At 46.9% G+C, this 230686-nt stretch carries 171 protein-coding genes and 1 riboswitch (2 of these 172 running past the window's edge); of the genes, 105 read left to right on the top strand and 66 right to left on the bottom strand.

What is annotated here, in order from left to right; translation table 11 throughout:
• Positions 1-910, bottom strand: partial view of a hypothetical protein gene (locus KOE27_RS29210; RefSeq protein ID WP_229253051.1) — the start only. It extends 1466 nt beyond the left edge of the window; 910 of the gene's 2376 nt are visible here — the first part of the coding sequence; it begins with the start codon at positions 908-910; the stop codon falls past the left edge of the window.
• Positions 911-1176: 266 nt separating this feature from the next.
• Here KOE27_RS29210 and KOE27_RS29205 point away from each other — a divergent pair, with 266 nt between their 5' ends.
• From KOE27_RS29205 to KOE27_RS29195, 3 genes are all read left to right on the top strand, one after another.
• Positions 1177-2553 (top strand): sulfatase family protein, encoded by a 1377-nt coding sequence (locus KOE27_RS29205; protein ID WP_215242369.1) that lies wholly within the window; start codon positions 1177-1179, stop codon positions 2551-2553.
• A 41-nt stretch (positions 2554-2594) separates the two neighbouring features.
• Positions 2595-4010 (top strand): sulfatase family protein, encoded by a 1416-nt coding sequence (locus KOE27_RS29200; RefSeq protein WP_229253050.1) that lies wholly within the window; start codon positions 2595-2597, stop codon positions 4008-4010.
• 114 nt (positions 4011-4124) lie between these two features.
• Positions 4125-4319 carry a hypothetical protein gene (locus KOE27_RS29195; protein ID WP_215242368.1) on the top strand — a complete coding sequence of 65 codons (195 nt, stop codon included), beginning with the start codon at positions 4125-4127 and terminating at the stop codon, positions 4317-4319.
• 114 nt (positions 4320-4433) lie between these two features.
• Here the strand turns inward: KOE27_RS29195 and KOE27_RS29190 are convergent, their stop codons facing one another.
• Entirely contained in the window at positions 4434-6047 is a 1614-nt protein-coding gene (locus KOE27_RS29190) for a M81 family metallopeptidase (protein ID WP_215242367.1), read from the bottom strand.
• Between the two features lie 252 nt (positions 6048-6299).
• Here KOE27_RS29190 and KOE27_RS29185 point away from each other — a divergent pair, with 252 nt between their 5' ends.
• From KOE27_RS29185 to KOE27_RS29155, 7 genes are all read left to right on the top strand, one after another.
• The gene (locus KOE27_RS29185) at positions 6300-6752 is read left to right on the top strand and encodes a hypothetical protein (RefSeq protein ID WP_215242366.1); all 453 of its coding nucleotides are present in this window, start codon (positions 6300-6302) and stop codon (positions 6750-6752) included.
• A gap of 144 nt (positions 6753-6896) precedes the next feature.
• Positions 6897-9674 (top strand): DUF6797 domain-containing protein, encoded by a 2778-nt coding sequence (locus KOE27_RS29180; RefSeq protein WP_215242365.1) that lies wholly within the window; start codon positions 6897-6899, stop codon positions 9672-9674.
• A gap of 347 nt (positions 9675-10021) precedes the next feature.
• The gene (locus KOE27_RS29175; protein ID WP_215242364.1) at positions 10022-11005 is read left to right on the top strand and encodes a 3-hydroxyacyl-CoA dehydrogenase family protein; all 984 of its coding nucleotides are present in this window, start codon (positions 10022-10024) and stop codon (positions 11003-11005) included.
• Between the two features lie 84 nt (positions 11006-11089).
• Positions 11090-12391: an aspartate aminotransferase family protein gene (locus tag KOE27_RS29170; RefSeq protein ID WP_215242363.1), complete on the top strand. Its 1302-nt coding sequence runs from the start codon at positions 11090-11092 to the stop codon at positions 12389-12391.
• Between the two features lie 23 nt (positions 12392-12414).
• A complete protein-coding gene (locus KOE27_RS29165; RefSeq protein WP_215242362.1) occupies positions 12415-13350 on the top strand; it encodes a 3-hydroxyacyl-CoA dehydrogenase family protein in 936 nt (311 codons plus the stop codon).
• Positions 13351-13410: 60 nt separating this feature from the next.
• On the top strand, positions 13411-14511 hold the full coding sequence (locus tag KOE27_RS29160) for a dipeptidase (RefSeq protein ID WP_215242361.1): 1101 nt from the start codon (positions 13411-13413) through the stop codon (positions 14509-14511).
• A gap of 93 nt (positions 14512-14604) precedes the next feature.
• Complete coding sequence (locus tag KOE27_RS29155) at positions 14605-15966, top strand: hypothetical protein (RefSeq protein WP_215242360.1); 1362 nt, start codon at positions 14605-14607, stop codon at positions 15964-15966.
• An 11-nt stretch (positions 15967-15977) separates the two neighbouring features.
• Here the strand turns inward: KOE27_RS29155 and KOE27_RS29150 are convergent, their stop codons facing one another.
• Entirely contained in the window at positions 15978-16844 is an 867-nt protein-coding gene (locus KOE27_RS29150) for an AraC family transcriptional regulator (protein ID WP_215242359.1), read from the bottom strand.
• 520 nt (positions 16845-17364) lie between these two features.
• On the opposite strand from KOE27_RS29150, the gene KOE27_RS29145 reads away from it, so the two are divergent.
• From KOE27_RS29145 to KOE27_RS29085, 13 genes are all read left to right on the top strand, one after another.
• A complete protein-coding gene (locus KOE27_RS29145; RefSeq protein WP_215242358.1) occupies positions 17365-18135 on the top strand; it encodes a carbohydrate-binding family 9-like protein in 771 nt (256 codons plus the stop codon).
• Positions 18136-18225: 90 nt separating this feature from the next.
• On the top strand, positions 18226-19077 hold the full coding sequence (locus KOE27_RS29140) for an SMP-30/gluconolactonase/LRE family protein (protein WP_229253049.1): 852 nt from the start codon (positions 18226-18228) through the stop codon (positions 19075-19077).
• Between the two features lie 57 nt (positions 19078-19134).
• Positions 19135-20241 carry a bile acid:sodium symporter family protein gene (locus KOE27_RS29135; RefSeq protein ID WP_229253048.1) on the top strand — a complete coding sequence of 369 codons (1107 nt, stop codon included), beginning with the start codon at positions 19135-19137 and terminating at the stop codon, positions 20239-20241.
• 58 nt (positions 20242-20299) lie between these two features.
• On the top strand, positions 20300-21769 hold the full coding sequence (locus KOE27_RS29130) for a M81 family metallopeptidase (protein WP_215242356.1): 1470 nt from the start codon (positions 20300-20302) through the stop codon (positions 21767-21769).
• Positions 21770-21817: 48 nt separating this feature from the next.
• The gene (locus KOE27_RS29125) at positions 21818-22354 is read left to right on the top strand and encodes a RidA family protein (RefSeq protein ID WP_229253047.1); all 537 of its coding nucleotides are present in this window, start codon (positions 21818-21820) and stop codon (positions 22352-22354) included.
• Between the two features lie 48 nt (positions 22355-22402).
• Positions 22403-24199: a gamma-glutamyltransferase gene (ggt, locus tag KOE27_RS29120; RefSeq protein WP_229253046.1), complete on the top strand. Its 1797-nt coding sequence runs from the start codon at positions 22403-22405 to the stop codon at positions 24197-24199.
• A 63-nt stretch (positions 24200-24262) separates the two neighbouring features.
• Positions 24263-25642, top strand: coding sequence for a hypothetical protein (locus KOE27_RS29115; RefSeq protein WP_215242355.1), 1380 nt, complete (start codon positions 24263-24265; stop codon positions 25640-25642).
• A gap of 68 nt (positions 25643-25710) precedes the next feature.
• Positions 25711-26919, top strand: a complete 1209-nt coding sequence (locus KOE27_RS29110) for an aminotransferase class V-fold PLP-dependent enzyme (RefSeq protein WP_215242354.1) — start codon at positions 25711-25713, stop codon at positions 26917-26919.
• A gap of 39 nt (positions 26920-26958) precedes the next feature.
• The gene (locus KOE27_RS29105) at positions 26959-28236 is read left to right on the top strand and encodes an amidohydrolase/deacetylase family metallohydrolase (protein ID WP_215242353.1); all 1278 of its coding nucleotides are present in this window, start codon (positions 26959-26961) and stop codon (positions 28234-28236) included.
• Between the two features lie 27 nt (positions 28237-28263).
• A complete protein-coding gene (locus KOE27_RS29100) occupies positions 28264-30033 on the top strand; it encodes a PQQ-dependent sugar dehydrogenase (protein ID WP_215242352.1) in 1770 nt (589 codons plus the stop codon).
• A gap of 537 nt (positions 30034-30570) precedes the next feature.
• Positions 30571-33618, top strand: a complete 3048-nt coding sequence (locus tag KOE27_RS29095; RefSeq protein ID WP_229253045.1) for a SusC/RagA family TonB-linked outer membrane protein — start codon at positions 30571-30573, stop codon at positions 33616-33618.
• Positions 33619-33659: 41 nt separating this feature from the next.
• Entirely contained in the window at positions 33660-35240 is a 1581-nt protein-coding gene (locus KOE27_RS29090) for a SusD/RagB family nutrient-binding outer membrane lipoprotein (protein ID WP_215242350.1), read from the top strand.
• A gap of 224 nt (positions 35241-35464) precedes the next feature.
• A complete protein-coding gene (locus KOE27_RS29085; RefSeq protein ID WP_215242349.1) occupies positions 35465-36763 on the top strand; it encodes a sugar MFS transporter in 1299 nt (432 codons plus the stop codon).
• 49 nt (positions 36764-36812) lie between these two features.
• Here KOE27_RS29085 and KOE27_RS29080 read toward each other — a convergent pair whose 3' ends face one another.
• Both KOE27_RS29080 and KOE27_RS29075 read right to left on the bottom strand, forming a co-directional pair.
• The gene (locus KOE27_RS29080; RefSeq protein WP_229253044.1) at positions 36813-37943 is read right to left on the bottom strand and encodes a serine hydrolase domain-containing protein; all 1131 of its coding nucleotides are present in this window, start codon (positions 37941-37943) and stop codon (positions 36813-36815) included.
• A 26-nt stretch (positions 37944-37969) separates the two neighbouring features.
• Positions 37970-38422, bottom strand: a complete 453-nt coding sequence (locus KOE27_RS29075) for an Lrp/AsnC family transcriptional regulator (RefSeq protein WP_215242348.1) — start codon at positions 38420-38422, stop codon at positions 37970-37972.
• Positions 38423-38533: 111 nt separating this feature from the next.
• Between KOE27_RS29075 and KOE27_RS29070 the strand changes: the two genes are divergently transcribed.
• From KOE27_RS29070 to KOE27_RS29060, 3 genes are read left to right on the top strand one after another with little or no spacing between them, the layout of a single operon-like run.
• On the top strand, positions 38534-39574 hold the full coding sequence (locus KOE27_RS29070; RefSeq protein ID WP_215242347.1) for a DUF1611 domain-containing protein: 1041 nt from the start codon (positions 38534-38536) through the stop codon (positions 39572-39574).
• Positions 39571-40626, top strand: coding sequence for a dipeptide epimerase (locus KOE27_RS29065; RefSeq protein WP_215242346.1), 1056 nt, complete (start codon positions 39571-39573; stop codon positions 40624-40626). The genes KOE27_RS29070 and KOE27_RS29065 overlap by 4 nt, the downstream gene beginning before the upstream one ends.
• On the top strand, positions 40623-41957 hold the full coding sequence (locus tag KOE27_RS29060) for an APC family permease (protein ID WP_215242345.1): 1335 nt from the start codon (positions 40623-40625) through the stop codon (positions 41955-41957). The genes KOE27_RS29065 and KOE27_RS29060 overlap by 4 nt, the downstream gene beginning before the upstream one ends.
• A gap of 410 nt (positions 41958-42367) precedes the next feature.
• On the opposite strand, the gene KOE27_RS29055 is transcribed toward KOE27_RS29060, so the two are convergent.
• The 6 genes from KOE27_RS29055 to KOE27_RS29030 all read right to left on the bottom strand — a co-directional run bounded on the left by KOE27_RS29055 (position 42368) and on the right by KOE27_RS29030 (position 51567).
• Positions 42368-43486: an AI-2E family transporter gene (locus KOE27_RS29055; RefSeq protein WP_215242344.1), complete on the bottom strand. Its 1119-nt coding sequence runs from the start codon at positions 43484-43486 to the stop codon at positions 42368-42370.
• 76 nt (positions 43487-43562) lie between these two features.
• On the bottom strand, positions 43563-44309 hold the full coding sequence (locus KOE27_RS29050) for a transglutaminase family protein (RefSeq protein ID WP_229253043.1): 747 nt from the start codon (positions 44307-44309) through the stop codon (positions 43563-43565).
• A 171-nt stretch (positions 44310-44480) separates the two neighbouring features.
• Complete coding sequence (locus KOE27_RS29045) at positions 44481-46238, bottom strand: RagB/SusD family nutrient uptake outer membrane protein (protein ID WP_215242342.1); 1758 nt, start codon at positions 46236-46238, stop codon at positions 44481-44483.
• A 25-nt stretch (positions 46239-46263) separates the two neighbouring features.
• A complete protein-coding gene (locus tag KOE27_RS29040; RefSeq protein ID WP_229253042.1) occupies positions 46264-49365 on the bottom strand; it encodes a SusC/RagA family TonB-linked outer membrane protein in 3102 nt (1033 codons plus the stop codon).
• Between the two features lie 335 nt (positions 49366-49700).
• On the bottom strand, positions 49701-50735 hold the full coding sequence (locus KOE27_RS29035; RefSeq protein ID WP_215242341.1) for an FAD:protein FMN transferase: 1035 nt from the start codon (positions 50733-50735) through the stop codon (positions 49701-49703).
• 130 nt (positions 50736-50865) lie between these two features.
• Positions 50866-51567 (bottom strand): FadR/GntR family transcriptional regulator, encoded by a 702-nt coding sequence (locus KOE27_RS29030; protein WP_215242340.1) that lies wholly within the window; start codon positions 51565-51567, stop codon positions 50866-50868.
• Between the two features lie 196 nt (positions 51568-51763).
• Here KOE27_RS29030 and KOE27_RS29025 point away from each other — a divergent pair, with 196 nt between their 5' ends.
• The 22 genes from KOE27_RS29025 (at position 51764) to KOE27_RS28920 (ending at position 76666) form a co-directional block, all read left to right on the top strand.
• Positions 51764-54976 (top strand): SusC/RagA family TonB-linked outer membrane protein, encoded by a 3213-nt coding sequence (locus KOE27_RS29025; protein WP_229253041.1) that lies wholly within the window; start codon positions 51764-51766, stop codon positions 54974-54976.
• 13 nt (positions 54977-54989) lie between these two features.
• A complete protein-coding gene (locus KOE27_RS29020) occupies positions 54990-56468 on the top strand; it encodes a RagB/SusD family nutrient uptake outer membrane protein (RefSeq protein ID WP_215242339.1) in 1479 nt (492 codons plus the stop codon).
• 42 nt (positions 56469-56510) lie between these two features.
• Complete coding sequence (locus KOE27_RS29015; RefSeq protein ID WP_229253040.1) at positions 56511-57428, top strand: dihydrodipicolinate synthase family protein; 918 nt, start codon at positions 56511-56513, stop codon at positions 57426-57428.
• A 19-nt stretch (positions 57429-57447) separates the two neighbouring features.
• A complete protein-coding gene (locus KOE27_RS29010) occupies positions 57448-58617 on the top strand; it encodes a sialidase family protein (RefSeq protein WP_215242338.1) in 1170 nt (389 codons plus the stop codon).
• Between the two features lie 100 nt (positions 58618-58717).
• A complete protein-coding gene (locus tag KOE27_RS29005; protein WP_215242337.1) occupies positions 58718-59482 on the top strand; it encodes an SGNH/GDSL hydrolase family protein in 765 nt (254 codons plus the stop codon).
• Between the two features lie 2 nt (positions 59483-59484).
• Entirely contained in the window at positions 59485-60603 is a 1119-nt protein-coding gene (locus KOE27_RS29000) for a sialidase family protein (protein WP_215242336.1), read from the top strand.
• Between the two features lie 45 nt (positions 60604-60648).
• Positions 60649-61521 carry a hypothetical protein gene (locus KOE27_RS28995; RefSeq protein WP_215242335.1) on the top strand — a complete coding sequence of 291 codons (873 nt, stop codon included), beginning with the start codon at positions 60649-60651 and terminating at the stop codon, positions 61519-61521.
• A 15-nt stretch (positions 61522-61536) separates the two neighbouring features.
• Positions 61537-62622 (top strand): YVTN family beta-propeller repeat protein, encoded by a 1086-nt coding sequence (locus KOE27_RS28990; RefSeq protein WP_215242334.1) that lies wholly within the window; start codon positions 61537-61539, stop codon positions 62620-62622.
• A 26-nt stretch (positions 62623-62648) separates the two neighbouring features.
• The gene (locus KOE27_RS28985; RefSeq protein ID WP_215242333.1) at positions 62649-63752 is read left to right on the top strand and encodes a sialidase family protein; all 1104 of its coding nucleotides are present in this window, start codon (positions 62649-62651) and stop codon (positions 63750-63752) included.
• Between the two features lie 11 nt (positions 63753-63763).
• Positions 63764-64876: a sialidase family protein gene (locus tag KOE27_RS28980; RefSeq protein ID WP_229253039.1), complete on the top strand. Its 1113-nt coding sequence runs from the start codon at positions 63764-63766 to the stop codon at positions 64874-64876.
• A gap of 45 nt (positions 64877-64921) precedes the next feature.
• Positions 64922-66043 (top strand): sialidase family protein, encoded by a 1122-nt coding sequence (locus KOE27_RS28975; protein ID WP_215242332.1) that lies wholly within the window; start codon positions 64922-64924, stop codon positions 66041-66043.
• Positions 66040-66855, top strand: coding sequence for an SGNH/GDSL hydrolase family protein (locus KOE27_RS28970; RefSeq protein WP_229253038.1), 816 nt, complete (start codon positions 66040-66042; stop codon positions 66853-66855). Before KOE27_RS28975 ends, KOE27_RS28970 begins: the two co-directional genes overlap by 4 nt.
• Before the next feature lie 347 nt (positions 66856-67202).
• On the top strand, positions 67203-68120 hold the full coding sequence (locus KOE27_RS28965; RefSeq protein WP_215242331.1) for a succinylglutamate desuccinylase/aspartoacylase family protein: 918 nt from the start codon (positions 67203-67205) through the stop codon (positions 68118-68120).
• Positions 68113-68928 (top strand): SDR family NAD(P)-dependent oxidoreductase, encoded by an 816-nt coding sequence (locus KOE27_RS28960; RefSeq protein WP_215242330.1) that lies wholly within the window; start codon positions 68113-68115, stop codon positions 68926-68928. Before KOE27_RS28965 ends, KOE27_RS28960 begins: the two co-directional genes overlap by 8 nt.
• A complete protein-coding gene (locus KOE27_RS28955) occupies positions 68925-70010 on the top strand; it encodes a PLP-dependent lyase/thiolase (protein WP_215242329.1) in 1086 nt (361 codons plus the stop codon). Before KOE27_RS28960 ends, KOE27_RS28955 begins: the two co-directional genes overlap by 4 nt.
• A gap of 306 nt (positions 70011-70316) precedes the next feature.
• Positions 70317-71564, top strand: a complete 1248-nt coding sequence (locus KOE27_RS28950; RefSeq protein ID WP_215242328.1) for an MFS transporter — start codon at positions 70317-70319, stop codon at positions 71562-71564.
• An 86-nt stretch (positions 71565-71650) separates the two neighbouring features.
• Positions 71651-72295, top strand: coding sequence for an RraA family protein (locus tag KOE27_RS28945; RefSeq protein WP_215242327.1), 645 nt, complete (start codon positions 71651-71653; stop codon positions 72293-72295).
• The gene (locus KOE27_RS28940; RefSeq protein ID WP_215242326.1) at positions 72292-72687 is read left to right on the top strand and encodes a RidA family protein; all 396 of its coding nucleotides are present in this window, start codon (positions 72292-72294) and stop codon (positions 72685-72687) included. The genes KOE27_RS28945 and KOE27_RS28940 overlap by 4 nt, the downstream gene beginning before the upstream one ends.
• Before the next feature lie 91 nt (positions 72688-72778).
• Positions 72779-73612, top strand: coding sequence for an SMP-30/gluconolactonase/LRE family protein (locus KOE27_RS28935; protein ID WP_215242325.1), 834 nt, complete (start codon positions 72779-72781; stop codon positions 73610-73612).
• Between the two features lie 20 nt (positions 73613-73632).
• A complete protein-coding gene (locus tag KOE27_RS28930; RefSeq protein ID WP_215242324.1) occupies positions 73633-74694 on the top strand; it encodes a hypothetical protein in 1062 nt (353 codons plus the stop codon).
• Between the two features lie 55 nt (positions 74695-74749).
• A complete protein-coding gene (locus KOE27_RS28925; protein ID WP_215242323.1) occupies positions 74750-75685 on the top strand; it encodes an aldo/keto reductase in 936 nt (311 codons plus the stop codon).
• 189 nt (positions 75686-75874) lie between these two features.
• Positions 75875-76666 (top strand): SDR family NAD(P)-dependent oxidoreductase, encoded by a 792-nt coding sequence (locus KOE27_RS28920; protein WP_215242322.1) that lies wholly within the window; start codon positions 75875-75877, stop codon positions 76664-76666.
• Between the two features lie 145 nt (positions 76667-76811).
• Here KOE27_RS28920 and KOE27_RS28915 read toward each other — a convergent pair whose 3' ends face one another.
• Both KOE27_RS28915 and KOE27_RS28910 read right to left on the bottom strand, forming a co-directional pair.
• Positions 76812-78977 carry a xanthine dehydrogenase family protein molybdopterin-binding subunit gene (locus tag KOE27_RS28915; RefSeq protein WP_215242321.1) on the bottom strand — a complete coding sequence of 722 codons (2166 nt, stop codon included), beginning with the start codon at positions 78975-78977 and terminating at the stop codon, positions 76812-76814.
• The gene (locus tag KOE27_RS28910) at positions 78974-79438 is read right to left on the bottom strand and encodes a (2Fe-2S)-binding protein (protein WP_215242320.1); all 465 of its coding nucleotides are present in this window, start codon (positions 79436-79438) and stop codon (positions 78974-78976) included. The genes KOE27_RS28915 and KOE27_RS28910 overlap by 4 nt, the downstream gene beginning before the upstream one ends.
• Positions 79439-79713: 275 nt before the next feature.
• Between KOE27_RS28910 and KOE27_RS28905 the strand changes: the two genes are divergently transcribed.
• Positions 79714-81870: a glycoside hydrolase family 31 protein gene (locus KOE27_RS28905; protein WP_215242319.1), complete on the top strand. Its 2157-nt coding sequence runs from the start codon at positions 79714-79716 to the stop codon at positions 81868-81870.
• Between the two features lie 336 nt (positions 81871-82206).
• Here KOE27_RS28905 and KOE27_RS28900 read toward each other — a convergent pair whose 3' ends face one another.
• From KOE27_RS28900 to KOE27_RS28885, 4 genes are all read right to left on the bottom strand, one after another.
• Positions 82207-82563, bottom strand: a complete 357-nt coding sequence (locus KOE27_RS28900) for a type II toxin-antitoxin system PemK/MazF family toxin (protein WP_215242318.1) — start codon at positions 82561-82563, stop codon at positions 82207-82209.
• A complete protein-coding gene (locus KOE27_RS28895; protein WP_215242317.1) occupies positions 82553-82783 on the bottom strand; it encodes a hypothetical protein in 231 nt (76 codons plus the stop codon). Before KOE27_RS28895 ends, KOE27_RS28900 begins: the two co-directional genes overlap by 11 nt.
• A 291-nt stretch (positions 82784-83074) precedes the next feature.
• Positions 83075-83782: a LytR/AlgR family response regulator transcription factor gene (locus KOE27_RS28890; protein WP_215242316.1), complete on the bottom strand. Its 708-nt coding sequence runs from the start codon at positions 83780-83782 to the stop codon at positions 83075-83077.
• Positions 83783-83825: 43 nt separating this feature from the next.
• On the bottom strand, positions 83826-84863 hold the full coding sequence (locus KOE27_RS28885; RefSeq protein ID WP_215242315.1) for a sensor histidine kinase: 1038 nt from the start codon (positions 84861-84863) through the stop codon (positions 83826-83828).
• A gap of 249 nt (positions 84864-85112) precedes the next feature.
• Between KOE27_RS28885 and KOE27_RS28880 the strand changes: the two genes are divergently transcribed.
• On the top strand, positions 85113-87560 hold the full coding sequence (locus tag KOE27_RS28880; RefSeq protein ID WP_215242314.1) for an outer membrane beta-barrel family protein: 2448 nt from the start codon (positions 85113-85115) through the stop codon (positions 87558-87560).
• An 82-nt stretch (positions 87561-87642) separates the two neighbouring features.
• Here KOE27_RS28880 and KOE27_RS28875 read toward each other — a convergent pair whose 3' ends face one another.
• Entirely contained in the window at positions 87643-88077 is a 435-nt protein-coding gene (locus tag KOE27_RS28875; RefSeq protein WP_215242313.1) for a VOC family protein, read from the bottom strand.
• Positions 88078-88353: 276 nt separating this feature from the next.
• Between KOE27_RS28875 and KOE27_RS28870 the strand changes: the two genes are divergently transcribed.
• From KOE27_RS28870 to KOE27_RS28830, 9 genes are all read left to right on the top strand, one after another.
• Entirely contained in the window at positions 88354-89976 is a 1623-nt protein-coding gene (locus tag KOE27_RS28870) for a glycoside hydrolase family 32 protein (protein ID WP_215242312.1), read from the top strand.
• 144 nt (positions 89977-90120) lie between these two features.
• The gene (gene ypfJ / locus KOE27_RS28865) at positions 90121-90972 is read left to right on the top strand and encodes a KPN_02809 family neutral zinc metallopeptidase (RefSeq protein ID WP_215242311.1); all 852 of its coding nucleotides are present in this window, start codon (positions 90121-90123) and stop codon (positions 90970-90972) included.
• A gap of 148 nt (positions 90973-91120) precedes the next feature.
• On the top strand, positions 91121-91654 hold the full coding sequence (locus KOE27_RS28860) for a hypothetical protein (protein ID WP_215242310.1): 534 nt from the start codon (positions 91121-91123) through the stop codon (positions 91652-91654).
• Between the two features lie 282 nt (positions 91655-91936).
• Positions 91937-92722, top strand: coding sequence for a mechanosensitive ion channel family protein (locus KOE27_RS28855; protein WP_215242309.1), 786 nt, complete (start codon positions 91937-91939; stop codon positions 92720-92722).
• 158 nt (positions 92723-92880) lie between these two features.
• Positions 92881-94701 carry a malto-oligosyltrehalose trehalohydrolase gene (treZ, locus tag KOE27_RS28850; protein WP_215242308.1) on the top strand — a complete coding sequence of 607 codons (1821 nt, stop codon included), beginning with the start codon at positions 92881-92883 and terminating at the stop codon, positions 94699-94701.
• Positions 94698-98921: a malto-oligosyltrehalose synthase gene (treY, locus tag KOE27_RS28845; RefSeq protein WP_215242307.1), complete on the top strand. Its 4224-nt coding sequence runs from the start codon at positions 94698-94700 to the stop codon at positions 98919-98921. The genes treZ and treY overlap by 4 nt, the downstream gene beginning before the upstream one ends.
• A gap of 88 nt (positions 98922-99009) precedes the next feature.
• Positions 99010-99186, top strand: a complete 177-nt coding sequence (locus tag KOE27_RS28840; RefSeq protein WP_215242306.1) for a hypothetical protein — start codon at positions 99010-99012, stop codon at positions 99184-99186.
• Positions 99187-99224: 38 nt separating this feature from the next.
• Complete coding sequence (locus KOE27_RS28835) at positions 99225-99788, top strand: hypothetical protein (protein ID WP_215242305.1); 564 nt, start codon at positions 99225-99227, stop codon at positions 99786-99788.
• A gap of 32 nt (positions 99789-99820) precedes the next feature.
• The gene (locus KOE27_RS28830; RefSeq protein WP_215242304.1) at positions 99821-100021 is read left to right on the top strand and encodes a KTSC domain-containing protein; all 201 of its coding nucleotides are present in this window, start codon (positions 99821-99823) and stop codon (positions 100019-100021) included.
• 32 nt (positions 100022-100053) lie between these two features.
• On the opposite strand, the gene KOE27_RS28825 is transcribed toward KOE27_RS28830, so the two are convergent.
• Positions 100054-100449, bottom strand: coding sequence for a response regulator (locus tag KOE27_RS28825; RefSeq protein ID WP_215242303.1), 396 nt, complete (start codon positions 100447-100449; stop codon positions 100054-100056).
• Positions 100450-100655: 206 nt separating this feature from the next.
• On the opposite strand from KOE27_RS28825, the gene KOE27_RS28820 reads away from it, so the two are divergent.
• The 5 genes from KOE27_RS28820 to KOE27_RS28800 all read left to right on the top strand — a co-directional run bounded on the left by KOE27_RS28820 (position 100656) and on the right by KOE27_RS28800 (position 104850).
• Positions 100656-101150 carry a hypothetical protein gene (locus KOE27_RS28820; protein WP_215242302.1) on the top strand — a complete coding sequence of 165 codons (495 nt, stop codon included), beginning with the start codon at positions 100656-100658 and terminating at the stop codon, positions 101148-101150.
• A gap of 76 nt (positions 101151-101226) precedes the next feature.
• Positions 101227-101790 carry an RNA polymerase sigma factor gene (locus KOE27_RS28815; RefSeq protein ID WP_215242301.1) on the top strand — a complete coding sequence of 188 codons (564 nt, stop codon included), beginning with the start codon at positions 101227-101229 and terminating at the stop codon, positions 101788-101790.
• Positions 101791-101795: 5 nt separating this feature from the next.
• Positions 101796-103082, top strand: a complete 1287-nt coding sequence (locus KOE27_RS28810; RefSeq protein WP_215242300.1) for a hypothetical protein — start codon at positions 101796-101798, stop codon at positions 103080-103082.
• 135 nt (positions 103083-103217) lie between these two features.
• Positions 103218-104066: an aldo/keto reductase gene (locus tag KOE27_RS28805; RefSeq protein WP_215242299.1), complete on the top strand. Its 849-nt coding sequence runs from the start codon at positions 103218-103220 to the stop codon at positions 104064-104066.
• A gap of 190 nt (positions 104067-104256) precedes the next feature.
• Complete coding sequence (locus tag KOE27_RS28800) at positions 104257-104850, top strand: DUF4833 domain-containing protein (protein WP_215242298.1); 594 nt, start codon at positions 104257-104259, stop codon at positions 104848-104850.
• A 49-nt stretch (positions 104851-104899) separates the two neighbouring features.
• Here KOE27_RS28800 and KOE27_RS28795 read toward each other — a convergent pair whose 3' ends face one another.
• The 3 genes from KOE27_RS28795 to KOE27_RS28785 form a co-directional block, all read right to left on the bottom strand.
• Positions 104900-105367 carry a PH domain-containing protein gene (locus KOE27_RS28795; RefSeq protein WP_215242297.1) on the bottom strand — a complete coding sequence of 156 codons (468 nt, stop codon included), beginning with the start codon at positions 105365-105367 and terminating at the stop codon, positions 104900-104902.
• 202 nt (positions 105368-105569) lie between these two features.
• The gene (locus KOE27_RS28790) at positions 105570-106364 is read right to left on the bottom strand and encodes a pseudouridylate synthase (RefSeq protein WP_215242296.1); all 795 of its coding nucleotides are present in this window, start codon (positions 106362-106364) and stop codon (positions 105570-105572) included.
• Between the two features lie 138 nt (positions 106365-106502).
• Entirely contained in the window at positions 106503-107405 is a 903-nt protein-coding gene (locus tag KOE27_RS28785; RefSeq protein ID WP_215242295.1) for a magnesium transporter CorA family protein, read from the bottom strand.
• A 311-nt stretch (positions 107406-107716) separates the two neighbouring features.
• Here KOE27_RS28785 and KOE27_RS28780 point away from each other — a divergent pair, with 311 nt between their 5' ends.
• The gene (locus KOE27_RS28780; RefSeq protein ID WP_215242294.1) at positions 107717-108469 is read left to right on the top strand and encodes a GntR family transcriptional regulator; all 753 of its coding nucleotides are present in this window, start codon (positions 107717-107719) and stop codon (positions 108467-108469) included.
• On the opposite strand, the gene KOE27_RS28775 is transcribed toward KOE27_RS28780, so the two are convergent.
• The 8 genes from KOE27_RS28775 to KOE27_RS28740 form a co-directional block, all read right to left on the bottom strand.
• Complete coding sequence (locus KOE27_RS28775; protein WP_215242293.1) at positions 108463-109164, bottom strand: SGNH/GDSL hydrolase family protein; 702 nt, start codon at positions 109162-109164, stop codon at positions 108463-108465. The genes KOE27_RS28780 and KOE27_RS28775 overlap by 7 nt on opposite strands.
• Positions 109165-109192: 28 nt before the next feature.
• Positions 109193-112126, bottom strand: coding sequence for a glycosyl hydrolase (locus KOE27_RS28770; RefSeq protein ID WP_215242292.1), 2934 nt, complete (start codon positions 112124-112126; stop codon positions 109193-109195).
• 27 nt (positions 112127-112153) lie between these two features.
• The gene (locus tag KOE27_RS28765; protein ID WP_229253037.1) at positions 112154-114682 is read right to left on the bottom strand and encodes a hypothetical protein; all 2529 of its coding nucleotides are present in this window, start codon (positions 114680-114682) and stop codon (positions 112154-112156) included.
• Entirely contained in the window at positions 114679-117372 is a 2694-nt protein-coding gene (locus tag KOE27_RS28760; protein WP_215242291.1) for a glycosyl hydrolase, read from the bottom strand. Before KOE27_RS28760 ends, KOE27_RS28765 begins: the two co-directional genes overlap by 4 nt.
• 69 nt (positions 117373-117441) lie before the next feature.
• Positions 117442-118875 carry a RagB/SusD family nutrient uptake outer membrane protein gene (locus tag KOE27_RS28755; protein WP_215242290.1) on the bottom strand — a complete coding sequence of 478 codons (1434 nt, stop codon included), beginning with the start codon at positions 118873-118875 and terminating at the stop codon, positions 117442-117444.
• Positions 118876-118893: 18 nt separating this feature from the next.
• Positions 118894-122085 (bottom strand): SusC/RagA family TonB-linked outer membrane protein, encoded by a 3192-nt coding sequence (locus KOE27_RS28750; protein ID WP_215242289.1) that lies wholly within the window; start codon positions 122083-122085, stop codon positions 118894-118896.
• 137 nt (positions 122086-122222) lie between these two features.
• Positions 122223-123722, bottom strand: coding sequence for an L-fucose/L-arabinose isomerase family protein (locus tag KOE27_RS28745; protein ID WP_215242288.1), 1500 nt, complete (start codon positions 123720-123722; stop codon positions 122223-122225).
• A gap of 90 nt (positions 123723-123812) precedes the next feature.
• Positions 123813-125081, bottom strand: coding sequence for an MFS transporter (locus KOE27_RS28740; protein ID WP_215242287.1), 1269 nt, complete (start codon positions 125079-125081; stop codon positions 123813-123815).
• A gap of 226 nt (positions 125082-125307) precedes the next feature.
• Between KOE27_RS28740 and KOE27_RS28735 the strand changes: the two genes are divergently transcribed.
• Positions 125308-126159: an SDR family oxidoreductase gene (locus KOE27_RS28735; RefSeq protein ID WP_215242286.1), complete on the top strand. Its 852-nt coding sequence runs from the start codon at positions 125308-125310 to the stop codon at positions 126157-126159.
• Positions 126160-126265: 106 nt separating this feature from the next.
• Positions 126266-126442 (top strand): DUF6496 domain-containing protein, encoded by a 177-nt coding sequence (locus tag KOE27_RS28730; protein WP_215242285.1) that lies wholly within the window; start codon positions 126266-126268, stop codon positions 126440-126442.
• Positions 126443-126675: 233 nt separating this feature from the next.
• Here the strand turns inward: KOE27_RS28730 and KOE27_RS28725 are convergent, their stop codons facing one another.
• Complete coding sequence (locus KOE27_RS28725; protein WP_215242284.1) at positions 126676-127089, bottom strand: response regulator; 414 nt, start codon at positions 127087-127089, stop codon at positions 126676-126678.
• 262 nt (positions 127090-127351) lie between these two features.
• Here KOE27_RS28725 and KOE27_RS28720 point away from each other — a divergent pair, with 262 nt between their 5' ends.
• Entirely contained in the window at positions 127352-127759 is a 408-nt protein-coding gene (locus tag KOE27_RS28720; protein ID WP_215242283.1) for a hypothetical protein, read from the top strand.
• On the opposite strand, the gene KOE27_RS28715 is transcribed toward KOE27_RS28720, so the two are convergent.
• Positions 127756-128259 (bottom strand): CinA family protein, encoded by a 504-nt coding sequence (locus KOE27_RS28715; RefSeq protein ID WP_215242282.1) that lies wholly within the window; start codon positions 128257-128259, stop codon positions 127756-127758. The genes KOE27_RS28720 and KOE27_RS28715 overlap by 4 nt on opposite strands.
• Before the next feature lie 281 nt (positions 128260-128540).
• On the opposite strand from KOE27_RS28715, the gene KOE27_RS28710 reads away from it, so the two are divergent.
• From KOE27_RS28710 to KOE27_RS28695, 4 genes are all read left to right on the top strand, one after another.
• Positions 128541-128972 (top strand): response regulator, encoded by a 432-nt coding sequence (locus tag KOE27_RS28710; RefSeq protein WP_215242281.1) that lies wholly within the window; start codon positions 128541-128543, stop codon positions 128970-128972.
• Between the two features lie 211 nt (positions 128973-129183).
• Entirely contained in the window at positions 129184-129603 is a 420-nt protein-coding gene (locus tag KOE27_RS28705; RefSeq protein WP_215242280.1) for a response regulator, read from the top strand.
• 258 nt (positions 129604-129861) lie between these two features.
• The gene (locus tag KOE27_RS28700; RefSeq protein ID WP_215242279.1) at positions 129862-132126 is read left to right on the top strand and encodes a TonB-dependent receptor; all 2265 of its coding nucleotides are present in this window, start codon (positions 129862-129864) and stop codon (positions 132124-132126) included.
• Between the two features lie 286 nt (positions 132127-132412).
• Positions 132413-132943 (top strand): HD domain-containing protein, encoded by a 531-nt coding sequence (locus KOE27_RS28695; RefSeq protein ID WP_215242278.1) that lies wholly within the window; start codon positions 132413-132415, stop codon positions 132941-132943.
• Between the two features lie 27 nt (positions 132944-132970).
• Here the strand turns inward: KOE27_RS28695 and KOE27_RS28690 are convergent, their stop codons facing one another.
• The 7 genes from KOE27_RS28690 to KOE27_RS28660 form a co-directional block, all read right to left on the bottom strand.
• The gene (locus KOE27_RS28690; protein ID WP_215242277.1) at positions 132971-133990 is read right to left on the bottom strand and encodes a peroxiredoxin family protein; all 1020 of its coding nucleotides are present in this window, start codon (positions 133988-133990) and stop codon (positions 132971-132973) included.
• 266 nt (positions 133991-134256) lie between these two features.
• A complete protein-coding gene (locus KOE27_RS28685) occupies positions 134257-135261 on the bottom strand; it encodes a ligand-binding sensor domain-containing protein (protein WP_215242276.1) in 1005 nt (334 codons plus the stop codon).
• 264 nt (positions 135262-135525) lie between these two features.
• Positions 135526-136542, bottom strand: coding sequence for an AI-2E family transporter (locus KOE27_RS28680; protein WP_215242275.1), 1017 nt, complete (start codon positions 136540-136542; stop codon positions 135526-135528).
• 105 nt (positions 136543-136647) lie between these two features.
• The gene (locus KOE27_RS28675) at positions 136648-137142 is read right to left on the bottom strand and encodes a hypothetical protein (RefSeq protein ID WP_215242274.1); all 495 of its coding nucleotides are present in this window, start codon (positions 137140-137142) and stop codon (positions 136648-136650) included.
• Between the two features lie 216 nt (positions 137143-137358).
• A complete protein-coding gene (locus KOE27_RS28670) occupies positions 137359-138711 on the bottom strand; it encodes a WG repeat-containing protein (RefSeq protein WP_215242273.1) in 1353 nt (450 codons plus the stop codon).
• Positions 138712-138857: 146 nt separating this feature from the next.
• Entirely contained in the window at positions 138858-139547 is a 690-nt protein-coding gene (locus KOE27_RS28665; RefSeq protein WP_215242272.1) for a GNAT family N-acetyltransferase, read from the bottom strand.
• Positions 139548-139687: 140 nt separating this feature from the next.
• Positions 139688-141178: a capsule assembly Wzi family protein gene (locus tag KOE27_RS28660; protein WP_229253036.1), complete on the bottom strand. Its 1491-nt coding sequence runs from the start codon at positions 141176-141178 to the stop codon at positions 139688-139690.
• Positions 141179-142457: 1279 nt separating this feature from the next.
• Between KOE27_RS28660 and KOE27_RS28655 the strand changes: the two genes are divergently transcribed.
• The 3 genes from KOE27_RS28655 to KOE27_RS28645 all read left to right on the top strand — a co-directional run bounded on the left by KOE27_RS28655 (position 142458) and on the right by KOE27_RS28645 (position 148284).
• Entirely contained in the window at positions 142458-145967 is a 3510-nt protein-coding gene (locus tag KOE27_RS28655) for a SusC/RagA family TonB-linked outer membrane protein (RefSeq protein WP_215242271.1), read from the top strand.
• A gap of 12 nt (positions 145968-145979) precedes the next feature.
• Complete coding sequence (locus tag KOE27_RS28650; protein WP_215242270.1) at positions 145980-147596, top strand: RagB/SusD family nutrient uptake outer membrane protein; 1617 nt, start codon at positions 145980-145982, stop codon at positions 147594-147596.
• 190 nt (positions 147597-147786) lie between these two features.
• Entirely contained in the window at positions 147787-148284 is a 498-nt protein-coding gene (locus tag KOE27_RS28645) for a hypothetical protein (protein WP_215242269.1), read from the top strand.
• Positions 148285-148310: 26 nt separating this feature from the next.
• On the opposite strand, the gene KOE27_RS28640 is transcribed toward KOE27_RS28645, so the two are convergent.
• Complete coding sequence (locus KOE27_RS28640) at positions 148311-148817, bottom strand: hypothetical protein (protein WP_229253035.1); 507 nt, start codon at positions 148815-148817, stop codon at positions 148311-148313.
• A gap of 47 nt (positions 148818-148864) precedes the next feature.
• Here KOE27_RS28640 and nfi point away from each other — a divergent pair, with 47 nt between their 5' ends.
• Complete coding sequence (nfi, locus tag KOE27_RS28635) at positions 148865-149653, top strand: deoxyribonuclease V (protein ID WP_229253034.1); 789 nt, start codon at positions 148865-148867, stop codon at positions 149651-149653.
• Here nfi and KOE27_RS28630 read toward each other — a convergent pair.
• Both KOE27_RS28630 and KOE27_RS28625 read right to left on the bottom strand, forming a co-directional pair.
• Positions 149650-149928 carry a hypothetical protein gene (locus KOE27_RS28630; RefSeq protein WP_215242267.1) on the bottom strand — a complete coding sequence of 93 codons (279 nt, stop codon included), beginning with the start codon at positions 149926-149928 and terminating at the stop codon, positions 149650-149652. The two genes, nfi and KOE27_RS28630, sit on opposite strands and share 4 nt — an antisense overlap.
• 36 nt (positions 149929-149964) lie before the next feature.
• Positions 149965-151629, bottom strand: a complete 1665-nt coding sequence (locus KOE27_RS28625; protein ID WP_229253033.1) for a tannase/feruloyl esterase family alpha/beta hydrolase — start codon at positions 151627-151629, stop codon at positions 149965-149967.
• 381 nt (positions 151630-152010) lie between these two features.
• On the opposite strand from KOE27_RS28625, the gene KOE27_RS28620 reads away from it, so the two are divergent.
• From KOE27_RS28620 to KOE27_RS28605, 4 genes are all read left to right on the top strand, one after another.
• Positions 152011-152232 carry a hypothetical protein gene (locus KOE27_RS28620; RefSeq protein WP_215242266.1) on the top strand — a complete coding sequence of 74 codons (222 nt, stop codon included), beginning with the start codon at positions 152011-152013 and terminating at the stop codon, positions 152230-152232.
• Between the two features lie 154 nt (positions 152233-152386).
• Positions 152387-153724 (top strand): hypothetical protein, encoded by a 1338-nt coding sequence (locus KOE27_RS28615; RefSeq protein WP_215242265.1) that lies wholly within the window; start codon positions 152387-152389, stop codon positions 153722-153724.
• Positions 153725-153756: 32 nt separating this feature from the next.
• A complete protein-coding gene (locus KOE27_RS28610) occupies positions 153757-155883 on the top strand; it encodes a PVC-type heme-binding CxxCH protein (RefSeq protein ID WP_215242264.1) in 2127 nt (708 codons plus the stop codon).
• Positions 155811-157682 (top strand): DUF7133 domain-containing protein, encoded by a 1872-nt coding sequence (locus KOE27_RS28605; RefSeq protein ID WP_215242263.1) that lies wholly within the window; start codon positions 155811-155813, stop codon positions 157680-157682. The genes KOE27_RS28610 and KOE27_RS28605 overlap by 73 nt, the downstream gene beginning before the upstream one ends.
• A gap of 122 nt (positions 157683-157804) precedes the next feature.
• Here the strand turns inward: KOE27_RS28605 and KOE27_RS28600 are convergent, their stop codons facing one another.
• Positions 157805-159514, bottom strand: coding sequence for a hypothetical protein (locus KOE27_RS28600; RefSeq protein ID WP_215242262.1), 1710 nt, complete (start codon positions 159512-159514; stop codon positions 157805-157807).
• Between the two features lie 293 nt (positions 159515-159807).
• Between KOE27_RS28600 and KOE27_RS28595 the strand changes: the two genes are divergently transcribed.
• From KOE27_RS28595 to KOE27_RS28580, 4 genes are all read left to right on the top strand, one after another.
• Positions 159808-162534, top strand: a complete 2727-nt coding sequence (locus tag KOE27_RS28595; RefSeq protein ID WP_215242261.1) for a M14 family metallopeptidase — start codon at positions 159808-159810, stop codon at positions 162532-162534.
• Between the two features lie 103 nt (positions 162535-162637).
• A complete protein-coding gene (locus KOE27_RS28590) occupies positions 162638-164386 on the top strand; it encodes an SMP-30/gluconolactonase/LRE family protein (RefSeq protein ID WP_215242260.1) in 1749 nt (582 codons plus the stop codon).
• 135 nt (positions 164387-164521) lie between these two features.
• A complete protein-coding gene (locus KOE27_RS28585) occupies positions 164522-167071 on the top strand; it encodes a TonB-dependent receptor domain-containing protein (protein ID WP_215242259.1) in 2550 nt (849 codons plus the stop codon).
• 59 nt (positions 167072-167130) lie between these two features.
• Entirely contained in the window at positions 167131-167844 is a 714-nt protein-coding gene (locus tag KOE27_RS28580; protein WP_215242258.1) for an outer membrane lipoprotein-sorting protein, read from the top strand.
• Between the two features lie 165 nt (positions 167845-168009).
• On the opposite strand, the gene KOE27_RS28575 is transcribed toward KOE27_RS28580, so the two are convergent.
• The 10 genes from KOE27_RS28575 to KOE27_RS28530 all read right to left on the bottom strand — a co-directional run bounded on the left by KOE27_RS28575 (position 168010) and on the right by KOE27_RS28530 (position 186164).
• Positions 168010-169092: a Gfo/Idh/MocA family protein gene (locus KOE27_RS28575; RefSeq protein WP_215242257.1), complete on the bottom strand. Its 1083-nt coding sequence runs from the start codon at positions 169090-169092 to the stop codon at positions 168010-168012.
• A gap of 92 nt (positions 169093-169184) precedes the next feature.
• Complete coding sequence (locus KOE27_RS28570; protein WP_215242256.1) at positions 169185-169988, bottom strand: 3-keto-disaccharide hydrolase; 804 nt, start codon at positions 169986-169988, stop codon at positions 169185-169187.
• Positions 169985-173164, bottom strand: coding sequence for a PVC-type heme-binding CxxCH protein (locus tag KOE27_RS28565; RefSeq protein ID WP_215242255.1), 3180 nt, complete (start codon positions 173162-173164; stop codon positions 169985-169987). Before KOE27_RS28565 ends, KOE27_RS28570 begins: the two co-directional genes overlap by 4 nt.
• Before the next feature lie 51 nt (positions 173165-173215).
• Positions 173216-174673, bottom strand: coding sequence for a RagB/SusD family nutrient uptake outer membrane protein (locus KOE27_RS28560; RefSeq protein WP_215242254.1), 1458 nt, complete (start codon positions 174671-174673; stop codon positions 173216-173218).
• Between the two features lie 39 nt (positions 174674-174712).
• Positions 174713-177991, bottom strand: coding sequence for a SusC/RagA family TonB-linked outer membrane protein (locus KOE27_RS28555; protein WP_215242253.1), 3279 nt, complete (start codon positions 177989-177991; stop codon positions 174713-174715).
• A 208-nt stretch (positions 177992-178199) separates the two neighbouring features.
• Positions 178200-179249, bottom strand: a complete 1050-nt coding sequence (locus KOE27_RS28550) for a FecR family protein (protein WP_215242252.1) — start codon at positions 179247-179249, stop codon at positions 178200-178202.
• Positions 179250-179386: 137 nt separating this feature from the next.
• Positions 179387-179980 carry an RNA polymerase sigma factor gene (locus KOE27_RS28545; protein WP_215242251.1) on the bottom strand — a complete coding sequence of 198 codons (594 nt, stop codon included), beginning with the start codon at positions 179978-179980 and terminating at the stop codon, positions 179387-179389.
• 337 nt (positions 179981-180317) lie between these two features.
• On the bottom strand, positions 180318-181331 hold the full coding sequence (locus tag KOE27_RS28540; protein ID WP_215242250.1) for a zinc-binding alcohol dehydrogenase family protein: 1014 nt from the start codon (positions 181329-181331) through the stop codon (positions 180318-180320).
• Positions 181332-181430: 99 nt separating this feature from the next.
• On the bottom strand, positions 181431-182945 hold the full coding sequence (locus KOE27_RS28535) for a DUF1501 domain-containing protein (RefSeq protein ID WP_215242249.1): 1515 nt from the start codon (positions 182943-182945) through the stop codon (positions 181431-181433).
• Positions 182946-182948: 3 nt separating this feature from the next.
• The gene (locus KOE27_RS28530; RefSeq protein ID WP_215242248.1) at positions 182949-186164 is read right to left on the bottom strand and encodes a DUF1553 domain-containing protein; all 3216 of its coding nucleotides are present in this window, start codon (positions 186162-186164) and stop codon (positions 182949-182951) included.
• A gap of 140 nt (positions 186165-186304) precedes the next feature.
• Here KOE27_RS28530 and KOE27_RS28525 point away from each other — a divergent pair, with 140 nt between their 5' ends.
• A complete protein-coding gene (locus KOE27_RS28525; RefSeq protein WP_215242247.1) occupies positions 186305-187180 on the top strand; it encodes a helix-turn-helix domain-containing protein in 876 nt (291 codons plus the stop codon).
• Between the two features lie 167 nt (positions 187181-187347).
• Complete coding sequence (locus KOE27_RS28520; protein WP_215242246.1) at positions 187348-189849, top strand: sialate O-acetylesterase; 2502 nt, start codon at positions 187348-187350, stop codon at positions 189847-189849.
• Positions 189850-190066: 217 nt separating this feature from the next.
• Here KOE27_RS28520 and KOE27_RS28515 read toward each other — a convergent pair whose 3' ends face one another.
• The 4 genes from KOE27_RS28515 to KOE27_RS28500 form a co-directional block, all read right to left on the bottom strand.
• On the bottom strand, positions 190067-191050 hold the full coding sequence (locus KOE27_RS28515) for a 3-hydroxyacyl-CoA dehydrogenase family protein (RefSeq protein WP_215242245.1): 984 nt from the start codon (positions 191048-191050) through the stop codon (positions 190067-190069).
• Positions 191051-191201: 151 nt separating this feature from the next.
• On the bottom strand, positions 191202-191399 hold the full coding sequence (locus tag KOE27_RS28510) for a CsbD family protein (RefSeq protein ID WP_215242244.1): 198 nt from the start codon (positions 191397-191399) through the stop codon (positions 191202-191204).
• 294 nt (positions 191400-191693) lie between these two features.
• The gene (locus KOE27_RS28505; RefSeq protein ID WP_215242243.1) at positions 191694-192971 is read right to left on the bottom strand and encodes an AGE family epimerase/isomerase; all 1278 of its coding nucleotides are present in this window, start codon (positions 192969-192971) and stop codon (positions 191694-191696) included.
• Positions 192972-193050: 79 nt separating this feature from the next.
• Positions 193051-194151 carry a Gfo/Idh/MocA family protein gene (locus tag KOE27_RS28500; RefSeq protein ID WP_229253032.1) on the bottom strand — a complete coding sequence of 367 codons (1101 nt, stop codon included), beginning with the start codon at positions 194149-194151 and terminating at the stop codon, positions 193051-193053.
• Between the two features lie 225 nt (positions 194152-194376).
• Here KOE27_RS28500 and KOE27_RS28495 point away from each other — a divergent pair, with 225 nt between their 5' ends.
• Positions 194377-196089, top strand: a complete 1713-nt coding sequence (locus KOE27_RS28495) for a DNA polymerase/3'-5' exonuclease PolX (protein ID WP_215242242.1) — start codon at positions 194377-194379, stop codon at positions 196087-196089.
• Between the two features lie 26 nt (positions 196090-196115).
• Here KOE27_RS28495 and KOE27_RS28490 read toward each other — a convergent pair whose 3' ends face one another.
• The gene (locus KOE27_RS28490; protein WP_215242241.1) at positions 196116-197021 is read right to left on the bottom strand and encodes a hydrogen peroxide-inducible genes activator; all 906 of its coding nucleotides are present in this window, start codon (positions 197019-197021) and stop codon (positions 196116-196118) included.
• Between the two features lie 252 nt (positions 197022-197273).
• On the opposite strand from KOE27_RS28490, the gene KOE27_RS28485 reads away from it, so the two are divergent.
• From KOE27_RS28485 to KOE27_RS28410, 16 genes are all read left to right on the top strand, one after another.
• On the top strand, positions 197274-197540 hold the full coding sequence (locus KOE27_RS28485; protein WP_215242240.1) for a hypothetical protein: 267 nt from the start codon (positions 197274-197276) through the stop codon (positions 197538-197540).
• A gap of 96 nt (positions 197541-197636) precedes the next feature.
• Positions 197637-198212, top strand: coding sequence for an RNA polymerase sigma-70 factor (locus tag KOE27_RS28480; protein ID WP_215242239.1), 576 nt, complete (start codon positions 197637-197639; stop codon positions 198210-198212).
• Between the two features lie 11 nt (positions 198213-198223).
• Positions 198224-199216: a FecR family protein gene (locus KOE27_RS28475; protein ID WP_215242238.1), complete on the top strand. Its 993-nt coding sequence runs from the start codon at positions 198224-198226 to the stop codon at positions 199214-199216.
• A gap of 15 nt (positions 199217-199231) precedes the next feature.
• The gene (locus KOE27_RS28470) at positions 199232-201043 is read left to right on the top strand and encodes an STN and carboxypeptidase regulatory-like domain-containing protein (RefSeq protein WP_215242237.1); all 1812 of its coding nucleotides are present in this window, start codon (positions 199232-199234) and stop codon (positions 201041-201043) included.
• Positions 201044-201292: 249 nt separating this feature from the next.
• On the top strand, positions 201293-202330 hold the full coding sequence (locus tag KOE27_RS28465; protein ID WP_215242236.1) for a hypothetical protein: 1038 nt from the start codon (positions 201293-201295) through the stop codon (positions 202328-202330).
• 3 nt (positions 202331-202333) lie between these two features.
• On the top strand, positions 202334-203209 hold the full coding sequence (locus KOE27_RS28460) for a lysophospholipid acyltransferase family protein (protein WP_215242235.1): 876 nt from the start codon (positions 202334-202336) through the stop codon (positions 203207-203209).
• Between the two features lie 204 nt (positions 203210-203413).
• On the top strand, positions 203414-203905 hold the full coding sequence (locus tag KOE27_RS28455) for a CHRD domain-containing protein (protein ID WP_215242234.1): 492 nt from the start codon (positions 203414-203416) through the stop codon (positions 203903-203905).
• A 194-nt stretch (positions 203906-204099) separates the two neighbouring features.
• The gene (locus tag KOE27_RS28450; protein WP_215242233.1) at positions 204100-205683 is read left to right on the top strand and encodes a Na+/H+ antiporter; all 1584 of its coding nucleotides are present in this window, start codon (positions 204100-204102) and stop codon (positions 205681-205683) included.
• A 231-nt stretch (positions 205684-205914) separates the two neighbouring features.
• Positions 205915-206316, top strand: a complete 402-nt coding sequence (locus KOE27_RS28445) for a hypothetical protein (RefSeq protein WP_215242232.1) — start codon at positions 205915-205917, stop codon at positions 206314-206316.
• 111 nt (positions 206317-206427) lie between these two features.
• On the top strand, positions 206428-207252 hold the full coding sequence (locus KOE27_RS28440) for an MbnP family protein (RefSeq protein WP_215242231.1): 825 nt from the start codon (positions 206428-206430) through the stop codon (positions 207250-207252).
• 20 nt (positions 207253-207272) lie between these two features.
• Complete coding sequence (locus KOE27_RS28435; RefSeq protein ID WP_215242230.1) at positions 207273-208367, top strand: cytochrome-c peroxidase; 1095 nt, start codon at positions 207273-207275, stop codon at positions 208365-208367.
• A gap of 11 nt (positions 208368-208378) precedes the next feature.
• Positions 208379-209287 carry a hypothetical protein gene (locus KOE27_RS28430; protein ID WP_215242229.1) on the top strand — a complete coding sequence of 303 codons (909 nt, stop codon included), beginning with the start codon at positions 208379-208381 and terminating at the stop codon, positions 209285-209287.
• A gap of 34 nt (positions 209288-209321) precedes the next feature.
• A complete protein-coding gene (locus tag KOE27_RS28425; RefSeq protein WP_215242228.1) occupies positions 209322-209699 on the top strand; it encodes a hypothetical protein in 378 nt (125 codons plus the stop codon).
• A 253-nt stretch (positions 209700-209952) separates the two neighbouring features.
• Positions 209953-210738 carry an MbnP family protein gene (locus tag KOE27_RS28420; RefSeq protein WP_215242227.1) on the top strand — a complete coding sequence of 262 codons (786 nt, stop codon included), beginning with the start codon at positions 209953-209955 and terminating at the stop codon, positions 210736-210738.
• Positions 210739-210760: 22 nt separating this feature from the next.
• Positions 210761-211792: a cytochrome-c peroxidase gene (locus tag KOE27_RS28415; protein ID WP_215242226.1), complete on the top strand. Its 1032-nt coding sequence runs from the start codon at positions 210761-210763 to the stop codon at positions 211790-211792.
• A gap of 15 nt (positions 211793-211807) precedes the next feature.
• Positions 211808-212299 (top strand): hypothetical protein, encoded by a 492-nt coding sequence (locus tag KOE27_RS28410; RefSeq protein ID WP_215242225.1) that lies wholly within the window; start codon positions 211808-211810, stop codon positions 212297-212299.
• 144 nt (positions 212300-212443) lie between these two features.
• On the opposite strand, the gene KOE27_RS28405 is transcribed toward KOE27_RS28410, so the two are convergent.
• Positions 212444-213529 (bottom strand): alpha/beta hydrolase, encoded by a 1086-nt coding sequence (locus KOE27_RS28405; protein ID WP_215242224.1) that lies wholly within the window; start codon positions 213527-213529, stop codon positions 212444-212446.
• Between the two features lie 325 nt (positions 213530-213854).
• A riboswitch (cobalamin riboswitch) is annotated at positions 213855-214043 on the top strand.
• A 146-nt stretch (positions 214044-214189) separates the two neighbouring features.
• Between KOE27_RS28405 and metE the strand changes: the two genes are divergently transcribed.
• Positions 214190-216490, top strand: coding sequence for a 5-methyltetrahydropteroyltriglutamate--homocysteine S-methyltransferase (gene metE / locus KOE27_RS28400; protein WP_215242223.1), 2301 nt, complete (start codon positions 214190-214192; stop codon positions 216488-216490).
• 334 nt (positions 216491-216824) lie between these two features.
• A complete protein-coding gene (locus KOE27_RS28395) occupies positions 216825-217820 on the top strand; it encodes a methylenetetrahydrofolate reductase (RefSeq protein WP_215242222.1) in 996 nt (331 codons plus the stop codon).
• A 205-nt stretch (positions 217821-218025) separates the two neighbouring features.
• On the opposite strand, the gene KOE27_RS28390 is transcribed toward KOE27_RS28395, so the two are convergent.
• From KOE27_RS28390 to KOE27_RS28360, 7 genes are all read right to left on the bottom strand, one after another.
• Positions 218026-219540, bottom strand: a complete 1515-nt coding sequence (locus KOE27_RS28390) for a sulfatase family protein (RefSeq protein WP_215242221.1) — start codon at positions 219538-219540, stop codon at positions 218026-218028.
• Positions 219541-219550: 10 nt separating this feature from the next.
• Positions 219551-221806, bottom strand: coding sequence for an alpha-L-rhamnosidase-related protein (locus tag KOE27_RS28385; RefSeq protein ID WP_229253031.1), 2256 nt, complete (start codon positions 221804-221806; stop codon positions 219551-219553).
• Between the two features lie 50 nt (positions 221807-221856).
• Positions 221857-223422, bottom strand: coding sequence for a hypothetical protein (locus KOE27_RS28380; RefSeq protein ID WP_215242219.1), 1566 nt, complete (start codon positions 223420-223422; stop codon positions 221857-221859).
• Positions 223423-223448: 26 nt separating this feature from the next.
• A complete protein-coding gene (locus KOE27_RS28375) occupies positions 223449-225467 on the bottom strand; it encodes an NPCBM/NEW2 domain-containing protein (protein ID WP_215242218.1) in 2019 nt (672 codons plus the stop codon).
• A gap of 35 nt (positions 225468-225502) precedes the next feature.
• Positions 225503-227521, bottom strand: coding sequence for an NPCBM/NEW2 domain-containing protein (locus KOE27_RS28370; protein ID WP_215242217.1), 2019 nt, complete (start codon positions 227519-227521; stop codon positions 225503-225505).
• Between the two features lie 118 nt (positions 227522-227639).
• Positions 227640-229493: a RagB/SusD family nutrient uptake outer membrane protein gene (locus tag KOE27_RS28365; RefSeq protein ID WP_215242216.1), complete on the bottom strand. Its 1854-nt coding sequence runs from the start codon at positions 229491-229493 to the stop codon at positions 227640-227642.
• Between the two features lie 19 nt (positions 229494-229512).
• Positions 229513-230686: the end of a SusC/RagA family TonB-linked outer membrane protein gene (locus tag KOE27_RS28360; protein ID WP_215242215.1), read on the bottom strand. Its footprint extends 2234 nt past the window's final position; the window shows 1174 of its 3408 coding nt (coding positions 2235-3408); the start codon falls outside the window, past its right edge; its stop codon occupies positions 229513-229515.

Genomic DNA, 230686 nt, shown 5'->3' with positions numbered 1-230686 from the left:
AAAACGGCATTACCTCCGAAGGATGATTGTCGCCAGGGTCCCCGCCTGGGAAAAATATGTGGTCCAGCCTGGGACATTTTTTATAAAAGTCTTCGTGCATCTGAAGTTCTGCAGCTCTCTTATCCTTCTCGGTCTTCATGTCAAACGTCCCGGGTGTCCATAGCCAGTAGTCCATATCATAAGCCTGGCATATTTCGCTCATTCTGATCCGCATTTCAGCGGAAGGGATCTTAAAATGAGGACTGGGCGCCTGCCCTTCCTGAAAAGGTATCCCTTCAATCGCATTAGTCCCGAAAATGGCGAGTTCCCGGATGTACTGGTCGAACTGTGCTACTGACCAGGCGTCATAGGTGTTGGCCGTGGTACGGTAACCCAGCTGGTGGCCACGGATAGGATAATCCGGCGAAGAGGCAAAATCGGCCTTTTCATCTAATTGAAGTAGGTTTTTGTCCATTCTCAGATTACGAAGCAGCCAGCCTGAACCAAACAGGATACCTCTGGCATCAGCACCGATGATCCAGGTGATATTTTCCTTGCCCGAGATTTCGGATACCACACGGTAACCTTCTTTTTTAAATTCAGGACTATCCGCTCCGCGTTTGGCAGGTACCCTTTTCCCGTTCAGTTCTGTATCGGATGCCATCACCAGGGCAATTACCGGTGTCCCGGCTTTGGGCCATGCGGTCTGCGTTTTAACCGCAAAATCCGTTCTTTTTCCTATTTCCTCGGCAAGAACCTTGGCCGCCGTTTCCCGCATAGGAAGCGGAATATTGGGGGAAACAACTAAAACGGGATTTTTAAGATTTACACTTTGCGCACCGACAGACCAACAGATACTCAGCAATAGCCATGTAAAACAGGCTGTCAATGATGCCCGTAAAGCGCAAGTGGGAGGTATTTTGGAATGCATAGGAATAGTGATTTCAATGTAAAAGAAAACTTGTAAGTATATACTGGCAAGGCGCGGTATCAGGCCAGTTGAGCCGAGATTCAATTTCCGACTTTATTAACGGTCCATATCAGGTATCCGACCACGTTAAACGGAAAAGAGCAATTGAATGAATTTAAAGCAAATACTTACTCTACTTCTTAAATAGAATAAGTATTTTCACCGATGGTTTCGATCCTGTCTCGCACCATAGTACGTGTATCCTTAACCCAAACCGATTATTAACCATGACAAGGAAAAAATGGAACGCACCAACGGCCGTAGTATTAAGTTTCGCCGCAATTTGTTTGATGGCCGCTACCCGCGAACCCGTTGTGGTTGAAAAACTGCCTAACATACTGCTGATACTTACGGACGATCAGGGCTATCACGACGTGGGCTATTACGGAACCAAAGATCTGCGGACCCCTCATATTGACCAGATCGCGAAAAACGGCATCCGGTTTGATAATTTTTATGCCAACTGTCCGGTATGTTCGCCCACCAGGGCGGCTCTGCTTACCGGTAATTATCCTGACGTGGTGGGTGTTCCTGGTGTAATCCGTACATACCCGGAGGACAACTGGGGATATTTAAGTCCCAAAGGCCCTTTGCTCCCTGCCATGCTTAGAAAAAAGGGATATCACACCGCAATTATAGGTAAATGGCACCTGGGACTGGAGTCCCCGAATACGCCCAACGAGCGCGGGTTTGAATATTTTCACGGCTGGCTGGGCGACATGATGGATGATTACTGGGCGCACCGCCGGCACGATATCAACTACATGAGGGAAAACGAAAAAGTAATTGACCCGAAAGGTCATGCAACCGACCTCTTTACGCAATGGTCTCAGGATTACATTAAAAAGCAGGCAAAGTCAAAGCGGCCGTTTTTTTTATACCTGGCCTACAACGCACCGCACACACCGGTGCAGCCACCGCAGGAATGGCTCGAGAAGGTCAGGAAACGTGAACCCGGAATCGACGAAAAACGAGCCAGACTGGTGGCGCTGATAGAACACATGGACGATGGAATCGGGAAGGTAACCCAGACTTTAAAGGAAGAAGGCTTATATGAAAACACCCTCATTATTTATAGCAGTGATAATGGCGGCCATTTGCCAAGCATGGCCAATAATGGGGCTTTAAGAGACGGAAAACAGAGTATGTATGAAGGCGGATTGCGCGTACCGACCTGCATGTCATGGCCGGCTCGCATCCAGGCGGGCCGCATTTCGGTTCAGCCGAATGTGTCTATGGATTTGTATCCTACGCTGCTTCAGCTGGTGAGACTGGAAGCGAAAGGAGAAGACGGACGAAGTTTTCTGCCGACACTTATGAATGCGGATGCCCAGGAAAAACAAGAGGAAAGGGAGCTCTACTTCACCAGAAGGGAAGGCGGTATGGATTACGCAGGAATGTCCAGCTACTGTCTGCGCAAGGGGAAATGGAAGCTTGTGAAAAATGCTCCACACAAACCGATGGAGCTTTTTGATATGGAAAATGACAAAGCGGAGAAACACAATGTCATTGCTGAAAATCCTGAAGTATATAAAGAACTTAATAAGTTGCTGATGCGGCATATCCAGGAAGGCGGACGGGTACCCTGGCAAAAACCTCACTAAAAAGTTTCCTTAAATGTTGATGATCTAATCTGATTCTAAGTATGATTGATAAGTACAATACGGTTGTTAAATCCGTGATTTCCAGTCTGCTCGTCGTGATCGGGTCCGGTGTTTTATCTTCAATGTCGCTATACGCCCAGGTTCCTGATACGAAGCCGAATATCGTTGTTATTTTCTGTGATGATCTTGGCTACGGTGACCTAGGCGCATTTGGCCACCCCACAATTATGACGCCAAATCTGGACCGGATGTCAGCAGAGGGCCAGCGCTGGACAAATTTCTACGTGGCTGCGCCGGTTTGTACACCGAGCCGCGCCGGATTACTGACGGGCAGGCTGCCGGTGCGGTCGGGTATGGCCAGTGAGAAAAACAGAGTACTGTTCCCTGATTCAAAGGGTGGACTGCCCCAGTCAGAAATTACACTGGCACGCCAGCTGAAAAAAGCCGGATATGCCACCGCCTGCGTGGGGAAATGGCATCTGGGGCATTTGCCTGACTATACACCGAATGCCCACGGATTTGATGAGTATTTTGGTATTCCTTACAGCAATGATATGGATTTCGTAACAAACGTTGACAGGAAAGAGGCCTTTGCAAATTCAAAAATCGAGTATTTCAATGTACCATTAAAACGAAATACCACCACGATTGAGCAACCCGCCGACCAGCATACCATCACCAGGAGGTATACCGAAGAGGTAGTTAAATTTATTAAAGCCAAAAGAGATAAACCTTTTTTTCTGTATCTGGCGCATTCCATGCCGCATGTTCCATTGTTTCGTTCAAAGGAATTTGAAAATAAAAGTTTAAGGGGATTGTATGGTGATGTGATAGAAGAGTTGGACTGGAGTGTCGGACAGGTGCTGCAGACACTGCGTGAAACAGGTATGTCCAAAAACACGCTGGTGGTTTTCACGAGTGATAACGGACCCTGGCTGACTTTTGGTACTCAAGGTGGAAGCGGCGGTATCCTGAAAGGTGGAAAAGGAGGGACTTTTGAAGGAGGCATGCGAGAACCAACTATTTTCTGGTGGCCGGGTAAGTTGAAACCTGGGGTGAGGCCTGAGATTGCCACCACACTGGACCTTTTCCCCACTTTCACCAAACTGGCTGGAGCTAAAATGCCGTCGGACAGGGTTTATGACGGGTTTGATATTTCACCGGTTATTTTTGGGACCGGCATCAATCCACGGTCAGAGGTGGTTTACTACCGCGACACCCAGGTTTTTGCTATACGTGTGGGGGCGTACAAGGCTCATTTTATCACGCAGGATGAGTATGGCAGCAATGATAGGACTATCCACAACCCGCCGCTGTTATACAATCTGAATGAGGATCCCTCTGAAAAGTATAATATAGCCAGGGATCATCCCGAAATTATTGCCCAACTGAAAACTGCCCTTCAAAAGCATCAATCCACGGTTGTCCCGGTTGAAAACCAGCTTGATAAGAGGTAGCGCAATTTTTCTGGTGTAATCAAAAAACAATATAAATGGATTGGTAAGCCGGTACAGGCATGATTTTATAATACATGGAGGAAAACATTCTCTCAACGTATAAAACCAGAAATCATGAAAGCCATCACCAACACCGCATATCCAAAAAGAGAAGATACCTTTGAGCAATTTGCCGACAGTACGAATCCGTTTCCAAGCAAGGTTTTTGCAAAGAATCAGCATCCGTTTGGTTCGGTACAGAGCCAGGCAACAAAGGGAGGTAAGCGGCCACGCATCTATAAGCCACTCTATTCCGTCAGGTTATCCTGAGTGAGGTATACCCTGTTTTTCGGCCATTGCAGCTTTCGCAGCATCATTTTCCACGATTATCTTTTCAAACGCCGGACTCCCGGGTTACTTCAACTAATCACCCGGGAGAACCTGTTACTGATCGGATGACGGTACCATTTTTGCAGTAAGATCAGGATCCTTCATGTTTTTGTCCAACGGAAACATAGGGCGTTTGATTCTCTTATAACCCAGTCTTTCAAGGTTTTGATCTACGCCGCCGGGCGTTAAGGCAAGAATCCAGTCGGCACGCATGTTGTAAAGTTCAGGTTCCAGGTAACCTATTTTTACCACCACAATGTCGGCCTTGCGCGGGTGGAGCCCCAGGCGGGTGAAATCAATTTCCTTGTGGTAAGGTTTGCGTTTTTTGGTCACAATCACCCTCACGCTCCCTACTTTCACCACTACTTCGGTTTCTGCATTTTTATCTCCGTGTTCTATTGATTCTATGGTACCTTTCAGACGTACCGGGCCGGCAAATCTTGCGTCCACCACCGCTCCTGCGTAGGCATCCACTTTGCCACCAACTCCGGCCTCAACCGCCCTTTTTACAAATTCGGACCCCGGGATTGAGGCATATATCAACGAGGGGCCATTTTCATTCTTAAATTCCGGGCGGGCCAGTATTTCTTTTAAGGTCCAGGTTACATCTCCCGCACCTCCTGCGGTAGGATTATCTCCTGAGTCGCTGATAAAATAGGGGTGTTTCTGACTGGCAATGGCTTTGTCCAGGCTTTCTTTCAAAGAACCTGTGGGGGCTACAAACGCGAATCCCGACCTGACATCCCAAAAACTTTTTGCCAGCCGTTCCGCCGTTTTGGTCACTTGGTTTTTATCGTCTCCGGTCACCATCACTACCGCGTGGTTACGGGGTTCGTCTGCCCAGGCATAACCTACCCACATCGCCGCGTCGATAATACCGGGTTGTACCGAAGCCGGTGCCACGGCTGCATATATGGTTTTGGCCGGTTCAATCCGGGTACTTGTTTTTTCCCCGGGTAGGAGAATCGGGATCGGTATCCAGGCTTTGTAGGTTGGTTTTCCTTTTCCGGTTTCAAGTCTGGACAAAAGATTGTCCACCGCCCTTTTCTTGGTTTGCATCGCGTCTTCATGCGGAGCCATGCGGTAACAGGTAATGAGGTCCGTGTTTTGCGCCAGTCTCCACGAAACGTTGCCGTGTAAATCCATTGAGGTTGAAATGATCGTCTTTTTTCCAATGACCTCCCGTATCCTGACGATGAAGTCGCCTTCCGGATCGTCCAGGCCCACCACGCTCATCGCCCCGTGAATGTCCAGAAACATACCGTCATAGGGTAAATTCTTTTTCAGTAGTTCGAGCGTTTGTTTCACCAGCGACTCGTAGGCTTCGCGGGTGACCGTCCCGCCGGGTAACGAGCGGCCCATCAGTGCCGGGAACCATTCGGCACGCCGCCGGTTGAGAGAATCTTTGGAGAAGAAAGGATAGGAGGTATAAATTTCGTCACCGTATTTGGCATGAAACGCTTCTTCGTGTGTAAGTGCGGGAGAAAATGTGCTGGATTCTATTGCCAATCCCGCAATCGCGATACGGGGAAGTACTCTGGCTGCTATATCTTTTTCAGATGGATGCGTTTTTTGAGATAAAAGTTTTCCGTTCCTTCCAGTCTGCGATACGGAAGCCTGCGCAATGATCAGGCAAATGGAAAGAGCAAGTGAATTTGTAAAATTCATAGGTGAAATTTGATTGTGAACGATTTCAAAAAAGGCTTAATTAAAGGTAAGCATCTTTAGCTCCTTTGCGAAATGGAGTGCCAAGTTTTTAGCAGCCTGTGGAGAGCCAGCATACATTTGGACGCGCCTGACAGATATCATATTTGATAGACATTGTAAAAGGTATTTTCGATATGAATTAATGGCGGTGAAAAGAGATTTGCGACGGATATTTTAAATTCTGGTCTGAGTTTAACAGTTAAAACGAATTAAATGATGGGTACAAAAACAGCGAAAAGCTGGTTAATTTTTCTGATGGGCTTCTTAGGCGTTGGAGCTTGTAGTGGTGGCGGTATGCTGGTTATTTCGCCGGATGGGGAACTGCTTGGCATGCCGGTGTCCGTACTTGAATACTCACCGTTTCCGGATTTCCTGATACCGGGAATTCTGTTGTTGGTCATACTCGGGATTGTGCCACTTTTATTGATTTTTGCATTGATTAAAAAACCTGCTTCCCCATGGGCAGAACATTTCAGTTTTTTCGGGGATATGCATTGGGCGTGGACGTACTGCATTTATGTAGCTTTTGCACTCATCATCTGGATCCAGGTGCAAATGGCATTGCTTCGTACCGTGCACTGGCTCCATACATTTTATATGTTTTATGCCATATTACTTATTTTTGTCTGCCTGTTACCGTCAAACCGAAACTGGTATAAGTCTTGAGGGGGTACATCGTTTGCCGTTTTTGGTACCGGTTCGGGCAAGATCCGGAATAACTTCTTTCGAATTAGGAGGAATGTGGGTGTAAGAAGATTGCAAAGTTTGGATAATAACAGGTATTTTTGGTATCTGTTATCAAAAGTCACTATGTTTAACTTATTTACATCTCCCCGTCTGCTGTGGAACATTTCCGCGGTTTGCGTGGTGTTTCTGGCCTCGCTGTTACTTACAGGTTATACAGATATCACCAGTACTTCAAGTGCTTATGCTACTGACACATTGGAATTTGGGTCTTTTGTTGAGCCGTCATTCCCTTATATCCCCGCTGCTATAGATGCGCGAAAATTGGGCGCGGGTTTTCCTGATGATAACCAAGCCGCACGGACTCTGGCTGTTAAGCTTGGTGACAGCGCTTATGTATGTTTTGATACTGACCGTCTCAGGTGGTCCGTGGCCTGGACCGGGAAATTCCTGCCGATGGTATCCATGGCCCAGGTTTCCTACAAAGATTTTTTTAACAAAAACAACAGTATAAGCACGCTGACAGGAGTGCCAAAAATTGCAACCGGGTTATATCCAGGCTGGTCCAATCATAAATCGGACTATAGTAATATCACCTCAAAGCAGCCGGAATGGGGACCTATCCCAGCTGAAAAGGGCAGATGGAAAGGGGTGTACGTACACGGGGACAAGGCTATTTTTAATTATTCGGTTGGGCGTACCAACGTTTTTGAAATGCCGGGCAGCGCCAGATTGGAGGATCAGGTTATTTTTACAAGAACCATCCGGATGAATGGCCCTTCGGAAGATCTTTACCTGACTGCAGCAGAAGTAAGAGGTGCCTCCGCCAGCGAGCGCAGGGGAGGAATTACCTACGTATATCATGGCGCAGGGAAAGATACCGTCACTGCTATCGGGATTTTGGGCAAAGGTAATATTGACTGGCAAACGGAAGCGGATGGAAATCGATATCTGACAGTTAAAATACCTGCCGGAGCAGCCAGGGAGGCAACCGTTGCCATTTGGAAAGGTCCCTCCAAAAAAAGATCCGTCTTCGAAAAGTTTTGTAAAAAAACACACATTACGTTCCCCGATTTTACTGCGGGAGGCCCGGCACCCTGGAAAGAAACGGTGTTGACACAAGGAGAGTTGTCACCCGATACGGCGGCGTTTGTTACCGACAGGCTGACATTACCGCTGCATAATTCCTGGAAAAGAAATGTGAGAGTAGCGGATATCGCATTTTTCAGGGATGGGCGTGCCGCTGTGGTGACTTTCGAAGGAGACGTGTGGACGATCGACGGCATCAGCAGTGGCCTGCAGAATCTGAAATGGCGTAGAATTGCGTCCGGGCTGCATGAGCCCATGAGTGTGGAGATCGTTAATGAAAGGGTGTATGTGTTTGGCAGGGAAGGTATTGTTCTCCTGCGCGACCTCAATGGGGATGGCGTTACTGATTTTTATGAAAATTTTTCCAATATCATGCCCCAGTCTTCCGAATCCAGGGAATGGGCAGCAGACATGGTTACGGCTCCGGACGGTGGTTTTTACATCGCCAAGGGTGGAAGCCTTTCTAACGGGCCAGGTGTAACGGCACCTGTTGCCAAGGGTTTCAGAGCCGGATCTTCACTGAGCGGTACCATTCTGAAAATAGCACCCGATGGGCTGAAATACGAGGTAATCGCAACCGGACTGCGTGGTCCTTATCTTGGAATCAATGCCCGGACGGGGATGTTAACGGCGTCGGACCAGCAGGGGAATTTTGTACCTTCCACGCCTATATACCTCATAAAAAAAGGTGATTATTATGGCGTGGAACCGACCCGCCACCGTAACGATAACCCTTCGGTGGCGCCCCCGCTTACCTGGATACCTCATAGCGTAGACCGCTCCAGCATCAGCCAGGCATGGGTGACGAGTACTAAAATGGGCCCTTTAAACGGCAATCTGATCCATTTTTCATTTGGCCATCCGGGATTGTTCCGTGTGCTGATTGACAGTACCTCGCAGGTGATCCAGGGAGGTGTTTCCTTCATCCAGGCGGCATATCCCGCGCCTACCTCCAAAGGGGCAATGAACCCCTTGGACGAGCAACTCTATGTCGCAGGTTTTAACCTGTGGGGATCCAGTTCAAACGGGCTCAGTGCATTGCTGCGGCTGAGATATACCGGAAAGCCCAGTTATATGCCCAACTTGTTCAGGGCGGGTAAACAAGGTATAATACTTGGCTTCGACTCGGAACTTAAGGCGGAGGAGGCGACGGCGGTTTCCAGTTTTCTGGTAAAAAGATGGGATTATAAACGTACAGAGGAATACGGCTCGGGGCATTTTAAAACGGATGGGACACCCGGTGAAGAAACCATTCCGGTGGCGGCTTCCTACCTTTCCGCTGACCGGAAAAAGGTATTGTTGCTGATACCAGAAATGACCGAGGTCATGCAGATGGAAGTGTCGTATCGCCTTTTGGCGAAGGATGGCCATCAGATAAACGATCAATTTTGGTTCACGGTTAATAAGGTTGGAGAGCTCAGGCTCGCCCAGGAGGGATTTGAAGATGTGAACCTGGCTCTGCTAACTGCCCCGAAACAGGAGGCGGCGCCATCCGCAAAAAATGGAGAGCTGGTGACGGTGCAAAGGGGAAAGGAATTATTTCAGCGAATGGCCTGCTCGGGTTGCCATTCGGAAGGGCTGAGGACGAAGGGTATGTACGGGCCGCCTTTTCAGGGTATGTACAATTCGGAAAGACTCTTTGACGACGGGACCAAAACCATTGCTGACGAAAAATACCTCCGGGAGTCCATCCTGACGCCCTCACTTAAAATTGTGAAAGGATACAACGAAGAAATGCCTTCTTTTGCAGGGGTGCTGTCCGATCCTGATATAGAGTCAATTATCCTTTATATAAAATCCCTTTCTGGAAAATAATAAAACCGGGAACAGGTTTGTGATTTTTAGGAGACGCTTTTCTGTCAATTTTTTGGGAGGAGCCTGTAAGTAACTGTACTAAGAAATACAGCCGCTTACAGGCTTTTTCGGTTTAATTACTGCCGTAAAAAATAGTATCACTAATTGCAATGATAGTAGGAGAATGTACGGCTCTGTGCAATGTACTTTTGCATTGTGATCATTTTGCGATATATTATTTTGCTTTTGTGAGTATGCTGATGATTATGTTCTGTGTCGGGTACTGGCGGGTATTGCTGGTATGACAGATCATTTTTTAGTTAAAAAACAGCCCGGAAATAAGGTAAGTTATTCATTTTTAGTTTTATATGACAAAAAAACAGCCAAACCTGCGGGAAGTGTCAGTTGGTGTTGTGGGATTAGGTTTAATGGGTAGCAGCATTGTGGCTGCCCTTTTAATTGCAGGGCATCAGGTAAAAGCGATAGCGGCAATCCCGGAGGATGTTGAGGGGGCGGATTTAAGGATTGAAAAACAGCTCAGGCAATGTAATGAAGCCGGGTTGGTTCCATATTCTCCGGATGTTTACGCAGAACAGCTCACCATTTCTGTGGATTACAACGAACTTCGGAATTGCGCCGTGGTGATTGAATGCGTGTTGGAAAAGATTGAAATAAAGAGTTCTGTTTACAATAAAATCACTGCTATTGTGGGTGCAGAGACGGTTATCGCCAGCAACACCTCAGCCATTCCTATCAGCGAGCTTCAGACGTACGTCGACAAGCCGGCCCGCTTTTTAGGTATCCATTGGGCCGAACCGGCTACGATGACCCGTTTTCTGGAAATTACCTGCGGCAAACTCACCGACCCGCAATATGCACAATATATATTTCGGCTGGCGCATCGCTGGGGAAAAGAACCCACGTTCCTTAAAATGGATATAAGGGGTTTTATTACGAATCGTTTAATGTATGCCGTATACCGGGAAATTTTTTATCTGATTGAAAACGGGAGAGCAACAAAGGAAGATCTCGACAAATCTTTCCGTTACGATGCGGGTTCCTGGATGACCCTGATGGGTATCTTCAGAAGGATGGACTATATGGGGCTGAAAGATTTTGCTTTGATAATCAACAGGTTATTTCCAGAACTTAGTAATTCGGAAACCGTACCTCCGCTGATGCAGGAAATGGTCAGCCGGAATGCCCGTGGTGTACATAATGGGAAAGGCCTCTACCCGTATTCCAACGGAGAAGCCAAAGAATGGGATGACGCCTTTGCTGACTTCAACCTGAAAATCCACAAGCTCGCAGCTGGATATTCAGCGGAGAAAGTAAGGGAACAGACGTCCTGAAAAGACGCACTTAAAAAGAATATTTTTATCAAACCATACAGAAACACTGCTTGCCGGGAAGTACCGGCAGTTGGCCGCAATAAAATGAAAACATATCAGGAATCTTCCGTATTGCTGGAAAGAGCCAAAAAGGTGCTCGCCAGCGGAGTATCTTCCGAATTCAGGAAATATAACCATCCGCACGCGTTGTTTTATACCCACGGGGAGGGCAGCCGGATTTATGACGTGGACGGGAATGAGTACCTCGACTTTACCCTCAGCCAGGGGCCGCTGATACTGGGTCATTCGCATCCGGAGGTATTAAAAGCAGTAAGAGAATATTCGGAAAAGGGGCAGCTTTTTGCCGGACAGCATATCCGGGAAATCGAACTGGCCGAAAAGATCAATCAACTGATACCTTCCGCCGAACTGATGCGCTTTTGTCTGGATGGATCGGAAGCGGTTCAGACGGCTTTCAGAGTAGCCCGGGCAAAAACCGGACGGAAGAAATTCCTGAGATTTGAAGGCCATTACCATGGCTGGATGGACAACGTTTGCTGGGGGATTTCCACACCTTCTGCCGAAGCACTGGGCAGTCGCGAAAATCCAAATGTATATCCATGGACACAGGGCTTACCTGAAGGTGTTGAAAATGAATTTATTATTCTGCCCTGGAATGACCTGGACCTGGTGAGAAAAACGGTATCCGAGCGGTTTTCAGAAATTGCTGCCATCATTACCGAGCCGGTCATGTGTAATAACGGTTGTATTGAACCCAGGCCGGGATTTTTGGAAGGATTAAGAGAAATTTGTACGGAACACGGCATCGCACTCATTTTCGATGAAGTGATCACCGGCTTCCGGTTATCATTGGGAGGTGCGCAGCAATATTTCGGTATAACTCCTGATCTTGCCATTTTTGCCAAAGCGATTGCCAGCGGATACGCCATAAGCGCCATTGTCGGTAAAAGAGACTGGATGCAACTGATAGAAGATGCCAGGGTTATCCATGCCGGAACCATGAATGCCGGGAACCCCACCGTGGCTGCGGCGCTCACCACCATTACGGTTCTGGAAACCGAGCGGCCTCATGAACGCATGTTCGCCCTTGGGCAAAAACTGATGGCAGGTTTAAAACAAGCTGCCTCGGACACAGGGCATAGTCTGCTTGTGGAGGGCCCAGGGCCGATGTTCGCGATCAGCTTTTCTCTACTTGACAAAACGAATGAATATAGGGATACCCTTTCAGCAGATAAGGGAAAGCTGGGCAAATTCATAGCGGCTATGCATGACGAAGGTGTGAGGGTCATTGGAAGGGGGCTTTGGTACATCAGCGCAGTGCACACCGAGGCTGACATAGACCATGCCATCTCCACCGCTCGTAAAGTACTTGCAGATATGAAGTAATGATACCTCCCGGACATCAGCAAATGAAAGAAACACGAAAAATAATAGAACCCGCACTGGTTGTTGGAAATAATAAACTGGCTTACAGCCTGGCTGTATGTTTACGTGACGCAGGGCATCCGGTTATTTTAAGTACGGCCAACGCTCCGAAAGCTTGGAATTACCTGAGATACCACAAGAATGATATCAGAAAATGGTCTCCCGGGCAATACGGGCCTTTTGATATCAAGGTCATTGAAGACCTGCATTTTGAAAATGGCATTAAACTCGCGTTTGTCATTACTGAGGAAGATTTGATTGCCAAACAGGAAGTAATCAGCTTTCTGGAATCCAGGTTACCGGAAGATGCCGTCATTGCGATTAACTCTGAGACGATACCGCTTGATGCTATTCAGGATAATCTGGCAAAGCCGGGGCGCATTCTGATCGCCAACTGGGTGGAACCTGTGCATACTACTTTCTTCCTGGAAATAGTTGCCAATGAGGTCACCGAGGCACGCTTTGTTGATCAGATTACTGACTTGGCCCGATCGTACTGGGGCAAAGACCCCTATGTCATCCAGGGAGATACCGGCGTGAGAATGCGGCTGCTGGCGGCATTGATGCGAGAGGCTTTTTATCTGGTTAAAAATGATTACGCCACCATTGAAGACATTGACCGGGCTTGCAGGAATGATGCGGGTTATTACCTTCCATTTGCCGGAAATCTTCGCTACATGGATCTGATGGGTACCTATTCCTACGGAATGGTGATGAAGGATCTTAATCCCGAACTGGCGAAGGACCAGACCGCTCCCGATTTTTTCAATGCGTTGATCAGGGAAGGGGATTTCGGAATGGAAAGTGGTAAGGGGTTTTATGCTTATCAGCCGGGAGAGGACGAAAAATGGGAAGCGCTCGTGAAAAAATTCAGCAGCGAAATTCATGAGGTTATCGATAAATACCCTTTTAACCAGTAAACGAATTAAACAAAAATTGACTTAAAACGAATGAGGTACGCAGGTACCTTGTGATCAGGGATGAAAAGATTGATTTTTGACGCGCATCTGGATCTTTCCATGAATGCCATAGAATGGAACCGCGACCTGACCCTTCCGCTGGCTGATATCCGGCAGCGGGAAATGAATATGTCGGACAAGAACGACCGGGGTAAAGGGACGGTTTGCTTACCCGAATTGCGAAAAGGTAATATTGGTATCGTGGTGGCCACCCAGCTTGCGCGGGTTACACCCTATGGAAGTGCGCTGGGCGGCTGGAATTCTCCGCAGCAGGCCTGGGCCATGACGCAGGCACAGCTTGCCTGGTACCGAGAAATGGAAGCATTGGGTGAAATGGTACAGATCACCAATTTGCAGGAGCTGGAAGCGCATCTGTTGCTCTGGAACGATGCATCCGTTGCTGCTGATACCAAGCCGGTAGGATATATCCTGAGCCTGGAAGGGGCCGATTCCCTGGTAAATGTCTCTTATTTACAAAGGGCGTATGACTATGGGTTACGTGCTGTGGGGCTGTCACATTTTGGCCCCGGCAGATATGCCCCCGGTACTAAAAATGAAGGCGCTATTACACCGGCAGGTTTTGAGCTGCTTAAAGAAATGGGTAAGCTGGGTATCATCCTGGACACTACCCACCTGACCGACCAAGGGTTTGACCAGGCTTTGGATCACTACGATGGACCTGTTTGGTCAAGTCATCACAACGTTAGAAAAATTGTACCGAACCAGCGTCAGTTATCCGATGACCAGATCCGAAGGCTGGTAGACCGCGGAGCGGTGATAGGTGGCATGCTGGATTGCTGGGCAATGGACATCCGTTTTATAGATATGGTTTCCGATCCCTGGCAGCTGGATATCAAACTGGAACATTTGGTGGATCACTGGGATCATATCTGCCAGATCGCCGGAAACAGCCGTCATGTGGCTATTGGCAGTGATCTGGATGGGATTTTCGGAACGGAACAATCGCCCTGGGACCTTAATTCCATAGCCGATCTTCAGAAATTTGAAGCGATACTCGAAAGAAGAGGCTATAAGGAGGAGGATATTGACAATATCTTCAGTGAAAACTGGCTTCGGTTTTTAAGAAAGGCCTGGGGTGGGAAAGTGGAGGAAGAGAGATAGGAAGTATGTGATTTTGGCAGACTTGTAACATGTCGTTTCAGAGTTCTGCCGGGATCAAAAAATGAGTAAGAAATAATTAATTATTGCGCAGATATGAACATAAATTCTTTCCAGGCAGGAGCAGCAAAGGTGAAGACCACACCACCGCTTGGTACCCGAATCAATGGTGATTTTATCACACATTATGCCACCTATATCCACGATGACCTATACTCCAAGGCCCTGGTACTGAAAAACGGAAGTACCCTCATTGCCCTGGTGGTGGTTGATATCTGCATCATGCCAAGGGACTTTTTGGACCAGGTGAAGGCTGACATCACCCGCGCAACAGGGATTCCGGCCAGCAATATCATGATTTCCAGTACACACACCCACGCCGCAGGATCCGTTGCTGACGTGCATCTGGGAAGTGCTGATCCGGCCTATTCTAAAAAACTTCCAGGGCTTATCCTTCAGTCGGTTCAACGGGCGATGGATCATCTGAAGCCGGCACAAATTGCCTTTGGGTCGGTTGCAGCACCTGAGCATTTGTTGTGCCGGCGTTATAAAATGCAAGAAACATATCTGCCTTTTAATCCGGTGACGGGCGGTACGGATCAGATCAAAACCAATCCATTTGGTGCAGAAAGCCTGATTGAAAACAGTATAGCTCCAACGGATCCTGAGCTCGGTTATCTGGCGGTGAAAGGATTGGACGGTGAATGGATATCGTTGCTCGCTAATTACTCACTACATTATGTGGGCGATTGGGAGAATGGTACCATTTCTGCTGATTATTTCGGAATGTTTGCCGCCCGGCTTGCGGAGCGGCTTCAGGTCGAAGATTCTTTTGTCGGGATCATGAGCAATGGTACAAGCGGTGATGTCAACATCTGGGACTTTCAGGATAGTAACCGTTATCCCAAGGAAAATTTTGAAAAAAGCAGGCTGATCGGAAATAGCCTGGCAGATAAGATCGTCGACAACCTGCCCAACCTGATCTGGCAAACCGATCCGGAACTTTCAATCGGTTATGACGAAATTGAAATTGATGTCGTAAAACCATCTGCCAGCGAATTATCCTCTGCCGCGCTGCTGGTGGCCGGTGCGAGGTATGAGGAAATTGAACCCGATCAAAACGGGTTGCGGCAGATATATGCCCGGGAACAGATGTTACTCAATGAATTCCCGGCACAATGCATTACACCGGTTCAGGCGATCAAAATTGGTGAAGGAGCCATCGGTGCGCTGGCTGGCGAGTTTTTTTCCGAGACTGGTTTGAGGTTAAAAGCGGCGAAAAAATCGAAATACTATTTCACCATCACCATGGCCAACGGTAACGCAGGGTATGTTCCCCCTGCTGCCGAGATCGCGAAAGGGGGGTACGAAACCTGGCGCTGCCGATACAGCTGCCTGGTGCCCGGCGCTGAAGAGGTGATCAGAAAACGGCTTTTGGTGCTGTTAGACCAGTTATAGTCGCGGTGACGCTAGATGTTCAGCGTTTTTCTGTAATCACTCGGGGTCATGTCTTTTAGTTTTTTGAACTGCCGGTTGAAGTTGGCCAGGTTGTTAAATCCGCATTCGTAAGCAACCTCCACTACGTTCCGGTCATTTTGGGAAAGGAGTTTGCAGGCGTGCCCGATGCGCACGGTGGTGAGGTATTCCACAAAAGTAACCCTGAACTGCTCCTTGAAAAAATTGCAGAATGCAGTTACACCCATACTTCCTACCGAGGCTATTTCTGCCAGGCTGATATCTTTATCAAAATTCTCCATGATATAACCGGTTATTTTCTTGAACCTTTCAGAAGAATCGTAATGGAAATTTTGTACAAAACGGGGGCTTGCAAGCAGGTCATATTCCGTAGTGTTGGACATGATATCAAAAATAAGGAACAGCGATGACAGCCGGTGAAGGCCGTTCATTTCGGGCATTTTTTTGATGATTTCATTAATCTTTTCACGTGTTTCGCCTTTGAGCGACATTCCCCTTTCGGCCAGTTTCATGACTTTACGGAAATTCTCTATTTCAGGAATATTCATAAAATCGTCTCCCAGGAAATCGTTGGTGAAGTGAATCACCAGGGCGTCTGCTTTGTGATCTGCCTGGCGGTTCAGATATACCGGGTCGTTCACCCATACATGCGGTAACAATGAGCCCAGAAATACCAGGTCGCCCTCATCGAAATATCCTATGTGATCCCCAATCATGCGTCTGCCGGTACTTTTTGTTACTAAAACAAACTCATAATGAGCATGATAGTGCCATGGGGCGGGAAAAAAATCACCGGTTTCCCGAAAAACAATAAATGATTTGTCAACATCCTGAGGTAGGTGAAATTCAACTGCTTTCATGATATAGAATTTATTGTATCCCTAAATAATATGCACGCCAAGTCAACAGAGAAGCCAGGTATTGTTTTGAAATAAGCCATCCGGGATTTTTTCTAGATCAGGAATAACCTGGGATAATCCTATGATGCCGAGCTCTGAGCGATGCCTCTTTGCAATTTTAGTATGAAATTTTCAGGAAGCTGCGATTCCTCCCATAAATAGTTCCGATAACGTTATCGGTGACAAGCGCTACTTTTTAGCATGTTTTTTTGATTTTTCCAGAAGGTACAGCAGTTTTCAATCCTCAGCTGCCCGGATGAAGTATCGGTTGGAGCTTAAGGAAGCTCCTATAAAAGTATCAGGATTACGAACGATAGTACAGGAATTTGACGCCTTTGAAATATAATTTTGTGATATCCTGAATTTTGAAAATAATGAATATGGGAATTTTGGATATTAATAAGATAATTGCTGCGAAAATATAAAATGATAGTTTAAATAGGTTTGCAGGTTATGCAGACGATCAACCTTATTTCATGCAATGCGTATTTTGAGTAAACCAGATCTGAAACGGATCTTCCTTGTTCTTTTTCTGTTTTGTCCTTCCATAGGTTCCTTGCGCTGCCTGGCGCAAACGGCTGATACCAAACGGGAGGTATATGAAGTACAAAAGCTAAAAAGGGCTATAACCATTGATGCCAACTGGGATAAAAAACAATGGAAAAAGGTAAAGCCAATTACTATAGACAAGTATATGGGGGTTATCCCGCCGTTTAAGCCGGGTGTAGAAGCCAAAATGATGTATGACGATCAGAATGTATACGTCATTTTCAGGGTAAAGGACAAACATGTGCGCAGTCTGGTTCAGGAGTATAACGGGAATGTTTCAGGAGATGCATGTGTAGAATTCTTTTTCTCGCCGGACGCCGCCTTGCCTGAGCGCTACTTTAATCTGGAAGTAAACGCAGGCGGAACGCCACTGATATTCTACGTCACGAAACCCTGGACCGGATTTGAAAAACTTCAGGCGGATGACATCAGACAAATCGAGATAGCGCATTCGTTACCCTCGAAAATTGATCCCGAAATCTCGGAACCTGTTACCTGGACCATTGAATACCGGATACCTTTGTCGATGCTCAAAAAGTTTTCCAATGTCACTGACCCGAAACCGGGTACCGTCTGGCGTGCAAATTTTTATAAAACGGCAAGCCAGAGCACCAATCCGCATTGGATCACCTGGTCGTTTGTTGACAACCCTAAACCCAATTTTCACTTACCGCAGTTTTTTGGTACCTTAAAATTCAAGTAATCCAGTCTTATGAAAATGACTATTCCTAAATCTTTCATTACATCAGTACTTCTCTTTTCATTCCTTATCGCAGAATTTTCCTTTGTGAATATGCAAACATCAGCATCCGAAGATTGGTATAAAGCATCCGTTTTTACACCTGCCAAAAGTTTTACTTCCGGCGCTGAAGGGCCCGCCGTGGATAAAAACGGGATATTATATGCCGTGAATTTTGAAAAGCAAGGTACCATAGGGCAGGTAACACCGGGCGGAGAGGGTAGTATCTTTGTGGAGCTTCCTGCAGGGAGTATCGGAAACGGCATCCGGTTCCACAGCAAAGGACATATGTTCATAGCCGACTACCCCAAGCACAATATTCTGAAAGTGGACATGGCTACCAGAAAAATCAGTGTGTTTGCGCATGAACCTAAAATGAATCAGCCCAATGATATTGCCATAGACAACAAAGACCGGCTTTATGCCAGTGATCCCAACTGGGGAAACGGAACGGGCAATATCTGGCGCATTGATACCGACGGAAAAGTAACTTTGCTGGAAGCCAATACCGGCACCACCAACGGAATTGAGGTAAGTCCCGACAATAAAATCCTGTATGTGAATGAGACCGTACAGCGTAAGGTATGGGCCTATGATCTCTCTGCAAAGGGAGAGATAAGCAATAAACGCCTGCTTATTGAATTCCCGGATTTCGGGATGGATGGCATGCGCTGTGATGCTGATGGAAACCTGTACATCACCCGTCATGGAAAGGGAACGATCGCCAAAGTTTCGCCTGCCGGGAAGGTAATACTGGAAGTTCCTCTGTCAGGAAAACTTCCCAGTAACCTGGCTTTTGGCGGGAAAGACGGCCGCACCGTTTATGTAACGCTTCAGGATAGTGGCAACATTGAGACCTTCAGGGTGGAAACACCTGGCCGCGAGTGGAAAATGCTGAAAAAATAAAAAGGCTCAGACCTGCACCTATATACAGAAGTTAATCATACCAAACCTGATCTTTGCTTGAATAAGAATCAATTTTACAAAGCTGCGCTTGTATTGTCGGGTATTTCATTGATTGTTACGCTGGTAATGATTTTTAATGACAGCATTGCTTCTGCAGGCCCTTTTTTTATCACTTTTCTGGTGGCACTGTCCATTGGTTTCCGGGGCATCCCCCTTCTGAAAGGTCTGGCATTTACTGTATTTATCTTGGGAATATCTGCCACAGCATTATATTACCCGGCGCCATTCATTGAGATCAACGGCTTTGAGCTGGCCGGGCTCATTACCCCGCTTATCCAGCTCATCATGTTTGGGACGGGTTCCTCCATGGGTTTTAAGGATTTTGTTGAACTCTCCAAATCACCAAAATCGGTTATTGTGGGAGTAATTGCCCATTTCCTGATCATGCCGTCGCTTGGTTTTTTGTTGGCCAAAGCAAACGATTTCTCTCCTGAAATATCGGCTGGTATCATTCTGCTGGGTTGTTCTCCAACATCAGTTACGGCCAGCCTGTTTTCTTATCTTGCCAAGGCCAATGTAGCGCTGGCCATCACGGTTACCTCCCTCACCACGCTCCTTGCTCCGTTGCTGATTCCCCTGCTGATGAAATTGTTTGCCGGCGGATTTATTGAAATTGATGTTCTGAACATGATGTGGGGGATGATCAAGATTGTGGTGCTGCCCATTGCCGCAGGGCTTCTCATTAATAAGCTGCTGAGCACCAGAGCCCAGTGGCTTCATGCCTGGATGCCCTTCGTATCCATGTTTGGCGTGACGCTCATTGTGGCCATCATCATGGCGGCTGGGCGGGATAGTATTCTTAATATTGGTTTGATGTTGCTGCTGGTGGTGCTTGCGCTCAATTTGCTGGGTTACCTTTTGGGTTATTGGGCCGCAAAGTTATGCAGGCTAAGTGAACGCGACGCCCGTACGATTGCCCTTGTTACCGGGATGCAAAATGCAGGCCTGGTATCCGGCATTGCCAAAGTAATGGGCAAGATTGCTACAGTCGGCCTTGCATCCGCAATCTGCGGGCCGATCATGGGGCTGACCGCCTCCGTTCTGTCGTCGTATTGGAGCGGTTCGCCCGTGAAAGAGGATAGGAAAGATAACCCGGAGGCATAGCCTTGGGAGCGATCTTAATAAAAACAATAAAATAGTTTAAGTAAAGAAATATAAACACATGCCGAAAAGAATAGCTTTATTGGGTATCTATCATGAATCCAACACGTTTGCCGAAAATCCCACTACGCTAATTGATTTTGAAAAGGGACATTCGCTTACCGGCCAGGATATCCGGAAAGAATATGAGCATGCGCATCATGAGGTAGGGGGGATGATCGAGGTGATTGATGCTGCTGGAATGGAGCTGGTACCTGTTGTTTTTTCTGAGGCTACCCCAGGAGGGACGGTATCAGGGGATACTTATGCTACTTTAAAGGCAGCGATGCTCGCCAGACTTGAAGAGGTTTTACCCATAGATGGCTGTTTGGTGGTGCCGCATGGAGCGGGTGTGAGTGAAAATTTTCCGGATATGGATGGTGACTGGATCAGTGCGGTCAGGGCTCGGCTGGGTGACGATATCCCCATTGCAGGCTCTCTGGACCTGCATGCCAATGTGAGTCCGTTGATGGTGGCTTCCACGGATGCGTTTGTATCCTACAAAAAAAACCCGCACGTAGATCAGCGGCAGACGGGCAAAGCCGTTGCAGGTATCCTTGTAAAAATGCTGGAAGAAGGAATAAAGCCAAAGCAGGTGCTCGTACAGGTACCTCAGGCCATCAGCATTGAGCAGCAGTTCACCAGTAATGAGCCCTGTAAAAGTTTGTATGCCTTTGCAGACGAACTGAGCCGGAAAGAGGATATCCTATCTATTAGCATACTACTCGGATTTCCTTATGCGGATGTGCAGGAAATGGGTACTTCACTGGTCATTGTTTCGGATAACAACCCTGAAGCGGCCCTGGAAGTTGGCAGGCAACTGGAATCCTACATCCTGGAAAACAGAGAGAGTTTTGTAGGTACAAAAAATGATATTCCCACAACCATACGAATGGTGGCTGATAGGGCAAAACCTGTGCTCCTGCTGGATATGGGAGATAATATCGGTGGTGGCAGCCCGGGAAACAATATCTGTCTGCTGGAAGGGCTGGAAGCCGACGGGACCTATTCCTATTTTGTCTGTATCTATGATCCTGAGGCGGTTATCCGCGCGGCGGAACATCGCCCGGGTGATGCCTTTGATCTTTCCATTACCGGAACAGCCAAGGAAGGACTTAAAGATATCACCCTTTCGGTGACGTTGCTGAGAATATCCGACGGACATTTTACGGAAGATACTCCCCGCCACGGCGGCCAGGTGAATTATTACATGGGGAAAACCGTAGTGCTGGGCAGGTCAAACGGAAGTGTGATCATGGTTACCTCCCTGCGTATGCCGCCTTTCAGCCTGGGGCAGCTTACTTCCTGCGGAGTGGATCCTGCCATGTTCGACGTGGTGATTGCCAAAGGTGTTATTGCGCCCATTGCAGCTTATGCGCCGGTTTGTCCTTCTATTATCCAGGTCAATACGCCGGGAGTGACTCAGGCCGACATGACGATGTTCAGCTACAAAAACAGGCGACGGCCGCTCTTTCCTTTTGAAAATCCCTGAAAATGTATCAATTCTGAATTATAACTAACCTGCTAAAACATTTAAAATATGAAAAGTCTATTCCTAACCCCGCTGATGGTTCTGCTTTTACTTGCGCATTTTGCAAACGCGCAGGTAAAAAGCACGAACCCTGAAACCCGTTTGAAAGAACTGGGCATTGTCCTGAAAGCACCAGGAAAACCAACCGCCAATTTTTTGCTGGCCGTCAGGGTAGGGAACCTGGTCTATCTTTCCGGACATGGGCCGGTGAAAGAAGACGGTGAGTATATGAAAGGCAAAGTAGGTGATCAGGTAGATTTTGATCAGGCGAAAATTGCTGCCCGTTTAACCGGAATTTCCCTGCTGTCGTCACTTAAAGCGGAAATTGGTGATCTTAATAAAGTAAAAAGAATTGTGAAGGTATTGGGGATGGTCAATGCAGTGCCCACTTTTGACAGGCACTCGCAGGTGATCAACGGCTTTTCTGATCTGATGGTGGAAGTTTTTGGAGAAAACGGGAAACATGCCCGTTCGGCAATAGGGCTGGGCTCATTGCCGATGGGCATACCCGTTGAAATTGAGATGATTGTGGAACTTAAGGAGTAACCTGCACCGGAAGCCACGCCGTGATTTTTTAGTTTAACAAGCGCATTTATGATGAATATTAAGAAAATACGGAGCCTGAAAGGGGGCTTGTCTTTTGCTATGGCCTGTGCTGTGGCGCTGGGATATAGTCACCTGGCAATGGCTCAGGTAGCCAAGAACAACCTGCGGCCCGCCTCCCTGGGAAAGCTCGGCATGGTGGCATCTGCCAACCCGCTTGCGAGCCTGGCCGGGCAAAAAATCCTGATCAAGGGAGGGAATGCCATAGATGCTATCGTCGCAACGGCGGCCTCCCTCAATGCCGTTGAGCCCTACATGTCTGGTACGGCGGGCGTCGGATATATGTTGTTTTATTCGGCCAAAGATAAAAAGGTACGATCACTGGTTTTTGGCGGCTGGGTACCTCAGAATTTTCAGGCTAAGGCAATCAAAACAGATACAAAATTGGCGGACGGGGCCGGGCACGGAGGTATGGAAACCATCGGGCCGCGTACGCCTGCCGTTCCGGGAAACCTGGCTGGCTGGAGCCGCGCACTGAAGGATTACGGAACGATGTCGCTGTCGGAAGTTTTTGAAAGTACGATAGACTACCTGGAAAACGGTGTACCCATTACCGAATTTGACCAGGCCATGTGGGAAGGAACGCTTGACCGGGTTTCGCCGCATCCTGAGTCTGCCGCTATTTTTTTAAAACCAGACAAAACTCCCTACAAGATCGGAGATTTTTTTACCAATAAACCTCTTGCCAAAACAATGCGACGCATTGCGAAGGAAGGTATTGATGTTTTTTACAAAGGTGAAATTGCGAAGGAAATGGCCGCTGCCTTTAAACGGGACGGCGGGTTTATTACCTTGGAGGATCTCGCATCCGTGCCCGATAAGGTACAATGGGTGGAGCCGATCTCGGTCAAATACCGCGATTACACCGTTTACAACAACCCTCCTCCGGGCATGGGGATCCAGCAGCTTCAGGTATTGAAAATCATGGAAGGTTTCGACCTTAAAAAGATGGGACATAACAGCGTGGAGTACCTGGCACATTTGATGGAGGCCATCTACCTCAGCCGGATGGATACGGACAAGTATATCGGCGATCCGAAATTTGTTAAAGTGCCGGTAACTATGCTTCTGTCGGACAGCTACATTGCTTCGCAACGTGCAAAAGTAGTGGCAAACATCAAGGAGCGCAGAGAGAAAATGAAAAAGCAGTCGTACCTGGAAAAGGTGCCGGGATATATGGAAGACGCCAGGCAGGACAAGTATAAATTTGCTACCACCAGCCTGTCGGCAGTGGACCGCTGGGGTAATGCGGTTGTAATTATCCAGACCCATGGCGGTGGATTCGGTTCCGGATATGTGGCCGGAAAAACAGGAGTGGTGTTCAACAGCGCGCTCGACTGGATGACACTTGTTCCAGGGCAAGCCAATAGTGTTGAACCCGGTAAAGCGGTGGGCTGGTGTATCGGCGGAATGATGCAGTTTCATAAAGATGGCGTGCCACAGCTGATCGTGGGTTCGCCGGGAAGTTTCGGGATACTGCAGTCAGTGCCGCAGGTTGCTTTGAACGTGGTTGATTTTGGTATGAATATCCAGGATGCGATCAGTGCGCCCAGGTTCCGCTGGAAAGACGAGCTGGGTTCGGTACCTGCCAAAGAGCTGATCATCGAAACCAGAATTCCGGAAAAAACCTTACAGGAACTTCGCGATATGGGATATGTGCTGGATACCAGCCTCGGTGAATGGTCCATGACGGTGGGAGGTGCACAAGGTATTACTATTGACCATAAAACTGGCTGGATCATGGGAGGAGCCGATCCGCGCCGGAACGGATATTCCATGGGCTGGTGAGCCATGCTTTTTTTGAAGAAATGAAATGCAGTATTTGTGAATACTATTCCTGAATCTTTTAGAATGAAATCATCCGAAAACAACCCACGACGCCAGTTTATCAAAAAGTCAGCCGGTGCAGCGGCCAGTCTGTCCATGTTGTCAGGTCTCTTTCCGCAAGGATTTATTAATCTTACTGGTCCTGACAATGAGATTGCAGCAACCGGCTCCGGTGCTGCTCCTACTGCACTTAAAAAGGTAGCCTTTATTGCCAATCAGTACCGGAACAGCGCACACGCGGATGTAATCGGGACAAAATTATTTGTAGGTATCCCTACTGACGACGGTATGGTAGCTCCTCAGGTTCAGATCGTTTCGGTCTGGATTGACCAGATCGGTGCAAACGATACCGGAGTAAGAATTGCCAAAATGAATAATGCTACTTTGTATCCGACCATTGCGCAGGCACTTACCCTGGGAGGCGACAAACTGGCTGTGGACGCGGTGATTTATATTGGCGAACACGGGGATTATCCGTATAGCCGTCTGGGTGTAAAGATGTATCCGCGTATGAATTATCTGGAGCAGATCTTTCGGGTATTTGACGCATCCAACCGATCTGTTCCGTTGTTTTCGGACAAACACCTGGCATACAGCTGGCTGGACAGTAAGTGGATTTACGACCGTGCACAGGAACTTAAGGTACCCATGATGGCGGGGTCGTCCCTTCCCTATTGCTGGCGGGATCCTATGCTGGTACATCCGCTGGGTACTAAAATTACGGAGGCGGTTGCCATTGGATATGCTTCCCTGGATGCGTACGGATTTCACGTGATGGAAATTCTGCAGTGTATGGTGGAGCGCAGGGCCGGTGGTGAAACGGGTGTGGCGAGCGTTCAGGGGCTCACAGGTGATGCGGTGTGGAAGGCTATTGACGCGGGTAAAATATCAAAAGAATTGGTAGAAGCTGCCTGCAACAGTATCAAGGGAAGAGCAGAGGGGAACATGAGAGACATCGTCAAGGATCCGAAGGCGGTGATCGTCCGCTACAATGACGGCTTAAAAGGAGCTATCCTGATGCTGGACGAACTTGTAAAAACAGGCTGGGCCTATGCTGCCAAAGCCGGAGGCAAAACAGTGGCAACGGAATTCGTGCTGGACAACAGTATGAGTTATTCCCATTTCAGTTACCTTACACTCAACATTCAGAAATTTCTGGTAACCGAAAAACCACAGGGGCCCGTGGAGCGTAACCTGCTCACCAGTGGCATGATTGACATGGGTATCCGGTCGGCGGTGGATGGCGGCAAGGAGCGTAAGACGCCCTTTCTGAATATAAAATACACGGCTGCGGGAACAGAACCCATATTGCCGGTAAGTCCGCGGCCCACCGGGCAGAGCATCGGGCCGTGGCCACCTGCTGGTTATGAATTTATCATTCCGGATTCGTTCAAAAAGAAATAGATAACCTTTTGGATTGATTAAAACATAGTGCTGGTCATTACTCATCTTACTTATAAATCCTAATATATATGCGCCGTCGTGATCTGTTAAAAGGTTTATCCGCATTGCCTGTGGTGGGAGGCTTTTCCGGTACTGTACTGGAAACGCAGCCAGCCCCCGTTGCTAAACGCGATCTGTTTAAAGAACTAGGTTTGCGTACTTTTATTAATGCTGCCGGAGTGTATACTTCCATGACGGCCTCGTTAATGCCGCCGGAGGTACTTGAAGCCATTAGTTCCGGTGCGGAAGAATATGTTATGCTGGACGATGTTCAGGATAAAGTAGGTGAAAAAATAGCCGCTTTATGCCATGCCGAAGCAGCCATGGTAACCGCCGGATGCTGGTCTGCACTGGTTTTGGGTATGGCTGGCATACTCACCGGAATGGATACCAAAAAGGTGGCACAGCTTCCTTTTCTTGCAGGTACTGGTATGAAATCGGAAGTAATCGTACAAAAAACACATGCCAACGGTTACCACATGGCGCTTACCAATGCAGGCGTTACCATTGTCATTGTTGAAACAGGGGAAGAGGTGGAGAAAGCCATAAATGAAAAAACGGCTCTGCTCTGGTTTCTCAACCGGGAAGCGCCGGAGGGAAAGATTAAACACCAGGAATGGCTTGATATTGCAAAAAAACACAACCTGCCCACCATGATTGATATTGCAGCGGATGTGCCACCCGTCGAGAACCTATGGAAGTACAATGACATGGGTTTTGACCTGGTTTGTATTTCGGGCGGGAAAGCCATGCGCGGACCGCAGAGTGCGGGCCTTCTGATGGGTAAAAAACACCTGATTGCCGCCGCAAGGCTGAGTGCGCCGCCGCGCGCAGGAATTGCCCGGGGGCAGAAGGTCAACAAGGAGGAAATTCTGGGGATGTATGTGGCACTGGAAAAATATATCAAACATGACCACGCGAAGGAATGGAAAATGTGGGAGCAAAAAATTGCACTGATTGATACGGCCGTTAAAGGGATTGGAGGGGTGAAAACCGAGATCGTACTGCCGCCCGTTGCCAATCATACCCCTTCACTGAGCATTACCTGGGACAGCACCAAAGTAAAACTTACCCGTGACGAACTCTGTGAAAAGCTTCGGAAAGGAACTCCTTCCATTGAGGTGATCGGCTGGGAGGCGGAAAATAATATACGGCTGACCGTTTTTATGCTGAAACCGGGCCAGGAAAAAGTGGTTGCCCAGCGTATCAGAGAGGAGCTTCAGCATGCCTCTGCTTGACATTTCAATACTTAAAAATCAATATTCAAAAATCATAAAATGACTTCAGGTACCAAAATCATACTTCTTTTTTTTCTGTTCTTTGTTAGCTCGTTATCAGGATTTTCTCAGACCCCGGCCTACGACATCCTCATCAAAGGAGGGCATGTGATCGATCCAAAAAATAAGGTCAACGGGATAATGGATGTAGCCATCGCGGGTAATAAAATTGCTCAGGTTGCCAAAAATATTCCGGCCGCTCAGGGAAAGCAGGTAATAGATGCTACCGGGTTATATGTTACACCAGGCATTATTGACATTCACGGCCATGTTTTTGCTGGTACCTCCCAAGAGGGCGGCCTCAGCGACGGTTTCAGTTCGCTCCCTCCGGATGGTTTTACGTTTCGGGTAGGGGTTACCACCATTGTGGATGCCGGCGGTCCCGGAGCCCATTCATTTGCCAAGTTCAAAAAGAATATTATTGATAATTCCCAGACACGCGTTCTGGCATTTCTTAATATTTCCAGTGCAGGGATGGTTGGTGATGAGTATTCTGAATATCAGCAGGATATGAAGTATTTTGACCCGGCTCTGGCTGCAAAAACGGCGAAGGAATATAAGGACTACATCGTTGGTATTAAGGTGGCACACTTTCATAAACCTGATTTTATAGCCGTCGATCGTGCTCTTGAGGCCGGAAAACTGGCTGATATACCGGTCATGATCGATTTCGGGGGAAGTAAGCCACGGCTTTCTATTGAGGACTTGTTTATGAAGCGGTTGCGCCCTGGTGACATTTTTACGCATACTTACGGACAGATACTGGAGACCAAGGAATCCATCGTGGATCTGGAAACCAACAAGCTGAAACCATTTGTACTGGCTGCACGCAAGAGAGGGGTGATTTTTGATGTGGGCCATGGTGGCGGAAGTTTTACATACTCGCAGGCATTGCCGGCCACGCAGCAGGGATTTTATCCCGAAACAATCAGTACCGACCTTCACACCGGCAGCATGAACGGGGCCATGAAAGACATGCTGAGTGTGATGTCCAAGTTTATGGCATTAAAAATGGATTTGCAGAGCGTTATCACAGCCAGTACCTGGGCAGCCGCGAAGGCCATTAAACACCAGGAGCTGGGACATATGACCGTCGGAGCAGTTGCGGATGTCGCTATTCTTAATCTACGGAAAGGTAAATTCGGATTTTATGACGTGGCCAGGTACAAATCCGAAGGTACTGAAAAGCTGGAATGTGAAATGACTATTAAAGATGGGAAGGTAGTATATGACCTGAATGCAAGAGCAATCCCTCTTCCTCCCAAGTCACATCATTAACAGGGCCTCAAATCAGATTTTTTAAGGATGAAATGTTTTTCTAATTGCTCCCGCCGGTTTTTGTCGCTGGCCTGGCCGGTGTTGCCATGCGCGCTCGTTCTGGGCGTAAGTATTGCTTTTATACAGAATGGTCCCCTACCTGCTTTGCCGAAAGGAGACCCGGACAACGGAGGATTGTTTCTGCCCGGTAATTTTGAAGCGGTGGTGGTAGCGGATAGTATCGGGTCGGCCAGACATCTTGCGGTAAATAAAAACGGGGATATTTATGTGAAGCTCAGGAGAGTGGGGCCCAAAGGTGGGAGTGTCGCCCTGAGAGATACCGACAACGACGGAAAGGCCGATATCATACAGAATTTTGGAGATTACGAGGACCCCGGCAACTATGGTACCGCCATGAGGATTTACAAAGATTATCTTTATTACAGTACTGCCGGAGTTGTTTTTCGTAATAAACTAACACCCGGACAGCTCATTCCCGAAGGGAAGCCCGAGGTAATCCTCACAGACGATTATAAAAATAAAGTTCACGGTTCAGAGCATATTGCCAAGCCCATCACTTTTGACAATGAGGGGCACATGTATGTACCTTTTGGCGCACCGGGTGATGTTTGTCAGATCAAAAACCGGGTACCGGGGCTGGCAGGGCAGGATCCTTGTCCGCAGCTGGAAGAGCATGGCGGTGTATGGCAGTTTGATGCGGAAAAACCCGGACAGCTTCAGAAAGATGGTAAACGGTATGCAACCGGCATCCGAAGCATTGTGGCGATGGACTGGAACAAGGCTGATAATACACTTTACGCGCTGCAGCATGGGCGTGATAACCTGGTCAGGACGTGGCCTGCTTTGTACTCGGCATGGCAAAGTGCGGTACTTCCCTCTGAGGAATTTCTCAGGGTGAAGGAGGGTTCCAATGCGGGTTGGCCCTACTATTATTATGACCACATGCAAGGAAAAAAACTGCTGAACCCCGAGTATGGTGGTGACGGCAAAAAGGCCGGAAAAGGGGCCGAGTTTGAGCAACCCATCATCGGTTTTCCCGGGCATTGGGCACCTAATGATCTCTTCTTCTACCAAGGAGACCAGTTTCCGGCACGTTATAAAAATGGAGCGTTCATTGCTTTTCACGGTTCAACCATCCGTGCGCCTTACCCGCAGGCGGGATATTTTGTTTGTTTTGTACCGTTTAAAAATGGAGCTCCTTCCGGTCCATGGGAGGTTTTTGCTGATGGTTTCGCCCAAAGGGATACCATCATTAATACTGCCGATGCAAAAGCCCGGCCCATGGGCATTGCGATGGGCCCTGATGGCTCGCTTTATATCACTGAAAGCGTAAAGGGTAAGATTTGGCGGATCATGTACAAAGGAGGCCGGAGTAAGTTTGGTAAAAGCCAGCTGGCAGCGATGGAGGAACGTAAAAACCGGACTAACATAAAGACACCGGATGAAGTAAAGGACAATCTGGAAAAGAAAATACTGGCGGCAGGCGGGAAGAGCTATAACCTTTACTGCGGTGCCTGCCACCAGGGGGATGGCAAAGGTGACGGCAACCGTTTTCCTCCGCTTGCAGGTTCGGAATGGGTTACGGGGGATAAGAAAAAATTGATAGAAGTAATGCTCCATGGACTGAACGGGACCATTACTGTGAAGGGTGTAGAATACAATGGCGTAATGCCAGCCCATAATTTCCTGAAGGACGAAGAAATTGCGCAAATACTGACGTATATCCGGATGAGTTTCGGTAATAAATCGACGGCAGTGGGAGTGACAGAGGTGAAGAGGGTCCGGAATATGCAGTAATCCAAAGACAAGAGGATGCAAAGCGGGTGCCGAACGTTCGGACACCCGCTTTTTTGTTATGAATCGAATTGTATTATACGAATATTACCTCCTCTGTCAGGCCAAAAGTGTCTGATCGCAATTCCGTGGTTGCATGAACTAGTGGGAGGAACTGGGAAACAGCGGAAATATCATAAAATGGAATGTGGATATGATTCTGTTTTTGATAAAATACCAGGCAAATATTCTGCATAATGCGGTTATTCCAAAATAATAGATAGGCTTTTCGTTGGCCGGTTTACGACAATATTTTCAATTAATAATCATACGAACGGTGTTTTGTAACTCATGATCAGTAAAAATTGAAAAATAGTATCAATAATGAAAATGATAGTATCATTATGCTTAAATGATAAACTTTAATTTTGTTAATGCCCATTAATTCAAAAGAATATATTGTACTAACTAACCATGATTGCTATTATGAACGGAACGTCTATTCCAATTCCATTGCGATGGAAAAATTGTACTTTTAAAATTTTTAAAAGCTCTTCTTTTGTGCATTCTGCGTCATGGCAGACATTGAGAATGTTCATGTTTTTGCTTATTGCCTCTTCTGTTTGTATTTCTTCGGTGATGGCCCAGGACCTTGCTATAACCGGGAAAGTAAGTGATGAAAAGGGAGATCCATTGCCAGGTGTGAACGTATTGATCAAAGGATCCAGTAAGGGTACTTCAACAAATGAGATTGGAGCCTACAGCCTGTCGGTTCCGTCTGCAAGTGAAACATTGGTATTTTCGTTTATCGGTTATTCCTCGCAGGAGGTGATCGTAGGAGGCCGCTCTGTGATTGATATAATCCTGAAAGAGGATGCAACGCAGCTTGGCGAGGTGGTGGTTACCGCTCTAGGGATTGAAAGGACCGCCAAGTCACTTACTTATGCTACGCAAAAAATTGAAGGCAAGCAGCTTACCGATGTACGGGACGCTAACTTTGTCAATACACTTTCTGGTAAAGTAGCCGGGCTTGTGGTTACACAGGGTTCATCAGGGCCGGGTTCTGCCACGCGGGTGACTTTGAGAGGTAACCGTTCAATCGGGGGTAGCAACAATGCCCTTTTTGTAGTGGATGGAGTACCCATTGACAATACTAACCGGAGCAATGTATCATCCGATTTTGGAGGAACTAACCGCAGTGATGGTGCGGCCAATATCAACCCGGATGATATAGAATCCATGAACATACTGAAGGGGCCGGCAGCATCCGCTTTGTATGGTAGCCGTGCCGCCAACGGGGTGATCATGATTACAACCAAAAAAGGGAAAGCGGGTAAAATAAGCACAGATATCAATTCTGGTGTGGTGATAGAAACTCCTTTTCTAATGCCTAGTTTTCAAAATACCTACGGACAGGGTGCAGGTGGTGTTTCCAGTGAAAATGCCTCGGGTAGCTGGGGTGCCAAAGCTACTACCTATCCCGACAATATAAGGGATTTTTACAGAACCGGCGTTTCTACCAACAATTCCATTGGGGTATCAGCGGGTAGTCAGAATGTTCAGACTTATATGTCTTACACCTTCAATAAAAGTCAGGGGCTGCTGCCGAATAATGATCTGTCCAGACATACGCTGAATCTTAGGGTCACTTCACAGCTGACCAAGAAGCTGAGTGTTGACGGCAAGATCACCTATGTGAACCAGGATATCAAAAATAAACCATACTCAGGTGAAAACAGTGGGCCGGTTATGAACCTGCTTAAAACGCCCAGAAGTGTGGATCTGGAGAAGTATAAGGTATTTGAAACGCCAACGGGTACGCCAACTTACTGGACGAGCTCGGGGATTTACATGAACCCTTACTGGACGATCAACAGAACTTTTGCAGACGAAAAACGGGATCGTTCCATTATCCTGGGTTCTGCAAAGTATGAGCTCACACCATGGCTGAATGTGCAGGGACGTGTGAGTTATGATAGTTATATAGATGATTATGAGAGAGGTTTTTCCAACCTGACGCTATTGTACGCTGCCGCAGGAGGAAATTACGAGCGGTCGACCGGTAAAACAGTAGAGCGTAACCTTGACCTTATCTTTTCAGGGAACAATAAAATAGGTAAAGATTTTGGTCTGACATATAACTTTGGTGCGGGTTCAACTTATAACAAGTATTCTGAGGTAGGTGGATCTGCCACTGGGTTGTCGGTTGTCAACAAATTTGACTTGTCTTTTGCAACCAACCTGACCCGTATTTCATCTTTTTCGGAAAGAGAACTGCAATATGTTTTCGGTACGGCATCGGTTTCCTTCCGGGATTATCTGACGGTGGATGCTTCCGTGCGTAATGACTGGGCCTCAACGCTGCCAAGTCCGTATTCCTATATCTACTCATCCTTCGGCGGTAACTTTATTCTCTCAGATGCTGTCAAGTTACCTTCCTGGATAAGTTTTGCCAAAATACGTGGTTCATGGGCACAGGTGGGCAACAGCACGGATCCTTATCAGCTAGATCCATCCTATGCTTTTAACCCTGGTGGTGTGGGCGGATATATTACCAGAGCAACCACGTTGCCGAACGCCAATCTGAAACCTGAAATTTCTTCTGCCACTGAATTCGGTCTGGATTTCAGGGCGCTGGGAGGCCGCGTTGGTTTGGATGTGACCTATTACAACAGCAATACGGTTAACCAAATCCTGACGCTTGCACTTCCTCCTGCATCCGGGTTTAGCGCACAGTTGATCAATGCGGGGAAAATTAATAATAAAGGAGTTGAAATCATGTTGAGCGGTACACCTATTAAGACTGATAATCTGACGTGGCAGACCAGCTTGAATTTTGGACGTAACATCAACAAGATCGTTTATCTTCACCCGAGTATTAAAAGAGCTACCTTGGGTGCAGGGGTAAGAACGGCTACGCCGATTGTTGCGGAAGGCGGGTCCTATGGAGATATGGAAGGCCTTACCTGGCTGAAAGATGCCCAGGGCCGCCGGGTTGTTTCTGCTGCTGGGGTGCCGGTCGTAGGCCCGCTGGGTATCATCGGTAACTTTAACCCTAAATTTACCTTGGGCTGGAACAATACGTTCAATTACAAGAATTTTGCCCTTACTTTCCTTGTCGACGGAAGGGTGGGAGGTACCATGACCTCCGGTACAGAAGCTAACTTGGCATTCGATGGTAATGCTGATTATACGACAGCCTACCGTGAAGGAGGTTGGGTACTTCCAGGCGTAACGGCCGCAGGTGAAACCAATACCCAGGCGATCAACGCGGAAAAATTCTGGCAGACCGTATCACAGGGACGTTATTCCTGGGGTGAGTTCTTTACCTATTCCACTACCAATTTCCGTTTGAGAGAACTAACGCTGGGTTACAACATCCCCATGCCTTCGGATTTTTTCCTGAAGAATGTACGGTTGTCATTTACAGCCCGTAACCTGTTCTTCCTTTACAGAGGTTATGCGAAGATGGATATCCCGGGTTTGCCAAAACGTAAACTACCATTTGATCCGGATATGAACCTGGGAGCAGGTAACTTCCAGGGACTGGATTATGGTAACCTGCCATCGTCAAGGAACATAGGATTGAACCTCAAAGTAAGTTTTTAACAAAGGGTAGGTATACTCGTTTTTTTAATATTGAAAAGATCATGAGAGAAAATATAAATCAAAGAATCAGAAAAATCTTAAAAGTTGGTTCCATAGGACTTGTCGGGTTTTTCGGTGCCGCCTGTACTGACGATTTTGATACCATGAACAAAAGCAAAACGGCTCTTGTGGTATTGACTCCGGCTGAGTATCCAAAATTATTCTCGCAGGCATTGTCGCAAGGATCTTATCATCCTTCTTACCAGACTGCCACCAATTTATTTGCGGATCTGTATGCGCAGTATTTTGCTACCACCACTGCCAACTTCCAGTCCGACAGGTACTTCCTGAACATGTCGTGGATCAATTCGCACTGGAACCCTATTTATACTCAAGTGGTGCCACAGCTTAAAACCCTGTTTGATACCTACGATCCTCAAAGTGCAGAATATGCACTGGCAAGCATCTGGTGGGCGTTTTCATTCCACCGCGTGACCGATTATTATGGTCCGATTCCTTACTTTGATGCGGGTATTCCGGCGCAAAGCGTAAAGTATGATGCGCAGAATCTGATCTATGATGATTTCTTCAAAAGGTTGGATGCTGCTGTGGCAATATTAAAATCCAAAACCGCTGAGAAACCATTCGGAACTTCGGATATTATTTACAGCGGTGATGTCAATAAATGGATTCTTTTTGCCAATACCCTTCGACTGAGGTTGGCCCTGAGGATATCGAAGGTAGACCCGGCCCGAGCCAAAACCGAAGCGGAAGCTGCTGTGGCGGCAGGCGTAATGACCACCGTTGCGCACGATGCGATGATGGTACGGACAGCCGTGAGCAGCGCTGACGCCAATGGTTTGTCAAGGATTGCCGCCTGGGGAGAATTCAGGATGAGTGCTACGATGGAATCCATTCTGAAAGGGTATAATGATCCGCGTATGGCCCAGTTTTTTCAGCCTGCCTTTGGTACCAAAACCTATGAAGGCTTGAGGAACGGTTTGGACCCCGCGCAGCTGATCCAGCCATTGAATACGAATGATAACAATTCCAATATCGGGGCGAGATGGATACGTAACACAGGAACGGGGTCCGGATGGGAAAACCTGCTGGCTGTAAAAGCAGATATCATGCACGCCGCTGAGGCCTATTTCCTGAGAGCGGAAGGTGCCCTGAACGGCTGGAACATGGGTACAGGTACTGCGGAGAGTTTCTACAACGAAGGTATCCGTGCTTCTATGGCAACCTGGGGTTACAGCGGTGCTGACGTAGAAACCTATATCAACGGAACCACTCCTCCGATAGCGCCTGGTGATTCACAAAATTCTCCGGCGGTAAGTAATATTCCCGTGAAATGGGGAGCTTCTGAGGCAGTGCAGCGCGAACAGATCGGAACGCAGAAGTGGCTTGCTGTGTATCCTGACGGCTGTGAAGCCTGGGCCGAATTCCGGAGAACGCTCTATCCCAAGCTGTACCACGTAGTGAATTCCGTGAATACCGATGTGCCGAATACCGCTTTCATCAGAAGGTTTCCTTTCATTGATTCTGAAAAGCAGAACAATGGTGCAGCTGTAACAGAAGCAGTGAAATTGCTGAGTGGTCCAGATAAAGCAAGTACACCGCTCTGGTGGGATAAAAACTAAGATTGTTAGATAGTAGGATGTAGTATGGAAAGGTATTCCTGGTAGAAATTTTTCTCCAGGGATATCTTTTTAAGTTTAGTACCTGCCTGGGTTTTGACGAAAAATATATATTCTCATGGTATGGTCCCTTTTAACCGTAATCAGGTATAATCAAAGTTTTCTGCATAATCCTAAGTCTTGTCACAACGTCTCTCTTTTAATTTTTAGCTAAACAGGTATCCTCTATGGAAATGACCAGGCCAAAAACATACATTTATCCTCTCGTTATTATTGCAATCCTGTTCTTTGTCTTCGGTTTTATAACCTGGGTAAACGGAATCCTGATACCCTATTTTCAGATCTGCCTGGAGCTGTCCACCTTCCAGTCGTTATTTGTGGCTTTTGCTTCTTACATCGCTTACTTTTTTATGGCCATTCCTTCTGCCTGGATACTACAGCATACGGGTTATAAAAAAGGAATGGTGATCGGACTGGTGGTGATGGCTATAGGTACTTTTATGTTTTTGCCTGCGGCTTATTCCAGAACTTACCTTGTGTTTCTGGGCGGTTTGTTTGTAACGGGTACCGGCCTGGCATTGCTTCAGACGGCGGCAAACCCGTATGTAGCGATCATCGGACCTGCGGAAAGTACTGCGCAAAGAATCGGGTTTATGGGGATTGCCAATAAAACCGCGGGAATATTGAGCCAACGAATTCTGGGAGCCATATTTTTATTGAATGCCGATAGTATCGTTGAAAGCATCAGCGCTGCAACAAATGTGGAAAGGGCAGCAATTCTGGACGAATATATTCTGAAGGTTGTGAATCCATATCTGGTGATCACCCTCATCCTGCTGGCTCTGGCGGTGCTGGTATGGCTTTCTAAACTTCCGGAGATAGATGAGCACGCCGACCAGTCTGTGTCTGCAGATTCTGGAACAGATGACCGGACCAGTGTATTCCAGTATCCTTATCTGGTACTGGGTGTACTGGCACTTTTTATGTCTGCTGCATGTGAAGTAATTCCTATTGACGGCATTATTGTCTACAGCCGCGCGTTGGGTATCCCGCTAAACGAAGCCAGGCATTTTGCGGAATATGCCCTGTATGCCATGCTGGTCGGATATGTTTCCAGTACAATCCTTATTCCCAGGTGGTTGTCGCAACAGGCTGCGCTGATGTACTGTGCCATTGGTGGAATTGTGATGGTGACGGCTTCTTATTTCACCAGCGGGCTGATCTCCGTATATTGTCTGATCTGCACGGGTTTCGGATCGGCACTGTTGTGGGGTACGATATGGGGCTTGGCCATCAGAAATCTGAAAAGATTTACAAAGATCGGGTCCGCATTATTGCTGATGTCGGTCATTGGCGGAGGGATATTCCCGTTGATCTTCGGTACCCTGATCGATTACAATCCTGGCTGGCCGCAAACCTCGGTGCTGGTGCTCATTCCCTGTTATCTGTTTCTGTTTTACTACGCAGTGTGGGGTTACCGGCTGGGAAGGTGGAAAACTGTGATTCCCGCAGAAACCACAGTTTAATAAGGGAGAACGCTTCCGTTCTCTCTTTGACGACAGATTTTCTACGAGCCTATTCTTCTACAATAGCTTCCACGCTTTGAAGGATGTCCGGAATTTTCGGATGAGCGTTGTTGGACAGCAGGATAATGGTTTTGTCTGCATCAATATAACGTTCAAATTGTGTGGCATAACCTGGGTTATCTCCGTTGTGCCACACTACTTTTCCTTTTTTACTTTGTCTGATCTTCCAGCCAAAGCCATACCAGGAAAGCGAGTCGTCGTTCAGGCGGGTTGGTGAAAATGCTTCCAGCAGTGTTTCCGGTTTCACAATTTTACCCGAATACAAGATCCTGTCCCATTTCAGCAGGTCGGCGGAGGTGGAGCTTACCCTGCCCGGACCCTTCCGATTGCCAAGCCAGATGGCGTAATTAAACTGAGGAAATGAGTCGGCAGGTACATACTGTTGTTTTTCCTTTACATAAATATGCCCCGCTGCCAGGTTGGGCAGCTGCTTTTTTTCGGCAACGGTCCTGATATCGGTTTGCGTCATTTGTGCTGGTCCGAAAAAACGGGTTCTGCAGAATGTGATGAAATCCTGGCCGGAAACTTTTTCGGTGATACTCGCCAGAAGCATATAACCGGTATTACTGTATGCATACTTTTCTCCCGGTTCAAAAAGCCTGGGCGGGTGGTACTGTATCAGATAGGCGATGTTATCCGTATTACCGGCCACTTTGGTTTTGTTCCAATACTTATCCATAATTTCTTGATAATCAGGAAGTCCTGATGTGTGCGTGAGCAGGTGCCGGATTGTGACGCCCGTATAAGGCAGGCCCGGGAGATATTTGTCAATCGGGTCGTCAAAAGATAATTTTCCGGCTTCTTTCATTTGCATGATCGTCAGGGCGGTAAACTGTTTGGACACCGAAGCCAGCTCAAAAACAGAAGCGGTATCCATCGATTCCTTCGTTTCAAAACTTCTGTAACCCCATGCTTTATGATAAACGATTTTTCCCTGGTCTGCCACGAGCAGCACACCACTGAAGTCAGGAACGGTTGCCAACAGGTTGTCCAGCCTGGTTTTCATATCCTTAGTGACCGTTACTTTTTTGGAAGTTTTACAGGAAAATAAAAAGAGCCCTGCTAAAATCACCACCCCTGCCCATCGGGTTTTTGGCCGGTTTAAACAAGATTTATACATCTTAAAAGCAGTTAGTAAAACATTTCTCATAATGTAATGGCAGTTTGTTGTTTCACGTCATGCAGCACAATCACGCTGCTTTCGATATTTACGTTCCGGATTTTGGATATTTCCAGCAGGAAGCGGTCGTATTCTTTGATGTTTTCTACCACAACTTTAAGCTGATAATCGATAGGGCCGGCCAGATGGTAACATTCAAGTACTTGTGGCATTTCCCTGATCTGATCCTCAAAAAGGGCAATGTTTTCAGCCGTGTATACCGGCATTTTTATATTGACAAAAACCGTTTGTCCGCGCCCCACCTTTTCCTGGTCTATAATAGCCACATATCCCTTGATGACACCTTCTCGTTCCAGGCGTTTGATGCGCTCAAAAACAGGCGTGGTACTCATTTCCAGTGTTTCGGCAAGTTCTTTAATAGTGAGCTTGGCGTTTTTTTGCAGCAGATTTAGAATTTTCTTGTCCAGGTCTTCCGTCATTTTCTTTTGGAGTATATATTCTTAATTCATGTGTAATTTAGGAATATTATTACAATATTGCATAATTAATAAGAATTTTAATCTATTGGTATAACATTAATACCTTGTTTTATGCAGAAAGCTATTTTACTCACCGCCGGGCTTTTGGACACTCCCGATGCTAAAACTGCACACGGGCTGATTCGTGAAAGCGAGCGTTTTGAAATTGTGGGAGTGGTTGACGGTAAACATGCTGGTAAGGATGCCGGGGAGGTACTGGACGGGATTTTTCGGAACATCCCCATTTTTGCCGGAGTGGAAGACGCGATGTCGGCCGCTCCTGCTTACTGTATTGTCGGGGTGGCAACAACAGGTGGTAAATTTCCAGGTTTTATGCTGAAAATGGTGGAAACAGCTGTTCAGAATAAATTGTCCGTTATTAACGGGCTGCATGATTACCTTTCAGAGCATAAGGATATCGTGGATCTTGCAGCAGAGAACGGAGTGGAGCTGCATGACATCCGTAAACCCAAATCCTTCCGTGACCTTCATTTTTGGACCGGGGAGATACTTCAACTTAAAACCCCTGTGGTAGCCGTTATGGGTACAGACTGCGCCCTGGGCAAACGTACCGCTACCCGGTTACTGGTGAAAGCCTGCTGGGAGGCCGGGCTTCAGGCCCAGATGATCTATACCGGACAAACAGGCTGGCTGCAGGGAGGACAGTATGGTTTTATTTTTGATTCAACCCTGAATGATTTTGTTTCGGGAGAGCTCGAACATGCGATCCTGACCTGTGCCAGGGAGACCAACCCCGACATCATTTTTATTGAGGGGCAGTCGGCATTAAGGAATCCGAGCGGTCCTTGCGGGGCGGAATTCCTGCTTTCGGGTATGGCCAAACAGGTGATTCTGGTTCACTCTCCTACCAGGGAATATTTTGACATGGAACCGCATTTTGGTAAAATCCCCACGGTTGAATCGGAAATTGAGCTGATCCGTCTCTATGGCTCGCAAGTAATAGGATTGGCACTGAATACTGAAAATTGTGACGAGGAGACGTACAGGTCTTTTCAAAAGAAATATGAAACCGAACTGGGGATCCCGGTTTTACTTCCTATTCAGGAGGGTTGTGAGGGTATTGTTCCGGTTATGAAAGCAATGGTACCATGAACATCAAGACGATCAGGTCCTATGCTAAATCCGTTCCGCTGAAAAGGCCTTACACCATTGCGAGGGAGACCATCAGTGTGGCAGAAATCATTTTTTTTGAGGTTGAGCTTTCAAATGGCGTCATCGGTAAAGGAGCAGCCAATCCGGATCCGGAGGTAATTGGTGAAACACCGGAACAGACCTTGTACAATCTGGGTTCGGAGAAGGTGTATCTTGGATTGAAGGGAAAGGATATACGGGAATTCCTGTCGCATATCGCATTCTTCCGGCAGATATACCCAGACTTTCCGGCCACCTTGGCTGCCATTGACATTGCACTGCACGATGCCTTCGGAAAGTGGATAGGGCTGCCGGTTGTAGATTTTTATGGCCGCCATCATAACAGTATGCCCACGTCGATAACCATCGGCATTAAAAACGTGGCAGAAACGCTGTATGAAGCAAAGGAATATAAAGATCAGGGATTCAGAATACTAAAAATCAAGACCGGCGTGAATGCACAGGAAGATGCTGAAAGGGTTATCCGTTTGTATGAGACTTTCGGTGATTATTTCACTGTACGTGTTGATGCCAATGAGGGTTATTCTGCCGAAGACCTGCGCTTTTTTTTAGATCAAACCGCTTCGGTCCCGCTTGAACTGACAGAGCAGCCGTTTCATCCAAGGATGGATAAAATGTTGCTGCAGTTTCCGGCAGGAATCCGACGAAAACTGGCGGCGGATGAGTCTCTGAAAGATGCCAGAACGGCACTACGCCTGGCTAATGAAGCCTTGTTTGGTATCTTCAATATCAAATTGATGAAATGCGGCGGTATTACAGCGGCCTTTGAGATAGCAAACATTGCCAGGCAAGCGGATATTGAGTTGTTCTGGGGATGTAATGATGAAAGCAGCCTGAGTATTTCGGCGGCGCTCCACGCAGCTTTTGCGTGCCGGAATACCCGTTATCTGGACCTGGACGGCAGTTTTGATTTGATGGAAGATGAGCAGGAAAGCGGATTTGTGGTGAAGAACGGTTATCTTAGGATCAAATCTAACCCTGGTATTTCATGACTGAACCTTCTCTGAAACGTACAATTAAACCTCTTTCAGCTATCTTCCTTGTAGTCAGCGCCATAGTTGGCTCTGGCGTATTTAAAAAGGTGGCGCCCATGACCGCCGAACTCCATTCTCCTGCCTTGGTGCTGCTCTGCTGGACACTTGCCGGAATTTTAAGTATGATGGGTGCATTGAGTACCGCAGAACTTACCAGTATGATGCCCGGGTCTGGGGGAGAGTATGTCTACTTCAAGAAAATATACGGGCGTTTTTTTTCTTTTCTTTATGGCTGGGGAAATCTTGTGGTGATGAAATCTGCCACCATTGCGGCACTCGCCTACATTTTTTCGGACTCATTGCATAGTGTTATTCCGGCCATACACGGGCTAGGAGGCTATAGTATTCAGGTAGTGGCTTCAATGCTGATTATCACACTGAGCTTTGTAAACCACCGGGGGGTATCTTTTGGTGAAAAGCTCAGCAGGTATTTTATCATCGGGATCGTGCTGGCCATTCTGGGTTTTGTGGTTCTCGCCGTTACATCGGGGAAAGGAGATATCAGCCATTTTACTGCGGAAACGCCCAACGTGCCCACCGGATGGGGCCTGTTCGCGGCTATGTTTGCTGCCTCATTAAGCGCCTTCTGGGGATATGAGGGGTGGAATAATATCGGTTTTGTTGGAGAGGAGATTAAAAATCCGCAGCGTAACCTGCCCCTTGCACTGGGTGTGGGAACCCTGGTAGTGATGACCCTTTATCTGCTGATCAATACGGTTTACCTTTATATTTTACCAGCCATACAGATCGAAAGCCTGGCAAAGAACCAGATTGCGGCCGTTGAAACGGCTCGAGTGCTGGGTGGCGATCAGGGGGCGATATTGTTGTCTGTGCTGATCGTGCTGACTACTTTTAATTGTACCAATGGTACGATCCTGTTGTCGGCCAGGATCATTTACGCGCTGGCGTCGGATAAGTTATTTTTCAAGAGAGCGGCAGTGATTCATCCGGTCTACAATACTCCCTCTTTTTCGATCATGATCCAGGCTGCGTGGGCTATTGTGCTGGTGTGGTCCGGAAGTTTTGATACTCTTACGGACCTGCTCATATTTGCTTCTTTCCTCTTTTATGGCGCTTCGGCATTCGGGGTGATTTTGTTCCGGAAGAATAAAATGCACCGGCCCTATAAGGTTCCGCTTTGGATACCTGCTGTTTTTTCGGTTTTTTGTCTAATTCTGGTGACCGTTACCATCTATAACAAACCGGTGCAGGCGCTCATAGGGTTATTGCTCATCAGCTCGGGTATACCTTTGTATTTTTATTTTAACAGCCGTCTTAAGGTCCAGTAGGCGGTTTTCAGTCTTGAGTAAACAGTTTAGAGTAGGCAGTTCGCAGTGGGCGGCCCGCGTAACCGTGGCACGGTTGTAACAACTAGCACATTTGGGCCTGGTGTATCAACCGTGCCACGGATTATGCAGCAGGTAAGCAGTTTTTAGTTTTCAGTAAACAGTTCACAAGTGGGCTTGGTAAGCAGTTTTGCCAGGGCTGTGAACTCTGAACTAAGTACTGTTAACTTTTGCATGTAGTTTTCAGTAAACAGTTCACAGTGGGCTTGGTAAGCAGTTTGCGGGCGCTGTGAACTTTTAACTAAATACTGTTAACTTGATTGAGCAGGCAGTTCAGAGTGAGCAGTATGCCGGTTTCCTAACCCTGTGAACTTTGAACTCAAAACTGTAAACTCATACAGTATGCCGACTGATTATTTCTCCACCCCGGGTTTGGTATCCACCGCGGAGCGTTTACGAAAGGCGGGAAACATCATGGGACTGCGTGTGGGTCTTTCATCTCCAAGAAGTACACCCCATTGCTTGAAAATATCCGTCCGGTCGAAAATAACTTTTAATACGGCTATCACAGGCATTGAGAGGAACATTCCGGATACACCCGCGATCTTACCGCCAATTACAACTCCCAGAATTGCGAACAATGCATTGATCTTAACTTTTGAGCCCACGATTCGCGGCATGAGAATGTTGTTGTCCAGAAACTGAACACCGGCAATTACGCCCAGGACGGTGACTACCGGCCAGAGTTCGGTTGATGACGTAAGTGTTATCAGCACGCCGATGATGTTACCGATCAGCGCACCGATGTAGGGAATCAGGTTAAGAAAGGCAAATATTACGCCGATCAGCAAGGCATGTTTGATTCCTATCACCATAAGTGTTCCACCCACCAGTACAGTCATATACGTGACTTGAATCAGCAGACCCACCAGGTAACTTTTAATAATTGTTTCTGTTTCATATATGGCTTCCTTTACCTTGGGATGATGCTGTGTGTCGAACCACATGAAGATAAACCTTAGAAGGATATCTTTGTAAAACAGCATCAGGTAGATATAAATGGGCAGCAAGCCTACAAAAACAAACAAAGAGCTGAGTGTAACTGCCGCTCCGCTGGCCGTTTTTCCTGCAAAACTCACCATGTCCTGCGTGTTTTTATTAATAAAATCGACTTGCTCCGTTGTGGAATAATGGCTGATACCCGATATCCATTTACTGAGTGACTGAAGGTGGATGTTTACATTACTTTTGATTCTGGGGAAATCAGATACCAACGATTTGACCTGGGCAGAAAAAAACCATACAATACCTGCCAGAATGATTACAAGCATCAAAATAGGAAGTACTATGGACACTGCTTCCGGAACTTTGTGGTTTTTCAGGAAACGGTTCACCGGAAGTAAAACGATACTGATAAAAAAAGCCATAATCAGTGGCATAATGATGTCATTTCCAACGACCAGGATGGAGACGAGCAGTACAATCCCCAGTAATTCGATGGACCGTTTTACGGTTGAAGGCAAGTTGTTCATTTTTGTTCCCCGATATAGTAGTTTAAAATGAAGTAACCGGGTTATTTCATTTTAAACCGGTTACCTCCTTCATAGATTAGTTTTCTTCCGTTTCTGGTTCCAGCAGCTGCACTTCCACATGCAAAGACTGTAATGTAGCATTCCCAAATTGAGTAATCATTGCCACGTCGGCGGCGTCCCGGCCATGTGCTATCTCAATCCGGTAACCTTCTGTCTGCTGTTGTACTGCGTCAAAGGTATACCAGTCATTGCCGATATAAACTTCAAACCAGGCGTGGAGGTCCATCTCCTGAAGTTTGTCCAGATAACCTACCGTCATTCGGGCTGGGATACAAAGATTCCGGCAAAGGGCAATGGCAAGGTGTGTGAAGTCCCGGCAAACGCCTATCCGGTTGCGGGCGATATCGAGTGCGGTGGTGGTGGAGTCCGTTACGCCGTACTGGTAGGTCACGTTCTGGTGGATCCATTTACGAATTTCTTCCACCTGGTCATAACCGGGTTTAAAATTGCCCGCTATCTCCATGGCGAGCTTATTTATCTCAGGCAGATCCGACTGGCAGTAACGGCTTGGCAATATGTAGTGCATTACTTCGTCGGGTAAGTCGCCGATCATTACATATCCCGGAACGGGTACGGGTATGGGTTTGGTAGGATTTACCTGGGCTTGTACCTCGGTGGTAATGGTTACCTGCCCAACGGGCAACACGGCCCGCTGGCAGGGGTTACCATAGATGTCTGTATATTCAGAAAAGGGGACCGGAGGATCAATTTCAAAGCCTTCCCGGATGACGGATTGGCCATCCTGGCGGCGTGGCCTCAGCATTGTAGTTACATTTGTAGGAGTATAAACGCTGTACGTTATTACGCTCCTTCCATTCATTTTCATAAGATATCGATTTGTAAAGTCTCAGTAATATGAGAGTCTTTAAAATCGCATGCCAGTAGCAGACCAGACTTTCCAAGTCTTCAAGACTTGGAAAGTCTGAACCACCCGTTACTCAATCGTCGTCAGTGGCGCAACATTTTTATCTGCTCCATCGTAACCAACGTTCTGATTAATGATACCCTGGGTATTCGCGGTGATCACCAGAGAAGGGATCGGCCACAATACATGGAAAGCCGACATGTTTGCGGTATTGCCCAGGAGCTGGATCTTCTTCTCGTAAGTATTATTGTATTTGGATACCCTGTCGAAGAAGAAATTCTTTTGGCTGAAATTGCTTAAACTATACCCCCCCAGATTAGATTTAGCCATGATATAGGATACCCTCACCAGTTCGGAGTGTCGGGGTTCTTCGGCAAACAATTCACGGGCACGCTCGTTCATGATGAAGTCTATCGTAACCTCACCGGCGGAAATGGGTAGTGCTTTGGCACGTTCTCTTATTTTGTTGATATCAGCGGCCGCCAGAGCAAGCTGGTTTTTCCAGTAATAGGCTTCTGCCCGGAGCAGGTAAGTTTCGGCCAGACGGAAGATATACCAATCCCCGTTACCTCCCATAGGCTGTGCTTTGGGGTCGTCTTGCGGATTGTACATGATGTAGTGCGGCATAGCGTATACATGCTTGAAAGTATCTACCTGAGCAGCCAGATTAGAGATTTTCAGCGGTTTGCCATAATCAATTGAAGTCGGGTTGTTGTATTTTAATTCATGTATATCCACCCAGTTGATATCACTTCTCCGCAGATCAGGAGTAGTCCGCCAGGTATCACCCTTATAGGACCAGATGTCGTACTGATAATACCCTGTTAACCGGATATTGGCATTGCCTCTCCCGAGCGAGTCGTACATCGGGCCGCTCGCAACCATCCCTGGTTTTCCCTGGCTGTCGAGTACCTGTGGCTGGAACCACTGGCAATTGTATAGCCGCATGGTATAAAGTCCTGCGGACCTTGCTCCCGGAGGCGCTTCGTAGCGGTCAATAGAAGCAAGGATCGTCTCCGTGTTGGTAGCCAGGCTGAAATTTTTAGAGCGGTGCAAATCCCAGATTAAATTGCGGTAAGTCTTGGCGGCGTCTATCCCGAACCGCTGGGTCATGAGCGCGTACGGCCCGTTAATGACGCGGTTAGCGGCCTCAATGGCTTTGTCGTATTCGGTGTTGGCCAGGTATATTTTGGTCAGTAGATGGTTGCCGGCACCTTTTGTGATCACGCCCGACTTCGCCGTGACCGGGAGCCATTCAACAGCAAATTCCATATCCGACTGGATTTTGCTCAGGATAGTCCATCTGCTGTGGGTTTTGAAGTCAAGTTTTGCCCCTTGAATTTCATCCTTGATAAAAGGAACATCCCCATAAGAGTTCACCAGGCGATAGTACCAGTAAGCCCGGTGCCAGTACGCCTCCGCCAGAATGACGTTCTTCTCCTGCTCCGACGTCCACTTAATGTTATCTATTCTGGATATCAGCACATTGGCATTTTTGATAGAAGAATAAATAACGGTAAACATCGCCAGAAAACGATAGTACTGATCGGTATTGGGGGTGAGGTTATTAAAATCCAGCTGCGACCATGGAGACGCCAGATCCGACGCGGCAAATTCCATAGTCAGGTTCGGCATGGTTCCGGTATTCTCATTTTTGAGATCCTTGCGCATCGTAATCAGCAGAGATTCAAAACCGGCTTTATCGACGAATACGTTTTCGGGACTGAAAAAAGAAAGCGGCTCAGGTTTCAGCCAGTCTTTGTCACAGGACGACTGCGTCAGTAACAGCACAATTAATGTCAGGGATATCTGTATGATACGTTTCATAGATATTTTTAATTTATTTCTTAAACTATAATGACATGTTCAAACCAACGGTGAAGTTCTTGGGCATGGGCAGATTGGCCGGAACCGTGGCGGAAGACCAGCCTTCCGGATCCCATCCTGGCCATTTGGTAAAAGTGAAAAGGTTACGGGCCGATACGTACACGCGCAGGTTGTTCACTTTTATGCGCTGAGCCAGCGAAGCGGGCAGGGCATAAGCCAGGTTGACATCCTGTACGCGCAAAAAGGAAAGGGGTTTGTATATTTTAATACCACCTCCAAAAACGTTGGTGTTGGTATTGAGGCGGGCATAATCGTTGATTGGGTTTTCAGGCGTCCAATAGGGGAAATCATGGGTATTCCGTCTGTCATAAGTGTCCGAGCCACCTGTTCTGAGGCCTTCATCAAAAGGAGCGATATGTCCCAGTTCGCTTCGCAGAAAGATAGAACCAGAGAAATTTTTCAGGAAAGTAAATTCATTTCTCAGTCCGATACGGAACCGTGGCTGGCGGTAGCCGATGAACATTTTGTCTGCCAGGGCCTCATACTTTCCGTTTCCGTCGGCATCTGTTGCTTTAAAATCCCCGGGTTGAAGTTTGTAAACCGCTGCCGCATCTTTTTCACTGACCTGCCAGATACCCGTTACGTCGTAGTTCCAGACCCGGTCCAGCGCCTGGCCCGGAAACCATTCGTTGGTATAGTCCGGAAGTTCTCTTTTCACGGTTTTGCCATCCACGGTTTCTTCCTTGTAATCTCCGAAAAGTCTTTTGATTTTATTCCTGTTGAAAGAGAATACCAGGCTCGAACGCCAGCTGAAATTTCTTTTCTCAGTGTTAACGGTATTGATGGTCATCTCAAAACCACGGTTACCCAGCTGTCCCAGGTTGGATGTAATGTTCTTAAATCCGGTGATTTCGGGAAGAAGCCGGTTCATGAGCAGGTCAGTAGTGGTCATGTCGTAGTATTCCATACTTACATCCAGCCGGTTTTTAAGAAAGCTTACATCCATACCCATATTAATGGACTTTGTTTTTTCCCAAACCAGGTTAGGGTTGGCCAGAGAGCTGTTATACACACCCACCTGCACATTGGAACCATCATAGTATTGGGTTGACAACAACTGGGCAAGTGCGGAATAGGCACCAATGTCCCTGTTTCCGTTCACACCCCAGGACAACCTCAGTTTCATCTGGCTTACGAAATCCAGGCCGAAAAACTTCTCTTCCGATATCTTCCAGGCCACTGCTGCTGCCGGGAAAGTTGCCCGTGGTTGTTTGGTGCCAAAGGCAGAGAAGCCATCCCGACGAACGGACGCCGTAAACAGGTACTTGTCGAGCAGGGTGTAATTGAGGCGGGCCATGGCGGCATCACCGGTAATCTGGCTATCGTCGGTTGAAACTGCGGGGCTTGTACCATATTGCAAGCCATGAAATCCAAGGTTCTGATTGGGGACATAGGTCTGATTGGTGATAACAGAAGACCACCCGCGGTTTCGTTCCGAACTGTAAAGAAGGGTAAGGTCAAAACGATGGATGCCAAACTCCTTGTTCCAGTGAAGCAGGTTGTCCAGAATCCATTCATAGGTAGAGGAGTCTTCGCGGGTACCATAGCCATTGGAACGGGTGGATCCTCCTTCCAGCGTTTTGGATGACCAGAAGTTGTAATCCTTCAAAGCCTGGTAACGTGGCTGAAATGATATTTTATAATCAAAGCCGAATGGCAGTTTAATTTTCGCGAACATGGATGCGAAAAGTGTATTTATTTTTCTGAGGCGGTCCTGACCATAATAGTTGATCAGCGGGTTGGCAACGGCAAAACTGTTGGGGTACCAGGATACATCTCCATTGGCATCAAACATAGACCCATAGGGACTCATGACAAACATCTGGGACAGGCTTGCCAGTACTGTACTTTCATCCCGGTCGGCAAATTGGGTATTCACACCCACGTTCAGCCAATCGGTTACCTTGAAGTCAACATTTAACCTGGAACGGATGGTAGAGAACTTGTCTCCGCGGATCACCCCCTCATTATTCTGGTACCCCAGAGACCAGTAGTAAGTAACATTTTTGGATCCTCCGCCGATGCTGACATCATAATTCTGACGTAAACCTTTTTGGATCACTTCATTGTACCAGTCCACGGTTTTGCCTGCCAGGTAGTTTTCTGTTTCGATCGGGAAGAAACGGAGCCTGCCAAGCCATTCCTGGGTGTTGTCGGCCTGGGGGTTATTACTGGCGCTCCTCCACTGCTCCAGCGTTACACCGGATGGTAGCCGGCCAGGGTTGTCGTAATAGTAGGAGGGGTTGTTGGGGTTGGTGGCTTTCAGCAAATCCCTCCTGAAAGTGAGATATCCGTCTTTGTCAAAAGGCTTAAAATCGTTAACGGTTTCGGTCACGCCAACATTTGCCGAGAAGTTGATAACGGGCTTTCCTGTTGTCCCTTTTTTGGTTGTGATCAGGATCACCCCACCAGCTGCCCTTGCGCCAAACACTGCTGCCGAACTAGCGTCTTTGAGGATATCCATGGTTTCTATGTCAGCAGGGTTAATATCTGCCACGCTTCCGTTAAAAATCACTCCGTCCATTACCACCATCGGGTTGGAGGATGCATTCAGTGATTTAGGCCCCCTGATTTGCAAAGAACTTCCCCCGGAAGCAGTAGTTCCCTGATTGGCATTGAAACCGGCAACCGTGCCTGTGAGCATATCAGATAGTTGTGTCATAGGCTGGTTTTTAAACGTTTTGGCGTCCAGCCGGATCACTGCACCGGTCAGGTCACTTTTTTTCATAGTACCGTAACCTACCACCACCAGTTCGTCCAGTGCGTTTACGCTGGGTGCCATGGAAATGTCAATGACAGACCGTGTCCCAACAGGTACTTCTTTTAGTACATAACCTACAAAACTGAATGAAAGAACCTCACTCTGTGCAGCCTGGATGGTATAATGTCCTTCGGCATCGGTAGTAGTTCCTCTCTGTGTTCCTTTTACCACAACGGTTACACCGGGCAGGCCTTGGGTATTGAGGCTGTCGGTTACGTTACCGGAAACGTTCCTGAGATTTTGAGCGTAAAGGCATGCAGGTCCTAGCAAGAGCAGTACCAGCAGCAGGTGTTTGTAAAATTTCATAAGTAGTAGTTTAGAATGCATAGAACTATGTTTAGGATGAACTTTATTAGAAATTAACGATGTGCAGATTCGGGCAAAATTTTATACTTCACAAGTTTGATTTGTGGGAATAATAGTCTGTATTATATTAGTTTTCGGAATTTAATTTTGCGTAAACGCAATGTTACAAGGAATTGGAGCAGCTTTGGTTAATCAGGCAGGAATTAATAACGAGAACGTTACCGGTAACGTTCTCGAAAAGAGAAATTTGGCTTATTAAATGAAAAGATATAATATATCTATTGAGGCTTCGCGGTGCCTTTCCAAGTCGTCAAGACTTGGAAAGGCTGGCCGGTTTATCTGAAATATTTGTAAAATCCAGCAGAAGCAGTATCCGAAACGGTACCGTCAGGTTTTTGGTAGATAAAATAAGCGTCGAGATTTTTGTGCTTATTTAAAAAATCCAGCGATTTGGTTAAGCCCATCACAACCAGTGCATTGTCGTAGCCATCGGCAGTGATAGCATCTTCGGCAATCACGGTTACGCTGATGATATCACTTTGTGAAGTATACCCGGTTTTGGGATTTACGATATGAGAAATCCTTTTGGATCCCATCACCTGGTATTGCCGGTAATTTCCCGAGGTTGTAATAGCACCCTGTTTCATCTGGACTATCTTGCCAATGTCTGTATTTTCAAAACTCTTTTTTGAAGGCCTTTCAATACCAACGGACATAAGTTTATCTTCCGGGTATTTTCTTCCCTTCACCCTGATCTCTCCACCGACTTCAACCAGGTAGTTGGCAATTCCCTGGGTTTCCAAAAAGGCGGCTATCACATCAACACTGTAACCCTGCGCAATACCGTTGACGTCCATCTGCAGGCAGGGAATTGTTTTAGACAGCAAACGCCCATTCAGCCTGATTTTGTCGGAACCAACACAGTCAAGCAAGGAGCTGATTTCCGCCGAGTCAGGAAATGTGGCGGGTTTCCTGGTACCAAATCCCCAGGCATACATAAGTGGCAGAACGGTTATATCAAAAGCGCCATCGGTATCCCGGTAAATTTCCAGTGATTTCCTGACTACCCTAAAGAGATGCTCGTCCGTCACCAGGGTTGTGTCAGCGTTGTTGAAGCGGCTGATCAGAGAAGAAGGCTTGTAGGTAGAAAGAGATTGGTCAAGAGCCCGGAAAATACTGTCCAGCTGTGGTTTTTTTATTTTTTCCCTTTCACAAAAAAAAGTAACCGAATAGGTAGTACCCTGCGCCGTTCCCGTAATATGAAACGGAAGGAGGGCAAGACTTTCACGCACCCAGGAAACAGAAAGCAGAATGACGCCGCACAAAGATACAAGCCTGCCCAGTGATTGCCTGGTTTGTGATACTCCCATTTCTGCCTGTTGTTTTAGCCCCAAAATGTGCTGCAAAGTTCACCTATTTCCGGACAATATATTCTTCCGGAGGGCAGGAGGTGGTATCTCTGAAGAGAGAGACCTGACCTTCTGCCGACCCTTTTGTCTTTTACCTGTCGGTAATGGTAGCGAAATACACGGCCAGGTGAGTATACATTCCCTTGCGGAATTCTTCCTGCGTACCATGTTTGAGCAGCATGAATAAATCGTGATGTGTTACGCGGTTGGGTATATCCACGTGGGTTTCCTGGTTGTAATATCCGGTAAAAACATGTTCAAAAATGGGCATGAGTAATGTCTGGAATCTTTGGAAAGTATCATTTCCGGTCATTTCATAAAGTTTTCCGTGAAACGCCACTTCTTCTTCTTTTGAAACAACCGTCAGGTCTTTCTGCCTTTTAACGATCGCTTCCAGTTCGTCAAGATCTTTTTCTGTTTTTCTGGCAAACAGGAATTCCGAGATCCCCATTTCCAGTATCAGACGGAGTTCAAATATATCTTTGAGGTTGTCCTGGCTGAGCAGCAGTGGATTGAGTACTTTTTCGATTCCCGCCAGCAGATCGGGCTGTGCCATGATCATTCCCCTTCTGGGCCTGGTTTCAATCATGCCCAACATTCTCAGGCGGCTCAGGGCTTCTCTTACCACGTTACGGCTAACGTTCAGTTTCTGAGATATTTCAATTTCATTGGGGAGAGAATCACCGGGTTTGAAGCCGTTTTCTGTAAAGTATTCGCGGAGGATATTTTCAACTCTGTCCGTCATCGACAGAGATTCCAGAGGTTCGAGTGTATTGGATTTTGGTTCGGTCATGATCGCATTTTGCACAAAGGTGGTGCAAGATAGTACATATAAGATAATATCAGAAGGATAATATATTTTTCCATACAAATCATTTGATACTAAAATAGTATTATTACATTTGTCCTACAAATGAAATTAAGACAGAATCTTTGCCGCAATTGGAAAAATCAAGTATAAAGCAAGTATGATCTAAACTTTTATCCACATGAAACTAATGCGAAAGTTTTATTTACCAACAATTGTTTTCCTGGCTGCTTTGTGGTCCTGTTTAGGTGAAGCAGCGGCTCAGCAGACCGTCCGGGGAATTGTGAAATCAGGGGAGGACAATGCACCGATGCCGTTTGTAACGGTGATTGTGAAAGGAACGCAGACAGGGGTAAATACCGATGCCCAGGGGCAGTACAGTATTGCAGTCACTGCCGGGCAAAGTCTGATATACAGTTTTGTGGGATACAAATCCCAGGAAATAGCAGTGAATTCCCAGTCGGAAATTAACGTAACGCTGCAGGCGGAGCTTAAAAACCTGAACGAAGTACTTGTGGTAGGTTATGGCCGTCAGTCGCGTGAGAATGTTACCTCATCCATTTCCAAGCTGGACAATAAGGTGCTTGAAAACATATCGTTTGCCAATGCGGGGTCGGCCCTGCAAGGCTCCATTGCGGGCTTAAGGGTACAGACCACCACCGGCCAGCCGGGTGCAGCACCCAGGATCGTGCTCCGTGGCGGTACATCCATTAATAACCCTAATGGCTCGGCACCTTTATATATTGTGGATGGCGTGATCCGTCCCAATATGAATGATATCAGTTCCGAGGAAATCGAATCCATGCAGGTTCTGAAAGATGCCGCATCAACCGCGATATATGGTGCCCGCGCTTCCAACGGGGTTGTGATCATCACCACAAAGTCGGGTAAGGCAGGTAAATTAAAGGTATCCTATCAGTACAATACTTCTTTTTCCAAACTGGTCAACGGTTATGACCTGGTATCTGCAAGGGACTATATCACCTATCAGCGCCTGGGGGTACAGGCAACTTCCAAGGTAACGGGCAACACGGCTTACCTGACCAATTTGTCGGGGAAATCAGGCTACGGTACCGGCAACGATCTGACAAAGACGTCACCTTATACCACTCAATATCTTAACAATGATAACCAGCATAAGTTACAGGAAGGCTGGGAGAGTATGCCCGACCCGATTGACCCTACCAAAACGATCATTTTTCAGGGTACCAATTTTGAAGATATCCTTTTCCGGACAGGTGTGACCCAGAATCATCATATTTCGCTGTCGGGTGGAAGTGATAAAGCTACTTTCAGTGCCGGAGTGGGGTATATGGATGCGCAGGGAATCACGATCACCACCAAGTATAATCGCCTTACGTTTGACATGAACGGCGATTTGTATGCCAGTGACAAGCTACGTTTTTATTCAAGGCTGATGTATTCCAATTCTGGAAATAATCAGGTTTTCTCGGATAACAGCATTTTTGAAAGATCTATTGACGTAGCACCTACTACTAAATACAGGTACGAAGATGGAACGTTAGCACCCGGGCAGGGGCAGTCCATTGGGAATCCGGAGTATCATTTAAATAAACTTAAAACCAAAAGGAATTCGGAGAACCTGTCGCTTGCGATCGGCGCCAACTGGGATATTTTACCTGGCCTGACTTTCGCACCACAGTTATCTCTTTACAAAACCGATGGTTCCAACCGCTCTTTCCAGGAAGCTTATTTCAACGGACCGGCAACCTACGTTTCTACCAGAACGGCTTCTGGCTCTTACCTTTCCAGAACCCAATACCAGGCCGACGCGGTATTCTCGTATGCAAAATCTTTTCAGGGAAAACATAATCTGGACGCGAAACTCGGATTTTCTTATTTCAAAAGAGATACCACAGGATTGTCGGGGACTGGCCAGGGCGCATCTACCGACCTTATTCCTACACTGAATGCTTCGGCTGTGCCGGTAGCCGTTGGCGGATATGAAAGTCAGCAGGCGCTGGTGGGGTATTTTGGAAACATCAATTATGATTTTGATCAAAAGTACCTGGTGTCACTCACTGCCAGATATGACGGTGCATCCAATCTGGGTGCCAATCATCAGTGGGGATTTTTCCCCGGGGTGTCCGTAGGCTGGAACTTACATAAGGAGCAATTCTGGACCGCCTTGCCCGAAAACCTGCTGCGTCTGAAACTGAGAGCCAGCTATGGTGTTAACGGAAATATCAGCGGACTTTCCGATTTCCAGTCACAGGGGCAGTATAGTGTGGGATCCCAGTACGGGACCAACGCAGCAGTAACCAATACCGTTCTTTCCAACGCCGACCTGAAATGGGAAAGGTCCAAAACATTTGACCTGGGCGCTGATATAGGCCTCTTCGGCAACAGGGTGAATATGCTTTTTGATTACTATCGCCGCGTAACGGACAATCTGCTGACCGACATGAGCCTGCCGCAATCTACCGGTTTTTCAAGTATCCGTACCAACCTCGGAAGCCTTGAAAATAAGGGTGTGGAGCTCGAAGTAAGCGCAAGGATCCTGCCTTCTTCCTCTTCACTGAGCTGGGATGTTTCGTTCAATGCAGCCAAGACTACTCAGAAAATCCTGACGTTGCCATCCAATGGCATCGCCAACAACCGCATTGGCGGTATACAGGTGTGGGACCCCGCTTTGGGTGCGCTGGCCTGGAAAGGCGGACTCCAGGAAGGCGGAAGAGTAGGGGATATGTACTCGTACAAACAACTGGGGATATACAGAACGGACGAGGAAGCTGCCTCCGCTCCGGTTGACAATCTGATATCCAGAGCCAATAAAACCAAATACGGCGGTGACGTAAAATGGCTGGATGTTGATGGTAACAAGATCATTGATGGTACCGACAGGGTGTATGTCGGCAATCCGTACCCGGCCTGGACGGGCGGATTCAGCAACTCGCTGGGGTATAAGGGGCTCAACCTGTTCCTAAGAATGGACTATACCACAGGACATACGATCTACAATTATCCCCGTGCGCAAATGGTGGGCCAGTTTCAGGGAGACGTAGGCCTTTCAACGGAGGTTTTGAAATCATGGAAGCAGCCGGGAGATGTTACGGACATTCCGAAATATTACTGGGCGGATCAGAATGCACAGAATAATCTTTACCGGGGTGGTGTAGGTGTAAACGGCGGGAATTCATTCTACTATGAAAAAGGCGATTTTCTGGCGGTGCGCGAGGTTACTCTGAGTTATACCCTTCCGAAAAGCATATTGTCTAAAGTGAAGATCAGTAACCTCCGGTTTAATGTGACGGCCAATAACCTTCATTATTTCACCAAGTACAAAGGGCTGAATCCTGAGGATGGCGGTAATGACCGCGGAAGGTATCCCATTCCACGTACGATCATTCTTGGTGTAAATGTTTCTCTCTAACCATCAGACAATCATGAAAAAGATATATCAAGTTTTAATGCTGGCAGCCATTGGTAATCTGGCGCTTACATCCTGCACGGATAACCTGGAACTTAAGCCTACAAGTGTGATCAGTAACGCATCTTTCTGGAAAACCGAGGATGATGCCAAAGGAGGTACCTACGGTATGTACGTTACTTTACGTGCCCAGGCAAGTAAAAACCTGTTTTTGTGGGGAGAAGGGAGAAGCGAAACCGTAGGCAGCGGTGTTCAGGGTCTCGACGGCCGTGAACGGTATTATCTTAACACCCTTGATCCAACCACGCCCGGTCCCGAGTGGCAGGGTATGTATACCGTGATACACCAGTGTAATCTGCTGCTGAAATACGTGCCAAACATTACGTTTACCTCGGAGGCAGTCAAAAATGATATGCTGGCCCAGGCTTACACGATGCGTGCCTATGTTTATTTCACCATGACCAAAACCTGGGGGGACTTGCCGCTGGTGCTTGAACCCACCGAGGGTTTCACACCGGAATCCATCCAGAAGGAAAGAACTGCCAGTGCGGATATTTTCAAGCAGATCAAAGCGGATATCGACAAGGCGATCCAGCTTTTCCCGGCGAATACCATACCCACAGGTCGTTTTGTCTGGTCGAAACCTTCGGCCAATGCGCTGAAAGGGGATGTATATCTCTGGACAGGAAAACGAGCTGGCGGCGGGAATGCGGATATCACCACTGCGCTGGCTGCTCTGAATGAGGTGAAAACAGCGGATGTAGTTCTCCTGGATAACTATGCCAGCATTTTTGATTATGCCAACAAAGGAAACCGGGAAACATTGTTTTCAATCCGTTTTCAGCAAAACGAGGTGACGGATAATGATTTTGCCGCCATGTATTTCTCCGCAGCCTATATTCCAAATGACATTGATGCAGCTACCTCGGCGGCAATCGGTGTGGCGAATGGCAACAACTTCTGGGCCCCTACGGCTTTGTTCCGCGACCAGTTCACCACAGATGATCAGCGGAGAAATGCTACTTTCACCGAAATATATACTTCGGCTTCGGGAACCAGGAAATTTTACGGAGCTCTTCAGTCCAAATTCAAAGGGTTTATTAATTCCGGTGTTCGTTTGTACCTCAATGATTATATTGTGTACCGATATGCCGACATTCTGTTGATGATTGCCGAAGCTAAAAATGCCTTGGGACAGGATCCTTCCGAAGAAATGAATCAGGTGCGCAAACGTGCTTACGGAACGGCATTGCCAAATCATCTTTTTGTGAATGGTACCAAAGATGCAAATGATGATGCTATCTTAAAAGAGCGCCTTTTAGAGCTTGGACTGGAAGGTAAACGCTGGTGGGATCTGATCCGTTTCGGAAAGGCATTTGAGAAGGTACCGTCGCTCCAGAGCCGTGCCGGGCAAAACTACCTGCTGCTCTTCCCGATCTCGTCGAACACACTCAGTCTGGAAAATAAAGTGAAACAAAATCCTGGCTATAATTAAACTGCAAGCAACGGTAAAATATTCTGAATTTTTTCAAACAACATGATGCGTAACAAATTGGAAATCGGAGGCCTCTGGCCCGCACTTTTAACACCCGTCGATCAGGAGGGAGCCCCACAGTTTGCCGAACTGGAAAAGATAGTTCAGTTATGTGTGGATCAGAAATTGGATGGCCTATATATTCTTGGTTCCACCGGGCAAGGGGTTCTTTTTACTGAAAAACAAAGGGTTGAAGTAACCAAAAAGGTAATAGATGTGGCCCAGGGGAAGCTCCCGGTCATTGCCCAGGTGGGTGCACTCAACACCCGGGAGTCGGTACGGCTCGCCCAGGCGGCACAGGAGGCCGGTGTTTACGGGATTTCGACCGTAGCTCCTATTTACTACCAGGGCGGCGCTCAGAATGCCCTGGCGCATTACCGCACGATCAGTTCTGCTATTGATATACCATTTTTTCCCTACCACGTAGGTAATCAGAGTATATTCGGTGGCGATGCCCGTTATTATATCGATCAGATCCTGGGGCTGCCCAACATTGGTGGAATGAAGCTAACGACGCAGAACCTTTACGAGATAAGTCTGATGCATATTCTGGCCGGAGAAGATCTCATTCTTTTCAGCGGTGCGGACGAACTTTTCTGTCAGGCCACTTTGTGCGGTACTGTAGGAGCGATCGGCAGCTTTTTTAACCTTTGGGGGGAAGAGTGCCAGTATGTCCGTAAAGAATTTATCGGAGGCAATTTTGAGCTGGGCAACCGTTTTATGCTCACCTTCCAGGAAATCATCAATCATGTTCTGCCTAATATCTGGACGTTCTTTCAAAAGGCAATGTACATGAGACACGGAGTGGACATCGGCATTCCTAATCCGCCGCTGGGTCTTGGAAATAAGTCCTGGGAAGAAAACGATGTACAGGAAATACTCGACCGTATTGCCGCAGTCAGTGGTATTGTCAATCACTAAGGTTTAATCCGTTCAGCTTATGACAGCAAGATTCAAAACAGGAAAAGCGATTTTACTTCTGAGCCTGGTGTTGTGTGCCGGTAAGATTGTAAAAGCGCAGGCCCCCGTATTTAATGAACAAAATGGTAAAATAACCTCTTCCGGAGCCTGGATACCCCGTAATACCGAAGAACTGAAAGGGCAGATACTGGGCCCTTTCGTACGCAATCAGGAGGGGAATATCGTTGCCATTGATGGAAATAAATGCCTGATCAGCAAGGATGAAGGCAAAACCTGGGAAAAACACGAAATGTTCAGTAATCCTGAAAAGTTCAATATCTCGGGAGAAAGAGCGCTTCTGAAAACGCGTAACGGAGTGCTGGTATTTGCCTTTCTGAACCTCGCTGAAAGGGGCAACTGGAACTGGCAGGCAGATATTTCCGATTCGCCGGGAGCCATTTTGCCTACCTATACCATTCGGAGCCTGGACGGCGGAAAAACCTGGCAGGATGTTCAGAAACGACATAATGAACATACCGGTGCTATCAGGAGCATGATTGAAACCCGCAACGGAAACGTGATTTTTACTTCCATGATGATGCGCCATAATCCCGGGCACCATACCGTGTTAACCTATACTTCCAGGGATGAGGGTAAAAGCTGGGAGAGATCCAATGTGATCGACCTTGGTGGGATAGGGCACCACAGCGGTGTAACCGAATCCACGATCGAACAATTAAAGGATGGCCGCATTTGGCAGCTCATGCGTACTAACTGGGGTACCTTCTGGGAATGTTTTTCGGATGACGAGGGGATATCCTGGAAAGGGATAAGGCCAACAGGTATCGCGGCAAGTTCGGCACCGGGGCAACTGAAAAGGCTGACCAGCGGAAGGCTGGTGCTGATGTGGAACCGCCGTTTTCCTGATGGAAAGGATACTTACCCGCTCAGAGGGGGCGATGGGCAATTTTCAGAGGTGGCCGCCAGCAATCACCGGGAGGAACTTTCAGTTGCTTTTTCTGAAAACGACGGTAAAACCTGGAGTAAACCGAAAGTCATCGCCAAATCGTATAAGATTCAGAACAGTGATACTTCAAAGGCCTGGATCTCCTATCCGTATATTTTCGAAGCAAAACCAGGTGAACTTTGGGTGACTACCATGCAGGGAGACCTGAGAATGAAACTAAACGAAAGGGATTTTATTGACTAATGTTCAGGCTGAAAATTCAAGGTCGGCAGCGTCCGGCTGCTGGTTTTCAAGCATTGAAATAGAAGTAGATCTGACTTAACGCCCGACCCTACGCTGACTGATGTCTTTTAAAAAATGGTTTATCCTGGTGCTGCTCACAGCCGGATTTGTGGATACAGTGTTGGCCGGAAATTACCGGAGCGAAAATGATTATTTTCAACCGCAGGATTCATCCGGGGTTAAAATCGTGGTATTCGGAAACTCGGTGACTGCCACCAGGATAACCATTAAGCAGGTATTTGCCCAGCGGCTTCCCGGACTTTTGGCAGAAAAAGGAATTAAAGCACAAATCATCAATTCCGGAATACCGGGAAGTCATTCGGGACACCTGGCGGATCATGGTCTTTTCAAAATCAGACACGCGCTGGACCGCTTTGATACTGACGTTCTGGGCCATCATCCTGACATTGTAAATATCAGTTTTGGCATTAATGATGCGCATATTGACAGCAAAGTGAAGAATGGCCCTTCCCGTATTCCGCTGGACAAGTATCGGGCCAACCTTACTTACATGATTGAAACTTTACAGTCCAGAGGGATCAGTGTCATTCTGATGGTACCCAATATCCTGGGCGAGAAGTATGGGGATATTCAGAACGACAGGCTGCTTCAGTATTGCAGGGTGGTGAGAAAACTGGCAAAAAAATACCATACCGGTCTGGTCGATAACTTTAAGAGTTTTAAAAATTATCAGAAGACAACCGGGATAAGCTACGAAACCCTGATGCTAGACGGGGTTCATCCCAACGACCGGGGACACGAAATCATTGCGGCAAATCTGGCAGAGCAAATTGAAAACATTGTTTACCAAAAGCTACGTAACTGAATATGAAATGGATATGTAAATTGATATGCTTGTCGCTATTGCTCATGCCCGGCTTTTTTAAAAAAGCACTGGCACAGCAGAACCCTGCACTTGTACTCCGGCTTTCACCGGGAGAGGATAACCCGAGGAACAGCGAGGGTGATTTTGTAACACTGAAAGACGGTCGCATCCTTTTTATTTACAGCCACTTTACAGGTAAATCTTCCAGCGACTTCGCTGGGGCCTACCTGGCTAGTCGTTACTCCTCCGACGGCGGAAAAACCTGGTCTGACAAAGATCAGATAGTGGTCAAAAATGATGCCGGAATGAACGTGATGTCGGTATCCCTGTTACGTCTGAAAAACGGAGAGATAGCCCTGTTTTACGCACGGAAAAATTCGATGGATGACTGTATTCCGCTGATGCGGATATCACGTGATGAAGGCCAGACCTGGGGAGATCCCGTAACCTGTATCACTGATAAAAAAGGCTACTTTGTGTTAAACAATAACCGGGTCATTCAGCTCGCAAATGGCAGGCTCCTGATGCCCGTAGCCTGGCACATCACACCGGAGGGAGGCAAATTCAATGAACGTGGGAAACTGTTTTGCTATTATTCGGATGACAATGGGTCAACCTGGACATCGGGCCAAGAGATTGCTAATCCCGATGGTGTGGTCACACAAGAGCCCGGGTTGATCGCGTTGAAAAAGAAGAAAATCATGATGATCATTCGTACCGATGCGGGTGTGCAGTACCAGTCGTTTTCAAAGGATAACGGCAAAACCTGGGGTGCCGCCGGCCGAACGACCATTGAGTCGCCGGTATCTCCCGCCACCATTGCCAGGATACCTTCCACGGGAGATCTGCTGATGGTTTGGAATAACAATGGTGCGAAAAGCGGCCAAGCCAAAGGCCTGCGCACCCCTCTGAATCTGGCCATTTCAAAGGATGAAGGCAAAACGTGGCTTCACCAGAAAACGCTGGAGTCGGATCCGGACGGCTGGTACTGTTATACAGCCATCCATTTTGTAGGTGAGAAAGAAGTACTGCTTAGTTACTGCGCCGGAAACAGACCTAAGCGAACGAGTTTGTCAATCACGGATATCAAGCGGTTGAGCCTGGATTGGATCTATCAGTAAAATTCAGAACCCGGTAGCCCCACAACGAATACAAAAACAAATTTTATGACGAACAGAACTTTGAAAGACGAATCAGAAAAAGGTAAAAACTCACGCAGGAATTTTCTTCAGAATGGGCTTCTGGCTACCTCTGCTTTTGCACTGACACCCTACATAACTTCTGCGGAAACGGCTCAGCAACTAGCTAAAAGCTCCAAGTGTCTGGATTATGGAAAATCCTTTGTATGTAATACCGGCGATATGAATTCGGTCAGGATGTGGATTGAAAGCCGGACCGTCATCACAGATACCCAAACAGGGAAAACCATTGAATATTTTCAAGGCGGAGCATGTAAAAGTGAAGACACATTCGCTGCCAAAAATCTGTTTTACCAGGATAACTATGACTTCACCCCCATTTTCGGTGACGGTAAAGTACTTGTATTTCGTCGCCATGTGAATGAACGCAAGGGGTATCGCAGTATTAAAACCATGGGGAATATGTGGGGAAGCGATCCGATCATCCGCTTGCCGGCCGCGCCCGTCATTACCGAGCTGGATACCTGGGAAAAAATAAACAAAGCTACGATGGCGGGCATACCCATTGTGACCCAGACGGTGATCACCAACAAGGAAACCGGCATGAGCGCCATGATCGAATGTCCCTGTAAAACAATTAATATCAACAGAGCTAAAAAGTTATATCAAACCGATACCGGCCCCGTGGTACTGCCGGACCTAACAAAAAAATACGACGAGCTAATGGACTCCCTGCGGCTGGCCTATATAGCATTTAATGCGCCCGATTTTGCGGATTTCGTCGTTGAAGTACCAACGCCGGTACTGGAAAAAGGCAAGCAGGTGGCAAGTGTCTATCATTTTTCAGAGGTAATGAGTTTTACAAGCCAAAACAAACTTTTTGCTCTGGGGAAAATTTAAAACAGTACTGTCAGCGTGATTCGTAAGAAAATTTACATTACAACAAGATACCCGGCTTTTCTGTTGGCCTTTGCGGCCCAGTGGCTGCTTTTTGGGATAGTATTTCCCCAGGCGTATGCTCAGAAACGCAAACCGGTTTTGCTGGTAGCCAACAAGCATTCCAATACGCTCTCTTTTATCAATCCGAAAACTTTTCAAGTCATTGAAACTATCCCTACCGGCCCCAATCCTCACGAGATAGCCGTTACGCCCGATCAGCGAACGGCCTATCTGAGCAGCTACAAGGCACCTGGTAACACGATTTCCGTCATTGATCTGGTCAGCAGAAAACAAATGAAGGAGATTAATACAGGAGCATACACCCGGATTCACGGTGTGGCCATGGCGCCTGACGGAAGAAACGCCTATTTCACGGCCGGGCAAACGGGTTTTATAGTTGAAATTGATACAAAAACCAATGAAATAACAAGAACGATACCTACGGAAGGGAAAATTTCTCACATGGTATATGTGTCTGCAGATGGCAAACGGCTCTTCACGGCCAACATTACTTCTGAGAATATTTCGGTCATTGACCGGGAATCGGGCAGGCTCATTACCCAGATCCCCTGTGGCCCGGGTTGCGAAGGATTAGCCTTTACGCCCGATGGTAAATACCTGTGGGCAGGTAATCAAACGGCGGGCACCATCACGATTGTTGATCTGTTGACTTACAAACCCATCGAAACTTTCGAATGTAAAGGTATGCCTGTGCGTATCCGTTTTACTGCGGATGGGAAACGGGCACTGGTAGCGGGCTGGGTGAAGGAAGGCACACTGACCGTACTTGACGTTGCGACCCGGAAAGAGATCAAACGGATCCGCGTCGGTGATTTTGCCATCGGCGTAGAACTGACCGTTGACGGGCGGTATGCCTTTGTAGGCTGCGAGGATTCCGAAGAGGTGCAGCTCATGCCGGATGGATCTGAACGGGTCAAAATAAAAACGTCGGATTCCGACGGTATTCATGTGGTGGATATGAAAACACTTGAAGTGGTATCCATTATAAAATCAGGCCTCGGGCCTGATCCGATGATCATGTCTTTTCCCCCTGAAAAATGAATAAACGCACAGCTGAACCAAAGTTGATGAGAATTTTAACCCATACCTGCGGACAGATTATCTGCTTTTTACTGGTCGTGCTGAACGGTTACGCCCAAACCATTGCGGGAAGCCATGCGGTGCTGGATATCAGGGCGGGAGACAATAATCCTAGAAACAGCGAAGGCGATTTTATCACCCTCAACGATGGGCGGATCATGTTTGTTTACTCCAGATACACGGGCTCTTCCGCCAGTGATTTTGCCCCCGCCGATCTGGCAGCTCGCTTTTCGTCCGATGGAGGGCAAACCTGGACGGCTACAGATAAGATCGTGGTTAAAAATGAAGGAAAAAGCAACGTCATGTCGGTTTCGCTGCTTCGTCTTTCGGCTAAAAAAATTGCCTTGTTTTATATCCGTAAAAACGGAACCGATGATTGTATTCCCATGATGCGCGTTTCCGCTAACGAAGGCGAGACCTGGGGAGAAGCAAGGCCGTGTATTGCGGATACCAAAGGATATTTCGTTGTAAACAACAGCAGGGTAAGGCAACTTCGGTCGGGCAGAATACTCATCCCGGTTTCGCTGCACAAAACGCCGGAAACCAAATGGAATAACCGCGGAACGTTACGTTGCTACTATTCCGATGACAGCGGGTTGACCTGGAAATCGGGAAATGCAGTCCCCAACCCCGACAGCGTGATTACCCAGGAACCGGGTATTACTGAACTCAGAGACGGAGGTATACTGATGCACATTCGTGCCAATGGTGGTTTTCAGTACTACTCCTATTCCAAAGATAGGGGTATCACCTGGAGTCCCGTTTCACCATCGGCCATTGCCTCTCCCATATCGCCTGCGTCGATATCCAGGATACCTTCCACTGGTGATCTTCTGCTGGTTTGGAATAACAACGGTGCGAAAGGGGAGGGCTATTTCAAGGGAAAAAGGACTCCTCTCACCATTGCTGTTTCAAAAGATGAGGGCGTTACCTGGCAGCATCTGAAAAACATTGAAGACAATCCGGAAGGTACTTTCTGCTACACGGCCATTCATTTTGTGAAAGACCATGTGCTGCTCGGTTATGGAATGGGAGCGGGACTTGAGCAGTCGCGTGTGATTAGGCTCGGGCTGGATGAGATTTACAAATAACTAAACCTACAATGAAAAAAATAACCAGGGTACTCATTTTTGCTTTATTAACGGTTGCGGCCGCGTTATCCGGAGGGGATGTCTTTTCGCAGGACCACAAGGCGGGCGTTTACGCGATGAAATTGCCCAGGGGTAAAAATAACCCCCGAAACAGTGAAGGTGATTTTGTTACATTAAAAGACGGACGCATTTTATTTGTCTATACACATTATACAGGTACAAATCCGGACGATCATGGTTCGGCGTTTCTGGCCGGAAGGTATTCCAAAGATGGCGGCAAAAGCTGGTCAACCGAAGATCAGATGATCGTAGCGCAGGAAGGTGATATGAATGTAATGTCTGTTTCGCTGCTCCGACTGAAAAACGGGAAAATCGCACTGTTTTATCTTAGGAAAAATTCTTTTACCGACTGTATCCCTCAAATGCGGATCTCATCGGATGAGGGCAAAACATGGAGTAATCCTACACCCTGCATTACCGATCGGAAAAACTATTTTGTGCTGAATAACAACAGGGTTATCCAGTTGAAGAGCGGAAGGTTACTGATGCCGGTGGCTTTGCATAACACCAAAGAAGGTGGAGCGTTTGAAAATCAGGGGATTATATATTGTTATTATTCCGACGATAACGGTAGAAACTGGACTTCGTCTGCGGAGATACCCAATACGAAAAAGATCATTACCCAGGAACCGGGGGTGATTGAGCTTAAAGACGGGCGTATCATGATGTTTATCCGTACGGATAGTGGCGTTCAGCAGCTTTCTTTTTCACGTGACGAAGGCAAAACGTGGAGCCCGATCGAGCCGAGCAAAATAGCGTCTCCGCTGTCTCCCGCATCGATTGCCCGTATACCTTCCATGGGTGACCTGCTGCTTGTCTGGAACAATAATGACGGGAAAAATCCGGCTACCAAAGAAAGAAGAACACCACTGACAACCGCCATTTCCAAAGACGAGGGCTCCACCTGGCAAAACTTGAAGAATATTGAAGATAACCCTTCCGGGTCATTCTGTTATACCGCCATTCATTTTACAAAAGACGAAGTTCTGCTTGGGTATTTCGACTGGGCTACCACACAGGTAACCATCCGGCGGCTGAGCCTGAAATGGATTTTAGATAAATAAGTTGACTCTTCCTAAACCCCTGATCATTTACCATCTTTTAACTGTATGAAAAAAACGAACGTGTTATTCCGGTATGTTTTTTCTCTTCTGGCAGTTTTTTTCTGCTGCCGCGCGGAACAGGCATTTTCGCAAAAGAACCAGTCTCAGGTGCTGGCCCTGCAGCTTGCACCAGGAGATAATAATCCGCGCAATAGTGAAGGCGATTTTATTACGCTGAAAGATGGGCGCATACTTTTTGTATACAGCCATTACACGGGCAAGTCTACCAGCGACCACGCACCGGCCTACCTGGCCGGACGATTTTCCAAAGACGGCGGCAAAACCTGGACGCAGGAAGACCAGCTCATTGTAGAACGGGAAGGAGATATGAATGTGATGTCGGTGTCGCTGCTGAGGTTGCAGAACGGGAAAATTGCTTTGTTTTATTTGAAAAAGAATTCGGAAACGGATTGTATCCCACTGATGAGGATATCATCCGACGAAGCAAAAACCTGGAGTGCGCCAACGTCCTGTATTACCGATCGGAAAGGTTATTTTGTCTTAAACAACAACCGGGTAATTCAGTTAAAAAGTGGTCGCTTGCTCATGGCTGTTGCGATGCACCGGTCCCTGGACGGAAAATGGCAGGCCAAGGCTACTTTGTTCAGTTATTTCTCTGATGACAATGGCGTTACCTGGAAATCCGGAGAAGCAGTGCCGAATACCTCTGATATAATCACCCAGGAGCCCGGTGTTGTGGAACTGAAAGATGGCAGGATTATGATGTTTATCCGGACAGACAGCGGGTTCCAGCAGCTTTCGTACTCCAAGGACCAGGGGCAGACATGGAGCCATATTGAGCCAAGTACCATCCATTCACCGGTTTCTCCGGCATCCATGACACGGATTCCTTCAACCGGAGATCTGCTGTTGGTTTGGAATAACAATAAAGTAAAAGAAGCAGCCTGGCATGGCGGGGTACGTACACCGCTCACAATCGCCATATCCAGGGACGAGGGTAAAACCTGGGAAAATCTCAAAAATATCGAGACTGATCCCAAAGGTTGGTACTGCTATACTGCGATCCATTTTACCAAAAAGGAAGTACTGCTTGGCTACTGCGCCGGAACTACGCAATTGGCGACGGTCAATATCACGCGTCTGAACAAGAAATGGCTGTACAAATGATGAAAAATCTGATGCCGTCAAGGCGGAAATTTCTGAAAATAACGGGTCTGGGGACCGCACTTTCTGTGATGGTGAACCGGCAGGTGGCAGCTCGGACGGTCGTTGTTAGCCCCGGGAACACTGGGGATGCCACTGCTGATCTAGAGAAAATTGCAGCTTTGATGACTGCAAAGGGAAAACCGGTAATCTGGCTCTTTACGGGCGATAGCATCACCCACGGGGCAAAACATACGAAGGGATACCGCTCTTACCCAGAGATTTTCGGTGAGCGTATCCGCTGGGAGCTTAAACGCATGCGGGATGTGGTGGTCAACACGGGCATAAGCGGAAATACGACTCGCAACATTCTGGACGACTTCGACTGGCGGATCACGCAGTTTCGTCCGGCGGTGGTATCTCTGATGCTCGGAACCAACGACTGCATCCGAAGCGGATTTACTACCGAAGTTTTTGAGCTGAATCTGGAAACGATCGTCGCAAAAATAAGGGAATCGGGAGCAGTGCCTGTTTTGCATACGCCAAACATTCTTATTCCTGAAAAAGCCCCGGACCGTGGCGCTACCTTGCCCCTGTACGTGCCTGTGATCCGCCGGGTGGCTCAAAACCGGAATGTCATCCTGGTTGATAATTACCAATACTGGGAGGATAGTATGAAAGCCGGCACTCCGGTTTACCGGCAATGGCTCAACGATCCCATTCATCCAGGTGAAACGGGGCACCAGGAAATTGCCCGCCTGATGTTTAAAACACTTTCCATTTTCGATCCCAAAGAACCTACCTGCGGGGGGGCTTATTATGAAGGAGAGCACTGATTTGGTGATCAGGGAGTGAAGAGTTGGGAGGTTGACAGTGACAGTAGGCGGTGAGCAGTAGGCGGTAGCACGGGCTATTCTGATTCATGAGTGCCGTCAGGTATTGTGGGCTGTCTGGGAGTGAAGAGTGAAGAATGAAAAGTTAAGAGTTGGGTGGTTGACGGTGACGGTGGTAAGTAGTACAGACTATCCTGATTCATGAATGCCGTTAGGTACTGAAGATTTGTAAAAATAAAAGGAAACGAATAACCAGCCGAAATGCCCTAGGTATTCAAGATCGTCAATAGTCGGTTACATTTCAATGGTTAATAAAACAATGGTCATTCAATCAATGGTCAACAAGCAATATGAACTATAAAAAAATAACATCCGGTGCCGAAGGACCGGACGTTCTGCTGACTGCCGGTGTGCATGGAGACGAATACGAACCGATGCTGGCCACGCTTGAGTTGCTGGCTGAACTCCCCGGGAAACTTACAAGAGGTACCGTAACCATAGTATCTATAGTAAACGAAGGTGCGTATGAATCGGCTGCCCGGTATGGTACCGATGGGTTGGATCTGGCGCGTATCTGTCCGGGTAATGAGCTTGGAACTTCCTCGGAGACAGCTGCGGCCGAGATCAGCAAACTGATTGAGTCGTCGGATTATCTGGTGGATATGCATACCGGAGGTGTGATGTATGACATTGCCCCGCTGGCTGGTTACATGCTGCATCCTTCGACCGACATTCTTGAAAAACAGCGAAAAATGGCCGGGTCTTTTAATTTGCCCATCATCTGGGGAACGGAACACCGGCCCGACGGCCGAACACTTTCCGTTGCCAGGGATGCCGGAGTTCCGGCTATCTATCTGGAATATGGTGGAGGAACGGGTATCAGAGGCAAGGTGACGGAAGCGTATAAAAGCGGGTTTTTAAATTTATTGGCAAGCCTGGGTATGGTTGAGGCTCAGTCCGTAACGGAACCACTTGAAAATCGTTTTTGGGTAGAAGACTACCGGTATAACAGCGGTTATCTCCAGGGTAAAATGCCTTCACCTGCCGACGGAATTTTCATAGCTGAGGTTACATTGGGTGAAATGGTGGAGAAAGGACAGCGTTGGGGAAAGATTGTGGATGTCCTGGAAGGTACAGTCGTTGAGGTTTTTGCTGATATGGCTGGTCTTGCTTTTTTGCAAAGGGCATTGGTGAAAGTGAAAAAAGGGGATGCGTTGGGGGGGATTCTGCCGATTGAGAAACCGGGTAAAACTGTGATTTATGAGTAATCCAAAAGTAGTGATCATAACCGGCGCAGCAGGAGGTATCGGGAGCGCAACTGCTCATCAATTTGCCGGAAAAGGATATAACGTTACCTTGTGCGACATCGACTTTCAGGGGTTGTCGGTCCTTACCGGGGTGCTTGAGAATAAATACGGAACCGATTGTCTGACGCTGTCGGGCGATTTGTCGGATCCGGTTTATTTAAAAAGTATCATTGATAAAACGGCAGAAAAGTGGGGTAGGATAGATGTCCTGGTGAACAATGCGGCATGGCGGACCATCGAAAGCATGCGTACCATGCAGCTGGATATCTGGGAAAAAACCCTGAGGATATGTCTTACCGCTCCCGCATTCCTCACCGGCTGGGCGGCGGCGGTGATGGAGGAAAAGCAAACCGGCGGTGTGATTGTGAATATCACCAGCATGATGGCGGAACGTACTTCGGGTACAGGATCGGCCTATGTTGCAGCCAAAGGTGCACTGGAAAGTCTGATAAAAGAAACCGCAGTGACCTACGGACGAAGTGGGATCAGGATAGTGGGTGTGGCGCCGGGGTACATCGACACCGAGCTCAGTCATGATTATGTTGATCAGGAGGGGGAGAACATCAGCGCCCGTTTGATAGAGGAGGTTACTGATGCTGTCCCGCTTGGCCGCGGCGGAACCCCTGAGGAGGTAGCTGAAGCCGTTTTTTGGCTGAGTTCAGAATCCGCTTCCTACATCACCGGTACTACCCTGCTGGTGGATGGCGGGTTTAAGCCTAATTTCAGTAAGTATTCAGTTAAAAAACAACAGTTTCCCGACGAATTTTGAAAACGATCTGGCATTACGATTCTTATTTACCTGCCGTTCCTGAGCCATACAGGATGCTGCTGGGAGAAGGGCAGACCCCACTGGTGAAATCCGGATACATCGGCAAGGAGCTTGGAATTCCCAATTTGTATTTCAAACTGGAAAATCTCAATCCGACGGGTTCCTACAAAGACCGTTTTGCTGCGGTACTGGTGAGTGAAATGCGCGCCGCTGGCCAAAAAGTATGTATTGCCACTTCCAGCGGGAACACAGGAGCAGCCTTGTCTGCCTACTGTGCGGCAGCCGGTATCACCTGCATTCTGGTAGTTGTGGATGGGGCTCCGCTGCCAAAAGTGAAACAGATGCAGCTTTACGGCGCGCAGATTCTGATGGTGAAGGATTTTGGTAAAAATGCTGAGATGACCACGCGTGTGTTTGAAGATCTGGAAAAAATATGTGTATCACGGCAGCTTCCGTTGCCGATCAGTGCTTTCAGGTACTGTCCGTCGGCCATGCAGGGAGTTCAGACATTGGTATACGAAATCAATGAGGAGCTTTCAGGTCCAGCCGATCATATTTTCTCTCCTGCCGGTGGCGGCGGACTAACGCTGGCTGTTACCAAAGGCGTATTGAGTTCCTCTTCCAGAACAAAGGTACATTGCGTACAACCAGAAGGTAACGACACCATCGCTTCCCAGCTTCGAAACGGGCTGCTAAGGGCAATGGCTGTGAACGCTTCGGTTACAACGGTAAGTGGTTTGCAGGTGGCCAGTGTAATAGATGGCGATGAAGTAATCACCAACTGCCGTGCACTCGGCGGAAACGGATATGTAGTTGGTGACTCTGATGTTTTTAAATGGCAGAAACAGATGGCACAGAAAGAAGGTATCTTCAGCGAACCTGCCGGAGCAGTTGCTCTAGCCGGACTGGAAAATGCAATTTCCAGAAACGAGATTAACCAAAACGAAACGGTGGTATGCCTCGTAACGGGAAGCGGATTTAAAGATATGGGTTCAGTTGACCGGAATTTCAACCTGCCGGAGGTACGGACTATTAGCCATGAAGAAAGTATCAGTAATATTAAAGATTGGTTTAATGGCTAAGAGCTTACTACAATCGCATTAAGTCTTTTAACCAAATTAAGGCCAAGTAGATTTACGAGATGCGGCTTGTGTCCCGTTAGGGACATAAGCTTAGTAATAAAGACGATCTATGTTGAAATGCGGCGTGCCATACGTTGGCAACGGGAATATTCAATAAGATTGTTTTGTACCTACGGTCCAAGGATGTTAAACCAAGCCTTTCCCTGTTGGCTCATCCTGTCGGAAAGCTGTTTTTTTGAGTTATCCAAGATAATGAAATTTAGCCTGAATCAAGATTCAACCATCAAACATTCCAACCATTAGAATATGAGTGAAATTACAGGTGCAGTTAAGCTAAAAAAGAGTTTTTATCCCTGGCTGGTTGTGGCGTTGCTGTGTGTGGTGGGTTGCCTCAATTACCTTGACCGTATGATGATCACTACCATGCGTGGGTCCATATTGCAGGAAATTCCGATGACAGATGCCCAGTTCGGACTGCTTACTTCACTTTTTTTATGGATATATGGATTGTTGAGCCCGGTAGCTGGTTTTCTGGCCGATCGCTTCAATCGCAGCCGGGTCATTATAGGCAGCCTATTCGTATGGTCGGTGGTAACCTGGCTCACCGCTCATGCTACCACATTTGAAGAATTACTATTTACCCGTGCCCTCATGGGCATCAGCGAGGCCTGTTACATCCCTGCCGCCCTTGCATTGATTGTAGATTATCATCGTGGTAATACCCGTTCTCTGGCCACGGGCATTCACATGGGAGGAATTATGATCGGGCAGAGCTTGGGGTTTGTCGGCGGCTTGCTGGCCGAAAACCGCACCTGGAACTTTGCCTTTGCCGTTTTTGGGATGATTGGCATGATGTATTCAGTAGTTTTGCTGCTCACCCTTCGCGACAGAAAAAAGGAGGATACCCACCTGACTGATTCGACAGAAACACCACAGCGGATCGGTTTTAAAATCGCTATAAGTGAACTGCTCGGCAACAAAACTTACCTGCTTGCCCTTTCTTTCTGGGCGCTGGGGAGTATCATCAGCTGGATGGTGGTAGGCTGGCTGCCCACTTATTACAAAGAACATTTTAACCTGTCGCAAAGTATGGCAGGGATATATGCAACCGGATACTTCCATACTGCCTCTCTGGCAGGCGTGCTGACGGGCGGGTATCTGGCCGACCGCTGGAGCCGTTCTTACCCCAGGGCGCGTATCATGTTGCCGGTCATCGGGCTCATCGTGGCTGCGCCGGGGATTTTTATAGCCAGCAGCACCACGGTTCTGGAGGTGGCCATCGGGTGTTTCATGGTGTATGCTTTCACCCGTACCTTCCTGGACGCCAACATGATGCCTATCCTTTGTATGATCATTAATCCCAGGTATCTGGCCACAGGTTACGGGTTCCTGAATATGGTTGCCTGCATAGTGGGAGGGGTTGGCCTGTATGCGGGCGGGGCGCTTCGGGACGCAAATGTAAATCTTGATATTATGTTCAGGGTGGCGGCAGTAACTTTGCTGATCTGTGCCGGTTTGCTTTATCGTATCCGCCCACAAAAAGAAAGCGAATGAGAAATAGTGCGAACAGCAGCTTACTGGCTTTACCTTGAAAGCAATTGATAATAAAAGTGAAAATATAAGTGAATCGTCAAAATAACATGGATTTAGAAGAAATTAAAAACCAGCTTTACGTAGCTGTCCTGTCCGATGTACTTGATCAGATGGGGTACACGCAGCAGGCTACACGCATCACTTTTCATGCCTATACGGGTATTCCCAAACTGATCGGACGGTGTAAAACTACCTTATGGGCTGATATGTACGACGTCGATAAAAACCCTTATGAGCTGGAATTGCAGGCAGTGGATTCCTGTAAGCCCGGGGATATCCTCATCGCTGCGGCAGGAGGTTCTAACCGTTCGGGCATCTGGGGAGAACTGCTGGCCACGGCGGCTCGTAACAGCGGCTGCCAGGGGGTGATCGTACATGGTGCCGTTCGGGATATTGATAAAATGCGGGACATGAAATTTCCGGTATTTGCCACTTCCAAAAATCCGTACGACAGTGCCAACCGCCAGCGGGTAATTGATCTGGACGTTACAGTCGAAATAGATGGAGTGAAGTTTAGTCCGGGGGATATTGTAATGGCGGACGAGGACGGCATTGTGGTGGTTCCAAAGGAAATTGAAGCAGAAGTGATTAAAGCTGCGCTGGCAAAGGTATCAGCGGAAAACATCACGCGTGATGCTATTAAAAATGGAATGAAAGCAACAGAAGCATATCTAAAATTTGGTGTATTATGAGTAAAAAAATAGTAGTAAGCGGAGCAAATATCCCTAAAAGTCATTTGCCGTTTTCGGCCGGAATCATTTCCGGAGATTATCTTTTTGTATCTGGCCAGGCTTCCGTGGACGACAGCGGAGCCATTGTCAACGATACTTTCGAAGGCGAGTGCCGCCGCTCTTTTGATAACCTCAAAAGAATTGTTGAAGCAGCCGGCTGCAGTCTGGATGATGCCGTTCAGGTAAGAAATTATGTAGGAAAACAGGAATACCTAGCAGAATTTAATGCCATTTATCGTGAATATTTTAAAGAACCTTTTCCGGCCCGAACTACCCTGATCGGTTGTCTGGGAGATTTACTGAAATTTGAAGTAGATGTTGTATGCGCCAGACCATCTGCGGATCAGTTTTAAAAGCGAAACATATACTTTTTCACACTTGGTAAGCTGGGCAGGTGAACTTCATCTGCCCCGTTTATTCCTTCAAAACCTGTCTTTCAAAATCATGGTATCTTTTTCAGTAACAAAGCTCCTGGATCTCCCCTTTTATACTGAAGGGCCGGCTACCGATGTGGAAGGGAACTACTATTTCACAGGACTAACCGGTGGTTTTATCGGGAAAGTTGATGCCAACGGCATTTATTCAAAATGGGCAGACGGAACCTGTCCGAACGGGCAGGTGGTATTGCCGAATGGGGAGCACTGGTTTTGTGATAGTCGGCTGGCAAGTATCAGCTGTTACAATTCAGCTGGAAATTTTAAAGGTCATCTGCTGAGCGGGAAATGCGCGGGAGTTGGCATCGGTGCACCCAATGACCTGATACTTGACGAGAACCAAAACCTTTACTTTACAGATTCCATCAGGACCGAAGGAAAAGTGTTTTTTAAAGGTACTGACGGAACGGAACGGCTGGTGGCAACAAATATTGACTATGCCAATGGCCTTGTGCTTTCAAAAGATGAAAGGTACCTTTTTGTGGCGGAAAGTTATCAGAACCGCATTCTTGTTATGGAGTTAAAGGAGCCGGGTATTGCAAAAGGAAAGGCAGAAGTTTTTGCAGAACTGCCCCGGCACTCATCGGGAAACAGGACAGATAATCTCCCCGACGGCCTGGCGCTGGATCATCAGGGTAATCTGTGGGTTGCACATTACGGAATGCAGGCAGTACAGGTTCTGGATCCAGGCGGGGAGTTACTCTTCAGTATCGACACCACGCTGCCGCTTACGAGCAATATTTGTTTTGTTGAAGACAATGCTTCGGTCCGGAAACTGCTCATTACCGGCGGGTATGGCGAGCCAGGCCCTGGAGCCGTTCTGCTGCTCAACGTTTACAATTAAACCGTTAGGAAAAGCCCCAAATGAAAAACTATTCATACAGTTTGTTATTGATTTTTATGTTGATTTTTTCAGATACCATAGCGCAAACAGCTATTAAATGGTCCGAGCTTCCATCACTTCCGGGAGGAAAGGGCTGGGCAGGTATGTACGCTGGCGTTAGCAATGATGCGCTTATTGCAATGGGTGGGGCCAATTTCCCTGAAAAATATCCCTGGGAAGGGGGCAAAAAAAAGTGGTACGAGGATATCTATGTCCTTCGGGATAAAACGTGGATCAAGGCAAAAGAGAAATTGTCGTCACCCATGGCTTATGGTGTTTCGGTAACCCATAAAAACGAGGTAATCCTCATCGGCGGGAGTAATGAAAATGGCTATTCGAGGCAGGTAACGGCCATGCAGTGGGATGGTACCAAAATCCTCCGGAGAGATTTGCCATCGTTACCTTCGCCGATGGCCAATATGGCCGGGCTTCTGATGGGGGATTTAATCGTCATTTTTGGCGGAAACGAGTCGGCAACCGGTCCGGCACTTCAAACATGCCTGGCACTGGATCTGACGGATGTCACGGCTGGCTGGTTTGAACTGGAAGCCTGGCCCGGCGAGGAACGGCTTTTCCCGGTCTGTGCAAATTATGGCGGAAAATGTTATCTGTTTGGAGGCGAAAACACAGGGATTAATTCCAAAGGGGAAAAATTCAGGAATATACTACTGGACAGTTACCGGCTTTCCCTGGAAAGGCAGCAGAAAGGCTGGAAGGCTTCCTGGGAAAAACTGGCCCCCATGCCCAGGGGGATGTCTGCAGGAGGAACCATTTTACCTGTTCTTAACAATGACCGTTTTCTTTTCTGGGGCGGGGTGGATGCCGTCACCGCTCAATACAAAACCCCCGCGACCCACCCCGGAATTATAGAAAGTCTGCTTTATTATTTCCCTGAAACCGATAGCTGGGAATACATTGGTGAGCAGACCCAAATTCCCTCCAGAGTAACTTTGCCGGTTGTTTTCTGGAATAATCAATGGGTATACGTCAGTGGAGAAATTAAGCCCGGCATACGTACGCCATCGGTGATCGGGGTGAGGTAGGGTACGCATTTACCTACTTCCTATTCAAACATTCAGTAATCCGGCTATTTTAAAAATGAAATATTCGACTTTTGGTTCTTACCAGTTTTCGCAGCTTACGCTGGGAACGGTTCAGTTGGGGATGAACTATGGGATTTCAAACGAGGCTGGCCAGCCGGGCCTTGAGGAGCGTAGCAAAATGCTGAAACTTACCGTTGCGTCGGGAATCAATACCTTTGATACGGCCCGGCAATATGGAAACTCAGAAGAGGTGCTGGGTGAATTTATTCAGAATAGTGCGGGCGGCAAGGGCCTCAACCTAGTATCCAAGTTTAAGATTCATTCCCAAAATCTGTCTCACCCCGAACGGGCCTGGCAGGAAGTGTATGCTAGTGTCCGTCAGTCGCTAACCGCATTAGGGATAGCAAAACTTCCCGTTTGTCTGCTGCATAAGGGTGAAGAGCCAGTCAGAGAGGTAATGAAAGTGTTACCTGAGATGATCCGCAGGCTCAAAGCGGAGGGTATGATTGATATTGGAGGTATTTCAGCTTATTTCCCGGAAGATATCCCCTGGTTTTCTGAGGAAGATGAAATCATCGCTGCGCAGATACCCCTCAATATCTTTGACCAGCGCCTCATTAAAAATGGCGGGCTGAGCCAGCTGGAGAAAGCCGGAAAGCTGGTATTTGTAAGAAGCGTTTTCCTGCAAGGACTGTTTTTTATGTCTCCGGACCATTTGAGCGGAAGGCTCTATGCAGCAAAACCGCATTTGGTCCAACTGGCTGAGTTTGCGGAGAAGGCAGAAATGAGCATCGCACAGCTTGCGTTTACGTTTGTAAGGGATCTGCCCGGAGTAAGCAGTATTGTTTTTGGAGCTGTGAATGAAACTCAGATCCGGGAAAACCTCGAACTTCTGAGGAGTAAATCCGTCCATCCAGAACTGCTGGGACAAATCAGCGCGGCTTTTTCCGATATACCTGAAGATATTGTTACACCAGGGAGGTGGAAGTAAGTTTAAGTAGGTGGTTTTCAGTTCGTCGCTTTCAGTGGGCAGTAGGTAGTTGAGAGTATGCAGTTTTCAGTTCACAGTTAAAAGTGTGCAACGCTACCCACACCGCCTACCGCCTACTGCCCACTGTGAACCGCCTACTAAAAACTGCCTGCTCCAAACCCTTTGTCATTTAACCATAACAAGTAAGAAATGAATGATCTTTTTAGTCTGAAAAATAAAGTTGTCATCGTTACCGGCGGGTCGGGTTTTTTTGGAACCCCCATCTCTCTTGCACTGGCTGAGGCTGGGGCACAGGTGATCATTGCTTCCCGAAACGTTCAGAAATGCAAAGATTTTGCCTCCTCCATCAGGGCCAAGGGCTTTTTGGCGGAGGGGATGTCACTAGATCTTGAAGAAGAGGATTCCATACAGGCATTTGTGGGGGAAGTAACAAGCCAATTCGGGCGGATTGACGTGCTGGTGAATAACGCCGTGTCACGCGAGGGATTTAAAAATCTGGAAGATGTTGATCGTGTGAGCTGGGAAAAAGCACAGCGGATCAATTCAACGGGGCTGGTACTGATCACCCAGTCGGTGATAAAAGTTATGCTGACACAACAATCTGGTAATATTATCAATATCAGCTCCATACAAGGTGCCGTGGGGCCTAACTTTCCTGTTTACGGAAGCACTGGTATGACCAGTCCTGTTAATTACACCTACGATAAATGGGGGATGGTAGGCTTTACAAAATGGCTCGCCAACTATTATGGCAGGCATAATATACGGGCCAATTGTATCAGTCCGGGCGGATACGGACCCGGTGTAGACCAGATGCAGGGAAAAGAGGAGTTTGTTGCAAACTACAAACGGCTCACCCCCCTTGGGCGCTTTGCAGGAGACGACGACATCAAAGGGCCGGTTGTTTTTATGGCATCCGAAGCTTCGGCATTTATCACCGGACAAAACCTGCTGGTGGATGGAGGCTGGACCAGCTGGTAGTACATTGGAGGAACATACTTTTGGGGGCACATGATTGACAGCGAAATCATAGATAGCTGACTATTCTCCTGAAAGTCCTTCCCGGTGATGGCAGCAGGTATTCTGGTAAATGTTTTTTATTAACCGTTTTAACTGGCGGCATCTACTACCCGCGCTTTCTCAGATCTTCCTGTTTGACAGGTAATTGCCTGACCCTGTTCCCCGTTGCTGCAAACAGCGCGTTGGCTAATGCAGGGGCAATGGGAGGTACTCCGGGCTCACCTGCTCCTCCCATAGATTCGGTACCCGGAACAATATGTACTTCAATAAGTGGTGTTTCGTTCATACGTAACATCCTGTAATCATGAAAGTTGCTTTGCTGAACACGGCCATCTTTCAAGGTGATTTCTCCATAAAGCGCGGCGGTAAGGCCATAAATGATACAGCCTTCCATCTGTGCGCGAACGCCGTCGGGGTTAACAGCCAGTCCGCAGTCAATGGCGCACACCACCCTGTAGATATGTATCTGTTCATTCTCAACGGATAGTTCAACCACCTGTGCTACATAACTTCCCATCGCCGCATGTACTGCAATGCCCCGGAATTTCCCGGCGGGCAGAGGCTTATCCCAGTCGGCTTTTTCAGCAGCCAGATTCAATGCTGCCAAATGGCGCGGATAATTTTTCAACAAGTTTCTTCGGTAAGTGACAGGATCTTGTTCCGCAATAACGGCCAGTTCGTCTATGAGTGTTTCCATTACATACGCAGTATGGGTATTACCTACGGAACGCCAGGGTAATACCGGTACACTGTTACTGGTGGTATGCAGTTCAACCGAATGATCAGGAACAGACTGCAGATAGGGCGAGCCGTGCACGCCGCCAACAGTACTGTAATCAATACCTTTTGGTGCAATGAGCTGTTCCAGGGGGGTATTAACAAAAAGAGATTGTCCGACAATGCGGTGCTGCCAGGCCAGGGGAAATCCATCTTCTCCGATCCCTATACGGGCTTGATGCAAATAAACAGGGCGGTAATAACCACCCGTGATATCATCCTCCCTGGTCCATACGAGTTTGATAAACCTGCCGCTGGCTTTAGCAATGTGAACGGCCTCCATCACCCAGTCGGCATGAAAAGAGCCGCGCCTTCCAAAGCTTCCACCTAACAACGGCGTCGTTAATTCCACCTGTTCTGCTTTCATGCCGAGAAATGTGGCTATCTCCATCTGATGCAGTAATGGAGACTGGGTACCCACCCATACCTCACATTTTTCTTTCCCAATTTTAACGGAGCAGTTCAGCGGTTCCATAGGGGCATGAGCGAGGTATGGAAATACAAATTCCGCATCCAGTGTTTTGACAGCTTTTTGTAAAGCGCTGGTCACATCCCCTTTTTGCTGACTGGGTATACCCTTCACGGCAGACAGCTTTTTATATTCTGCCAACTGTTTTAGCGTATCAGGGCTTTCTTTCAGGTCCCATTCAATTTTCAAAGCGTCGCGGCCCAGTTTGGCGGCCCAGAAATGATCTGCCAGAACAGCGATGCCAGAAGAGATTTGTATCACCTCCCGCACACCTGCTATCTTTTTTGAGGCAGCTGCGTCAAAGGATTTTACCTTTCCGCCAAACACAGGCGGATGAGCCACAAGGGCCGTGAGCATACCTGGAAATTGCATGTCTATACCATATTTTGCCTGGCCATTCACTTTCTCCGGGCCGTCAAGGCGCTTGCGGTTTTTACCAATGTATTTCCAGGAAGCAGGTTCCCTGAGCTTAACCTGAGGTAAGGGAAGCTTTGAGGCTTCGGTGGCTACCTCTCCGTAACTGAGCCTTTTATTTCCGGCAATTACATACCCGTTTTCGGTGTGGCAATGATTCGCAGGTACTCCCATTTTTGCAGCGGCAGCTGTTAAAAGCATGGTTCGGGCGGTGGCTCCAGCCATACGGTACCGGTCGAATTCCGAACGTGTGCTGTCGGAACCTCCGGTGGTTTGCACGAAGACATCTTCTTCAAAATCGCTTCCCCTCCCCGAAGGCCGGTGCTGAACCGTTATTTTGTTCCATTCGCAGTCCAGTTCTTCTGCAATGAGCATAGGCAGGGTGGTCCACATGCCCTGGCCCATTTCTACCTTGGACAATATAATATGGATACTGTTATCTTCATCAATGCGAAGAAAAGCATTCATTACCGCGCTGGCTGCGGGGGTGTGGGCGAGTATCCGGCCAGGTTTCTCAGTGGCAGGAACCGCAAAGGAAATGAGCAGGCCGCCACCAAAGAGTGTGCTTGTTCTGAGGAAATCTCTGCGGTTGATGTTCGGGTTTTGGCTCATTTTACGGCTTCTTTCATCGTTGCAGCGGCATGAATCGCCTTACGGATGCGCGAATAGGTTCCGCATCTGCAGATGTTTCCTGCCATATTTGTATCTATTTCCGAATCTGTAGGATGTGGTGTCATGCGTAACAATGCCGCCGCCGACATGATCTGCCCTGACTGACAGTACCCGCATTGGGGTACGTCTTCCTCAAGCCAGGCCTGCTGCAGCCGTTGCCCGGTTTCATTGGTGAGGCCTTCAATGGTTGTTACCTGCTGTCCTTCGGCTCCCGAGACGGGGGTAACACAGGAGCGTATGGCATCGCCATTCAGGTGCACGGTACATGCGCCACACTGAGCCATCCCGCAACCATATTTTGTGCCCGTTAGTCCGATGATATCCCGGATAACCCACAGCAATGGCATGGAAGGATTTACATCCAGCGTATATTTTTTTTGATTTACTGTCAGTGAAATCATTTGGGCTTAAGTTTAAACCGGGCAGTTGATGTGGCCCGACGCTGCAAATGAAAGTGGCGTAAGCACAGGAGTAAAATCCGATTGACCACGGGCGGGTGGGGATATATCAAATGCACCTTTTTACGGATAACAGTTGGTACGGAATAGCCCAGGCGACCGGGTTCATAACGAAATAGGTTTTGCTAATGATGGTTGTCCAAAAAACTTTCTATATTACCGGGTTACTACGGTAGTCCTGATATTTTTGTATTCTCCTAAACCTTTTTTGAACGCGCATGATTGCCCTACGATTATTTTTTTTAGCTGCATTTCAAATCTTAGTTCTCACTCCCATTTACGCCCAAACCACCGATTTTCAATGGAAACAGGTGGCCCCAGGTGTCTGGAAAGCTACTGTGGGGAAACCTGAAAATTTTTCCCCGCTCGGGGTTGCCGGAATACAGCCTGCGACGGCAGCACTGCAGAAATTAGGTACCCCTGCTTTCCCCAAATATTTGTCAGGGAGTAAAAATGAACTGTCAGACGGGAAAGCTTATCTGCGTTTTCCGCTTGTGAAGGAAGAACAGTTGTTCGGGCTGGGTCTCAATTTCAAATCGGTGCAACAGCGCGGAACCATCAAAACTCTGCACGTGGATCATTATAACGGAAAGGACGATGGAAGGACGCATGCCCCAGTACCGTTTTATATTTCGGACAAAGGGTATGGTGTACTCATCAATTCGGCACGGTACATTACCGTTTATGCAGGAACGGCAGTGCGGAAGGATAGCAAAAATCCCCCGGCGGAGATGAACCGGAACACTCAGAAAGACTGGAGTGCCTCACCTTATTCAGATGCCGTTGAGATTCTGGTACCCGCCGCCGGTGCCGAAGTATATGTTTTTGCAGGGAAAGATGCCATGGAAGTGGTTCAACGATATAATCTCTATTGCGGTGGGGGCACTTTGCCACCCAAGTGGGGCCTTGGCTTTACGCACCGTACCCCTACCTTATTTACCGATGCACAGGTGCTTAAAGAAGTAGAGGAATTTGAAGCAAACGGATATCCCTTAAGTTTTGTAGGGCTTGAACCGGGCTGGCAGTCTTATGCTTATCCAAATAGTTTTGTGTGGGACAGCACCAGATACCCCAAGCCAAAGCAGTTTCTTGACCAACTCTTGCAAAAGAATATCAGAGCAAACCTTTGGATCAATCCTTATGTTTCGTCTCATTCACCCATTTATAAAAAGATACTGCCATATAGTGGCACACACACCGTTTGGGTGGGTTTGGTACCGGACTTCAACATGAAACCAGCGCAGGATCTTTTCAAGGGGCTGTTTACCGAAAGGCATATACAGCTGGGTGTGGCAGGTTATAAAGTTGACGAAACCGATGGATATGATGACTGGCTGTTTCCGGATGTGGCCAAATTCCCCTCGGGCCGCAGTGCCGAGCAGATCAGACAAACTTACGGTTTACAGTTTCAGAAGATATCGTCCGACTGGTTCAGGGAAAAGAATATCAGGACCTACGGGCTGGTGAGGGCGTCCAATGCAGGTGCTTCGGCAATGCCGTATGTGATTTACAACGATTACTATAACCATAAGGATTTCATTACTGCACTCGTCAACAGCAGTTTTATAGGAGTCCTCTGGACACCCGAAGCACGTTCTTCCCAAACATCGGAAGAATGGCTGCGACGGATGCAGTCGGTATGTTTTTCACCCATGGCCATGCTCAATGCCTGGGCCGACGGTACCAAACCCTGGACATTCCCCGAAGTTGCGGGGCAGGTTAAAGAAGTGATGCAGCTTCGGATGCAATTACTGCCCTATCTGTACAGTACTTTTGCACAATACCATTTTGAGGGGAAACCGCCAGTGCGGGCAATGAACCTCGTGGAAGGTTTTTCCTTTGAAGAAAAAATAATCGAAGGTAAGCTGAATTCTACCGATAATCCTTATGCACAGGCTGTAAGGCAGGACATAAAGGATCAGTATATGCTTGGGGATTATCTGCTTGTTGCTCCATTGTTCGCCGGAGACCGTTCAAGGAAGGTGGTACTGCCACGTGGAAAATGGTATGATTTCTATACAGGTAAATTCGTTGGAGAGGGCGAAACCATTGAATTGAAAAACCTGACGGGCGTGGATAAAATCCCGCTGTTTGTAAGAGACGGTGGAATTATTCCTATGATACCACCCATTTTGCATTCGCCCGTGAAAGATCAGATTTTGCCCCTCACAGTCCGTTATTATGGATCAAAAGAGAATAGCTGGAATCTGTATGATGATGATGGCGAAACTTTTGATTTCGAAAGGGGAGGCAACAGTTGGACCAAACTGGAAGTTAAAAAAGACCCAAGCGGAAAGCTTACCGGCGCAAATCCAGCTGCTGGTGGGAAATCATTTCATTACAACAGCATCAAGTGGGAATATATGACAAAATAAGGCCGTCGCCCGTGGAAGGACTTGCTTCATCCACGGGCAACGGCTCTATTATCAGTTTAAGTGATTCGGTATTTCACAAAGATTGAGACATTGTATGCTACGGACGCCAAACCGGTTGTTTGGGGTCTGTAGCATACAGGTAGCAGCCCAGGTATTGAGCAGGACGGTATATTCTTTGGGGTGATTCAGAGCAGGGAGTTGAAGTTTGGGAGGAAGTGGTGGCTTGGATGGTGAGAATGAGACTAAAATTATATGAGTAACGGATTACAAAATGAATACCCAATAATTTTGATTTCATAAGAAGCGAGACATCCGCAGGGTATGCGCCCAGAGTACTTAGGCTCTATCAATTCCCAATTGGAAACATAGGGCATCTAAAACTTCGACTTGCTTTCCGGAATCTGTTACAGCTCCGTAGAGTGATGAAAGTCTTTGCTTGTCCAATGTGCGAATTTGATGACATAAAATAATCGACTCGCTTGCAAGCCCAAAATTGTTTGCTGGAATCAAGACTTCATTCGGGAAGACTCTTCTGCCGGGCTTTCGGGTTGTAATTGGAATTACATTTACGATGTTAAGGAGATCATTTATAGCGTCTTCACTGATTACTAAGACGGGTCGGGACTTGCCTTGCTCAGAACCAATGACAGGGTCGAGGTTTGCACGATATATTGACCATCTTCTAATTGTCATAGCGTTCATGTTCAATGGAGTCAAAATCAACACCTATTTCCTGAATGTCTGCAAGAAACAGTGGATCTTGAGCTGCCATTTTCATGGCTTCTAGTTTTTGACCTTTCACGTCGATCTGATCATCAACGTAGATAGTCACCTGCTTTGTGTCCTTAAAATCAGGTGGCAGATTTAGAATTACCTGGTTATTTTCTACCGGGCATACGATTTTATAAGTCATAATAAAAATAATTTTTACCAAGGTACAAAATTTCGAATATTAACAACCTTACTGATATTTGCTACCAACCATGAACCACATTCAACCATATGTTTATTAATCGATTCACTAAGTAAACACGGCTTGGCGACTTGCTGTTCGCAGCGCTTGGAATTAGCAGAAAAAAGGAAGCTGTTCTTCAGGAAATTGTCAGAAAAAATCACCCCTATACATCCTGTTCCAAGGAAAAGCCAGAACTTATTGAATTGTATTTCCCGGGAACGGTCTCGGAAGACAGAACGAGCGTAAAGATCAGGAAGTGAAGCCTAGCTGTTTCAGGAAAGTTTCCCGATAATTGCCGCCGATTGGGATTTCGATGTTGCCCACATACACGCGGTTGCCTTCTATGTGGTCTATTTTTGATTTGTTGATGATAAACGAGCGGTGCGTACGGAGGAAAGCCGATTTGGGCAGCAGCTCTTCGACACTCGTGAAGGTAGTGCTGATCAGTAGCGTGGTTTGGGTTGTTACGATTTTGCAGTAGTTACCGTTGGCTTCTGCATAGAGCAAATCCTGATGCTGGATTTTATAAATTTTCCCTTCGGTTTTAATGAATACAAAATCCTCTGGCCGGGTATCCGAATTTTCGGTAGTCATTGCAGAGAAACTTTTCAATTTTTCTCCTGCTTTATCCACCGCAATGATGAATCGTTCCAAAGAAAAGGGTTTCAGCAGGTAGTCACAGGCAGCCAGGTCAAAGGCATCCAGGGCATATTCTCTGTAGGCTGTTGTGAAGATAATCTGCGGAGGGTTTTTAATGGTTTTCAAAAAAGAGATACCATCCATGATAGGCATATTGATATCCAGAAACAGAATATCCACCTGCTGCTGATGCAGAAGTGCCTTTGCTTCCAGTGCATTACTGCACATGCCCACCACCTGCAGATAAGGCAGATGTCCGCAATAAGTTTTAATAATTTCCCTTGCAATGGGCTCGTCATCTACTATAAGGCAGTTCATATTTTATAAAAGCAATTTGGTAAACTTTCGGGTGGTAAGGTACCTACTTCATTTTCAGTCGAAGCGATACGGTATAACTAGTATCTTCTTCTGTCACAGTTAGTTCGTGTTCTCCGGGGTACAGCAGTTCCAGCCGTTTACGCACATTGACCAACCCTAGTCCGCTGCTTTTTGGTATAATGTTATTTTCTCCGGTCAGCTGACCATGTGAGTTTTTGACAGAAAACAGGATATTATTACTCCATGTTTTCAAAGAAAGATCAATATAGATTTTTTCGTCAAACGTGTTTTTAGAATGTTTGAAAGCATTTTCAATGAAGACAATCAGCAGCATGGGTGCAATTTTAATGGCCGTTCCATCCATATTTTCCACATCGGTAGTAAGCCGAAGCCTTTCCCCGATCCTGATTTTTTCGAAATCAATGTAGTTGTGGATATAGGCCAGCTCGTCCTTTAGGAGCACAAAGTTTTCATTCCTGTCGTAAACCGAATAACGCAGCAAATCGGAAAGTTTGAGCAGCAACGGTGGTATCTTTTCGTGCTGGGTTAGGGAAAGTCCGTAAAGATTATTGAGTGTGTTAAACAAGAAATGCGGGCTCAGTTGCGAGTGCAAAAGCTGTAACTCGCTCTGGCTATGAGCAGCGGAAGTCTGCGCTTCTCTGAGCTGTTTCTGGCTCACAAGCCAACCGAGCTTGATCAGCGCTCCCGTGGCCAGGCTGATCAGTAAAAACGGTACCCAGTATAACAGCAGGTTCAACGCTCCGTAGGTCTCAAAGGGGAAATCGGCATGGAAAAAGAGCCAGGCGGTGCTGAACACGATCAGTACAAAAAGCCCTATGAGCGCAGAGCTGGATATGTTTTTACGATTAATGGCCCACAGCCTTGCCAGATACCTTCCCATGAAAACCCCAGCTATAAAACAGCCAGTGGCAGCGGTTGCTACGGCTTCATCCTCGTGTACATGGATGGTTCTGATATAAGCGTCCACCGCCAGCCAGATAGGTACCGATGCAATCGCTGAAAGCAGCAGGTATATACTTTTTCGGTTGAGATCCTGATCCGGAATTTCTTTTGTGTTCATGGTCGTGTTTCATTAAAGTTACTGATGATGCTGCAAAACTGTGCATCACCGGCAGCACCCGTAAATTCTTCTGGCGGACAGGATGAAATCTATGACAGAAGGCCCTTTAAAGCCTTCGAATGATTTGGTCATCCCCCCAAGGCTTTCTGTCATGGATTGGGGAAGTTACAACACTATTATTTCATGTGGCGGGCTGAGCGGTCAATATTTGCTTCATCAATTATGATATGCCACGCAAAACCTTATGCCATGAAAACTTATTTCTTTTCTCTGCTCTTCTTGAGTATTTGCTTCCATTTATTTGCACAAAGTCCCACTAAACTGATTTCAGGAACGGTTAAAGATACCAAAAATGAAGTATTACCCGGGGCTACTGTAAGATTATTAAAATCAGCCGATTCCGTCCTGGTAAAAGGGGAGATCACCGATGTAAACGGCAAGTTCAGTTTTAAGGATCTCGAAAACAGTACTTATCTGTTATCCATTACCTCGCTGGGACAAAAGCAGTTTACGAGTGTTCCTCTGGTAATTGATGACATGCACCCCGCCATTTCACTACCCGTGATTATCCTGTTGCCGGCTAAAAACATCGAATTGAATGAGGTGGTAATCAAATCCAAAAAACCGCTTATTGTCCAGGAGATCGATAAAACGGTGGTGAATGTTGAGGCCATGATCAGCAGCGCTGCCAGTAATACTTTGGAGGTAATGGAAAAAACACCCGGTGTATCGGTGAGCAGCAGCGGTGAGGTAAGTCTGAACGGCCGCGGGGGCGTGCTGGTATTGATCGATGGCCGGAGTACCTATATGTCCGGCCAGGATCTGGCGGCTTATCTAAAATCGTTACCGGGCGGCCTTCTTGATAAAATCGAACTGATGGATAACCCTCCGGCGCGGTATGACGCATCGGGTAATGCGGTGATCAATATCAGGCTGAAAAAAAACAGGGAAGGGGGGCTGACGGGAAATGTGGCCATGGGGGTGAGCATGGGTAAATATGCCAGAACAAATGATGCGCTTAACCTGAACTACAACTTCAGAAAAGTGAATGTGTTCGCTAATCTGGGGTATGGCTACGAAAAAAATTACAACCTGGACCATTTCGACAGGCGATTTTACAACGGTGACGCAGAACCGACATCGACGGTCAATCTGGTAAACGACCAGCGGACGGTAAGCAAGGGTATTAATGTCAATTTAGGGCTGGATTTTGCGGCTACTTCCAAAACCACCTACGGGCTGATCCTCAACCTGAACGACGGCGAAAGAAACGGGAAATTTGATTATGCGAGTACCACCCCGCGGCCGGTGAACGGACTGGAAACAACGGGCTCAGGTAATACAGTGAGCACCGATCAAAGAACCAATACCAGCATGAACCTGAACATGCTGCACAAGTTTAACCCTAATGGCAGAGAACTTTCTGCGGACGTCAACTACCTGCATTATCAATCCAGAGGCAATCAAACCTTGCGGAATTATATCTTCCAGTCCGGTGGCACTCCTGACGGGCAGAACACATTTCTATACGCTGTTCCTTCCGGCATCAACATTTATACAGCCAAGGCGGACTATGTGCACCCTCTGAAAAACAAGGCCAGTATTGACGCCGGTTTCAAAACCAGTGTCATCGACAACGACATTATCTTTGATTATTACAAGGTAACAAACAATGTTCCGTCGCTTGATAACAGCCAGTCCAATCATTTCCGGTACCATGAGAACATTAATGCCATATATATCAACGGACAGAAAAAATGGAAACGTCTTGGCGCGCAGTTTGGGCTGAGAGTGGAAAACACTCAGGCGCGGGGAAAACAGCTGGGAAATGCCGAGGTGGAGGGATCTTCCTTTACGAAGAACTATACCGGTTTGTTTCCGGGTATCTTCGTCAACTATAAACTGGATGATGCCGGCAAAAATACGCTGGGGCTGATGGCGGTCCGCAGGATCAGCCGGCCCAATTACCAGTTGCTGAATCCGTTTGTTTTTTATAAGGATCAGTATTCCTACAGCTCCGGAAATCCTATGCTCAACCCGCAGTATCAGCACCGTATTGAACTGAAATATCAGCATAAGCAGTTCCTGAATATGGGTTTAAGCTACAACAAATTTACGCACTCTATTTTTCAGACCACCCGGGTGGACGGTAATGTTTTAACCACCCGGCCAGACAATCTGGCCGGAGGTTTTATGGTTCTTCTGAACACAACGGTATCCGCTTCGCCTGTGAAATGGTGGTACACCAACACTACACTGAGGCTTTCCCGAATCGGGCTGAAAGGGCTGGTTGATAACGAAAACCTTAACTTCAGTACCAATATCGCGCGGCTGGAGGTCAATAATTATTTTACGATTTCGAAGAACATCGGTGCTGAACTGGGAGGATACTATGCCAGCCGGGACCTGACCGGGCAGACCGTTACCAGTGATATGTACCGCGTGAACGCGTCGGTGCAGCAAAGGATCTGGAAGGGAAAGGGCAGCATCAGGTTAACTTTTGAAGACCTGTTTCATTCCTGGATATACCATAACAAATCGATAGGCTTGCCGCAGTCTGAATACTGGCAGACCGGTGAGTCTGACACCCAAAGAGTTGGTTTTGCGATGACCTACCGTTTTGGAAAGGATACCTTTGCCCGCAAACGCAAGCATACCAACAACGCGATGGATGAAGAAAAGGGAAGGATTGAATGACCAAATTCGTAAGAATTTAATACCGACCACCGAGAAAACGACTTCTTCCCGGTGGTCGGTATTGATTTTATGATCCCAAGTATTACTTCTGATTGAGCTCGATCAGGTAGCCATCCGGATCGGCAAAATAGATCTGCGTAACGCCGTCGAAACGTACCTGCTTGTGAAAGGGGATATTTTTCTGTTTCAGAAATTTCTCTGCCTGGTCTATTGATCCCACAAACAAAGCAAAATGGCCGCCGTCCTTGTCGTTTACCACGGGTGTGGTGCGGCCCGCAAGCAGGTGAATCATTTGTCCGTCACCGGTTTCAAACCATCCTCTTATGGCTTTAAGATTATCCGGAACCGTCACGGGTTTCAGGCCGATAATGTCCCTGTAAAAAGTTTTGCTGGCTTCGATATCTTTCACCTGCAGTGCCAGGTGATTTAAGCGCAGTGTGCCAAGTTTTTCAACGTTTTGTGAAAACGCAGAATTAAGAACGGAGATAAAAAGAAGAATAAAAAATAATTTTTTCATAGTTTATGCCAATTGATACCGAAGATGAATGAATGGAAATTTACGGATTACCAGTCAAAGATATGGGAAAACCATATGCCAGATTTAATTACTGTAAACCTGATAGTATACTGCGTTTGCTTTGGACTTTTTAAGGTGAATTGAATATTCCAGTGCCAGGTAGGATCATTGACTTTATTTTAATTGCTAAATCCAGTGACTGCCTACCGATTACCGCTTACCGCCTACTATTACTAAGTACCACTGCCAACCGCTATCCTTCCAGTTATTAATAATATGAGCAGACGAAAATTTTTACAGAACATAACCGCAACTTCTATCCTCGCCCCGCTGTCTGTTGACCATCTTTTGAACCAGGCAGAGGATAAAGAAACAGGTCCACTGAAAACCGGGAATGGCCAACAGGCTCTTGAGAATGCAGCAAGAAATCTCAGAGCCAAACTTTTTAACGATCCGCTTCGACCTACCTACCATTTTGTTTCCCCCGAAGGAGACGCGTACCCTTTTGATCCTAACGGAGCCATTTTCTGGAAAGGAAAGTATCATCTTGGTTATATTTATCAGCATAATGATGCCAACGGAAAGCGGATTCACTGGTGGGGCCATGTGATAAGCCATGATCTGTTTCACTGGAGTTCGCTTCCGCCTATGCTCACAGTAGAAGAGAAAGATCCGGAAACCGGGATTTTCAGCGGAGGGGCGTTTTTGTCCAGGGAGGGAGTACCGCACATCGTTTATCATGGCACGGAAGCTGGAAACTGCATAGCCAAAGCCGCTGACGATGATTTGATCCGGTGGGAAAAGTTTGAAACTAACCCGGTACTTCCGATTAAAAAAGGCGGATCGCTTACCGAACGGAAGGATGATAACAGCAGCAACGCATGGGACCCGCATATCTGGCTGGAAGGCGATACCTATTACCAGATTTCGGGCGGTAATCCTGCCGCACTTTTTAAGTCCCAAAACCTGAAAGACTGGCAGTATACCGGCACTTTTATGGACGAGACCAAAAGAATGAGAAATGATACCGAAGACTGGTCGTGTCCCGATTTCTTTAAACTGGGGAAAAAATATGTGGCCGTGGCCATTAGCCATAACCTGGGCACGCAATACTACATCGGAGATTTTGTAAACGAAAGGTTTGTGCCCGAAAAACACGAGCGCATGAACTGGTATGGCGGCACTTTTTTTGCACCCGAAACTTTGATAGACGACAAGGGAAGGCGTATTCTCTGGGGATGGGTGCTGGAAAGAAGGGATTACAAGGACGTCCAAGGCTGGTCGGGGACGATGAGCCTGCCCCGTGTATTGACACTTTCCGAGCAGGGAAATATGGTCATTTCGCCACCCGATGAGGTTAAATTACTACGGTATAATCCAAAGACCGCGGATAAGATCACCCTGGCGGGTAACGGAAAGGTGGTTCCTGTCAGGGAATTTGCAGGGAATACCATTGAGTTGCACGGAACGTTTTCGTCAAAAGGTACCGGAGCGTTCGGGTTTAAGGTACTTTGTTCTCCGGATGGAAAAGAGGAAACAATCATAAAATATGATCCCGTGAAAAAGGAAATTATTATTGACTATGTCAATTCGGCTTCACCCGGCAATGTGAAATTTCCTTCCTATTGCATGATGGGATACCTGGATAAATCGGTTCCGGAATATGTATCAGAACAGCGCGCACCGCTGGCTCTGAAACCGGGAGAGGATCTGAAACTTGAGATTTTTATTGATAAGTCCATCATCGAAGTTTTCGCGAACCGCCGCCTTTGCGTTACGCAGCGGGTATATCCCACCCGTTCAGACAGCACCGGCGTGAGTTTGTACAGTGAAGGAAGCGGGGTTGTAAAAGTGTCGGAGCTGCGTTGCTGGGATATGGCAAAAACCAATTTTGTCTGACATAGCCATTGGGTTTTCTTGGGAAAAGATAAAGTTGGCACATTATTTGAAGCGTTAGCACCAATCAATACTTATCCTTATTATTGACTGTGGAAACGGGAGTTATCCGCAGAATTGTGTTGTTAACATCAAACATTTTAAAATATGCGTTGGCAGGATTTACGAAGAAGTGGAAACGTTGAAGATCGCCGTGGAATGTCTGGAGGCGGAAAAGTGGCCCTGGGCGGAATCGGAGTAATTATTGTGGTGGCCATAGGATTGCTCACCGGACAGGATCCCGCAGAAATTCTGTCCAACCTGCAGCAAGGGGGGCAGGCAACGGAGCAGGGCGTAACCCGTGAGCCCGGCCCTCGCCCGGACGATAAAACAGCTGATTTTGTATCGGCTGTGCTGGGAAGTACCGAAGACGTCTGGGATGAGATCTATGCTGAAAATAACAGTCAGTACGAAAAACCGACCCTCCAGATCTTTGAAAATGCAACCCAGGGAGCCTGCGGAAGTGCCTCGTCCGCGATGGGTCCTTTCTACTGTCCGGCAGACCAGAAAGTGTATATAGATCTTTCCTTTTGCGATGAGCTGAGAGACCGGTTCAAGGCGCCGGGAGATTTTGCGGTTGCATACGTGGTGGCGCATGAAGTAGGGCATCATGTGCAGAACCTGATGGGTATATCAGGCCAGCTCCAGGAACAACGCGGAAGAATGAGCGAGAAGGAATATAACCGGCTGTCGGTAAAACTGGAACTGCAGGCCGATTTCCTCGCCGGAGTTTGGGCTAACCGTGCGCAGCAGATGAGCAAGATCCTGGAACCGGGCGATCTGGAATCAGCATTAAAAGCGGCTAATGCCATCGGGGATGACAAACTACAAAAGGAGGCGCAAGGTTATGTGGTGCCAGATGCCTTCACCCATGGTACTTCCCAGCAAAGAATGTACTGGTTTAAAAAGGGCTTTGAAACGGGAGATCTCAGTCAGGGAAAGTATCAGGATATCCAGTGAGATTCCAGATTTTGGCACTAGAACAGGAACCTGGTAGCAAAGAATATACGTAGAAAAAATTCATTTTTATTTGCCGCAGACATGTTTCATGGAATGATTATTGATAAAGTTTTATCAAATAATGATTTTTTACTAAAAATGAAACATCATGAAAGCGATAAAATTGAATATGCTGGCGCTGGCTTTTATCAGCACAGCAGCGTTGGCCCAGGTGACGCCAACTACACCATCCACGGTTCCCGGCGGCGCAACGGCGCCTGCTACCGTACAGTCTAGTAACAGCTATCCGGTGAATACCCCCGGTAGTACTGTTCAGCCTTACCAGTCGATAATTCCGGGCAGTACGGTTCAGCCTTCGACAGTTCCGGGCTCATTAACAAATCCGGGAGTTACTACGCCTGGGTCGGTGATACCGGGCACAGTATCTCCGGGAACTGTCACGCAGCCATCCGCCGTTACAACGCCTTCTACTGCTCCCGGGGCTGTTAATCCAGCCACGCAGCCAGGTGTAATAAGCCAGTCGCCGATTAATCAGGCAACACCTACTTACCAGAGACCCGCATCTGCACCAAGGTCTGCGGCGCCGGCTAGTAGTACCAATCCGGCAACGCAAGGAACCACCGCACCGTCGTCTACGGTACCAGCCACCACACCGTCAACGGTAGTTCCCCGTACACCTTAGTACATATACTTTAAGATTTGATAAACCCCATACCTGGTTACTCTTGCTGAGGCAATGTGTGGCCAGGTATTTTTTGTAAAGGAACTGACGAAAAATGTGGACGTAAATTTCCCGCCAGCCCGTTTGGATGGGCTGAAATAGGGTACTTGCAATCCCATTTAATCAATTTTTGGGTGTTTTTTGATACTCATGCTATTTGGAACAGTTTTGTTAAAACCGGGAATCTGTGGGAAGGCCGGGGCATAGGATTGCCTTCCGTTATTAATTAAATGTTGAGATGTAATGAAACTTGAAGAATTTTATAATAAGGTATATGTTTGGGTACTAGACAAAGGCCCTTCTTTTTTACTAGGAATTGTTGTACTGGTTATCGGGCTCTGGCTGGTTAGAAAGCTGTCTGTTTGGATGACCGGCCGTTTGCACAAGAGAGAAATCGACCCATCTTTGAGACCCTTTCTGCTCAGTTTAACCATCACTTCCCTGCGTATATTATTAATCATCGCGGCCATGCAGATTGTGGGGGTACAGATGACTATTTTCGCCGCACTCATAGGTGCGATAGGTGTGGCGGCCGGACTGGCACTGTCGGGTACGCTTCAGAATTTTACCAGCGGGGTGCTCATCCTGATGCTCAAACCTTTCCATGTTGGAGATAATATTCTGGCTCAGGGCCATGAGGGGACGGTTACAGCCATAAAAATATTTTATACCGTTGTCACTACCTTCGATAACCGAACGGTGGTTATTCCCAACAGCAAACTATCCAACGAGGTGATCGTTAATATCAGCCGGTCGGGTAGCAGAAGGCTGGATATTGAGCTTAAATTCAATAACAGCATTGATTTTGAAGCCGTCAAAAATCTGATTAACGACACCATCAGGAAATCCCAGAATATCCTTAAAAAGCCGGAAGGGCGTGTAGGTATATCCTCCATCGAACCGGACGGTTATAAGGTAATGCTGAACGTCTGGATCAGTTCACACGGATTTACGGATGCAAAGATGATGTTCCAGCAAAAGCTGATCGAAAATCTTCATGCGTCAGGCCTGAAACTGCCGGGTATGTAGAGCTCTAATTTTGCTTATAGCGTATAAGGTAGACGTGACTACGGGTGTCTGTTTTCTTCTGCTTATACAGCAGTGCATCTGACAGGTTTGCCTGAAATATCTTGTGCGGTCCGGTTTCAGTATTCTTTTAAATTTCAAATTAAAGAACGGAAGTCAATATGGAACTACGAAAACCTGGAGTAACTTTTATTGAAAATAATCCATCCCAGGTTGTCCTGTGGGTGCCTGAAGCAAGTAGTGCAGGATTTGTACTGATGGAAGACGGTCAGCGCATTCCGATGATTCCGGGGGAGTATGGTTACTGGACGTTGGAACATCCGCTTAGCCCTGGCGACAGGTACCAGTTTATCATCAATGGGGAAAAAACGCTGCCTGATCCTGCATCGTTGTCCCAGCCGGAGGGCGTCCATGGCCCTTCGGAAGTGGTTGATCTCACTTTTGACTGGACTGATACCCACTGGAAGAACGTTCCGCTTGCCGATTATATCATTTATGAAGTCCATACCGGCACTTTCACCGACGAGGGCACTTTTGCGGCAATGGAAGAAAAGCTGGACTATCTGGTCAGTCTTGGTATTACGGCTATAGAAATGATGCCTGTGGCGCAGTTTCCCGGTGATAGAAACTGGGGATATGATGGCGTTTTTCCCTATTGTGTGCAGCATTCGTATGGTGGAGCGAAGGCATTACAGCAACTGGTAGACACCTGCCATTCCAAGGGGCTGGCCGTTATTCTGGATGTTGTATATAACCATCTGGGGCCTGAGGGGAATTATTTGGGAGAATTTGCCCCCTATTTTACCGATAAATACCACACGCCCTGGGGTAGTGCCATAAACTTTGACGATGCCTGGTGCGACGGCGTTAGAAAATATTACCTTGAAAATGCACTCATGTGGTTCAGGGATTTTCACATAGATGCCCTTCGACTGGATGCTGTTCATGCCATAAAGGATTTAAGTCCCCTGCATGTCTTACAGGAAATGAGGCAGCAGGCGGACGCTTTATCTATTCAGACCGGCAGACCGTATTATCTTATTGCAGAGCTGGACCTGAATGATACCCGCTTTATCAATCCGCAGGAAAAAGGCGGTTTCGGATTGCACACGCAGTGGATAGACGAGTTTCATCATGCCCTGAGAGTGAGCGCCGGGCAGGAGCGGTCTTCTTATTATGCTGATTTCGATGGTGTTGTGTCTTTGTCCAAAGCATACCGGGATGCCTATGTTTTTAACGGGATTTATTCGGAGCACCGAAAAAAGAAATTTGGTATGCCTACGGATAATCTTGGGGAGCAGTTCATCGTTTTCTCGCAGAACCATGATCAGGTAGGAAACCGCATGCTGGGTGAGCGTACCAGTGCGCTTGTCAGTTATGAAATGCAGAAACTGATGGCCGGTGCCGTACTGGTAAGTCCTTATCTGCCCATGCTTTTTATGGGTGAAGAGTATGGCGAATCCAATCCTTTCTTGTATTTTGTTAGCCACACGGATCCTGAACTTGCCGAGGCGGTGCGCCAGGGCCGGAAAAATGAGTTCAGCGCATTCCATATAGAGGGTGAAGCGCCGGATCCTGTTGCTGAAAAAACCTTTGTCGACTCACGACTTCAGTGGGGGTTGATCCAAAAAGAGCCTCATCAGACGATGTTACGTTATTACCGGCGGCTGATAGACATACGTAAGCGCCAGGCTGCGCTGCACATGTTAAACAGGAAAGACTCAACAGTGGAATGTCTGGAGAATCAGCGGACGATTATTCTCTTACGTCAGCACAAAATGCAGGATGTAGTATGCCTGCTGAATTTTTCAAAAGAGCCGCAACATGTTCATGTTAATCTTTATGCGGCCGTTTGGCACAAACTCATCGCTTCTTCTGATGAGCAGTGGGGCGGCGCTGTGGATTTCCCCGATACCATAGCGGAAGAAATAACCTTGGAATTAGCACCTGAATCTATCACCATATATACCAACGATTTATGAATAATCTCGCCGCGACCTACCGCCTGCAGTTCCGTAAGGAATTCAGTTTTAAAGATTTAAAAAAAATAATTCCCTACCTGCAGAAGCTAGGGGTCAGTACGATTTATGCTTCTCCCGTTTTCAAGTCCACTTCCGGCAGCAGCCATGGTTACGACGGCGTAAATCCAAATCAGATTGATCCTGAAATTGGTACCGAGCAGGACCTGCTGGATGTCAGTGGTATCCTGAAAGAAAACCAAATGAGCTGGTTACAGGATATTGTTCCCAATCACATGGCGTTCCATTCCGAGAATCCCTGGCTGATGGATGTACTGGAAAAAGGAATGCAGTCGCTTTATCTGCCGTTTTTTGATATCGCCTGGAACAGCCGGTTGTACCACGGTAAACTAATGGTACCCTTCCTGTCGGCGGACCTGGACGAGATACTGGAAAATGACCAGGTCGCGCTGAAATACCAGTCAAGCCGCTTGGTGATACGTTATGAAGAGGCCGTTTTTCCGCTCAATCCGCAGGCATACCTGTTGGTGCTGGATACCCCCGAAATGCTCAGCAACCAGTCTTTGGCACAGATTGTCAGCCAGATCGGTGCACTGAACCAGGAGCAGGAAGCACATACCTTTACCGAAATGTGGCATGAGATTTTGCTCCAGCTGCAATCCATTCTGGGCAACGGGGCTGCAATGGAACAAGTGAGCAACAGGCTGGAAGGGATTAATGCCGACAGGCAACTGTTACGGCAGGTGATTGATATGCAGAACTATGCTTTGTGCCACTGGCAAAAAACGGAGCATCAGATCAATTTTCGGCGCTTTTTTACCGTCAACGGACTTATTTGTCTGAATATACAAAATGAGGAAGTTTTTGGTAGATACCATGTATTAATCAAATCACTCATAGATAAAGGAGTCATTCAGGGCCTTAGGATCGACCACATTGATGGCCTATACAATCCCTCCCGATACCTGCAGCACCTTCGTCAGCTGGCAGGTGACGATACGAGTATTATGGTGGAAAAAATTCTGAAGAATGGCGAATCTCTCCCGAAATCCTGGCCGGTGGAAGGTACTACCGGTTATGAGTTTTTAGCTGCGGTTAATAATGTACTGACGAACAAGGCAAGCGAGAGCACTTTTACGGAATATTATCAGAATCTGGTCGGAGAAAGCAAGCCGGTTACGCAGTTGCTGCTTGAAAAGAAGGCGCACATCCTGTATGAACATATGGGAGGTGAGCTGGAAAATCTGTATCAGCTTTTTGTGGAATTGAACCTGGTGGAGGAGGAAGCGCTGCATTCGGTGGGTAAAGAAAGCCTGAAAAGTGCAATCGGGGAATTTTTGGTTCATTGTCCGGTGTACCGGTATTACGGGAATGTATTTCCGCTGGACAACACGGAGATGGCTGCCGTAAGTCAAATACTGGATGAGGTTAAAAACGCTCATCCTGAACTGGAGGAAGCCGTTGGTATTCTTGCGGATTCGTTGTTAAACCGTCCGGCAGAGGAAAATGACGACTATAAGAACAACGCAGCGGAATTTTATCAAAGGTGCATGCAATTCACCGGACCTGTAATGGCCAAGGGAGACGAAGATACCCTCATGTATACCTATAACCGATTTCTCGGGCATAATGAGGTTGGGGATTCCGTGGAAAATTTTGGGATATCGCCCCACGATTTCCATAACAAAATGAAGACGCGCCGTAAAGACTGGCCGCTGTCCCTCAACAGTACATCCACCCATGATACCAAGCGGGGAGAGGACGTAAGAGCGCGGCTGAATGTCCTGACCGATTTTGCCCCGCAATGGTTTGAGCACGTGGACGCATGGCGGGAAATGAATGTAGGAGTAATTGAAAAATGTGGCGCTCCCGATGCGAATGACGAGTACTTGATATACCAAACCCTGGCAGGTGCATTTCCAATGCCAGGCGAAGACGAGGATGATTTTCAAAAACGGTTGGAAGAATACCTGCAGAAAGCATTCCGCGAGGCAAAACGGAATACCTCCTGGACAGCGCCCAATGAAGCTTATGAAACAGGGGTAACGTCGTTCGTTCAGGCGATTTTGGATAAGGAAAGTGCCTTCTGGAAGAGTTTTTCAGCCTTCCACACCGAAATTTCGGAGTATGGTGTCATCAACTCGCTTTCACAATTGCTGCTGAAATTTGCCTGTCCGGGCGTACCAGATGTTTATCAGGGGTGTGATTTGTGGGATTTCAGTATGGTAGATCCTGACAACAGAAGAGCGGTGGATTTTGTAAAAAGGCAGCAGTGGCTCGCGGAATTTGATGCGTATGAGGATCCACAGCGTCTTCTGGAAAAACTGTGGCAAAATCGCAATACCGGGCAAATCAAGTTGTGGTTAACGCAGCAGTTGTTTCACCTGAGGAAAAATGAGGCGGCAATTTTCTCGGAAGGGGACTACGTGCCTCTTCAGACAGACGGAATTTTTAAAGATCATATTCTGGCCTTTGCCAGAATTTATAAACAAAAGGTACTGATTGTGGCGGTTCCACTCCACATATCTGACATATGCAGGAAACAAGGGACAGATATTTTTAATATTGACTGGAAAGATACTGAAATCATACTGCCGCACGGACTGAATACGGGCTGGCAGAATTTGGTAACGGGGCAGGAGATTACGTTTGAATCTCTTTTTCCATCCGTACTTTTCAGCGATTTTCCGGTTGCTGTTTTAAAAGGCACAAGGGTGACCAACGTACGTAGTGCAGGTATTCTCACCCATATTACTTCCCTTGCTTCGCCATTCGGGATAGGTGATATGGGGCCTGAAGCCTATGCTTTTGCGGATTTTCTGGCCAAAAGCCATCAGCGGATATGGCAACTGTTGCCGCTGAATCCCACCGAAGTATCTCAGGGAAATTCTCCTTATAGTGCACTCTCAAGCCGCGCAGGAAATCCCCTGTTGATCAGTCCCGAAATACTGGCGGCGGATGGCTTGCTGGATGCCGTAAATCTGACCGACTACTATCTTCCCCAGAATGGGAAAACAGATTATACCAAGGCAGGTGAGGTGAAAATGGAAATCCTGAGACAGGCTTATGCCAGCTACGTAAATCAGCCTGAGGTGTTTTCTACAGAAGCTTTTGATGAATTCTGTGCGGATAATCAGGAATGGCTGCAGGACTTTGCTTTGTATATGCTGCTGAAAGGGAAACATCCTGACCAACCCTGGGCAGAATGGGAAGAACCGTATAAGCTGCACGACGACGCGGTATTGAAGGAACTGGCCGATCAGGAACCAGACGAAATCCGGTTTATCAAATGGATGCAGTATATATTCGTCCGTCAGTGGAAAGCACTTCGGGCTTATTGTAATGAAAGAGATATCCGCATATTGGGAGACATGCCGTTTTATGTAAGTTACAATTCATCGGACGTTTGGGCAAATAAGGATTTTTTCCAGATTGATGAAAGCGGTAAAATTACTGGTGTTGCCGGTGTCCCGCCAGACGCCTTTGCCAAGGAAGGACAACTCTGGGGTATGCCTGTATTTAACTGGCCGGCTCTGAAAGCGCAGGGATACCAGTGGTGGACCGAGCGGCTCCGCAAGAATATCGAACTTTTTGATCTGGTACGGCTGGATCATTTCCGTGCCTTTGCAGACTATTGGGTTGTTCCAGGTGGGGATACCACCGCTATCAACGGTGTATGGGAGCACGGCCCCGGTGCCGATTTCTTTGACACGATGAAGGAAAAACTGGGAAGCCTGCCTTTTGTGGCGGAAGACTTGGGCAAAACCAGTCCGGCTGTTTTCCAGCTCCGCGATGCGTTTGAGCTGCCGGGAATGAAAGTACTGCAGTATGGTTTTGATGAAAGCATGCCCGAGTCGGATCATATTCCCCATAATTATACCCCTAATTTTATCGCCTATACAGGTACGCATGACAACAATACCATAAGAGGCTGGTTCAGAAAAGATGTTGACGAGGAAACTTTGGAACGTCTGCAGGAGTTTTTGGGCAGGTCGGTGAATGAGGAGGAAGTATATGAAGTAATGGCAAGGCTGCTGTATTCATCCGTTGCAAAAACGGTGGTATTGCCCATACAGGATGTACTGAATCTGGACGAGTCCAATAAAATGAATATTCCCGGGTCCAACGATGGTAACTGGGCCTGGCGTCTCTTACCTGGCCAGCTCACCCGGGAAACTCAGAATAAACTGAAATTGTGGACTGTACTCTATAACCGGGATTAATGTATCACGCAGGTTTGTCTGTTGTACCATGGAGCGTCTGACCTTCATGGTACAATTTTTTAGGGAACCGTATTTAAAAAAGATAGATATGGACGATCCACAATTTAAAGAAGGTGCCTGGGTGAAGGAAAAAAACGGCACAAACGGGATGACCGTGATCAGGTACTTATCTGACGGGCAGCTGTTGTGTCGTTACACCAATGCGGAAGGGGTGGAGGAGGAAGGCGAATTCAAAGCTTCTGATCTGGAAGTACTTCAGAATTAAAATATAGACAGGCATCATCCGACCTTAGTCAATTTTCAATGGAAAAATCTGGTCTTTCGAGTTATTCACCCGGAACTATTTCCGGGGTCTTTTTTACTAAAAAAGATGCGGACTCGGCTTATAACGCACTTTTACAACGAGGACATCAGGCTGATGATATTGCTGTACTGATGTCTGACGAAACCTTCAGTACCTTTGAAAATGAGGAGAATCTGGCCGTTCAGGAGTATGATCCTGAGGCTGCCCCTGCGCCTGCGGATTCGCTTCTGGCAAAGACCAAGGACATGATTTCGGGAGTGATCGTCACGGCTACCTCTGTTATTTCCTTCCGGGAATGGGGCATTGTTATTTCAAATGCTTTGTTCAGGAAAGCGGATAGTACACCGGCAACGGATGATGGCAAAACGGAGGATGAACATTTTGCAGGATATAACCAACTTAAGGAGCATGTGGGTTCCTATGGAGATACGATGAAGGAGGGCGGTATTATTATCAGTGTAGATCCTAAGAATAAGGAAGACAGGCGTGCGATCGTCAGAGCGTTCAGGGCAAACAATGGCCACGATATCCTTGGCGATGACGGATACACGGAACTTGACTAAGGGAAAGGTGGTCGTTAAATCGTAGTATACTTATGCCTTCATCCGTTATTGAATCCATGTCCTACGATACTGATACTACACTCCGCATTGTATTTCTTTCAGGGACAATTTATGATTACCACCTCGTTCCCGAGCAGGTATTTGCCCGGATGAAAGGTGCAAGGTCAAAAGGTAACTTTTTGAACCGGTATATCAAGGGAAAATATTCTTACAGTAAGGTTGAAACGGAATGACGGTGTGAAGCCGAATGTTACAGAATCCGGCGTTAGGCCAAAAACCGGGCCACCAATTGATGCCCCATATCAATAAATCCTTCGTAGGTTACGGGTTTGGTCATATACCCGTTTATCCCCGCCCGGAACGCTTCTTCCGCCAGCGAATGATCATAGGAGGTGGAGATCATCATAGCGGGAATTAACGGCAGGGTGGGGTCTGACCTTAACGCAGTAATCGTTTCCAGCCCATTCATTTTTGGCATGTTCATGTCCAGCAGGATAAGGGTAGATTCCGGCTCGGTAATTTCCCTGATCAGGGATAAAAGGGCAAGGCCGTTATCCGTTTCAATGATCTTTATTTCCGGATTCACTTCTTTGATAGCCTCTCTGATCAGAAACCTGTCATCCGGATCATCATCTGCCAGATATATTGTCTTTGTCGGCATGGCTGCAATTTACTTGGTACACAGTTGTAACCAAAGTTACTAAACTTTTTTAAACCTGTTTTCGTAAAAAAGTACCTTTCCTTCCGCGCCATTCCAACCAAACGGCCGCAAATGTTTTCAGATAAGAGAAATATTTTTAATTGTGATCGGTAGCATTTCCCCTTTGGGTAACGACATGGTTAAAAACACTTAATCTGTTAGCAAAAATGAAAACAAAATTCATCATCCGTTTCGTCTTTCTTGCCCTTTCGGCGGCTGTTTTTACTTTCTCGTGTAATCAGGAAAACACCGTTGCTCCCGATGGTGATGCTTTCCTGCAGACCAGCGCCGAAAAATACAACAAGCTGATGACCGCACGGGAAACTTTTAAAGGAACACCTTTTGAAATAGACGGGGTTGAGAGGGAAGCGAACATCTTGAAAATCAATGTAAGCGGAGCAGGCGGTATCGAAAATTATAAAATTGTTTGGGACGGTATACTCATGGAGTCCTATCCGATGATGACCCGGCTTGTGGTGAGTTACGACTTACCCGATGGTGTTCAGACCACCGTCATTAACCACTATACCCTGACCGTGGACCTTCAGAAACTTTTTGGAGGATCGGTTGATGCTGCCGATGTTAACGTCCAGGTGTCCAACGGTTCCAAGGAGGATGACAAAGTAATAGATCCCGACGGAAACGTATCCAGTTCCAAGTAATTTCTGGTCTTTTATTTTATTCAACCTATCTGTTGCTTGCCCCATGCTCCGGGGTAGGCAGCATTATTTTTTTAATGTGGAATGGTTATCTGATTGTACGTCTGATGAAAGAGAATGGATTGAGCGTTGCGCAAAAAGGGATTCAAGAGCCCAGCGGTGGGTGTTTAAGCATTTTTTTGGATTGGCAATGGGAATTGGTCTGAGATACCTTTCCAGCAAGGATATGGCGCAGGAGGTTGTGAATGATGCTTTTCTTAAAATATTTGACCAGCTGCCGCAGCAGTTATATACGCTTAAATCTTTCAGAGGCTGGATGAGAACCCTGGTAGTACATACGGCCATTGACTGCTTCAGGAAGGAGAAGAAAAACGATCTTATTTCGGGGCTCAATGGTTACGACGATCAGTTTTGGACGGCGGAAGATGCGTCCGGAAATCAGTCGGTAGCAGAAATCCTGCGCCTGCTGGATAAGTTACCGTCTATGTGGAAGGTAGTGTTCAATTTGTATGAAGTGGAGGGGTATAGCCATGAAGAAATAGCTAAAATGATGCATATTCCGGCGGCGTCATCCAGGGCATATCTGACAAAAGCTAAGCAAAGTCTGCGAAAACTGATAACTATTCAAAACAGGATTAATTAGAAAAGATGTCAGATCAGGAGCCTATCGATAGCGATATGATCAGCCGGCTGAGGGAGTATGCTACCTCCTATCAGCCTGATGCCTGGGAGGATTTTGAAAAATTCAGAGCGGAAAAAAAGCGTGAAAGGCGGCCATTGTTTTATTGGATGCGTATCGCAGCAGGTTTGATGCTTCTCATTGGAATTGGCCTGGGAACTAAAAGGCTACTGAGCGGTAACAAACGAACGAAGGCTCTCACTGGAGGGAAGGAAGTAATTGGCAGCAGAGACCCAGTTGCCGGCCGAGAAAAAAAATTACCGGTATCAGATGGGTTACACCGAAAGGACGGTGGCGGTGCGCCGGGCCGCAATATCGCGGAAAGTAAGCACGTAAGGACCCGGGAAAACGATAATCCGGGAGGTCTCTCTCCAAAAAGCGGTAACCGTTTTTCCCTTCAGAGGAACAGGGGGCTCGGTGAAAATACTGCAAAAGAGGATTATTTATGGTTAAACATCGATGAAGACATTGAAAAAAGTGGAATGGCCGAAACAGCTAGTCGTGCCACATTTTTAGTACCAGAACCTGCCCGGTTTTATACCGTTAATTTTCATAAATTGTATGTGGGCGGCATACCGCAGGAGCTGAATGATGGCATTCGGACTGTCCGGGCGATCCGCTATGGTATCGGCCTGGCACAGCAATCCAACCATGCGGCGGAAACACAGCTGAAAATAAATTATGCGCTGGGCGGAATGATGGATTTGCCTGTCGGCCCTCACCTGGATTTTAGCACCGGTATATATGTGGGCAGGCAATCTCTGGATATAAAACCGGGCATCACTCCGCTTGCCGGGGGAATCCCTCAGCTGCAAAGGGCGCAACATCATTGGCTTAATTTGGAAATGCCGCTGCACCTGAGATACGGGATAGGAAGTTTCGGAATGTTGGGGATTGTAGCCACGGGGGGGATTTCGCTACAGGGGAGTGTAGGGCAAATCGCAGATTATACCTATAAAAATCAGAGGGTTATCACCACTGTAACGGAAACTGAAGGCGGGCCGGTGGTGGTATCCACTCAAACTGTGGAAGATATTAGTTCTGTTACCGATCAGACTCGAAAGGGAAGGTGGAGTTTTGGTACAGCGCTTTACCTTGGTTTGGGAATCAGTTACCCATTGCAAAATAACAGGCTGGCTTTGGAACCCTTTTTCAGGTATCCGATGGGTTCCGTCACCGCGGATAAGCTTCGTTTCACCTCTTTTGGCTTACAGTTGCGTTGGTCGGGAGGGACTTCAAAAAAAGCAGCCCGCTAGGGTATGGTCGAGCTTTTAGGATGCCTTGGTACTTTTTGTTTGAAATTCGCAAAAATTTGTTTGATTTTCGCTAGTGATGTAGCTACCATTTCGCACGACTTTTTTGTTATCCCTTGAGTACTAAAAAAGTAAAAAATGGAAAATACAAAAAACAAGCTGACCTATAAATTGGGGTCGGATATCGAAATAAATCGGCTGGGTTACGGTGCGATGCAACTTACGGGTTCGGGGGTATTCGGAGAAGTGAAGGACCGCGAAAATGCTAAAAAGGTCCTTTTGGCAGCGGTTGAATCGGGAGTGAATTTTATTGATACTGCAGAGGCTTACGGGCCTCAGTTTAATGAATCGCTGATTGCAGAAGCACTTTACCCGTATAAAAAGGATCTGATCATTGCTACAAAAGGAGGATTCAGGCGGCCCGGTCCAGGAAAATGGGTTGTTGATGGTGATCCGAAATTTATAAAAGAAAACATCGAAGGGAGTTTAAAACGATTGAAAACGGATACCATTGACCTTTGGCAACTGCACCGTATTGATCCAAAGGTACCAGTGGAAGAAACGCTGGCGCCGGTTGCCGAGGCAGTGAAAGCGGGAAAGATCAGATATGTTGGGCTGTCGGAAGTAAGTATTGCGCAGATTGAAAAAGCGTCGAAGGTCTTGCCCATTGTGTCGGTGCAGAATCTCTACAATCTGGGCGACCGGCAATGGGATGAAGTTGTTGATTTTACTGCCAGAAACGGGATGGCGTTTATTCCCTGGTTTCCGCTGGCATCCGGCCCCGAGAAGCTTGCAGACAAAATTAGCAATATTGCCAGAAACCATGATGCGACGGTGGCACAAATAGCCCTCGCCTGGTTACTAAAACGTTCCGGTAACATCCTGCTTATTCCCGGGACAAGCTCGTTGAAACATTTGCAAGAAAACCTGAAAGCAGCCGATATTGATCTGACGGACGAAGAGTTTACTTCACTATCCAGACATTAAAACGGCAAAGAAATGCCTGCCTGATCCAGCGGTCCCATTCGGTCAGACGATTTAAAGTTAATATCAAAAAGGTAAGCAGAAACTCCATTGTACAGGGAATTTCCTCCTGTGCTTTGGAGTTTAATCATTTTAGGAAACCTTAATAAAATTGGTAACCCAATACTTAGTGTTCCAATAGCAAGTCAACCGGATGTTTTCACTGAAGATAATCAGCCGTTTTATAACGATAGCTTATTTGCTGGCCTGCCCACTTTTTGCAGTCGGGCAAACAGCCCCGAGGTCTGCCAGGAAACTGGTGAAAGAGAACAGCACCTTTCCTGTACCGTCTGAAAAGCCCGACATGCTTTTTTACCTGCAGCGTTCCCTGGATTTCAATTCAGTGATTTATGAGGCAAATTATGTTGAATCCAGAGGCGGACAACGTAAACTGAACGCGGATGATCCGGTAAATATTTACTGGCTCATGGACGACAAGGAAGGAAGTACAAAGCCGCTTTCAAAAGTTCAAAGGCTGGGCTATGGTATCAGGCCTGCGGATGCGGAGGGGGACGTTGTGCCGATCAGACTGGTGGCTTATCAGGAAATGGGTATTTTTTTGAAACCCTGGCCGAAAGAAGATCGGTATCGTGCGCACATCATGCTGGGAGGCAGGGATGTGGTTCTGTCCCGAGTATTTATCAACATTGATGGAGGTACCAAGCTGAAACCGAACGTGACTTACATCGAAATAACAGGTACTGACAGTCTCACGGGAAAAGGAATTTTACATCGGTTTAAGCCGTAAGAATGGTGTGGCGGTTTCTTCGAAATGTTCTTCGGTCTGGAGACCGATGTCACTCGGACGTAGTCTGGAGACTACGCCCAGCCCTATGTTGATATTTTATCTGATCCACGGAAATTTCGGGATTGACCTGCCTGAGTTCTGCTATAAATTGTTGCTCATTTTGGGGTGATAAAAGTATTTTCTCGGAATCATTATAGGCGATTTCCAACCTGTTTCCGGATAGGGCCGGCGCAGAGCTTGTGTTATGGATTTGTTTGATACTCCCAATCGAGAAAATGTCGATGACCTTTCTTCGGCCCGGAATGCTAAAACCTTTCACTTCCAGGTCCCCGTTATCCTTGATCGTATAGGACGTATTCAAATAAACCGCCAGCAAACTACCGGCTGGCCCGCCCAATAAGGGAAGGAAATACCAGTTGCCCGAAGCAATAGCGATCAGTATCACTAATATTCCGAAGAGAATCCAGAAGAAATAAAAACGAAGATCTGCTCTGGATCTGTACATTTTTGCCGTCATACCCCAAAATGAATGTTATTATTCACAATGAACTATATCGAAGATCGGTATATTGATGCAGGTAAACAAATCTTTTAATCAGATTTGTTTTAAGAGCTAATATGGTTTTTGAGATATTCATCGGTCTGGAGACCGATGTCACTCGGCCGTAGTCTGGAGACTACGCCCAGCTTTTGACTACGCCCAACTTTAAATACACATATTACCTGGCCGGCTTCTCAATGTTCATTCCAGCAAGCATGTGAGACAGGATTGGAGCGCACTTTTCCTGACAAGCCGGATAAAAATGACCATGTTTCCAATGCGCTGATTTGGGAGACAAGCCCCACCAGAACTCAGCCATAGCCAGGGGTTCCAGACGGTGCTGAAAGGCATATTGCAGCAATTTCGGGGCGGCGCATTCACCCGCTCCGGCGGGCGGATTTTTATAGGAAGCATCGTCAAAAATCAGACGCAGCCCTTTTTCCTCTCCCGCCCGATTGAGAAAATGGTAGTGATCAAAAATTTTACTCTGAAGGCGGACCGAATGTTTTTTGCGAATATCCTTCAGGAGGGCTATCTGCTCCCTCTCTTGTTCGGATTGCTGCAGTTTAAGCACCTTTATGGCCTCATTCATACGAGAGAGTTCCGTCATTCCGGTATTGAGAAAACCGTCGTCAGCCAGTCCGTCATATACCGGCGGGACAAATTTTGCATGATGATTGCTTCCCGCCAGCTTTCCTGAAAATGCAGCTAGGTACCCAATACTATTTTCCGGTGTGCGGACCACCAGCACACCAAACATTTTCCCCGATACCCGGTCGTTTTCACCAGACAAACCAAAATGATGATCCCAGTCCTGTTGCGTACTCAAATGTTCCTGCAAACCTCTCGCGGCCAGCAAACTGAGCCGGTGTGGAGTATAGTCAAAGGGGAAGGTGAATTGTACGGGTAGTTGATCGACAGATACCGATGAATCAAAAGAGTGTAGGAGGAGGTTTTCCGGTGCTTGCTTCAAAACAGATTTTTAATACCTCATCGCAAATCTAATTTGTTCTCAAACAAGCAGCAGGGATATTTGTAGTTAGGGCGCAAAATTAGCGAATAATGATTTATTCGGACAACTGCGGTAGATAATTATTCGCTAATTTCCTGATCACAGCCAGCTGCGCTTTTTAAACCATATATAAATCAGAACCGTGAGGGCTACCATCAGGAGCATAACGCCCGGGTATCCATATTTCATTTTGAGTTCGGGCATGAACTCGAAATTCATACCATAAATACCTACAATGAAAGTAAGCGGCATAAAGAAAACCGAAAAAATGGTAAGTACCCTGATGATCTCATTGGTCCGTTGCGAAGAAATGGAGAAATAGATCGTCATCAGGTGGTTGGTATTTTCGAACAGCGAGTCGTAAATGGATTTCAGTTTAACATACAGGTCGCGGGTATTGCGGGTGAGTGTATCTGAGGTTTCGGGGGTATCTATTTTTTCAATAATCTCATTGGAAAGCAGCAGGATCCTTCGGGTTACGTCCACTTTTCTTTTTAAATAATAAAGGCCTTCCAGGAGTGACACCTTTCTGTTTTTGAGGAACATGTTCTCTTCGTAATATTCAATTTCCTGGGTAAGTTTTGTGGCTCTTTCCTCATAAGTATCCAGTCCGGTTTTGACGATCTCGTTCAGAATATGATGGGTAGATTTGCACAAGCCTTTTTTCAAATAGTGATCAACGATCACATCCAGCTGCGGCCAGGCTTTTTTATGAATACTGATGATCATGTCGTCTTTAAGGAAAACGGCGATTTTATCGGTCAGCTCCTGAACGGTATCAGCCTTGCCGGATACGTCTTTGCTATGCAACCGGAAAATGATGAAAACATAGGATTCCACATTTTCATGTTTGGGAAGGTGATCCGGCTGCAGACAATCTTCAATGGACGAATCGTGCAGGCCATATTTGGAGGCTACCTCATGTATTTCTTCTTTAGTCGGGTCCGTTACATCCACCCATTCGTAAGGATGATGTCTGCTGTCGGCTATTGTTTTGATCATAATCGGGATTGTAAGAATATTGCCGGTAGCAAGCTGAATAAATTCATACCAGCAAAAGTTTCCGCAATAGTAAACCAATATTTTCTTTTTGTTTGAAATAAGATTCAGTACAAAATTTACATTTGGAATAATACCTGTAATTTAGACTCTAAGGATGATCTGAGAAAATAAGGTTATTTTTGATGGCCGAAACGTCCGTTCCGGCACTGAGCCAGTTCATTTGACCGGAAGTTTAGTTTTTTCCTGTTTTCGTTATCAACGCTTTGGCAACATTTAGTCAGTACCTTTAAGCATATCGGGTGAATTCAACGATGAGACCAAAATTCCTGAGCATCAGTGATTATGTTATTGATAAGATCAAATCGGGAGAGTTACAGCCCGGGGATAAAATACCGTCTGAAAATGAGCTTATTAAGAGCTACAACGTAAGCAATACCACCGCCCGGAAAAGTTTGCTCGAAATAGAGAACCGGGGATGGGCCAAGCGGATTAAAGGAAAGGGTACCTTTGTATTGAACCGTACCGTGGATCACCACCTTACACGTACCCTTGGATCCATCCATGCCACGAGGCGCGGGTTTCACGAAAGTTTGCTGGCGGAAGGCTTCAAGCCTCATAATCTGGTACTGGAAAAGACAGTCCTGGAAGACGGTATATCTTCCGAAATTGGAGGTAAACATTTCATTATGGAAGGACCTGTTCTTAAAATTCATCAGCTCAGGTATGCTGATGATGAGATAATTAAGGATGAGGTGAAGTATATCTCCCTTAAACTGTGCCCGAAAATAAACAGGATGCCTACTGAGATTTCCTACTTTAAAGTGTATGAAAGTACCTATCACCTAAGGATAGATGAGGTGAAACAGACCCTGAGCACCGAAATTATGGAGCCGGATTCCAGCATGAATAATTTTGAGCTGACCAAATCCACACCGATGTTTATTCTGGACAGTGCCGTGATTTGCAAGGACGACAAAGTGGTGGAAGTAGAAAGGTCCTACTACCGTGGCGATAAGTATAAATTTGCGATCAGCGCCAACCCTGATTATGATGATATTCAGTAAAAATAAGGTTTGATTGTCTCCGTAATAATCAGGTGGCCAGCCTCGTTCGGGTGATTAACCGAGGCCATGTATTTTTTAAGTTCTCCAGCCTTCACAATTTTTTTAAATACGGGATAAGGATCAGCCAGGCCGGTTTGGTACTGTTTGGCCAGCAACCTGATCTGCTCTGCATAGGGATCCAGCGGATTCGCAGGGTCAGTAATATCAGTGCGCTGGTCGGGCGAAGGTGTCAGGAGGATCACTTTTATATTTTTGGCTTGAGCCTGCCGGATCATGGTTTCCCAGGCTTCTTTTGTCTTGTCCAAAGGAGCAAACCGGTCGTTTAGCGCATAATCAATAAAAAGTACGTCGGGCTTGTGTGCCAGCACATCGCTTTCAAAGCGTGCGGCACCCTTTATGGCGTTCTCACCGCCAATGGCAGTTACGATAACATTGATCACCGCATAAGGATATTTTTCCTTAAGTACTTTCAGCAAAAGGTTCGGATAGGACCGGAGGGTATTTACCTCATGTCTGTCGCCATAACCCGCGGGTACGGAATGGCCATGGAAGACCAGGTTAATGGTCCGGTTTTTAGGCCAGAGGGCATTCAGTTCCTTCTTTACATTTTGAAGATAACTGGTATCCGCAATCTGAGCGTTGGCCGGCACCGCCAGAATGTTTAATAAAAAGAGAAAGATCAGAGCTTGTTTCATGGTTGCAGAAAAGGTAGGAATTGGATGGTTATTTTAGTGTTTTAACCGTTTTCAGGATCACGGGGCCTATCAGGCCAGAGGCCGTTAAAGGCGTTTCTGTCCATAATAACTCGCGCGAGCCTCTTACGTTGAGGTTGGTTTTAGTAAATTTTTCAGGGCTAGTAATATCTCCGATAATCCGGTTGGACCAGGTATTAATTACCTCAATGCGCAGATTATTTTCTCCATTTACCAGTTGTTCTGTCACATCAAACCTGAAAGGGCTGGTCCAGACAATGCCCAGCGACTTGCCATTCAGCCACACTTCGGCAACTTTGGATACCTCACCAAGATCCAGGTACACCCGGTTGTCCTTTGGTACCTTGAGAGCCTTGGAAAATTTTTTCTCATAAACTGCTGAGCCAGAATAGTAACGGATACCTGGGTTTTCTGATTTTGTCCAGGATATGAGCTCAGGGAAAACTGCTTTTTCGGGTGCGCCCCAGCCCTTGGTGAAGGAAACGGTCCAAGCACCGGAGATGGTCAGGGAATCGGCAGTGTGATTGATAACAACCGTTTTTCCGTTACCAGTTAGCTTCATATTGCCATACTTAAGCATCCTTACGCCATCCGGAGTATATTCAAGAAGCGGCGGGTTATTTTCCGAAGCGATGGACGTGTAACTTTTACTTGATTTTTTCTTGCCAAAAACAATAAAAAAAGAGGCAAAGGGAGGTAACGACAAGGGAATTTGTATCTGCGGCCCGTTCTGTTGGTAAATCGTTACGGGACTGATATAGCCTGTCACAGGATCCCAAAGTTCGGGTGATTTTCCTGTTTGCCGGAAAGAACAGAGCCTTGATATCCAACCCTTTCCGGTATTCCTCACAAAATAAAAATCCTGACCGTCTTTGCTATAATGGATGAAATCGAGTGCGGGCTGACTTTTATGCATATAGTCCAGCCGTTCAGACAGCTTGTCTGGATAGTCGAAATCCGGGGCGAGTTTCATGGCCTTTAACAAAGCAAGGGCCGGTATAGAGGTAATTTTATTAGCTTTTGAAACGTTTGGCGGGCCCCAGAGTGTTTCAATGATTTGCTTGCTTTTTTCCGGAATTACATCTGGTTTGATTCCCGTGACGATGGCTCCATCACGAAGCAACTGCTGCAATTTTTTGAGAACAGCTGGATTCCTGCCGGATATGTTTCCCAGCGCCAGGACTTTAAACTGTGCACCATACGGAAGCGTAAGCAGTCCGTTTTTTACGGTAAGGTCCCGGACGAGAATCTCGGAATTGATGACTTCATAATCATATCCCGAACCCACGGCAAACCGGGTATTTTTAGGTGTAACAAAATTAGGTACCTGGTCGCCGTAGTAGTACAGCACATCAGCCACAAAATCCGTCTGCTGAAGAACGTAAGACACCCGCGCCAGATAGTCATTAAAAGGTTTGACTTTAGGCCACCAGGTGGTTTTATCATTAAAATGAGTTCCCGCCACGTAATAGATACCAGGATAACCTACCCCTGCCGGATTATGGCTGAACCCGTGGATCACAGGGCGGCTCATACCTTCGCAAAACGCCCGGTCTCCGTTTGGTTTCATATCTCCCGGGCCCTCCTGCCAGTTCTGAAAACTGGTAAAGGCTTCCAGCTCTGTGATTTTTCGCTGGTATATATGCGAAGCAGCTGAAATTTCCTTCACCAGCATCAGTAAATCGATGCTGTCGGGTGTGGCATCATACTGGGCATGATTAATCCAGAACTCCCCGCGGGGGACGTCCAGCGCACCCAGCGCCTTGATGCCTTCAACCGGTACATTATGCAGCGGCGGGCCTGGCCCGCCGGATTCCGAGATCAGGTGCAGGCCATAACTATTGGCGATTTCTTTGCCTTTCCTATAATGATTATTGATCATTAACTCGGAGATGGTCAGATCAAAATCTTTTTTAAATTCATCATAAACAGCTGGGCTGAACGCGCGTTTGTCGAACAATGCTGGCAGAAATTTACTTACGTCGTAGCCATTCAGCTGACGGAACTGACCGGGGAACGAGGGTGTCCAGATGGTTCCGGTGGCCTCAAAACTGGCCAGGTACAAGTTCTTAAGCGCTGTTTTTCTGAAATCACCCAGTAGGGGCCGTAATTTTTGGATGAAATATTCAAAGTGCGCTCGGGTGGCGGTGGAGTCAAAGTGGTCGATGATCAGGCCTTTGGAGTTCGGGCTGGGTAATTTAAGTTCTTCTCCAGTGTTGGAGCATACATACCTGTAAATGTCCCACCTTCCAGCCGGTGCCTTCCAACGAAGTGTTTCCGTTTCAGGATCAAAAAAACGGGTTACGTTAATGATCATGGCCGTATCCAGATGGGCCGCCTGGCGGTCAGCAGGCAGGGCCAGTACTGAAATTTCCTCGCAGTACACCGGCTTCCCGTTCGCTGCAAAACGGATCATGAGGTCCCTGCCCTTTGAATCCTTTTTTGGAATTTCCGGAAAAGGTAACCGAATGGCTGATCCGGCCGATTGCGTTAAACTGGTTTTGGAAAAATACACTGTTTTCGCGCCATGCTGGGGTTGTATCCAGGTACCTCCCGCATTCCAGCTGCTCGAGAGGTTAAGGCCTACTTCCAAGCCAAGCCGGGTCGCTTCTTTAATAGCCAGTACAATATGTTTTAACGAAGCGTCACTCATGAAGGGTGGCCCTGCCGGTACCAGGCCGTCGGGCCTGAAGCCGATTTCAAAGATATCGACACCGCCCAATCCTGCATTTTTGATAGCCTGCAATTCCTCTCTGATCCTTGTGGAATCGGTATAACCATTCATCCACCACCAGTATACCTTGGCGCGTGCCGTGCCCGTCGGGTTTTTGAAACCTTCCTTTAAATTTTTTAAGGTTGAAACCTGCCCGCTGGCCGGAATAACGGCAAAAAAGCCTAGGGAACACGTTAGGAGTAAGGATATTAGGGTAAATAATTTTCTCATGACATCTTCTGCTGAATGATATGTACCTCACCAGGATACCACCAGGGTCCCGGTTATATTTTCAACTACAAAATGATTACCCAATTTCTCATCACCCTTTCGGACGGTAACCCGCCCCGTTTTCCACGGGTATCCGGCGTTTACGTAGGCATTAAATTTGTCTTCGGTAATACCTTCTGCAGCATAAATCCTCACCGTTCCGTTTTTTAATCCGCTTACCTGGAATCGTTTATCAATTCCTTTTTCACCCGAATGCAGTTCTTTGTAAGAAACAATCCCGTCATTTTGTTCTACAAAAATCCGGCATTCCCGGCTCCATGAAGTGGGAAGTGTATATACAGAATTCCCTTTGTCGAGCTTTGTCTCCAGACCCAGCAGCAACGGAGCGCCCTGCGGAAATTTAAAACGGCTGGTGATGGTACTGTTTGGATTATAACCTGAAAACATGAATGCATTATTACTTCTTGAAACCGTGAGCACCGGATTTTTCACCGACGGATCTTCCTTTTGAATCACACAGTTGATACCGAACTCTGACAGTACATACCGCATCAGTAAAGGACCGGTGAAGAGTTGGGAGGGATCATCCGGATGGAGCAGTTTGCCACCATTAAATGTGCTGGAATTGGTACCACGTATGTACACCACCTTGCCGCCGTTCCATTCCGGTAATTCCCTCGTCCAGAGTACATCGCGTGATTCCTCAGACTGGGTCATCCGGGCCAGTATGGTGGTGGATTGGTCCTGTGTATTATTCACCCGTGTTGCCACGCCGCCGCCTGAAAACAAGGCACTGTGACGGATGATATCGGGATATCTGCTCTGGAGGATATCTCCGGCATAGTTTGAATAAAGCTTAAAATCACCCTCTAGCGGCTTTACGTTTTTCAGGTTCAGCATATCCAGAAAGTCTTTTCCTGCATGATCTGCCGGGCCGTAAATGATTATTTTCCCACCATTTTTTACAAATTGAATCAATGCTTTTTCCAGAGATGAACCAGCTTCCGGCACAATAGTCACCAATACCGACTCCCTGAAAAATGCAGGCTTATCCTTCAGAACATCCTGAAAGGAACCGGTGCTGATGACAGTGTTCAGCGGGAAGCCATTGTTGATAGCTTGCCGGATGAGCCAGTCGCCGTAATATATTTCAGGAAGACGGTCTTTATACCGGTAGGCCCAGTCATGGTATTCGTCAAAAGGATATACCCAAACCAACGGACCGGGCGCAGTGGGGGCATCGTAACGTGACTTCAGAATGTTGGGTGTTACCTCATCGGGTACCTGCGTAGGCATATTTCCGTAGGAATCATCAATACTGAGCAGGCTCAGGTGTGAGGGTAATTTTATTTCACCTTTTTTATTGATACGCGAAACTGACATCGGCAGATAGATATCATGCGGTTCCCGTCCATAACGATCCAGCCAGGGGCTGTTGAGCCACCAGGGGTCGTGGGTATAATACCTGAAAAGGTAACGTTCATCGGGAAGTTCGGCCATTCTGGACATATACCCTACCATTTCCAGTCCGAAATCGCCGTCCAGTGCAGCCCATGGAGAATTTGGCGGGGGTAGTATATTTTTGTCTTTATAGATCGATTTCAGATCCACCCCATCCCGAGCCAAGTCTGTTCCGGCAGATAAATTGGTACCTCTTGTCTGGATCTGGATATCGGGGCATTCGGTACGGAAATATTTCCAGAAGTCTGAAATTTTTGATTTGGTGGCCGCCAGTTTTGCCTGGTCAAAACCTTTGCCGTCAAAAATGGCACCTGTAGATGACCATCCTTCCACACCGTATCCAAATCCGTTGCTGAGCCAAAGGAAATCAAAGCCCATATCTTTCAGAAAATGCCTGCTCTGCCTGCCCAGAAAAGTGCCAAAAGGCGTGTTGGCGGGAATTCCTTTCGGGAATCCTGCGTAGGACTCGCTGTCGGCGTTCAGTACAGAATAACAACTCACCATGGTATTATGGCCCATCGCGCTGCCGCCGAGGATCTCCCTATGCTTTTTATACTTAAAGTCTGATTTGGCGAATTCCGGACCCGGATCAAAAGTTTCACCTACACGGACAGGTTTGCCGGTCACTTTAACACCTTCCTCTTTCAAAGTCCGCACGATGAACTTCAGATCATTGTAAGTAAAATTCGGCGGATTTTCCAGGTATAGATACGCCCGCTCATGAATGGATAATTCTTTCGGTCCGGAGCCCACCGCATGGCTGGTATTGGGGTTTCCCATGTATTTTGCCCATTCCAGCGGTTGGTTGGGCGTACCTTTGTAATCCAGAATCTCTGAGCCGTCTCCGGTCCATAACATGACAGAAACGGTATCAGCATGGCGCAACAGGGAATGCCATTGCACAAACATCTCCTTTGCAACTTCTCGGATATAAGCCTTATCATTTTTTTTGAAAGGCTTTAACGAGACCTCCAGATTGATATTATTGAAATTTTTGCCTCGCAAAGTGGACAGCGGCTGGGCAAAAACCGGCATGGAAATAAGTAAGAAAAAAAGTCCCGGCAAAAGATTGCTGAACGGTATTGGTTTCATCATTTTTCTTTTTGGTTATAACGAAGAATAGTGACCGGCCCGAAAAGTCCGGAAGGTACCAAAGGCATTTTGCCCCAGGATACAGGGTTTTTGCCACGGACAGCGGCCTTTAAGTTAGTATTAGTAAAATGTTGGTTGAGTATGGCATCGCCGGTAAGTCTGTTGGACCACACATTGGATACTTCAATTTTCACGGTGTTTTTCCCGGTTTTTATGAGGTCTGAGATTTCATACCGGAATGGGGGCGTCCAGGTGATACCCAATGATTTCCCGTTCAGCTTTACGGATGCAATTTTGGATAGCTCTCCCAGATCCAGGAAAACCCTTTCTCCCTTTTCGGCATTTTTATCAAGATGGAAATCTCTGGAATATACCGCATCGCCGGAATAATATTTGATTCCGGCGATGCGGCTTTCCGTCCAGGAAACGAGCGAATCCATCGCGGTTGATTGAGGCCCGCCCCATTTGGCTGAAAAAGTGACGTGCCAATTTCCTTTCAAAATATCTGTTTGACTGATGGAAGGATATAGCTCTCTTCTAGCGCTGCTGCTTTTGCCGACAAGATTTTTATCAAAAACAACAAAGTAAGTTCCGTAGGGTGGGAGGGTGAGTTCCAGATTGGTGTGGTTACTACCGCTTTGGTTGTATACGGTTACCGGAAAGATTTTTCCGGTAACGGGATCCCATATCTCAGGCCGTGATAATGTCTGCCGAAAACTGCATTGTTCTTTTACCCACTGATCGGTTGTATTTCTGATGAGGTAAAAGTCTTGTTGGCCTTTTTGATAATGGATAAAATCAAGCAGTCCTTTTTCTTCACTTCCGTATTTGAAATCAGCTGGTATGCCCAGGTTCGTAATGTTTTCCGATTCGGTGATTATTCCACCTTGCCTGCGCCATTCTTCAAGCTGTTGCCTAACTTGGGTACCTATCCGGTTTCCTTTTCCGATGCTGAGTATTTTATATCGGCCCACGCCTGGCAGGACCCATTCGCCATGCTCAACTTTCAGGTCTTTCAGAAGGACTTCGGTATTGATAACCTCATAGTCATAGCCGGTACCTGCTTTGAACTGTGTATTTTTTGGCGGGATAAGATTGGGGATTTCCTCGCCGTAATAGTATAGTACATCTGCTGCAAAGCGGCTGTTTTGCAGGATGTGGGAGATTCGGGAAAGATATTCATGAAAAGGTTTGACCTTCGACCACCAAACCTGCCTGTCGTTGTAATGTGTTCCTGCAAAATAACCGATGCCCGGATATATGTCAGCTTTGGGATTGTGCGGAAATCCGTGAATGACCAGCCGGTTCATACCTTCACAAAATGCCCTGTCGGCAATAATTTTGAGGTCACGAGGGCCCTCCTGCCAGTTTTTCATACTTGTAAATGCCTCCTCTTCTACGATCCCCTGTTTGTAAATGTGCGAGGCTGCGGCTATTTCTTTTACAAGCCACATGATATCTATTCCGTCCTGATTGAATTTTTGAGTTTTATACCAAAATTCACCTCGTGGAATATCCAGTGACCCAAGTGCTTTAAGCGTTTCTACCGGAATGTTGTAAACACCCGGCCCGCCCGCTTCGGAAATGATCTTCAAACCGTTGGCATTACATATTTCCCGGGCTTTTTTGTAGTGATTATTGATCATCATTTCAGAAAAAGTCTTTCTGAGATCAAAACGGAAACTTTCTAAAAGTTTGGGGTTGTAACTTTTATTGTTAAAAAGGGCCGGGATGAATTTGTAAATATCGTATCCATTCAGGCTCCTGAATTTTGCAGGTAATCCCGCCGACCATGCAAAATCGGTGGCTTCGTAACTAGCCAGGTAAAGATATTTCAAGGCAGATTTTGTAAAATCACCGCCTACCAGTGGTTTCAGACGGTTGATGAAGTAATTGATATGTTCTGCTGTTGCCAGGCTGTCGTAATGGTCTATAATTGGCCCGACCGAGTTTGGCGATGGCAGGAATAAATGTTCGCCGGAGTTGGCGCATACGTAACGGTAAACTTCCCAGCTTCCGGATTTGGGAGTCCAGCTGAGTCTTTCAGATTTCTGGTCAAAAAGGTAGGTCAGGTTCAGGATATTCGTTGTATCCAGATCACCCTGATGCACTTTTGGTATGGCCAGCACCACTACTTCTTCATAATACACCGGTTTTTTATCAGCCGTATATTGAATCAACCGGCTTCTTCCTCGCGTATCATTCTCTGATATTTCAGGAAATGGCAGTATTATGTTGCTGCCGGAGGCTGCGTTTATTTCTGTTTTGGATGAGTACAGGGTTTTGGCCGCGTGTTCCGGGCGGACCCAGCTGCCACCGGCATTCCAGCTGCTGGCAACGCTCATGCCGACTTCCATTTTCAGTTCTTTGGCTTTATCCAATGCAACTTTTAAAGATTTAAGAAAATCGGTTCCCATAAAGGGCGGACCGGCTTTGATCATCCCATCAGTATTATCTTCCGGGAAAACGCCTATTTCAAAAATATCTACGCCACCAATACCTGCCTCTTTCATCAGATGAAGTTCTTTTTTGAGCTGGGTGGTATCCACATCTCCGTTCAACCACCACCAGTATAATTTGGGTTTGGCGTTTTCGGGAGGGCTCAGGAAATTCATTCGTATGTCGTCAGCACGTTGTCCCAACGACTCACCAATACAGCAAAAGAAACAAAGGATTGTCAAGGCAATCTTCATAGCTGGCATAAAAAGGTTGTGTTACGGGTCTGATTGTGAGATGCCCGTAACACAAATAAGTGATATTAATTAATAACCCGGATTCTGACCCAGTTTTGGATTGATGTCAATTTCCCGTAACGGAATAGGCATGATCACCTCATGTTCGGCAACGGTGAAACGCAACCCGTTATCCTGGAAATATTTGTTAAGTACCGTCAGCGTGCGGCCGGTTCTTGCAAGGTCAAACCAGCGGTGGCCTTCCAGGAAGAACTCAACCTTTCTTTCTTTTTCCATCGCAAGGGCAAACTCAGCCTTGGAGAGTCCCGCAAGCGGGGCAAGCCCGGCACGGCTCCTCACCATGTTGATGTAGGTATGGGCTTCGGCTGTGTTATTGGTTTCGTTGAGCGACTCGGCATACATTAAAAGTACATCCGCATAACGGATTGAAGTGAAATTGATACCTCCGTCGCCCACAATTCCTGTGGTGAAGTCTACGAATTTGAGACCATAAAGCTCTTTTTCATATTTACCTGTAATGAGTTTTACAGAATCGCCGATGGAAGCCTTTCTTCTCAGGTCTCCGGGTTCATAACCGTTGGCCATCTGGCGCGTTGGCAGTATACGCCCCGCGCCCTGCATATTGCCTGGGAACATTCCTACGTCGAAACGGGATGGCATAAACACAGTTGAAAAAGAATTTCCTTCGCCTACATTGCCCGACATATACTTGATCTCGAAAATGGATTCCTGTAATTCATCGTTTCCGTTGGTAAAGAGCTTTTTGTAATCAGGATTGAGCGAGTATGTTTTTGAATCAATTACTTCTTTCAGTACCGCTCTTGCCAGATCAAATTGTTTGGTGGTCAGATATACCTTGCCCAGCAATGTTTTAGCAGCTCCTACCGATGCCTGGGACTTGCTTAGTCCGGTGACGCCGTTTAGTAAAGTGGATGCCTCGGTCAGGTCTTTGATAATCAGGCTGTAAACCTCGCTGACCGGTTTCCTGGTCATATCAAATTTCATGATTTCATCAGGACTCCTGAACGCCACGTCCACCATGGGAACATTGCCAAAAAGCCGCACCAGATAGAAGTAACTATATGCCCTCAAAAACAGGGATTCTCCTTTATACTGATTTTTCTGTGCATCTGACATAGTCACAGCATCCAGGCGCGACAGGATATTGTTGGACCGCGCGATGGTAGCAAAGCAGGTACTCCAGATCGTGTTCAGAAAATCATTCGCGGCGGTAGGATTCATTTCGTCGCATTCCGCCTCAGATGTTGTTGGAGAAGTGGAGCGGATATCCGTGTTATCAGTTGTGAGATCTCCCAGGTTAATCAGCGAAGTATTATGAAGTCCCTGAAGACCGGCATAGTTTCCTACCAGTGCCGTTTCAAAATCCTTGGGGCTTTTATAAAATGAGTTTTCATTGATCTGATATTCAGGTTGTAAATTCAGGAAATCCGAACAGGAGGCCATCGCTGCTCCCATGAAGATATAGACGATATATTTTTTCATTTCAGAAGCTGTTTTACTTTAAAAAGTTAATTTAATACCCAGGGTGTACGTACGCGGCAGCGGATAGTTCAGGTAGTCAATACCGGCGTTTACAATGTTATCTCCGGTAACACTGGACTCCGGGTCATAACCAGGATAATCCGTAAAGGTGTAGACATTGGAGACGTTGGCATACACGTTGAGCGCATTAAGTCCCATGTGTTTGGTAAGCTCTTTGGGCAGGTTGTACGACAGCTTGATATTTCGGATTCGGGTAAACGAGTTGTTATACAAGTAATGAGAAGAAGTCCCAAAACCCAGTGCGTGATTACTTCTGATGGACCGTGGCATGATACCATCGCCAGGGTCGGCTTCGGACCGCCATCTTCTGTCGGTCAGGATCAGGTTGTTTTGCACACCGTTGTCACCCAAAAGCGAAGCACCGGCATCCAGGTAGGTATATGCTCCGTGTGAGCCTACCAAACCGATATTCAGACTGAGATTGCCAAGGGAAAAATTGTTGTCAAGCCCCCAGGTAAAGTCGGGCCAGGGCGATCCAACGATCTTCCTGTCGCTTTGGTTGATTACACCGTCCTTATTGACGTCTTCAAACTTCAGGTCACCAGCCTGGGTTTGGGGATGCTGCAGAGCGGCACCATCCAGTTCCGAAGCTTTCATGAATACCCCCAGTTTATTGATCAGATAAAAACTCGAGATGGCAGAACCCACCTGGGTGATCTGATAGGCCGAATTCGCAATTCTTCCACCTTCGGTTGCCAGTTTTAAAACTTTGTTTTCGTTGTGGCTAAATGTGAAATTAGTACTCCACTCAAAAGCTTTGCGGCGTATGTTCACTGTTTGCAGGCCAAGTTCAAAACCTTTGTTTTCAATATCCCCTATGTTTTGTGTGGAACTGCTGAACCCTGACGCCGCGGGTAGCTGCACAGCCAGTAGCAGGTCGGTTTTATGATCCCGGTAAACATCGGCAGTCAGCGTGATCCGGTCTTTGAACAGGCCGAGGTCGATACCTACGTTGGTCTGTTTCGATTTCTCCCAGGTCAGGTTATCGTTGGACATCGTGCTCGGGATCAAACCGGGATTAAGAGCTCTGTTTTTGACATAACGGGTGGTGGATAACAAACCGATGTGCGTGTAATCTCCGATCTGGTTATTTCCGGAAATACCATAGCTGGCCCTTAGTTTCAGGTTACTGATGAAGTTGACATTCTTCATGAAGTTTTCTTCTGAAATGTTATAACCTACTGAAAAAGAAGGGAATGATCCCCAGCGGTTGTTGGATCCAAATCTCGAACTTCCGTCGCGGCGGACTGTGGCAGTGAACATGTATTTACCTGCATAGGAATAAGTGAGCCTGGCCATTGTCGATAACAGCGCCCATTCGTTGATGCTCTGCGTTCCGGCATTCACAATTCCCGCAGTGATAAAGGGGACATATTCCGTTGGGAAATCTGAGGCGCCTACCGAAACCAGGTCTCTGCTGTTCTTTTGGGCAGTGAAACCTATCAGCCCATTTACAAAATGTTTGTTGTTAAATACTTTTACATAGGTTAAAGTATTTTCATTGAGCCAGTTGAGGTTTTCGGCCCTGGAGGTACCGGCCGAGGCGGGGTAATTAAGTGTACCATAATTGGGCACCGCTGATGATCGCCATAATTTGATATTATTGGTTCCGAAATTTACGCCAACAGAACTTTTGAAGGTGAGATCGTTGGTAATGTTCACTTCTACAAAGTTATTGGTAACAACATCCATTACTTTGCGGCGATCCTCAGATCCGTCGCTTACAGCCAGTACGTTGGCCAGAAAGCCAAGGCCATCTGTTACGTCATTCTGGTTAAAATAGTAATTCCCGTTGCTGTCATAGGCAGGTATGGTAGGCGATGCAGCCAGTGCATTGGTCAGCAGACCTCCGGCTCCGTAGTGAGATTCCGTATTGGCAAATCTTCCATAGCCATAGGAGCCGTATGTCGAAGTCCCAATTTTGATTCGCTTGGTGATCTGCGCATCCACATTCACCCTCAGGTTGAAACGGGTATAGTCGGAATTAATCACAATCCCTTCCTGGGAGAAATAACCACCGGATATAAAGTATCTGGCCTTTTCGTTACCACCAGTGGAAGATACCTGAACGTTCCTGACCGGCGCGGTTCTGAAAAGTACATCCTGCCAGTCGGTATCGGTCGTGATGGACTCCGGATTTCTGAACTCCGGCCTTACCCGGGTATTGGCTGACCGTATCTCGTTGGGGTCCGTAGCTTTTCCTCCTGCATAAACCCAGGCATTATCCCTTCCGTCGGCTACATAGTCGGCGTATTGTTTTGAATTCAGCATTTTTAGTTTATGGGCCACTTCCTGAAAACCATAGGAGGCATCCACGCTGATCTGCGATTTTCCGTAGGCTCCACGTTTGGTGGTGATGATCACCACACCATTGGCACCTCGTGATCCGTAAATTGCAGTCGCGGAGGCATCTTTTAGTATCTCTATGGATTCAATATCAGATGGGTTTATGGAAGCAAGCGGATTTACCCGGTTGCCGGTATTGCTGGCCATACCTGCCGACGAGAAATTATTCCCGCCGTAATTCCGCATATCTGAACCTCCGCCGCCTGTACCCATCGCAAAACCGTCGACCACGTAGAGCGGCTGATTACCTCCGGTGATGGAGCTTACCCCCCGGATGAGGATATTGACATTTCCGCCCGGTGCACCGGTTGTCTGGCTAACTTGCACACCCGGTGCTTTTCCCTGCAGCATCTGGTCAAAACTTCCGGTAGAAGGCTGAATGAACTGTTCACTGGAAATTTTAGTAATGGATCCCGTCAGGTCCTTTTTTCGTGCTGTACCATACCCCACCACCACTACATCCTGAAGCTGTTGCTGGTCGGCTTTCAGGCTCACGTCAATGACAGAGCGGTTGTCAACCGGTATCTCCTGAGGCACATAACCTATGAAGCTGACCACAATATTAGCGCCCTTGGCTACCTGTAACTTGTAATTTCCGTCCACGTCGGCGGTTGTACCGCTGTTGGTTCCTTTCTCGGTGATTGTTGCGCCAATTAAAGGTGCATTATCGTTAGCCGCAGTTATTTTACCACTGACTGTTACTTTGGAGCCCGATTGAGCGGCTGTCTTCTCTGCGCCAACAAGCAAAATGAATAACAAGCCGCTGACCCACAGCCACGGCTTTGGGAATAAAATTTGTTTCATAATTAATCAAAAATTTAGATTGGATATGATAAAAGGGTTTTAGAAAACAAGAGAATCCTTCTTTGAAATAGCAGGGTAGTTTTCGATACGCAGTTTACAGCGGACATACTGCTCACTGTAAACTGCATATTTTAAACTTAATCCTCCCTGATAACAACCGCCTCAAGATTGAGGTATTTAGCTATTTTTTCAATCGTATGCGCATGATGTCCCACGCCCAATGCAAAGTGATGGGTGGGGCCTTCTTTCATCCATCTTTGCAAAAAAGTCCTGACATCCGGTTTAAAATACCCCCGGGTGTTTGTATTGCCGGTAGGAGGGATAGGACCCTCAACGGACTGTCCCTCAGCAATTACAAACTTGAATTTCCCATCATAAGTAGAGTTGATACTCAGCATCGTAATAGGCCCTTCCTTGATCTTGAACTCTACGCCTGCACCAAAGCCCGGTTTGCCATGGTATTTGGTCAGGCTGCGTAACACAGGTTTGCCCTGCGCGATGGCCACATTGTGTGGTCCGTCGTGTCCCACCAGTACAAAACCTTCTTTAAAGTCAACGGGGTGGAACTCGGCAAAGCTGCCGCCTATCCCTAAACGTTCCATGATCAGCATAGCAAAACAGGTTTTAAGATCAGATTCACCGCACATGGGGAAACCAGCACCGGTCAGCAAGGAATTCCCCACGATCAGGTTGGACATTACCGTACGCGTTTCACTGTTTTCAGGTCCTTCGTAATAATAGGCCAGACCATCCAGTTTCTTTTCTTCTATAAATTTTTCCAATGCAACCGTTACCCTTGCAGCTGTTTCCAGGTCAGAGTCTCTCAGCTTTTCAGAAATCGGGTCTGATACCGGATCCGGTGTATCAAAGAAGTCCAGTATCCTTTCTTTCACCGGTTCTATTTCGTCAGGTGTGGAATGCTGATACTTCGTTACGATTTCATGCGCTTCGCACTGCACAATGTGCGCCCCAAAATGAGCAGTAAGCATGGTAGAATCCGAATGCATATCCAGCATGGCTTCAATCGGATGACCGATGTGGCCGATTCTCGCCGTTTTCAGATCATGCAAAACAGCCGCTATCCTGCAATATTCTTCTATTTCCGCATCCGCCTGCGGATCGTCGTACAGGGTTCCGATAATCATGTCAGGTACCTTTTTGCCCATTCTTGCAGCCACACCGGCAAACTCTGGCAGCGAGCAGATATCATCATTGTAGAGCTGCATGTAGGTGGAGGCCCGGGAGTAATCCATGGCCTGGTCGGGCTGTAGGGCCACCAACACAATGGGTACATTCATGCTTCTTATCACCACCCCGAAGGTGTTAGAGGTGGCATACGTAACCATATCGCAAAATATCAGGTCCAGATTTGCGGCATGTAGCTTCGGAACCAGCTCATAGGCCTTTTGCACATTGTCAACCAGCCCGAAATCAATTACTTCCGCATGTGAGCCTGTTGTTATTTTTTCAATGAAAACAGCCTGTTTCTGCAGCATGTCGTCCAGCAGGCCGTCAAACTGGCTCCAGTATTTATAATAGCCAACACCGAATACCCCTATCCTGGGTTTGGTTGGCTTTCGTTTTTCAATGATGGCGGCGTTTTCAAGGTTGTTTTCTTTCAGTAATGGATCGACCATAAAGCTATGTATGTTTTATATTTATTCTTAACGCACTAAGTTTTTTCTGCCAAAAAAATCAGGTACTGCTGGTACCCGGGATTTTAACTGTTATGAATTAACGACTACTTCATCCGGAATATCTTGGGTCAGGTTGGTATCTTCTTTAAACAATGACTGAATGTTGGGTATCAGGAATATAAAACCGATAAATGCGATCGGGTAGAGCAGTCCTGAGGCAATCCAAAGCGGCGTGTAACTGTATTTCTGAATGATTTTGCCGATCAGCGGATTAAGTATTAAACTTGAAATAGCACCAGCCGTCCCGGATAATCCTACTACCGTTGAAGTGGCCTTCTGCCCGAAAACGTCAGAAATGGATGTAATATAATTGGTGATCCAGAAACCATGTGCCAGCATGTACAGCGCCATTAACCCTACCGCCGTTTCTACCGCCGATACATATCCGGTTAATGGAACGGCCAGGGTGAGCATAGCAGCAAAACCCATGACGGTTTTTCTGGCCTTATTGATACTGAAACTGGATTTAACAAGCCTGTCGGAGAGATAACCGCCCAGAACATTTGAAAAACCAAGCGCCAGAAAAGGTATCCAGAATAAACTGCCGATCCTCTCAAATGATACACCCCTTACCTCGCTGAGATATTTCGGGATCCAGAACATCATGAAATACATGACCGGATCCAGCAAAAAGCGCATGAGAATAAACACCCAGGTTTGTTTGAATTTCAAGATGTTTATAAAAGATACGGCACCTGCGGATTGCATCTGCTGCGGCGGAATCCAGACGGATACGCTCTTTTTCCAAGGAATCATCAGCCAGACCACTACCCAAGCAATACCCACCAGCCCAGGGATAACAAAACCTGCCCGCCATCCATAATATTCAGATATAAAGATGGTTAGAGGCGGTGCAATCACAGCCCCTATGGCGGAGCCCCCGATGGCGATACCATTTGCGAATGCCCTTTCCTTTTTATCGAACCAGTTGTACACCGTTTTTGCAGCGCCTGGGAAACAAGCCCCTTCACCCATCCCGAGGAAAAAACGGAATACCAGCAACTGGGGCAAGCTGGTCATCAGCCCGTGTAACGCATTGGCTACCGACCATACCCCAACCGCCACGGCCAATCCCTTTTTGGGGCCGAAACGATCGATCATCCAGCCGCCCACGGTGAACATGAGTGCGTAACTTAACAGGAAGCTGGTATTGACCCAGCCATAAGCCACGTCATCGAAATGAAACTCTTTCTGGATTTTAATAATGGCGATGGATAACACCTGCCGGTCCAGGAAACTCAACCCTGTGGCGATAAATACCATCCATACAACAACCCAGCGAATAGAGTTTAGTTTCATACAGCTTAACGCACTAACTTATTTTTCTTCAAAAATAAAGGCATAAAATACTAAAAGCAAGTTTTTAGTATAAATTATTAAAAAAATAATATAAAGCTACATTGGATGCTCATTTCCAGGCTGATGGGTGAAACATACTGTACCGTGTTTCTACCACATGCATTTTGACTGGTACTATTTTTTAACGGAACAGGACATTATCAGTTAAACTTAATCGGTTAAGGTTATGGAAATGGAAATAGAGGGACAAACGCAGAACAAGCAGCCAGGTGTAACCCAACTGATGCATCCGCAGCCGGTGGTGATCAGGGATGACTACCGTGGCAGCGGAAAGCTGGATGGCAAAGTAGCGCTTATCACGGGTGGAGACAGTGGGATCGGGCGTTCAGTAGCAGTACATTTTGCCAGGGAAGGTGCGGATGTGGCCATTGTGTATCTCAGTGAAGACCAGGACGCAAGGGATACCAAAGGTATGGTAGAGGCAGAAGGGAAGAGGTGCCTGCTGATTGCAGGAGATATCAGGGAGATCGATTTTTGTAAGGAGGCGGTGGGTAAAACGGTCAGGGAATTCGGCAAGCTGAACATACTGGTTAATAACGCCGCTGAGCAGCATCCCAAGAAATCCATTGAGGAAATTTCTACCGCCCAGCTTAAGAATACATTCAGCACCAATATTTTCTCCTTTTTTTACTTTACCCAGGCGGCCGTGCAGCATTTACAGGAAGGAGACAGCATTATCAACACCACATCCATAACAGCCTATCATGGAAGTCCTGGGCTGCTGGATTACTCCGCAACCAAAGGAGCTATTACCTCTTTTACCAGATCCTTGTCTGAAAACCTTGCGGAAAAGGGGATCAGGGTTAATGCAGTGGCTCCGGGGCCGATCTGGACGCCTTTGATTCCTTCCACTTTTGATGAACAACACGTGGCAGAATTTGGTAAGGATACCCCTTTCAAAAGACCCGGACAACCCTGTGAAGTGGCACCGAGTTTTGTCTTCCTGGCAAGCCAGGATGCTTCGTATATGGGAGGGCAGGTACTACACCCCAATGGTGGACAGATAGTCAACGGTTAGTAGATTTAATACGCTGCAATTTGAAATAACCGTACCACTGTTGCGGAGCGGGTACATTTTTTGAAATAGAATAGATAAAGTTTCAGAACTAAAATCGTCAGGTGTGATGGGTAAGTACTCAAAGAAAGCAGGAGAAAAAGTGGAGCAGGCGCAACACGAAGAGAAAAAAGGTACGTTGAAAACCGGTAGCGGGAAAAAGGTTACCTCCAGGAAACAAGCCGTGGCAATAGGCCTGTCGGAAGTGAGGAAAGAGGGAGAGAAAGTTCCTAAAAAGAAAGATTAATGAGCTTCCAGGAGAATGAGGCAAAAGGAAGTCCTTTACCAGTCTTCCTTGTTCGGATACCCTTTTAGGCATTAGCGATGCCCAGGTGTTATGGAATTATAAACTCCCGCTGGAGGGATATCTCCCGCATGACTTGATATTGGCATATGTCATACGCAGTTTATTTAGTTGTGCAGGGTCGTCCCGATCTGCGGATGATTTGCCTCCATTTTTATTTAACTCCTGCTTCCAGCTTAAAAAGGAAATGGTGAAAGAAACAGACTATTGACCGCATTGGCAATATGAGCATAGCCGTCGCGGGTTGAAGGCTTGCGGACATAATGATTTACTCCGAGCTCATAGGCCCTGTTAATCAGGTTCTTGTCTGAATTATTGGATAACATGACAATCGGAATGCGCTGCCCTTTGGTGCCTGACTTAATGATCTCCAGGGCTTCAAGGCCATTTTTGCGGGGCATATTCATGTCCAGTACAATTAAGGTCGGCGTAGTACCATTTCCCGGACCATTCAGTATATCCAGCAAATCCTGTCCGTCACAGGCTTCAAATACCTGACAATCTTTTTCAGTAACATTTTCAATGGCTTCCCTGATGAACATCCTGTCGGCCTGGTTGTCATCCACGATCAATATGGTTTTTGAGCTCATGGCACAGTCAGTTTAAGTGGTGAGCAAAATAAAGATTCCAGATTTGAAAATGATTGATAGTGAGGAGAGGACGATTATAAAGATAGAAATTTATTCGCTTTAACGAAAAGAAAATTTAGTTTTTGGCGACAGAATTCCAACCTCCCCATAGAACTGAACCGGCTTTGGTCCGATTAGATGAAATGGCTCAACAGCGCAATGGAATAATTATTGTTGCCTTGAAACTACTATTTAATGTGAGTTCAATTTAAATCTGTTTGAGATGAAAAAAACAAAAATATTGATGCTGTTGCTGATGGTGTTTTCAGCAGGTATCCTAAATGCCCAGTCTAATATTAAAACAGCTAAAAAGCAGAAGGCGGTCAAAACAGGTGCAGCGGATTCTTCAACTGCCGAAACGCAGACGCAAGGCAACAGTTCAGGAGGAAATGCGGCCTGGCCGCTGGCTACTGGTACTACGGGAAGTGTAACTTTTCAACCAGATACAACGTCTACGTCCGCAAAGGATGTGAACGGAAATGCAGAACAAAACGGGGCGGTGTCCGGTCTGACCAGCACGGGGAGTTCCAGTACAGAGCTGACCGGTGGAGGGAATCAAAAGATTGTTTCCCCGGATACTGCCGACAGACAAAAAAAGAGTCAAAAACGGAAGAAGAAAAGTGGGAATTAATAGGTTTCATCTCCCAGATCTTGATGTAATAGCTCACGCGTAATGGTGTGGGCTATTTTATTGATGGTTTGCATAACAATTTCCTCTGCGTTTCCAGTAAACACCTCTCTTAACGCGATGGAGTGATGATCTGTCAATATCTGTATGAACATGGTTCCGACAGGCTTTTCGTATGTTTCACTTCCGCCGGCGGTGGTAAGGCCAGTGACGGCAACATGGATGGAAGCTGGCATCAACTTCTGTAAACTGAAGGCCATTGCCTCGGTTACCTCTGCTGACTCGGGCGTATACTTTTCAATGAATCCCGCTGGTATTTTAAGGATGGCTTCTTTGATAGAAGCATCGTAACAGACCAACCCGCCTTTTAATATATCTCCGGAAGCTTCTGTCATGGAAAACTCAAATGCCAGCCGTCCCGCTGTTGCGCTTTCAGCAAAGGCAATGGTAAAACCTCGTTTTTTTAAATAGCTACTGCATTCAATAACCGATTGTGAAGGCATGGTATCACATGTTAGATATTACGATGGAAATGAGTGCAAAAAGTTTGCCATCCATAACCCGTCCTGATTGGCAAGTATTTTTCTGCAAAACAGCGGCTCCTTGCTGGTAAACGCAAACAGCGGGCATGCAATTTGCTTTATAAGCTATGAGGCATAACCTCCCGCGTTCCCGTAGGGTAAAATTCCCAAACCGAACCGGAGGTCTGTAGCGTTGGTTACCGCATTCCTCACCATAGTGGAATGGGGAATTCCGGGCCAGGGTATTCATTAAAAACACCAGGATGAAAGAAGTATTGCACTGCCTGTTAATTGATGACGATGCGGACGATCAGGAGATTTTTTTGTTTGCGCTGCAGCAGGCTTTTCCTGATATGGCATGTTCCATAGCATTTGATTGCCTGGAAGCGACAAAAAAGCTTAACAGCCGCGAAATTCCCGTACCTGACTACATTTTTCTGGATTGGATGCTCCCTCTGATGGAGGCGGAAGATTGTATCAGGCAGTTGCAGTTAATTCCGGAGCTGGAAAGAACCTGCACATTTATTTTATCAGGTTCCGAACCTTTCATTTCGGCGGAGAATCTTAGATTACTGAAAATAAAAAAGATCATCCGAAAGCAATATGATATCAACGAACTTGCCCGAAAAATAGCGGAAGCCATACTGGAAGTTTCCTATCCCGACACAGACGGGGAGGATCAGGGCAACTGTTGAGAAAGTGTCACAAGAGGTGTATGGTAACGTACACAACCATTAAATAAAGGCAATGGGATTGTTATATGTTCCAAGGGATAATTTGAGCGGCGGCGGCATATTGTTATAAAATTAAATATTGTCAGGAAAGAGGCAATATCATTTCTCCGGATTGTAAAATATCCATATTTCAACCATATTTACATTTGTTAGTCTGGATCTAAAAAAATATATGTCATTAGCAGGGCCCGTTATTTCGGTAGAAGATGATGAGGACGATCAGTATCTGATCAGGGAAATTCTCGATGATTTACAAATTCCTAATGCCGTAAGGTTCTTTTCGAATGGCAGTGAAGCACTCGATTACCTTACCACCACCACGGAAAAACCATTTTTGATACTATGCGATGTGAACATGCCCGTCATGAACGGACTGGAACTAAGGAGCATCATAGAAGCCAACCCGGTTCTTAAAAAAAAGGCAATCCCGTTTATATTCCTGAGCACATCCGATAATAAGGCGCTACTCAACGAGGTTTATAAAGGCACCATTCAGGGATATTTCAAAAAGCAGGGTGATTACGCTGTTTTTAGGAAACACATGGATGTAATTATCCGGTACTGGCAAACCTGCCTGCACCCGAACAAATAATATGTCAGGCGAGCTGGCCGTCAAGACGGTAACAGTTGTATCAAATGTATCTTCCGGTTCAAACCTGCTTTTTCGTAGCGGGGTGAGCCGGAATTTTTGTGCTTTTGGTATATCTGATTTTTAATTCTGAAATGTTAACCCGCGTTACATTTCTTTAAATGGGAGATAAGTCTATAAAGGACAGACCCCAGGTATTTACTTTGATTAAAGGTTCAGACCCCTAAAGGTTAAAAAGATCAAGAATTTCATTTCCATTTTATGAAAGGATATTTTACGCTTCTGTTGCTATTGGTACTAAGTCTGGAAGCCCGTGCTCACCTGGGCAGTATTTCCGGTACGGTTTACGATCAGGTTAAGAAATTGCCTTTAAAGGGTGTTACGGTACAGCTTTCAGGTTTGGGTAGGGCAACTGTGACCAATGAGCTGGGCCAGTACCGGTTTGACGGGCTGGTGAACGCACACTATAAAGTAGAACTATCACATATCGGTTTCAGAGCACAGGTACTGGATGTTTCGGTGCAGGAAGACCGTACTGCTTTTCTTAAAACATTTCTGTCCAATGCCGACATTGAATTAAGCGAAGTGGTGGTTTCTTCTCAAAGGGCACATGACCAGCAGCTTATCACCAGTCTGGACATTAAACAAAGGCCTATCACCAATTCTCAGGAGATACTCCGGATGGTGCCCGGTTTGTTTATTGGCCAGCATGCCGGTGGAGGAAAAGCCGAGCAGATATTTCTGCGCGGTTTTGACCTGGATCACGGAACTGATATCCGTCTGACCGTAGATGGCATGCCGGTTAACATGGTGTCTCATGCGCATGGCCAGGGATACGCAGATCTCCATTTTGTAATCCCTGAGCTGGTACAGGGAGTTGACTTCAAGAAGGGGCCTTATCATACGGATAAGGGCAATTTCACTACTGCAGGCTGGGTTGATTTTCGCACCATAGATGCACTCGATCGCTCTTTTGTTAAACTGGAAGCAGGGCGTTATGATACTTTTCGGACGGTTGCCGGGATTGACCTGCTTGGGCAAAAGGGTAAGGACAGGAATCAATCGGCTTACGTGGCGTCAGAGTACTCATTTACCAATTCCTATTTCGATAATCCCCAGCACTTCAATCGCTGGAATATTTTCGCCAAATACCATGGTCATATCTCTCCCAATACCAACCTTACCCTGACGGGATCCTCGTTCCGGAGCCGATGGAACCACTCAGGGCAGATACCCGACCGCGCCTATGAAGCAGGGCAGATCGGTTTTTTCGGGTCTATTGATCCTTCCGAAGGAGGGGAAACCAGCCGCTCCAATTTGAATGCACAGCTTGTGACGGTCACACCGGGTAATTTTGTAGTGAAGAATCAGCTTTTCTACAGTAATTATAATTTTGAACTCTATTCCAACTTTACTTTTTTTCTGGAAGATTCCTTAAACGGAGACCAGATCAGACAGAAAGAAAGGCGGAATTTGTATGGTTACAACGGCAGTATCTCAAGGCAATACGATGCAGGCAAAACCCGCTGGACCACCACCTTGGGAGCGCAATACTGTCAGGATATCACATCTGACTCGGAGTTGTCGCATACCAAAGACAGGTCGGTAACGCTGGGCCGCCTTCAGTTGGGAGATATAAACGAGCTGAATGCGGCCATTTATGCCGATGAGCTGGTTCAGGTTTCGGATCGGTTTACGGTAAACGCAGGTCTGCGGCTGGATTATTTCCGGAGCCAGTATAAGGACAAGCTGGGGCAGCCTGTTACAACCAGGCATGCTACCGATGCCATCCTTTCTCCTAAATTAAATTTCTATTATACCTTCAGCCCTCGGTTGCAGCTATACCTTAACTCTGGAAAAGGATTTCATTCCAATGATACCAGAGTGGTGGTGCCGCAAGGCGGCAAACAAATATTGCCCGGGGCCTATGGTTCTGACCTGGGTATGATATTCAAGCCGTTTCCCAAAATGCTTATCAATGCAGCTGCGTGGTATTTGTGGTTGGCGCAGGAGTTTGTGTATGTAGGTGACGCCGGTGTGATAGAGCCAAGCGGCAAGTCAAAACGACAAGGGATCGACCTCTCGGTCCGTTACCAACTTACGCGCTCGCTCTATGCTGACGTAGACATCAGTTCGGCGAAACCCCGTGCGATAGGCGAGCGCGAGGGAATGAACTACCTGCCGCTGGCTCCGCTTTTTTGTTCTACAGGAGGGTTGTCACTACAGATGCCAAATGGTTTAAGCGGTTCATTACGTTACAGATATATGGCCAACCGCCCGGCAAATGAAGATAACTCCATTATTGCAAAAGGATATTTCGTGAGTGACCTTCAGGTTAATTATGGAAGAAAAAATTATAACATTGGCCTTTCAGTACAGAACCTGCTGAATACTAAATGGAAGGAAACCCAGTTTGCCACAGAAAGCAGGCTGAAAAATGAAGCGGAGCCGGTCAACGAAATTCATTTTACACCAGGTACCCCATTTTTCGCCAGACTAAGTCTGACACTGTTTTTTGGTAAATGACCTCAGTGAAGGATATTTTTTGTATTTCTCTGGTGATCAGTTGTTTTATTCTTGTAGCTGTGAGAGATACAAGGAGATACCTCAATGATATTTTTTTCGTTCGGGTCTTCTACATAACTATTGTCTCCCAAAGGGTTAAAACGCATTTCAATTGTGATCTCTGAAACTTACCGAATGTTAATTAAATGAAAACCCTGATCCAGGCCACCTGAAATTAAATATTTATCAGTAATTTAACTTGCGCAGACAGTCTTGCTGCTTTTCAGAGATGTCAAAACCGTTTCGGATGGAGTATTCAAATGAGATAATAGAGGAACTATTCCAGCGGTTCGGGCCTGTGATTGGTCCCGATTACTACAAATACAGAAATCATGTTTACCGGGTTTTCCTGAACTGCCTGCTGATAGATAGCGACAAGACCAACGAAGCTAAATATGCACTGGCGGCAGTTTTCCATGACATAGGCATCTGGACGGACCACACCATTGATTATCTCGATCCTTCAGTTGCACAAGCTAAAAGCTATCTGAACCAAGCGGGGCGGGCTGATCTCATCGAGGAGATATCTCTGATGATACACTGGCATCACAAAGTAAGTACCCACTACGGGAAGTATGAAAAAACCGTAGAAACCTTTAGGAAAGCCGATTGGATAGATGTTTCTCTCGGAGTACTTACTTTTGGTTTTGACAAACATATTATATCAGAAAACAGGAAAAAGCTGCCCAATGGAGGTTTTCATTGGTTTTTGATAAAAAAAACATCTGCCAACTTTCTCAGGCATCCGTTAAATCCGTTGCCGATGTTTACGAGATAACCTTTTGGTATTTCCGGGTTGGAAGTCCTAAAAGTCATTTATGGATTTCAGTACCTCTTCCAATTCGGAAATGGCGCTTGTCCTGCCCACCACGGTACCTTCCTTGTTCAATACCAGGTAGGTAGGAAACTGAAGGATATTGTACTTTGTATTCACCTCTCCTTCACCTCCTTCAAATTCCGAAAGCTGTGTCCAGTTCAGCTTGTGCGTTTCTATGGTTTTCAGCCATTTTTGTTTGTCATCGGCATTCTCGGCAGCAATTCCTATGATTGTGAGTTTGCCTGCATATTTTTCATTGATATTTTTGAGCGCAGGAATGGACTTTATACAGGGTGAGCACCAGTGCCCCCAGAAATCCAGCAGCACATATTTTCCTTTGAACGCCGACAACTGCACTTTTTGCCCTTTTGAATCCGTTAGGCTAAATGGAGGCGCTTTTCTGCCCACCACTGGCTGATTTCTTAAAGTTTCGAACCGTAGTGTGAGTTTTTTGCCATAATAGCTGTTTCGGACCTGGTTCGACAGATTTTCAAACATTTTTTCGTAATCATCAGCATATCGTTCGTCCCGGATCGTGAGCCAGTAGAGAAGGTAGGCACTCGGATAAACCGCCCGATTTTCCCGGATAAACTGCACGGTGGCTCTTCTCTTTTCTTCTTCAATGGCCGGTAATAGCGAATCGGGCTGGTTTTGTTTTTTATCCAGATAAAACCAGTTGATATTTTCCTGATACTTGTTATACATTGTGTTAAGAGCGCCGCCCTCGATGTGGAGCTGGTAGGGCTTTTCAATGTTCCCGGAAAGGCTGATATCTGTTGCTTCGTACCAGAAATGGGTATAACGGCCACCGGTGATATAGATGGAAATCAGGCCGTCATCACTTGGTTTGGGGAGGTACACAAACCGGTCATCGGAGGCAAAGACGGTGTCCGACTTTCCATTCCCGTTTTGAGAATAGCTAAAGATGACTGGCATACGGCCCAATCCCAGAATATGCCCCATAAGCTTATATTGCTGTGCGGTTACGCCGGACAGATTTGTAAGCATAAAAATAGGTAACAGAGAAAAAATAAGGAGTAGGTTGTTTCTCATAAAAGGAGGGCGTCGGCGCCCTTGAGGTCAAGGTTGCAAAGTGGAAATAAATATAATTAAATATCGGACACTTATCAATGCTGAATTCCTTTCAGAAGTATATCGAAGATGCTGATAACCCCATGACGCATAACGGCACGGCCCGAACTAATTCTGTTACAAAAGTACATCGTCTTGAATATCAGAAAAGTAGCTGTGAAGCTACTAAGTCATGGTCCTGCTTACTTTACCTTTTGATTGTAAACTGCCAAGCCGGCGTCAATCGTGCCCAGCCATTTTCTGCCTTTGCTGTCACGTGCCATTGCTGTAATAAGAGAACCGGATTCCGGTATGGCAAGACACTCCGCGTTTTTATCCCCGAAAACCGATAATGTCAGACCACCTACCCATATTTTATCCCCTTCTGTCAGAATTGTTTTCAGGCCGTGGGCTTTTTCAGGCCGTGGAATCTCCTCCCAGTTTTCACCGCTTATACGGACCACACTTTTGACCGACGTACCGCTCAATACAGCCAGCAGTGCATTATTTTTATCAATGGCCAGCGCGTATGGGAATGCAGAAGGGTATCCTTTATGATCCAGGCGCTGGTGAGTCCAGCTACCGTTATCATACTTTTTGATACTGCCTATAAACGCAAACTGATTAAATGTCCCGAGCCAGAGCTTTCCGTCCTTGTCGGTAACCATGGAAACGATCAGGTTGTCGCCTATTTCGATTTTCTCCCAATGGCTGGTATCATCCACTTTAACGAGTTCAGCTTCTGTACCAATCCATGTGATTTTACGTATGCTGTCGCGTGTGATACAGCTGATTCCGTCGTTGGTCAGGACACTATTGGTATGGTCATATACCTTCCATACCGTTCCATCAAATTTTACAAGTCCTTTGTCGGTACCTGCCCAAACCGTACCGTTGTCCTCCACCGCGACGGCACGCACCATGCCGGATGGCAGCGGTGAATTGCTATTGTCATAAATTGTCCAGTTTTCTCCGTCGATCTTCACCAGGCCGTTTGCGGTTCCCACCCATTTTACATCGTTTTTGCTGATCGCAAGCGCATTGATCTGGTTGTCCGGCAATTTGGAGTTGGAAATGTTGCGGATGATCCACTCCGCTTCGGGCTCGTCGGGTTTTCCGGTTGAAGCGTTTGTGAGAGGCTCATCGTGGCTGCATCCGGATGCGAGCAGCAGTACAGCCAAAGAGGCCACATGGAAGGTGAATTTCATACTGATTTTAAAAATATGGCTAACAGATTGATCCAAAAATAGTTGCACACGGGAGAGGTTTCCAACAGACATCTTTTGGATTGTATATAATGTAGGCTGGACCCGGCTTTTCCGTTTTTGAATTGATATTAACACATCATAACTTCCTGATGCGCAGACGGGCCGGAAGGTTGTAATGGAATGAAATTTTTCGGGTTTAATCTATTCAACGGTACGATTGTGTCCGTGGTGAAGAATTTATTAAATGGAAGAATTACCAGCGCTTTACGAATGCTTGGCCTGTCCAAACTCACTGATGTAAATTTTGATCAGGAGCATAAAGTAACTGATCAGAAGCGGGCCAAAAATAAATCCCCAGAAACCAAAAAGTTTCAACCCGACGATCAGTCCCAGAATGGTGGTCACGGGATGGACGTCCCCTATCTTTTTTAGAAAAGTGATTCTGGCTAGGTAATCCACATTCCCGGTGATCACGAGACTATAAATGGCCAGGCCGATGGCCTGTCCGTTTTCTCCTGATGAAAAAAGAAAGATGACCACGGGCAACCATATCACGGCGGTTCCGACAATTGGGAAAAATGAAAACAAGCCGGTAACAAAACCAAGCAGTACGAAATCTTTCACGCCAAAAATCCAGTATCCAATCACCGCACAGGCTCCCTGAATGATGGATACCAGTGGTATGCCCAGCGCATTGGCTTTCACCATCATTGTGGTTTCATGTGAGAGCAAATCTATATTCTCCTTTCTGAGTGGTATGTAGCGGGGAATTATTTTTTCAATTTCAACACCGTTGACAAACATAAAAAAGGAAAGAAACAGGATCATGATCAGGTTGCCAAGTAGGGTAGCGGAGCTGTTCAGTACCATGGGGATAAGCCCGGTTGCCTTCTTCTGCAAATCTGAAATGGTACTTTTTGAAAGAATATCTTTTCCGGTCCAATCTTTAATTTGGGCAGAAACAGCTTCCAGCGCATGATTGATCTGGGCGGGATCCTGAATGAATTTCTGAATTTTGGAGAATAAAAGTTGTGCTGAGAAATAGATTGGTGTAACGATACAAATCATGAAGGCAGTCATGAAGAGCAGGGCGGTGAGGCTTTTATTCCATGATTTCCGGAGGGTGAGGAACTTGTACCAATGCCTGCCCAGAATGTATAAGGTTAATGCGCCCAGAAAGCCAGGAAAGAAAACGTACAGTTGCTGAAAAAGCAGAATGGCTAAGGCGGTTACAAGTATCAGGAAAAATATTTGTCGGATCTGATTGTGGAAGACGGACATAAAAGTGGTTTTCTTTTAGAGTGGCAATCTTAAATGTTCTCAGGAGCTGATTTTTGCAATGGGTATGGCCGAGTCAATGATCTGTTTTTACCATTCATTTTTACCTTACACCCGGCTAAGTATCTGAAAGGTGTAAAAACATCCCCAGACAAAAAAGAAATGTCCGATGAAAATGTGAAGAAAATAGGCTTTGGGATTAACATCAGGAGGGCACAGGCGTAAACGAAATGCCGTGTACCAGATTCCAATAGCTGCCACCCCGCTGATAAACCCAAAAACGATTCCTGAAAAATAATTGGGATAACCAATTCCTTTTTTCCAAAGCAGGAAAAAGATTGTCATGAATAGTATTCCCATCAGATAATGAATGAGGATACCACTGATGGAAGTCAGCGTTTTTCTGGACAAGCGTGACGGCTCGTTTGCAGCAGGACGGGTATCTGTTACCATTTTTCCCAGAATTTTGGTGGTACGGAACATTTTATCCGTTGCAAAACCAACCAGAAGCAGATACGCTGTCATCAGCGTAGTCCCTGCAATTCCGCTTGTTATGATCATGGGTACGGTTAGCAGCCAGTTTTCATTAAGCATATGTTCCATTTTCGTTCTGTATGGTTACACACTTTTCCTGAAAAACACATGCCAGCAGGCTTCAGTCGTTGAAAGAAGCCATACCTGAGACAAAAACGGGTACGATCATTTTGTCTGGGCCGGTACCTTTTCCATATCCCGGCTCTTTTGTTGTCGTCGTGTTAGTATGGAGAAAGCTGGTAGCGGTGTCTCTTTGGCCCGTGCCTGAATCCCGGAGGTTGCTGTTTAGCTCTTTTTGGTAAACATTTCTCGCAGGGATCGGGCAGAATTAGCCAAAAAACTGCGGCTTAGCATGGCAATCATACAAACGGTAACGAAAATAAAAACAGCCTTCCAGATATAAGAAAAGCCAATGAAGGTTTCAGCACCCATCCTGGCAATTTCGTAACGTAATCCAAAACGCTCTGCAATAGCAAAATTTTTGCCAAATGGCAGGGCTGTGTGGTATTTGATTTCGGTGACTGGCTTGCCATTTTTGTCAATGTAGCCATATTTATTGTTCAGCCTCACCATAGAGATACCCTGGCTGAAGTAGGATGCAAACTGGTAGATCAGCGGAGTAGTGAATTTTCCAGTCGTATCAATATGTCCGAATTTTCCGTTAATGGCCACCGCAGACCGGTTCTCGGCCGTAAATGCCGTAGCCTGGTCAAACAGATGAGGAATGATCATTTCTCCCTTTTTATTCATACAGCCCCATTTGTTATTTCTTTTAACCCAATAGCGGCCATAAGAAGCCTTACGGGTATCCGAAAAATAAAATGGGATAACCACCTCACCCGTGGCCAGGCTGATAAACCCAAACTTACCGCCGTAACGAGCCCGTTCAAGCCCTTGTCCGGAAAACTCATGTTTCGTGTCAAGTTCATCAATTACAGCGGGAGTTTTGAGGATGAAGTTTTTATCGATTACCCCATATTTCCCGTTGTAGTAGAACCTGAAAATCGCTTCCCCTTTTTTGATATCTTTTTGGGTGTATTTGCTGAAATTCCAGTTGAGTACGGTGAGGTTGCCATCTACCCACCAGATAAAATCCTCCTTGCAGTCGTGCCCGCAAACGTAATCCGTATTCACTTTTTCAATCAGAAAGTCATTTGGGAATAGCTCCACAGGTAACCGGTAAAGTTCGTTCCCGGCGGTATCCAGGTACGAAAGCCCGTATTGTTTACCGGCCGGATATATCACACCCGTTTTCCCGTTCACGAATTTCTCGGCTCCGAAATAAATCGGTGGAATAACTACTTTCCCTTTTTTATTAATGAAACCATGCATGCCTATATCACCATTATGGTTTTCAAATGGGACAAATTCGGCCAGCCCATGTGAAAATTCCCCGATATCCCTGTAAGCGGGTGTGAGCTTTTTTCCATTCAGGTCCGTGAGGTAAGTGCTGTAAATGAGGCAACGGCGCTCCGTTTTTTTTACCACAAAAACGTCTCCGTATTGTTTGTACTCTGTGTAATTTTTGAGCCATGGATGCACAGTTTCCGCATCCTTTTCAGCGGCGGCATCAGCATGGAATACATTCAGGAGCAGAAGAAAAACGAGGTAAGGTACTGATCGGGATAAGGAGATCATAACAAATGTCAGTCGTTCAATAAAAGCGCTTGGTCTGTTGCAAATGGGTGGACGTGGTATAGAGACTTGCGAAAGATATTAAAATGGAGGTCAATAATTGGTCCAGCGGGGTAAAAAATTGAGCTTTTCCCCAATATGAGCATTTTTTAGCGGCCCAGTTGCCAGAACGGAACCATTCTTCGCTCCGAAAACCCCAGGAGCTGATAAACCCGCTGTGCCCTGGTATTGCCAGCCGCAAAATGTAAAAAAGGAATGGAACCGGAGTCAAGATTTTGGGTAACCAGGTGATGCACCAATTGTTGGGCAAATCCTCTGCCGGTGAACTGAGGGTGGGTACAAACAGCGCTGATCTCCGTAAAACCACTTATTTTCAGACGCTCTCCTGCAATGGCTACAAGTTCGTTGCCAAGCCTGATGCCGTAATAGTTTCCCAGCAAGGGCGTGTTCCTGTAAAAGTAGCCCGGCTGGACCAGGTTGACCAGGCCGAGCATGGCGTCATGATCGTTTTCGGTCAGCGGAACAATATCAAAGCCTGTTTTGGGGGGATGGCCCGATACTTTCGGGCAGATCATCTGCACACAGTTGAGCTGCTGCCAAATTTTCCATCCCGGGGGCAGTGGGGCAGGAGTACCTACAAGAAATACCTTTTCACCTTCGGAAATCCAGGCTTCTGCCTCACAGAGATCGGCTGAGCCAGGATTCTGACAGCCAATCAATTGCAACACATCCACCGGATACCTTTGGATCGTTTCTGTCCCGGATGCAAAGTTGCTGTGTACGGTCTGGAGAGCATTCCAGACAGGGTTATCTAAAATTTTGTAATCCTGATGATGCATAGGATCGCTGTCAGACGATAAATAGTGTACAGCGCTAATGAATAAATTTTCATAAATTTAAAGGAAAAAAGGATTCATCAAAAGGCAATCAGGATTACTGCACGACTGGGTTAAGGTTTATTCATCACAGGATTTACTTTTTAATACCGGAAATACCCCAGTCGTTTTTCTTTTATATTTAAAAATCCTTCCTTACGAATTCCGAGAGAAATCCCATTGGTGTTGGCATACAACTTGCCTATATCTGTCGCCAGTACCCCCCTTAAAGTAGTACCTCCCAGGAAATATAAATAGACCTGAACAGACAAGGCGGCTGAAAACTGCCGGGGAGTACCATCAAACGGAACATCGTAAGTGCCATAATTTTCGGAATAGGAAAATTTACCAGACCAGTTGATACGGTCCAGAAATGTACCTTTTAATCCCAGGTGCCAAACAGATATCCTGTTGTTATTGGTGAAAAAATCACTGTGATTTGGCCAGCGTTCTCTGGTGTCGGATGCCGATGATATAAAGGGGGTCCCAATGGTACGACCTTGATATGACCAACCGTCTCTGACCTGGGCATTATTGAAATAATCGTCCTTCCCGCGGATTTGCGGATTTAAATTGGCAATAGGGCCACCCTGGCTTTTGGTACAGAGAAACTCTAAAACAGCTTCGTTAATTTGAAATACAGCGTTTGGATTGGACTTCTTTTTAATTCGGATTCCGTTTAATCCATCACTGATATTATTTAAATAGTATAGAGAGCCATCTTCATATATATTCTGACGATAAATCAGCAAACTGGTATTTTTAATTTTGGTCTCAATGGCCAGATCAATTGATCCTAAATGATTGCCTATTCTGTTGGAAAAATCAAAATGCGTTAACCCATTTATTTTGGGATGTGGTTTACCGGTAATTACATAAAAGTAACTTTTCAGGCTGTTGGGCATCTGGCCTTCAATTGTCTGGTATGGGCTTCTTCCTCCCCATTGTACCTGATGATTGAAACCGGCATATATCTGAAACCAGGTTTTCTCATTTCCTAATTTTATGTAAAGTGCTTTCTGGTGAAGTTTTAATTTGCTGGTAATCTGCCGGTTTCTTTCAAACATTCCTTCCGAATAAAAGGCATTAAAAGAGATCAGTCGGAATGTAAAAGGGATAGGGATAAACTGTGTGGTGCCCAGCTGAATTTTGGGTATCGGCAAGGTATTGCCAGACCAGGCATAAGACCCGGTCCCTATGGTAGAATCCGCAATGCCAACCCATTGTTTTTTACGTCCTGCATACAATTCCCAGTTCTTTCTTTTGAGGGAAGCAAACAGTTGAGGCAATAAAATTTTAGTGTTTTCGGAGTAATTGGTCACCGCTTCAATTCCTCCGCCAATTTTCCAGTTCTTTGGATTGAATCCGGCTTTTTCATAATGAATTACAGACAGATGCAGCGCTGCGGCTGGTCCCTGAGTTGGGGTAATTCCGAACTGATTGGTGTACATCCAGAAAGGTAATCGTTTTTGGCTACTTGCGTAAGTTTGTATTTCGATAAAGCTGGAAGTAGAGTCGGAGGGGATCATTTCCTGTGAAAAACAGGGGAATGACGAACACAGCCAGGCAATGCCCAGCTTATAAAAAGCTTTCATAAAATAGTGTGTGTGAGAGGTAGGAATTTTTAAATGAAAATACTGCTTCGTATTTTCCTAAGTGTAGCCAAGAGGCTTACGTATAGATCAGGTGTTGATCGGGCATATAAAAGTAGGTTAAGTTTTACAAAAACGCTGACAAGTGAAGTATAATTTATTGAAACTTTTATGTAAATTAATATAAATAAGATAATAATAACAAAATTTAAAATGGAATAAATTTGAATATACTTTTAGTGCGTTTATTATTAATAGAAAATTACATGATTATGTTGATATATATTTTCTAATTTGTGTGTAGAATGTGTTTTACTCTAAAATAATTTTAGTCTCAAATAATGAGATTTATATGATATCAATTTTACGATTTTTGAGTTATTGCTAAAATTCAGGAATGAAGAAAAGGGGCTTCCGGTGAGTTACTCTCCCGAGCAGACTTTTGAGAAGGGGAAGAACAAGACAGCCGCCGAGGTGGCCCGGTTGTGACCTAACAGGTCAGAAAACTTCGGACCAGCAGGAACGTCGGCAGCCACAACATCGTCCCTACAGCACCGCCCGCACCATGCGATACTTAGCTTCTATCAAGATACCCTCCAGGGATTTTTTAGTGAATTTGTAACCGTTTGAGGAATTTTTGGACGAGATGTTCCGTAATTTTTATATATTCCGATAAAATCTCAAATGGTTATATTTTAAACTGAGAAATATTGGTTTAGCCGTAGATAAACTGAGAATATGACCTGTAGGGACATATGTTGTTTGTTGGGCTATGGGAGAAAAATGAATTAAAATGCGAACGAAAAACCGAAGTATTGCTGTTAAGCGCAAAATAATCACAATTTAACCAGCAATAAGTAAATAGATTTTACCCCCTGAGCGCTTCTATACTTTTATTAACAATTTGGACACATTATAAACCTTTACCGCCATGAGCAACAACTACATTCTTCACAGAGCAAACAGCCACGAATACAGACACTTTCTGATTCCGCACCGGTAGCGTGACGGTTTGCGTATTTCTCCGTCGCTATTGCTGACCGCAGGAAATATGAACGGCTGAATGAACTTTGGTTTACTGAAATGAAAGGGGTTTGCCCCTTATCAAGTATTCTGTGCTCTAACTGCACACATTTCGGTACGTCTGAGCACCTCATTTGCTGCGTCAACTCAATCAATGTCACCACCTAAACTCCCTTTCGATCATATGGATAAAAAAAGTTAAGGACCTTCGTCAATTTCTGATAGCTAATTAGTATTCACCTACCTTAAAATTTCTCAAATGAAGAAACAAACTCTATTAATTTTATTTTGCTGCCTATTTTTCAATCTGGCAGCTAAAGCGCAGCTCGCGGTCTCCGGTAAGGTTACCGACGCCTCTGGAGCTGTATTGCCAGGGGTTAGTGTAGTCGTTAAGGAAACCACCACCGGAACCGTGACCAATGCCGATGGCGTCTTTACCATTCCCAACGTTCCCAGCGCCAGCTCGGTACTCGTATTCTCCTATATCGGTTACACTACTCAGGAAACGGTGGTAGGAAACAGAAGGATTATTGATATCAAATTAGCGGCAGGGGACAACCAGCTTAGTGAAGTAGTCGTTATCGGGTACGGTACCGTAAAACGGAGTACACTTACCGGCTCGGTTTCACAGGTGGATTCCAAAACGATTTCGGTACAGGCTAACTCAACAGTTACAAGAGCCCTGGAAGGGGTTGTGCCGGGTATCCAGGTAGCTGCCATTGACGGACAACCCGGGCTCGACATGGGAATTCGTTTGCGTGGTGCAGGTTCTACGAGTCAAAACAGCTCCAACGCCCTGATCGTCATTGACGGCGTACCAACCGAATATCCCAATGCACTTGCCTCCATTAACCCTAAGGATATCGAAAGCATCAGTGTTTTGAAAGACGCGGCTTCAACGGCGGTATATGGTTCGCGCGGAGCGAACGGTGTTGTGCTGGTGACTACTAAAAAAGGGTCGAAAGGGAAAATGAACATTTCGCTGGAAACAAGAGCAGGATTCAACTATCTTGGCGGATTGCGCTTTGACCTGATCGACAACGCCAAGGATATTTACGAACACTCCTGGCTGGCCATCTACAACTCTGCAAGGTATGGTGTGAATGGCGGGTCGTCTACTGACGGCAAGTTTACCACCAACGTCCAGAACCCGAATATGTCGCACGAGGCTGCAGCGGAGTTCGCCAGTGCGCATTTGTTCGACTACACCGGTTCGAGGACAAACTTTGGGATGAACCAACTGGGCAACTATATGTTGTATGAGGTGCCCGGCGCCGTGTATACCACCACAGGTAGTGGCACGAATGCCAGTGCAACCATGTCAGGAGCCTATCTGATCGACCCTGCTACCGGTAAGCTCAATCCGAACGCAAGACAACTTTACGAAGCAGGGTCATACAAAGATTACTTCTTCGAAAAAATGTTCCGTCAGGAGCATACGGTATCGGCCAGCGGCGGAACCGACAAGATGGATTATTTTGCTTCGGTGGGTATGCTGGAAGATCCTTCCTATATCAGGGGCTCTTCGTTCAAGCGTTACAATGCGCGTACAAATGTGAATGCGCAACTCACCAATTGGCTTAAAATAGGTACGAATGTGGGATACAGCTACCGGAACACCCAATCTCCTGCCACCCGTTTCGGTCGGAACCCGGGTACTGTTCAGCAAAATGTTTTCAGATGGGCCAACGGACAAAACCAGCTCGTACCATTGTTTGCAAGGGACCTGCAGGGTAACATCAGGAAAAATCCGGATGGCTCAGATATGGTCTCCGACAATAACAATGATACCTATTCGCCCCTTGGTGTAACAGCAACCTCGCCTAACGGAACCACCAGTGCTCCGCTCTACACCACCAACCTGATTCAGCTTCTGGATAAAGATATTGACCGTCGTGAATCGCACGATCTGAACCTGAAAGGGTACCTCACCATAAATTTCCTGAAGGATTTCAGTTTTACCACCAACATTTCGTATGACAGGTTTTCTGAAATACGGACACGCTACGGTACACCGGAAACAGGTGCAGTGGTGGGTGTGGGCGCCATCGGTAAATATTACGCGAACACCGGCGTTTTCAATACGCAGCAGCTGCTGAACTGGAACAAGGAATTTGGCCGTCATTCTATTACCGCGCTGGCAGCACATGAATTCTATCAGTACAAGAGTGATCTGCTGAACTTTGCCTCTGCTTACTCCCTGATCAACGGATTTACCGGAGCGGGTAACTTCACAAGCCGCTACAATACGCAGAATGCACCATTCGGTACACCTGGGTATGGAGGAGACCTAACGGCTATGGACAGCTATTTTGGCCGCGCGGTGTACAACTATAACGATAAGTACTTCGTGGAAGGCTCTCTGCGCAGAGACGGTTCTTCAAAATTCAGGTACAAAGAAAACCGCTGGGGAACATTCTGGTCTGTTGGTGGAGGATGGCGCATTTCTCAGGAGAAATTTATGCAGAGCATTAGCGAGGTGGTCAACGACCTGAAAATCAGAGCCAGCTACGGGGTGATCGGAAACCAGAGCGGGATCAGTAACTATTCAGGTTACCAGTTGTGGAGCTATGGTGCCACCTACACCAGCTCAACAGGTGGAACAGGGGTTCCGGCAACCTTCACGCTTTCACAAGGTGCGGCCGTTAACGACAAACTCACCTGGGAGAATACGCATACGCTGGATGCCGGGATAGATTTCACGATGTGGAACAGAAGACTGAGCGGTACCATTGATGTTTATAACAAAAACACGGTTAACTCCGTTTTTGCGCAGCCGCTTCCTACTTCAATGGGGCAGACATCACTTACATTGAACAGCGCGGAAATTGTTAACCGCGGTGTGGAAGTTGCTTTAAATATCAAACTGATCCAGACCAAAGACATTAACTGGAGCGTTGCGTTGAACGGTACACATTACCGCACCATTCTGACCAAATTCCCCAAGAGTGTAGGATCACCAGCGCTCGGAGGCAGATTTACAGGTTCAATTGACGGATGGGGTATTGCCAATGGAGGCGCCACCAATAGTGGCCAGATCATGTACCTGCGTGGAGAGAAAATGGATTACTATAATCTTTATCTGTACAAATACGCTGGTGTAGACCAAAATACAGGTTTGCCTATGTTTAATCATACGGTAACGCAGAGAGATCTGGATGCAAGCCGGTTCCCAGGAAGTAAAATCGGTGACATTGTAAGTACAACCAATTATACACTGGCCGACCGTTACGAAATGGGCAGCGCTATTCCCAAACTGATCGGTGGTTTTTCAACTTCTTTTCAGTTCAGAAACTTTGACTTTACCGCCATACTGGCCTATCAGCTGGGCGGAAAATTCCTGAGCGTGGAATATGCCAACCACCTGTACAGATCAGGAAACATCGGAAATGCCTTGTCGAAGGAAGTATTGGGGAATACCTGGACACCTGAAAACCGGGACGCTAAATTCCCGATGGCTTTCTACGGAGATACTTTCTACACCGGCGGTTCTACTTTTGGCTCGTGGCAATACACAGATCTTGCCTTGTTCAGCGCGTCGTATCTGAACGTTAAAAACCTGACCCTGGGTTATACGCTCAGCAACTCTATCCTTGAGAAAATCAAAGCTAAAACGCTGAGAGTCTATGCCTCTGCTGATAATCTTGCCATGATTACCAGCCACTCAGGAATTGACCCGCGGATGTCATTGGTAGGTGGTATGGAAGTGGGTGCTGCGGTATATCTCCCTATGAGCACTTTCTCAGTGGGTCTTAATGTAAACTTCTAATTTAGTCGAGCTATGAGCATTACAAAAAAATATATAACAGGTCTGGCAGTTTCTGGTTTGCTGCTTTTTTCAGGGTGTGCGGATAAGCTGGAAGTTGAGCCTCCACAAAATATTACGGATAAGCAGATAGCGGAACTGCTCGCATCGGGCGATGATGCCAAGATCAGGATCGTGATGGGCGGGATGGCAAACGCGATGCCTCTGCTGTTCAATAACGTAGGTGCCACAGGAGCGGGTAGTGCAGATATGTACTACTCTAATCAGGGGCTTGACGTTAACCGGAGCATTGAGGGGAATGACATCATCCTGGGAGACCAGGAGGGGCTTAACGTCCTTTCAGGCGCAGTTGAGTATCAGCTGGGGGACTTTATCGCTGCGGCCAATACCAAGAACTTTGCCTACTGGAAATATGGATGGTACTGTATCACGGCAGCTAACCAGATGCTGAACTACCTGCCGGATGAAACAATTGCGGGGAATAACTTCCTGAAGGAATGTAAGGCCAGGGGCCTGTTTGCAAGAGCCTACGGCTACAACTACCTCATGGAAAATTACCAGAATGCTTTTCTGCAGGGAGGTAACACCAAGCTTGGTCTGCCGTTGTATGACAGGTTTCAGCCGACCCAGCCTAACAAAGCGCGCTCCTCTTCGGTAGAAACGTACGCTTTCATCAAAAATGATCTGAACCGTGCCATTGCATTGTTCAAAGAAGCTGGTGTAGGTTATACGGCTGATCTGACGGATATCGACCTTGCGGTTGCCAATTTCCTGCTGGCCCGTATATCATTATGGACCGGCGACTGGGCGACGGCAATCAGTGCCTCCAGCGAGATACTTGCCAAATATCCTACGCTATTGAGCCAGGATCAATACGGCGGCAAGAATACCGGTACTGCTACAGATCCTATCTACAGGCCGGAGACCAATGGTTTCCTGAATAATGCACAGAATCCCGAAGTGATTCTGGGATTTGCCCTGGGGATTGCCAACCCTTATTTCCTGGCTTACATGAACCCTTTCGGAAAGGACAACGGGGGTGTAGGACGTGCTTACAAGAGAATAGACAACCGCTTGTATGAGAAAATAGCACCAGACGATTTTCGTCAGGATGCTTTCTCACTACCAGCGATCGGCAACTATTCGTACCCGCCAAATAATACGGTTGCGTTTATTCCATCCTATACCAACCTGAAATTCGCTGCGACGCACGGGTTGAACAGCACCAATAAAATTGATGTAGGTGCGTCAACGGCTTACTACATGCGTACTTCGGAAGTGTTACTGATGAAAGCCGAAGCGGAAGCCCAGTCTGGAGCAGACGCGGCAGCCAAGGCAACACTCGACAAGCTGCTGGCAGCGCGCACAAGAAAAGGAGCAACGCCGCTGACCACTGCAACTTATCCTTCTATGCAGGGGTTGACAACCCTGCAGATGGTTCAGCTGCAGACCCGTATCGAAATGTGGGGCGAAGGCGGCCGCGAATTTTACAACAACAAGCGCTGGAACATCCCTGTTGACAGGACCAGCTCCGCCAACCACGTGACAAAAGCCAGCTACCCGGTATCCAGTATGACTCTTCAGATTCCGGAGGACGAGATTTTGTACAATCCTTTGGCAGTGCAAAACTGATAAGCTTACGGCAATAACAGGTTGTCCGGACAAGCGGACAAGTTTTAAACTGATCCCAGTCGCTTAGGTGGCTGGGATTTTTGTTTGCAACAATAGGCCGGTGCTGGTGTGCGCAGGAGCTATATGAAATTGTCTCTATTTAGAGCCGGAAAAGGAATTATCCGTTTTTTTGTAAAAAATTGAATGGAAGATGATCAGAATTTCGACCTTACCGCTTATTGAAGATGACACGCAGTTTTATGCTGCTAAACTGATATTACTGGTAGACGTATTATATATTGGAGATGCCCCCAGACAAATGCGGGAATATATCAAGGCCAGCCATGGCGGTTTTGTTTTTGAAAAGAAAACCTACATGCCCATTACGCTGACCGGTCATCCCGAAAGCCTGCTGGCCAATGCTGAAAAAGGGATTCATTTCAAGTTTGACAGAGGCTTTGAAAATGTATATACGCTAAACGGCAATGTCGATTATGCGATCTGGCATAAACGGCTTTACGATCTTTCGGCCTATATTGGTCAGCAGCAGATAGCATTTGAGCAGGAGGTGGATTTTATCATTCAGAGGTATCTGACAGGTTACAGAGAATATCCCAAAGCACCGGGGAAACTTCTGGAAGTTCCCCAGAGCACGCCTGCTATCGGTACCCGTGCCATGAGGGGATTTAAACCGCTAGCGAAGCGTTAACCTTCTTGCAATATACCTTGAGTTGATTATGGAGTTTTACATTTTATCAGGATATACTGAAGTTTACCATGTCTGCCAAAAGCGGTAATTTGAGTGTATTTTTGGTAATTGTCCCAGCGCTTGAGGTTTCCGTCGTGAAATGTAGGAGAGATGTTTTCTTTTAACCCCAATACTCCCAGAATTTCTGTATCGTCAAAGCTGAAATCCGAAAGTTGGTTAATGGTGATTCTGTCGGCGATATCATTTATAAAAATGATATCAATTTTACCGTCCTTGTAGGTCAGTGTGGGACATTTTTCACAACCGGCTTTTTCGTCGCGATAATAGCTGTTCAGTTTCCCCGCTCCAATAATCGCCGCTACTTCTTCCTGACTTCTGAATGCTATTTTTTCAAGATCCAGCTCCACCACAACCTGCGCATTTTCGCCGGTATCACGAATGAGGAAGATTTTTATGAAAATAGCGATCAGGATAATAATAAATGCAATAAATTTCCAATTGGCCCATTTGCTTTTCAGTGTAGCGGAATTCATGAGGATGGTTTGATTTTTTATAGAATGAAACATTCACCTGAATCGCTATGAATATCATGCCAACGATTGAAGGGAATGGAGATAAACGCAAACGAACCGTGTCATTTAAAGCGAAGGAAATGGAAGTTGATGTAACCGCATATAAGGACCTGGGCCTGGCGGAGGCCACCGCTGTGCAAAACAGGTTAAGAGAGAAACTGGACCTTTCACCGCTCCAGAGGCCCGTCAGGGTTATTGCAGGGGCTGATATTTCTCTGGATCTTTACAGCGAAGTGGTATATGCCGGTATCGTTCTGCTGAATTACAATGATTTACAACCTTTTGCCTATTCCCTTGTGAAGGGGCGTACATCATTTCCTTATGTTCCGGGTTTTCTGGCGTTCCGGGAAATACCTGCAATCCTGGAAGCCTTTCACCAGCTGCCCGTAAAGCCCGACCTGATCATGTTTGACGGAAACGGGATTCTGCATGCCCGTAGAATGGGAATCGCCTCACATTTTGGTGTGCTCACGCAAACTGTTACAATGGGTTGTGCCAAGAAAAAACTGGCAGGGAAATTTGCCGAGCCTGGTGCAAACAAAGGGGATTATTCACCTGTTATTGATAAAAATGAAACAATCGGTTATGCGCTGCGTAGTAAAAACAATGTGAAGCCCATCTTTATTTCACCTGGGAATGCTATGAGTTTGACTGATAGCCTGGCTATTACCATGCGTTGCCTCGGCAAGTACCGCCTCCCTGAGCCCACCCGGCAGGCGCATGAGTTTGTAAACCGGTTCCGTACAGGGGCGTTATCGGAAGGGTATCATGAAATGGTACAGATGCGTTTGTTTTAAAGTACGCTCAGTAGGATAAAGAGTGCCGCAATCAGGAAAGTGATCAGGCATATGAATTTTAGTGACCTTTTCCTGGTAAAATGGTGCAAACCTGTTACCAGAGCCGCACAGATAAGCCCAGTGGCCACAAAGTAGCCGAAGGGTAAGTTTGGATTGTCATAATAATGCTCAGTCATTTTCCGGCCTCCGTTAAACAGGATATGGAAGTTCGTCATATCAAAAATGAACCTCCATTTTTGATCATGGGATCCGTGTGTTTTGCTGTTGTCGTTCATAGATAGTGTGTTTTATCGAAAGTGGCATTTGTTCCTTTATTTCAGATACTTCTCGTCGGGGATCAAAACCTTACTCTTTTTGTAAACCCTGGATTTATAACTTTCCGGAATATTTACGTCTCCGCCTGTATAAGCCGGAAGCTTAGGAAAAGGATAGATGGGCCGCTGAAAACGGATACCTTTTTGGGGATCGGCCGAATGGTATGCCGTGGCAATGAATTTTCCGGGTGCCATATCTTTTTCAACCCATTGGACAAGGGCCGTTAGAAAATCATGCTCACTGTCCTGCGGAACATTTGTTGAAAGGCTTTGGCCGCAGTCGTTAAGGCCTGGACCGTTGCCGCAATGAGCCATGCCGGGTACCAGGAAAAAGCGGAAAAAGTCCTCGGTATTGGCCCTCCCTCCCTGTGCTTTCACCACCCGTTCGTAATAATGTACTGCATCCTGATAAGGCACCAGCGGATCGGCTGTTCCGGCGTACATCAGTACTTTTCCTCCCCGTTTTTTCAGTGGTTCCAGGTCAGGGTTATTCGCGTTCAGGATAGGAGCCAGAAGCGTATCCATCCTGTCCTGACCTTTGTCAAAATCGAACGCAGTATAGTCAAAATATTTTCCGAATGCCCATTTATACTGATAGAAAAGGGATGCAGGTGCCTGGTTAGGGTTTTGCTGATAATCCAGGCCCGCTGGTGAATTTTCGCTTCCCAGCGGAATGGGTGTATAAATTCGCTGGCCCGTCCTGGGATTAACAGGACCGGCATATATTTGCTTCAGCGCGGCAAGCTGAGCAGCTGTGAGGCAATTACCGTTATCCGTACCCCCTTGGCATTTGGGAAGTGTTTCAGGATCAAAGTGGCAAGCGCTCGGGTCCGTCAGAAAATTATCACCTGGGGCTCCGCCGTCTTTTCCGGCACAGGCCTTCACAACCGCTTTGCTTACCATGTCAATTTTTTCCTTTGGTAACAATGCGCTTCCCGGTATCTGGTTGGTAACCTTATAGATCCACACAAATCCTGTATGCAGGTGCGTACGGTTGTTAGCAGGTGCCCCTGCCAGAATACCGTCGTAATCTTCCGGATAACGCTGAGCTTCCATCAGTGCCTGTTGCCCTCCTGTTGAGCAACCGGCAAAGTAGGTGTGATGAGCGGCTTTTCCGTAGTAGACTCTGGTAATTTCTTTCGCAGCAATCGTCATTTCGTGCGTGGCCCTATGCCCGAAATCGGCCCATCTTTCTGGCTTCCCCACCATTTCATTGGCCCCAGGTGAAGTTCCCATATCCGTGTTGGTTGTGGCAAATCCACGTTTCAGGCCGTTGGCAAGGCCTCCGTAGGATATCCCTCCCGCACCACCACCGTTTCCGGTACCGAGTAATCTTTCATTCCAACTGTTTTGTGGAAGCCAAACTTCAATTCTGATATAGGAAGCCGGAGTGGGTTTCAAAGTGGCAGCCACACGGCAAAAAGCGGGCAGCCCTGAAATGGACTGCGTGTTTCCCGGCGGCGAGAAGGTTCCCTCGGTTATGCATTCAGCGGCAGTAATGGTAACTCCCGGTAATTGTATATTCTTCAAATCCTGGCACAAACAGGCTGGAGTGGGAGGTACGGTGGTCTGCCCGTAAACGAACCTTCCTTCCCATAGGAAAAGTAAAATCAGTAAAAATCTGAGCGAACTCCGCATTACGAGCTTGTAAACAAAAATCATTGTAGAGATACCTTAAAATACATAAACAATCCTGATATCAAGTTCTTTTGGGTTTAATTCTACTAATGTCCGTGCGGTATTTCCGGTGTCTGGGTGGAGTGAAAGGTACGTGGAAAAATCTACTGGGGTGCCTGTGCTTCATAGTGTCTGATTTGTTGAAAAATTCCCCGTGTAACCACCGGGGTGTTACCTGTCCTGAACTTGTATGTCGGTCAGGTTAAATCTAAGTTTTAGTGCTAATTTGCTATTATTCAGTGATTTATGTTTTGTTTTGGATGCTGTTAGCAGGAAATGGGTTGATGGCGTGTTTAAAGTTTTCCCGACGGGTATTTCTGGAATGAAATTTTTAAATGCCTCATTTTCAATCATCATACCACAATAATGAAACAGCTGGTTTTGCCAACGGACGATGCGCGCATCACCTTCACCGATTTTCAGGGAGTATCCCGGAAAGGAATGTACAAGGAGGAATCAAACGGTTATGTAGAAATATCCGAAGTAGCCATGCCGGAAGAATGCGGGTTTTTATACCCTGTAAATGAAATTGCTTCCTGGGAATACACTGCGGAAGACGATATGGACCTGACCAGATTTATATTATGACGTTCAGGTTCATTTATCCCCGATCCGTCTCGCCTGCTCATTTTTCGGTCTGGGGTATGTCCTTTTGATAAATTTCGAATAAAGATTATTATTATTCAGAGCGTGTAGCTAGATTGCAACACTTCCTAAATCCTCTTGAATAATAATCTTAATCATGAAATTCCGGATTACACTGTTTTGGGGATATCTGGCGCTCTGCCATGTTGCGGCGGGTCAGTCGATTATCTCCAAAGAAGATTTTGAATTCCTACAGAACCTGACGTCAGCCGTTTTGGACAGTTCCAGGATCATGCCGCGACAAAGCCTGCCGTCTCCCTTTGGCCGTAATAATACCGGCGGTACGCTCATCAGGCCAGGTGGGAGAAGTACCTATCCTGCTTTCTGGATAAGAGACTATGCCATGTCTCTAGAAACCGGAATGGTGACACCACAGGAGCAAAAGCACATGCTGCTATTAACGGCTTCCACACAATGCGATCAGACCTGGATCACCCAAAATGGTAGTATGGTACCCTTCGGTGCCGTTGCAGACCACATCCGGGTAGACGACAGCCGCCCTATCTATTTCCCCGGTACCTACGATTACGAAGCACAGGGAACAAAGGAATATGGCATGATGCCTCCCTACTGTGACCAGTTTTATTTTATTCAAATGGCATATTATTACCTGCAAAGTAACCCGGATATAGGATTGTTCAGGAAAAAAATCAATAACATACCGCTGATCAGCAGGCTGGAAAATGCGTTTCAGGTCCCGCCATCACATGCTGACAATCAGATAGTCTACACCACAGCCGCTTTCCGGGGAGTGGATTTTGGTTTCAGGGATGCAATCGAAATTACCGGGGATCTGTGTTATGCATCCATTCTCAAATATATCGCTGCGGAACAACTGGCGGTGATTTTCAGAAAAATGAATGAGAAGTCCAAGGCAGATTATTACCAAAAAGTGGCCGCCAGTATTAAACAGGCTATTCCCCGGATTTTTTTTAATGCCAACGGGATGCTGCGGGCATCCACCGGTAAGAGCGCACAGCCTGACGTGTGGGCAACCGCCCTAGCTGTTTACGCCGGCGTACTCGAAGGCGACAATCTCACCAGAGCCTGTAAGTATCTTTCTTCAGCCTACAAGGCAGGTACGCTGGCCTACAAGGGAAGTATCCGTCATATTCTCACAAACGAAGATTTTGATTCCACAACGGCATGGGAAAGCGCATTGGTCAAAAAAAACTCCTATCAGAACGGGGCCTACTGGGGTACTCCAACGGGATGGGTTGCCTATGCCATTGGTAAAGCTGACCCTGCCAGTGCCGTGAAGCTGGTACACGAATATATCGGGGAACTACGAGAAAATGATTTCAGGAAAGGTGCTCCTTTTAGTTCTCCTGTCGAGTGTTTTTCACCTTCCGGTAGCCAGGGACCTGTATATCTGACCACCGTAAGTTGTCCATACAGTGTCTTCAAAAAGCACCTGGTATCTTCCAAAAAATAAATATCGGTTTTACAGCTTAAAAAAATAATCGGATGCATAAGTGGTATATCCCGTTTTTCTGCTTCATCTGCCTGTCCTCTTTCGGTCAGGCTCCAGTTAGGTTCAACCCCAAAAAAGGGGACCATATCGTATTGCTGGGCAATACCTTCGCGGACAGAATGCGGCATTACGGTTATTTTGAAACCTTACTGCAGGAAAATTTTCCGGGTTATGAGCTTAGGGTACGAAACATGGGATGGAGTGCTGATGAGGTAGGTCTGCAGCCCCGGCCTCTGAATTTCCCCGGATTTGGTGAGAAAACCACTCGGCAAACCGACGGGAAAAAGGAGGTTACTTTTAAGGGATATACACACGAAGGTGAAAAAATTGTGATGCCGGTGCCGCTGAATTTTCAGGGGCTGAACCAGGATCTGAATGACCAGCAAGCGGATATCATCTTCCTTTGTTTTGGGATGAATGAAGCATTTAAGGGCAGGGAGGGCCTTCCTCAGTTTCAAAAAGACCTCAATACATTTATTGAAAACTTGCTCAATAACCGGTATAACGGACACAGTATCCCGAAACTCGTCCTGGTGTCGCCCGTTGCGCATGAAAGGCTGGGAGGGTATTTCCCTGATCCGGCGGAGCATAATAAAAATCTTGAGATATATACCGAAGCCATGCAAAAAACAGCCCGGGCGAAGGGATTGTTGTTTGTGGATCTCTATACCCCCTCCCGGGAAAGAATGAAAGGAAATACTAGGCCTGCGATCAGCATCAACGGTATACATCTCAGCAATGAGGGTTACCGGCTGGCAGCAGGCTGGATGGGTCGGGCGCTGGGATTCAGGGATTACGGGTCCAGTCTAGAGTCGGAGTACAGCCAGGCGCTCAGGCGGGTTATAAAAATGAAGGATGATCATTTTTTTTATCGCTGGCGGGCTGTTAACGGGGAATATATTTATGGAAGAAGAAGAGAACCATTTGGCGTAATTGCATTTCCGCCCGAACTTAAAAAGCTCAACCTCATGACGGCTTCCCTGGACTCGGTGATCTGGGAAATGGGCAAAAGCAGGAATACCGATGCCTATGAAAAAGCAACTGATATTATTGACAGAAGAGGCAAACCGGTGGATCCGATGCTGCTGACTGATATTCCGATGACGGGCCGCCAGGGAGAAGCGGCCCGGATGGCCGCCGCACATCAGCATCACGAGAAAACCTGGCCGGCAACTACCGAGAAGTTCATACTCCCGAAGGGTTATGAAATCAATCTTTTTGCTTCGGAAAAGGACTTTCCGATCGAAAAACCTGTGGCAATGAACTTTGATGCCAGGGGACGTTTATGGGTCGCAACCATGCCAACCTACCCGCAATATTACCCGGGCATTCCGGTTCATGACAAAATCGTTATTCTGGAAGATACCAATGCGGACGGGAAGGCTGATAAACACACTGTTTTTGCCGATGACCTGTATCTGCCGCTTGGATTTGAATTTGGGAATGGTGGTGTGTATGTTTCGCAGGAACCGGATATTCTGTTCCTGAAAGATACTGACGGAGACGGCAAGGCCGATGTACGGGAAATCATCCTCTCAGGTTTTGGTTCGGAGGACAGCCATCATGCTACGCATGCGTTCACTTACGGGCAGGACGGCGGCCTGTATTTCAATGAAGGTACTTTCCTGAACACGCAGGTAGAAACGCCTTACGGCCCTGTCCGCTCTTACAGCGGTGCAACGTACCGTTTCGAGCCCCGGACCGGAAAATTGCTTCCCTACATTTCCTATCCGTACTACAATCCCTGGGGCAGTATTTTTGACAAATGGGGAATGCATCTGATCGGGGATGCTTCGGATGGGTCCAACTATTTTGCACCGCCCATGACGGGTAAGATCAGTTATCCGGATAAACATCCGAGGATCAATATGTTTACGGAAACAAGGGTGAGGCCCACTGCGGGGATAGAAATTGTTTCCAGCAGACAATTCCCGGATAACGTACAGGGCGATTTTCTGGTTAATAACAATATAGGTTTCAGGGTACCAAGCAGCACAAGATACTCACGGCCGGATCGGGTATTAAAAGCAAGGAAACGGAGGCACTGTTGCAGTCCACTGATCCGAATTTCCGGCCGATTGACATTGAATTCGGACCCGACGGAGCCCTGTATCTGGTAGACTGGTACAACCCGCTGATCTCACACGGAGAAAACCCGCCGCGTGATCCGGCCCGGGATAAGTCGCACGGCCGTATCTGGCGCATTACCTATAAAAATAAACCCCTGCTGCCTGTCACCGACATTTCAAAACAAAGTATACCAGAATTGTTGGGAAATCTTAAGGCCTATGAAGACAGGTTCAGGTATCGTACACGACTGGTATTAAGGGAAAAAGCTCCGGAGGTATTGTTTCCTGAAATTCAGAAATGGCTGGCTGCGCTGGATAAAAATGATGAACAGTATGAGCATCATTTGCTGGAAGCATTGTGGCTCTATCAGGATTTTGATATCGTGGAGGAAAAATTACTGAAACGGCTTCTGAATGCAAAACAATATGAAGCCCGCACCGCGGCGGTGAAGGTTTTACGCTACTGGCACGATCGTATTCCCGGTGCGCTGGCTTTGATGAAAACGGCAGTCAATGATCCCTCGCCACGGGTACGTTTGGAAGCTGTTGTTGCTTTAAGTTTTTTTAATTCGGAAGAAGCCTTTTTGGCCGCCACTGATGTATTCAATTACCCGACAGACTATTATCTGGATTATGCAGCCAGGGAAACTTTCACTTTTTTGAAACCGGTTTGGCTTGCATATTTTCAGAAAAACGGGAATTTTATCGCCAACCGAGGCCATCTTTCCGGTTACTTGCTGAACCTTGCCAGTAAAAAGGAGCTGGCCCGGTTGCCACAAACTACCGAAGTACTGACCTCACTTTTATCCCGAACCGATACCGACCTATCGGACAAAAAGGAGGCAGTTGCTGCATTGGCAAAATCACGGAAAGTGAGTACGGTTAACGTTTTACTGGAAACGGTTGGTTCTGCCAGCGATAAAGCGCAGGCAGAACTGATTTTGATTTTGCAGGAATCTGATCCGGCAGTTTTGCAAGAGCACAAGCAGGAACTGATCCGGCTGATCCGGGAAGATAGCAGCAGGGTTGTGCGGGCGGGTGCTTATGCAGCAATCGTCACAGCCGAAAAGAGCGACCGGTCAGTGTCGGAGATTGCGCAGGAAAATGATGCACATCTGGCTGATTATCTGACAGGTTTATCCTATCTGGCTGATCCTGCGCTGAAAGTTTCATTCTATAACAAGGTAAAAAAGCTGGCCACCGGAACATCCCGCACGGCCGCAGACAAAGAAGGTATACAGTCTCCGCATTTCCCTGCCCGTTCGTCGGCATATACTTTGCTGCTTCGCTTGCCTGTCCATACGGATGAAAAACCGGAGATATTTCGAAACTACCTGGCCTATCTGGCTACTACACCCGAAGGGCTGCAAAGCTCTGCTCTATTTGTTAATGCTATGGCCGATGCGAGGAAATTGATAAAGGAGATTCCGCTGCCGTATCAGGCAGAAGCCATGCAGGCCCTGGAAAGTTTAGGGACAATGGAAATCAAACTGGCGGCTGTGGAAGCGAAGATGGCTTTTGACAAAGACCGGTTTACTGTGAAGGCAGGGAAGAAGGTCTCTCTTATTTTTGAAAACAAAGACCTTATGCCTCATAACGTCCTGGTTGTGGGCCAGGGTAGTGCGGAGAAGGTAGGGGAGGCGGCAGATGCAATGGCCAATTTGAAAAATGGTTTTGAAAAAAACTTTGTTCCTGAAATTCCCGAGGTACTATTTGCTACGCCGCTGGTTAACGCCGGAAAGAGCTACCAGCTTAATTTCACGGCACCCGAAAAACGGGGTGAATATCCGTTTATCTGTTCTTTCCCCGGACACTGGCGCGTAATGAAGGGAATTATGATCGTTGAATGACGGGGCAAGGTAAGAGTTTAAGGTAGGCAGGGAATACCACTTGATTTTATGATCCTGGCAACGTTCAGGCTGCTGAAACAGATTGCGCTTTCCACTATGTCCGTGAAACCGGTACAAGCCTTTTATTTCATAAAAACGGAGCCGGTTGGAGTAACATCCGCATGGGAAAATGACGCCTGGTATTTTGCCTGGTGAAGTGCCAGGTCCTGCATTTTCTGCTGTGCCAGAAGACTTTGGTACAACCCAAGCCGTGACCACCCATTGGCCGGATTCCACATCAGGTCTTCCAGGTATACCTTTTCGGCAAGCGGAGCATTTCCCATTTTCAGGAGATAAGCCCCCAAAAACTGGCGGGCTGGAATGGGCCAGTCGTTTGGCTCGGTATAAACAAGGCCATCTTCAATTTCTATGGCTTTGTAAAGGCGGCTTATGGCTTGGTCAAAACTTCCCTGATCAAAAAGAATTGTAGCATCCAGAATACCTTCTGCTATTTTGGCCGCAGGTAGGGCGGCATTAAAAGGGATCCGTCTTTTGGCCAGGAGAGGGTCGTTTAATTTGTCCTGTAAAGCCAGAAGTTCCTTTTGCGCTGAGGTCAGCCTGCCGGTATTGACCAAGGCCATTCCTTTGGCAAAATGATGAAGCAAGGCTGCATAGGCCCATTTCGGGTCCGGAGATACAGGATCTTTCAGGATTTCTTCCCATTTGCCAAGCCTTACCAATGTAAGTACCGGCATCATGTACAGGTATTGATCGTACCAGCTTTCGGGAGTTGGTGAAACACTTTTTCTGCATCGAATGGCATCCTTCATTCCCGTTTTGTACATGCCGCCGCTCATGGCACAGTAGGTTTGTACGGCAAAATAATGCGGACTATGTTTCACAAGCGCCAGATGCGAAGCCAGTGAATCGTATCGCATCAGGTTGTTGTCGGCGAGGTCATTCACTTCTACGCCTTTGTCAAACAAACCGTTTCTTTCATACTCGTGGCTCGCCATGTGTACCATGTGCGGTACTCCAGGCAGCAGGGTCTTAAGCTTATCCGCATTGGGCAGTGCAACTTCGGGGTGGCGGGAAGCTTCGGTCAGGTGAATGTGGTAGTGCAAAGCGGCCGGGTGCATCGGATTTGCTTCCAGTATCTCTTCACATACCGATACCAGCCCGGGAGTCCATTCTTTGGGTGAACCGTCGTTGTTCCAGAAATCCCAGGCGTGTATGACCATTACAGCATCCACATAAAGCGCTTTGATATCCTGATCGTCCGGATGAAGCGTCACCAGCTTCTGCATTTCGGAAGCATAGGACATATTCAGTGCGATCCTGTCAGCACCGGACAGGTCGGCAGAGTATCTTTTGTTCATCGCCGCGACCAGGTGTTTTTCCTTTTCAGTAGCTGCTTTGGCACTGTTCATTCGCATCAGTACCTCCTGAACTGCGGCTGGCATCACATAATTGTGCGCTGCATTGTAATAAGGGCCCATGGCCAGCGCCTGCCCCCAGTAAGTCAGGGCATGGGCCGGGTCAAAACGGCTTGCTTCTTTGAACGATGCCAGCGCCTCTTTCATGTGATAGCTGTAATACATGGTCAGCCCCTGGTTAAAGTAGAACTGGGCGCTATCTTTCAGCGTGGCAATGTGATAGGAGTAATTACCCCAGCCGGGCAGCGGGCCAATATATTTCCCGTTTTCAGCCGCAGGCAGGTATCCCGTTGGCGAGCCGCCACAAATTGTGATGGCCGCATTCGTATGCGCTGCTGTTGTTTCTTTTTTGGTTTCTGAAAAGAATGCTCCCAATATAAAAAGCGGAAGAAGCAAGGGTAACAGTATGTTTTTCATGGAATTGCAGGGCTGGCGTGGCTAGCTTTGATGAATGTACTATTTCAGGCAATTTAAAGATTTATAAGCAAATGCGGATTTAAAAACCAGGCTTTTCCGGGTAAGGAATTTATTTTATGAAAAATTGGAAAGTTTGCGGATTGCTGAAGGCTATGGAGAGCATTGATGCTGTATATTCGGGTTAATCTAAATAATTGTTAGAGAAGATCATTAATACCGGTTTTCTGTTTGTATTTTTCTGCAAGCCATCACCTGTTTGGCCGGGATTGCTAACCGAATGACTGATCAACGATATGTCGAAATTCTTCTTTGCACTTCTTACTTTTTTCACTACGCTGTCCGCTGTGTCAGCACAGATTATTCCTTCGCCTAAGGAACATTTCGGCTTTGAAATGGGAGAAGATTATCAACTGGCCAATTTCACGCAAACGGAAGCCTACTTTCAGAAACTGGCGGCTGCTTCGGACCGGATAGAACTAACGAGTATCGGGCTCACGGAGGAAGGGCGGAGCCAGTACATGCTGATTGTCTCTTCGCCTGAAAACCTTAAAAACCTGGAGCGCTACAAGGGAATTTCTAAAAAAATGGCCCGTGCTGAAGGTCTCAGCCCGGAGCAGGCCAAAGCGCTGGCGGCAGAAGGGAAAGCCGTGGTGTGGATAGATGGCGGCCTGCATGCAACCGAAACGGTGGGCATTCACCAGCTGATAGAAACGGCGTATCAGTTGGCCCGGCGAGAGGATAAAGAAACGCTGCGGATACTGGACAATGTTATCATTCTGCTCACACACGCTAATCCGGATGGTCAGGAGCTGGTGAGTAACTGGTATATGCGTCATGATATCCCGGAAAAAAGAAGTCTTGAAAATCTGCCGAGGTTGTACCAGAAGTATATCGGTCATGATAATAACCGTGATTTTTATATGATGCATATGAAAGAATCGCAGAATATGGGTCGGCAGCTTTTCATAGAATGGATTCCGCAGATCATGTACAATCATCACCAGCGTGGTCCTGCGGGTTCGGTACTGGCAGGTCCTCCTTACCGCGATCCTTTTAATTACGTGTTTGATCCTTTACTCATCACAGGGATTGACGCCATGGGGGCTGCCATGTACAACCGGTTGAACGTTGAAAATAAACCCGGCTTCACACGGCTGACGGGTTCCAGTTTTTCAACCTGGTACAACGGGGGCCTGCGCACGACCTGCCAGTTTCATAACATGGTTGGGTTGCTTACTGAAATAATTGGTGGCCCCACACCGGAGGATATTCCACTTGTTCCGCAAAGGCTGATTCCCAACGGCACCACGCCCTATCCGGTGTCGCCACAAAAGTGGCATTTCAGACAGTCCATAGCGTATTCCCTGTCACTCAACTTTTCGGTACTGGATTATGCTGCGCGGCATACTGATGAATTACTTTACAATATTTACCACATGGGTAAAAATTCCATCGACAGGGGGAATATGGATTTCTGGACGCCCTATCCTAAAAGAATACAGGCTATTCAGGACTCCATACGAGTGGGCAAGCCGCTCAAAACGGGCAGTTCTCCCGAGGTAAAGGTGAATTATTACGATCTTGTTTTAAAGGATTCCACACTCCGCGACCCCAGGGGATACATTATCCCGGCCAGCCAGCAGGATTTCCCCACCGCAGTGAAATTCGTAAATGCACTTATCAAAGGAGGGGTACTGGTGCATAAGGCCTCCTCCGACTTCACAGTGGCAGGAAAAAGGTATACGGTAGGTTCATACATCGTGAAATGTGCTCAGGCCTTCCGTCCGCATGTTCTGGATATGTTTGAACCACAAGATTATCCGAATGATTTTCAGTACCCGGGCGGTCCCCCGATCCGTCCCTATGATGCTGCAGGCTGGACGCTGGCCTACCAGATGGGGGTGAAATTTGACCGGATACTCAATGATTTTTCCGGACCGTTTGAGCGCATCCCGTATGGAGAAATGCAAACTTTAAAAACTGAGGTCCCTGCGCTAAAATCCGTGGCTGGCTATCAGGTGAATTCAGCTGTTAACAATTCTTATTTACTCATCAACGATTTACTGGCGGAAGGGATGGAAGTGTTCAGAATCACTGACGGGAAGTATCAGGGGCAATTCTATATTCCAGCTTCTTCAAAAACCAACAATATCCTGGCGAAAACTGCTGTTGACAATGGGATTCGTTTGCAGGCTTTAAGAAAAAAGCCTGTTGGGAATCTGAGAAAAATTACGCCTCGCAGCATAGCGCTGTGGGATAGTTACGGCGGTTCCATGTCTTCCGGCTGGGTACGCTGGCTAATGGAACAGTATCATTTTCCAGTGCAACGGCTCTATGCAAAAGATATTGACTCGGGCGAACTGCATAAAAAGTATGATATAATTCTTTTTGTTACACGAGCCATACCGGGAGTCGCCCGGCCCGGAGAGGAGAATGAAGTAAGGCGAGAACCCAAGGATATAGATATCCCCCTTGAGTTTCGTACGCAGCTCGGAAGTATCACTGCTGAAAGGTCGATACCTGAGCTTAAAAATTTCATGGAGCAGGGAGGCGCTGTTTTTACGATCGGAAGCAGTACTGCGCTCGCCTATCACTTGGGGTTGCCCGTCCGCAATGCTTTGAGGGAAATGACCTCTGCCGGGGTTGAAAAATCACTTCCCGCCGAAAAATATTATGTTCCGGGAAGTATCCTACAGGTATCTGTGGATACCACCAGGCAGGCCACATGGGGAATGCCGTCCCGGACCGATGTTTATTTTGATTCAAGCCCGGTATTCACCGTATCTCCTGATGCAATTGCTGGCGGAGCGATCAAGCCGCTGATGTGGTTCGATAATGCCACACCCCTGCGTAGCGGCTGGGCTTGGGGGCAAGCCTATCTGCAAGGAGGGGTAACCGCATTTGAAGCCAAAGTGGGAAATGGAAAACTATTTGCATTTGGCCCGGAGATTACATTCAGAGCTCAGGCATACGGAACATTTCGGTTACTTTTTAACCAATTATATTCTCTGGGGGACTAAGCGTGCAAGGAGCGGAAGACAAAGAGGTTGCTGAGGAGGCAGCGCCAGACAGTAGATATCAGCAGATTGGTATTTATAGTATGAAAAATAGGATCCTGTTATCATGAAACATCGTATACTCCTTCTGCTGTTGCTTATTGTACATCTGGTTACGGCACAAAATCAGGACGAAAACTACCCGGTTGATCCCGCTTCGGCGGAGCAGGCGGGTGTTCCAAAAGGAGAGATACTGAAATTTACATTTGATCAATCGAAAATATTTCCGGGTACCTGGCGAGAATACTGGGTGTATGTACCCGCGCAATACAAGGCCGATAAACCTGCCTGTGTGTATGTGAATCAGGATGGTATTCAGTGGAAAGCGCCCACTGTTTTTGACAACCTGATCCATAGAGGTGAAATGCCGGTGACGATCGGTGTATTTGTGATGCACGGCAAAGTTAGATCACAACATGCGGATGAGGCGTTGGACCGCTTTAACCGGAGTTTTGAGTACGACGGTCTTGGTGATGCCTACGCTCGTTTTATACTTGACGAAATTCTTCCCGACGTGGAGAAACAGAAAACTTCGGACGGTCGGTCCATCAGGCTGTCGCGGAACGGGAATGACCGCGCCATCGGCGGATCTAGCAGCGGCGCGGTTTGTGCCTTTACGGCTGCCTGGGAACGTCCCGATGCTTTTTCACGCGTTTTCAGTGCGATAGGTACCTACGTAGGCCTGCGCGGAGCAGATCGCTATCCTACGCTGATCCGTAAATATGAACCTAAACCACTGAGGATTTTCCTGCAGGATGGCAGTCAGGACCTGAATATTTATGCCGGAGACTGGTGGATGGCGAACCAGACGATGCTCCGGGCGCTGACGTTTGCCGGCTATGAGGTTACCCACCAGTGGGGTGAAGGTGGGCATAACGGTAAACAGGGCACTGCGCTCTTCCCGGAAGCCATGCGTTTTTTGTGGAAAGACTGGCCCCAACCTGTGAAAGCAGGTACCTCGCAAAATCAGTTTCTGGCAAGCCTGCTGGTGAAGGGGCAGGGCTGGGAATTGGTGGGAGAGGGGTATCGGTTTACGGAAGGTTCGTCTGCCGGGCCATCAGGGGAAGTGGTGTTTCAGGACATACCTCAGGGTAAAACCTATCAGGTTAAGGATGGGAAGCCGGAAAGCATCAGTCAGGAATCGGAAAATGCCTGTGCTACTGAATTTGATAAGGATGGTAACCGGTATGAAGTGGTCAAAAAAACACAGTCTGTTGTAAAATTTACTGCGGATGGGAAAAAATCGGATGTTGTAGCCGGTATTGCGGGCAATGATTTGACCATCGCTGCGAACGGAAATATATACGTAACGGCTCCGGACGGGCGGGAAAAACCTTCCACCTTATACCTGATACGCCCCGGAGGGGAAAAAGTGGTGGTGGACAAAGGACTGGTCTTTGCCAATGGTGTGGCGCTGTCGCCCGATCAGACGATACTGTATGTGACGGAGTCAGTTTCTCACTGGGTATGGGCGTATCAGATTATGGCCGATGGTACCCTGGGGTACAAACAGAAATTTGGCTGGCTGCATGTACGTGATACCGAAGAAAATGCCTGGGCTGACGGGTTAACCTGTGACCGCGACGGAAGACTTTACGTGGCCACCCGTTCAGGGGTACAGATACTGGATCAAACAGGCCGTGTAAATGCCATATTACCCACGCCAAATGCAGCCGCATCTAATATCGCTTTTGGAGGAAAAGACTTTGATATAATGTATGTTACGGCTAACGACAAAGTATACCGGCGAAAGCTGAATACCCATGGAGCGAATAACTGGGACAAGCCTAACAAACCAGCGGCTCCTAAATTGTAATATTAACCATACGTTTATTTCATCCAAGGGACGATATGATTCGTCCATCCCACATATTGGGGGTTTCATCATATTTTGTTTCTGGATCTATCCTATCCGTCGCAATTTTATGGCGTTAATAAAAACTCCATAAAAATGAAGACAATTTTCCTTGCAGCTGCAATAAGCCTGGCCTGTTTATTTCATCCTGCATTCGCCCAGTTTCCGGCGGGTGGCGGAGCTTCCCAGCCCAAGGCTTTGCCGGGCACAGCCGGGGACCAGAGCCCCAAGGGTTCTGCTAAAATCCAGGGTGCCGTTGTGGATTCTGCAAGCGCCAAACCAATCGAATTTGCCAGTATAGCACTTTACAATAAGTCTACCGGACAGGCAGTGGATGGTACCGTGGCTGACGAAAAAGGCAGGTTCGTGCTCAATAAGGTTGTAGCCGGAGAGTTCAGGATACTGATTTCATTCATCGGGTATCAGAATAAAACCATCCCTAACATAAGCCTTACCAAAGGGCAGGACCTGGAACTGGGTGAAATTAAACTGGCATCCAACGTGAAAACACTGGATGAAGTGACCGTTACCGGCCAGGCGGCACTGATTGAGGAAAAGGTAGACAGGCTGGTTTATAATGCTGAAAAAGATATAGCCGCAAAAGGCGGGGACGCCACAGATATTTTGCGCAAGGTACCCCTGTTAACGGTGGATCTGGATGGGAATGTGTCACTGAGAGGAAGCCAGAACATCCGCGTACTGATCAACAACAAGCCCAGTACCATCATTGCAAGCAGTGTTTCGGATGCCTTGAAACAGATTCCGGCGGATCAGATCAAAACGGTTGAAGTCATTACCAGTCCATCGGCCAAGTACGACGCCGAAGGTTCCGGAGGGATTATCAATATCATTACCAAAAAGAATAGTTTACAGGGCCTTAGCCTGAACGTGGATACTGGTGTAGGTAACCGAGGTTCGCTGTTATCGCTCAACGGAAGTTACAGGAAAGGAAAAGCCGGCTTCACGCTGGGCGGATTCGGAAGAGGTATTTACAATACAGTTACCAAGTCGACACTAGACCAGACCAGCGTTGTGAATGGCGAGTCAACACTCACCCGACAAACTGGAGATGGCAGCAGCAGAGGGCTTTTCGGACAATACAATCTTGGTTTTGACTATGACCTTGCTAAGAACCAGAGTATTACCGCCGGTGTTCGCTATGGCGTCCGTAATTTCATCACCCAGCAGGATCTGATCACCAAATTGATGAAATCCGGTACGCAGGATGTGACTTCCGGACGTAACGTGGAGTCCAAGAATCTTTCAGGTACGCTGGATGCCAACATCGACTACCTTCACACTTTCAAACCGCAGCAGGAATGGAGTATTTCAACATTGTACAGCAGAAATGATCTGACCAATGATTTCGATGCTGACTTGCTGAACGGAAATGGAAATCTGACCAGCCGCCAAAAGAACATTAATAAGAATCTTAATCAGGAATTTACATTGCAGACTGACTACCAGACACCGATTAAAAAGAATCAGCTGATTGAATTCGGTGCAAAGGGTATTTTCAGGCAGGTGAACAGTGATTATAATTACCTTATTGCCGAGTCGACAGGGGGGTATTTTCCTGAGGCCGGACAGCCATCAGGAGAACTGCTTTACCATCAGAACATCGCAGCAGGGTATAGTTCATACACCTATACTACCAAAAAACGCTACACTTTGAAAGGAGGCTTGCGTTATGAACATACTTTTATCGACGCCAGTAACCGGGAGGGGAAAATAGGTATCGGCAACTATGGCGTGCTGGTACCTAGCGTGAATGCTTCCAAAACGTTCAAGGCAACTACCGTAAAACTGGGATATAACCGAAGGATACAGCGGCCCGGACTGGCACAGCTGAACCCGAACTTCAATACGGCAAACCCGCAGAACATCACCATTGGAAATCCGGAACTCCGTCCGGAACTTACCAACAACTTTGAACTGGGGCTTAGTAAAACCATTAAGAAAACCTTTGTGAATGCTACTTTTTTTGGAAGGATAACCAACAATGCTATATCACAGGTACGGCAGCCATCCGATACCCTGGCAGGGGCAATTGTCACCACCTATGAAAACATAGGAAAACAGCATGCCTATGGTGTGAATTTGTTCGCTAACGTGGCCGCCACTTCCAAGATTAACGTCGGGATTTTTGCCAACGCGTTCTACACCACTTTGACCGGACAAACGGTAGGCGAAAACGGGCTTTCCCAGCAGATAGATAATGACGGTGTCAACGTAAGCGGCGGATTGTTCTCACAGGCTACATTTAAAAACGGATGGGGCGCGCAGGCATTTGCTTTCATGCAGGGTACACAAATACAGCTTCAGGGAAAGCAGGGAGGTTTTGGGTTTTATACTGTGGGTATTAAGAAGGATTTTAAAAACAAAAAAGGAAGCCTGGGCCTTGCTGCAGAGAATTTCCTGAGCCGCAGATATACCATGCGTACGGAGTTGAATTCCCCTCAATTTGACCAGATAAGCAATGTGTATCTGTATAACCGGGGAATCAGGCTGACATTTACCTATAAAATCGGAAAAATGACAATGGATGCCCCTCGCAAAAGAGCTAAGTCTGTCAACAATGACGACGTAAAATCGGAAGGTGGCGGACAGCAGCAACAAGGGCAGGGTGGCGGACAGCCAAAGTAATGGTCTTCATTGCAATTCACTTTAAACAAACATGCGGAATTAACCTTAATTAATTTTTTATGAAAAAGACAAACAAACTTTTAATTGTTGCGCTGGCAGTCCTTTTTTCCGTGGATACCTATGCCCAGACGGTAGATGAAATTGTGGACAAACATGTGGCGGCAATGGGTGGTATGGATAAAATGAACGCCATCAAAACCCTGGTGATGGAACGTTCGATGGCCGTGAACACGATGGAAATTCCTATGGTTACCAAGCTGGTAGTAGGTAAATCCATCCGGAACGAGTCTACTGTAATGGGTAATAAAATGATTCAGGTGGTGGATAATGGTAAGGGCTGGATGATCCGCCCTACCATGATGGGAGGGACAGGAGAACCGGAAGATATGCCGGCCGATCAGCTGAAACAAAATACGGCTTCATTGGATCCTTTCGGATCGCTGGTTAATTATAAGGAAAAAGGAAATAAGGTAGAACTTGTGGGTAAGGAAAAGGTCGATAAAAAGGATGTTTTCCACTTAAAAATTACTACCAAGGACGGCCAGGTAATAGATCAGTACGTTGATGCAAATACTTTCCTCGTCAATAAATTAAAAGCTTCTTTCAATGGTCAGGAAGGCGAGATTAATTTTAGCGACTACAAAGAAGTGGAGGGTGTTAAATTTTCCAATACCATGGATATGACCAACCCTCAGATGGGCGTCCTTACTTTTATTACCAATAAAATTACCGTCAACAGTAATCTGGATGATTCTGTATTTAAACGGCCTTAGTGTTTGAAATTGAGTATGTTATATTCGAAGAGGCTTGCAATGGAAACGAAGTTCCATGTTGCAAGCCTCTTTTTTGAATTTAGAATCAGCATCCAGTAGATTTGGAGTATGAACAACCTACGATAATCTTCCCTTTCTCCCCATTCTTCACTCTCCCTCCTCCACTCAAAGCATTACCACCTGGCCAGTCCGTACAGATTCGTCGCAGGCAAAAGCAATCCGAAGGCTATTGACTGCATCGTCCATGTGGTCGCTGAGGTCAATGTTTTCCCGGATTGATTTAAGGAAATATCTTTGCTCGCGGTTACAAAGTTCCTGGTGATCGGGCTCATCCTGAAGATTGATCCAGCTGTCTTCTTCCACAAACTCGTCTTTATCGTTCAGGGCTGCATGGTGGAAGCGGATGGATTCCGTTTTGGTATGTGCTTCGATGGACGAAGATTTTCCAGCACCGCCTGCCTCCTTGGCTACGATGGAAACGGAGCCATCCGGACCAATTACGTCTTTCACAAAAAAAGCCGTTTCACTGATCATTGGTCCCCATCCTGCTTCATACCAGCCCACCGAGCCATCTTCAAAGCGGATCTGGAGTTGTCCATAATTGTAGTTTCCTGCCGGGATTTCATTCGTAAGCCGCGCACCTATTGCGTAAACCTGCGTAGGTTTGGAGCGGGTCATCTGGCACATTACATCAATGTAATGTACGCCGCAATCTACTATGGGGCTCAGGCTTTTCATCAGGTTACGATGTAACGTCCACATGCTTGTCTGGCTTTGCTGGTTAAGGTTCATTCTCATTACCAGTGGTTTGCCAAGTTCGTGAGAGAGTTCAACGAATTTTTCCCAGGAGGGATGATGACGAAGTATATACCCTACCACCAGCTTTTTACCGGCATCTTTGGCTGCCTGGACCACCCGCTCCGCTCCGGCAACGGAATCAGCCACGGGTTTTTCAATAAATACATGGCAACCGTTTTCAAATGCCTTTACGGCAAATGCTTCGTGGGTATCAGGGTAGGTGGAGATACATACGGCGTCGGGTTTGGTGGCCTCAAGGGCTTCGTAAAAATCGTTGAAGAGCGGATAACCTCCACCTAATTTTTCGTTGAGTACTTCCTTGCTTTTTCCTGTAGAAACGATTCCGCAGATTTCAAAACCGTCGTGGGTATGGTAGGCAGTGGCGTGTGAAGCACCCATATTTCCGCAGCCAACTACCAGCACACGTAATGGGGTTGTTTGGTCAGACATGCTTTTGATTGAGATTTAGGATTGATTTGACGAAATAAGAATGGCGCTATTTAGGCAAATATTTAAAATATAACTACCGAAAAGGTTAAAAATTATTTTAAAACCAAGGGAGTCAGTTCTACACGTTTTACAAACATTTCAGCTCCTTCAGACTGGATCTGTATCCTGCCTTTTGATGGTTTGACGTTGTATGCCTGGTTGACGAGTACACCATTTACGAAAGTTGAAATTTTATCGCCTTCAGCTACACATTCCATTATATTCCATTCTCCAAACGGCTTTTCGACATCCTTAGCACCACGAAATCCCAATACGTCTTTCCAGTCCGGATCCCTGTCAAACCAGTCAATCCGTCCGCTATGAATTGTCAGTGGTGTACCTGTAGGGCTGAAAACATTTCCCCCTTTTTCTTTCTTGGGAGCTACGTTGCTGGTCAGAGCAAAGCGGTCACTGCCATCTCCCACCACCAGGAAATCTCCGGTTCCTCCTTCAATGATCTGACATTCAATGGAATGCATCCAGATGCCGTTGTATCCGCCGTCTTCCCCGGTGGAATGCAGCAATACGCCGTTGTCCCGGGCACGGTCAACACGTGGGGCATATGTTTTTTCTCCCCATTTGAACTCAACGACCAGTTTATAGTTCTCATATTCTTTATTGGTAATGATACTCCCATATTCTTCACCGGAAATATGGATAAGGCCGTTCTTTACTGTAAATACCTTTTTAACATCGTTTTCTCGCCCCCGTTTTTGAACAAAACGATACCATCCGTCCAGGTTTTTACCATTAAAAAGGTTTACTGGCCGCGTTTTAACGGATTGGGCCATACTGTAATCCGCCGTCAAGAGCAGCAGAACGAGGGATAAAAGGCAGGTGTTTTTCGGCTGTTTCATTTTTTTTCGCGGGCTTGGATCATACGGTCTAAACGATAGGGGAGAGCTTCCAGGAAAGCGGTTAGGTTGGCCATTTCATTGGTGGTCAGCTGCTGGTCTAGTCCCGGAGGCATCATGGATAAGGTTTGTGGTTCAATGGAAGTAATTTCGGTGCGGGGAATGCGCAATCCGGGTGCAGGGCCCACTTCAATAATGACAGCGTCGGGCAACTGTTCTTTAATGATACCGGTATAGGAAGTAGTTTTTGTTACGACCCTGAAAGTTTCATACTCTCTGGCAAAGCTTGCACTTGGATAAACAACTGCTTCCAGGATGTCATGTTTGGAGCGTATTTCGCCTATGTTGGTAAGGTCCGGCCCGAAACGTCCTCCATCCGGGCCCACCGAGTGACAGGAATAACAGGCTGCTTTCCCAAAGAAAAGTTTGCGGCCTTCGCCCACATCTCCTCCTTTCAGTGTTTGTTCCATTTTTTGTAAATGAGCAAGCCGCTCCGCATGCTGTGCCCGTAGCTGGATGATGAGCGGCTGGGCCTGTGTTTGGACCGAGGCCGGAAATTCTTTGAGAATTCTTTGTAAATCGGGTTCTGAAAAATTATCAAGTCTTCCGCCTCCCGACTTTAGTGCTGAAATCAGTTCTTTGCCTACCTGTTCGCTTTTATTTCCTTCAAAAGCCTCAGTAAGGGCGGGCAGGAGGAAGGGGTCAGCTTTCGGTACCTGATTTTGTGCAAGGTTAAGTAGCTGATGATCATTCAGCGCTGCGTGGTTGAGAAGCCTTGCTGCCTGCTGACGCACCGGCGAATTGTATTTTGGCCCGAGGTATTTTGTCAACAGCTGAAACTCGGACTCCGAGAGTTCTGGGGCAGACATGATTCTGGCACTTAACGCTTTGAGCTGAAAATCAACGGAGGTTGCCGGCTGGTTGATAATTTCATTCAGCTTGCTGTTCAGGGCAGTGATTCTGCGGGATTCTATCAAACCGAGTACCTGGGAGCGGATCGAGGGGTTGTTGCTTTGCAGCGTGTTTCCTATGGCTGTGATCCAGTTGTCGGGCAAATTTTTCATAGATGCTTTGGAAATAACATCCAGCATCAGAATTTTTCTTGAGTCGGATGCATTGTTACTTCCGAGTTGTCGGGCTACAAAATTCTGAAGTTCATCTTCTTTGATAAACGTCAGCATCAGATCCCTGATTCCGGCTTCATCGGTTTCTGACAGCGTTTTCTCTCCCAAACTTTTTTCGAGGAAACTGATCACGATGTCGGTCCATTCTGCATGGTGCGAAGCCACCCAGATACCAGTATTCCTTAACCGGATATCGTTACTGGAAAGTATGGGGATCAGCTGTTCCTTGCGCAAGGGAGAATTGTCCATCTGATCCAAAGCAATAAGCGCTGCGTTTTGTATTGCAGCGGAACTGTTTTCCAGGGCTTTGAGCAGCGGATCTGGATGAGCCAGGGTAATCAGAGAATAGATAACCGCATGATTCACAATCCGGTCGCTGTCATTGGCGGAAGCCGCGAGGAGTACTGCAACTGCTTTTTTATTTCCAATCTGCCCCAATGCCGTCGCAGCCTGTCTGCGAACGGGAAGAGCGGTATCTGTCTGCAGGAGTTTCATAAGCCTGTCCAGGGACTGGGTATCTTTCGCCAGACCAAGTACCCTTGCCGCTGCGACGCGCACAACAGCACTTTTGTCATGCAACGACAGACGGATGGCCTCCATCGCCTGAGGGGTTTTTATTCTTGACAAGATGAAAATGACGGCTGCACGGAGTTCTTCATTTTGAAGGGTGGGTAATGTTTTCAAGAGCGGAGCGACGGATGCGCTGCCATGCAGCACAAGCTGTTCGGTTGCCCGGTCCTGAACAGCCGTTCTGGCATCGGAAAGGTATTTTACCAAATTCTGGGGAGACATATTCGGCATGTCCAGCTTTTTGCCCCAGGGATCATTCACCAGGGGAGCTCCTTTTTTCCGGACGCGGTATATTCCTCCTTGAACATCCGGCTTGGCTACCCTCGACAATGGGCAACCTTCTATAAACCAGCCGCCTGTAGCCACCACCAGCATGCTGCCATCCGCATCCTGTAGTACATCTGTAAGGTGGGAGTCGGAACTTGCCGATTTGATAAAAGTCTCATCTTCCGTTTTAAATGTGGCACCGTCGGGCTTAACAATATGGCGCATGATACGCCCGGTATTAAACTCAGCATTGAAGAGGTTCCCGCTGTATGCTGCTCCGAACCCCATTCCGCGGTAGCGCACCAGGCCTGCTGGAGCCACGCGGGGAAGCTTGGTCATAACGGGCATCAGATCTCCGGTTAATTTCAAATGGTCTTCAGCAATTACAGAATTGGGTTTAGGATAGGTACCACCTTCCACCCAGTGCATAATGGCGTCGCGCTGGCCATCCTGCGGGTCAACAAAATAGGTCATTGTTCCCACCGTTTCCCCGGAAGGCATAAATGCAATTTCAATGGAATTGTCAAATCCCCCGCCTGCCATGGCTTCCAGGCCCGAACCATCGGGCCTGCATCGCCAGATTCGGGCTCCCTTGCCGGTCAGTGTCTTGCCTTCTTTGGTTGTGATGCTGAAACCACGGCGCGCATCGGGCAGATACAACCAGCCATCGGGGCCCAGGAAGGGGCCGCTGAGTGTGGCGCCATTGGCATGAAAATTCCAGCCGGTAAGGATTACCTCCTTTTTGTCAGATACTCCATCCCCGTCGGTATCAGTATAGCGCGTCAGATTGGGTGACTCAGCTACGTACAGACTTCCCTGGTAAAAAACTCCGCCTTTGGGAAAAGGTATATTCTTTGCGAAAATGTTGCTTTTGTCAAAGGTACCATCTCCGTTTTCATCTTCCAGTAAGCGGACCTGATAGGAAGGGTCGGACAGCATTTTGGCTGTACCCATGGTATTAGGCCCGGTAGACTCAAATACAAACAGCCGGCCTTGGTTGTCATAACTCGCAAACATGGGATAGGAGAGCAGACTGGCACCCGCTACCTGCTCAATGGTGAAGCCCTCTGGGACAATAAGACCAGTGTTTTCGCCCTCTTTTTTTGCAGTAAAACCTATAAAAAACAAGCATACTACAAGCATCAACGGCCTTCCATAGCGTGATGAAACTCTGGTTCTACGGTTAATACCCGGATGGGCTGTACTTTTTATTTTCATTTTTATGCTGTACTGGTGAATAAAATAGGTTAAGCATTTTATAAAATTCAATTACGGGTTCTGAGTGAGATTAGGGTTGATATTCATTTCACGTTCAGGAATATAAAATACAACCCGCGGATCAGTGGGTTCTACTCTAAAATGAAAATTATCTGTGCCGTGCATGCCCGGATAAGCTCTTACCAAAGGCAGATTGTTGCGGAACAAATCACCGGGGCGGTGTCCTTCATAGGCAAGTTCGAGGCGACGCTCCTCAAGTACTACGTTCAGGATACTGCCCCTGCCCTTGAGGTCGGAAACGGTGTAAAGGGCTGCCCCGGAAAGATTGGCCCTTTTCCTGATCAGATTTACATCGTCAATTGCCAATTGTGCATTTCCAAGTTTTGCATTCGCTTCGGCCCGGTTCAGATACATTTCGGCCAGCCGTAAGTATACCGGCGAACTCAGGTTGGCAATGCCTTCCTGCCAGTTGAATTTATTGATAAAGTACTGCGGGGAGGTACCGCGGTATTGCAGAACGCCATTGATCATATGGATGGTGATAAATGCATGCCGTGCGTCCTCGGGATGTTCGTCGAGCAGGTCTTTAAAGTTTTGGGATGCATAATATTCGCCCCAGCCGGTAGACAAGGTTTCCGGGTCATTATATAAAAGAGAACCTATTGCGTTTTTATCCTTATTGTCGGCAATGGTATGGCGGATGTTAAAAATCGTTTCAGGATTGCTCTCCGGAACCAAGGTTGGCGACTTTTTATAGGTCTCCGTGCCGGCAAGTTCGTAACGTTTGGAGTTGATCACTTTATCGGCGTAGATGATTGCGTTTGCATTGTCTTCCTTGTAGAGGTATACCCTGGAAAGCAAGGCATAGGCTACTTCTCTGGATGCAAAATTTGAATTTTTATCCTCATGCATAAGCTCGGCTGATTTCTGCAGATCTGCTATCACAAAATCATAAACTTCCTTCACCGTATTGCGAGCCGGAAGATCGTCGGTAACTGCGCTTTTCCTGATCGGTATGCCTGGGTTATTTCCTTGTCCCTGCGGATAAGGCCTGCCAAAAAGCCTCACCAGATTAAAGTGCCCCATGGCTCTCAGATAAAGATTTTCACCTTTCAGCTGATCCAGCTCGGGCGATTCTCCGTCCTTGATCCTTTCTATGATGAGGTTGGCAGAATAGATCAGTTTGTAAGATTGCAGCCAGAAATCCCGGGTGGGCGTCATCCCCGGAATATGCAGATAAGATGCCGCCAATGACGCCTGATCACCGTCGGCTCCGCTCTGGACAATGTTATCGCCGGGCCATTCATTCAGTGCGTGCAGGTGCCTGGTGTAAAACTCATTCACAAGGGTAGAGTAGGTCCCGTAAGTAGCAATCTGGATGTCTGCTGGCGTGGCAAGAGCAGCAGAAGCAGGCAGACTGTCGTAAGGTTTAAGGTCCTGGTCGCACGACATGGTTGAGAACACCAATACGGTCAGGATCAGGAATATTTTAGTATTGATCGCTTTCATTATATAGCTGATTTGAAAGTTTTAAATGAAAAGATTTTATCATAATCCCAGGCTGATCCCAAACAGCAGTTTTTTGCTGATCGGATATTTGATACTTGAGGTACCGCCACCAGGGCCAAGTACCACTTCCGGATCCATTCCCGAAAACCTGGTAGCCGTCCAAAGGTTATCGGCACTGACAAAAATCCTGGCGTTCGCGATTTTTACACCTTTTAACACACTTGCCGGCAACTCATATGATAAGGAGATATTTCGCAGACGGAGGTAACTCCCATCTTCCAGAAACCGCGATGAGACCCTGTGTGAATCTTTATTTCCACCGAACACAGGCTTCGGATGTGTGGCTATGTCTCCTGGTTTTTCCCACCGGCTCCATCCGTCGGCAAGTACCATGCTGTTGTAGGTATAATAACTTCCGTCAGAATCAAATAAGGTTCTGGAGTTGTTGTAAATTTTGTTACCACTGACAAAATTGAGGAAAGCGAAAAATGTAAAGCCCTTAAAAGTAAGCGTATTGGAGATTCCGCCTGTAAAATCCGGAGAAGCGGATCCCGTATTTTGTTGCGTTGCCTGATTGTAGGAATTGGTTGTAGTAACAATCGGACTGCCCGTATCGGTACTTATTTTTTCCCATAAAGGATCGCCGGTTTGCGGATCAACGCCTGCCCATTTTCGCATATTCCAGGTATATAGGTCCTGCCCCACACTGATGATCAGGTTACCGCTACGGATATCTTTCCCCTCGCTCAGGCGGAGTACCTTGCTGCGGTTGAAAGCGATGTTGAAATTGGTTTCCCATTTCAAAGGGCCTACGAGGTTTTCGGTGTTCAGGTTAAGTTCAAGTCCTTTGTTCTGAACAGAGCCAACATTTTGTATAACTGATGAAAACCCGCTGGTATATGGCATTTCTACATTCAGTAAAAGCCCTTTGGTGGTTTTGTTGTAGACATCGGCAGTAAACGAAATTCGTTTGAATACCGTGAGATCCAGCCCCAAATTTACTGTTCTGGCCTTCTCCCAGGTCAGGTTATCATTGGGCATTTGCAGGGGAAAGGACCCCGAATTTCCTGCGTACTGCACCGAATAGCTATACAAACCCATGGATTGGTAATTGGGAATATTTGCGTTACCCGTAAGTCCGTAACTGGCTCTGATTTTCAGAAAGTTAAAGGTCGTTTGTTCTTTCATGAAACTTTCATTACTCAATATCCAGGAGCCGCCGAGGGTATAAAAGTTAGCCGACCGGTTGTTGGCTCCAAAACGGGAAGAAGCTTCATTAATAAAAGATCCAACGGCAAAATATCGGTTGTCGTAATTGTAATCCAGCTGTACCAGTCCCTTGCTGAAAGCATTTTCGCTGATGCCGCCGGTTGCACTCAGAATACGGGAAGCAGCACTCATGACATGCAGGCCGGGTGCCAGACCTTCACCCAGTACGGTATTGAATTCGGTATAATTTTTCTCGGCTTCGGCGACTGCCAGTGCGCTCAGCGTATGCCTGCCAATGGTTTTGTCATACACAAGCCTGTTGGACGTGATGAGCGACCGGCTGTTATTAAAGCGGTTGTCAAGCCTGCCGTTGCCTTTTCCTGCCTTGGATCTCACATCGTAATATATTTCAGTTTTGCTGTTATTGAGGCTGACACGGTTATAGGTATAAAAGGTGAGGTTGGGTAAAATGGAATAATCGAGGTTGATGTCCCCGTCATAGCCCGTACCCTTGGTTCCGTTCTGATTGTATTGCCAGCCATGTAAAAAGTTTTCCTGTTCGCGACCATACCATCCGCCCTCAGTACCACGTTTTACGGAGCCGTCGGCATTATAGGGATTATCCCAGGGCATGTTGTTGTAAGCGCCATAAAGTGCGCCGTCCAGGCCGGATGGTTCGCTTCTCTGATCGCTCATACGTGTATTAAACTTCACATTCAGTCTTAGTTTTTCATTGATTTTATGACTGATGTTGGTCCTGAAATTATAACGCTCGTTGGAATTGAATTTCAGGGTGCCATCTTCCTTGTAATAATTTCCGGATACATAAAATCTCGTTTTATCAGAACCGCCGGAGATCGATATTACATGATTCTGGGTCAGTCCGTTTCTGAAGGCCAGATCCTGCCAGTTGGTATTTTGGGAAAGAACGCTTGCGGGAATTTCAGTGTCAAAACGCTGCGCCGGATAAAAGCTTTTTTCGTAATCATACAACTGTTGGGAGTTCATGACCCTGAAGTTGCTATTCGTAGCGGAATTTATACCTACCGTTGAGGAAACACTAATCTGTGTTTTACCAGCTTTTCCGGATTTTGTGGTAATGATGACTACACCGTTTGCGGCTCGTGCGCCATACAGGCCGGTTGCAGCAGCGTCTTTTAATATCGTTACGGATTCAATATCTGTGGGATTTGCATTTCCTCCGATGATACCATCGACGACATAAAGCGGGTCTGATCCTGCCGAAATGGAGCTGGAACCCCGGATGACAATATTCGGGGTAGCATTAGGATCACCCGAAGCATTGGAAATCACTACCCCTGCTGCTTTACCTTGAAGGAGGTCTGTGACATTATTGGACGTAACATCATTCAGTTTCTTACCTGATACAACAGATACCGAGCTTGATAACTGTGAAAGTTGTTTAGAAGAGTATCCTACAACTACTACTTCATTGAGCGCTTTGATGTCTGCTTTCAGTGATACATTTATTTCAGAGGCGTTGCCCACCGTACGCTCCTGCGTTTCATATCCCACAAAACTGAATATCAGAACCGCAGACTGCTCCGGCACCGATACCTGATAAGCGCCTGTGCCGTCAGTATTGGTACCCTGCGTGGTTCCTTTTATAATGATATTTACACCGGGAAGAGGGTCACCGCGTTCATCCGTAACCTTACCGGTTATACGCAGTTGATAGGGCAGGGCAAGTATTTCCTTTGCCGGAAGGGCTTGGTTCTGGTGAATGGCTTTCCTGATGACAATGTTATTTTCCATCTGAATATAAGTCAGGGCGTAAGTATCGAGCAGTTTGGACAGTACTGTACTTAGTTTTTCCCTGGTTACTTTCAGATTTATTTTCGGGTTTTCGGGCACATCACCTACAAAAACAAACCTGACATCGGCAATTTCAGAGATTTCGTCCAGAGCTTTGTTCAATGTGACATTCTTCAGACGGAGGGTGACCGGTTTGTTTAATTTTTGGCCATAAGTTTCTGCTGCTGTGGCCAGTGAGCACACCGAGCAGATAAGCATGAACAGAAAAGCGCTGTATTTCATTGTCATTAAAATATAATGAACTACTTCACCCCTTGGGAGAGATTTTTCCATAATTTTGAAAGATTAAAGTGTTAAAGAAATTGTTTGTTTACGTCCGTTAGAGTTCGAAGGCTGCGGTTCGTAGACATTTTTTGTGACTTTTCATTTTAATGTTTCCCCGGGATTCATTCCGGGGATTTTTGTTTTCGACGGGATGTTGTCATAGGCATTGGGTTTAGGTATAATGTTAATGTTTCATATTGATGACACATATTTGAATTTATGGGCAACCTTTCCCATCCAGATAATACCTGGACCCTTCGAGGTTTGCCAGGCTACCGCCAACGGAAACCGATAACATCTCCAGCACCTTTGCAACAGGGGTGCCGGCTTCAAAATCAGCGTAAACGGGGCAGTTCATGAGAGCAGGATTGCAGGTGATATCTGTATCGTAATTCCTTTTCAAGGATGTAATTACTTCTCCAAGTACTACATTCCTGAACTGCATCTTTCCTTCCCGCCAGGTAATCAGGCTACTTGCTTGTATTTGGGTTTCTTTCAGGAAGTTACCTTTGGTCTTGTCGAATAGCACCCGTTGGTCAGGGATAAGCAACACCGGATCTTTGGATTCGGAATTACTTACCTGAACTTTTCCGGTTAATACGGCAACAGAAATGGTTTTATCTTCGCTATATGCTTTAATATCGAAACTTGTTCCCAGTACCTTGGTCCTGATTTTTCCGGATAGAATAAAAAATGGCCTTTCATTGTCATGGGAAACTTCAAAATAAGCCTCACCTGCCAGGTTAACTTCCCGTACATCTTTTCCGAATTTTTCCGGATACGTAAGCCTGCTGACTGCATTCAGCCAAATGACAGATCCATCTTCTAAGACAACTTCTTTTCTCTCACCCTTCTGTGTGCTTACAGATATCATCTGAACGTGTGTATCCTTTCCCCCCGTACTCGAAAACATTTCCGATGGGTTCCTGTAAAAGTAAAAAACGGTTCCTGCGCTGAGTATTAATAAAAACCAAATGGCCGCCATACGCGTCCATTGCTGAAAAGTAAGTGGCTTTGAACGGGGGAGGGGTGTCTCTTTTTTTGAAATAATTTTTTTCATTAATGCGTCGCGAACCGCGTCCACCGCCCTGTCCGTTTCTGTATTCTGCACCACAGGTGCAGCCAGCTGCTGCCTGATCAGCTCACGCAGAGATTCCTCCTCCTCGGTTTTATTAAAATGATCCAGTAAAAGACGTACTTCCGCCAGAGAGCATGCATCCGCCAGATATTTTTCGAAGAGTATTTTGATGCTTTCGTTATTTTCCACTGCCTTTTTTATTTCTGACCGGACAATCTTTTATGTTTAATACGCATGCCAGAATATTATCCTCTGCTCCTGATGAAAAAAAATAGAGAAAGTGGATTATTAAAGTGTAATGGGGAAGAGGGAAATGGACCTGAGGGTCAAAGTATGGATACCAGCAGAAATGAAATGACCAAATCTGCGTGCAGCTGGAGATACTTCTTGATGGCACGGTTGGCTTTCACCATATGATCACTGACGGTGGAGGTGGAAATGCGGAGCAGCGAGGCAATTTCTTCGTAACTTTTTCCCTCCATTTTGCATAAAGTATAGATTTGCTTCCGGGCGGGTGGGAGAAGATCTATGGCCTTACGGATAAAATGAAGACTTTCATCGTAGATCACGGTTTCTTCAGAATGGCTGTAAAATAGGGCCGAAGAAGAAATCAGGTAGTCGCCAAGTTTTTTGTCTCTGGCAGCTTTGCGAAAATGATCGTAAACGAGGTTTTCGGCGATTTTAAACAAATAGGATTTGAACGACCGGGAAGGATCAATTTGTTCACGCGCCTCCCATATCTTTAAAAACAGATCTTGTAAAATCTCCTTTGAAGTTTCATCACATTTTACCAGTCGCCGGATATTCGTATATAACCGGGCACTGTACTTGTTATAAAGCACCGTAAATGCCTCTTTGTTTCCTTTCATCAAATCTGATAAAAGGGCATTTTCCTCAACATCAGGGTTGTTCGGATACATAACAGGGATGCTTACCTTTTAGCAAAGTAATATCATACGCTTTGTTTATATGCAGTTCTGAGGAGATATCTGTGACTCCTTATAGGATGTTCAAAAATAGAAAAAAACAAATCTATAAACACGGCAAATTTTCAGAAATGCAAACGTTTGAAAAATACTTTCATAAATACGAAAATTAGTATCAGTCTGGCAGGGGCCCACTCATTTATTTGCCGAAAAGCGGAATGAATATAAAAGGGGCTTCATTCTACCCGAAATAAGACAGGGTAGGGTATAACAAGATTCGTTGTCTTTCAGGTGAGGACGAAGTTAGAAGATATGCTGGCTTGTGGTATAGTCAGTCTATCGAAACCATGGCCTTGATCACACCGTTTGCAGGATTGAGCCAGTCCTCAAAGTGGTCCTTCACCTGTCCGAAATCAACCCGGTGAGTGATATAGGCGGCAGGGTCAATATACCCGGCTTTCATGCATTTTATAACATGTTCAAAATCAGCTCTTGTTGCATTTCGGCTGCTCATTAATGTGGCTTCTCTTTTATGAAATTCGGGGTGACTGAAACTGATTTCTCCTTTTTGGAGTCCCACCAGTACATACCTGCCTCCATGTGCCAGATATCCAAAAGCGGTGTTGATCGCACGCAGGTTACCCGTTGCATCCACAATCACCGTTGGCATATCACCATCGGTATAATCATACAGTTTTTCTGTTACATTTTCCGTTAATCCATTGATGGTATACGCCACTCCGATTTTTTCCCCGCAAAATGTGAGACGGGTATCATTGATATCCAGCGCTATTACTTTTGCGCCTGCGATCCGGGCAAACTCCATCGCCCCGAGTCCTATGGGCCCTGCCCCAACAATCAATACCGTTTCGCCCTCCTGAACACTGCCACGGCGAATACCATGGGCTCCGATCGCCAGTGGTTCTACCAAAGCCAGTTCATCAAGGCTCAGTCCGTCGCCATGTATCAGTGCATGAGAGGGTACTGAGAGATATTCCACCATACCACCGTCAACGTGAACACCGGAAACCTGCATCGTTGTACAGCAATTGGTTTTCCCCGAACGGCAGGCAATGCATTTTCCGCAGTGGAAGTAAGGTATAATGGTGACGGCCTCGCCAATTGAAAATTCAGCAGAATCGGATGCAACGATCTCACCCGCCAGCTCGTGGCCTAAAATTCTGGGATAGTTGAAAAAGGGCTGTGTACCCTCGAAAGCGTGGAGGTCTGTACCGCAAATTCCGATACGCCTTATTTTGAGGATGGTGTGTCCGGATATTGGTTCGGGTTGTGGGGCTTCCTGGTATGAAAAATGTCCGGGAGTGGTGCAAACCAGCGTATTCATATGAGGTAGTTTCTTGATTTTGACGGATAAATAAAGGAATTGAAAAAGGCTGTTGATGATGTCATAGAAGGCAGGGACCTGTCCTGGGTTAATGGATGATCAGGTCAATATATCCTTAACAATATTTCCATGAACATCCGTAAGCCGGAAGCGCCTGCCCTGAAATTTATATGTAAGCCGTTCGTGATCAACGCCCAGCAAGTGCATCAGTGTGGCCTGAAAGTCGTGAACGTGAACCGGATCTTTCACAATATTATAGCTGAAATCATCCGTTTCGCCATAGCTGATGCCTGGCTTCACTCCGGCGCCTGCCATCCACATGGTGAAACAGCGTGGATGATGGTCCCGCCCGTAATCGTCCGCAGAAAGTTTTCCCTGGGAATAAACGGTTCTGCCGAATTCTCCCCCCCAAACCACCAGGGTGTCGTCCAGCATGCCCCTTCTTTTAAGGTCCATGATCAGGGCCGCGGTTGCCTGGTCGGTAGTTTTGCATTGGTGAGCTATGCCTTTGGGAAGGCTGCCGTGATTATCCCAGCCCTGGTGATACAATTGCACAAATTTCACATCTTTTTCCAGCAGTTTCCTGGCCAGAAGGCAGTTCGCTGCATAGGTTCCCGAATCACGGCTGTCAGGTCCGTAAAGGTCAAAAACTTCGTCAGGCTCATCTTTGGTATCCATTACTTCCGGTACGGAGGTTTGCATGCGATAGGCCATTTCGTACTGTGCAATGCGGGTATCCACTTCGGGATCACCATAAGGTTCATTCTGTAACTGGTTCAGCCTGGCCAGATATTCCAGCATTTCCTTTCTGTCGGCGCCGTCATATCCTTCGGGATTGTTCAGGAACAAAACCGGATCTTTGCCCGATCTGAATTGTACACCCTGATGCCTGGAAGGTAAAAAGCCATTTCCCCAGAGCCTCGCGTACAAAGGCTGGTCCTTGGAGCCATTTTTGGATACCAAAACGATAAAAGCCGGTAAATTCTGATTATCCGAACCGAGTCCGTAACTCACCCATGAGCCGATAGAGGGCCTGCCCGGAAGTTGGTTGCCGGTTTGTAGAAAAGTGATAGCAGGATCATGGTTGATAGCCTCTGAGTTGATGGATTTGATCACGCAAAGATCATCCACTACCTTGGCCGTGTGTGGCATTAATTCACTCACCCAGGTTCCGCTTTTGCCATACTGATTGAATTTGTAGAACGATGGCACCATAGGCAAGGCGCTCTGGTTGGCGCTCATACCCGTAAGCCGCTGTCCTTTCCTGACAGAGTCGGGGAGATTCTGGCCGGCAAGGCTGATCAGTTTCGGTTTATAATCAAAAGTTTCAAATTGGGAAGGCCCCCCGCTCATAAACAGGTAAACAACCCGTTTAGCCTTGGGAGCGATATGCGGAAGGGCTTTAAGGATTTCCTGCTCAAAATTTGCAGGATTTTCGGATGCTGCCTTCGGGCTGGAACCGAAGAGTTTTTCTGCACCCAGTAAAGAGCCTATAGCCGCTGCACCTAAACCCAGGGTAGTTTTGGTTAGAAAATTACGCCGGTCCAGTTTTTTGTTCAGTTTGTCAAATTCGGGTGTATGGAGCCTGAACTCGTCGTTGTGATGGTGTGACATAACTTATCTTTTAGTCAAAGTAGCATCAGAATTAAGGATTGTACTTGCCACAACCGCATTGGCTGCTACCAGGTTGCTGTCGATATTTTCGCGCACCCGATATTGGCCTTCACGCAGCCAGCCAGCCGCTTTCTGAGGCGATTTGCTGAACTTTTCATATTGTGTTTTCTGCAAAATAAGCAGCAAGTCGATTTCTTTTTGTGAAGGTATCCGTCCGGTGAGTTTTCGGTATGTATCGGTAATGGCCTTTCTTTTGTCGGCTGTTACCGTCATTTGCTCGCCCATTACTTTCATGGATTCAACAAACGTGGGGTCATTCAGGGTCACCAATGCCTGCAAAGGAGTATTGGTTTTCTGCCTTCGCACCACACAAAAACTTCTTGAAGTGGCGTCAAAAGTAGATAAAGTGGGATTGGGTACCGACCTTTTAACGATGATGTACAAGCTCCTCCGGTATACAGCATCTCCCGAATCTGCCTTGTAACTGGCGCTGTTAATTTCCCAAAGTCCTTCAGGCTGGTAGGGTTTCACGCTTTTTCCTCCGATTTTCCTGTTGATCAGCCCGCTGGCCATCAAAGCATTGTCCCGGATCATTTCGGCTGTCATCCGGTTGACGGGGCCGTGTGCAAACCAGCGGTTCTCTGGGTCCTTCTCGCGCACTTCCCTGGTGGCACGGGAGTCCTGCCGGTATGTTGCCGACATCACGATAAGCTTGTTAAGTTTTTTTACATCCCAGCCTGATTCCCTGAACGTTACAGCCAGCCAGTCCAGCAACTGCGGGTGGCTGGGCTGTTCTCCCTGATTTCCGAAATCCTCGGTTGTTTTGACAATACCCGTTCCGAAGAAATTCTGCCATAAGCGATTCACCGCTACGCGGGATGTTAACGGGTTGCCGGGATTTGTCAGCCACTGGGCAAGTCCATAACGGTTTTTGGGTAGGTTTTTCGGGAATGCAAAAATGGATTCGGGTGTATTGGGGAAAACCTCTTCACCCAGAGCATCGTAATTTCCCCTGATAAGGATGTGCGCTTTTTTTCGCTGAGGGAGTTCCTGCATTACCATCAGTTCACGGATGTTTTTTACCGAATCGGCAAGCTGGGTCCTTGTTTTTTTCAGGCTGTCCTGGGCACTCCTTACGATCGGAGAAATTGCAGACATGTAATACTGCCTGAGTAGGTCTGTCCCGGACGCATTCGTATTACCCGATCCAAGGGTCGAATGCCATGTGTTTTTCCCCGCAAGCAGGGTGGTTTCAAAAGGAGTGAGTGCGCGGTTATACACTGCTATATCATCTACTTTTCCTCCTTTAAAACCAAGGCCGCGCCACCAGGCTCCAATCTGAAGGCCGGGTTCTGGTGTTGCTCCGAAATGAATATCCTTGACCAACTGGTCCATGGTAGTTTCCATGGGCATTTCAGCTCCATCCAGGTATAACCGGTATCCCCTGGCTTTCGCCGAACCGTCGTACGTTATGGTCAGCTGAATCCACTTGTCCCTTGGGATACCCCCTTTTGTTACCTTCGTGATGGCATCGGAAGGGGCAGTATGGGCCATGTTGAGTTCCAGTTTATTATCCTTTAAATAGAGGTGATATCCCCTGAAATTGTATAGCCTTTCGGCCTGACTTTTATGAAGGATGACCCCTTCCTTTAGTTCTTTTGGAATGTTGAGCCAGATACCGATACTGAAAGGCTCTGATTTACGAAAAACGCCTGCTTCGCTGAGATCCAGATAGGTATCTCCGTCCAGAGCCATTGCCTTTCCGCTTCCATGCTCCACCAGCAAGGCGTTATCCCCTGGTTGGCCCGCGTCCCGTTTCATCACACCCGTCTGTTTGGGATTGATGTCATTTTTCAAAGTACCATTGTCAAATGTATAAAACGCCTGCAGGCCCGACCGCGGAATTTTTTCACCCAGCAACTTTTTGTAGGTTTTCTCATCCATCCATTTTTTGAAATCGTCCTGCGCCCGTACTTTGGAGTTTTCCAGGTCCTGTTCCTGTTTGGCTATACGGGTTTTGATATACCGGAGTGTTTTATCCTGTTCATCGGTCGGTAGAAGCAAAGTGGGGGTAGGCAGCGCATCGTTCCAGGAAATCTGTCCGGCTTCTTTGACGTTGTTGAAAAAACTGAAAAGTTCGTAGTAGTTCTTTTGGGATACCGGATCATACTTATGGTCGTGGCATTTGGCGCAGCCCACAGAAAGTCCCAGCATGGCGTCACCAAAGGTATTGGTGCGGTCCACAACGTATTCCGTCTGAAACTCTTCTTCAATAATACCTCCTTCCATATTCTGCTGGTGGTTACGATTGAAAGCGGTTGCAATCATCATCTCCTTGGACGGGTTGGGCATCAGGTCTCCTGCAAGTTGCCAGTGCAGGAACTTGTCGTAAGGCATGTTTTGATTAAATGAACTGATCACCCAGTCACGGTAGGGCGACATATCCCTGAGCCGATCGACGGTATACCCGTGAGAGTCGGCAAAGCGGGCCAGATCAAGCCAGTCGACTGCCATTTTTTCACCATAGTGTGGGGAGCTCAGCAGGCGGTCTACCTGTTTTTCATAGGCGTTTGCAGTGTTATCTTTCAGGAATTGATCTATTTCTGAAAGTGTCGGAGGAAGGCCCGTCAGGTCCAGCGTGACGCGTCGGAGCAGCAATTCCTTCCCTGCCTCCTTTGAAGGGGTTAGATTTTCTTCTTCCAGTTTGGAAAGAATAAAGTAGTCGATGGGGTTTTTAGGCCAGTCCTCATTTTTTACCTCCGGCATTTCCGTTTTTTCTGGTTTTACAAAAGCCCAGTGCGGTTTATATTCGGCACCCTCGCGGATCCATCTGATCAGGATCGCCTTTTCTTTGGCGGTCAGGCTGAGGTGCGAATCGGGGGTGGGCATCCTATACTCAGGATCATCTGAAATAATGCGGTGAAAGAATTCGCTTCCTTTCAGATTTCCCGGGTCAATGGCAACCTTTCCCGGGTTTTCAGGCAGTTCCGCGTAGGCAGCTTCCTGCATGTCCAGGCGCAGACCGGCTTTCTGCTTGGCTTTGTCGGGCCCGTGGCAGGCAAAACATTTATCGGATAATACGGGTTTGACATGCTGGTTGTAGTCCAGCTTTGCCGGAAGCTCATCCATGGCAAGCTGCACGTCTTCTGGCAGATCCGGGCCGCAGGAACAGAGGCTGGCAAGGGCTAGGAGAAATAAGATGAACCTATGGAAGTGCATTTATTTAAGAGTTCAAGAATAGTCATTACAAATGTATTGTTTAATAAATTATATAAATTATACAAACATGGTAAAATTTTAACAAATCCGACTTTTTTTCTTACTTTTCTGTTCCATAATTCTAACAGATCAGCTTATTTATGAATAAAATAATATCAGGATCGTCATTTTTGCTGCTGAATGTTGATTATGTGAAATTGAACAAAAAGTGGAATTACAGAAATGTAATAAGCCCTTTTTACAGAATATACTACATTGACGGAGGCGCTGGCATGCTCCGTCGTGCGGATCAGGAGGTACTTCTGGAGGAGGGGTATCTTTATCTTATTCCAAGTTTTACCTTTTGTGATTACAGTGCCAGGGACTATCTGGGGCAGTATTATGTCCATATTCTGGAGGAATCGGTAGACGGAACATCTCTGTTTGCCTCAAACCGTAAAATTTTCAAAATGAAGGCTACCAGAAGAGATATTGATAACTTCGGAAGGATTTTGGAATTAAACCCCGGCCGTGACCTGAGAAGATCAGATAATCCCGGAGATTATGACAAACAGCCTGTTCTGGATAGTTTTAAACAGTTGAACGACAGGGTACCTCCAGATCGATACCTGGAAACCAGTGGTATTATACTACAATTGTTATCCCGTTTTCTGGCAGCGGATCATTTCAGACAGGAGGATGTTCGTGTTGTTCCCGCCAGGATTGCGGATGCAATTAATTATATCCAAACCAACCTCCATGAAAATTTAACGGTTGACTTGCTTGCCGAAAGGGCCGGGCAAAATCCCGATTATTTTTCGAGGGTCTTCAATAACCATACAGGTTCCAGACCCCTTGCGTATATTCAGCGCAAGCGTATTGAAAGAGCTCAGTTTATGATCATCACGACTGACCTTTCCTTTACTATGATTGCTGTTGAAACGGGTTTTGACAGCCTGTCCTATTTTTCTCGCATCTTTAAGAATATCACCGGCCAAACCCCAAGAGATTACCGGAAAAGAAACGGAGGAGTTTGAAAGTTGCAATTTTGTGCCGATGTGGTTACAATCATTAATGTTTTCTGTGGTAATATTGTGGCTGTTTAGTGTAAAACCGTTTACTCATTTGTGGAAGTGTGTTTGTTCATATTTTATTTCTTATTGTTATATTTATTTTTTACACACTATCCTACATCCTCCATATCATGTTTTTACGTTTAAAGTCGCTTTCATTTTTCTTATTCATTTTATTCTGCACTCTTCATTCCCATGCGCAGATTACCATTACATTTCCTTCCGAAAGGGCTGTATTTCAGAGGGATAACGCAAACCAGGCCCGGGTAACGCTCGCTGGCAATTATGCGGGGTGTTATGATCGGATTGAGGCCAGGTTTGTTCCGCGGCAGGAGGGGCAAGGCACGCCTGCTCCCGAAGGCGGGGGATGGAATACCATTCAGTCGGTCCCGCAGGGAGGTAATTTTTATGGCTCGATGCTGGTTAAAGGGGGCTGGTATCAGCTGGAAATTCGTGGGGTGAAAGGTGACGGATCTATGGAAACAGGTCATGTTGAAAGGGTGGGCGTAGGAGAAGTATTTCTGGTAGCGGGTCAGTCCAACGCCACCGGAAGTAATGGCCTGGGCAACGGGCCCGGTGCAACGGATGACCGCGTCAACAGTGTCGATTTTCAGAATCTCAGCGATGGCATTATCGCGCCTTATTCGGAAATTAGGGTACCCTGCCCTCAATTTGTTCATCTGGATGCGCTTACTAAGACAGCACCTTTCGGGAATTACGCCTGGTGCTGGGGAGCTTTCGGGGATAAGATGGCGGAAGCGCTCAATGTTCCGGTGATGGTATTTAATGCCGGGTGGGGTGGGTCTTCCTCCCGCAATTGGGTTGAAAGTATCAGTACTACCGGCAATACAGTGAGTTCCTATAGTTACGCTTTTCCGCAGGGGCTTCCCTTCGGTCATTTACGGATTGCTCTGAACAATTATATTGCACAAATGGGGATCAGGGCGGTTCTGTGGCATCAGGGCGAATCGGATAACCATGAAGGTACCTCCAGGGAGTCGCACCGGGATCAGCTGCGGCGCATTATTCAGGAATCGAGGGACTTAAGCGGAAAGGAGGATCTTAGCTGGGTGGTTGCCCGGGCGTCCAGATATACCGTCAATGACGAGAGCCGTATATGGCAACCCGTTATTGATGCGCAGAGCGATGTCATTGGTCTGAACGGAAGTGATCTGTCGATCAGGATGGCCCATGTTTTTGAAGGGCCTTCTACGGACGACTATTGGGAACCTCCTTACAGAACAGATAACATCCATTTTTCGGGGGAGGGGTTAACGTTTCTGGCCAATCTCTGGAAACAGAAACTGACCAGCGGATTTCTGGAACAGTCTACTCCCTACATGGCCATTCCTCCTCCGGCAATCACGATGGCATATAGCAGTGATACCGAGATGACTTTGCAGGCTCCCGAAGGATGGAGTGATTACAAATGGCTGCAAACCGCTGATTGTAATGCCGACTTCTCTACCTCGCGGCAGGTTACAAGGGGCGTAGGTACTTATAAAATAAGGGTGACCGACAGCTATCATAATACGGTGTTTAGCGGAAAGGTTAATGTTTCAGGATCAAAACCTGCGGTAAGTCTGGCTCATCATCAGGACAAGGCTACCCTTTCGGTTCAGACGGGGCAGTATACTTTCATGCCCTCGGAGTGCCGCGTCATCAGTACGCTTACACCGCAGGGAAGTTCGCCGGTAGCTGGTGCAGTACTTACCAAAATCTGGAGTGAAACCAGCTTGCCTACATTTAAATCCAGTGCTTTTGCCTCGCGACATTATATCGTAAAACCTGACCAAAACGAATCGTCGGCCACGGCTGGTATCACGTTGTATTTTACACAGGCGGATTTTAATCAATTTAATTCCGGTAAAACCTCTGCTCAGCCCTCGCTGCCGTCGGACAAGGAGGATAACAGTGCGAAAACGAATATCAAAATTTACAGATTCCCTGGTATTGATCCTGCCGGAAACGGGTTGCCTTCGTTGTCCTATACGGAAAATCCGGTAAGCATTGTCCCGGAAAATAGTAGTTGGAATGATGTTTTGAAACGATGGGAAATATCATTTAATACGACCGGATTTGGTGCGTTTTTATTGGGAAGCTCCTCAGAAGGAGCATTGCCTGTGCTTTTCGAGTTTTTCACCGGGAGGCCCACCGAGCATCATCAGACGGAATTATCCTGGAAAACTACCCTTGAGACAAACGCCTCTCATTTTGAAATTCAAAGAGGTAGCGATATGAAGCAGTTTGACACAATCGGAGAGGTAACCGCTGCTGGAGATACCGACAAGGGGATGGTTTACCATTTCCTGGATACCAACCCGGCATTTGGTATTAATTATTACCGGCTCAAACAGCTGGACCTGGACGGCTCCTATATGTATACCCGGGTGCTTGCCGTTCAACCGGGTGCCGGGGAAACGGTCATTTTGTACCCCAATCCGGTGACGGACAAGCTGGTGATAAAATCGGGAAGGAAGGTGAAGGATGTTGAAATTCTGAATCAATCAGGTCAGTTGATCCGCACCTATAATCTTCAGCCTGATTCTGGTGCGTTATTCCTGAAAGATTTGCCTGCCGGAATTTATGAGGTGAAGGTTGACACCCAGGTTTTTAAAATTTTGAAGCAATAATGAGCAGATCCGCAGTTCCTGAATCTCGCGAACCGTACTTTCGCAGGGGTTTATGTGTGGATGCTCCTGGACTTACCTGGTGAATTTCAAAGGCCTTCTGGTTTCGTACCAATAGAAATACTGAATCAAGATACTGCAAACAGGGCATTTAAGACCTGTTTGCAGTAAAATTTCATAAGAATACATTGCGTCTTCGGAACGATAAAGTCCCCTGAGATCACTCTTCTCTCAGTTTTTCAAGTTTTTTCTTCACCACATCGTGCGGATATCGCAAAGCAAGTTCTCTGATTTCGTATGTAAATTCGGTGAACGTTTCCTCCCATAATTTTGCTTCGCCTGGCTCATACTCATAAAAGCCTTTGGAGTTCAGCACGCCCCTGCCGCCCTCTCGCACCACCTTGTCGATCAGTTCCGGTACTTCGGTGCTGTTGTTTAACGTAGGTAAAAGTCGCTGCATAACCGTGTGATAGGCCGGCACGCCGGTAAGGTCCATCCATCTGAACACGCCTACGAAGGTCATAAAATAACCTGCGTTGTTCCGGCACGACCGGTCCACATCTTCAACGGTTGCATAACCATTTTCCACCAGACTGATCGCCTCGCGGTACATGGCGTACATCAGCCGGTTGGTGATGAAACCCGCGATGTCTTTTCTTACCAGAATAGGCTCTTTACCCCAGGCATGTGAGAGTTGGTAAAGGTATTCGCCCTTAGCGATATCGGTGTCATCACCGCAAATTACTTCCAGAAAGCGGGTCGTGTGGGCGGGCTCCGTCCAATGCAGGCCCAGGAATCTCTCCGGATGTTTCGTAAGTTTTTGCAGCGTACTGATCGGGATAGCCGAGGTGTTGCTGGACAGCAGGGCATCGGGAGCGATTACCGCTTCTATTTTTTTGAGCACGGTTTCCTTGATTTCGATATTCTCGATCGTGCACTCATTCACCAGCTGGCATGGGGCCAGTGCTTCATAATCTTCCGTAATCGTGAGGTTCTTAAAATAAAAATCAGGCTCGTGAGGTACAAGCCCGTTTTCAAAAGCGCGCTGCAGATGCTCCCGGATCCGGTTTTCTGCATGGAGGAGATCCACCGGCACCGGTGCAACCGCAACAACGGGATGGCCGGCAATCAGCAGACAGGTTACAATACTGCAGCCCATAAGGCCAAGCCCGACGATCCCTACAGGAATTTCATTCGTATTCATTATAAAATAACAGGTTTAGGATGAATTGAACATAAGATTCAATAGGCGCAATATAAAGATTGATCGATATAAATTGGTGCTTTCTTCCAACAAAAATACCCCGGGATTACTGTTCCCGGGGTATCTGTCAATTTTACTTATCTATTCCATATTAATGGGAAAGACGTTCCAACTCATCTTCAACTTCTGCACGTGTCTTCCCCAATTTTTTCTGAAGTTTTCCAAGAAGCTCGTCCTCCTTTCCTTCTTCGTATAAAAGATCGTCGTCTGTAAGGTCAGCATACTGTTGTTTAAACTTACCTTTTACTTCATTCCAGTTTCCTTTTATCTGTTGTGTTAGAGCACTCATGATTTTAAGAATTTAAGTTTGTTAACAATAAGAATTAGTTTTCAGGTGAAAACGTTAATCTCACAGTGAAAGAAACCATGCCTTTAAGCTTGCTACATCAGATATGCCGACTTGCTTTGGATTATTTGTTTTTATAAATGCATGATTTATAGTATTTTGTGTATAGCATTTTTTCGTTTTGATATAAAATAACACAGCAGGCTTACGTTTGTAAACCTGCTGTAAGTGAGAATGAAATTCCCTCTATTGTGTGAAATTAAGGCCCGAAATCTACAAATGCGGATCGTGTTCCGGTTATTTTTCGGCTTGCGCCAATAGCTTTTCCAGTCGGATGATACCTTGTACCATGGACCTTACAGAGTGATAGTTCACCTTCCAGGAATGGCTCATGTGTGTCCAGATGGGCTCTCCCTGACGGGTCAACAGCGGCAACCATTCTCCAACGCTTGAATGGATCATGTGGTCAAACACGAAACGGTGGGTTGCGTCATAGGCTTTCAGGTATTTTTCATCTTTATAAACCCGGTAAGCATCCAGCATACCAATGATCACTTCCGCCTGCTGCCAGAATTCCTTCTCCCGGTCGTACACTTCTCCGGAATGGGAACCTTCCACGTACACCCCGCCAAACTCCCAGTCGATCCCGTTTTCAACGGCGTGATTGTAGGATTTCAGCAATTGCTCTTCGTATTTTTCATAAGGCACACCCGCAATGTCCAGGGCATGCATCAGCAGCCAGGCAAATTCCACGTTGTGTCCATAACTGGTGTTATCCTCTGCTGCGCTTTTGAACCCATCTTCCGAAAAGCGATCCCAACCCCATATAATGTCAAATTTGATCTGAGGTGCCACCGACCAGTCAGCCCAGAATTGTGGAATACCCGTTCCATATTCCGGATGCATGATTTTATTGATCAGCAGTTCGATCATTTCCATCAGCTTGCGGCGGTGTACCTGTTTGCCGCTGGCTTCATAAAGGGTCGTGAACGCCTCCATCAGGTGCATATGCGCATCCAGCGTTTTACGATCGCCTCCCGCAGCTCCTTCTCCTTTCAAATCCCAGTTCCGGTGGAACATCTCAAAATATCCGCCGTAATGAATATCCGCTCCATGGATCTGAATGAGATCAAATACTTTTTCCGCATACTCCAGGCCCCTTGGGTCTCCCGTTGCCAGGGTATACTCACTCAGGGCATAAATGGCGAAACTAAGGCCATAAACGATTTTCTCATCGATTTTTACATTCCCTTTGCGGTCCATGAGCCAGTAAAAACCGCTGTACTCATTATCCCACATTTTTTCAATGAGGAAGTCAACACCATGCCTGGCAATTTCGGCGTAACGTCCTTCGCCATATCCTGCCCGATGCGCCGCCGAGAAGGTATACACGGTTCTGGTTTGCGCTATTAACGATTTTTCGTCTTCTCCGCTGTCATTACCGGCATTATCAAAATGCGTTATAAATCCGCCGTTTTCTTTATCCACACACCGGTTTTCCCAAAAAGGCAGCAGTTCGTTAGTTAGATGATGAAACGCTTCGTCGCGGTACTTCTTAATCTGATCAAGGCTCATGAAAATCTGAAATGTTTAATTTTTAGTAATGTTATTGTTTAATTGTTGACTGGTTATACTGCTTTATCTGGATTCGACTTTAGCCCAATTTTATGGTTTTTCCAGTTTTTGCTGCCTGATAAATGGCTTCTACAATACGGATATCCCTCATGCCTTCTTCACCGGGGACGAGCTGTGGCTTATTCTGCATAATCGCCAGGGCATCTTCATCCATTTGTTTGGCTTGCTGGTTATCCACCGGATAGCGAATTTCTCCCAGCGTACTGAACCCCTTGTTGCCGTTGTAGGCCGAAAACGCATCCATGTGCAACTGCCCTTTGTCATAATTCACTTTCAGGAAGTTGGTCTGTATCCCATGGCTGCCGGTACAGCTGGCCACAGCTCCACTTGGGAAATGCAGTTGAAAATGAGTGATTTCATCGGCATCGCTGAATATCTCGGGGCGGTTGGTAACATGTTGCGCAGTAAGAGAAACAGGTTCTTCACCAGCCGCCAGTCTCGCGCCCTGCAGCGCATACACCCCCATGTCATACATGGCCCCTCCGCCCATTTCACGCTTCACTTTCCAGTTTCCTGCCCTGCTTTCCCGGTAACCTGCGGCACAGGAAATTAACTGTACGTTCCCCAATCTTTTTTCACGGGCAATACGCATGTATTCCTGCGTATTAGGGTCGTGCTGGCAACGATAACCAATGGACAGGCTTCTCTTATTATCCTTGCAGGCCCTGATCATTTCTTCACATTCCCGGGCATTCATCGCCATCGGTTTTTCACAAAAAACATGTTTTCCCGCTTTGGCTGCCCGTATCGTGTATTCCTTATGAAGGACGGGAGGCAGAACAATATATACTACGTCAATTTCCGGGTTATTGGCTATCTGATCAAAGCTTTTATAATTATAAATATTTTTATCAGGAATATTGTACTTATTCTTCCAGGCCTCGGCTTTCTCAGGTGAACCTGTCACAATACCCGCCAGATAACAGTTTTTGGTTTTCTGAAGGGCCGGGGCGAGCAGATCGGTGCTGTAATAGCCGAGCCCAACCAAGGCTACACCCAGCCTTTCCTTTGGTTTGTTAAACGCGATGGCACAAGGAGAAAACAGGGAGGCGGTGACCAGCCCGGCGCCGGCCATCAAAAAATCGCGGCGGGAAAATGGAGTGATTATTTTCGGTTCCATAAGTCAGGTTTTTCCTCTCTAAGGCAACGGGCGTGAATAACTACTTAAATGGCAGGAAGAAGTATAGGAAGACGGTAAATAACAAGGGTAAAAGAAATTTTCCTGGATTTTGGCCAAAGAAAAAGGGGCCGTTTCCGACAGACGGGGTACTAAAATTTACCGGTCTGTTGCGGTTTACGTTTTGATATTCGTAATTCGCAGAACATTATTTAATCTGTTTCCCCTATGAGCAATTCCGAGATCGTCGAAGTACTGGAACTAACAGCCAAATTACTGGAACTCCATGGCGCGGACCCTTTTAAGATCAAAGGTTACGGTGTTGCGGCATTTTACCTGGATAAGTATAAGGACGGAGAGCTCCAGCATATGACCCTGGACGAACTTACGAAGCTGCAGGGGGTAGGGAAAAGTACTGCTGCCAAAATTATCCAGATTGCCCAAACCGGTACTTTTCCCGAACTCGAAGAGCTGCTGGGCAACACGCCGCTGGGGGTAATGGAAATGTTCAATATTAAAGGTATTGGTCCTAAAAAAATAGCCGTCCTGTGGCGGGATCTGGGGATTGATAACCTCCACGAACTGGAACTGGCCTGTCTGAACGGAACGGTTGCCAGCGTAAAAGGCTTTGGAGGAAGTACACAACAGAAGATACTGGAATCGCTCGCTTTCCTTAAGAATCAGGCAGGTAAGCTCAGGATGGATAAGGCTGAGGCCGTGGCGGATGTGATCGTTAAAGCATTACAGAAACATTTTCCGGTTGTGCTGGTAGCCGGGGATATACGTAGGAAGGCGGAAATTGTGGAATCTGTTAAAATTCTGGTGGAAACGGAATCTCCCGGATTGCTTCAAAATATACTTACAGGCATCGAATTCCTGATTCAGGATATCAAAAAGTCTTCTCCTTTTGTCTGGAGGGGAAATGTGCAGGATGTGGCCGTTGAAATTGAAATTCTGGCCGTAAAGCCTGAAAGGCTGGTGAACGAACTGTTTCTGGAAAGTGCAGCGGATCTGCACCTGGGGCATCCCACTGCCGCAGGTACCTCTATCTGGAGGCAGGTATATCATGATACTTTCGAAAACGAGGAGGCTATTTATGAAAAGGCTGGGCTACCCTACATCGTTCCCGAAATGCGTGAAGGGGCCGGGGAGTTTCTTTGGGCCGAGACACATACCAACGCCGACCTCATTACCTGGGACGACCTGAAGGGGATTTTACATAACCATAGCACCTATTCGGACGGACAGCATACGCTGGAACAAATGGCGCTTTTCTGCCAGGAACTGGGTTTTGAGTACCTGGGTATTGCAGATCATTCCCAAACGGCAACCTATGCCCAGGGTTTGAAAATAGAAGAGGTACTTCGTCAGCATGAAGAAATTGCGAAGCTTAATGCCCGGTTTGCTGCGGAAAATCCAGCTAAGCCTTTTAAAATATTAAAAGGAATAGAATCCGATATTCTAGGAGATGGCTCTCTGGATTATCCTTCGGAGATCCTCGCCTCGTTTGACTACATCGTGGCGTCGGTTCACAGTAATCTCTCTATGTCGCTTGATAAGGCTACCGCCCGTTTGTTGAAAGCAATTGAAAACCCATATACCACCATCCTTGGACACCCAACGGGCCGTCTGCTGCTGTCTCGGGAGGGTTATCCTATTGACCATAAAGTGATTATAGATGCCTGTGCTGCAAATCATGTTGTGGTTGAAGTCAATGCCTCTCCCTGGCGGCTCGACCTGGACTGGCGGTGGATTGCCTACTGCATGGAGAAAGGCGTTCTCCTGAGCATCAATCCCGACGCACATGCCAAGGAAGGATATTATGATATGCATTATGGTGTGGCCGTTTCCCGCAAAGGCGGGCTTACCAAAGAAATGACTTTTAATGCTTTTTCTCTGCAGGAAATAGAAGCATACCTCGGGAAACGGCTGGGCCGGTGAGCGCATTCAAAAGCTGATGCTGCCGGTTAGGAATCTGCTTTGGGTACAAATTCCAGAATACCGGTTTTGAGTGCGTCGATCAGCCGGGTTTTGATCTGCTCACGGTTGACGGCCAGGCATATTTCCCGGGTGGGTTCAGGAAAACGGAAACTCCTGATAAATGTTTTGCGGTCTTCGGAAAGCTCCATCACGGCGAGTTCCGGGAGTATGGTTATCCCTCCGTTTTTATCAACCATGCGCATCAGTGTTTCTATACTTCCAGACCGGTACTGAAAACTGCTGCCGAATTCACTGTTCCTGCTCAGTTCACAAAGTTTCTGGATTTGGGTACGGAAACAGTGGCCTTCTTCCAGCAGCCACAGTTCATTGGGTTCTATATCCGTTGGCAGGATATATTGTTTGTTGAAAAGCCCGGTATCTTTGGAAACATAGGCATAAAACCGCTCCTTGTATAAAGGAATCTCCTGCAAGGCATTATCCTCCGAAACCGAAGCTACTATACCTGCATCCAGATTTCCCAGCTTCAGTTCGCTGATGATACGTTCGGTAATCATCTCCGATACATGGAGCCTGATGTCAGGATAATTTCTGATGAAGGGCTGAACAAAATGGGGTAAAAGGTAAGGCGCGATGGTGGGAATAATCCCGATTCTCAGCTCGCCAGACAGGTCGCCATTGAAATGCCTGGCAATTTCATTCAGTCTGCCAGACTCACGCAGGATCGTTTTGGCCTGGTCAATGATCTGACGACCGATGCCGGTGGGTACGATGGGCTGTTTGGTCCTGTCAAAAATTTTGATCCCAAGCTCTTCTTCAAGTTTGCGGATCATCATGGAAAGCGTGGGCTGAGTTACATTGCAATGTTCTGCTGCCTGAACAAAATGCCGGTGATTATCTACTGCAACAATATATTCTAGCTGTTGGATGTTCATGAAACCTTTTCAATAGGTACTTCCTGTGTATAAATTATTTTTATACAAATATAAAAACTATTGGTTTGGATTATAAATTAGTTTCGGGTGGGGAGATCGCATCAGAAACCCGGTGTAATTTTTTTTGGTATTAAAATAATATTAAATATGCTGTAATTGAGTACTATATACTGGCGCAGTCATGTGAATGTTTAGGGAAATACGTAATATAGCGTAAGATTTTAGCACTTCAATTTAAAACCATTTTCAAAAATGAAAAATCTGAAAACACTTGTATTGGCCTGGTTACTGGCTGTTTCCGGGTCGGTTTTTGCGCAAAATGCACAACCCGCAACGGCTCCGGCCAAAAAGCAGACCAAGACAGAAAAAACCCAGGCACCGGCCGGAACAAAATTGAAAAAAGATGGTACACCAGATAAGAGATATGCAGAGAACAAGAAACTGAAAAAGGATGGCACGCCGGACAAGCGCTATAAGGAGCATAAAGATACCGTGAAGGCTGGTAAAAAGCCCAATTAAGCCAGATTAAAAAAAATCAGCAGGAAATTTAGGGTGAATGCCCGGCGGGTTGTCATGTAAATGATAAACCAACGCCGGGCATTTTATTTTGTGAAAATGATTGCAGCAGACGCAACAGATACTGAAAAGCTCATTCTTAACAAGGAGAGGGAAAGAGATTTTGAACAGGTATTTAAAACTTACTTTAAAGGTCTGCATGCTTATGCGTGCACCATCCTCCGAGACGAGATCGTGGCAGAAGAAATGGTCCAGAATGTTTTCTGCCGGCTTTGGGAAAAAACGGATCAGATTGAGATCCGGGAATCGGTGAGCGGATATCTGTACAGGTCGGTATACCATGAGAGTCTTAATTACCTCAAACACCTCAAGGTACGGGACGCCTATCAGGCGCATGCATTATACCACATAGAAACCGCTAACAGTACTGCGGAACATCTGGCGCATAGAGAATTGCAGGAACGCCTGGAGATGGCTTTGAAAGAGTTACCTGAAAAATGCAGGACCATTTTTCAGCTGAGCCGTTTTGAGGAACTAAAGTACCAGGAGATAGCCGACCGTCTGCAGTTACCGGTTAAGATGGTTGAAAACCAGATGGGCAAAGCATTGAGGCTGCTCCGTCTGAAACTGGTGGATTTTCTGCCAGTGTCTTTAATTTTATTTTTAATGAGCTAATACTAAGGATCATGCATACGGAACCAAATAAAACAATAGATGATCTGCTGGTAAAACGCATACTGGGAGAAGCGTCGGAGACTGAGAAGGAACAGATAAATACCTGGGTGAATAAGGAACCCGAAAACTACAGGTACCTGACCCACTTTCAGTTGATCTGGGAGCAAAGCGGAAAGGTAACAGTACACCAGACGGTAGACGAGGAGGCTGCGTGGAGACGGTTCAGAGAGCGGGTGGATACCATGGAGCCACTGTCCGACGAGAGGGAAACGGTGCCGGTAACCAAGCTGTGGCGGAGCATATTGAGAATTGCAGCGATTCTTCTGTTCCTCGCGGGCGCAGGCTGGCTGGTATATATCCAGGATCAAAAAGATTATCAGCAGCTTACGGTCTACTCGGGAGCGGAAAGCGTGACAGATACCCTACCGGATGGCTCGGTGGTAACGCTCAATAAAAGATCTTCAATTTCCTATCCGGATCATTTCAAAGGTTTGAAAACCAGGCAGATCGTCCTGAACGGGGAAGCGTTTTTTAATGTAACCCCCGACAAAAGCAAACCTTTTGTGATCACCGTGAATGACGTCACTATCACTGTGGTGGGTACTTCTTTTAACGTTAAAAGCAGCGAAGTCAAAACGGAGGTAATTGTGGAAACCGGGCTGGTGGAGGTAGCCAAAAAAAGTGAAAAGGTGCAGGTCAGGCCCAAAGAGCGTGTAACGGCTTCCAAGGACAAACCGGGGCTGAGCACCGGGCGGAATGATGATGCGTTTTATACCTATTACCGCACCGGAAGGCTGGTTTGCGATGACACCCCACTGTGGAAACTGGTTCAAAAATTGAATGAAGTTTATGCAGCAGACATTCGTATTGGCAATGAATCTATCCGTAATTTCCCGATCAATACTACATTTGATCAGCAGCCTCTGGCCGAAATATTAACAGTGATCAGCGGGACTTTTGATATAACTATTCAACACAAAGGTGAGCAGATCATTTTGAAATAGTGGTTAACTTGCCGCATGACTTTTAGATTTACTTCTGCCAAAATCTGGTTTTTTACGTTAGCTGCTCTCATTGGGGCAGCTACGGGCAGTTATGCGCAGCATTTTCTTGGTAAAAGGATATCCTTGAGTGTAAACCGGCAGCCCGTGGCCGAGGTACTCAAAACGATCGGTACGCAGGGTGGCTTTTATTTTTCCTACAATAGTAACATCATCCCGGGCGACAGCATCGTTACGGTATCCTACCGTTCCATGCCGGTAAAGGACATCCTGGATCAGTTGCTCAAAGGTACCTATCAGTATAAAGAAACTGGTAATTATGTCATTTTGCAAAAGGCCGTTAGGGAGAAATTGGTATTGGTAAGCGGCAGTGTGCTCGATGAAGAAACCGGTTCTCCGGCCGACTATGCCAGCGTGTATTCCAAAACACAGCTCGTTTCAGCCCTTACAGATGAGGCAGGGTATTTTCGGTTGCGGGTGAAAGACGGAATGTTTCCTTTTTCCATAACCGTCAGCAAAGTGGGTTATGGAGATACTACGCTCACCATACATTCTGGCAGTGAAGTACAGATCCGGATCAGGCCGCGGGCAATTGAGCTGGACACAGTTTTGGTAAGGTTTTCGGATGCCGGAAGAACATGGCTCGGGCGGTTGCTCGTTTCTTCACGTCTGCGTCTGCAGAGCCGTAACATCGGACGGTTTTTTGTGTCACTTCCTTACCAGGCCTCTTTAACTCCCGGACTTGGTACCCATGGTAAAATGAGTTCGCAAGTCGAAAATAAGGTATCTCTCAATCTGATAGGTGGATATACCGGGGGAGTGAATGGCGTTGAGGTTGCCGGTGTATTTAACATTGCCAGGCGAGATGTGAAGTATTTTCAGGCTGCCGGCCTTTTTAATGTGGCCGGTGGAAATGCCGACGGTCTCCAGGCGGCCGGTTTCCATAATCAGGTACTCGACTCACTGAAGGGCTTACAAGCGGCGGGATTCAGTAATATTCTTAACCAAACCCTTTATGGCGTACAGGCCGCAGGCGTTGTGAATAAGGCGGATGGGCGTATCAAAGGCGCTCAGGTGGCGGGGGCACTGAATCTGGCGCGCAATGGCGGGACGGGTTTTCAGGCATCCGGCGTATTCAATTATACGGCGGGTAAATTTCATGGCGTGCAGGTATCCGGTGGAGTGAATGTTGCCCGGGAAGAGATAGCAGGTGTACAGCTTGCTTGCGTGGGCAATTTTGCAAAACATAAAAGTGCCGGCATGCAACTCGGCGTCATCAATTATGCCCGGCGGTTAAAAGGTTTTCAGTTGGGGGTAATCAATGTTGCCGATAGCTCCTCAGGCGTAAGTCTTGGTTTCATCAATATTGTCAGGCAGGGTATCTCCAACATAGCCGTCTACAGCAATGAGATCGCCCCTTGGAACATTGCCTGGAAAACAGGCAACCGGAACCTGTATACCATGCTGATTGCCGGAGTTGGTTATGGATCTAATAAGGTATATACCTTTGGAATGGGAGTCGGGAAAGAGTTCGGGTTGAGCAAAGGCCTGCTTTTGCAAACCGAAATATCAAGCCAAAACGTATACCTGGGACAGTGGGAAAATTCTCCCGTCCTGTTACGTCTGCAGACCGCGCTTTCGGTCCGGCTCAACAAACGTTTCTCGGTCTTCGGCGGGCCGTCATTTACCCATTTTTACTCCGAACAAACGGAGGCTGTCAGCGGCTACAAATCTTTCCCGCTGGAATCTTATGCCCATATCAAAATGAACCGGAATACTGCGGCCTGGTTTGGCTGGCAGGGTGGGATGAGCTGGAGATACGGCAGGTAATCACAATTGTTTCTTTCTATGCATAATACAATCTGCAGTCAGTTTACGGATTTTTATTGTGTTTATTTTCAGGTACTTGCGTTTAGGTTTGTGTCGTCGTTTTAAAAATATATCCAAAGAATTTAGGGTAATAGGATTCAAGGGTGTCAGTAATGAGCACACCGGAGCACGACGGATTGAAGGCCTGCAATCCTGAAATGAAGCTGCGGTATGTAGTTTATTTTAGGATCAATTTAAGATACAGATACCATGAGAAATTACCCGAATACATTGCTGGCCTTTTTGTTTTTATTTATATCGCTGAATTTATCGGCACAGCAGGAAAAGAAAAGAGCAGTTCACGCAGGCCTTATTTACCCTTTAAGTACCAATGGTCTTCAGGCCGGGGAGTATACCAACGCATTTTCTGTCCATGCCGTTGCAGGATACTCGAAAGCTGAAACCGGAACGGCAATTGCCGGTTTCGGGAATGTGACAAAATCAAGCTCCGGGGTATTGATAGCGGGTTTTGGAAACGTGGTTCAGGATTCGGCGAAAGGCGTTCAGATCGCAGGTTTTGCCAATGTAGCAAAAATACGTTCCAGTGCTTTTCAGGTAGCAGGTTTTGCCAACATGGCGAGAGGCGATGCGTCGGGGCAGGTTTCTGGTTTTTGCAGTGTGGCAAGAGGAGAGGTAAGAGGGGTACAGCTTTCGGGATTTCTGAACTGCGCCCATGAAGTGAACACCCAGATTTCCGGCTTCATCAATATCGCAAAGCGGGTAAAAGGAGTGCAACTGGCAGGATTTATCAACGTTGCCGACAGCAGCGATTATCCCATCGGGCTGGTCAACATTATCAAAACAGGTGAAAAGAGTGTTGCGCTCAGTATTGACGAGACCATGACCACGATGGCTTCTTTCCGTTCGGGAGGTAGGGTTATGTACGGGGTGATTGGTGTGGGTTATAATTTGAAAAATACCGGCAAATCTCTCTATGGTGCAGAGGCAGGCTTTGGGGCGCACGTCCGGCTGGCCAGTGATGTCCGGCTGAACCTCGAAATGGTGAGCCAGACCCTTAGTGATTTTAAGGGTACCGATTATTTCAAGAGTTCGATCAGGGTTTTACCTGGATACAAATTTGGTAAGAAACTGGAGGTTTATGCCGGACCAACTTTTAACTACATTGATTACGGCCAGAATGAGACCACGAACCTCATAAAGAGGTATGTATGGAGCCGCAACAAAAATAATGGCGACCTGCAGGGATTGTATTTCGGAGTGAATGCCGGTATTCAGATTTTACTCTGATCCATGACCAGACCAATCATCTGGAAGTCGGCCCCGGGAGTTTATTCGTTCCGTATACCCAATATCCGATTGTCACTGATATTCGCATTTTACAGGACGCTGTCGGGTCTTATTGCCCTGCTACTGCTTTACCTCTGGCCCTATCGTCGGGAAGTCATCAGGAAAAATCTGGCAGGCAGCTTTCCTGAAATGCCCGAAACCGAAAGGAGAGGTATTCAGAAAAGATACCTCAAGCATGTCGCAGACCTGGTATCAGAGACTTTCCTGATCACGCACCTTAAAAGGAATGAGCTTACAAACGTTGTTCAGTTTGAAAATATTTCTTTGCTGAAAAATTTAATCCAGTCAGGAAACAGTATCGTGCTGATGGCGTCCCATTATGGGAACTGGGAATATCTCCGTACGCTTCCCATGCTTGTTTCCTGTGATGTGTACGCTGCCTATGCCCCGTTGTCTAACCGTTTCTTAAATTCTAAACTACTGAATATAAGGGGAAAACACGGAGCGCGGCTGATACCCAAAAACGACTGGCTCAGAAAGGTACTGATGCATGGGGGCGATCCTTCGGTTTTTGTTACCATCGCAGACCAGCGGCCCGTAGTGCCGGGCAGGGCGGAGGTGTCATTTCTGAATCAGAAGACACATGTGCAGGCTGGTCCTGAGCTTATTGCACGAAAGCTGAATTGCGCGGTGGTGTATATGGATGTAGTCAAAATTGGAAAAAACAAATACCGGTACCGTTTTGATTTAATTTCTGTAAATGGTAAAACAGAATCACCGGAAAGCATCATGTATAAGTATTATGTACTTCTGGAACAGACCATCCGAAGAAAGCCAGAATACTGGCTTTGGTCACATAACCGATGGAAGTATACGTAAGTTATTGTGGGTTACAAGTTTGGGGTGAAATTGTAGCATTTATGGGCAAAAAGGATACTTGTCGCCCCACCTTGAAAAATGAGGGAATTTTGTAAAGTACTGATTTTCAGAATAATTTATTCTTTTTAGTGATAGAGGTACCATTCTTTTGGCAAGATGCGGTAATTGAAATTTACCACATTACTTACTAAAACTTAACGGATTATGAGAAAATTAGCGTTCATGGGTGTGTTCTTGTTAGTGGCAGCAATGGGATGTAAAGACGATGACGATGAAACAGAAACTCCGACGCCCGTCTTACCGGAGCTTAAAGTTACATCCACACTGGCAGGTACAACTGCGATTCCCGCGAACCCTTCAACTGCAACAGGAGAAGTAGAAGGTACGCTTGATCAGGAAACACGGATTTTAAAGTTAAACGTCATGTATAGCGACTCCGCCATGTCGGATACCACTGCAAGTGATTCACTTATGCCGTTTGTTCCAACGGCCTGGCACATTTATAAAGCATCGGCCGACAGCCTAGGTACGTCGGTGATCAATCTGGGCACTACCTTCACATCCCCATTTGCTTTCACAGACACGCTTACAGCCGATCAGGTCACTGATCTGAAGGCAGGTAATTACTATCTGAATATCGGAACGGCCAAATACCCGAACGGGGAAGTCAGAGGAAAGCTCACAGCCGCCGAGTAGAAAGCATACCTATATATGCACTATTATTAAATCAGATTTTCAAAAAAAGCGATTCTTCCGGGAATCGCTTTTTTTGTGAAAGCAGATTCAACGTCCGTTAGGTGGCTACGAAAACTCCATGCTGTATTAAATAATTCGTAAAAAAGACTATTTTCGTACGATTACAAAAGCCCGAAGCATATCTCCAAATTTTAATGCATACACAATTACCCTTTCTGCTTGCAATGATCATTGCCATTGTGTTGCTCAATACGCTGGCAAATAAACTCCGCATTGCCTATCCCATTCTGCTTGTTGTAGCAGGCCTGACGGTGGGTTTCCTTCCTGGCTTGCCTATGGTAAGGATTGATCCCGATTTGATCTTTTTTATTTTTTTGCCGCCGCTTCTTTTTGAAGCATCGTGGAGTATCTCTTTCAAGGAAATGAAAAAGTGGTGGCGCATCATTGGCAGTTTTGCTTTTCTGGTTGTGTTTTTTACCGCGTCGTCGGTAGCGGTGGTAGCCTATTATTTTATCCCGGGTTTTACCCTGGCGCTTGGCTTCCTGCTGGGCGGGATTGTATCTCCACCCGATGCGGTAAGTACCGGGGCTATCACCAGATTTGTGAAAATCCCTAAAAACACAGCGGCAATTCTGGAAGGCGAAAGCCTGCTGAACGACGCCTCTTCCCTGATCATTTTTCGTTTTGCCCTGATTGCTGCTGTCACAGGTCAGTTTGTCTGGCAGGAAGCGGCCCTGAGTTTCCTCTGGATGGTAACAGGTGGGGTGGGAGTGGGCCTCCTGCTGGCCTGGGTTTTCGTTCAATTACACAGGCGGCTTCCGCTGGATGCGCAATCCAACATTGCACTAACCATCATTGAACCCTATTTTATGTACTGGCTTGCGGAGCAGCTTCATTGTTCTGGTGTACTGGCAGTGGTGAGCGGTGGTTTGTTTTTATCATCCAAGCGGCTTTTGTTCTTGAACAGTACCAGTCGTATTCAGAGCTTCAGTGTTTGGGGGAGTTTTGTATTCATTTTAAATGGAGTGGTATTCCTGCTGATCGGCCTTGAGCTTCCTGAAATTGTGGAAGGGATGCGGGATAATGGTATCCCCTTATATACTGCCATTGGTTCGGGTATTCTGATCACTGTGGTGCTGATCGGTGCACGGATCATTAGTTCCTATGCGGCGCTTCTGGCTACGATTATATTTCGGCCGAGTGTAACCCCACCCGCGCGGTCGGTCCGGAGGCGCTGGCTGATGCCTCTTTTGCTTGGCTGGACGGGGATGCGCGGGGTGGTGTCACTGGCTGCGGCCCTGGCTATACCCATTGCACTGGATAATGGGACGGCTTTCCCGCAAAGGAGCCTTATTCTTTTTATCACTTTCATTGTGATATTGCTTACGTTGGTGGTACAAGGACTTACACTACCGTATCTGATTAAAAGGACCGGATTGTTTGAAGGTGCCCCGGAGGCGGAATCAGAAGAGCTGACCAGGCGAAAAATGAAACAGGGCCTTAAAAAACAGATATATGAGTTCCTTAAAAACAAGTATGACAATGAGCTGAATGGCCATGCCGGTATGGAGAAATTCCTGAAACAATGGGAAGAGCGCACCAAAGCCACCGATGACAGCTGGATGAATGAAAAAACAAAGGTGATTTTTGTGGAACTGCTCGAAATCCAGCGGCAGTATCTTACCGAACTCAATAAGGACCCGAAAATTGATGAAGATATGATCCGTCAGCAGTTGTATCAGATCGATCTGGAGGAGGAGCGGCTTAAGGTTATCTAATCATCAATTTGTTAAAGACATAACCGTTAGGCATAGACAAGTCCCGTTTGGAACATCAGTTTTAAAGAAAGGAGATGTCGTTTGAACGAGGTGTGCCGTAGGTACTCTACAACATATCTAAAAAGGGCAGGTTCCGTGCAATTAAAAGCATATCTTTTAATTATTATGCAGTTTGTAGATTTCTGTGATTATCTTTGCAGTGACATGAACTCGTGATGTGTAATTCCAGTAATGAAGTTGAGAAGTTCCGGTAAACAATGGATTGGTTTTGGCCTGCTTGCACTAATGCTTGTAAAAGCATGCGTGATTCCATTGATATGCCTGGACTACGAAATCAGAAAAGATTACATTGCCAAGACGCTTTGTGTAAACAGAAACAAGCCAATGCTCCAGTGTAACGGAAAATGTTATCTGGCCAAAAAATTGGCTCAGGCGGAAAAGCAGCAACAGCGGCAGGCCGAGCAGGACTATATGTCCAGTCTGATCCATCAGGTAATGGATGCCACGGATAGTTACTCGTTCAGTGCTCCTGCCATGACAGCCGAAGTGTATTTAACCCCAGATTTTTCTTATAAAACCGTATTTCTGGGACGCATTGTGTCCGACAATGTTTTTCATCCCCCGCTGGTTTAGTTTTACACTGAACGTATTTTAAATCCTGTCTTCACAGGTAATTTTTCAATATTTCATTGATCCGGAGTTGGCAACCATCCAAAGGTGCTGATTTTGATACTATTTATAATTATGAAAAGTATTTTTTATAAATGCTTTGCTGCAGCTTGTGCAGTAATCATTTTGTTTTCATTGCATTCCTGTTCCGATTCAGGAATATCGCCGGATCCAGCGGCGGAAGGTGGTCAGATTCGTCTGGAGTTTGACAATGTTGTCGGAGATAAAAATCTGGTATTGAACGGGGTAACCTATCAGAATGCATCTGGCGAGGACTTTGTGGTAACGAAGTTCAATTATTTCATATCCAACATCAAACTTACCAAGGCTGATGGTACCGTATTTACAGTTCCGCAGGATTCCAGTTACTTTCTCATCAAGGAGGATACCAAAACTTCACAATTTGTAACATTAAATAATATTCCGCTGGGGGATTACACCGCTGCCGAATTTATGGTAGGTGTGGACAGCGCCCGTAATACCGCCCCGATTGAGAAACGGCAAGGAGTATTGGATCCTTCGGGATCCATGGCGGACGACGGTATGTATTGGGCCTGGAACTCGGGATACATTTTTCTGAAACTGGAAGGTACCTCGCCAAAGGGAAATCCGGTGAACGGTAAATTTTATTATCATATCGGGCTCTTTGGGGGCTACAACGAAAAAACAGTCAATAACACAAGAGTCGTGAAAGTAAACTTCGGCTCGCTGAAGGCAGGAGTTACTGCAAGTGAAGTACCCGAAGTCCATTTTTTAGTGGATGTGCTGAAAGTGTTTAATGGCCCGGGTACTAACATCAAAATCGCTGAATATAACAGCATCATGGGAGGGCAGCCGGAAAAATCGCAGCAGATTGCAAACAATTATGTCAATATGTTCACCCTGGACCATATTCATTGATTCTTACCTGTTGTACTGAAATGAATAAAACGGTCTTATTTCTGACTTTACTGGTCATAGCCTTGGGTTGTCAAAAGAATGACGAGAAGGAGCCTGAGCCAGTCAAAACCGGACCGACGCCTCTCACCTGGACCAAGCCGGCTGGGTTTCCCGACCCGGTATATGACCTCTCTCGCAACCCGTTGACGGAAGAGGGTGTGGAGCTAGGAAGGTTTCTTTTCTATGACGGCATACTGTCCCGAACCAACCAGGTAGGGTGCGGTACTTGTCACCAGCAACAGGCTGCCTTTACACATCACGGTCACGAGCTAAGCCATGGTGTGGACGATCGGCTGGGGGTACGTAATTCCCCGGCTGTACAGAACATGGCATGGAGTGATTCCTTTTTCTGGGATGGCGGTGTGCACGACCTGGACCTTTTTCCTTTCAATCCGATTGAAAATCCTGTTGAAATGGATGAGAAGGTAACCAATGTGCTGGACAAGCTGAGGAAAACACCCAATCCCGCATCAAAAATTCCGGTGGACTATCCCAAAATGTTCAAAGCAGCTTTTGGAACGGATGAAATCAACTCCGAGCGTATGATGAAAGCGTTATCTCAGTTTATGGTGACAATGGTTTCGGCCGGTTCAAAATACGATTATTACAGGGCGGGAGATGCCGCAGCACTCAACACCCAGGAGAAGGAGGGGTTGGTGTTATTCCAGAAAAATTGCAGCTCGTGCCATGCCGGAGTGCTGTTCACCGACCATAGCTTCAGGAACAATGGCCTGGCGCCCATGATGAACAATGACCTGGGACGAGGGGCAATCACGGGGAATGAGGCGGATCATTATAAATTTAAGGTACCAAGCCTTCGCAACGTAGGCTTGACCGGCCCGTATATGCATGATGGCCGCTACCATTCGCTGGAAGAAGTACTGGATCACTATACCGACAGTGTTCAAAAACTCACTACGCTGGATCCGTTGCTTATTCAGCAAAATGGAAAAACAGGTATAGCCTTAACTGCAACCGAAAAGCAGGCACTTATTGCTTTCTTAAAAACGCTGTCGGACGAACAATTCATTCGCGAAGCTAAACTGTCGGATCCGGGTATCGGAACTGCTTTCTAATTGAAATTCCTATGAAAATTAAATACAGATTATTACTCTCTTTCATTTGCGCAGCCCATATTTCAATGGCCTGCGATATTTGCGGCTGTGCAAACAGTGGTTCTTACTTCGGGCTGCTGCCACAATCCAACAAATCACTGATCGGGGTACGTTACCAAAGGCTTAACTTTGTAACCCACCCAGACAGTAAAGTACTCCGTACCCAGGAACATTTCAATCTGGGTGAAGTATACGCCAGATTTTTCCCGATCAAAAGGGTGCAGGTTATGGCATTTGTGCCTTACCGCGTTGACCGTCAGGTTACATCGGCTGATGTAAAAAAACAGAATGGACTGGGCGATATCACTGTTCTGGCCAACTATAATATTCTAAATACTTTAATGGACAAGGAGAGTTCCGGTGCTATTACGCACACACTGATGGTAGGCGGTGGAATCAAATTGCCCACGGGTAAGTTTAAATTTGATGAAAACAATACCCTGGAAGTTGCCAATGCCAATTTTCAGTTGGGCACCGGAAGCACAGATTTTATCCTGAACGCCTTTTACACGGTGAATCTGAATCAATGGGGACTGGCTACCAATGTCTCACGTAAGTTTAATACTACCAATTCCCAAAATTACAAGTTTGGCGATCAATTGTTTGGTACCATAGACCTATACCGTTCCTTTAAGATCGGCGCTATATCCATTACGCCCAGCGTTGGTGTGTATGCCGAAAACGCAGAACATGGCAAAAAAGACGGCGAAATTCTGGAAATAACAGGCGGGAGACTTTTGAATGGTACAGCAGGGGTTACTTTTTTTTCTAATCGCTGGACACTGGGTGTGAACGGTCAGAAACCGCTTGCCCAAAAAAGCTCTTCCGGGCATGTCATTGCCAAGGAGAGAGTGTTGGTACAACTTGGATTTTTATTCTGATCGGTTATTTTAGTATCCGCCTTAGCACAATTTCATGCGATCTGTTTTAGCATACATACTGCTTTTTGCCGTAATGCTACCCACGCTGAGTCCGTGGGGAACAGTTGCTTATTTTAACATCAACCGGGCTTACATAGCCAGAGTACTCTGTGAAAACCGCGACAAGCCCACACTGAACTGTAACGGCAAGTGTTATCTGGCTAAAAAACTCAAAGAGCAGCAGAACAAAAAGGACAAGGAAACCACGGAGCGTGTAGAAAACATGCCGATTGCACAGCTCTTCTTCGTAGCGTCTCATGGGTTTACCTTTCCCAATCAGGTTTTTACGGTTACCTGCCTGCTGCGTTTCTTTTATCTGCTTCGGGTGTACACATCCCCCATTAACGATATCCTGCAACCACCCTGGTGGTAATGCTGCATTTCTTCAAAGCCTGTCAGCTGCTGATCATGTCATACGGGTTATCTCTGCCTCCCAGGGATGAATAGTCATGCGCATGGCAATGGGTGGGAGCCGTGTTTTCCAGGCTACGGTAAACGGCTTTCTGATGACCGATCTGTTATATCTAGGGTTGGTAGTTTTCCTGTAACAGGCCATAGTTGAATCGGATAAAATTTTTATAAAAAATTCAGTATCAATCAATTTTGCTTTTAAAATTAAAGAATATATGAAACGTATTTTCATTTTCGCATTGGCTGCGGCCCTTTTTACTTCTTGTTCTGACGATGATGCAGATACCGTAACACCAGCTGCGGGAGACATGGAGCTTACCTTTGACGCACGGGTTGGCGCTTCCGATTTTGCACTCAACAAGGATTTCACCATCGGCAGCCAGACCTACAACTTTACAAAGCTTCGCTATTGGGTCAGCAATGTGATCCTGGTGGACGCCAAAGGGGCTGAGTATAAGGTGCCCGATTCCTATTATCTGATCGAAGAAGTGGGAGATCTGGACCTTTCCGGGGTGATCAATGATAAAATGATATATCCTGCAAAAAAACGTGAAACGGTCCTTTTAAAGGATATTCCGGCCGGTGATTACAAAACGGTTAAATTTTCGATCGGGGTGGATTCCCAGCATAACGATAACCTGAGCCTCCAGTCGGGAGAGCTTTCGATCGGCAACGGAATGAGTAACATTGCCTGGATGTGGCATTCCAGCTACATTTTCAGCTCAGTGGGCGGTACTGTGAAACAAGGCAGCGACACCAAAAAGTTTACAACTGAAACCGGGCTGAATGCCAATTACAAAACGCTGAGTATCGATCTTCCTGCACCGGTTAATTCTGTAAGTGCTAAGGGAGTGGTGCTGAATGTGGATGTTAGCAAGATCTTTGACGGGGTAGATGTAATGCAAAACCCGACGATCAACGCCATGACGGCCCCTCTGATGTCCGCCGTAGCTACCAATTACGGAACCAAAGCAATCGCGTTCGGGACGGAAGTGAAATAAAATGCCGGTTGATATCAAAAATATGACAATAATGGCTGCGGTGGTACTTCTGAGCTCCTGCAGCAAATCAGAAATTGAACCAGAGCCTTACACTTTTGAGGCTCCGGTTCATTTTCCGCAACCAGTCTTTGATACCGGTAACCCGATGAGTCGGGAAGGTATCGCGCTCGGCAGGATGCTGTTTTATGATGTCAGGTTATCGGCTAATAATAAAGTTTCCTGTGCAACCTGTCATGATCCGCAGCGGGCATTTACTGACGGGGCCCGGTTGAGTACTGCCGGGGTTTCTGGTAGTGCCCTGCTTCGTCATACACCTGCCCTCTTTAATCTGGCTTGGGCAACTAACGGGTTGTTTTGGGACGGAGGGGCCACCAACCTGGAATCCCAGGTTTTTGGTCCGCTGACCGCGCACGACGAGATGGGGCAGGACCTATATGAACTCATGGACGAGCTTAACGCGGTACCGGCCTATGTATCCGGTTTTCAAAATGCTTTTGATGGCCCGGTCAGTTCACAAAATGTAGCGAAGGCATTGGCGCAATTTCAGCGTTCCCTTATTTCTGCTGACTCCAGATATGATCGTTTCCGCTTGAATAAACCAGGAGGATCCCTGACTGCCGACGAGCTCAGCGGGCTGGAACTGGTTCGCCAGAAATGCCAGGGCTGTCATGCAGGAGAGCTGTTTACGGATCAGGGGTATCATAACAATGGACTGGATGCGGACTTTTCGGATACCTCCCACGAGGGGCTCTTCTTGGGACGCTACCGCATCAGTTATGATGTTTCCGACTTGGGTAAATTTAAAACGCCTTCCCTGCGTAACCTTGCTTTTACCGCCCCCTACATGCACGACGGCCGGTTTGCCACACTGGAAGATGTGCTGGAACATTATTCCACAGGGGTGAAGAATTCAGCAACGCTCGATAAACTGATCCCTGCCTCTGGTATGGAACTGACCGGCGAGCAGAAGAAACAGGTTGTTGCATTTCTGTATACCATTACAGATCAGGAGTTTGTGCGGGATCCAGAGCATCAGAAGCCATCAAATTTTTAACAAAATGATCATTGAATGAAAAAATATCTGATAGGACTTACTTTAATTACGCTGTTCATCGCGTGCCAAAGTGAACATAAGGAAGAGCATTCCACTCACGAAAGCCATGAAGATACCAGCCATGCGGGGCATCGGAACCCTCAGGAACAGGAGTTGATGGCCATTCACGACAGTATCATGCCCAGAATGGGCGAGATGATGGACCTGCAACAGCAGCTCAAATCCCATATAAAGATGATGGACAGCCTGTTAACGCTAAAGGCAGATCCGCAGTACAAGTCACAAATGCTGCAGGCACAGGTACTGGTCGGACAATTGGAAGCGGCTGACAAATCCATGATGGACTGGATGCATCAGTATAAAGCAGACACACTGGAAAAGCTCGATGTAAGTATGGGAGAAAAATATCTTGCGGAGCAGAAAAGCAGTATCCAGGCGGTGCGTGGCCAGATGCGGCGTTCTATGGCTGCTTCAGAAAACTTTGTAAAGAAATATATAAAACAATAAAAGTAATTTAAAGTAAACTTGTTAATAGTACATAAAGCACAGGCGGTATCTGCTCCTGTGCTTTTTCGTATGTGTGCTATCAGGCCATACGTATATACTCTTTTTTTTTCGCGGCCTACTGTTTTATCTTTGGCTAAAACCTGCTTATCTGGTACCAAAATCCATTTTTCTGGCCAAAAAAGGCAATACCCGCAAATAAAACCTTCCGTCGTCGAGCCAGGTTTTTTCAAATGGAGCGCCGCTGTATTCTTCCGCTTCATGCGCAATTCCCAAATCTTCCAGCTTTCTGGAAAGTTCGCGGTTAGAATCGATGTGTGCGTGGATCGGATCAAACCGTGCCCAGTCTAAAGCGACTCCCTTGAGGGATTTCAGTTGATCAGCATAGTCGTAAATGGTCTCACCAATGGAAAAGCCACGTTGCGCTTTGATCATGTTTACCACGTTCGGTTTGAATTTGCCATTGTCCGGCTCCATAAAAAAGTCGCAATAATAGGGCGGCCGATTTAAATTGGGCAGGTAGGTCTGGCTCACCATCAGAAAAATTTGCGAAATACCGTCCAGGCTGTTGTCGGGATAGGTGGTGGAAGTATGCAATTTCTTCCAGTCGATCTGCGTATAACTCCATGGTATTTTGCCCATCCCTGTAGCAACGGGGTTGAGCGCATATACCACACTAAAAATATCCGGGCGTGTCATGGCCAGTTTCAGGGCACCTCTTCCTCCCATGAATTCACCGACCACAGCCCGGTTCTCTTTTCGCGCCATGGTCCTGAATTTTTGATCGACATAAGGTATCACTTCCTCCGTGGTATAGTCAAGCCACCGGCCGCTCACGGGTGAATTGTCATATAAGCTGCCGGTGGTGGCAGTACGGTAATCGGGTACTACAAAAATGAATTCACCGATTACTGCGTGCATCCAGGCGCGGTCAATGAGGGTGGTGACCTTTCCATCTTCCATCAGTACGTCATTGTTAGAAAAGATACTATGGAGAAAATAAACCACAGGATAATACCGCCCCGAGTTTTCGTAGCCGGGAGGGAGGTATATCTTGATTTTACGATCGGTGCTGATGCCGATACGATTTTCCTGAAGGATTTTTGAGGTTATCGTTGCTGTAACCAATTTGCCCGTTCTGGCAGGATGGGCACCCGGACTGTTTTGAGCCCGGGTTTCCCTGATCATGGCTAATAATAAAACGAAAAATAATGCACGGCGGATTGTTATCATGGTTTCTCCCTGGATTTTGGTAAGCAAAGTAAGTCCGAACCCAGGTATTACCGGAAAACAGATTGACGAAATACCCTTTTTAATTGAGCAAATGCAGCTTTAGATTGATGTAGCCGAGTGGAGGACTTTAGTGTATACGGGCCGGTAGAATTTTCATCTATTCGTGTCCTAAAATTTATTGCTTAAAAGATTTATTATCTATTTTATTGTTAATTAAATTAAAAATAATCTAATATTATTATATTTTATAGATATTAATTTACTATAATATACTTTTGTGCAGATATTTAATCTTATATACTTTAAAAATACGGAGTCGTTCTTTTCCATAATTACCGGAACAGGTTTTCGATGAAAGTCGGAATGAAAAGGGGAATCGTGTGCAAATCACGAGCTGTCGCGCAACTGTAAGTAACCTATTCACTGTCGTCCCAATGTGTCCAATGGTCTTCGGGCCAGGAACGGCGGACGCCAGGTTACAAGTCAGGATACCTGCCTGCTACCGGACAGACAATGTTTTCGCGTAATAAAACACGAGCCTGATTATATTTTCGACAGCCTCTCCGGGGCGGTTGTCGCTGTCTCAGTATGCCATTTCTCGAAGCATTGTTACATTCTGCAATGCACTTTTAAACTATTTTATCAAAATAAACCGACGAAATGTTAACACAAAACCTGGGCTATCCACGGATAGGCGAACAAAGAGAACTAAAAAAAGCATGTGAGCAATATTGGGCGGGTAAGATGGCCCTGACGGAATTACATCGCGTTGCACAGAAGATCAAAGAAGAGAACTGGCTGACACAGCTGAATGCAGGTATTGACATCATCCCCTGCAATGATTTCAGTTTTTATGATCATGTACTGGACACAAGCCTTTTGCTGGGGGTGATACCTCAGCGTTACGCACCGGTGCTTGCACAGGACGGTGACCATGCGGAAACGGATCTTTACTTTGCGATGGCGCGTGGCTACCAGAGAAACGGCCTGGATATCACGGCCATGGAAATGACCAAGTGGCTGGATACCAACTATCATTACATTGTCCCGGAGTTTACAGCCCAGCAGGAATTCAGTATTTACAATGAAAATATCTTTGCTGAATATACCACCGCCCGAAGGCTGCTTGGCCAAAAGGCAAAGCCTGTGCTGGTGGGGCCGGTAAGTTACCTGCTCCTTGGTAAGGAAAAGGAACAGGGTTTTGAACGTATCGATCTTCTCGAAAAACTGATTCCCGTATACATCGAAATCCTCAACCGCCTGGGCGCTTTGGGTGCGGAATGGATACAGCTGGATGAGCCCTGCCTTGCACTTGATCTTTCAAAAAAGGAAGAAGAAGCATTTGAAGCTGCCTATCGGGCTATTGCGGGACAGGTCGGCGGGGTCAGACTGATGGTTGCTACTTATTTTGAAGCTTTGCTGGACAATACTTCTTTGGCCGTGAACTTGCCTGTTGAAGCTTTGCATATTGATCTGGTACGCGGGCCGGAGCAGTTGGATGAAGTCCTGGCGTTGGTTCCGGATGGGCTTTTATTGTCGCTGGGTGTGGTTGACGGACGTAATGTATGGAAGAACGATTACGAAAAATCATTAAGCCTGATCTATAGGGCGGTGGAGAAGCTGGGAGCAAAGCGGGTGATCGTAGCACCATCATGCTCACTGTTACATAGTCCGATTGATCTTGACCTGGAAACCGCTCTGGACCCTGAAATCAAAAACTGGATGGCATTTGCCAGGCAGAAACTCGGGGAAGTCGATGCGCTGAGGCAGATCTTAGAAGGAAACAATACGTTACTTGAGGCTAACCGGAAAGCGATTGAAAGCAGGCGTACTTCACAAAAGGTACACAGGCAAGCCGTAAAGGACCGTGTGGCGGCCCTTACGGAAGCGGATGCAACCCGTGCGAGTGCTTTTCCCGTCCGGCAGCGCATCCAGCGTGAACGCTTTCACCTTCCTTCCTTCCCGACCACCACGATTGGCTCATTCCCGCAAACGGATGATATACGCCAACTGCGTGCCAGATTCAAAAAAGGAGATCTGACGGTTGAGCAATATGAGAAATCCATCGAGCAGGCTACCATTGATGCCATTCGCTGGCAGGAAGAGATTGGGCTGGATGTTCTTGTGCATGGAGAATTTGAACGGAACGATATGGTGGAATATTTTGGAGAGCAGCTCGAAGGGTTCCTTTTTACCAAAAATGGCTGGGTACAGAGTTATGGTAGTCGTTGTGTAAAGCCGCCGGTGATTTATGGCGACATAAGCCGTCCGAAGGATATGACCGTACGATGGAGTACCTTTGCTGCCGCGCAGACGGACAGGCCCATGAAGGGTATGCTGACTGGCCCGGTGACGATCCTGCAGTGGTCCTTCGTGCGCGACGACCAGCCCAGAGAAGTGACTACGAATCAGATCGCATTTGCTGTTCATGACGAGGTACTCGCACTGGAGCAGGCGGGCATCGGGATGATTCAGATCGATGAAGCGGCGATACGGGAGGGGTTACCTTTACGGAAGGCCAGGCGTCCACATTATTTGGATTGGGCCGTAAAGGCTTTCAGGATTACGGCAGGAGGTGTGCAGGACCGCACACAGATACATACCCATATGTGTTACAGTGAGTTTAATGACATAATAGAGCACATTGCTGCGATGGATGCCGACGTCATCACGATTGAAACGTCCCGTTCGCAAATGGAATTGCTGCAGGCATTTGCCCATTTTGAATATCCGAACGAAATAGGTCCGGGGGTGTATGACATCCACTCGCCGCGCGTACCGGGCACGGAAGAAATGACATCCCTCTTGGGAAGAGCGGCGGATCTGCTGCCGGCCGAAAACCTGTGGGTGAATCCCGACTGCGGTTTGAAAACGCGCAAATGGCCCGAAACCAAAGCAGCCCTTGAAAATATGGTGGCGGCTGCCCGGCAAGCTCGTGAACAGATTGCAGTAAATGCGTAATCAACTACCCCCCAAGGGCGGACAATTTGGACCGTCCTTGGGGGTAAGAAATTTGCCTGTTTTTATTTATGATGTACTGCGGGTATTGATATTATAAAAAAGGAAATAATTTTGCCCTGGAAACGGGAACGTACTGCCCGATAACATCAGGGATTACGGGAAAAGGATTGGGGAAAGACCATAGAATTACCCGGTGCTTTTTTTCAAACCCTGGGATGGATGCAAGGGAGTAAAAGCACAGGCAAACGAAGGAGCAGACGATGATCCGATCCGTTGTGCGGATAGCTTTTAAGAAATGAAAATGGTGGCCTGAGGCCCGATTTTAAATACAAAAATGTTCATACAAAAGATCAAATCAAGAGAATCGGGGGTGTTGCTTTATGGTATCACTCCGCCCAAGGCCGCTACTGCCGCCGAACGCGTTGCGGAAATTGCAGAGAGAACTACCGAGCGCTTGTCTTTATTGGATATTGACGCGCTGATTGTATATGATGTTCAGGACGAGTCGGCGCGGACCACGGAGGAAAGGCCGTTTCCATTTATCAATGCCCTGGATCCCCTGACGTTTGCGTCGGAGTATCTGGGTGGTCTAGGCATTCCGAAGATCATTTACCGTCCGGCTGGAAAATTTTCGTCTGAGGAACTCACCGACTGGCTGGAACAGCTACATGAGCAGAGCTTTTATCCTGTTTTTGTTGGTGTACCGGCACCTGACTTTCCTGTCAAAACCAGTCTTCCGGAAGCCTATCAGATCTGGGAAAGACATCAGGAAACATCCGTCATTGGTGCAGTGACCATCCCGGAACGGCACAAAGTACTACAAGACGAGGATATCAGGATACTGGACAAGATGAGCAGCGGGGTATCTTATTTTATATCCCAATGTGTTTTTGATTTGGAATATGCCAAACAGGTGGTAGCAGACCTGGCCGCCACCTGTGAAAAGAGACAGATCGCTCCTCCGACCATCATATTCACAATCAGCACCTGCGGGTCGGCAAAAACTTTGCATTTCATGGAATGGCTGGGTATTCACGTGCCGGCTCAGTTAAAGCAAGATCTGGAAGCAGCTGAAGATATGCTGGAAAAATCGGTGCGTGTATGCCTGGAGATTGCGTCTGAGCTGACAGCATTTTGTATGGATCGCTCGATACCCTTTGGATTTAATATAGAAAGTGTTGCTATCCGCAAGGCGGAGATAGAAGCGTCGGTTGAAATGACGCGTGCGATAGGCCGGATGCTGGAAGACAAAGGGATAAGGCAATCGCAGGCGTCAGCGATTGCCAAAGATGCGAACGAGCTATCAGATACCGGCAGTTATGTGAGCTGATAGCTGGATTATTCCGGGGATCATAAAGTGGGTAGATTTTGATTTGAAAATGCAACAATAACCTTCATCCCAGGCGCGGTGAATGTGTGTCACGGGCAACCGTTCGGGCTACTCAGATGAAATATATCCTGCGTAAAGCAGTAGTTACAAAGCGCGTTTTTTTGCCTGAGTCAAAATTCAGGAAAATTACAGGAGAAATCAGGGCTTATTGTTTGCCGGTGACCTTGGTTTTACTGTTTTTGATTTCGGTGAGCAGTTGCTTAAGTTCTTTCACCTTGTCTGGGTAACGTGCGTACAAATCTTCTGTTTCTGAAATATCGGTTGCTAAATTAAAAAGCTGGCCCGCAGGCTGACCTGCCGTTTCATTGATTTTTCGGGGTTCGGTGAATCCTCCGGAACCAAGTCCTTCAATCAGTTTCCAGTCACCTTTGCGTATCGCAAAAAAACCGATCGATGAGCTATGAACAACAGCGGGTTGGGTGGCAATCTCTTTGGATTTGCCCAGTAACACGTCCAGTATACTGTAACTGTCTTCCGTATTGTAAACGGGGCTGGTTTCTCCCGTCAATTGCTGGCAGGTAGCCATCAGGTTGGCCAGCGTGGTCGTTGCATTACTTATGGTACCGGCTTTCACTTTGCCAGGCCAGCGTACAATAAATGGTATCCGGTGGCCACCTTCAAAAGCATCACCTTTCATTCCTCTGAAAGGACCGGCGGCTTTATGCCCAAATTGTTCAACAAAATTCGGGCGCCAGTAGGGCCCGTTATCACTCGTGAAAATCACGAGGGTATTGTCCGAAAACCCTTTTTCCTGCAAGGTTTTCAGAATCTGGCCCACCGCTCCGTCGACCTGCTGTACAAAATCTCCATATTCTCCTGCTCCGGATTTTCCCTTGTAATCAGCAGTGGGCATCCATGGGGTGTGCGGAGCGGGCATCGGCAGGTATAAGAAGAATGGTTTTTCTTTTGATTGTAAACCGATGAAATCCGTTGCTTTCTGAATAAAAGTTGGCAGTACCTGAAGGAAATCAAAGGAAGGAGACATTTTCCCTTCACGCCAAAATGGCCCGGTGTAACCCGATGTGAGCTTGTTTCCGTCCGTGTAAGCGGTCAAGGGTTCTGTTAGTTTCTGGTTTTCCAAATAACAATAGGGGGGCATATCCAGGGAAGCGGGTAAAACATAGGAGTAGTCAAAGCCAGCGGTTTTGGGCCCGGTGGTGGTTTCTCTGGCAAAATCAATATGCTGTGGATCCATCTCCGTTTTGATTCCGTAATCCGGGGCAGCGGCAAGCTGATGATACGCTGGTTTTGAAACCCAGCCTAACCCAAGATGCCACTTTCCGATCACGCCCGTCTGATAGCCATGACTTTTCAGGAGTGAGGCAACCGTCTGACGGTCCTCTTCTATCAGGGTTTGGCTGTATCCGCGCAATACACCAACCGGCAGGCGGCTTCGCCAGGGGTAACGGCCGGTCATCAGGGAATAACGTGTGGGGGTGCAAACGGAAGAAGGCGAGTGCGCGTCAGTGAAGCGCATACCTTGTGAGGCAAGCCTGTCGATGTTGGGTGTGGAAATCTTTCCGGAGGGATTATAAATCGACACATCGCCATACCCAAGGTCATCGGCAAGTATGTACACAATATTAGGCAGGCGCTTTTTCTGAGCAACCGTAGTTATGGTAATGAATGACAAGAGCAGGAGGCAGAGAATTTGTTTCATAGTATCTGATCTAATTTGCAATAATCGTATGTTTTCCGGCGGGTATATTTTTCAATATAAAAAAACCATTTTTGAGACTGGCAGCGGTTGGCTTGCCATTTAGCAGCAAGTTCGGTTTTTCGGGGGAATACTGTATATAAATATTGGCTGTTGCCCCTCCGGGAATCTGAATTTCCATTTGATCCGCCCTTTTGCTTTTGTTGTATTTTACCAAAACCGGGCCCTTTATGGTAGGTGTTATGAGACTGACGGAAGTCAGGCGGCCGATCTGCGGCTTGACCTGAAAAGTCTCGAAACCGGGACTCAGCGGCTGTATCCCCACCAGATGCCTGACAATGATATTCGCCGGAGCAGCGCCCCATGCATGATTGAGGTCCAGATTGGGTTTATACACTTTATCCCAGGCTTCCATGGTAATGGTGGATCCGCTTCTGATCATGTTGTACCAGCTTCTTTGTGCCGTGGAGGTCATCAGTTCCAGCGCATATTGATCCTCTCCGGCTTCATAAAGTGCGTCCAACAGAAACTGCGCTCCATAAACACTGCAGGCCATCCTGCGGCTTTTGATAAAAGTCAAAACTTTTTCCCGGTCAGCCGGCCGGATCAGCCCAAAGGCCAAAGCAAACATATTGGCATGTAAGGAGCTGTGGGTGGTACTGTCGCCATCTCTTATAAGGCTGGTTTCCTCATCTCGAAATACATTCTGGAAAGAATGGTATACTTCCTTTGCTTTTTGAGTGTAAAATATTTCGTCGTCTGTTCGCTTAAGGACGGCGGCAATTTGTCTGATCAGGATCAGATTCCGGTAATAAAATGCATTAATCACCGGGTTATAAGTCTGGTAAACGAAGCCGTCGGTTTCGCCGCCATATTCTTTTTCACTGCCGATAAAATCGCCAGTCTGTGGCCAGTCTACGTTGTCATGGAGGCCCCGCCTTCCATCAAATTTCCCGGACATATGAATGGATGCCAAAAATTCATCCGTTTGTTTATTGGTTCTGGTACTGATCAGTCCGTTTGGACCAGCAAGTTCCATCAGCAGTTTTTTTTGTAACTGGGGATAGTACTTTTTAATGAGCCCGTCATCACCCGTGTACATGTAGTCGTTCCAGGCAATCAGAATATTCTGGAGGCTCCATTCGGTAGGCCAGGTGGGATGATAGAGCAGGTAATCCATCGTTCTTCGGGCCATGCTATACTCGGCGTCGACGGCGTAATGAGAGAGTTGATTAATGAGCGCATCGGCTTCGTAGGGGATTCTTTCGCGGTCGCCGTCTACATAATAGCCGGTAAAGCTGGTTGCTTTGACAGAATATTTACAAAGGTCCCAAACCTGGTTGAGGATGGTATCACTGGATGCGAAGTCTGAAGCCTCTGAATTAAAAGGATAAAAAATGATCTTGCGCCGAACAGCATCCGGTGCAAGTCTTTCCTTATAGTTTTGAATGGTGACATACCTGAACGGATAAACTTCCCCTGCATAGCCAGGCATTAAAATAGGGTTCCGGCTGTTTCTTTTTACGTTTTCGGGCCATTGAATCTGATAATTGTGTGTGCCTTTTTTTAACAATAGCGGGATTTTCAGGTAGCGGATATTTCGTCCGGGGTTTTTGTCAATGGAGAAGGGTTTGTCAGTCAGTTCACCCACTTCGATCCAGATGGTATCTGCCTGGCTGCTGTTTAATTGTAGCTGTAATTGTGAAAGGGCGTCTTTACCGAAATCAAGGAAATAGGAATTCGGACCCGTTTGGTTTATTTGTTGCGGCTCCTGAATTTGTGCAGCGAGAGGGTGATATGAGAAAGTATCTTTCTCATCTTTTTGAGCCGTGACGAAGGAAGTGCCTTGTGAAAATGGTGTCTTTCTGTTTTTTTCATCCCAAACCCGAACTTTCCAGTAATAGACTTTTCCCGGTAGCAAGGATTTGCCGCTGTATGTAGCTCTACTGGACCTGGACGGCACCTTTTTTGAATCCCAATAATCACCCTTGTCCTGATTTAACAGTTGTCTGGAAGAAGCAACCAGAATCTGATATGCTGTTGTAACTGGTAAGGCCGAGTCAGTCTCCCAGCTCAGCAAGGGCTTTTCCGATAATATTTTTGCAAACAGATAAAGGTTTTTTTCCTGAACGGCACGCTCGGGCGCTGTTGAGTCAGGAATCCCACTTTTGTAAACAGTGGCAGTATGCGGCAAAAGATCACAACGCAGATGAAAAGGGGGTGGCTGGCCCTTTGCTGCAAACGACACGATCAGACTGGCTAATGCCATATATTTCCACATGATGATCCGGGAGTCAGCAGTTTATTTGAAGGAGTAATTCAAAGGTTATTTTTTTCAGGAGAAAAGGTAATCAGGGGAATGTCCGGATTTACTGAATCGGGTATTTCATATACCACCCTGAACACATCCGTATTGATATCTGATATAGCCTGTTCTTTTTCCAAGTCGTGCTGGTTAATTTCAGATGCTGTTGCTTGCGGTAATGAGGTGTTCACCTTTAAGGTTATCCCTGGTAGTTGCCATCTCTTATCCTTGAATGAAGCCACCGATGCCCCCTTGGCATAAATAAAAAGCTGAATGTTTTTCACGTCTCTGGAAGCAGGATAAATTTCCATACCGGTTTTGCTGACTTTAACGTCCGTGGTCCCGTCACCCGGGACAAGCAGCCACCCAATGTCCGAATCCTTCGTTTTCCAGTGAATTGCTCCCGTTCTGATTTGATTCCATGGTCGGCGGTTTCCCCACAAACCGCCCATCATCCAGTCGCGGTTGATCATCGCTGTAACCTGCTTAACAGTATCACCAGTGTAATAATTGGGCACCGTTCGGCTGAGATAACGGCCTGATCGCAGCGTTTTTAGTCGTGTCAGCTCCTTTTTCGGAATTTTCAGGCCGAGGTGGAAAATGGTGGCAATGTTACTGACTTCACCAAATTTAGGACCCTGCCCCGAGGGCATAGGGGCTAGTTCTTTTTTATCCAGCGCCAGTGCGATCCAAAGGCCCATGATGGAATAATACTTTTGCATATCCATACCATAACCTCTGAAATAAGGGCCGGGCATATTTTTGAGATCCGGATTATAAAATGTAGTAACCTCGTGCCAGAATTCCTTTTCCAGTGTGGCCCCCATCTGTTTTATTTCCTCTGATACAGCCAGTTCGCGCCAAAACGCCAGCGCAACCAGAGTTACACCATAATAAGTGGGGGAGTTGTATTCGCTGAAAGTGTGGTGCCTGTTGTAAAGTGCCAAAATGTTTTTTGCCTTCTCCAATCCTGCCTTTTTTATTTCAGGCATATCAAACCGGGCTCCTGTGTAATCCATCAGAAAAGCACTCATGATGGAAATATTGGTGTAGTCTGGCCGGACGTTTCTCTTCAATGCGCCTTTGGCGGCGTGTACCAGACCGGTTTCAATGCCTTTCACAATATCTTGCGGCAGTCGGTTTTTATAATGGTGGTAAATGATGATCAAATCGCAGCCCACAAATTCACGCCAGTTCTGATCAAATACCTCACTGGCAGCCTTTGATCTCCAGATCCCATAATTGCGGCTCTTTTCATCCTGTTCCTGATATTTCAGAATCCAGCGCAAAACGGCAACAGCGTTTTCGGTATCACCCTGACGGTTTCGCAATAACAGCGATTGTGCCAGACGGGTTTTGGATCTTATGCTGGTCTGGTCGGTCAGTACATCTTTTATTGCAGTACCGGCAGGGAATTCATCTTCAATATAAGTATCCAGCAAAAATTTCTCGTAAGGCGAAAGTGTTTTGTATGCGTATTTTTTTGATAGAATATCCGCATCTTTCTCGGGCAGGCGCTTTGCCATTACAAACGCTGACAGCCCGGAACAAAGTAAAAATAAAAGGGTTACATGTTTCATTTTCATATAGTATTTTCAGTTGCCCGTCAGGGAGCCTTTGTTATCTTTAACATCACCACTCCGTGGTGGTTGACGCTGGTTTTAAATTTGTTTGCAAAAACACCAAGGTCCTTTTGCCGCCATACATCCCTCAATTTGTATTTCCCTTTCAGCCCGATTTTGGAGAAATCAATCGAAAAGCTGACTGCGGGCTCGTTGCCCCAGTGGAAATATGACAACGGCGTTTTTCCATAATTTGCGGTATTGAACAAGCCGACCGCAAACGAGCCGTCTTCAAGCGTTTTAAGCCAGATCTGAACGCCGTCCTCCTCTAGTATCATGCGTGCCGGTTTTCCCGAAGGGTCCTGATCTATCGCAATTACCTCGTCATTGGTGAGCAAATTCAGGGTAAAAGCATCCAGCTGTTCAATGGGGCAGCCAATGAGCAGTGGCGCGGAAAGCAGGCTGAACAGGCTCACGTGGCTATATTGTTCATCGGGTGTGAGGCGGGTTGGGTGCAGTTCCGGGCCGGTTGATACATTCCCTATGATCATCATATCGGGATCGAGCCAGTGGCCGGGGCCGGAATACGGGGCCCACTTATCCAACGTGAAAGCCAGCTGATACAGGCTTGGCCAGCTGTCCCGGATATCAGGACCGGTGCGGTACATGTTGGCCAGGCGGTTCCAGTCGTTTACGTGAGCAAACGGCGCAGAATTGGACAAGCTGAAAATAACATCCCTTCCAGACTGCTTCAAGGCTGATGACATGCGTTCGGTGGAATTTACATCGATCCGCCAGTCGTATTTAAGAAAGTCAATTCCCCATGCTGCCATTTGCCGGGCGTCATTGGTTTCAAACCTGTATTTTGCAATGCGATTAAAGGAACGCCGGTTGACCATGATCGATTCATGCGTTTCTCCCCCTTTTTCAAAGTCCGAAGAATTGCCCGCATAACCCCCATAACTGGAAATGTAAGGGGTTGAATACAATCCGGCTTTTAACCCAAGCGAATGGATGTAATCTACCATACCTTTAAAATCGGGGAATTTTTCATTGGGTTGCAGCGCGTTCATCGGGCCGCTTCGTACTCCCTGCCAGGCGTCATCAATGTTGATGTAGGTCCATCCATGATCTTTTAATCCGGTTTTCACCATGGCGTCGGCAGATGCAATTACTTTTTCCCTGTCGATGTGCGTTTCCCATGAATTCCAGCCATTCCAGCCTATGGGCGGGGTAAGGGCAATGGTATCTCCCACTTTTATGGTTAGCTTCTTTACCGATTCGCCGAGTTTGTTCTTTGCTTTGAGGGTAGTAATGTAGGTTCCTCTGCGGTCAATTTTACCCGTTATAATTCCTGTTTTTTTGTCTACGAAGAGCCCGTTTGGTAAGTTAGTGGCTGAAAATTCCATAGGCGTATTTCCTGTGGCGGCAATGGTGTAGAGAAACGGGTTCCCGGGTGTCACGCCAAAAATTCTGGCCGAATTTATTTGGGGAGTTTTTGAAGGCGGAGGGGTCAGGATATATTTTTCATCCGAATTTGGAAAATGTCCCGGCATGTGTTCACCAGACATCAGCAGTTGTGCATTGGCCCAGTTGGCATAGGTTCTTTTGTTATTGGAACCACCTACGTCGTCGGTAATCAGCAGCCCAAGTCTGCTAATTCCGGTAAGGTTAACGTCAATTTTCTGTGCATCGTCACCTACTTTCAAGGGTTTGCTTTCAAAAAGAATTTTGTTGTCGCCCAGGACGTAAAATTTTATGGGTATTTCTTTATTGCCAGCATCGTCTGCACCGATTACGGCTGTAAAAGCCGATGCCTTATTGTTGAGAAAAAAATTCAGAATGCTGACAGACTGAGCGCCGACGCCTCTTTTGAAATGAACTCCATTGATCCTGATAGAATCACCGGTGTAATTTCCCTTCGCAGTAACGGGCCTAATTCCCTCGGAATAGGTTTGAATCAAAAGGTCGTCGAGCCAGATACTTTTTGTTTTTTGAGCATAAGAATCAAATGCTGTTATATATAAAGCAATGATTAAAACGCATCTGATTGCATAGTTCATTTTTGATTTACTTTTACTAGGGAAAGGTTTATACATTATTTTGAAGATCCTTCAGGTATCATTTTTAGCATTACTACACCGTGATGACGGATTTGGGTCTGGTATTTTTGGTCAAAAGAACCAATGTCCGTTTGCCGCCATACATCCCGTAGTTTAAACTTTCCTTTCAGCCCGATTTTCGAAAATTCGAATGTGAACGCTTTGGGTTTTTCATCACCCCAGCGGAAATAGGATTCTGGTGTTTTTCCAAAATCAGCGGTGTTGAAAAGACCAACGGCATAGGATCCGTCTTCCAGCGATTTTAGCCAGATCTGCACGCCATTTTCTTCCGAAACAAGCCGTGCTGGCTTCCCCAGCGGATCCTGATTGATAGCAATCACCTCGTCATTGGTTAGCAAATTCAACGTGAAGGCATCAAGCTGTTCAATGGGGCAGCCAATTAAAAGCGGTGCGGATAAAAGACAGAATAAACTGACATGACTGTATTGTTCGTCGGGTGTAAGACGGGTGGGGTGCAGCTGCGTACCCGTTGTCACATTACCCAGGATCATCATGTCGGGGTCGTTCCAGTGTCCCGGACCGCCATAAGGGCTCCATTTGTCAAGTGTGAAAGCAGAGACAAACAAACTGTTAAAGCTGTCGCGGATGTCGGGTCCGGTGCGGTAAGCGTTTGTTAACCTGGCCCAATCCTGCACATGGCTAAAAGGAGCGGAATTGGAAATGCTGTACAAAATATCCCTGCCCGATTCCTTCAATGCAATCGACATGCGTTCTGCCGAAGGTACCTCTAAACGCCAGTCGTATTTGAGGTAATCAATTCCCCACTCGGCCATTTGCAGGGCGTCATTTTTTTCAAAACGGTATTTGCCTATGTAACGGAAAAGCCTTTTATGATCTCGCACGGAATCCGGAAAAAAACCGTTTTCCAAATTGGATGAACCACCCGTAAATCCGGCATAACTGGAAATCCAGGGAGTAGAATAAAGGCCCGCTTTCAAACCCAGGCTGTGAATGTAATCAACCATTTCCCTGAATTTCGGGAACTTTTCATTGGGTTGAATGGCATTAAACTTACCGCCGCGCTGCCCTTGCCAGGCGTCGTCAATGTTGATATAAGTCCAGCCATGCTGGCTTAGCCCCGTCCGAACCATAGCATTGGCAGAAGAAATGACTTTTTCGCGGTCTATGTTTCTCGCCCAGGAATTCCAGCCATTCCAGCCAATGGGAGGGGTAAGCGCGATGGTATCTCCAATCTTTATCCTTAGATTTTCAACCGCCTGGCCAAACCGGTTTTTTGCTTTTAAAACCACAGTATAACTGCCCCGTTGTTTGATACTGCCTGTAATGATCCCTGTTTTGGTATCCAAAGAAAGACCGGAAGGTAAGTTTTGTGCGGAGAAAATGACGGGTCTTTCTCCTGTTGCAGCTATGGTGTACAAAAACGGATTGCCGGGGGTTGCTCCGAAAACTTTTGCTGCGTTTATCCTTGGTGCTTTGGCAGGAGGTGGTGTTAAAATGTAGCGTTCGTCATCATTGGGAATATTTTGTGGAAGATGGTTCTTTAGCATTTCAAAACGCGCATCAGCCCAGTTGGCATAGGTTTTGGTTAAACCTTCGTCGTTGACCATCACCAGTAAACCTAATCGTTTGATTCCCGTCAGATTCACATAGACGGCTTGCGGCGCTTCTCCCCATCGGATCTCACGGCTTTTGAAAAGAATTTTCCGGTCGCCAATGACGTAAAAAGTATGCGGCAAAGACTTATTCCCTTTATCATCTACGCCTACCAAAGCGGAAAATCCGGTAGCATTTCCATTCAGGTAAAAGGCGAGGATACTAGTCGAATTTACCCCGACGCCATGTTTGTAGTGAACGCCTTTGATCAGCATCGGATCGCCGCTTGCATTGGTTTTTCCAAGGACCGCTGGAATTCCTTCGGAAAAAGATTTGATATTTAAATCATCCAGCCAAAGACCGGATAATTTTTGAGCATAAGCCTGTGAACCGGTAAGAAACATGCAGCCCGAGACGAGTAGTACCCGAAGTATATTCATTTACGGTAATTCATTTTTGAAGCTATCGGTGGCATGGCTGATCCATCAGGCTTTTTACGAAGCTATACGAACTAGCCATGCCACCGATTAGTTTGGGCACGGTGTTACTGATTAAAAATCAATAACCGTCATTTTGTTTAAGAGGAGGGTACGATAAGTCTATTTCACTTTGCGGGATAGGGCGCAAGTAGTGTTTTTCTGAAATGAGGATTCCCTTGTTGGCCCATGGGTTGTATTTCTTCACACGCTCTATCAGTTTTCCGGTTCTTTTCAGGTCAAACCAGCGGGAATATTCCCCCATCAATTCTCTGGCGCGTTCATCCAGAATGAGGTCAATGGTGATGTTGGCAGGCGTTGCACGGTACGAAACGGCGGCCTGGGAGGTGACATCCGCCGGATTAGCCGCACATTTAGGGTCAGCATTTTTCTTGGCACCCAGTGCACGGTCCAGTACCTTGTTGTAGTATATGTCAGCCGTTCCCAATTTTCCGCCTTTGGCCCCTTTTACAATCGCTTCTGCTGCGATAAGATATGCTTCTGCGGAGCGGAAAACAGCCTCGTTAAATGTCCCCTGCGCGTCGCCATTGGGGATACCCGGCTGCCAGAATTTCCACATCAGCGGATATTCCCCGGCACCGAATCCGGAGGTTGTGGGATAGGCACCGCCATACTCTGAAACATTCATGATGGCAAACTTTTTCTTACCGCCCACGTCAATTCCCTTGTCGTTCAGGTTTGTGACGGGAGTATTCCAGGGTGGGAAAAATACGACAGTATCACCTACGGCAATGTCAATTTTCAGGTTGGGATTGGATGGAATGGGCTTGAAATCTTTTACTGCTGCCAGAGCCAGCCCTGCATCCAGGAAGTTGTGATCGTAACGGCTGTCCAACTGCGGGTCAAAAAGGCGGTACATGGCTGGCGTGGTCACATGAAACGGCTGATACCGGTTATAGTCGCTGGTTCGCCCTTTGGATCCGGCATAGGAATCGGCATTACCTCCGAAGACCGAATGCAGGTTATTGCCGCCTGCCACGTCGTATGCAAAAGCCAGGTCCGTTTTATTGGTAAGCACTTCACTGCTGTATTGTACGGCAAAAACGATTTCAGGATTCTTGTCATTTTGAGCACCCGTATATTGTTTCAGCACGTTTTCATTCCGTGTCGGAAACAAAAGGTTGTAGGATGTTGCCAATGGGTAGGCATCAATCACTTTGTCGGCATACTGAAGGGCTAGGTCGAAGTCGGCAGCGGTACCGCCCAGGGAGTTTTTGAAATTCCAGCCTCTGGTCAGGTATACCCGTGAAAGCAGAAACTGTGCCGTGCCTTTGGTGATCCTTCCATAATTGGTTGCCGTGACAGGTAATTTTGCTTCGCATTCCAAAAGATCTTCAATAATCTGTTTATAGATGTCGGCCGATGCAGCTTTAACCGATTCTTTACTGCCCGATGTGATTTCTTTCAACGGCATAGGCACATCGCCCCAGTGCTGTACAAGATAAAAATAGCAAAGGGCCCGAAGAAACTTGGCTTCCGAAACGCGCGCATCTTTTAAGGCCGGGGCCATGGTAGTGATGTCTGCGGAGCGGTCAATGGCAGTATTGGTACGACCAATTTCGGCATATAACAGTTGCCAGAGACTCTGTAGTTCTGCAACTGAACTGGCATTAAAACCCGCATCATAAGTATCTAAGGACGGAGCCACCGTTACCAAAGGAGATGACCAGCCGGATGCAGATGTGAAAATATCCGTACCATTTAAAACCAGCTGCCTACTCTGGTGGATGTTCCGAAGCAATGGGTAGCAGGAACGGATCAGATCTTCAAAACCTGCTTCTGTTTTATAGTAAACGTCTGTGGTTAAGGTTGTAACAGGTTTCTCTGTGAGAAAGTCCTCGCTGCATCCGGAGGCAATCAAGCCTGTCAGCCCAACCGCTAATGTAATGGAACGTATATGTTTAAAATTTTTCATTTTTGCTCTGGTTAATATTTTAAAAACTGATGTTCACACCAACGGTATAGGCGGCAGAGGGTACGTCGTCCTGATAAATGGCGGAGTTGAACTCAGGGTCGAAGCCGGTGAACTTGCTGAAAACAAAAGGATTGGTTACCTGGCCATAGAATCGGGCATGGGTCATTTTCCATTTGCTGATCAGGCCGGAAGGTAAGGAGTAACCGAGGGTCAGATCGGAAATCCGTAGGAAACTTGCATCCTGATAATTGATAGCGTTGCGATAGGGGTTGGCTGCGGCGACACCGAAATAGGTATTGGAAGGGTTGTCGCTTCTCCAGTAATCCAGGTCAGCCAGCTTGTTGTAACGGGTTCCGCCGATTTCCCCGAAAGTTCCTGATAATGAACTGTTATAATACTGCACGCCATTGCGGTAATACACAAAGAAGGAGAAATCAAAACTTTTGTAACTAAACCTGTTGGTCACACCCAGAATCCAGTTAGGCAATGCAGAACCCAGTACGACGCGGTCGTCGATAGCATCGGTGGAAGAGATCAGGCCGTCATTGTTCTGGTCCACCACACGTACGGAACCGGGAACCTGTTTGTATTTGGAAGCCAGGTCTTTATCCGCCGTTTGCCAGATACCGTCAAATTTATAGTCGAAGTTGGAACGTAATGGTTTTCCTACGAAGAGTTTGTTGCCTTTATCTACCTGCTGGCCGTCGCCGTACAATTCAAGCAGTTTGTTTCTGTTTCTGGTGAAAGAAAATGTACTGTTCCAGCCAAACGGGCCTTTGGCAATATTAACCGTGTTTAAAGTCAATTCAATACCCTTGTTTTCGATCTGACCCACGTTGGCAATTTGCTGTGCAAAGCCGTTGACAGTCGGTATTTTTTGGTTCAGGATCAGGTCAACCGTTTTCCGGTTATACAGTTCCAAAGATGCTGAAATACGGTTTTTGAAAAAACCAAAATCCACCCCTACGTTAAATTCCTTGCTTCGTTCCCATTTCAGGTTTTTATTAGCAAGATTTAAGGGCGCAAAACCGTAGGCCGCCGTTCCGTCAAAGTCGTAACCGGTATTAAGCAGATTGGCCTGGGTGCTATATGGGCTAACGGTAGAATTACCCACCTGTCCGTAGCTGAGCCGGAGCTTCAGATTGGAAAATACATTCAGGTCAGAGATAAATGCCTCGTCACCCAGCCTCCAG

The sequence above is a fragment of the Dyadobacter sp. CECT 9275 genome (assembly GCF_907164905.1).
Lineage (GTDB): Bacteria > Bacteroidota > Bacteroidia > Cytophagales > Spirosomataceae > Dyadobacter > Dyadobacter helix.
Note: the sequence above shows the minus strand (reverse complement) of the source record. Positions and strands in the feature narration are given on the sequence as shown.

Bases quoted from the DNA above. Each gene is read 5' to 3' on its own strand.
- KOE27_RS28365 (WP_215242216.1), bottom strand. From the start codon at position 229,493: ATGAAAAATTTTAAACATATACGTTCCATTACATTAGCGGTTGGGCTG.
- KOE27_RS29180 (WP_215242365.1), top strand. From the start codon at position 6,897: ATGTTTAACTTATTTACATCTCCCCGTCTGCTGTGGAACATTTCCGCG.
- KOE27_RS28775 (WP_215242293.1), bottom strand. From the start codon at position 109,164: ATGAAACAAGCTCTGATCTTTCTCTTTTTATTAAACATTCTGGCGGTG.
- KOE27_RS28420 (WP_215242227.1), top strand. From the start codon at position 209,953: ATGAAACGTATTTTCATTTTCGCATTGGCTGCGGCCCTTTTTACTTCT.
- KOE27_RS28490 (WP_215242241.1), bottom strand. From the start codon at position 197,021: ATGAACATCCAACAGCTAGAATATATTGTTGCAGTAGATAATCACCGG.
- KOE27_RS29200 (WP_229253050.1), top strand. From the start codon at position 2,595: ATGATTGATAAGTACAATACGGTTGTTAAATCCGTGATTTCCAGTCTG.
- KOE27_RS29000 (WP_215242336.1), top strand. From the start codon at position 59,485: ATGAAATGGATATGTAAATTGATATGCTTGTCGCTATTGCTCATGCCC.
- KOE27_RS28630 (WP_215242267.1), bottom strand. From the start codon at position 149,928: ATGAACGACAACAGCAAAACACACGGATCCCATGATCAAAAATGGAGG.
- KOE27_RS29150 (WP_215242359.1), bottom strand. From the start codon at position 16,844: ATGAAAGCAGTTGAATTTCACCTACCTCAGGATGTTGACAAATCATTT.
- KOE27_RS29110 (WP_215242354.1), top strand. From the start codon at position 25,711: ATGCGCCGTCGTGATCTGTTAAAAGGTTTATCCGCATTGCCTGTGGTG.
- KOE27_RS28495 (WP_215242242.1), top strand. From the start codon at position 194,377: ATGAGCAATTCCGAGATCGTCGAAGTACTGGAACTAACAGCCAAATTA.
- KOE27_RS28390 (WP_215242221.1), bottom strand. From the start codon at position 219,540: ATGAAACAAATTCTCTGCCTCCTGCTCTTGTCATTCATTACCATAACT.
- KOE27_RS28855 (WP_215242309.1), top strand. From the start codon at position 91,937: ATGAAACTTGAAGAATTTTATAATAAGGTATATGTTTGGGTACTAGAC.
- KOE27_RS29050 (WP_229253043.1), bottom strand. From the start codon at position 44,309: ATGCTGAGGCCACGCCGCCAGGATGGCCAATCCGTCATCCGGGAAGGC.
- KOE27_RS28800 (WP_215242298.1), top strand. From the start codon at position 104,257: ATGTTTTCACTGAAGATAATCAGCCGTTTTATAACGATAGCTTATTTG.
- KOE27_RS28700 (WP_215242279.1), top strand. From the start codon at position 129,862: ATGAAAGGATATTTTACGCTTCTGTTGCTATTGGTACTAAGTCTGGAA.
- KOE27_RS28620 (WP_215242266.1), top strand. From the start codon at position 152,011: ATGAAACAGCTGGTTTTGCCAACGGACGATGCGCGCATCACCTTCACC.
- KOE27_RS28465 (WP_215242236.1), top strand. From the start codon at position 201,293: ATGAGAAATTACCCGAATACATTGCTGGCCTTTTTGTTTTTATTTATA.
- KOE27_RS28570 (WP_215242256.1), bottom strand. From the start codon at position 169,988: ATGAAACAGCCGAAAAACACCTGCCTTTTATCCCTCGTTCTGCTGCTC.
- KOE27_RS28805 (WP_215242299.1), top strand. From the start codon at position 103,218: ATGGAAAATACAAAAAACAAGCTGACCTATAAATTGGGGTCGGATATC.
- KOE27_RS29005 (WP_215242337.1), top strand. From the start codon at position 58,718: ATGTCTTTTAAAAAATGGTTTATCCTGGTGCTGCTCACAGCCGGATTT.
- KOE27_RS29035 (WP_215242341.1), bottom strand. From the start codon at position 50,735: ATGGGAGTATCACAAACCAGGCAATCACTGGGCAGGCTTGTATCTTTG.
- KOE27_RS28445 (WP_215242232.1), top strand. From the start codon at position 205,915: ATGAAGTTGAGAAGTTCCGGTAAACAATGGATTGGTTTTGGCCTGCTT.
- KOE27_RS28555 (WP_215242253.1), bottom strand. From the start codon at position 177,991: ATGGAAAAATCTCTCCCAAGGGGTGAAGTAGTTCATTATATTTTAATG.
- KOE27_RS28890 (WP_215242316.1), bottom strand. From the start codon at position 83,782: ATGAACTGCCTTATAGTAGATGACGAGCCCATTGCAAGGGAAATTATT.
- KOE27_RS28760 (WP_215242291.1), bottom strand. From the start codon at position 117,372: ATGAAGATTGCCTTGACAATCCTTTGTTTCTTTTGCTGTATTGGTGAG.
- KOE27_RS28900 (WP_215242318.1), bottom strand. From the start codon at position 82,563: ATGACAATTAGAAGATGGTCAATATATCGTGCAAACCTCGACCCTGTC.
- KOE27_RS28935 (WP_215242325.1), top strand. From the start codon at position 72,779: ATGGTATCTTTTTCAGTAACAAAGCTCCTGGATCTCCCCTTTTATACT.
- KOE27_RS28925 (WP_215242323.1), top strand. From the start codon at position 74,750: ATGAAATATTCGACTTTTGGTTCTTACCAGTTTTCGCAGCTTACGCTG.
- KOE27_RS28430 (WP_215242229.1), top strand. From the start codon at position 208,379: ATGAAAATTAAATACAGATTATTACTCTCTTTCATTTGCGCAGCCCAT.
- KOE27_RS28785 (WP_215242295.1), bottom strand. From the start codon at position 107,405: ATGATCAAAACAATAGCCGACAGCAGACATCATCCTTACGAATGGGTG.
- KOE27_RS28405 (WP_215242224.1), bottom strand. From the start codon at position 213,529: ATGATAACAATCCGCCGTGCATTATTTTTCGTTTTATTATTAGCCATG.
- KOE27_RS28625 (WP_229253033.1), bottom strand. From the start codon at position 151,629: ATGATTTTTGTTTACAAGCTCGTAATGCGGAGTTCGCTCAGATTTTTA.
- KOE27_RS29060 (WP_215242345.1), top strand. From the start codon at position 40,623: ATGACTGAACCTTCTCTGAAACGTACAATTAAACCTCTTTCAGCTATC.
- KOE27_RS29045 (WP_215242342.1), bottom strand. From the start codon at position 46,238: ATGAAACGTATCATACAGATATCCCTGACATTAATTGTGCTGTTACTG.
- KOE27_RS28780 (WP_215242294.1), top strand. From the start codon at position 107,717: ATGAGACCAAAATTCCTGAGCATCAGTGATTATGTTATTGATAAGATC.
- KOE27_RS28645 (WP_215242269.1), top strand. From the start codon at position 147,787: ATGATCAGAATTTCGACCTTACCGCTTATTGAAGATGACACGCAGTTT.
- KOE27_RS28830 (WP_215242304.1), top strand. From the start codon at position 99,821: ATGCCTTCATCCGTTATTGAATCCATGTCCTACGATACTGATACTACA.
- KOE27_RS29170 (WP_215242363.1), top strand. From the start codon at position 11,090: ATGAAAACATATCAGGAATCTTCCGTATTGCTGGAAAGAGCCAAAAAG.
- KOE27_RS28685 (WP_215242276.1), bottom strand. From the start codon at position 135,261: ATGAAATTCACCTTCCATGTGGCCTCTTTGGCTGTACTGCTGCTCGCA.
- KOE27_RS28575 (WP_215242257.1), bottom strand. From the start codon at position 169,092: ATGTCTGACCAAACAACCCCATTACGTGTGCTGGTAGTTGGCTGCGGA.
- KOE27_RS28510 (WP_215242244.1), bottom strand. From the start codon at position 191,399: ATGAGTGCTCTAACACAACAGATAAAAGGAAACTGGAATGAAGTAAAA.
- KOE27_RS28970 (WP_229253038.1), top strand. From the start codon at position 66,040: ATGATGAAAAATCTGATGCCGTCAAGGCGGAAATTTCTGAAAATAACG.
- KOE27_RS28410 (WP_215242225.1), top strand. From the start codon at position 211,808: ATGAAAAAATATCTGATAGGACTTACTTTAATTACGCTGTTCATCGCG.
- KOE27_RS28950 (WP_215242328.1), top strand. From the start codon at position 70,317: ATGAGTGAAATTACAGGTGCAGTTAAGCTAAAAAAGAGTTTTTATCCC.
- KOE27_RS28820 (WP_215242302.1), top strand. From the start codon at position 100,656: ATGAAAACAAAATTCATCATCCGTTTCGTCTTTCTTGCCCTTTCGGCG.
- KOE27_RS29040 (WP_229253042.1), bottom strand. From the start codon at position 49,365: ATGAAATTTTACAAACACCTGCTGCTGGTACTGCTCTTGCTAGGACCT.
- KOE27_RS28985 (WP_215242333.1), top strand. From the start codon at position 62,649: ATGAGAATTTTAACCCATACCTGCGGACAGATTATCTGCTTTTTACTG.
- KOE27_RS28885 (WP_215242315.1), bottom strand. From the start codon at position 84,863: ATGAACACAAAAGAAATTCCGGATCAGGATCTCAACCGAAAAAGTATA.
- KOE27_RS28600 (WP_215242262.1), bottom strand. From the start codon at position 159,514: ATGAAAAACATACTGTTACCCTTGCTTCTTCCGCTTTTTATATTGGGA.
- KOE27_RS29090 (WP_215242350.1), top strand. From the start codon at position 33,660: ATGAGAGAAAATATAAATCAAAGAATCAGAAAAATCTTAAAAGTTGGT.
- KOE27_RS28545 (WP_215242251.1), bottom strand. From the start codon at position 179,980: ATGTATCCGAACAACCCTGATGTTGAGGAAAATGCCCTTTTATCAGAT.
- KOE27_RS28435 (WP_215242230.1), top strand. From the start codon at position 207,273: ATGAATAAAACGGTCTTATTTCTGACTTTACTGGTCATAGCCTTGGGT.
- treZ (WP_215242308.1), top strand. From the start codon at position 92,881: ATGGAACTACGAAAACCTGGAGTAACTTTTATTGAAAATAATCCATCC.
- KOE27_RS28715 (WP_215242282.1), bottom strand. From the start codon at position 128,259: ATGCCTTCACAATCGGTTATTGAATGCAGTAGCTATTTAAAAAAACGA.
- KOE27_RS28895 (WP_215242317.1), bottom strand. From the start codon at position 82,783: ATGACTTATAAAATCGTATGCCCGGTAGAAAATAACCAGGTAATTCTA.
- KOE27_RS28675 (WP_215242274.1), bottom strand. From the start codon at position 137,142: ATGGAACATATGCTTAATGAAAACTGGCTGCTAACCGTACCCATGATC.
- KOE27_RS29125 (WP_229253047.1), top strand. From the start codon at position 21,818: ATGAAAAGTCTATTCCTAACCCCGCTGATGGTTCTGCTTTTACTTGCG.
- KOE27_RS28930 (WP_215242324.1), top strand. From the start codon at position 73,633: ATGAAAAACTATTCATACAGTTTGTTATTGATTTTTATGTTGATTTTT.
- KOE27_RS28755 (WP_215242290.1), bottom strand. From the start codon at position 118,875: ATGAAAAAATATATCGTCTATATCTTCATGGGAGCAGCGATGGCCTCC.
- KOE27_RS29185 (WP_215242366.1), top strand. From the start codon at position 6,300: ATGATGGGTACAAAAACAGCGAAAAGCTGGTTAATTTTTCTGATGGGC.
- KOE27_RS28590 (WP_215242260.1), top strand. From the start codon at position 162,638: ATGAAACATCGTATACTCCTTCTGCTGTTGCTTATTGTACATCTGGTT.
- KOE27_RS28440 (WP_215242231.1), top strand. From the start codon at position 206,428: ATGAAAAGTATTTTTTATAAATGCTTTGCTGCAGCTTGTGCAGTAATC.
- KOE27_RS29055 (WP_215242344.1), bottom strand. From the start codon at position 43,486: ATGAACAACTTGCCTTCAACCGTAAAACGGTCCATCGAATTACTGGGG.
- KOE27_RS29020 (WP_215242339.1), top strand. From the start codon at position 54,990: ATGAAAAAGATATATCAAGTTTTAATGCTGGCAGCCATTGGTAATCTG.
- KOE27_RS29160 (WP_215242361.1), top strand. From the start codon at position 13,411: ATGAAAAGATTGATTTTTGACGCGCATCTGGATCTTTCCATGAATGCC.
- KOE27_RS28475 (WP_215242238.1), top strand. From the start codon at position 198,224: ATGCATACGGAACCAAATAAAACAATAGATGATCTGCTGGTAAAACGC.
- KOE27_RS28585 (WP_215242259.1), top strand. From the start codon at position 164,522: ATGAAGACAATTTTCCTTGCAGCTGCAATAAGCCTGGCCTGTTTATTT.
- KOE27_RS28770 (WP_215242292.1), bottom strand. From the start codon at position 112,126: ATGAGAAAATTATTTACCCTAATATCCTTACTCCTAACGTGTTCCCTA.
- KOE27_RS28695 (WP_215242278.1), top strand. From the start codon at position 132,413: ATGGAGTATTCAAATGAGATAATAGAGGAACTATTCCAGCGGTTCGGG.
- KOE27_RS29025 (WP_229253041.1), top strand. From the start codon at position 51,764: ATGAAACTAATGCGAAAGTTTTATTTACCAACAATTGTTTTCCTGGCT.
- nfi (WP_229253034.1), top strand. From the start codon at position 148,865: ATGAATATCATGCCAACGATTGAAGGGAATGGAGATAAACGCAAACGA.
- KOE27_RS28710 (WP_215242281.1), top strand. From the start codon at position 128,541: ATGAAAGAAGTATTGCACTGCCTGTTAATTGATGACGATGCGGACGAT.
- KOE27_RS28520 (WP_215242246.1), top strand. From the start codon at position 187,348: ATGTTTTTACGTTTAAAGTCGCTTTCATTTTTCTTATTCATTTTATTC.
- KOE27_RS28810 (WP_215242300.1), top strand. From the start codon at position 101,796: ATGTCAGATCAGGAGCCTATCGATAGCGATATGATCAGCCGGCTGAGG.
- KOE27_RS29030 (WP_215242340.1), bottom strand. From the start codon at position 51,567: ATGACCGAACCAAAATCCAATACACTCGAACCTCTGGAATCTCTGTCG.
- metE (WP_215242223.1), top strand. From the start codon at position 214,190: ATGTTAACACAAAACCTGGGCTATCCACGGATAGGCGAACAAAGAGAA.
- KOE27_RS28690 (WP_215242277.1), bottom strand. From the start codon at position 133,990: ATGCTTACAAATCTGTCCGGCGTAACCGCACAGCAATATAAGCTTATG.
- KOE27_RS29065 (WP_215242346.1), top strand. From the start codon at position 39,571: ATGAACATCAAGACGATCAGGTCCTATGCTAAATCCGTTCCGCTGAAA.
- KOE27_RS28375 (WP_215242218.1), bottom strand. From the start codon at position 225,467: ATGAACTATGCAATCAGATGCGTTTTAATCATTGCTTTATATATAACA.
- KOE27_RS29015 (WP_229253040.1), top strand. From the start codon at position 56,511: ATGATGCGTAACAAATTGGAAATCGGAGGCCTCTGGCCCGCACTTTTA.
- KOE27_RS28665 (WP_215242272.1), bottom strand. From the start codon at position 139,547: ATGCATCATCAGGATTACAAAATTTTAGATAACCCTGTCTGGAATGCT.
- KOE27_RS28705 (WP_215242280.1), top strand. From the start codon at position 129,184: ATGTCATTAGCAGGGCCCGTTATTTCGGTAGAAGATGATGAGGACGAT.
- KOE27_RS28735 (WP_215242286.1), top strand. From the start codon at position 125,308: ATGGAAATGGAAATAGAGGGACAAACGCAGAACAAGCAGCCAGGTGTA.
- KOE27_RS29155 (WP_215242360.1), top strand. From the start codon at position 14,605: ATGAACATAAATTCTTTCCAGGCAGGAGCAGCAAAGGTGAAGACCACA.
- KOE27_RS28480 (WP_215242239.1), top strand. From the start codon at position 197,637: ATGATTGCAGCAGACGCAACAGATACTGAAAAGCTCATTCTTAACAAG.
- KOE27_RS28725 (WP_215242284.1), bottom strand. From the start codon at position 127,089: ATGAGCTCAAAAACCATATTGATCGTGGATGACAACCAGGCCGACAGG.
- KOE27_RS28540 (WP_215242250.1), bottom strand. From the start codon at position 181,331: ATGAATACGCTGGTTTGCACCACTCCCGGACATTTTTCATACCAGGAA.
- KOE27_RS28395 (WP_215242222.1), top strand. From the start codon at position 216,825: ATGTTCATACAAAAGATCAAATCAAGAGAATCGGGGGTGTTGCTTTAT.
- KOE27_RS28765 (WP_229253037.1), bottom strand. From the start codon at position 114,682: ATGATGAAACCAATACCGTTCAGCAATCTTTTGCCGGGACTTTTTTTC.
- KOE27_RS29130 (WP_215242356.1), top strand. From the start codon at position 20,300: ATGCCGAAAAGAATAGCTTTATTGGGTATCTATCATGAATCCAACACG.
- KOE27_RS28610 (WP_215242264.1), top strand. From the start codon at position 153,757: ATGCATAAGTGGTATATCCCGTTTTTCTGCTTCATCTGCCTGTCCTCT.
- KOE27_RS28385 (WP_229253031.1), bottom strand. From the start codon at position 221,806: ATGGCATTAGCCAGTCTGATCGTGTCGTTTGCAGCAAAGGGCCAGCCA.
- KOE27_RS28560 (WP_215242254.1), bottom strand. From the start codon at position 174,673: ATGAAAGCGATCAATACTAAAATATTCCTGATCCTGACCGTATTGGTG.
- KOE27_RS29085 (WP_215242349.1), top strand. From the start codon at position 35,465: ATGGAAATGACCAGGCCAAAAACATACATTTATCCTCTCGTTATTATT.
- KOE27_RS28535 (WP_215242249.1), bottom strand. From the start codon at position 182,945: ATGTCACACCATCACAACGACGAGTTCAGGCTCCATACACCCGAATTT.
- KOE27_RS28915 (WP_215242321.1), bottom strand. From the start codon at position 78,977: ATGAGCCAAAACCCGAACATCAACCGCAGAGATTTCCTCAGAACAAGC.
- KOE27_RS28450 (WP_215242233.1), top strand. From the start codon at position 204,100: ATGCATACACAATTACCCTTTCTGCTTGCAATGATCATTGCCATTGTG.
- KOE27_RS29175 (WP_215242364.1), top strand. From the start codon at position 10,022: ATGACAAAAAAACAGCCAAACCTGCGGGAAGTGTCAGTTGGTGTTGTG.
- ypfJ (WP_215242311.1), top strand. From the start codon at position 90,121: ATGCGTTGGCAGGATTTACGAAGAAGTGGAAACGTTGAAGATCGCCGT.
- KOE27_RS28860 (WP_215242310.1), top strand. From the start codon at position 91,121: ATGAAAGCGATAAAATTGAATATGCTGGCGCTGGCTTTTATCAGCACA.
- KOE27_RS28655 (WP_215242271.1), top strand. From the start codon at position 142,458: ATGAAGAAACAAACTCTATTAATTTTATTTTGCTGCCTATTTTTCAAT.
- KOE27_RS28580 (WP_215242258.1), top strand. From the start codon at position 167,131: ATGAAAAAGACAAACAAACTTTTAATTGTTGCGCTGGCAGTCCTTTTT.
- treY (WP_215242307.1), top strand. From the start codon at position 94,698: ATGAATAATCTCGCCGCGACCTACCGCCTGCAGTTCCGTAAGGAATTC.
- KOE27_RS28615 (WP_215242265.1), top strand. From the start codon at position 152,387: ATGAAATTCCGGATTACACTGTTTTGGGGATATCTGGCGCTCTGCCAT.
- KOE27_RS28840 (WP_215242306.1), top strand. From the start codon at position 99,010: ATGGACGATCCACAATTTAAAGAAGGTGCCTGGGTGAAGGAAAAAAAC.
- KOE27_RS28835 (WP_215242305.1), top strand. From the start codon at position 99,225: ATGGAAAAATCTGGTCTTTCGAGTTATTCACCCGGAACTATTTCCGGG.
- KOE27_RS28825 (WP_215242303.1), bottom strand. From the start codon at position 100,449: ATGCCGACAAAGACAATATATCTGGCAGATGATGATCCGGATGACAGG.
- KOE27_RS28750 (WP_215242289.1), bottom strand. From the start codon at position 122,085: ATGAAACAAATTTTATTCCCAAAGCCGTGGCTGTGGGTCAGCGGCTTG.
- KOE27_RS28905 (WP_215242319.1), top strand. From the start codon at position 79,714: ATGATTGCCCTACGATTATTTTTTTTAGCTGCATTTCAAATCTTAGTT.
- KOE27_RS29145 (WP_215242358.1), top strand. From the start codon at position 17,365: ATGCGTATTTTGAGTAAACCAGATCTGAAACGGATCTTCCTTGTTCTT.
- KOE27_RS28515 (WP_215242245.1), bottom strand. From the start codon at position 191,050: ATGAATACGAATGAAATTCCTGTAGGGATCGTCGGGCTTGGCCTTATG.
- ggt (WP_229253046.1), top strand. From the start codon at position 22,403: ATGATGAATATTAAGAAAATACGGAGCCTGAAAGGGGGCTTGTCTTTT.
- KOE27_RS28425 (WP_215242228.1), top strand. From the start codon at position 209,322: ATGCGATCTGTTTTAGCATACATACTGCTTTTTGCCGTAATGCTACCC.
- KOE27_RS28920 (WP_215242322.1), top strand. From the start codon at position 75,875: ATGAATGATCTTTTTAGTCTGAAAAATAAAGTTGTCATCGTTACCGGC.
- KOE27_RS29080 (WP_229253044.1), bottom strand. From the start codon at position 37,943: ATGTATAAATCTTGTTTAAACCGGCCAAAAACCCGATGGGCAGGGGTG.
- KOE27_RS29195 (WP_215242368.1), top strand. From the start codon at position 4,125: ATGAAAGCCATCACCAACACCGCATATCCAAAAAGAGAAGATACCTTT.
- KOE27_RS28945 (WP_215242327.1), top strand. From the start codon at position 71,651: ATGGATTTAGAAGAAATTAAAAACCAGCTTTACGTAGCTGTCCTGTCC.
- KOE27_RS28745 (WP_215242288.1), bottom strand. From the start codon at position 123,722: ATGGTCGATCCATTACTGAAAGAAAACAACCTTGAAAACGCCGCCATC.
- KOE27_RS28720 (WP_215242283.1), top strand. From the start codon at position 127,352: ATGAAAAAAACAAAAATATTGATGCTGTTGCTGATGGTGTTTTCAGCA.
- KOE27_RS28965 (WP_215242331.1), top strand. From the start codon at position 67,203: ATGAACTATAAAAAAATAACATCCGGTGCCGAAGGACCGGACGTTCTG.
- KOE27_RS29070 (WP_215242347.1), top strand. From the start codon at position 38,534: ATGCAGAAAGCTATTTTACTCACCGCCGGGCTTTTGGACACTCCCGAT.
- KOE27_RS28460 (WP_215242235.1), top strand. From the start codon at position 202,334: ATGACCAGACCAATCATCTGGAAGTCGGCCCCGGGAGTTTATTCGTTC.
- KOE27_RS28795 (WP_215242297.1), bottom strand. From the start codon at position 105,367: ATGACGGCAAAAATGTACAGATCCAGAGCAGATCTTCGTTTTTATTTC.
- KOE27_RS29190 (WP_215242367.1), bottom strand. From the start codon at position 6,047: ATGAATTTTACAAATTCACTTGCTCTTTCCATTTGCCTGATCATTGCG.
- KOE27_RS28500 (WP_229253032.1), bottom strand. From the start codon at position 194,151: ATGGAACCGAAAATAATCACTCCATTTTCCCGCCGCGATTTTTTGATG.
- KOE27_RS28680 (WP_215242275.1), bottom strand. From the start codon at position 136,542: ATGTCCGTCTTCCACAATCAGATCCGACAAATATTTTTCCTGATACTT.
- KOE27_RS28530 (WP_215242248.1), bottom strand. From the start codon at position 186,164: ATGCACTTCCATAGGTTCATCTTATTTCTCCTAGCCCTTGCCAGCCTC.
- KOE27_RS29115 (WP_215242355.1), top strand. From the start codon at position 24,263: ATGAAATCATCCGAAAACAACCCACGACGCCAGTTTATCAAAAAGTCA.
- KOE27_RS28880 (WP_215242314.1), top strand. From the start codon at position 85,113: ATGAAAACTTATTTCTTTTCTCTGCTCTTCTTGAGTATTTGCTTCCAT.
- KOE27_RS29165 (WP_215242362.1), top strand. From the start codon at position 12,415: ATGAAAGAAACACGAAAAATAATAGAACCCGCACTGGTTGTTGGAAAT.
- KOE27_RS29205 (WP_215242369.1), top strand. From the start codon at position 1,177: ATGACAAGGAAAAAATGGAACGCACCAACGGCCGTAGTATTAAGTTTC.
- KOE27_RS28940 (WP_215242326.1), top strand. From the start codon at position 72,292: ATGAGTAAAAAAATAGTAGTAAGCGGAGCAAATATCCCTAAAAGTCAT.
- KOE27_RS28455 (WP_215242234.1), top strand. From the start codon at position 203,414: ATGAGAAAATTAGCGTTCATGGGTGTGTTCTTGTTAGTGGCAGCAATG.
- KOE27_RS28650 (WP_215242270.1), top strand. From the start codon at position 145,980: ATGAGCATTACAAAAAAATATATAACAGGTCTGGCAGTTTCTGGTTTG.
- KOE27_RS28505 (WP_215242243.1), bottom strand. From the start codon at position 192,971: ATGAGCCTTGATCAGATTAAGAAGTACCGCGACGAAGCGTTTCATCAT.
- KOE27_RS28975 (WP_215242332.1), top strand. From the start codon at position 64,922: ATGAAAAAAACGAACGTGTTATTCCGGTATGTTTTTTCTCTTCTGGCA.
- KOE27_RS28980 (WP_229253039.1), top strand. From the start codon at position 63,764: ATGAAAAAAATAACCAGGGTACTCATTTTTGCTTTATTAACGGTTGCG.
- KOE27_RS28670 (WP_215242273.1), bottom strand. From the start codon at position 138,711: ATGATCTCCTTATCCCGATCAGTACCTTACCTCGTTTTTCTTCTGCTC.
- KOE27_RS28875 (WP_215242313.1), bottom strand. From the start codon at position 88,077: ATGAAAAAATTATTTTTTATTCTTCTTTTTATCTCCGTTCTTAATTCT.
- KOE27_RS28660 (WP_229253036.1), bottom strand. From the start codon at position 141,178: ATGAAAGCTTTTTATAAGCTGGGCATTGCCTGGCTGTGTTCGTCATTC.
- KOE27_RS28640 (WP_229253035.1), bottom strand. From the start codon at position 148,817: ATGAATTCCGCTACACTGAAAAGCAAATGGGCCAATTGGAAATTTATT.
- KOE27_RS28995 (WP_215242335.1), top strand. From the start codon at position 60,649: ATGACGAACAGAACTTTGAAAGACGAATCAGAAAAAGGTAAAAACTCA.
- KOE27_RS29100 (WP_215242352.1), top strand. From the start codon at position 28,264: ATGAAATGTTTTTCTAATTGCTCCCGCCGGTTTTTGTCGCTGGCCTGG.
- KOE27_RS28595 (WP_215242261.1), top strand. From the start codon at position 159,808: ATGTCGAAATTCTTCTTTGCACTTCTTACTTTTTTCACTACGCTGTCC.
- KOE27_RS28525 (WP_215242247.1), top strand. From the start codon at position 186,305: ATGAATAAAATAATATCAGGATCGTCATTTTTGCTGCTGAATGTTGAT.
- KOE27_RS28380 (WP_215242219.1), bottom strand. From the start codon at position 223,422: ATGAAACATGTAACCCTTTTATTTTTACTTTGTTCCGGGCTGTCAGCG.
- KOE27_RS28485 (WP_215242240.1), top strand. From the start codon at position 197,274: ATGAAAAATCTGAAAACACTTGTATTGGCCTGGTTACTGGCTGTTTCC.
- KOE27_RS29140 (WP_229253049.1), top strand. From the start codon at position 18,226: ATGCAAACATCAGCATCCGAAGATTGGTATAAAGCATCCGTTTTTACA.
- KOE27_RS29010 (WP_215242338.1), top strand. From the start codon at position 57,448: ATGACAGCAAGATTCAAAACAGGAAAAGCGATTTTACTTCTGAGCCTG.
- KOE27_RS28960 (WP_215242330.1), top strand. From the start codon at position 68,113: ATGAGTAATCCAAAAGTAGTGATCATAACCGGCGCAGCAGGAGGTATC.
- KOE27_RS28730 (WP_215242285.1), top strand. From the start codon at position 126,266: ATGGGTAAGTACTCAAAGAAAGCAGGAGAAAAAGTGGAGCAGGCGCAA.
- KOE27_RS28415 (WP_215242226.1), top strand. From the start codon at position 210,761: ATGACAATAATGGCTGCGGTGGTACTTCTGAGCTCCTGCAGCAAATCA.
- KOE27_RS28910 (WP_215242320.1), bottom strand. From the start codon at position 79,438: ATGATTTCACTGACAGTAAATCAAAAAAAATATACGCTGGATGTAAAT.
- KOE27_RS28740 (WP_215242287.1), bottom strand. From the start codon at position 125,081: ATGAAACTAAACTCTATTCGCTGGGTTGTTGTATGGATGGTATTTATC.
- KOE27_RS29075 (WP_215242348.1), bottom strand. From the start codon at position 38,422: ATGACGGAAGACCTGGACAAGAAAATTCTAAATCTGCTGCAAAAAAAC.
- KOE27_RS28370 (WP_215242217.1), bottom strand. From the start codon at position 227,521: ATGAATATACTTCGGGTACTACTCGTCTCGGGCTGCATGTTTCTTACC.
- KOE27_RS28870 (WP_215242312.1), top strand. From the start codon at position 88,354: ATGAGCAGACGAAAATTTTTACAGAACATAACCGCAACTTCTATCCTC.
- KOE27_RS28565 (WP_215242255.1), bottom strand. From the start codon at position 173,164: ATGAAAATAAAAAGTACAGCCCATCCGGGTATTAACCGTAGAACCAGA.
- KOE27_RS28470 (WP_215242237.1), top strand. From the start codon at position 199,232: ATGACTTTTAGATTTACTTCTGCCAAAATCTGGTTTTTTACGTTAGCT.
- KOE27_RS29105 (WP_215242353.1), top strand. From the start codon at position 26,959: ATGACTTCAGGTACCAAAATCATACTTCTTTTTTTTCTGTTCTTTGTT.